The sequence below is a fragment of the Fictibacillus enclensis genome (assembly GCF_030123385.1).
In the GTDB taxonomy this organism is placed as follows: domain Bacteria; phylum Bacillota; class Bacilli; order Bacillales; family Fictibacillaceae; genus Fictibacillus_C; species Fictibacillus_C enclensis.
The window spans coordinates 1491429-1722114 of the sequence record NZ_CP126109.1 but is presented as its reverse complement, the minus strand read 5'-3'; the positions used below and the strand labels follow the sequence as shown (position 1 = coordinate 1722114).

Sequence of the window (230686 nt, the reverse complement as noted above, 5' to 3'; positions counted from 1 at the left end):
TACTTAGGCAAATCTTTATTGATTTCTCTTCGAACATGTCCGATTTCAGGAAGGATGAGTTTCTTCATGGCCAAAGCTACCGCGCCAGATGATCCAGGCATCGCAAAAACAGCGGTGGAATCAATGACGCCTGCAACGGCTCTGCTCATAATTGCCGCAGAACCAATGTCTTCTGTATAACTCAGCATGCGAAACAACTCTCCATATCCCGGTATTTCCTTCGTAAACAGGGGCTCCAGCGTTTCGATGGTTACGTCCCGTTTGGCAATTCCAGTTCCCCCGTTGATCAGAATAACCTCTACGTCTTCTGCCTGGCAGCCTTCAAGAACAGCGGACCGAATTTCATCCACTTCGTCTTTTACAATCGCATACTGCGAAACGCTGTGTCTATTTTGAACGAGTTGATCTTTTATTAAGATGCCGCTTTTATCGGTTTCCTCAGTCCTTGTGTCACTCACTGTAATCACTTTGCAGCTTACTGATGAAGATGATTCTTTTTTATGCTCTTCAACACTCATTTCATATCTCCTTTCCGCCATTCTACTTCTTTTTTCTTTTAATCAGCCATACCGCAATGGCAATGACGATGACGACAATAACGATAAATACCGGGGCAGATGAATTGGTTTTGCTTTCTGCTTTCTCTGCTTTTTGTTCTGATTTTTCCTTTTGTTTGGTTGCTGGCGCTTTTTCAGTGTTTTTTTCTGGTTCTTTTTTCGCTTCTTTCTTTTCTTCTGGTTGATCTACGGTAAAAGTAAATCCCTTTTCAATCACATGTCCATCGGCACCAATGATTTTATAATCCACGTTATATTTTCCGTTTTCAAACGGATCCGGTGAAGTGCCCGTCAAAACCCTGTCGTTTACAGCTGTTTTAATATCTACCGGTTTTCCATCTCTAGTTACTTTCATGGTGCTTAAATTTTCGATTTTAGTTTCAAACGTTAAAGTGATCTTATTGAGATTTTCTTGGACTACAGCGCCCTCTTTCGGATCAGAGGATTCCAGACCGGTGTGTGCAGAGACACTGGAAGCGGTTGAGAAAAAGAAAATTGCTGCCAGCAGCCATATGTATTTTTGCATGTGAACTCTCCTTTTGTGTGCTTGTCATACCTTATATACTGTACAGTAAATCCAAAAAAAAGACCACTCAGATCCAGTAATCTGAGTGGTCTTATCGGACTTATGCCTGATTAGGGCTTAGCAAAACGAGCATGCACAACCTATGATTATTAACAAAATGAACAACACCACAAGAAGAGCGAATCCATTTCCACATCCGTGTCCAAATGACATTTTGTTACCTCCTCTTTCGAGATATTTATTTAATGATCTACATCCATAACATATGAAGCGGCCAGGCTATGTGAAACGGTACAAGAGTCTATTTTTTAAAAACAAATCCATGGAATTCCTGATCTGTTTTTAGCGCCCTTTTTTGATGCTTATCCGCATTTGTCCATACATAAATGACAAGACTCCATATACTGTAAGGGAAATGTTGGAGTTTATAAAAAAAGGAGGTAAATACTATGGGATTCGCTGCAGGTGGCAGTGGTTTCGCCTTGATCGTGGTACTGTTCGTACTTCTTATCATCATTGGCTGTGCATGTGCGTTCTGCTAACAAACGAACAAGGAAAAGATGCATATCTTTTCCTTGTGCATTGATGAACTACGATTAACGCAAATCTTTTTCCAATAACCCAAAACCCATTTTTAAAGCACTGAGCGATTGCCCAGTGCTTCTTTTTGTTGTTAATCGTTATTTTCTTCCGTGTTCTTTGTTTTTTCTTTGAGCTCCCAGTAGGTTTCGAGGGCGCGCTGGCCAATGTGCTTATTGACTGCCTGTGTACCGCTATAGGGAGAGGCGTCAGGAACAATGATTGCATAGGCAATTTCCGGATCATCGAAAGGCGCATAGCCGACGAGCGTCAAATTATCCTTATCAGCGATAAAATTCCCGTTGCTGTCATATTTTTTCACCTGTGCCGTACCTGTTTTACCCGCTGGATTATGGTACTTCGGATTATTACCAAAGTACGTTGTCGCAGTCCCACCGGGCGAATGGTAAACCTCCCAGAATCCTTCCTGCACCCGTTCGATATAGCTTTTATCCATATCCAATTCATTCAGGACGTTCGGTTCAAACCGTTTGACGAGCTTACCTTCCAGATGATTTTCCGTTTGAGGCTCACGAATCTCCTTAACAAGTCTTGGCTGTACGCGGTAGCCGCCATTCGCAATCGTGGACACATATTGCACCATCTGAATGGGGGTATACGTATCAAACTGACCGATTCCCATATCTATCATATTACCGAGCTGGTCGGTGTAGCCGCCGTTATATCCTGTAGATTCGTTTGGAAAGTCAATACCCGTTTTGACTCCCAGACCGAACTGGCTGAAATAATAGCGCATCACGTCAAACCCAAGATAACGGTTGTCTCCATAAAAGCTTTTTGAACTGTAACTGAATTTACCGAGGCGCATGACAATATTGTACATATAGACATTGGATGATCGCTTCAAAGCGGTCAAATCATTGATGCTGCCCATATTCGCATGCGACTTTTTCGTCAATGATCCAAATTTCAAAGGAGCGTCATAGATGTATTCCCCAGGATGAATCACCCCTTTGTGAAGTCCCGTCAACACCGTGGCACCCTTGACAGCTGAACCCATTTCATAGGCATCGAACAAAGCACCATAAGAATCATTCACAAATGATCCATTCTTGTCCATCTTTTTCCCGGCAATCGAATAGATTTCCCCCGTTTTCGGGTTCATCATAACGATGTAGGCAGACCTCATCATTTCATTTCCGCGGTCAGCCCTGCCTTTCCTTATTTCTTCTTCCAGAATTTTTTCCATCTTTTCCTGCAGATCCATATCGATGGTCAGTACCAGATCTTTTCCGCGTTTGCCTGGGATGACTTTGGGTTCACCCAGCGTTTTTCCTGTTTTGGGGTTGGTAAGAAAAATACTTCTTTCTTTCGTTCCCCTCAGGGTCTCCTGATACTGTGCTTCAAGACCGCTGACACCAACCTGGTCTGTCAGGTCATAATTCATGGCACCGAAATATTCCTGCTGCTCTTTGGGCATTTGTTTCACGCGTCCAAAAATCGTTTTCAGCGAATCGCCAAACGGATAGGTCCTGTCAGCATCCGGCATGATATCAATGCCCGGCAGCTGATTCAGATTCTCGGAAATGATAGAAATTTCCCGATCGGTCAGGTTCTTCTTTACCGGAGAAGCAGAATAGGCATACCCGGCGTCCATTTCCCGTTTGATCGCAAGTATTTCCAGATCTTTTTTGGTAAGTGTATGTAAATCCTCCTTGGTGATCCGCTCAACCAGCAGCTTGTACTCTTTTTCATTGTTTAATTTTTTGATTTCAGCCACAGTGAGCCTTTCCTTCAGCAGTTCTGCAACCCCGTTCTTTACGATAAAAAAGTCCTTTTTATCCCGTTCCGGAATTTTTTTGCTGTCGACCTTTATGTGCTGTGAGAGCCATTTCGCTATCCTATAAGTATCCTCGGGCTTCGTGCTGCTCGTTTTGGTATAAGTCAGTGTGAAATAGGGCTTGTTATCCACAACAACACGCTGATACCTGTCCAATATTTTCCCGCGAGGCGCCTCTTTCTTTGCTTCCTCCTTTTTAATGGCTTCGGATTCCTGCCTCTTTTCCTCACCATTAACAATTTGAAGTACGCCGAGACGAAGAATCAAGATTGAAAAAAGTAAAAAAACTGCAATGAATAAGATATTAAGCCGAAAAGGGAGATGATTCTTTTTCTTTTTGGTTTGTGTCTCCATCCATCTGTCCTCCCAGGATATTTTTACAATAATATTACAGAACCTTCCACTCATAGATTACTAAATATTAATAGGAATTCCAAGTTTTTCATAGGAATTTCTTTCTAAAATATTCAGCCTATTGCTTCGATTCATATAATTTGCTATATTAATAATCCTGTTCGCAAAAAACGTGATAAAGGAGGCAGCGGATGGTTTATTGGCATCTTTTTCGCAAAAGTTTTGCCTGCAATATGCAATATCGGCTTTCACACTTGATCAACAATGCTGCATCGGCGATCTTTGGCTTCGTGTATATCGCCATTTGGACCGGTGTCCTGACGGGCAAAGAGCAACAAAGCCCGTACAGCATATTGGACATGACATATTATATGGGTGCCAGTCAATGCATCTTGTGGTGACTGTCTTTCTGACTGCAGGACTGGGAATCCAGCTCGGTGTCCGGAACGGCGCCATATCGATTGAACTTGCACGGCCGGTCAGCTATTATTTTTATATTGTATCCCAGGAGGCTGGAAGAATCGCCTACAATGCCTTATTCAGAAGCCTCCCCATTGGACTGATTTTCTCACTGACAGTTGGTTTTTATGTACCCTCCCACTGGACCACGCTTGGTTACAGCCTGCTTTCCCTTCTTCTCGCCATCGGCATTTCACTGAATATCTTTTATTTGATTGGCATCAGCTCTTGCTGGACCACAGAAATATCATGGGCTCATTTTATTATTCTCACCTTAATGTTCTCTCTTGGAGGACAAATGGTTCCGCTTACGTTTCTGCCTGAATTTCTGTCCCAGCTGGCAAAGTGGCTCCCTTTTGCCGGTGTCGTATATTACCCGGTTCTTATTTTTCTGCAAAAAGCGGATCATTCGGTACTGCTTTTGCAAGCGGGGTGGCTGCTTGTTCTTTTTTTCGCAAATCATTGGATAACCGCTGCCGCACGGCAAAAAGTCGAAATTCAGGGGGGATGAAAATTGAAGCTATACATAAAACTTGTGAGTGCGAGCATCCGCTCCCGCATGCAGTACAAGATGAACTTTGTTTTTTCCATGGTCTCCTACGGAATCGTTATGATGATTGATTTTTTGATGCTCGCTGCTCTATTAAACCGTTTCAATGAAGTCAAGGGCTGGAATCTGTATGAAGTCGGCATTCTTTACGGCATTTCTTCTGTCTCCCTTTCCCTGTACCGAACCGTCGCTCCTGAAATTCATGAGTTTGAAAAGTATATGATTGAAGGGGAATTTGATAGTTTGCTGATCCGGCCGGTATCCCCTCTTGTGCTGTTGCTTTCAAAAAACCTCGACCTTTCAAGAATTGGAGGGGCCCTGCAAGGAATGATCATCATCGCTCTTTCGCTGTACCACGTCAGCCACACACATTCCATCACGCTACTGCTCATTTATCTTCCCGTCATCCTGGTATGCGGTTGGGTGATCTCGTTTTCGCTCGCTTTAGTGACGGCAACCATTGCATTTTGGACCCAGCGGATTAAGGATTTTCAAACGTTCACCTTGTACGCCCCCTTTAATGCCGCTAATTATCCGATGAACATTTATCCCGGTTGGCTGAAATTTATTTTTTTCACTGTCATCCCTGTGGCTTTTATCAATTATGTTCCTATGCTGTTTTTACTGAACAAAAGCGGAAACATCTATTATCTGCTCCTGCCCGTTCTTGTGGCATTATTATTTTTTTATTTGGCATTGGCTTTTTGGAACTTTGGAATCCGTTTTTATCATAGTACCGGAACATAAAAGGAGGAGATCTTAAATGATTGAAGCTAACCAGCTTACAAAAAACTTCAAGATGTACCCGTCAAAACGCGGAATCCTGAACAGTATGCGTTCTTTATTTTCCGCAAAGTATGAGATCAAACATGCGGTGGATGCCATTTCATTTAAAATAAATGAGGGGGAATTTGTAGGCTACATCGGTCCTAACGGTGCAGGCAAATCCACAACGATCAAGATGCTGTCAGGAATTCTTCATCCCAGTTCAGGAACAGCTACTGTTCTAGGCATCAACCCACAAAAGGAACGGAAACAGCTTGCCCGGAACATCGGAATCGTTTTTGGACAGCGAACTCAGCTATGGTGGGATCTCCCCGTTAAAGATTCGTTTGAAATCCTGAAAGCGATGTACAGGATTAGTGAACAAGATTACCGGCGCTTTTTGAAGAAGTATGATGACATCCTTGAAATCGGCAGGTTTCTTGAAACTCCTGTCAGAAAGCTGTCTCTTGGCCAGCGGATGCGCGCTGATCTCGCAGCTGCCATGATTCACAATCCATCCGTTCTCTTTTTGGATGAACCGACCATTGGCCTGGATGTAGTAGCCAAGAAAAACATCCGGGAATTCCTGAAAGAAATGAACAGGTCTCATCAAAAAACCATTATTCTGACCACACATGATATGGATGATATTGAACAGTTATGCAGCCGAGTGATAGTGATTAATCAGGGAAAAACCGTACTGGATGGTTCTTTGGAACAGCTGAAAAACGATATTGGACTGCCAAGCATTCTAAAAGTCCTTTTTGATGAGCGCGTAAACCCGAAGAACATAATCGGAGTTGAAAAAATAGAGCAGATCGGCTCCGAATTAACCATTCTGTATGATCGTTCAAAAATCACATCTCCGGCTCTGTTGCAGGAGATCTCCCAATGGGGTACTCCAAAGGACATTCAGATGAAAGAGCCCGAAATTGAAGAAGTTATACAATACTTTTATTAAAAAAGCACCGCTTGGGCAAGCGGTGCCTTCTTTCTTTTTATGATAATTTAGAGATTGTTTTTTCGGAGAGCCATTCTTCAAGCTGATCGTACATGTTCATGGCATCCTCAACTCCACGCTCATAAAGGGCATTTAATTTTACCGGATTCCGCTCGGCTCTGCCAACCTCCATTTTTTCTTTTGGCCGAATGACAAATACCTCATTTTTCTTCTCAAGATCTTCAATGTATTCCATCGTCTCATTATAATGTTCATAACGTTTCAGCAGTACCTCAGCCATTCCAGGATGCCTGCTGTAGATTCTCTTAGCCAGCCATTCCATCCTGGTTTTACTTTTTCGGTATCCTTCGTTTTGGGTCAACACAATGACATTGCTCAGGTTTCCATCTTTTCTCGCTTTCAGAATGGGAACCGGATCAGCTACACCGCCATCAAACAATTTATTTCCCTGATATTCAATAACAGGAGCCATAAAAGGCAGAGAAGCCGAAGCCCGCAGGACCGTAAGTATTTCCTTTTCATGGTCGGCCTTTTCAAAATATACTGGCTCTCCTGTTTCACTGTCTGTCGTTCCGATCACAAAACGTTCTTTCGCCTCTTTAAATCTTTTAAAATCAAACGGTACATGGATATTCGGAATTTCATCAAAAATGAGATCCATCCCAAAAAGACCTTTGCCCCTGAGCAACCAATTTTTATAGGAAATATATTGCGGATGGCGAACAAAATCAATGTTCACTACCCGGTTTCTTCCCCTTTGCCTGGAGAGATAGGAAGTGGCGTTGCAAGCACCGGCAGAAACACCAATGATATAAGGAAAATAAAGTTCCTTGTCCATAAAAAAATCCAGGACTCCCGCCGTATAAACGCCTCTCATTCCTCCGCCTTCGAGGACAAGACCTGTTCCATTCATCCTAAATCCCTCTTTTCTATATAATAGTACACTATATGTAATAAAAAAGAAAAAAGCCAATGTTATGCTTTGGCCCCCAGTTTATATTTGAAAAGCGGATATACTCAAAAAGCACACCCGCTCCTTACCTTAGATTAAACCAGCATATTTTAAGCCATGCCAGATTCCGTCTTCCCCAACCGGTTTAGTTACATAGTTCGCTGCACGTTTGGCTTCCGATCTTCCGTTGCCCATGGCAATTCCCATTCCAGATGATTGAAGCATTTCGATGTCATTTAACGCATCACCAAAGGAAAAGGTGTTTTCTCTATGAATGGTGGTGCGCTTCAGGAGTTCTTCAATTCCCTTCGCTTTAGATCCTCCATATGGCATTACATCAATTGCATGCTGATGCCAGCGGATAAAATCAAACGTCCCTTTGTATCCGGTGCGATAAGGCTGCTCAAAATCTTCATCACAGAACAACAGCGCCTGATAAACATCATTGCTATGATAGTAGGTTCGATCAAACTGAGGATACTCCGGCAGAAGATGTTTCGTACTTTGATAAACGACTTCTGCATACTCAAGATTCGTTGTCGCACTGGTATGATCGAGGAAAACGAGAGGATGCCCTGCTTCCACAGCAAGCTTCTCAAGCTGCTTCAACCGTTCAACATCCAGGTTGGTTTTATAAATCACTTCACCTTCAAAAACAACATACGAACCATTAAAACTGATAAACGAATCCATTTCCAATTCTTTCAGCAGATGTTCAAACATAAAAGGAGCCCTTCCCGTTGCAATTCCTGTATGAACGCCATTTTGCCTTAATTTATGAAGAGCTTCTTTTGTAGAATCCGGAATCTTTCCGGTAGTTTCGTCAATCAATGTTCCGTCAATATCAAAGAACACCATTTTATCTCTCATCTCTACCACTCCTTATTTCTCTTCCTATATGATGAATTTTTACACGCCGTCTGTCAACTCCTTGAATTCAAAAAGAAAAACCCTCCGATCCTCGAAGGGTTCATACATATTAGGAATTTGGATTCGCTGCAGTCTGCATATTTTTGCGTTTACGGTTCAACACAATGCTCTGGACTGTCATGAAAATGTTACCCACAATCCAGTACAGCGGCAATACAGCAGATAACTTCCATGCCGAGAATACGATGATCATCGGCATAATATAGCCCATCATCTGTATTTGCGGATTGACCTGCTCGAGCTGCCTGTTGATGATTTTGTATTGAATAAAAGTTGTAATGGCTGCAATAATTGGCAGGATGTGTGTGGGATCAGGTGTCCCAAGATTAAACCAAAGGAAATTATGTGCGGCAATCTCTTTTGTACGAATGATCGCATAGTAAAAAGCTAAAAGGATCGGCATCTGGATTAACAGCGGCATACATCCCATTGAAACGGGGTTTACGCCATGCTTTTGATACAATGCCATAACTTCCTGCTGCATTTTCACTTGGGTTTCTTTGTCTTTTCCCTTGTATTTTTCCCGGATGCGCTTCATTTCCGGCTGAAGCTCTTTCATTTTTTGCTGATTTTTTGTCTGCGAAATGGTGAATGGCAATAACAGACAGCGAATGATAATGGTCAAGAAAATGATAGCCAGTCCATAATTCCCGTTAAAAAAAGTAGCTACAAACTGTATCACTTCAGAGAACGGATAGACAAAATAATGGCTCCAAACGCCGTGACTTTGTGAATTAACCGGTGCTCGGCTACAGCCGGCAAGCACCCATATTCCCAAAATAGCAATTAAAAATTTTAATCCGTGTGCGAGTCCTGATCGTTGTTTCTTTTGTTTCATTCCATTTCCTCCTTGTTGTTTGTCCATCTATGAAAAAGAACAAGAAGGAATGGCTGTCATTATCATCCGGTGCTTCTTTTCGGTATTTCCGAAGAGCAATCCGGTTTCTCATGAAACAAAAGTTTTGAACAGTGCTCGGTGTATTTTGAAGTTTGTGCGTGCAGGCTGTATCTGAAATTCTTAACTGGCTGCTTCGCTTTATGGTATCAGGACACTGCATGATCAGGTGCCTGCTGATGCCCAGCAGCGCCAGCGTAAGACCCAATGAAATCAGCATAACATCCATTTCACACAAAAGTTCAAGAATCGGTTCGATTGGACTCACCCCCTTTTGATACAAGTATAACTCCTTAAAGGCTAAAAAGATAGCACCTGGAGCGGGTGTCAAAGAATCGACAGAAATAAAGCGCCGTGTGGGAGGTCATCACGGCGCCTGATAAAGTATAGGGGGATAACATACTATACGAAAACCTTTATAAAATGTGACTGAAAAAATTTTATTATTACCATGCATATTTTCAAAGTAGTAATACAAACTAGTAGTACAAGGAGGTGATACATATGGCACGAAACAACAACTCTAACGAATTATTGGTGAATGGAGCTCAACAAGCTCTTGACCAAATGAAGTATGAAATCGCTTCTGAATTTGGTGTACAACTAGGTGCAGACACTACTTCTCGCGCTAACGGATCTGTTGGTGGTGAGATCACTAAGCGTCTTGTACAAATGGCTGAACAACAACTTGGTGGCGGATTCCGTCGTTAATCTTTACTCTCCTAAGAAAGAGTGGGACAAGCTCCCGCTCTTTTTTGTGCACAAAAATAGCCAGGGTTCTTGTATCCCTGGCTGGAAAAAGGTAATTTCATTATAACACGATGAACTCCAATTAAAAAAGAAAAGACTTCTTCGAAAAAATATTTTTATTGCTCCCATGGTTTTTGAGTGCCAAATTCCTCGGCAAGCCTTTTACTGTTCTCTCTTCTCTTCCTTCGGTTAACAGCTCGTTCGCCGGCTCCCTGGTGAAGCCATTTTTCTTCTGCGGATTCCGGCACAGCCCGTGGAACAGGTGCCGGTTTACCGTCTTCCCCAAGTGCTACAAAGGTTAAAAAAGAAACGGCACACACTTTTCGTTCTCCTGTAAACAGGTTTTCAGAAATAATCTTCACAAATACTTCCATTGAGGTTTTATGTGTCCACGTGACAAAGGATTCCAGACATACGGAATTCCCTACCCTGATGGGATGTAGAAAATCCACAGAATCTGTTGATGCGGTAACCACATTGCATCTGGCATGCCGGATGGCAGATATTGCGGCCACATCGTCAATATAGGCCATTAATTTCCCCCCGAATAATGTGCCGTGATTATTGGTGTCCGGGGGCAGCACCACACTTGATTTGACCGTTCTCGATTCTCTTACAAATTTCTCTGCTATCATGCTTATATATCACACTCCTATATAACATTATATAAAAAAAACCTTTGCAATAAAGCAAAGGTTTTCAATGATTTACTTTTTGACGACAGCATGCCCGCCAAATTCATTACGGAGTGCTGCTACTACTTTCCCATGGAATGTATCGTCCTCAAGTGATCGGAACCTCATAAATTGGGATAATGCAATGACAGGAGCTGTTGCCTGATAATCAAGCGCAGCTTCAATGGTCCATATGCCTTCCCCTGACGAATGCATGACTCCCCGGATATCTTCCAGCTTCGGCTGCTTGGAAAATGCATTCTCCATAAGCTCCATGAGCCAGGAACGAATAACCGAGCCATTATTCCATACTTTCGCAACTGCTTCATAATCATAGTCAAAGTCACTTTTATCCAGGATTTCAAACCCTTCAGCAATCGCCTGCATCATGCCATATTCAATTCCGTTGTGGACCATTTTCAAAAAGTGACCGCTTCCCGCTTTCCCGGTTTTCATAAATCCGTTTTCGATGGAAATTTTTTCATAAAGGGGGGCGATATACTCCACGGCTTCTTCATCTCCACCAACCATAACACAAACTCCGTGACGTGCACCTTCCGTACCGCCGCTCGTTCCGCAATCCACCAGGTGAATTCCTTTTTCCTTCAATTCCTCATACCTTCTCAGTGTATCCTTGTATTTTGAATTACCTGCATCAACAATGATATCTCCTGAATCAAGATAAGGAACAATCTCCCCGAGAACACTGTCTACAACAGGTCCGGCAGGAACAAGCAGAATGATGGCTCTGCGGCCGGTGAAGCTTTTGGTCAAATCTTCAAGAGAATGGGCTCCGGTAGCACCATGAGAAGATATTTTATCAACGGTTTCCTTATTCGTATCAAAAGCGATCACTTTAAAATCGTGATCAAGCATATTTTGGGCAATATTAAAACCCATTTTTCCCAAACCAACTAGACCGATTTCCATTTACATCACTTCCTCTGTATTCTTTGGCTTTCCTACTCCACTAGTTATTCCACAAAAGGATAACCTTTAACCTGAATTTAACGAATGATTCCTTTGTGGTTGGCCACGCTAATAAAGGGAGGTGATCGTATGACAAAGAAAAGCAGCGGAAAAGGGCGGGCAGCAACAGGAGTAACGCCACAAGGAACAAGTGAGGATGCTGAATTCGCTCAAGACCCGAAAACCGAACTTGAAAACCGGGCAAAAAAAAGCAATACGAAACGTTAATTCAAAGGAAAAATTTATGCACGGTGTATCACACGTATACTTCCGTGCTTTTTTTGTACACATTGCTGGAAAATAATATAAAAAGTAATGTAAAACAATCGAAGTCCTGAACGATATAAATACTAGAACAACTACTTTCAGAATAAAGGACGAAGCAATGGCGAAGGCAAAAAGGCTAGAACAGCTATTATTATTTATTAACCAAAAAAAGCAGTTTACATTGAAGGAACTGGCTGATGAATTTAAGGTCTCTGCAAGGACCATCCAACGCGACCTGCTGCATTTAATGGATCGGGGCCTCCCCATCCTATCTGAATACGGTCCGCATGGCGGCTACACGCTGATGCGAGAGAAAATACTTCCTCCAATCGGATTCTCCGAACCGGAAGCCCTGTCTTTTTTATTTGCCCTTCAATGGCTTGGAGAGAGTGATTCTTTCCCTTATGCCAAGGATGCCCATTCCGCTAGAGAAAAGCTGATGAATTATTTGTCAGATGACGGCATAAAACAATTGAGCAACATTGAAAAAAAGTGGCAAGGCAATAGGCCACTTTCTGACCAGGTTCCTGTTCATTTGTCGTTGTTCTTCAAGGCGGCCATGGAACAGCGCATAATCACTGTTGAGTACGAATGGTCAGGAGATCTCAGAATTAGCATCCTTCAACCGATTGGAGTTATTGAGAATGGGTACAACTGGTATTCTCCCTGTTATAACCCTGCTGAAAAAACGGTTCATCTGTTGAATCTAAAAAACATAAAGACTGCAGTAATCGAAAATGAATGTCACCATGTAAACGAATATTCAGCTCTCCCCGTCAGTCAATGGAATGAGCTTGTTTCTCCTCAAAAGAAGCTCAACCTGCATGTGACGCTTAATAGTAACGGAGCAAACAAAGCGTTGAATCACCCTGTTTTATGCAGAAGCACCAAATTATCCTCCAAAAGCTCAGGACAAATTCAAACGATTATTCCACGGGAGGCTCTCCCCGTTTATGCCGAGTGGATATGGGCGTTCGGAGCTGATGCCTATGTGGTCAGCCCTTCTGAATTAGTGGATTATTTACGTGCAAAAACAGACGAAATGGCCCAAATCTATGAAACGATAACAGCAGCTCCGAAAGTTTGAAAGTTATTTTACTCATAAAAGTCGCCAAAAAGGAGTATAATGTAAGTATTACACTTAAGGGGGATACTCATGGCCTTTTTTTCCAAGAACCCGATCGAACCAGTTCCTGATGTAGAAACTAAAGTTTGGGCATGTGAAAATGAAGAGTGCACATGCTGGATGAGAGCTGATTACTCGCTGAAAGAAACACCTGATTGCCCGATTTGCAAGTCAAAAATGACTCAGGAAATCCGCATGCTCCCGGAGCTGAAATAAAGAGATGAGGACCATATGCCCCGCAATAAGCGAGAGGCATATGGTCCTTTTTCTTGTCAGGCTAAAGGTTTATCATTATTTCAGGCAGGGTATAGAAAAACTATGAAAAGGAGGAGTTCGACGATGAACAAAGAATACACAACTACAACTAATAACAGCAAAGAAAAATCCGGATTTACCACAGGTGTTCTTGTTGGGGGCTTGGTCGGAGCCGCAACTGCTCTTTTATTAACACCAAAATCCGGCAAAGAGATGCGAGCCGGCATATCCAGCCAAACTTCGAATCTGAAAGAAAAAACCATGCAAATGAAAGATGAAGCCAAACTTCAAACGCAATTGGGAACAATGGCCGGCAAAGAGAAAGCATCAAATATGATGGACTCAGTAAAGGATAAAGCAAACCAGGTAACATCACAGGCAAAAGAAAAAGTAAGCTCCATGAAAAACAAGAAAAATAATAATACGCCTACTGTTGAATCAGAGCCTGGGCTTCCCCCTTCTCCGGAAGCATCCAAACCCACTCTTGGCGAATAAAAGAAACGAGCCCCTAATAGACTAACCTAAGTAAATGAGACACAATAAAACACCTTCGAAATGTTACACTTAAAACAAGTGAGAATTCGGAGGTGTTTTTGCATGGGCAAAAACGTATATTCAAGTGAAGTGAAGTGGGCTGTGATTAAAGATAAAATGAGCGGCCAATTGACCAACCAGGAGATTATGGAAAAGCACGGGATTAAGAACAAAACGCAAATTAGTACCTGGATGAAATGGTATAAAAATAATGAGATCCATCGGTTTGATCAGCCGATTGGAAAGCAATACACCTATGGGCTTGGTCCAGACATCCTGAGTGAGGAAGAGAAAAAAGAGAAGAAATATGCCCATTTAAAACAGGAGAACGAAATCTTAAAAAAGTACTTGGAGATGGTAAAGGAGTTGAAAGAGAAGTAGTCCTGCAGCTTGTGGAGAAATTGCGGAAAAAGTATACGGTCTCTGCCGTTCTATCCGTATTAAATGTGCCGCGGGCGAATTACTATCGCTGGGTCAAGACGCTTCCGTTGAAATCATTAAGCAGAGAAGAAACGGTCATTAGTTCATTGTGCAAGGAAACAAAATATCGATATGGACACCGCAAAATCAAAGCCTTATTATGGCGTCAGCACCAAGTAAAGCTCAATCGAAATACCGTTCAGCGCATAATGCAGAAACATCATCTTCAATGCAGGGTAAAGCCGAAAAAAAGATGGAAATCCCAAGGAGAAACGATCGTGGTGGCCCCCAACCTATTAGAGCGAAATTTTCGGGCCAGCGCGCCCAATCAGAAATGGGTGACGGATATTACCTATATTCAATATGGATCGTCTACCCTTTATTTATCGACGGTTATAGATTTATATAATAACCAAATTGTAGCCTATAAACTCTATACACATCAGCAAACCCCCTTAGTCATGGATACGCTAAAAGAGGCTTTGGACCATAGAGGGAACCCGAAAGGGGTAATTCTCCATTCCGATCAGGGCAGTGTGTATACTTCCTATGCCTTTCAGAACTTTGTGAAAGAGGAAGAAGTAATCAGCAGCATGTCGCGAAGGGGCAACTGTTGGGATAACGCCGTCATCGAGTCGTTTCATTCCAATTTAAAATCGGAACAATTTCAGTATGTAAAATTCAATTCTTTATCTTTAGATAAGGTACGTGAGCAAATTGACCATTATATAAACTACTACAATGAAGAAAGAATACAAGAAAAATTAGGCTACCATTCACCCATGGAATTTGGTCGAATGGCAGCCTAATAAAGGTGTTTTATTCTTGTCTCATTTCAATATGGCAGTCTACTAAAGGCTCGTTTTTTTTATTTTACACCCACCACATTTCTGCAGGAGTCTCTTCAATCATTACATCATTCAGATTCTTCACGGCACGGGCAAACCCTTCATTGATGCTCATGAGCGGGTCCTCATGCTCAATGCTGACCACATAATCGTAGCCATAGGTTCGTAATGCGCTGATCATGTCGGACCATTCCTGGACGCTATGGCCGCAGCCAACAGAACGGAAGCTCCATGCCCGGGATCTGACTTCCCCATATGGCTGCATATCGGTCAATCCATACATGTTCACGTTATCCTGATCAATATACGTATCCTTGGCATGGAAGTGGTGGATGGCATCCGCTTTGCCAAGAATTTTAATCGCTGCCACAGGATCAATTCCCTGCCACCATAAATGGCTTGGGTCAAGATTGGCACCAATGGCGTCACAGGTTTCTTCACGCAATTTCAATAGGGTATACGGGGTATGTACCAGGAATCCGCCATGCAATTCCAGGCCAATTTTCACGTTCTTGTCTTTCGCATATTGTCCCCATTCCCGCCAATAAGGAATTAATTTTTCTTCCCACTGCCATTTCAGGACATCACCATATTCGTTTGGCCAAGGGGTAACCGGCCAGTTAGGGTACTTAGCTTCTTCATGGTCCCCAGGCACACCAGAAAAGCAGTTGACAACCGGAATTCCGAGCATACTGGCCAAATCTACTGTTTTAACAAAAGTCTCATGAGAAACGCGGGCAAACTCCTGATCTGGAGAAAGAGGATTTCCATGGCAGCTCAATGCGCTGATCATCAAATCCCTTGACTCTACCTGGTGAAGAAAATCTTTTCTTTTTTCCTCACTGTCTAACAGTTCGTCCAAATTGCAGTGAGCGTTTCCCGGGTAATTCCCCGTTCCGATTTCAACCGCTTTTACTCCTTCTTTTTTCACATGATCGAGCATTTGTTCAAGGGACATTTCAGAAAACAATACCGTAAATACACCTAACTTCATCGACTCTCCACTTCCTTTCGCTCATTTAATTTCACACTGCTTCCAATTAAACTACTTTCATAAATGGCTTCAATCAGCATTGACACTCTTCTTGCTTCTTCTGGCTTTACTACCTGCTCTGCCAGCCCGAGGCAGCATTCCACAAAGTTTTCCGCCTGCGGATTTCCAGGATTATCATCTCCCGGGATAAAAGCGGCTTCCGAATTCAGCAATAGCCCATGTTTGGCCTGATTCAAGTGAAAAGGAAAAACATCAAGACCGCCTTTTTCACCGGAAATGCTTACATTCTCCAGGTCCTCTTTGATGTTGGCCGACCAGGAGGTTTCCAATAACAGAGAAGCTCCATTTTCAAACCGGACATAGCCTGTTACATGATCATCCACCTCGAAGGTGCTATGGTCGAAATCTCCCCACAAGTTCACTTGGTCAGGAGTACGGCTCAGCAGATTGTATTGGGATCCCATCACTTCCACCGGCACTGAATCCCCCATCAGCCAGAGTGCCAAATCCAGAAGATGGCACCCATAATCGATTAAGCTGCCGCCGCCCTGCAGTTCTTTGTTGGTAAAAACACCCCAGCCGGGAACTTTTCGACGCCTCAAGCCCTGTGCCCTGATGACGAGCGGCTCGCCAATTTCGCCTTCCAGCATAACTTTCTTCGCTGCCTGGGCATTTTTCATGAAGCGGTAATGATAGCCAATAGACAGCACTTTACCGGACTCCTTGGCAGCTTTTATCATCTCATCACATTCCTTGGTGGAGAGTGCCATCGGCTTTTCACAAAAAACATGCACTCCTGCTTTTAGCGCTGCCACAGAGATTTCTGCGTGAAATTTATTCGGCGTTGAAATAAATACAGCATCCACGTTTTCCAGAAGATCATGATAATTCTCATAAACTCCCGGAATATTATACGTTTCTGCGATCTGTTGGGCACGGTGATGATTAACATCACTTACACCCGTTATGACTGCTTTCTCGGCCAATTTGCGCACAGCTGGGATATGCCTCGATTCTGCAATCCCGCCGACTCCGATAAAACCGATTTTCAGCATATTCATGCAAGTACTCCGTTGGCAAGGCTCACATTCTTTTTCGTTTCGCTAGCTTTTAATGCGGCAATAATTACCGCAAGTGAGCGTTTACCTTCTTCTCCGGAAACAGCTGGCTCCTCATCATTTAAAATACATTCTGCAAATTTAGCGATGACCCTGGAATCATTTTGTCCTCCGGAGTCGTTCGTCTGAATTTGACCAAGTGAGTAATTAACTACAGAACCATCCTTGTACTGTGCAACCAATGAATATTCAGGACTTTCTTCCATGCGGAGAATCCCTTTTTCACCGTAAATGATTGTAGAATTATCTTCTTTGGCAACATAGGACCAGCTTGCGGCAAGTGTGCCAATGATTCCGCTTTCCGTTTTTAAAACACAAACGGCCGTATCATCCACCGTAGCATTTTCTTTTGAAGACGTTTCCACAAAAGCAGCGACTTCCTCGATTTCTTCTCCTAAAAGGAAGCGAAGCAAATCCGTTTTATGAACGCCAAGGTCCCCCATCGCTCCAATAAAGGCTTGTTCTTTTTTAAAGAACCAGCTGTTTGTCCCATCGGCACTCCATGTTTCTGGTCCCGGATGGCCGAATGCTGTTCTGAAACTGTATATCTTACCAAGCTCTCCTTTTTCAAGGATTTCACGCGCCTTTTCATGTGAGCGAACAAAGCGCTGGTTGTGGGCAATCATTAATTTCTTGCCGTTTTTTTCACTGGCCATAATCATCTGTTCTGCTTCTTCAAGAGAGGTGGCCATCGGCTTTTCACATAATACATGCTTGCCGCTGTTCAGGGCAGCAATGGTAATTGGTGCATGCAGGTAATTGGGAGTGCATACGCTGACCGCTTCAATTTCCGGGTCCTTTAAGAGTTCCTCATAGGAATAATAGGCTTTTGCTCCATATTCTTTGGCGATTTGATCGGCGCGGAGCTGATTGATATCGCATACAGCGGCGATTTCTGTCTCTTGGTTTTGCTGGTACTCTGGCAAGTGTCGGTGCTGGGCAATACTGCCACATCCAATAACTCCTACTTTAATCATTTCTTGGTTCACTCCTTGTGTAAATTACTTTGCGCCAATAGCTTCAAGCGGCTTGGCATTTCCGTAGACTGGCTTTTCACTCGCTGCAGGCTTTGCCCACTGAACGGCATTGACAATAACCTGCTGAATTTCTTTATTATGATAGGTCGGATAGGTTTCATGCCCCGGGCGGAAATAAAAGATTTTACCTTGGCCGCGCTTGTATGTGCAGCCGCTGCGGAATACTTCCCCACCTTCAAACCAGCTGACAAATACGAGTTCATCCGGAGTTGGAATGTCAAAATGTTCTCCGTACATCTCTTCTTTTGGCAGTTCGATATATTGTCCGATATTGGCTGCAATCGGATGAGATGGATCAACGACCCAAAGGCGTTCCTTTTCATCTGCTTCGCGCCATTTGAGGTCACATGACGTGCCCATTAATTTTTTGAAAATTTTAGAGAAGTGCCCTGAGTGAAGGACAACCAGTCCCATGCCATTCAGCACCCTTTGCCGGACCCGCTCCACTACTTCATCCGATACTTCATCATGGGCGATATGGCCCCACCAGATAAGAACATCGGTATTGTCCAGCACTTCCTGGCTCAAGCCATGCTCTTCTTCATCCAATGTAGCGGTTCCTGTCTGAATTCCTTCATTTTCTAAAAATTGCTGAATAGCTCCATGAATTCCATCCGGGTACACCTCGCGTACTGCCGGATTCTTTTTTTCATGGCGGTTCTCGTTCCAAATGGTTACCTTCATTGGTTACACTCCTTTGATTTATGTAGAAATCCTGTTCTTTCAAAAGGGTAAACGTTTACGTAATTTCCAAAGAACAACTGATGTAAACGTTTACCTATATTTTAATGGACATTGCGTTTTTGTCAATTACTAAAATAAAAAAGGTTTTAAAAATCACGGAAAGGCTATTACTACAGTACAGACAAAAAAAGGAGAGATTTCATATGGATAATGATAAAAAGCAAGATAAATTACTGGACCGGAATGATAGAAATGAAGCTTTTGAAAAAAGCCAGAAAAAACAGCTGGAACGTGATCAGCTCGTCATGCCAACCGACGATCTCCCTCTTGAAGACATAAAAGATGAAAATATAGAAGAACGGAACAAGGAAGAAACGAAAAGTACCTCTTCTTCCGAAAAGAACCTTAATCCTCCAGAAGGAAAACGATAAACGTGAAGAGCCCGCCTATGGCGCCGGCTCTTCTGGTGTTACCTGGTTTGTTCCATCTCCCATGCCTTGACCGTTTGATCGTTTGGCAAAAGAAAGGTCAATACTCCTGCAAATGGCAAGAAACTCACCAGCAGCATAATAAAACGTACGCTGTACAAATCCGCTAAATTCCCCAAAATCACAGAGCCCAACGCTCCCATCCCAAAAGCCAGCCCAACAATCAGACCAGAGACCATTCCGATACGGCCAGGAAGGAGCTCTTGGGCGTAAACGACGGTCACTGAAAAACTGGACATGATGATAAAACCAAGCAGCAAAAAGATCGGATAAACCCAGAGCAGACTGACATGCGGAAGCAGCATGGCAAGAGGTGCGGAACCGAGCATGGACCAGAAAATCATGTTCCGCTTTCCGAAACGGTCGGCAAGGGGACCTCCAAAAAAAGTACCCGCCACACCTGCAGCCAAAAAGACGAAGATGTAATACTGCGCATGAGAAATGGACAGATGATAGTTTTTAATCAAATAGAACTGGTAAAAATTAGAAATACCCGATACATACCAGGAACGTGCGAAGACAAGAAAAACAAGAAGGCACACAGCAAACGTAATTTGATTCTTTCGTTTGGGGTTCGCCGCCTTCTTTCTGTTTTTGTTGGCAACACGCGGAAAAGCAACCAGCCTTGAACGGTACCAGCCAGACACAAAAATGAGCACTGCGATCGCCAAAGCAGCGACCAGCGTAAACCAGATGGCGCCAAATTGGCCAAACGGTACAAAAACCAGCGCGGTCATAACCGGTGCCAGCGATTGACCGGTATTCCCTCCCACCTGATAAATGGATTGGGCAAGCCCCCTCCGTTTTCCTGCTGCCATATAGGCCACTCGTGACCCCTCCGGGTGAAATACTGCAGAACCAAGTCCGATAAAAACAACGGAGAGCAGTATGTATGAAAAATGGCTGGAAAAAGCAATCCCCACCATCCCAGCCAGACTGCAAGCCATGCCCAGTGGAAGCAAAAAAGGTGATGTTTTTTTATCGGTGTACCACCCGACAACGGGCTGCATAATGGATGAGGTCATATTTAGTGTAAACGCGATCCATCCGAGCTGTGCAAACGACAGATTCATAGACTGTTCCAGTATCGGAAAAATGGCTGGAATCACCGATTGCATCGCATCATTCAGTAAATGGACAAAACTAATCGCAAATAAAACCTTGTAAATCGTTTCCGTTGCGGAAGCTTCTTTTTTAACGGAAGCCATTGCCATTCTTTCTTCCTTCTTTCTGTAAACTATTTGTATTGTAAAAGATTAGCATGGTTCACCCCTTTTTAACAGTAAAAAAAGCATCAGAGGTTACCCCTCTGATACTCTTCCGTTACTCATTGATTCATCCGATTCCTTGACGCGTGCCTGCCCCATAAAAAAGATAAACAGCAGCGCAGCGACAACACAAATCAGCGAATAGCCAAACGTGTCGGCAATAGAGTTTGCCAAAATATCCGTCATCTTGTCCAAAACCTCAGGCGGGATTTGTTTCCGTACTTCCGGCTGCAATAACGCCCTTGAGTTCACTGACTTTTGAAACTGACCAAATTGAGGCAGGGCATCCTTCAGCCGATCACTTAACAGATTGTTTTGAATGGTACCAAAAATCGTGATGCCCAGCGTCATGCCGATGAGGCGGAAAAATGCATTCTGGGAATTGGCGGAGCCTCTCTGTCTGGCGTCCAGCTTATGAACCGAAGCCATGCTGAGCACAGGAAAGGAAAAGCCCACTCCGATTCCGGCAAGCACCATATACAGCGTAACCAGCATTCTTGAAGTGCCCGCATCCATCGTACTGAGCAAATAAACGCCAATCAGAAAAATAACACCCGAGAACATCATGACCTTGCGATAGGAAGAGCGGATCACCGTTCGTCCTCCGGTCTGGCTTCCCACTACCACCCCGATCATCATGGGCATCAATATCAGACCCGCATTCGTCGCTGACCCGCCAAAAACACCCTGAATATAAATGGGAATATACATCGTTGCCAAAATAAACACAGAACCATAGAAGAAAGCGATCGCCTGGCTGGAGAGAAAGAGCCTCTTTTTAAAAAGGGCCAGGGAAACAATTGGATCTGCCGCCCGGCGTTCAGCCAGAATAAACAGAACGAAAAGAACGGCAAACCCCGCCAGCAGGGAAAGAATTAGCGCCGAATCCCAGGCATACTCCTTTCCGCCAAATTCCAAGGCAAACATCAGACTGACAAGCGAAGCAACGAGCAAAACCGCACCAAGATAATCAATTTTCTGTTCACGGTGTTCCAGAGATTCAAAATAGAACTTGAAAATGAAAAAGAGGGATAGAAGTCCAAGCGGTAAATTCACATAGAAAATCCAGCGCCAGTCCAGATAATCTGTCAAATACGCACCAAGAAGCGGACCAAAAACACTGGACATGCCAAAGACCGCTCCAAACAGCCCGGTCATCTTTCCACGCTGTTCAACAGGAAAAATATCAAAAATAATGGTGAAGGCAATCGGCATCAGCGCGCCGCCTCCAACTCCCTGAATCGCCCGGTAAAGACTCAGCTGTGTCATGGTGTCTGCCATCCCGCAAAGAACCGATCCGAGAATAAAAAGAGCCAGTCCGGTAATATAAAACTTTTTCCTGCCATACATATCAGACAGCTTTCCAAAAATCAGCATGCTTGCCACAGAAGCAATCATGTATGCGGAAGTTACCCAGATAAATTTCTCAAAATCCCCTAATTCCGCAACAATCGTTCCAATCGCCGTAGCCACAATGGTATTATCCATGGCTGACATCAAAATACCCAGCAAAAGGCCCGCGACGACAAACTTTTTGCTTCTTTGTTGATTTACCATACATTCTTTCTCCTTGTCATTAATTAATGGACAGCTCTATTCTTTTCTCTTTGGATAGGGCAATACCTGCCAGGGTGAAATAAAAAAAGAAAGAGCTCATAAGCTCTTTCAGGCTGTCGAGAAACTCTCGACAGTCTATTTTTTTATCCATCAACTTTATTTATTCACCGCGTTAATTTGTTATAATATAACTAACAAATAAGGATCGGACGGTGTTTGTATGTATAAGCCTAAAAAGGATACTCAGAATGAAGCAGAGTTTGTTTTTATCGAAGATTTGGTTCCTGAAGACCACCTCTTGAGGAAGATTGATCGCTATATCGATTTTTCTTTTATCGGTGAGAAAGTTCGTCCTTATTATTCAGAATCTACAGGACGTCCTTCGGACCCTATTCTGCTTTTCAAGATGATGTTCATCGGCTATTTCTACGGCATTCGCTCAGAACGACAACTTGAACGAGAAGTCAAAACCAATATCGCTTATCGCTGGTTTCTTGGCTTAAAACTGAATGACCCTGTTCCAGATCATTCCACGATCAGTTGGAACCGGCGGACTCGTTTCAAAGATACCCACGTCTTTCAAGAGATCTTTGATGAGATCGTCCTTCAAGCCATGAATCATAAAATGGTGGGAGGAAGAGTCTTATTTTCCGATTCTACCCACCTTAAAGCGAATGCCAATAAACATAAATTCACAAGAGAAGAAGTGGAAGCAGAAACAAGAGGATACATTGAAGAATTAAATCAGGCGGTCGAGGAGGACAGAGAAAAGCACGGAAAAAAGCCCTTAAAAGAGAAAGAGGAGGTGAAAGAAAAGAAGCAAATTCGCAAAAGTACGACTGATCCCGATTGTGGTTTTATGTCGCGAGACCATAAACAAGAAATGTTCTGTTATTTAGATCATAGAACGACCGATATGAAATTCAATATTATCACCGATGCCTATGTCACCCCTGGGAACGTGCATGATTCTGTGCCTTACCTTTCTCGTTTAGACCGCCAAATCGAACGATTTCAATTAGGGGTAGAAGCTGTGGCTTTAGATTCAGGCTATCTCACCACTCCGATTTGTAAGGGACTTTATGACCGGACGATTTTCGGGGTGATCGCCCACCGCAGATACCACCCAACAAAAGGGCTGATGCCGAAATGGAAATTTACATACGATAAAGAACGGGAAGTATATGTTTGTCCCAATGGCCAGGAACTCGTCTACTGCACAACCACAAGGGAAGGATATCAGGAGTATAAATCGGATCCCAAGCTATGCGCAGAATGCCCACTATTAAATGAGTGCACGCGTTCAAAAAACAAACAAAAAGTCGTAACGCGCCATGTCTGGGAAGAACATAAAGAAAAAGTACGCGACAACAGACTGTCGGCTTCTGGAAAGATGCTTTATAAATTTAGAAAAGAAAAGGTGGAGCGAAGCTTCGCAGATTCGAAAGAGCTGCATGGGCTTCGCTATTGCAGGTTGAGGGGATTACAGAATGCGAGTGAGCAGGTGCTTCTCACAGCAGCCTGTCAGAATATGAAAAAGATCGCCACACACCTAGCCAAGCTTGGCTAGGTGTGTGAGGATCTTTTTCTTCAGAGAAATCACACAACAGGGCAGTAATTCTAAACAAATAAAAAAGCTTGTGGAGAAAAAACAGAGCTTTCTCCACAAGCTGAGAAGCCTTTCGCTTCTGTTTTTTTTGTTTAAAACTTGAAAGGTTTGACAAAAATAAGCCTAACGTAATAAAATAATTTTACGTAATACATTTATTTTAAGTGAGGTGAAGCTGTGAACCAGAAGGCCCGAATAGAAGAAACGTATTTGGTCACATTGCCAGAGCAAGCTGCAGCCCTTTTGCATCCCATTCGTTCGGAGATTGTAGCTGCCTTGAAAGTCCCCGCTTCAGCCACCGAAATTGCCAAAATGCTAAACGAAACACCGCAAAAAATAAATTATCACTTAAAAGCACTTGAAAAAGTAGGGCTGGTGCAAAAGGTGGGCACAAGGAATGTCAGAAATTTGGTAGAAGTACTATATCAGGCAGTGGCAAAAACCCTGATTTTGTCTGAATCACTTGGCTTGTCACCGGAGACTTCACAAAAGTTGCAGGATCAGCAAGCCCTGGCTCATGTATTATCATTGACTGAAGCAATAAAAAAAGATGCCCTGCAGCTCATGGAACAGGCAGAAAAAGCACAAATTCCAAGTGCCGTTCTTCAGGCTTCCGTCAGTTTATGCGGAGAAAAACAGCGGAATGAATTCATGAACGAATATTTCTCACTGCTTCATCAGTTAATTGAAAAATATCAATCAGGAGAAAAGGAAAACGGCGAGGAGTACCAGGTGTCTATTGCTATTTATCCAAAACCTGAAGGAGGAAAACAGGGATGAGCGACGTGAAGAAGCAGACTTCTCTTGTATGGGAAAAGAACCGGAAACAACAACTGCGGGATGAAAAAGTGATCAACCTTCATGAAAGAAAAAATGAGCAAGAAGAGAAGAACAGGGAAGAGCTGCGAACGGAAATCATGATTGAAACAGAGGGAAAAATGCCATCAAAGGTTGTCTACATTACATCCGGATTTGGAAAAATCGCTGCTGGCAGCACGGGATCTTCGCCGTACTGCATGGCAGCGTAAGAAACGTACAGGAGGAAAAAGATCATGAACTTAGTGCCAATGGTTGTTGAAACCACGAACAGAGGCGAACGCTCGTATGATATTTATTCAAGGCTTTTAAAAGACCGAATTGTCATTATTGGCAGCCCAATTGATGACAATGTTGCCAATTCTGTAGTCGCTCAGCTGCTATTTCTGGCAGCAGAAGATCCCGAAAAAGATATTTCCATCTATATTAACTCTCCTGGGGGATCTGTTACTGCTGGTTTGGCGATTTATGACACGATGCAATTTATTAAACCAGACGTGTCAACGATATGTATCGGGATGGCGGCATCCATGGGCGCTATCCTGCTGATCGCCGGAGCAGAAGGAAAACGGTATGCGTTGCCGAATGCAGAAGTCATGATTCACCAGCCGATGGGCGGGACAGAAGGTCAGGCGGCAGACATGATTATCCACGCCAAACGAATTATTCAAACGCGGGAGATCTTAAATAAAATTATCTCCGACCGCTCAGGTCAGCCGATGGAACGGGTGGAAAAGGATACAGACAGAGACTTCTTTATGACAGCGCAGCAAGCACTGGACTACGGCATTATTAACAAAGTGATTGAAAAACTATAGGTGTAACGGAAAGAGCTTATGAGCTCTTTCAGCTTGTGGAGAAAGCTCTGTTTTTTCTCCACAAGCTTTTTTATTTGTTTAGAATTACTGCCCTGTTGTGTGATTTCTCTGAAGAAAAAGATCCTCACACACCTAGCCAAGCTTGGCTAGGTGTGTGGCGATCTTTTTCATATTCTGACAGGCTGCTGTGAGAAGCACCTGCTCACTCGCATTCTGTAATCCCCTCAACCTGCAATAGCGAAGCCCATGCAGCTCTTTCGAATCTGCGAAGCTTCGCTCCACCTTTTCTTTTCTAAATTTATAAAGCATCTTTCCAGAAGCCGACAGTCTGTTGTCGCGTACTTTTTCTTTATGTTCTTCCCAGACATGGCGCGTTACGACTTTTTGTTTGTTTTTTGAACGCGTGCACTCATTTAATAGTGGGCATTCTGCGCATAGCTTGGGATCCGATTTATACTCCTGATATCCTTCCCTTGTGGTTGTGCAGTAGACGAGTTCCTGGCCATTGGGACAAACATATACTTCCCGTTCTTTATCGTATGTAAATTTCCATTTCGGCATCAGCCCTTTTGTTGGGTGGTATCTGCGGTGGGCGATCACCCCGAAAATCGTCCGGTCATAAAGTCCCTTACAAATCGGAGTGGTGAGATAGCCTGAATCTAAAGCCACAGCTTCTACCCCTAATTGAAATCGTTCGATTTGGCGGTCTAAACGAGAAAGGTAAGGCACAGAATCATGCACGTTCCCAGGGGTGACATAGGCATCGGTGATAATATTGAATTTCATATCGGTCGTTCTATGATCTAAATAACAGAACATTTCTTGTTTATGGTCTCGCGACATAAAACCACAATCGGGATCAGTCGTACTTTTGCGAATTTGCTTCTTTTCTTTCACCTCCTCTTTCTCTTTTAAGGGCTTTTTTCCGTGCTTTTCTCTGTCCTCCTCGACCGCCTGATTTAATTCTTCAATGTATCCTCTTGTTTCTGCTTCCACTTCTTCTCTTGTGAATTTATGTTTATTGGCATTCGCTTTAAGGTGGGTAGAATCGGAAAATAAGACTCTTCCTCCCACCATTTTATGATTCATGGCTTGAAGGACGATCTCATCAAAGATCTCTTGAAAGACGTGGGTATCTTTGAAACGAGTCCGCCGGTTCCAACTGATCGTGGAATGATCTGGAACAGGGTCATTCAGTTTTAAGCCAAGAAACCAGCGATAAGCGATATTGGTTTTGACTTCTCGTTCAAGTTGTCGTTCTGAGCGAATGCCGTAGAAATAGCCGATGAACATCATCTTGAAAAGCAGAATAGGGTCCGAAGGACGTCCTGTAGATTCTGAATAATAAGGACGAACTTTCTCACCGATAAAAGAAAAATCGATATAGCGATCAATCTTCCTCAAGAGGTGGTCTTCAGGAACCAAATCTTCGATAAAAACAAACTCTGCTTCATTCTGAGTATCCTTTTTAGGCTTATACATACAAACACCGTCCGATCCTTATTTGTTAGTTATATTATAACAAATTAACGCGGTGAATAAATAAAGTTGATGGATAAAAAAATAGACTGTCGAGAGTTTCTCGACAGCCTGAGAAGCGAAAGGCTTCTGTCAATTGATGAACGGCAGAGCCGCCAGAATAATAAAAACCAGCACCATGCCTGAATTAAAATAGAATTCTATTTTCAGTTTAAAATAATACCGTTCCACTGCCCTGAACAAAAAAACAACAGCGAGGATGGCAAAAAGGACGGAAGGGCTGTTTACATAAATGCCATTCCAGAGTGCACTTAAAAAGCTCAACAGTAAAAGCACCATCTCCGCATATGACCAGGCTTTGCTCCGTTTTTTCATAGAGACACCTCTTTCATGCATCGTCCATTTATTGTACGGAACACGCATGAAAACAGTGCCCTTCCTATTTGATAATTTTGTTTGAAGAGTTATTCTGTTTGGCATTCTCTACCGCTTTTAGAAGTTCCCCAGCAGCTTCCGAAGGTTTTAGATGGTTACTGATGGCCGTTATTACAGCTACCCCATCTGCGCCTGCCTGAACGACTCCTGATGCGTTGTCCTTATTGATACCGCCAATTCCGACGATAGGGGCATCTATTCCGTTGTCCCGCAGCTCACGAATCACCGAATACCCCATCACCGGCCTTGTATCCATTTTTGTTCCTGTCGGATAAACCGGACCGACTCCGAGGTAATCGGCACCAATTTCAAGCGCATGCCGCGCTTCATTCAGACTGTGGACCGAAACACCCAATAGTTTTCCCGGAACGGCTTTACGGATTTCCTCGAGATCTCCGTCTTCCTGTCCGACATGCAGTCCGTCTGCATTCAACTTCTTCATTAAATGAATATCATCGTTAATGATAAATGGAACGTTAAATCGGCCGCATATTTGTTGAAGGGCCATGGCAAGTTCTATCCGGTCGTTTCCTTCCAGACAACCCTCCCCTTTTTCACGGAATTGGAAAATTGTTGCTCCACCAATCAGCGCCTTCTCCAGAACTTCTTCGGCATGTGATGGACAATTGGTGCTTCCCATAATAAAATATACCTTCATTCTTTCTTTCAGCGCGGTCTTGCTCATCGGCTGTTCCCTCCATCCACAGTTTCCCATCTGCCAGTCTCATCAAGCTCTTCATCACGCAGAAGATATAGCTCATCCAAAACAGCCGTTTGAAAACTTCCTGGCCCGCGCGCGCCGGAAACCGCCCGCTCTGCACAAATGCCCAGGTAAGTAAGCGATCCGGCCACCCGGTCGAATGGAGTCAAATCAGCCGTTACGGATTTAGCAAGGAACAACCCGATCAGAGAGGTGGATAAGCAACCCGTCCCTGTCACATAGGAAAGCATTTCATGCCCCCCTCTTATGATCATAGTTTCTGTCCCATCACTCAGGATATCCTCTTTACCCGTAATGGCGACCAAGCAATTCAACCGATTGGCCGCATAGCGGGCCAGTTCCGAATTGTCCTCTCCCAGACCCCCGTCTACCCCTTTTCCGCTCCATTCTTCTCCGCTTAAGAACGCGATTTCAGCCGCATTGCCGCAGATCACATTTGGAGAAACTTCCTCAATAATATCCAAAACAGCCGTTTTTCTTAACGATGATAATCCCGCACCGACCGGATCAAATACAACCGGAATTCCATTGGCTTTGGCTTTTTTTCCGGCGATAATCATTCCTTTCACCAAATCCGGTTCAACCGTTCCGATATTCAATATAAGGGCGTCGGCTGCCATTACTGCTTCTGCTGCTTCTTCATAATGATGGGCCATCATGGGGCTTCCTCCGGCAGCGAGAATTCCATTGGCCAGAAAATTCATCGTTACCTGATTGGTCATATGATGAATCAAAGGTTTTTTCAAGCGAATATCTTTTATAAGATTTGGTAATTTTGTCATTGGTATTTCCTCCTGTATGCCCAGTGGTTGGTCGGTCCATGGCCGCTTCCAAGATGAAGGGGTACGCTGATGGCTTCCTGTATAAAGGCTTTGGCGGTTTCAACGGCTTCAATCGGAGATTTTCCAACAGCAAGTTCGGCTGTTATTGCAGCAGCAAATGTACAGCCTGTTCCATGGGTTTGTGATGTTTCAATGCGTTTCCCTTCAAATTCAATCAATTGTTCCCCATCATAATACAGATCCACTGGTTCATTTTCATGGGGAAGGTGACCGCCCTTGATGACGATTTTCTTTGCTCCCAAACCATGCAGAAACTTGGCTGCGTCTTCTCTGCCCTGTTTGTCCTCAATCTTTCTTCCGGTCAGTTGCTCGGCTTCTGGAATGTTTGGAGTCAGTATTTCTGCGAGGGGAAGAAGGTGTTTCTTTAGAGCTTCTATTGCATCCTTCTTAAGCAGTTCTGACCCTCCCTTCGCGATCATCACCGGATCAACCACCACATTGGTCCATTTATATTCCTGAATAAGTGAGGATACCGCCTCAATAATTTCGGCACTGAAAAGCATGCCTGTCTTCAACGCGTCTGGCCGCAGATCATCTGCAATACTTTTCAGTTGGTCTACCACCATTTCAACCGGTATGGCATGAATATTTTGGACACCTGTAGTATTTTGGGCGGTGACGGCCGTAATGACCGACATGCCATAAGCGCCTAATTCTTGAAAGGTTTTCAGGTCGGCCTGTATGCCGGCACCTCCCCCGGAATCCGATCCTGCTATGGTTAAAGCTTTTGGTGTGTTGGACATTATAGAAAACTCCTTCTTTTTCTTGACTTCATGTAAAAAGCCGCCCTCAAAAAGAAGGCGGCTTAAACATCATCATTTAGCTGGTCGTCCGTTTAAGCCACTTCCCTACGACGGTATGATCCGTATCAGGTTCAAAGGGTCAAAGTTCACTTTTCTCAGCTTTCACAAGCTCCCCTAGTGGTTGTTGCTATAAATATTATTTACACTCTATCGTATCGGACATCAATAAAGGCGTCAAATCGGAAATATGGAATATGTCGAAAAGTTAGTGAACGGCGTTTAAAAAGAGCGCGTTACGGGCATATTTTATACAACACCCGATAGAAACTCTGGAGGGAGAGAAATTATGAATATAAAAGAGAAACTGCAAAATTTAAAAAACAACCCGGAAGATGTATACAGTCATGCTCAGTCAGAAGAAACCTTCTCAAGAAATTACACCAATCCAGTCGAAGTCAAATATATCCCGACAAAAGAAGTTTATGAATTGCGAGTTTTTGACATGGAAGGCGGTGAGCAACTGGAAAGTAAAACTTTCCATTCCGTAGATGAGGTGCTGGCTGATTTAAATCTGGAAAATCAAAAATAACAAATCTAAATTTTCAGAATAAAATTGTTGCTATTATCTCTTGGGATAAGTATACTAGTAAAAACCCACTAAAGCATTAGCTATAATTACACAAGCTTTTGCAAAAATATTCAAGGAGGAATAGAGCATGAAAGATAATACGTCGTATAATAAAGATATGAACGATCTTGTGAAATACAAACTTCAGAAGAAAAATGACCCGTTCGCTTTTAATATGGTTGCTCAGATGATCCTTGATGAGTCCTTGCACGCCTTTCAAATGAAACGTTATAAAGAACAAATAGATGAAGCCCTTGAGAAACGAGACGAAGCCAGGTTTATGGAATTGACCGACGAATACCTTCGCTTCCTGGGGTAAGAAATCAAACCTTTTTGGTTTGATTTCTTTTTTTTTTGCCCTCTCCCAGTTGTGCGGCAGTGCAAAAAGTTGCATTATCATGCGTTTATGCTAGTATTTACAAGGTGATTATTTACAACATGAGCAGTATGTACGGAGGGTAACATGAGTAAAGTAAGACGAAACGATCCTTGTCCTTGCGGAAGCGGGAAAAAATATAAACATTGCTGTCAACGGTCGCTGACAACAACAAAGATGAAACAAATGGTTGAAATCAGCCGTCACCTGGAAGGGCTGGCAAAGTTTGCTTTTGACAACTTTCATGAAGACATGGGAAAAAAAACACGGAATTTTATCCAACAATTTAATGTTGATAATGAGCAGGTGGAAACATACGCAAACTTGATGGTATGCTGGCTCATTTTTCATTCGGCGGCTCAGGACGGTAAAACACCCGTAGAACTGTACCTTATGGAACAAAAAGAAAAAGAAGAGCGTCAGGTCTACGAAGTAGTGAAAGAATGGAAGAACACCACCCCTTCACTGTATACCGTTCAGGAACAGCTAAACCGGAACGTTTATAAGCTGAGAGATTATTTCACTCATCAGGAACATACGGTTGAAATCCATTCAGAATCCCTTCCTGAAGTGGAATTACTTGTTGCAGGTTCGCTGATCGCTACAGGGGAACATCAAGAATTTTACATTGATTATGCAAAAATTCCGGTTTCCGCTTCCGATCTATCAAAGAAACTGCAAACCATTCAGTCTGAACAATTAACAATGAAGGACGATTTTCCAAATGTTCTTCACATTCTTTTGTCCAACAAGTCTGCTGTTCCGGTCAATGATTCGGTTTTAGCTCTACTGAAAAATACAGCTTCTTCCGAAATTTATGAAAAGGCCATTCCCCTTTGGGATCAATGGAACAACAGCCAAAAGCTGACCGTTCGAAAAGAACAGCTTTTCGCTGGAGCACTGCACTATTATGTCAGCAAACACCACCTAGAACAAGGAACATCACAGGCGGAAACAGCTGCTTTATACGATGTTTCAGCGTCCAGTCTTTCTGCCAAATACCGTCAGCTTAAAAGTACCATTCAATAAAAAACCTGCCAATGGCAGGTTTTTTTTAACTTTCTGTTGGTTTGTGTTTCTTTCGGATAATTCCAATTAACATAACGACAATCAGGATAAGATAGAGAGTAAACCACCAAAGCGTCCAGTTTTTGGCCACAAAATCGGTGAACTCCATCGTGTTTGAATGTACATGATTGGCCATCGCCCAGACCCACAATCCTGCAGGCAACAAAAACGTTCTGTAGCGGTGATGTTTGGACATATGCTGCAATCCCATCATGCCTGCATAAAAACATACAACAATTTTTACAAAAATCCCGACAATCCAGACGGCTCCAATCAACACTTCAATTCTCTCGAGCAGCTTAACTATATTAATGGCGCGCATGAGTTCGAACGTAGGAAACGTATTACGGCTCACCAGATAATAACCATCAACACCGATTACGATAATGATCGTTATCAAAAGAATTAAGCCTGAAATCGCGATAGCCATTAAATACGTTCTCATAAGATTTTTCTTTTTTGATACATATGTAAACACGGTCCCCAGCAGGATGACCTCAATAAAAGGAAATCCCGTTGTTGTATAAGCTCCCTGAAGGATACTCCTAGGTGGTTGCTCCAAAAAAGGCTTTAAATTATGCAATTCAAACCGGTTGAGAGTCAGTAAAAGGGACACAAGGAAAAGCACGCCCATGATCGGGTTCAGAAACTCATTAACCCTGGCTATATTATTCAGCCCGTAATAACAGGAATAAAGGGACACGATAATCAGCATCATTTGAAACGTCCATGCATTGGTGTCCGGCAGCACACTTGAGATCATAAAATTGCTGACATTACGAACCACATAGGAACAAAGATGCAGAGCATAAAAGACAACCAAAAGGGAGATCAGTCCGCCTATCCATTTTCCGACGGCTTTTTCAGCAATGACAAAAATGGATTGATACTGATACTTCGACAGCAAATAGATCCAAAGCCAGTTAAGGATAAGCCCCGCAGCCAGAGCAATAATCATGGACAGCCAGGCATCCTGTTTGGAATAAAAGGATGTTAAGTTGGGGGCCAAAAGCAGAGAGCTTCCTACCAAAAAGCTGATGGTCAGCAGTAGCATCTGCCACTGATTCAATTTATGGCTCATCGTTAGCCTCCAAACCACATTTCATAAATCGGTACATAGATTTTACCAACCCACGTCGTAAAATGAGCGAAGTCGTGATCAGTTAAATAGCTGAACGTATATAACAGCGATATCAGCCAAAAAAGGGTAAGTACAATATGATATTTCCGGTTATTTTTTTTGCTGGTTGACTGTTTCAATTCTCGCACCTGTCGTTACCAATGTTATTTTTGCAGAGGTGTGGACCTTTACCTGTGCAAATTCCTGTTTCCATTGATCTTTTTTCTTTTTCCAAATATCGGGATTTTCTTCCTGAAGAAAGCGCCCAAAACCAAATATATCTGCCTTTTTTAATTGTGCTTTCCGGACTGCCTGTGAAAGCTCTTCTTCCACCACTTTTCCGATGAAGCGCTCCATTTTTTTTAACTCCATCGGATCCGCAACATTCATATTGCAGGTGACTTCCTGAAGATACCCCTTCCCTTTAACTTGTATATTAAATGTGACGTGATCACCCTTTAACACAGGTTTCACCTTTGTTTTGATTTCCTTTGCGACAAAGCCCAAGTGGCCCTTTTTCTTTCCGCACGTTTTTGTAATAATTGATAGCTCCTTCGTTTTTCCCGTAATCATCGCCCAGCCCTTCGATTGTTCCTCATTAAGCCAGTCGGTCAATTTATCTTTCTTAAAAATGGCCGTTCCTGTGATGATAAAGGTTTTATTATTTGCCTTAATTTCATCCAAATTTGAAGTTTCAGCGGCCTTTGCGGATTTCTGAAGAACCTTAATTCCCGGAATGGCAGGATCACGGCGTTCACCAAACTCCCATCTGACCACTTCCTTTTCCTGAACACCTTCAGATAAACCTGTTGAAAGCGCAGATAAATCGAGCCGGTTTTTCAGGGATTCTCCCGGATTTTTAAAGATCGGAGTATACAAAGTCAGTATTTCTTTTGCTGTAGAATCTTTGGCAACAAACATCGGCACTGTCTCCCGGAACTCATGGTTTCGCTCCACGAAGTCAAAAATGGGACGGATTCCTTTTTTTCGTGCATATTCCTCACCGATAACGAGACTATTAATGTGTGAAAACATTAAATAACGCGGAACAATCCGGCCAGCATTTTGAATGGCTTCATAAACGGTCGCACCCTTTATGCTGTAGGTGTACACCGCCCCTCCCGATCCCACTGAAGGTGCTTCCCCCTGGTTTCCTGCCATTCCACCAGGATTAGAAACTTGAAGATGAACTTCGGTCTTTCCGTTTTTCGACAAGTCAATCCCGAGTGAAGACACAATCAGGAGTTCATTCAATTCCCTTCTCCCGTTACAGCCGGCTAATACAAGCAAAAATAACATAATAAGCATCAATGGTTTATTTTTTTTCATCGGTCAGCGTTCCATTTTTTATAAAATTTTGTGTTCTTCCACCAAAATGGAAGACGCAGCATCGTATCATCCTGTTCATCGGTGAAAGGAGCCAATGACGTAAAATAAGGCCTGCCCATAGAGGTCAGCGAACACAAATGAATGAACAGAGCAAGCATAAACATAGTGATGCCGTACATCCCAACCGTAGCGGCGAGCACCATAAGCAGAAAGCGTAAAAGTCTCGCTGCACCACTGAAGGCGTAGTAAGGTGAAACAAAGCTCGAAATCGCTGTTAATGACACCACAATAACAATAGCCGGTGACACCAATCCTGCTGCCACGGCAGATTCCCCGATAACAATCGCTCCAACAATGGAAACCGCCGAACCGATAGGACGCGGCATCCGGATTCCTGCTTCTCTCAAAATTTCAAAAATCACTTCCATGATGAGGGCTTCCACAAACGCTGGAAATGGAACACCTTCACGCTGGGCAGCCAGGCTGATCAGGAGGTTTGCCGGGATCAACTCATGATGAAAGCTCGTAACGGCAATAAATATACCGGGAAGTGAAATGGAAGTACCAAACGATAAAAGCCGGATCAATCTCACCAATATGGACAGGTCATAGTGACTGTAGTAATCCTCAGCCGCCTGAAAGAATGAAATAAAAGTAACGGGTGTAATCAGGACAAAGGGTGTCCCTTCCATTAAGATAACAATTTTACCCTCCGCCAACGCTGCTGCTGCAACATCGGGGCGTTCTGTCGATTGAAACGTCGGGAACGGTGTATATCCGTTTTCATCAATCATTTCTTCGATCATGCCACCCTCAAACACTTTATCCATATCCAGATTGTGAAGCCGGTTCATCACTTCGTTTAGCACTTGCTGATCCGCTTTATTCTTCACATAGGCTACCAAAACCGAAGTCTTTGTCACATTTCCCACTTGAAGCGATTTAAAGCGAAGCTGTGGATTGGAAATTCTTCGTCTTAAAAGGGTAGTATTGATTTGTAACGTTTCAATAAACCCTTCACGCGGTCCCCTGACCGTGGTCTGGGATTCAGGTTCGTCAATGCCTCTCGTCGGGAAAAATTCAAGCGGGATTGTATAAGCTTCGTTAATGCCGTCCACGAAGACAGCCGCTTGTCCTTTCAGAATCGGGGTGATGATATGACCGAACAACTGATGTTTGCTGACAACAGATGAAACTTCAATTTGGCCAATCAGTTTCTCGGGAAATACATCCTCTTCACCGTCCTGCCAGTCATGAATGGGCTGGAGAATAGATAAGTCAATCTGCTGCTTGTTTACGAGTCCTTCAATAAAGCAGACAACAAAGGGGATGGGACGATCATCAAAGAACAAAATCTTTACGTCCATACTTTCACCAAGGATATTCTTCAGGTGTTCCAGATTCTCTTTAACAACTTGCGACACTTCAATATTTTCATAAGATTTCGTTTCAGAACCCGCGGTCGGCCGTCTTTTCAATCGCCTTTTCATTTTCATCCATCCACCTCCATTCCGTTTCATCTTACTTACTATTTTCTGTAGAGAGGTTTTATTTTATTCCAATTGAAAACGGGGCTGTCCAGAAAGTCAGTGTAAACTGACTTTCTGGCAGCCTTTTTTTAAAATACTATAAAAAGTACACAAAAAAATCGTCCTCTTTAGTAAAATGAAAGTTACCACACCAACATTTTCACGAAAAGAAAGGACGATTTTTTATGCGCAATCTTACGATTACTACTGAAAATTATACCACGCAAACGAGCCTTCCTCTAGGGGGAATCCAAGAAAGTTCTTCTACTAAACGAAAATTAGCTCCCACCTTCAAACCGTACGATAACCAACAAGTTCAAATGATCTTTGATCTGCAGGAATGGATTCCAGCCCACCATGTGGCACGTGTAATTGATGAGATGGTGGAGGGCATTCCTGATGACCGGCTATTTTCTTATTACTCCGGCGGTGGACGGAGCTCATATCACCCAAAAATGATGGTGAAAGTCCTCCTCTATGGGTATTCACAGAAGGTCTATTCGTGTCGCGGAATTGAAAAGCTGCTTCAGGAAAATCTTCCGGCCATGTGGCTCGCAGCCATGCAGAAGCCCGATTTCCGAACGTTGAACGACTTTCGCGGCCAACGGATGAAAGCCTTGATGGATGAACTGTTTGAAACCATGATCAGGCAACTCATCCAGGACGAGTATATTACGATGGATCACTACTTTTTGGATGGTACAAAGATCGAAGCCGATGCCAATAAGTATTCTTTCGTGTGGAAAAAATCCACCGTGAAACATGAAGCGAAGTTGAAAGAGAAAATTCAAGAAACACTGCACCACATCAACCGCCTCACTGAATTAGAAGCGTTGCCAGAAGGGGATGAAACCAGCGATGAGCTCTCCCTTCCATTAGAAGAAGCCGCAACGATTCTCGATGAAGAAGTCACGTCCCTGACGGATGCGATCGAGAAGGAAACGAATACCGAAAAACGCAAAGAGATGCGTAAGAAGCGCAGTATCTACAAAAAACCCTTGAAGCTTATTCGTCACGATTTCTTGCCTCGTTTAGCCAAATATAAGGAACAGAACGAACGGTTTGGAGACCGGAACAGTTACTCCAAAACCGATACCGACGCCACCTTTATGCGCATGAAAGAAGACCACATGAAGAACGGCCAGTTGAAACCCGGCTACAATGTACAGATGGCGACCGAGAACCAATTTGTTTTGTTTTATTCCCTTCATCAACGCCCGACAGATACGCGGTGTTTCATTCCTCATTTTGAGAAACTGGCCGCGTCTTCTTTACCGATGCCGAAAACCGTGATTGCGGATGCCGGTTATGGCAGCGAAGAGAACTATTTGTTTGCGGTCGGAGAAGAAACAGAACCGCGATTTGATTTTCTGATTCCCTATGGAAGCTATTTGAAGGAACAAACCCGAAGCTATAAAAACGAGATCAAAAACGCAAAGAACTGGGTATATGAGGAACTCGATGATTGGTTTATCTGTCCCAATGGCAGAAGGGTACCGTTTAAGAAATATCTGAAGAAAAAGAACCGATCCGGTCTGGAACAAAGTTTCAAGATTTATGAATGCGAAGATTGTACGGATTGCCCGTTTAAAACCAAGTGCACCAAAGCGAAAGGGAACCGCCAGGTGCATTGGAACACGATCTATGAAGAAATGAAGGCCAAAGCAAAAGCAGCCCTTGAATGTGAGGAAAAAGCCGCGATCTATGCCCGACGTAAAGTCGAAGTGGAAAGCGTCTTTGGCCACATCAAGGGCAATCGGTCGTTCCGCAGGTGGTCGTTGCGGGGACTGGACAAGGTACATGTAGAGTTTGGAATCGTGGCATTGGCCCACAACCTCCTGAAAGTAGCAGGCATTCGCCTGACTACTTTCAGGAAAAAAGAACAACCAAAAAAAGCAGGACGGAAAAACTTATCGTTTTTCCGTCCTGCTTTCATTTTAGGGACTTATTGGACAGCCCCTTTGGATAAGAAATTATTAAGCTCTCTTTTGCAATTGCGATTTGTGTTCTGCCTGGTTTCTTTTGTTAAGATACCAATACAAGGGCAATCCTGCGAGTGTAACAGCAATTGCCGTTAGGCTGTCAGCAGGATTATCAATTATCGTAGCTATTACAATATAACTGGCGCCGATGATGGCAAACCCCGGAACGATTGGAAACAGAGGTACACTGTATGATCTTTTCTTCCCTTCGTTTCGTTTTCTCAAAACAAACAAAGCATAAAACGCAAATATATAAAAAATATAAATGGCAAATATCGCCATGGCGGACAGGTAATCCGGATTCGATACCAGCATGAGGCCAACAGCTAATACCACCTGAAGCCCGGTTGCCGGAATCGGTGTTCCAAATTTTTCAGAAACAGAAGCAAAGAGGCGGGATGCCGGCAGCTGCTTTCGAAGTGCCATTGCGTAGGTTACACGCGGAAACGTTAAGATCTTTCCGTTCAAACAACCGAAAATGGAAACAGCAATACCCACAGCAATCAATTTTCCGCCCATCTCACCGAACAATAGGGAAGCGGCAGTTCCGGCTGAATTCTCTCCCAATTCAACAATACGGCTTGCTGGTAGTACATGAAGCATGGCCACATTTACCAGCAAATAAGCCACTGTTACAAAAAGAATCCCGCCAATGATCGCTTTAGGTAGTATTTTAGCAGGATTTTTCATTTCCCCAGCCACAAACCCGACCATCAGCCAGCCATCATAAGCAAACAATGTTGCCAGAATGGCCGCTCCCATGCTGATTTCTCCTGTAAAGCCGCTTCCTGCATTCAAAACCTGTTCATTTCCCTTCCAGAGACCAAACACAACAATTAATACAATCGGGAGCAACTTTCCCACAGTTGCGATATTTTGAACAATACCCCCATATTTCGTGCCAAAGCTGTTGATCACAGCAAGGAAAACAACCGTAAAAATACCAATCCATGGTCCCGTTTTATCATTCCAGCCAAACAAATGAGCAAGCAATGAACCAAAATAAAGACCGAGGCCTCCAATGATGGCAGGACCGTAGATCACTGTTTGCATCCAGCCGCTCAGATAGCCCCAAACTTTACCGTAAACCTCTTCCAAATAAACATATAGTCCACCAGTTTTCGGAATCTGGGTCGCCACTTCAGCAATGGTCAGTCCTCCTGCCAGAGTGATCAGGCCTCCGAGCAGCCAGGCCAGGAGCGCCATGTTCGATCCACCTGCATATTCAATGACTTTTCCAGGTTTCATGAAAATCCCGGAACCGATTACCGTACCAATAACAATAGACATCGCCACGGATAGGCCGATATCTTTTTTAAGATCTGCTTCTGTATTCACGCTGCTGTCCACTCCCAAACTATTTTTGTCTTCTCTAGAAGGACTTTCTATTTATAAAAACTTTATCACAGCGTGTAAGTCCTGTCACTATAACCAAAAATAGTAATTCTATTCTAAAAAATCTTTTTATTTAAAATCCTTTTTCAGTGTGATCACCAGCAAATAAGCGAGCCCAACCCATCCAAACAACGGATAAAGATAATGAAGAAGTGAAGAATAGCCAAACAAACTGATCAGGTACCCCCCGCTCATTAACAACAGCAAAATGAGATTGGATGAAAGCTTGAATGATTTTTTCAAAGGAGCGACAAGGCCGAACAGGTTTCCAATCAGCGTGGTGAAGATTTCACCATATACGACGAGCAAAAACAACAAATGCACGAAGATTCCGAGCCGGCTTATGATCTCGGCAACAGGGATTTCATAGTGAACCGATTGAGGCACCAGATAAAGGGCAAAATGGCTGTTTAACAAGATGAAGGTCAATCCAAGCCCTCCTAAAAAACCACCCCACCGGATGATTGATTCATCCTCCGCCTCTCTGCTAAGCGGCACGAGAACCGCTTGTGCCAGTGTTAAATTAAACGCAGCATAAGTAAACGGGCTGAACATCCATCTCCAACTCCCGGTAAAATCCTCTGTCCGGATCAGAGGTGCCTCAATCGGAGAAAAAAGCATGGACACCGATATAATAATGGAAAAAAGAATCATAATGGGCACAATGACGGAATTTGTCCATAAAATACCTTCCATCCCTTGTTGCATAACAATAAAACACAATAAAACGGTGAGCAGTATACCGGCATGAAACGGCAAATGAAGCTGTTCAGTGAATAATGCTCCAGTACCAGACAGCATGACAGCTGTTACACCAAACAGCATCACGAACATAAGCAAATTAATACTGGCGGCAAATTTGTCTCCAAAAAGGTACGAGTTTAGCGACTCATACGTTTCCGCTCCGATTTTTCTGGCAAGGAGCATGATTTTTGTACCAAGAAAGATAAATAAAAAACCACTGATCAAAATGCCGGCAAAGCCCGCAGAACCATGTATGGTAAAGAATTCAACGATCTCTCTTCCCGTCGCGAAACCTGCCCCTACGATAGTGCCGATATAGGTAGCACCGATTTGAATAACCTGTTTTTTTCGTTTTTGCATGATCTCCTCCAGCTCCGCTCGTCCTCTTCGTTAATATGTATGGCCGGGACCTGTAATTTAGAAGGACATCATCAAAGCTGTGATTACCAAACCAAACTAAAAGGACACGTGAGTCGTCACCTGGAGAGACGACTCACGTGTCCTTTTCCTATTTTTTCTTTTTGCGTTTGGGCAATTTATCAAGGAGCCAGCCTTTGCCGATTTCGCAAAAGCGTAATGGCATCTCCATCGAGATTAATATCCTGTCTTTTCCCACTATATTTAACATTCCGGTTTCCTCATTGACCTGTCTCACTTCTGCACTTTCCGTACCTGACACCGGAACGACCATTTTTTCATTGTTAAATCCTTTAATTTTAAAAACCTTTCCGTCAAAAGAAACTTTGTGACAATGTGGAGGGAGACCAAGGGTAATTTTGTTCACATTAAAACCTCCTATAAAGATTTTCTCATTTAAAGATTTTCTTCATTGTAACAGAAATGTGCGTGTCTTTTCTTTAATTTTTAAATTTTTTAAATATTATATTTACATTTCAATAAGCTTTACCTTCCCTCTAATTTAGTTAGATAAACGAAAAAAATGGTTGCTATTAGCCACAACCTTTCAGTAAAGGAACCAATTATTACGTTCTATCATATTCTAATAGTCAATACTAGATTTTTATTTTGAAAACTATGAGGTGGATATCTACATGAGTAGAGTTCAAATGCTGTTTAAATCCTGCTCTGCACTGGCAGGCGCCTATGCAGGTTATTTTTTTGGTCCGATGTCACCATTGATCAATGCTCTTGTAATTTTAGCTATACTTGATTATCTGACAGGTATTATTGCTTCTGCCTATGAAGGAAAACTTTCCAGTTCGGTTGGCTTCAAAGGAATTTTAAAGAAAATCGCTATTTTTTGCATTGTAGCTGTTGCCCACTCACTCGATACTCTTTTGGGCGGTCATTACATTCGTGATGCCACCATATTTTTTTATTTATCCAATGAATTGCTGTCCATCATCGAAAATGCGGGCCGGACAAACCTTCCCCTGCCCCCTGTGATCAGAAAAGCGTTCCTGGTTTTAAAACAAAAGGGAGAGGAGAAAGAAAAAAAAACAGACTAGCTCTCTGCCAATCTGTTTTTCGGTATTGATTTGGGTTTATTTCTGATAATAGGAAGCAATCTTGGCTGCAATTTTCTCCGGCTCGATTTGATACTCCCCCGCCTTTATTTTTTGTTTAAGTTCCTCTATCTTTGCCAGCCGTTCACTTGGCATTCCGGCCGTTGTTTGATTTAATAGCAGCCCTTCCCGGGAGATTTCCACGGAATCTTGTAAAGATGGCTTTGAAACTTTTTGAGGTTTCATTACTTCGGTGGTTTTGTACGGCTGTTCCACCCTTTGAATGCCATTGATTTTCATGTTGTTGACCCCTTTATTTTATATGCATACATTTCCGACACATACCCAGTCGTCTTCAATTTCAGATGGTTCCAGATAACGCATATAGAGTTTCTGGCCGCTCTTATCATACTTTATTTCAAACTCTTTTTCATTTTGTCTGGATTCACAAAAAAAATGAATATACTCTTGTGTAAATAAATAAGGAGTAAAATTTTTATAATCCTCAAGATGGTTTTCGACCCATTGTTGAATATCTTCTTGTTTAACCGTTTTCATATTACTCTTCCCTTACCCCACTTTGTGTTAGTGATGAATAAATGTATGAAATACCCCATGAAAAACTGCTGTAAACACGTAAAAAGATATTTTCTCATAGTCTTCGAATCATTCTTATATTATAAGGGGTATCTCACAAAATAAATAGTAAATTTTGTATAAAAAACGTTCATCCCTATTTCGATGAACGTCTAGCGTAATTCATTCAACTTTGGAATAACTCCCATTTCTTCCACTTCTGCCTTCGTCTTTTCCGTACCAAGCATATAGATCTGGCGGTAAATTTCAAACATGAGTTCATTATCTTCTCTTCGGTCGAGATCGCCGTAATATTCATTAAAATGCGTACTCGATGAAAATAGATCTTTGCCTTCCTTCTTGTTGTGTTCATGCAGTTTTTGAAAGAGACCGCGCAGCTGTTCGATTTCCCCTTCATTTGCATGGACCTCAAAAAGATGTATGCTTTCATCGGCAGGAACAGTGTTTATGTCACCTTTCGGGTTAACATAGAATGTTAATTTCCTTTCATCCATCGCAAAGGCTCCCTTCTTGACTTCTTTTTGATGTAATTCCCGTTAGTGACAGCCATTTAAACCTGTATGCTACAATCAATTATTTTAAGCGGCTCACCCTGCTGGGGAGCCGCTTAAATTTGTTTTGGTGGGCTTGAACCAAGAGTCTTACAAGTCAGATTTTATTTTTCTCGATAAAGACAATCACATCTTCCACTTCGTCAAAAACCCTTGATCCCACAATTTCTCTCTCATCATCATAAAAGGTGGCCTGAAAAAAGCCATTGTCTCCCTGTGGGACATACCGGATTCGCACAAGATCGTTTTTTGCTCCAGGCAGGTTGGTTTCCTGTAGAAACTCAAATTCTTTTTCGGGATTTTCCATTAAGCTGCGTATATGTTCATTGATTTCCATGCCTTACCCTCCAACAGTTGTTTAGTTCATATTTTCCCAAATTATGAATTCATAAACTCCACTGCTGCCAGGCTGGGTTTCAAATTAGAGGTTTAAAAAGATAGAAAAAAGATAATGTTTAGGTGTGTAGAACAAAATGGGGCAGTTTGCTGCCACCGAATACAAGGAGTGATGAAGCATGGATCAAGGTTTATATACAGCCAGAGCAACAGCACAGGGCGGACGTGAAGGAAATGTTTCCAGCGAGGACGGCAAACTCGATCTTAAACTCAGCATGCCAAAAGAGCTGCAGGGCTCAGGAGGAGAAGGCACCAATCCAGAACAGCTTTTCGCCTGCGGCTATGCGGCTTGTTACCAAAGTGCACTTCAACTGGTCGCCCAAAAGCAGAAAGTGGATGTTTCCGACAGTAAGGTAACGGCAAATGTAACGATTGGCAAAGACCAGCCGAATGGCGGATTCAAACTGGCGGTTGTTCTAGAGGTAGCCATACCAGGGCAGGAACAGGCCAATGTACAAAAGCTTGCCGATGAAGCCCATCAGGTTTGTCCATATTCCAAGGCAACACGCGGAAATATCGACGTTGAAATAAAGGCAGTTTAATCGCTCAGCACTGGTTCCCGAAAAGGGGACCAGTTTTTTTGTGCTTCTTTCCCCCTTTTTCTTCCTATGTAAAATCCCTTCCAAAAATAATAAGAAGAAAAAAAAGGAATTTTGTAACAGATGGTCGAAATATTTTCAAAAGATTCTTGAAATAAAAACCTTAGAAAAACTTCAGGAATACAACTACCTGAGTTTTAATACATAAAAAGGGGGATTGGATTGATTTCATTTAAGCATGTGAATAAACATTTCGGCGATTTTCAGGTTCTCACTGATATTAACCTGGAGATTAAAGAAGGAGAAGTTGTTGTTGTCGTTGGCCCGTCGGGGTCCGGGAAAAGCACCCTGCTTCGCTGCATCAACCGTCTTGAGACCATTACGGACGGTGAACTCATTGTTAACAAAAAATTGTTAAAAAGCAAAGATACAAACATTAACGACCTTCGTAAAGAAATCGGCATGGTCTTTCAGCATTTTAATTTGTATCCTCATATGACTGTGCTTGAAAACATTACCCTCGCTCCAAGAAAAGCCCTAGGTATTTCCACAGCAGAAGCAAATGAAACTGCAATGTTCTATTTGAATAAAGTGGGAATTCCGGACAAGGCAGATTCCTACCCGTCCCAGCTTTCCGGGGGGCAGCAGCAACGCGTGGCCATTGCCAGAGGTCTTGCCTTAAAACCTCATATCATGCTTTTTGATGAACCAACCTCTGCTCTTGATCCCGAAATGATCGGCGAGGTACTCGATGTGATGAAAACACTTGCGAAAGACGGCATGACGATGGTCGTGGTTACGCATGAGATGGGTTTTGCCCGTGAAGTAGCGAACCGTGTCGTATTTATGGACCATGGACGGATTCTTGAAGACAGCGAGCCTGCTGCCTTCTTTTCCAATCCCAAGGAAGACCGGGCCCGCTTATTTTTAAGCAGAGTATTAAACCATTAAAGGAGCTGAACCATTTGAAAACAAAGAAAAACTGGCTGATTGCACTTATTTTTTTACTGATCATCAGTATGCTTTCCGCATGCGGCAGTTCAGAAAAAACAGGAGGAAAAGAATCCAAGGATACGCTTTCTGCAATAAAGAAACGTGGAAAACTGGTCGTCGGGGTCAAATATGATACCAACCTGTTCGGCTACAAAGATCCGTCTAGCGGCAAAGTGGAAGGTTTTGATATTGATATCGCCAAAGCACTTGCAAAAAAGATCTTTGGAGATGAGAAAAAACTGGAGCTCAAGGAAGTCACCTCAAAAACACGTGTGCAAATGCTTAAAAACGGAGATATCGATGCTATCATTGCTACCATGACCATCACCCCTGAACGTAAAAAAGAAGTGAATTTCTCTGACGTTTATTTTAAAGCCGGCCAGTCCCTTCTGGTGAAAAAAGGAAGTAAGATCAAAGGCATCGACGATATTAAAAAAGGTACAAAAGTCCTTGCAGTAAAAGGCTCCACTTCTGTTCAGAACATTAAAGACAAGGCTCCTGAAGCACAGGTTTTGGAATTTGAAAACTACGCGGAAGCATTCACCGCTCTGAAAGCCGGCAAAGGTGATGCATTGACCACCGACAACTCTATCCTGTACGGCATGGCTGACCAGGATCCCAACTATATACTGGTAGGTGAGCCATTTACCGATGAGCCATATGGAATCGCCCTGAATAAAGGCGATGACAAATTCACTAAATATGTAAATGACTTTATTAAGGAAATTCAGGACAGCGGAGAATATGACAAAATCAAAAGCAAATGGATTAAAGAACAATAAAGTCGGTGAAGATGGATGGACCCCTGTGTCCATCTCTTCTTCTTTCATAAAGGAGGGAAAACATGCTTGATTTTACCATTCTCACAAATAACCTTGATACGTATTTGCAAGGGTTCGGAAATACACTGAAAGCAAGCCTCCTCGCTTTAATTTTCAGTTTTATTCTGGGTGTTATCATTGCGGTAATGCGAATTTCCCCCATGAAGGTGCTCAAGGCGGCCGGAACCGCATTTGTCGAATTTGTCCGTAATATCCCCCTTATTCTTATTCTGTTTATTTTTTACTATGGATTGCCAAGCCTGGGGATGGAACTTTCCGGATTTCAGGCTGGGACCATTGCCCTTTCCATCTATACAGCGGCCTTTATTGCCGAAGCCATTCGCGCTGGCATCCTTTCGGTGGACAAGGGCCAGATGGAAGCCGGCCGGTCGTCGGGCCTCACCTATATTCAGACGATGAGATACATCGTTTTGCCGCAGGCGATTAAGATTGTTATTCCGCCCCTGGGCAATCAGTTTATTAATCTTGTAAAGAATTCATCGATTCTGGGAGTTGTGGCCGGATTGGATCTTATGTATTTTGGCGATTCCATCTCATCAGCCACCTATGTCGTGTTCGACGTGTATATCTTTGTCGCCGTATTCTATCTCATATTAACGATTCCGCTCAGCTTGTTCGTCGGATACCTTGAACGGCGCCTGACTGTAAGCGGATAAGGGGGGAGGAGCTATATGGATTTTATCGGTGCCTATTCCTCAGGGAATCTGCTCTTTTTGTTGAAAGGTCTGGGTACAACGCTGCTCGTAGCTTTTATCGCTATTATTTTCAGCTTTCTCATTGGAAGCATCCTTGGCATCCTGCGTTATGCCAAGATTCCTGTTCTTTCAAGAATTGCTGCGGTCTGCGTGGAAGTGATCAGAAACCTTCCTCTCTTGCTGATCATTTTCTTCACGTTTTTCGCCCTTCCTGAGATCGGAATTAAATTAAGCGTAACAATGGCTGCCATCACAGCTCTTATCATTTTTGAATCCGCCATGCTTTCCGAGATTGTTCGAAGCGGACTGAATTCCATTGAAAAAGGGCAGATTGAAGCCGCACGGTCGTCGGGTCTCACGTATATGCAGACCATGCAGCATATTATTCTCCCACAAGCTCTGCGCCGTATGGTTCCCCCGATTGTCAGCCAGTTTATTTCCTTGTTGAAAGATACATCACTGGCAGTTGTAATCTCCTTGCCAGAGCTGCTTCACAATGCTCAAATTGTAAATGGAAAGAATGTTAATTATGTCATCCCCATTTTTCTTCTGATCGCCGTGATGTATTTTCTTGTTAACTATTCCTTGTCTTTGGTTGCAAGACGCCTTGAAATGAAAGAACGCACCAACCGGAAATCGACGGGGAAAGTATTGCCTGCCAAACAGCAGACCGGAGAAATGATGTAAAGACAAGAGCTCAAATTCACTTGAGCTCTTTTTCTGTGTTAGAATGAGTGAAACATCATTTCAGTTGAATAAAGGAAGTGAAAAAATGGAGGCTTTCACCTATACGAAGCGTGAAGAAATCATCAATGCCATCACCCATGGAATCGGAGCGGTTTTTAGCATCATCGCGCTGATTCTTCTTATTGTATTCGCCAGTGCTCAGGGAACACCGCTTGCTATAACCTGTTTTGCCATTTTCGGGGTAACGATGCTGCTTTTATATACAGCGTCCACCCTTGTCCACAGCTTTCCTGAAGGCAAAGTCAAAGATATTTTTGAGATCATGGACCATTCCGCCATCTATCTGTTTATCGCCGGTTCCTACACCCCTATCCTTCTGCTTGTCGTTAAAGGAGCCTTGGGCTGGTCATTGTTTGGAACGGTATGGGGAATCGCCCTTGCCGGAGTCGCCTTTAAAATCTTTTTTACCAAACGGTTTGTGATTCTTTCCACCATTGGTTACGTACTGATGGGGTGGCTGATTGTATTTGCCTTTAACCGTGTGATCCTCAACCTTTCACAAGAAGCTCTTGCCTGGCTGTTTGCCGGAGGAATTTTGTATACCGTGGGTGCCTTTTTCTACGTTTGGCGCAAGTTTCCCTATAACCATGCAGTTTGGCATCTGTTTGTCCTTGCCGGCAGTGCTTCTCATTTTATACTCATGCTGTATATATTAAAGCTCTCGTAAAAAAGAAGAACAGCAGATATCAGTTCTGCTGTTCTTCTTTTATTTTCTTTTTCATGTATCGTCCAGGATCCACCACTTCAAATCCATATTGGCTGTAGAGTCCATGCGCATCCTCTGTGGCCAGCAGCATCCCTCTGACCTCCTGAAGGTCTTCAAAGGAAATGATTGTTTGAACCAGCCATTTGGAGAGACCTTTTCCCCTGTGCCTTTTATCGATAAACACATCGCATAAATAGGCCGTTGTAACATAGTCGGTTAAAATCCGGGCAAAACCGGCCTGAACAGCCTTCCCATCTTTCATCTCGTACACCCCAAAACAAAGTGTGTTTTTGATGGCCTTCTCTACCCTTTCCTTCGTAATCCCCTTTGCCCAATAAGACTGTTGTGACAAAAACGCATGAATCATAGAAAGATCCAGCATTGTTTTATCTGTAGAAATCACATAACTTCCTTTTTTCCATTCCATTCTCATAACCCCCAAGCGCTTACATCTTATTCCAAGTATAATAAAAGATCAATGGATTTGCCCTTGTTTTTTTTGGTTGAATAGAGAGCTGCACAATTGGAATGATATACAAATAGACATACTTAACAACAAGGGAATGAGTCTTATTATGTTCGGAAAACGCCGCCAAAAAAAACAGGATCGTTCACAAAGCCAGTCTTCCGGGCAAGCTAAAACCCAGCTTACCTTCGAACAGCTGATGGAAAAATGCAAAGCTTCAAAGGATTTTGTTTCATTTACAAAAAGTGATAAGCATCCATTTACGATTTCTTATTATAAAAGTATGGTAAATCCTGACCTGGTTCATAAGGATCTCATCCCTTATTTAACCAGTTGTTCTTCCTTATCGTTGAAAGAGCTCTCTCAGGAAATTCCTGTGGAAAACATTGAACATACAAGCGATGTCCAGACCATAATGGACAGCGTGCTGACTGGCTCAGTCATTGTTCAGTCCCGTCCGGGAAAAAATGATTGCCTGCTAATCCCGGCTGCTACCGCTGAAAAACGGCAGATCTCTGTACCCGAAACAGAATTCAGCGTTGTGGGACCAAAAGAGGCGTTTATCGAAACTCTCGAAGTCAACATCAATATGGTTCGGAAAAGATTGCCGATCCCTGAACTTCACGTAAAGGAAGTAACAGTTGGCAAGCTGTCAAAAACGCGCGTGGTCATTCTTTATATTGACGGCATTGTGAATATGGAAAACGTCAATACACTGAAACAGCGGATTTCAGACATTGAATACGACCATATTCTGGATAGTACTTACATTCTTCAAATGATATCGGACGACCAATACTCCCCGTTTCCACAGCTTATCAATACGGAACGCCCGGACCGGGTAGCTGCCGTTTTGTCAGAAGGGAAAGTAGCCGTCCTCGTCGATGGTTCCCCAAGCGCCCTGACCGGGCCAACAACGCTGGTTGAATTCTTTTCCGCATTTGAAGACTATTTTTTATCCTGGCATATTGCCTCTGTTTTCAGGATGATCCGCCTTTTTGGCGTTCTCTTTTCCGTTCTGTCCACACCACTTTATGTTGCTGTTCTAACCTTTCATTATGAGATGATACCGACCGACCTTTTGGGCACCTTGATCGCCTCACGTTCTGGCATCCCCTTTCCCCCGATCGTGGAAGCCATCATTCTCGAATTGTCGATTGAGCTTTTAAGGGAAGCTGGTGCCCGTCTGCCATCAAAGGTCGGACAAACGATCGGGATTGTTGGAGGTATCGTTATCGGAACAGCCGCCGTACAGGCAGGGTTAACGAGCAATGTCCTGCTGATCATCGTAGCACTCGCTGCTCTGGCATCCTTTACAACACCCGTCTACCAGATGAGTAATACGATCCGTTTGATCCGTTTTCCATTTTTGGTTTTTGCCCAATTTTGGGGACTGCTTGGTGTGGCCATTTGTTCTGCATTTGTTTTAGGACATATGCTTCGGCTCACGTCACTTGGACGTCCGTATCTCGCTCCTCTGTTCCCTTTGCGGATGACGGATTTAAAGGATGCGTTATTCCGGCTTCCGTTTAGCCGTCAAAGCCTTCGTCCCATGCAGATGCGGCCGGCGGACCCGGTCCGTTTCAATAACAAGCGAGGTATACAGAAAAATGATATTGAAGAATAATCCGTTTTTTGACCAAAAAAAGAGGGTGGGGCCATGAATCTGCAGCCAAAAGAAAATAGATTAGTTTCCCCTTTTTTTGCTTTTTACTTGATTCATACGATGCAGGTTGGGGTAGGTGTGCTTGGATTTCAGCGCTATATTGCCAAATCTGCAGGACATGATGCTTGGATGGCTGTAATTACAGGCGGCATACTCATCCATCTTCTTGTGTGGATGAGCTATCAAATGCTGAAAAAAAGTGATGGTGACATTGTGGCTATCCATGAAGACGTAGCGGGAAAATTCATCGGAGGACTATTGAGCACGTTCTTTACGGTGTACGCAGCCTTTTTGGCCCTTACTGTTCTCAGAACCTATATTGAGGTCATTCAGGTCTGGATGTTCCCTCACATTAATACGTGGGGAATCTCCCTAATTTTAGTGGTTGTAATCTATTACTTTGTGAGCGGGGGATTCCGAATTGTTACGGCCCTTGCATTCTTCAGTCTGATCCTTGGAACCCCTCTCATTTTTTTGAAATACTTTGCGGTAAAGGATTCTCACATCTATAACATACTTCCGCTATTCGATCATTCTGTAACCGATTATTTTATCGCCACCAAAACCATGACCTTAAATTACCTTGGCTTTGAAATGCTCTTGCTGTATTACCCGTTTATTAAAGATGCCGCTAAATCACAAAAGTGGTCACAATGGGGGGTATTCTTCAGTATTTTGCTGTATACCATTACGGCGGTAGAATCGTTTGCCTATTACAGCCAGGGCCAATTGAAGCACACCATATGGGCAACGCTGACGCTCTGGAAAATTGTCGAGTTTCCTTTTGTTGAACGGTTCGAATACATCGGGATCTCCATCTGGCTGTTTGTGGTTCTACCCAATGTCTGTATTGCCGTCTGGTGTGTGACACGAGCCCTTAAACGAGTTTACACGGTAAAGCAGAAACACTCGCTCATACCCGTGCTGATCCTCGTTTATGTAGGAACTTTGTTTTTCAAAGACCGCCAGCATATCGATCTCCTAAACAGCATGGTATCAAGAGTCGGATATTACTTTAGTTATTTTTATCTTCCTCTTTTATTTATCATGCATTGGCTGGCCTTGAAAATCAGGAGGAATAAAGATGCCTAAAGAAAAACTGATTGCCACTGCCCTGTTGCTGCTCCTTTCGGGATGCACACCGCAAACACAAGTACTTGAAGACATCCAACTCATCGGGGTAGTAGGCTACGATTATGTCGACGGAAATAAAATACAAGCAACGGTTTCCGTACCTACAACCGAAGGCGGGAGCGATCAGGCGGTCTTATCGAGCACCACTTATTCGGCCCGATCCCATACAAGCAAAAATATCCGGCAGGTCCTGCAGGCGGAATCACCCCGTCCATTTTCATCTGGAAGGGTTTCGGTGATCATCTTTAATGAAAAACTCGCCAGCCGTGGAATTACAAAAATCATCGATTCCCTGCAACGGGATCCTTCGGTCGGCAGAAACATTTATCTGGCTGTAGCAAAAGGTTCGACAAAGGACATGCTTTCAAGAGAGTATCCCGTCGGAGAGATTATTCCGGCCTACTTAAAACGGATGATAGAGCAAAACATGGAGCTTACCTTTCCAAGAGCCAATTTCCATCATTTCAATTACAGCTATTATGGAAAAGGAAGCGATTCATTTATGCCGCTCCTTGATACAAAGCATGGCCATATTCGCATTATCGGTGTAGCCCTCTTTGACCATTCCAAATACGTTGACCATATCAGCTTTGAAGATTCTTTTATTTTTAAACTGATGTACCAAAGCTTCCGGCAGGGATCTCATGAATTCAAGCTCGGAAAAGACAATTACCTGACGCTTGAAAATTTGTCATCACACGTCAATTATGATATTTACAATGCCAATACCAACCCAAAAATCAATATCACCATCCATGTGAGAGGTAAGGTTAATGATGCGGCTGGAACCCCGCTGTATCAAGAGAAAACGATTGAAATGATTGAAAAAACCATCAAAAAACAAACAGAACATAACGCGGAAAAAATGGTGGACCGTTTTCAAAAAAAGGGAATTGATCCCCTTGGCCTGGGCGACAGAGCCAGAAGCAGCGCAAGGCGTTTTAATTTTAAAGAATGGAATCAGAAGTACCCAGACATCCCTGTTCATGTGAAAGCCAATATAGAAGTGACACAGGGCGGTATTGTGGAATAAAGAAAAGCCGGCACATCATTTCACATATGCCGGCTTTTTTAGCTTATTAATGTATAGGGATAGCCCTTTAAGCTTGTTTTCGTCTGGCCCTCTTCCAAAATGATTTCTGCGGGATAAATGTTTGCTGTCTTGCCTGAGCCGAGCCAGTTTCTTTTTTTATCTGAGAGGATCAGCAATCCGTCCGCGTCTCCAAGCGGGGCGAATGATGAACTGTGATTATGGTAAATGTTTAGCTGCAGTTCTTTTCTTAACTGGTCTGCTGCTTGTTTTACATTGTCCACCGGCATGCCAATTTCGCTGATGTTCACAATATCACGGCTTGTAAATGGATGCTCGATTGCATTTTTCAGCGTGTGTCTTGCGATCAGCTCGACAATGTTCCCTGCCGGATCGTAAAAATAGCAGGCATGTGCATCCCAATTCGCAAAATATATTTCATCTTTATTTTCAATCTCATTTAAAGGTACATGGGCACTTGCCCATTTTTTCGCCTGTGAAAATCGGTTATCCGGGACGGTGAACGCAAAATGGTAATACGATTCCTCTTCCCCTTCCAGGAAAGTCAGCACGGAAGCACCTGCACTAATTCTTATGGAACCGGGTAAACTGCTTTTCAACAAAGGAAAACCCAGCACTTCATGATAAAAGTAATGCTGTTCTTCCAAACAATGTGTGCGAAGAATCACTTCTTTTATCTTCACTTCAGATCCCTCCCTTTTCATGAAAGGCTATTTTTGTAACCTTTGTTGCTCCTAGGAGTTTATCTGTTTCTTTAAGACAGTTCTGCTTCACTTACATCCTCGTCGAAATTTTCCCCTACTTTTTTCTGATGGGACTGGCCCCACTTCTCCATTAAGCGCAGTGTATCTTCAAGGTCTTTTCCATAAGGCGTAAGTGAATATACCACTTTGGGAGGCACTTGAGGATATACGGTACGCGTAATTAATCCATCCTCCTCCAGTTCACGCAGCTGCTGCGTCAAAACCTTTGGAGTGACAGAAAAGAGCTGATCCTTCAACTCCCCAAAGCGATAATCCTTTTCTTGCAGTAAACAAAGGATGACTCCCTTCCACTTCCCGCAGACCACATCCAATGTTACTTCTATTGGGTGAAAATACTGCTTTTTTCTTTCCTTCATGAAACCAATCCCCCTGATTATTTAGTGGTCCATGGTATCCAAAAAGTAACTACCTATCAAAAAAGTACATACTATTTAAATTTCCAATGTACCAGTATACTTAGTATAGAACAGATTCCATGAAAGGAAAATGTATGAAGAAAGAAAATTCTCATCTTAAAATATCTCTACTTAATAAAGCAGGAAAAACCTATGTCCACCCCGATGATCTTCCTTCTGTCCTTAATTTGCTGCACTCCGCGTCAGAGGCAGGGTTAGCGGTAAAAATAGAATATTTCGATGATATATTGGCCTACCGTACGGCCACTTCCGTTGTAGGAGAAACCATACTAAGTGTAAATAAATCAACCAATGAAACACTTTTTTTTGGTCCCTATACATTTAAAAATCTCGCACATTCCCTGAACATCCAACTTTCATATCAAAAATAATCTTTGCAGGCTCTAAATCCTGCAAGGATTTTTCATGGCATAAAAGCACTTACTTTTTTACTATCCCCTTCTTCCGATCCATGACTTTCGAACGAAAAATTTCTGATAAAAAGGAAACGGTTCTCCTTTAACGTAATTTTTTAATATCTACAGAAAAAGGAGGCTCAACATGAAGTACATAAAAAAATGGACAGGAACACTTTTTGCAGCAGGATTAATTTTCTCAATGTTTACAGGAACAGCAAAAGGTGCAGATACCCCGCAGACAAAGGACCTATCTCCTACGACGGCTTATGTGGATGTAGCTGCAGCAACGCTTTGGACAAAGCCTGCACAAACCAGGCCACTGGACGCACCTTCCCTGAGCAATCCGGTTGATCTGAGAAAATGGACAACGAGCATGACGTACGAGGATAAACTATGGCTTGTGGGTCCACTGGAAACTCAGGCCTTGTACGGCAACAAAGTTACTATTACCGATCAGCAGGGTGATTGGGTAAAGGTAGCGGTAGACGGGCAGCCAACACCAAGACTAGAAGCCGGCTATCCCGGCTGGATGCCAAAATCCCAGCTTGTGTACAACAAAAAGTTTGCTAAAATGAAGTCCGAAACAATGCCTTTTGCTATCATAAAAAGCCCTACCGCCTGGCTTTATAAGAACGCTACATTAAACACCAAGCAGATGGAAATCAGCTATAATACAAGGCTTCCGATTTCCAAGGTAAAAGGCACGTCCATCGGTGTAATGACACCAGAAGGGAAAATCCGCTATCTTGACCGTAAGGATGTGCGAGTTTACTTGTCGGATGAATCCATTCCAACCCCTACCGGTCAGGACCTGGTGAATGAAGGCAAGAAATTCCTCGGACTGCCGTACCTTTGGGCAGGAACTTCCGGATTCGGTTTTGACTGTTCCGGTTTTACACACACCCTTTATAAAGCCGCCGGCATTACCATTCCAAGGGATTCAGGCCCACAATCCCGTTCAGGAACACCAGTCGCATGGGAAGACCTGCAGCCTGGAGATCTGCTGTTCTTCGCCTATAACAATGGAACGGGCAGTGTCCACCATGTCGGCATGTATGCAGGAAATGGCATGATGATTCATTCACCAAACTCCAGTACCACTGTAAGAATCGATAAAATTGAAGGAATTTATGCTCAAGAATATGCGGGAGCAAGACGCTATCTTCCACAAAATTAAAATGAAGCACACGGCCTAACATGCCGTGTGTTTTTTCTTGTGAAAAAACTCGTGCTTTTTCTTGTGAAAAAACTCGTGCTTTTTCTTTGCGTATATGAATTTGCACATCACTTCTTGGTATAAAGCAAGGATAAAGCCAGTAAAAGAAGGCATTATTGATTGATCATTTAAACGCTACAAATAGACTCCTTCGCTCCGTTTCAGCAGCCGCCGGATACATTTGTTCGATTCATGGAGAACCGTATGTTTATCCATCCTTTTCATCATGCGATTTTCCATCGCGATGTTTCCATCAATAATCACCGTCTCGACATCCGCCCGCGTAGCTGAATAAACGATACGGGAAATGGGGTCCGTTCCATAGGATGGATACATATGAAAATCATTAAGATTCAGAATGGCCATGTCCGCTTTTTTTCCCACTTCAAGACTTCCAATCTCATGTTCCATGCCGACTGCTCTTGCTCCGCCGATGGTGGCCATTTTAAACACGGTTTTTGCATTCATCGAGGTTGGACCGTGAATCGGTTTTTGGATGAGAGCAGCAAGCCTCATTTCATTTAGCATGTCCAGATTGTTGTTACACGGGGCTCCATCTGCACCCAGGCTGATGAAAATATCCTCCCTCAGCATTTGCGGCACCTCTGCAATGCCGGAAGAAAGTTTTAAGTTGGAGCCCGGACAATGGCTTACCTTCACTTTGCGTTTTTTGATGATGCTTTTTTCCTCCTCATTGAGCCACACACAATGAGCGAGAATCAATTTTTCGTTTGCAAGTCCGATATGATCGAGATACACCACATTTCGCATTCCTGTTTCCTGTTCGACAATGGCGATCTCACCCTTGTTTTCTGCCGCATGGGTATGTACAAACACGCCATGCTGCTTTGAAAGATTACGCACTTCGGTGAGCAGCTCCTCACTGCAGGAAACAACAAAACGTGGGCAAAAAGCATATTGAATACGGCCATTTTCCCTTCCATGCCACTTTTCCAGCAGGTCAGCGCTCTGCTGCAGCGACTTTGACGTACTTTCCCTCAAGGGGCTTGGAACATCTGTGCCCTTATCCATCATTACTTTTCCCGACAGGGCCCGTATGCCGCTTTGTGCCATCGCTTGAAATGCAGCGTCTGTATGATTCACGGTTTCCATATCCACGATGGTGGTTGTACCGCTCTGTATCAGTTCACCCGTTCCCAGCAATGCCGAATAATAGATCGATTCTTCATCATGGGAAGCTTCAAGCGGCCATATTTTTTGCCGGAGCCAGTCCATCAATTCGAGATCATCTGCCTGTCCCCTGAATAAGGTCTGGCACAGGTGAATATGCGTTTGGACAAAACCGGGAATAACCGTTTTATGTCTCGCATTAATGATGACATCCGCGTGGCGGTCGAGCCCCGGCCCGATCTCTTTAATTCGGTCGTCCTCAACGTAAAGGTCGCCATGTACGATTTCTTCCTTTTCGTTCATTGTGATGATTTCAGCGTTTTTTATGAGCAATGAAGACATGCTTTTCCTCCTTATCGGGGCAAAAAGAAAAGAATGATTTCATAGCATGGAATATTTAAGGTACTCCAGTAGATACTTTCGATCCGTATTATCGAAACTATATGAAATCGATATGGGTTTACTTCTAAAATCCCTAATGTTAAATACGTGCTTTATTTAAAATCTGAAGTTTTAGTTCCGTTACTTTAAAGCCGTTCACCGGTGCAAGATCCTGGGAACAAGTGGAGCAGGCAACGATGACATCATCCAGTGCTTTTAACCGGACAAAATCTCCTGGCTTGGAAAGCGGTTCACTGATAACGTAATCTCCATTTTCATCAAGAATATTATTCATAAACCAGTTGATCGGATCAGGTACCGGAAGATGACCGAGTGAATAATAGGCTAGCGCTTTGTTTAAATTATCATGGCAGTTCGGATGGTCTTCGAGTCCAAAGTCTACTTTGTACCGGTAATAGTCGCAGGCTGGAAAGAAAAAATCATGCTTGCCCACCGTATCCTGAACCAGCTGCATGAGCGGCCGCCGGCGGTTGCTGTACAGCAGATCGCCTGCCTTCAGTGAAATACTGCCTAAGCTGGCCCTCATATGAACAGGCGACACATATTCATCCGGATCTTGCAGTGAAAAGCAGACAAAGTCCCCAACCTGCTTTCCATCCACATCAATAATGATAAGCTCCTCCCCTGCTTTTATGAGGGCGCTTCTGCCCTCATAAGCCGGAATCAAGATTTCCTCCTTAATTCGGTAGGTATCGTGAATGGACATGGCTACTCCTCCTATTCAATAAAAACAGCTACAGCCCGCACTGGCGACCCCGTTCCATTCCGGATTCTTAGTGGGAGGCCAAAATAGAGGAACCGCATATTCGCGACCTGATCAAGATTACAGAGGTTTTCCGTATTGGTGATGCCGTATTCCTTGCAGATCAGGTGTCCCGAGTAGTCCAAATCCAGTGGATTGTCAATAGCCGGCGCATCAATTCCGATGTTTACCACCCCTTTTTCAGCAAGCCATCGGGCACCTTCATAATCCAGGCCGGAATACCTGTTCAGCCATTCCTCTGTTCCATAGGCACGGTTATAATGCCCTGTATACAGAAGGCATATATCTCCCTTTTGGAGGAGCTGTCCAGAACGGTCCAGAGCATTTTCCAGTTCAACTGGTGTGATATAGTCTTCCGGCTGAATGTGGGAGAGATCAAGACAAACGGCTGGTCCGTAAAAATAGTCAAGCGGCATTTCGTCAATATACTTCCCGCCGGGATCATACTCGTAAGTTGCGTCGCTGTGTGTCGGTCCGTGCTCATTGATGAGAAGGTTGTTTGTGGCAAAGGGGAAACCGATCTTTTTAATGCTTTCCTCATGAGAAAGATTGGGAAAAATCATTGTTTTTTGATGAAGAGGAAAGACGGGCATGCCCTGGTAAATCTCCTGCGACAGGTCAACAAGTTTCACCCCCATCAGCCTTCCTCCTTCAATACAGTAGGAATAACCGTAAAGGAATCCACGTCGATCAATCCCATATCAGTTATTTTCCATTCCGGGCTGGTTACCAGCGACAAGAAAGAGAGATGCATAAAAGGAACATGGATTGCGCACCCTAATTCCTCCTCTGCCAGCCGGTGAAGTTCAGCAATTCGGGTACTGACTTCCTGCCCTGTCATCTCGTCGGTCATCAATCCTCCGATGTTCAGTGGCAAATCGCCGACGACTCGTCCGTCATGAATCAGTGCAATTCCGCCATTCATCGCAATTACCCTGTTCACCGCTGTTACCATATCCTCGTAATTGGTGCCGCAAACGATGATATTGTGCGTGTCATGCGCCACGCTTTCGGCAATCGCGCCTCGTTTCAACTGAAACCCGTGAAGAAAGGTTTTTCCGATACGACCTGATCGGCCATGCCGTTCGAGAACCAATAGGGGCAATACATCCTGCTGGAGGCAAGGCTGGACCTTTCCATCACGAACGGATAACTGGAATTGTGCCGAACCAGTTAGATTTTGATCCGGGATCACCTTAATGGCCCGGACATGTGCCCTGGATCCAGAAGCTTCAATGGCCAAATCATCTATTTTTACCGATTTGCGATTGACAGAGCATTTGACAATTTCAGGGTATTTGTAAGCAGGAAGATCGATGATTAGTTCCTTTTGCTGTGCAGCTTTTTTCCCTTTAAGATAGACTGAATCAATCGTCATGTTCATCAGATCATTGATGACCGCAATATCGGCCTTTTTTCCTGGAGTAAGCACACCACTTTCTTTAAACCCAAAATGGGCAGCGGCATTGATGGTCACCATCTGGATCGCCTCGACCGGATCGATTCCCTGTGCAATGGTTCTTTTGACAATGTCATTCATATGGCCCATCCCCATAAGGTCTTCCGGTACCACATCATCTGAAACGAGGATCGCACGCCGGGAATCCATTCCTTCTTCCGTGATTGCCCGGATGCATTCTGCCATATTCCGCTGGGATGATCCTTCTCTCATGAACACACTGACACCGTTGCGCAGCTTTTCCATCATTTCTTCTTTGGTCGTCGTCTCATGGCAGGAAATGTGGGTTCCTCCGCTAATAATGTGGGCCGCGAGCTCTTTTCCGAACAAAGCTGGTGCATTTCCCTCCACCGTCTTGTTGATGCTTTTTGCGTAGGAAACAGACGCAATAAGATCATCAATGAGTTCAGGAGCGTGCTGGTAGACCGGTCTGACATTGCTGAAACCCTGAATCTCACCAATCCCCTGTACGAGAGGATCATTTAGCAGTTCTGCCATGTCCCCTGATCCAATGTCCCTTCCTGCTGTCTCCAGTCCGGGAGCATCCGGCGTTAAACAGGGAACAGTAAAATAGACCGTGTTGGGCAGTCTCCTTGCCTCTTTAATCATTTCCTGTATGCCATGCACTCCGAGCACATTACCAATTTCATGTGGATCAGCAACAATCGTTGTGGTTCCGGTGGGGATAGACAGCCTGGAAAATTCAGTAACTGTAAGCATTGCGCTTTCAAAATGCATATGAGAATCAATAAAACCAGGGCAGATATACTTACCTTCCACATCTTCCACTTTGGTTGAAGGTCCTTCCAGGTCTGTGCAATCCCCAACCAATAAAATATATTCTCCTTTTATGGCCACATCGGCTGGATAAATTTCACGTGTGATGACATTAATAAACTGGCCGCCCTTTAAAATGGTGTCTGCATACTGGTTGGCATCAAGCAGCACATCAATGAGTTTCCGCCATTGAATGGCTTCTTTAATACCTTTTGTGTCCATATTCCTAACCTCCCTGCCTTTCCCAATCGAGACTGTCAATGATGCCCACAATGGCTGCATCAATGGGTGCATCCTTATTGGCCGCCGCCCGGGACGCCATGCTTCCCGTAACATAAAGAACCTTCTCTCCTACACCCGCACCTACCGTATCTACAGCAATGATCGGCATGCCGCTTTGGGATTCGCCCATGCCGATCGGCTGTGTAATCAGCAGCTTTGTGCCTATCAATTTATCATCCTTTCGTGTAGCTGTTACTCTTCCAATCACCACGCCCATGTACATATTCGTTTCCCCTTACTTTCTGGCAATCGAAATTTTGTGTTGTTTTGCCGCATCCCTTGCCAACGGTGTAATGATTTCATGCTTCTCTGCAGTAATAAATTTCCGGCCCTTTTTTAAAGCCTGCAGCACATCGGCTTCTGTAATCACGGCGTTTTTTTTCTTTTCTTCCAGCCAGGACAGCACGCTGTTATCTGAGCCCTCTACTTTGATGCCCATCCTTTTAAGCTGAGTCATTTGGCTGTAAAGCTTATCGGTTAAGTGATCTGTTCCGAGGTTCAAATTTTTATTGGCAAACACCGGATGAAAAGGATTTGCACCGCACGACAGTGCAACTACTTTTTTACCGTTAAGCAATGCCTGCAAAATAAAGCGTACCAAGGTTCTTTGGTCATTAAACCGCAAAAGGTCGGAAACTAAAGAAAATGATAGAACCGGTATGAGGACATAGTCGGTTCTCCGAAGCACATCCCCTGTTAAAAAGGATTCCGGATACAGGGCGTCGTGACGGCACTCTGCGGCCAGACTGGCAATCGTAATATGCTGCAGCAGCGTTCCTTCTGCAACGATTTCCATCCGGATTCTCTTTTTCCCCGCTTCCCTGAGCAGTGTCCAACCTTGCTCCATCCCTGTGAAATGATAGGTTAAGAGTGAAAGGACACGCGGAACTTCCTTATTCTCCGAAAAAAGCAGTTCAAGCAGGGTATTTTTTACGACCGTACTCTGCCTGGCGCCATACACTCTTATTCTCCTTTAGACAGCAGCGCTCTTTCAATTTCACTGTGCGGGCGTGGAATGACATGTACAGATACCAATTCTCCCACACGGCTCGCAGCACTTGCCCCCGCCTCCGTAGCCGCCTTTACCGCACCAACGTCCCCTCTTACCATGACGGTCACCAGACCGAATCCTACCTTTTCGTACCCGCAGATTTCCACATTGGCAGCTTTCACCATGGCATCTGCCGCTTCAATTGCACCGACCAGGCCTTTTGTTTCAATCAAGCCTAACGCTTCGCCCATTCTATTATTCCTCCTGTTTTCTTGGATTGGCACCGTTGATGCTTTTTGTTCATTACCTTCAGACATTTAACCCCTCTCCGTTTCTTTATCTGCATTCAGCTTAAACCGGGACAGGAGTTTTTCTGCCACATTGCTGTGAGTGCTTGGAATAACGTGGGCTGAGATGACCTTCCCCACCCGTTCGGCCTCCTTTTTCCCTGCATCAACCGCTGAGGCCACGGCGGCTACATCTCCGCTGAGGTGAAGGGTGACACCTAATGCCCCCTGAACGCCAATTACTTTTTCGATCGCGGCAATCTTCACATCAGCGGCTTTTACAGCGGCATCTGCTGCGGATACAGCGGCACAATATCCGACGGTTTCAATCATGCCCAATGCATGCACATTTCTCACTCCTTACTGTTGGATTTCTCCGAAAAAACCGGGCAAATAGCTGGCAAGCTGTTCATGAGCACCATAAAGAACCAGATATTTCTCCTCAATCTTGTATCTGATATTGGTTGATGCGAGCTCTTGCAGCACCGGCAAAAGTAGAGAATAGGATTCATACCGGCCAAGACCTTCCATAATGGCAACAGCCCCTCTTATTCCCGTGAGTTCCAGCTGGTTCAACAGCCATGATCCCGGCTGCTCCAAGTAAAAAAGTTTATTCTTTTTTTTCGTTTGACGGTTTAGAGATTGCCACATGTTTTCTGCGGTAGTTTCAAGTAACCTGCAATCGTTATGAAAGAGTTCCAAAAGAAAGGCTGTCTTCCCGTTTTTGTCCCATTGAATGAAATATTTCACATCCTCCGTACGGCTTAATTCCTCCTGAAGGATGACAAGCTGTCCGGGAGATGATACAGGAGCGGAGAAAACGGCAACTCCCTGGGCGGGAATCGGGCGATGAAACCATTCCATCCTTTCATGCGGAAGATTGGTGTAGAGCCAGGCGGCCAGACCCGATGGGGCTGATCCGATCAGCCGGCCGCACGGTTGTCCGGCGGCGGTGTTTTCGGTCCCATGATTTGCAGGTACAGTTATTCCTCTCTCAGCTCCCTGGGCAAGTGTCAGGATATTCAACCGGGAAACGAGCTCATCATCTGGAGATGTGATTTTCTCATTATTTCCCTTCAACTCGTTCAACCGTTTTTCCCGCATGGCATTCTGATAGTTTGGGCGGTGCAGCTTCTGCTGAACTGCAGGAGGCTCTTTTTCCTTTTTTGGCGGCCGTTCAGCCGGGCGAAGCACTTCTTGAACAATCGCACGCATAAATTCTGACACGAGCTCCCACCTCCCCTACAGAATCTTTGCCAGTTCGGAATGTGGCCGTGGAATTACATTCGATGAGATGAGCTCTCCCCCTGTTTGAATGTGAGCCTGCCTGCCCACTTCAATGGCGGACGAAACGGCAGCCACATCTCCCTCTATAATGACTGTAACCAGTCCTGAACCTACTTTTTTAAATGAGGTCAACTGAACATTTGCCGCTTTAGCCATCGCATCCAACGCTTCAACAGCAGCCGTCAGCCCCCGTGTTTCAATCATGCCGATCGCATTCAATCCTGCGTTCCTCCTTGTTTACAAATAATCTTTTAAATCAATCGGACCAAACGGAACAGAGGTCCGCTTAAACGCCTCTTTTTTGTCCAAAGGAACAGTTGCATCCACACCCATCTTCGCCGTGACCCCTCTAAGGTTGTGAGAGGCTTCAAGAGGCGAGCCCTTTGCACCCGGAACAATGAAAATATCCTGGTCGGCCTGCACCCTTACCGCCAGCGCCCACTCCACATCTTCCGGGTTAAAGATGTCCACATCTTCATCCACTACGATTACATGCTTCAGATCCTTATCACTGGCAAAAGCTGCAAGAGCAGCCTGTTTCCCGTCCCCTTCTGTTACCTTTTCAATTTGAATCACCGCGTGGAACCTGGCGACACCACCCATGGTGATATGAACTTTTTTTACATTGGGCACGGTCTGTCTGACCGTGCTCAACAGCGTGGCTTCACGTACGAGCGCCATGGGCAGCCGTTCTTCATAACTTGATGGGAAAATCGTCTGGCAAATGGCCTGATCACGGTACGTAACCGCAGAAAACTCAATTACAGGCTGCACTGCGCGGGTTCCATAATATCCGGCCAGTTCACCGAACGGCCCTTCCAACTCCCTTGCATGAGGCAGCACCTTTCCTTCCAGCACAATCTCGGCTTCAGCAAGAACTTCCAGATCGACCGTCCGGCACTGAACCACATCCAGCGCCTGGCCGATCAATGCTCCCGCTACATCCAGCTTGTCGGTATGGTACAGATGCGTGCTGATTTGTGAGCTGAGAACCACGGCCGGAACAACACCAAACATAACGGCAACTTCCATCGGTTCATTCCGCTTTTCATAATCATAAAATTGATGAAGCAATTCGGGGGAAGTAATAAGAACACTGGTCTTGTTCCCTCCGAGAAACTGCATCCTTCTGATGGACGTGTAGCGTCTTAGGCCTGAAGGGTCCTTGACCACAAGAATGCCTGAAACATAATAAGAACCTGAATCTTCTTCATGAAACGTTGGGATGGGGAAAAGAGTATCCAAATCGAACGAGCCGAGAATGACATTGTCATGTACTGGTCCGGAGGCCACCAAGTGGGTTGGAATGGGAGATACAATCGACTGGATGATTTTTGGAATAAGCTGGTTGACAGGAATACCGATACTGTCCGCTACAAGCTGGCGGTCTCCTCCGAGGCCTCCGACCATGGGAGAGTGATAGCCTTTTACGTTTTCAAAATAAAACGGCTGCTTTCCCTGTTTTGATTTAAGGACGGCTCCCAGTTCATAAAGCGGATCCACCTCTCTTTTTACACGAAGAAGCTTTTGTTCGGAATCCCACTGGTCCAGCAGTGAACGAAGTGTGGCTGGATTCATTCTTTCTCCCCCCATCGCTCCAGAAGCGCATGGTCAATTCCCAACATGTCCAGAATTCTCCCGGACATAAAGTTCACCAGCTCCCAAATCTCTTTCGGCTTATGATAAAAACCTGGCGAAGCGGGCATAATGCAGGCTCCTGCCTCCGCAAGCCTCGTCATGTTCTGAAGATGGATGAGATGAAAAGGAGCTTCCCTTGGGACAACGATCAGCTGCCGTCTCTCCTTCAGCACGACGCTCGCAGCACGGCTGAGCAATGTGTCACCGACACCATTAGCGAGTGAACCGAGCGTGTTCATCGAGCAAGGGACAACCACCATTCCATCCGTTAAAAAAGATCCGCTGGCAATGGAAGCAAATAAATTTTTATTGCTGTGAATCTCAGCATACGGCTTCAGTGCTTCCATGCTGATCCCGCATTCAAACTGCAGCACCTTTTCTCCCATCTGGGTAACGATCAGGTGCGTTTCGATTCCCAGCTGATGCAGGGCCCGGACGAGCGAGTAGCCATACAGAGCACCGCTCGCTCCTGTTACACCGACAATGATCCGTTTGTTTTGGCCCATGGCAGATTATACGACCTGGTTGTTATTCGAGAACTTTTTTCTTGCCGCTTCCATGTACTCTTTCGTTGTCATAATGTCTCCGAATAAATCAATGTCCCGAAGTCCGGATTCATGCATTGAATCATCCTTGGAGGCTGTGGAATCTGACAGGCAAATCACGTTGTATCCATGATAAAGCGCGTCAGAACCGGTGCTTCTCACGCACACATTGGTCCATACCCCTGTCAGCACGACGGTATCTATTTCCTCTTCCCGGCAGAACAAATCAAAATCGGTATAGCTGAATGCACTGTGTCTTCTTTTTTGAACCACATAATCTCCCTTGCTTTCATCCGGCTGAAGTTCGGGAATGAACTGCGAGCCCCATGTTCCTTTTATCGCATGAACCGGCCGGACCCGGAAATCACGGTCATTTTGCCGGTGCGCTTCCTGGACGAACACAACCTGTATATTCTCTTCATGGCAAAAGTCCACGAGCTCTTTAATGGCTGGAACGATTTTCTCTCCATTTTCACAGCGAAGTGCCGCTTTTTCCCCAATAAAGTCATTCAGCATGTCAATGACCACAACCACATGCTTCTTTCCCCTCAATTCCATAGGCATCTCCTTTCTTATTTGCTTTTTTCCAGCTGCTGCCGTGCGGCTGATGGCTGATTTGCTGTTTCATAGTTTTCATACTTCAGCATTCGCTCAAGGCGCTGGATGCTCTGTCGTTTCACGTATTCTCCGTATCCGGCTGTACCTGTTATTCCGCCTTTTTCATAGTCATAGACAACGGTTCCTCTTAAGATCGTCTGCACCGGGCGCCCTTTGAGCTTTATTCCGTGCAATGGATTGTATTTGGCCATCGACTCTGTCTGCTTTTCATCAATGACCCACTCATGATCAAGATCAATAACCGTAAAATCCGCATCACTGCCGATTTCCATGGCTCCTTTTTTCGGATAGATGCCATAATGAACCGCGGCATTCTTGCTTGTTACTTCAACAAAACGGGATAGCGACAGCCGTCCTTTGTTCAATCCCTCGCTTACCAGGATCGGAACCATGGTCTCTACACCCGGAATGCCAGGGAAGCTGTTCCATATGGAAGAATCGGCTGCGGCCTTTTCAGTTGCGATTTCATATGGCGCATGATCTGTTCCTACAAAGTCAATAGTTCCATCTGCCAATGCCTGCCAGTGAGCCTGGTTATCGTCCTTGCCTCTCAGTGGAGGAGCGATTTTGGCAAAGGTTCCTCTTTCGGTCATGGAGTCCTGTGCATTCAGCATCAAGTAATGAGGACACGTTTCCGATGTCACCTTAACACCGCGTTTTTTCGCTTCACGTACCAGTTTAACGCCTTCTTTGGTGCTCATATGAACGACATGAACACGCGCATCCGTGGCTTCTGCATAGCTGATAATAAGTTCAATGGCTACTTTTTCCGCAAGCGCCATCCGTGCTTCTGCCCAGGCAGGGCCATCTTCCCTTCCTTCATTCTTCAGCTTTTCTGTATAGAAGGTACAAATATCATAGTTCTCCGCATGAACCCCGATTGGCATTCCTGTTTTTGCGACTTTTTGAAAAATCTCCAGCATTTCGCCGTCGGACACTTTCGGAAAGGTTGGCACGGATGGCGTCATGTATACCTTGAACGCTACAACACCTTCATCGATTTGTGGATAGATGTTATCGATCCAGCCATTGCGGGCATCCTCTCCCGTCATGCCGCCCCAGAAGCAATAATCAATATACGCCTGTCCCCGGATTGGAGCGATTTTTTTCTGAAAGCTCTCCCCATCTCGTACAGAAGGCTTGGAACAACATGGCATATCAATAATGGTCGTTAATCCTCCCGCTGCCGCTGACCGTGAACCTGTCGCAAACGTTTCCCGGTGGGTGAACCCTGGATCCATAAAATGAGTATGCGGATCAATACAGCCTGGAACCACCAGTTTGCCCTCCATGTCGAGTACCTTGTCCGCATTTAAGGTTTGAATATCGTTGCAAAAGCCGGTAATCCTGCCCTCATGCACGAGAATGTTGGTGATTACCGTCCGGTCTCCTTGTGGGATCATTGCATTTTTTAAAATCAGATCCATTTCCGACTCTCCTTTAGACTTTTTTAGAACAAAACAGTGATAAGGAACGGTACTGGCAGGGGGCCAGATCGCCGCCCCCGAACCATAAGCTGTTATATTGCGTCCCCATCGGCTTTCAGCTGCTTCATCCTTTCCTGCTCATGTATATTCATAGACTTGAAATTAAATACTAGATTCAGCAAAATCGCCGTTAAACTTCCAATGACGATCCCATTTTCCACAAGGAGCCTTACACCGTCCGGAAGCTCGCTGAACACCATGGGAACGACGGCAGTTCCTAGCCCGATTCCTACCGAACAAGCGACAATCAGAAGATTTTCATTGCTTGAAAAATCGGCATGTGACAGCATTTTCACACCTGAAGCAATGACCATTCCAAACATCGGAACCATCGCCCCGCCAAGGACTGCCGTTGGAATAATGGTGGTGAGAGCCGCAATCTTGGGAAGCAGGCCCAGAAGTATTAAAAAGCCGCCAGCGGCAATGACCACATTTCTTGTTTTTACTTTTGTCAAGGCCACAAGCCCAACGTTCTGTGAGAAGGACGTATAGGGAAAGGAATTAAAAATGCCGCCAATCACAATAGCAAATCCTTCTGCCCTCAAGCCTTTCTTAATGTCCCGGGATTCAAGCTTCCGGTCGCAAATGTCCCCTAACGCGAGAAATACACCGGTAGACTCAATCATGCTCACAATGGCGACAATAGACATGGTGAGTATGGCTGAAACGTGAAATTCAGGCATTCCGAAATAAAACGGCTGTACCATATGAAACCAGGACGCATCTTTAACAGGGGTGACATCCACAAGCCCCATAACGGAAGCAAGAACCGTTCCCGCGATCAGAGATAACAATACAGAGATCGCCCGGACATAGCCTCTGGAAAACCGGTTAATTAAAATGATCAGCAAGAATGTAAAACTGGCGAGTGCCAAATTTTCCAGACTGCCAAATCCTTTCGATCCAAGTCCCCCTGCCGCATTGTTCATGGCAACCGGGATCAGCGACACCCCGATAATGAGTACAACTGAACCTGTTACAACCGGCGGAAAAAATTTAAGGATTTTGCCGACAAACTGTGAAAGCACCATGACGACCAGTCCCGAGGCGATAATCGCGCCATAAATCGCCGTAATTCCTTCAAGTTTTCCAATGGCAATCATGGGCGCCACAGCTGTGAATGTACAGCCGAGAATGACCGGTAACCTGATACCAAAATGCCTACCGCCAATGACCTGCAGCAGGGTGGCAATTCCGCAGGTAAACAGGTCAATAGAGATCAGATAGGCCAGCTGCTGGGCATTCATCCCAATGGCCGGTCCAACGATGAGCGGTACAATGACTGCTCCGGCATACATGGCAAGAACATGCTGCAGACCAAGTACTCCTACTTTCCACGTTTTCAATTGAGCCATTCTGCTTCCCTCCCAGATGTTTGTTATTCTTGTTGAAGTTCTCCACATCACCTCCCTTAAAAGCTATGAAAATAGGAATGTTTTTGAAAAAACCTACTATATTTGTACAAACTTCATTTAGTGCTAGCCCAAAAGAGCATGTTGATTTGTCCTAAAATTATATTGGGAGGTCGGACAATGAAGACCATTGATTTTTTCGTAAATGGAACAGAGATTTCGGTTACATGCAGTCCTTCGAAAACACTTCTGGAGGTTCTCCGGGAAGATGCGGGTTTAACAGGCAGTAAGGAATGCTGCGGCAAGGGAGAATGCGGTTCTTGTACCGTGTCGCTAAACGGCCTGCCAGTTTGTTCCTGCCTCGTGCTCGCCGGACAGGTTCATGGGGAAAACATCATTACAGTGGAAGGCATTGGCACACCGGAAAATATGGATCCCGTCCAGCAAGCGTTTATGGATGAGGGGGCTACCCAATGCGGATACTGTACGCCAGGTCTGATTGTATCTGCAAGATCTTATTTGAACAGCATCGGCCACCTGCCCGGCCTGGACGAAATCAAGCAGGCACTAGGCGGCAACCTTTGCCGTTGTACAGGCTATACAAAAATACTGAAGGCCGTTCAAACAGCAGCTCAAAAACAACTGACGTTCAGGGAACTTTAGAGCATGACCGCTTCCAGCCTATCCTGTATTCTGCTTGCAGCAGGCCGGTCTTCCCGGATGAACCAAACCAAAGCTCTTCTTCGATGGCAGGGGCTATCTCTTATCGCTTATCAGGTTAAAACCATTCAAAACGCAGGGATTAAGGATGTGGTGGCCGTACTTGGCTTTCGAGCGGCTGAATTAAGCAGGGAATTGAATGGCAGCTCTGTGAAAATAGTAAAGAATAACGACTATTCTTCTGGAAAATGCTCATCCATCAGAATCGGATGGCATGGCATGGATAAGAATTCGACCGGTGTCCTTATTGCTGCGGTTGATCAGCCTCTTTTGTCTGAGGTTCTCTGCCAAATGGACAAGCTTCATAAATCCGATCCAGAATCTATTATCATCCCTGTCCATAACGGGAAACGGGGGCATCCGATTCTTCTGCCAAGCCTTCTTTATTCCGAGCTGCTACTGATTACAGAAGAGACGGAAGGATTGCGGAGCATCATTAAAAAGCACCATAAAAGGGTTAAACTGATGAAAACCGTTGACCCTCGCATTCTTTTAAACTTGAACACGCCGGACGATTATGAAGCTGCTTATAGGGAGGATCTGTAATGTATGTTTCAGAGATAGATATGCTTTCACCCCACTCTCTCCTGGAATGCCTTTACCTTCTTGAAAATGAGAAAGCCAGCATTAGGCTGCTGGCCGGGGGAACCGATGCGGTTGTTCGCATGAAGGAAGGAAAATGGCAGCATGATTGCTGGCTGAATTTGAAAAACATCGATGAATTAAAATTTATCGCTATCGAAAAAGATGAAATCCATATCGGGCCGTTGGCCACCCATTCAGAAATCATCTCGTCTCCCCTGTTGCAGGACCATGCCGATGTCCTCGTACAAGCCAGCCGGGAAGTCGGGGCAGCCCAGATGCAAAATATGGGCACAATCGGCGGAAATATTGGAACCGCTTCCCCTGCCGGCGATACAATACCCGCTCTTTTTGCGTTAGGAGCCAGCATTGAGCTCACCTCAATAACCGGAAAACGACAAGTCAGCGCAGAAGATTTTTTTATCGGGCCAGGTAAAACAGTGGCCTTCCCTAATGAAATCATCACGAAAATCTCCTTTAAAATCCGTGGTAAACATGACATCGGTATTTTTCAAAAACTCGGTCCGCGCAAAGCCCAATCCATCTCCATCGTGAATGTGGCGATCAGCCTGTCCATGAAGGAAGGAACAAAGGAGTGTTTAGGCGGCCGAATCGCTTTCGGTTCCGTGGGTCCTACCGTCCTGAGAGCGAAAAAGTGTGAAGCTATGCTCTCTCTCGGAGAACTATCAAATGACATGATATCGAATATAAGCAGCGTCGCGTGGAAGGAAGTCATGCCTATCTCCGATATCCGTGCCTCGGCGTCCTATCGCAGAGATATGGCGAGTGCCCTTTTAGAAAGAGGATTGTACCGTTTAATGAAAAGGTGGGCAGACAATGAAAGAAAACCACTTTAAATATATTGGCAGACGAGTCCCCCGGATGGATGCACCAGAAAAAGTAACAGGCACGCTAAAATATATGACAGATTATCATTTTGAACAGATGGTCTGGGGGAAAGTCCTTCGTTCCAAGTATCCTTATGCAAGAATCGAATCCATCGATACGTCAAAGGCGGAATCATTACCGGGTGTTGTCTGTGTCTTAACCCACAAAGACATTCCGGGCTTTAACGGATTTGGCATTGTTGTGCCGGATCAGCCTGTTCTCGCCCGTGATGTGGTTCGCTGTACGGGAGATGCGGTTGCTTTGGTTGCGGCAGAAACAAAGGAAATCGCCGAACATGCTCTCTCGCTCATTGAAGTGAATTATGAACGGCTTAACCCAGTGACTGATGCGGAATTTGCCATGTCTTCCGATGCTCCCTCCCTGCACGAAAACGGCAATATTCATAGTCATGTCATCATTAAAAACGGCAACACGGACGCGGCCTTTGAAGAAGCGGATGTGATTTTGGAAAACACCTTTTATTCTCCACGCCAGATGCATGCCTTTATTGAAACAGAAGGCGGATGGGGAGTCGTGGAGCCGGACGGAATGCTGACCATTCGCTGCCCAGGGCAGTATGCGTACAGAGATCGCCTGCAAATTGCCCGCGCGCTCGCGATGAATCCCGCGAGAATCCGGGTGATTTCGCATCCGATAGGAGGAGCATTCGGAGGTAAGGATGAAATCACGGTTCAAATCTACCTGGCCCTTCTTGCTCTTCATACCGGCGGCCGACCGGTTAAAATACATTTATCCCGTGAAGAATCCGTGATTGCCGGCATCAAACGGCATCCGTTCAAGGTACAAATGAAAACAGCAGCAAAAAAGGATGGCACCCTGCTTGCCAATCAGGTGCGCGCAGTTGCCGATACGGGAGCCTACGCCTCGCTTGGAGGTGCGGTCATCGCGCTGGCGATCGAACATTGCTGCGGCCCCTACAAGATTCCGAATGTTGACCTGGAAGGATTTTGCGTCTATACCAATAACGGAATCTCCGGAGCATTCAGAGGCTTCGGCGTTAATCAGGTGTGTGCAGCCATTGAAACCCACATGGATATGATCGCCGAAAAACTCGGCATGGACCCCATTGAGCTTCGAAAGAAAAACGCTTATGAAAAAGGAGACCGCTCAAGCATCGGGCACGAATTAAAAACCAGCGTAGGTACATTAAAAACACTGGAGACCGCTGAAAACTGCGAGCTTTGGAAAAATAGGGAAACTCATAAAAAAAACAGCAGCGAACCGTGGAAAAAACGGGGAATCGGAGTAGCCACCTCTTTTCATGCGGTCGGCATGGGAATCGGTCTGCCAGACTATGGAGCAGCCACCATTGAACTGATGCCGGATGGGACGTATAAGATTGGGGTCGGTTGTGAGGATATTGGAGGAGGCAACAGCACAGTCTATGCCCAGGTGGCAGCAGAGCTTTTAAACTGTGATATTGAAAAAATAACAGTCATCCAGGGTGATACAGCAAAAACGCTCGACAGCGGAACTGTTACCGCCTCCCGTTCCACATATACAGGAGGCAAAGCGATCGCAGCTGCTGTTCCCCATATGTTCCGTCTCCTGACTGAAGCAGCTTCTGCCCTGCATAAGGTGGAGCCGGAGAACATACTGATTGGTGAAAATGAATATTACGCAATAACAGAGAATGGGGAACAAGCTTCAACCTATGAAGAACTCTATGCCTACCTACAAGAAAACCGGCTTTCAACAAAGGTAGAGGGCCATTTCATGCTTCCAAAAGAAAAAGAAGAACTTCCCGGATCAGGAGGCGCTCCTCATCATTTATACGGATATTTAACTCATCTTGCTTTAGTTGAAGTCGATACACTTACCGGTGAAACAGAAGTTCTTCGTGTCGTTTCCATACCCGATGCCGGAAAAGTGCTGAATCCTCAGGGTCTTGAGGGGCAGGCGGAAGGCGGTGCTGTCATGGGGATCGGCTACACGCTGTATGAGGATGTATTAATGGAAGGCGGTTATCACCAAACGGCTAATTTTACAAACTACATCATACCCACCATCAGGGAGACTCCCGTTATCGAAACCTTCCCGGTTGAAAGCACGGAAGAGACCGGGCCTTTTGGGGCAAAGGGTATTGGAGAGGTTGTGATGATCCCCATTATCGCTGCCATCATGAATGCGATTTATGACGCAGCAGGAGTACGAATCATGCATCTTCCAGCCACACCCGAACGAATTTATCAGGCGCTGAAATCCCGGGATGTGCGCCAATGAAAAAAGAAGTCCTGTACCATAAACTTTCAGAAGCCATCTTAAACCGGACAACGGTTTCGCTTGTGACATTCACAGAAGCAAGTCCTGAACTGATCGGCAAACGGATCCTTCTTTTATCCGAAACCGCTTATGGAGAAAAAGGGGTGTCCGATGATTTGATACGTGCCACCGCTGCATTTTGCGCCCCTTCTTTTTCACAGCAGAACACGTCTTCCCTTGATTTTCAATGGCAAAATAAACGGTACACCATCTTTCATGAAGCCTTCCCTCCTTCTCCGCATCTTATCATTACAGGAGCGGGCCATGTCGGGGAACCGGTCGCACAAATGGGATACATGCTGGGCTTCTCGGTGACTGTGGTTGATGACCGCCCTTCCTTTGTGAATAAGGAACGCTTTTCTTGTGCAGACGAACTGTGCTGCCAATCTTTTCATTCCTACTTTCAAAATGTTCCCCTGCAAAATTCGACTTATATTCTGCTGTTAACGCGAGGGCATCAGTTCGATGTGCTGATCCTGCAACAGTTATTGTCCAGAAAGGATCGCCCAGCATATATCGGTATGATCGGAAGCAGACGCAGAATTGCAGGTGTGTTTGAACAACTCCGCAATGATTTTCCCGAAGAAACATTTACCCACATCCACACCCCTGTTGGATTGGATATCGGAGCAGAGACACCAGCAGAGATTGCGGTCAGCATTTTCGCTGAAATCCTTGCCGTGAGAAACAAAAAGAACGGAGAGCCGCTCAGTTCCCATATCCGTGAGTTGGCCAAAAAGGGGTTCAGAAAGGGGACAAAACGTTGCGGGAACACGAAATGATCAACGTGATTCACACGTTTTTGCAAATCAAGAAACCGGCCGCGCTCGCCACTATTGTCTCTACCAAAGGATCGACTCCACGTAAAACGGGGTCAAAAATGATCATCACGTCAACAGGAGCCCTCATCGGAACCATTGGTGGAGGCTGCGGTGAAGGTGAGGTCATCAAAAAAGCACTTGAAGTGATTAAAACAGGAAAACCGGTTACACATAACGTCGATCTGACAAGCGGTCTTCTTTATGAAGACGGCGGAATTTGCGGAGGAATCATGAACGTTTTTATTGAACCGCTTCAGTAGAACCTCTACTGCACTTAAAGAACAGGAGAATATTCCTGTTTTTTTTACATAGGATGTACAAATTAACCTGTCTCACCCCCAATGCATTTAAAAGAGCTTTCGTCATCACAGGAATTCCTCCCCTTCAAACCGGTTAATTATTTTAGGGTTAATGGATTCTACTAAAAGAAAAGGGGTGTATTTTTATGTCAGGAGCAGGAAAAGAAAGAGCCGGAAGAGAATTTTCTTTGAACCGCTTTTTTAAGCTGGAAGAACGAAAAACAACCATCAGGACGGAGATTCTTGCAGGCATCACCACCTTCCTCACCATGAGCTACATTATCTTCGTCAATCCTTCCATTCTTGCGGACGCAGGTATCCCGAAGGAAGCTGCTTTGGCAGCAACGATTTATGGCAGTGTGTTCTGTACACTGTTAATGGCACTTTGGGCCAACTTCCCTGTTGCCGTGGCACCTGGTATGGGATTGAACGCCTTTTTTACGTATACAGTGGTCCTTGGCGCCGGTTTAAGCTGGCAAACCGCTCTCGGAGCGGTGTTTATCTCAGGGCTGGTGTTCTTTATTTTGACAATCACCGGTGTCCGCCAACGGATTGTTGACGGTGTTCCTCCGCTCCTGAAATCTTCCATTTCTGTCGGAATCGGCTTATTTATCGCCTTTATTGGTTTAAAAAATGCTGGGATTGTTGTTGCCAACAAAGATACCTTTGTCAGCCTGGGCAAAATAACAGAAGCCGGACCGCTGCTTGCGCTGTTCGGATTGCTTTTTGCCTCGTTTTTACTGTCAAAGAAATGGAAGGGCGCGTTATTGATCAGCATCCTTGTGACTTCCATAGCGGCCATGGTGACGGGCTTTATTGACTACCCGCACAGTGTGAAAGACATTGCTTCCCTGTCCCTCCCAAGCCTCTCAGAAACGTTCCTTGCCATGGACCTGAAAGGCGCTTTTGCATATGGCATCCTGTCAATTCTATTTTCGTTTACGATCGTTGAATTATTTGATAATCTGGCAACCCTCATTGGCCTTTCCAATAAAGCCGGACTTGCTGATGAAAATGGGAAAATTGAAAACCTGGACCGAGCCCTGCAAGCCGACGCAATCGGCACCATGGCAAGCGCAGCCATGGGAGGTACGGTTATGAACGCCTATGTCGAAAATGCGACAGGCATTTCAGAGGGCGGCCGCACGGGACTGACAGCTTTAACAATAGGCATCCTGTTTTTCCTGAGTCTTCTTTTCACTCCCCTTATCGCGTTTGTTCCATCCGTAGCAACTGCACCCGTTTTAATTTTGGTTGGTGCCTTGATGCTCAGCGAAATTAAATCCATTTCTTTTGACGATTTTACGGATGTCATCCCTGCTTTTTTGACCATTATCCTCATGCCGCTGACTTTCAGCATTGCCCAAGGACTTGCTTTCGGATTTATTTCCTATACGGTTTTAAAACTTGCGGTTGGGAAGCATAAAGACGTGCACTGGATGATGTATGTGATCAGTCTCGCATTCATTATCAACTTTATCTGGGGAAGCCATTAATTTCCCATCCTGGACCGGGTGCAAGGCTTGCTGCCCGGTCCAATACCGTTCGGAAGGAGCCAAAACCATGAAAAATAAAAAATACCCTCTTTCACAATTGATTGCTGCCTCTTCTAAAAGGGTTCCTGCCGACCTGGTCATTAAAAATGCCAAAATTATCGATGTATTCAATCTTGAAGTCATTGAGGCGGATGTAGCGGTAACCCAGGGTAAAATTGTCGGAATTGGAACATATGAAGGCAAAACAGAACTAGATGCAGAGGGTGCATATCTTTGTCCAGGCCTGATTGATGGGCATGTTCATATTGAATCAGCCATGGTTCCGCCAGAGGAGTTTTCCGATATCGTTGTCCCGCATGGGGTGACTACCGTTGTGGCAGATCCCCATGAAATTGCAAATGTGAGCGGAAAAGATGGGATCGATTACATGTTAAGAGCATCAGAAAACATAGTTCTTGATGTGTTTATCGGGCTACCTTCCTGTGTACCTGCCACCCCATTTGAACATGCAGGTTCAGAATTAATCGCTTCAGATCTTTATCCCTATTACAAGCATGAGCGTGTCATCGGTCTTGGCGAGGTTATGAACTATCCTGCCGTCTTTTCCGGTGAAAAGGAAATGACGAGGAAAATTGAAGATGCATTGCTACATAATAAACATGTCGATGGCCACGCGTCAGGGATTCCTGCCTATGGAATCAATGTGTACGGAACGGCACGCATTCGTACAGACCATGAATGCGTGACTCCCCAGGAAGTCCGTGACAGACTGTCCCGAGGGCTGTATGTCATGCTGCGTGAAGGATCGGCAGCAAGAGATTTAACAGCATTGCTTGATGCAGTGACAGAAAAAAACGCCCGGCGATGTCTTTTTGTCACTGATGATAAACATCTTGATGATCTGATGGACCATGGCAGTATTGACCATAATGTCAGACTCACGGTTGAAAAAGGATTCAGTCCTTTGCTTGCCATTCAAATGGCTACTCTCAATGCCGCTGAATGTTTTGGATTGAAGGAAAAAGGAGCAATTGCCCCGGGATTTGATGCCGACTTTATTTTGTTGACCGATCTTACCAGTTTTCAGATTAAGGATGTCTATAAGAATGGAGTAAAGGTGGCTTCGGAAGGGAAAATGATTCAGCCTTCTCCAAAGGCCATATCCCCACCCTTAACCATCACCAACAGCGTACAGTTGAAACCGGTTGGCAGCGAGGATTTGGCGATTCCCATCTCTGGTAAGAAGAAAGCGAATATTATTCAAATCATCCCCAACCGTATTGTAACGAAGCATGTGCAGGAACACGTGAGTTCCTCAAACGGCGTATTCATTCCGGATGTGAATAAAGACCAATTAAAGCTTATTGTTGCAGAACGCCATCACGCCACTGGCCGCATAGGCCGTGGAATTGTAAAAGGACTCGGTCTCACTTCAGGAGCGATTGTATCCACCGTTGCTCATGACTCTCACAATATTGTCGCAGCCGGGACAAACGATCAAGACTTGCTTGCAGCGATAAAAGCCGTGGATTCTATGCAAGGCGGGCTGGCAGTGGTCGAGCATGGAGACATTCTTGCGTCCCTGTCACTTCCATTGTCCGGTTTAATGAGTAACCAAAGCCATATCGAAGTTTATAACCAGCTGAAGCAGCTAAATTTGGCATTGCGCCGCATTGGCTTCTCACAGGATTATAATCCATTTCTAACCCTTTCTTTTTTAGCTCTTCCTGTCATCCCTGAACTGAAACTGACCGATGGAGGATTATTCAACGTTCAATCCTTTAATTTTATTTCTGTAACCGAATGAGGCTCCACCATAAAAAGCGGAAGCCAGACCATCGTCTGGCTTCCGCTTTTTATATTTCCAGTTCATCTTCCTGCAGTGATGACTCGAGTGTATTGACTAAATCATAATAATCATCAGGTTTCTCGAACTGATCCGGTGCCCAATTTTGTTTAATCCAGGAGGCGACTTCTGGTGCACTTTGGAAGATCTGGCCTGTTGTATCGCTGTCCCGGACAGTATAAATGTTATTATCCACATCAATCGTTACATCGCAGGGAAAGGCTCCATCTTTCTTATACAAAGAGTACTCCACGGGCAATGACCTCCTCCATTCAAGATAATTAAGTTATACCCCGTATCTTTTTATTTTATGTTAGTTTTGTCCAATACTTTTTCAGCGGAATAGAGACTGATGATACAGAGTACGCTAAATGAAAATAGCTGAAACAGCTGCAGCAAGGAGGCCATTATGAAAAAGAAACCCACCGTTATTGAAAAAATGCTTTCCAATGCTCCCAAAGAAGAAGAAATGACAATTGCTGCTGGAAGATCCGCCGATCATCCACTTGGATCAGAAGATTATACAGCGGGGGATTCGGTTAACGAACATAAAAACCTGGAACGGGTAAACCTTTATCTGGACGAAGGAGAAATCAGCCAGCAAAACAATAATCTGTAGTATCAGCATAATTTTAAACAATACGTCAAAAATAAAGGTGGACAAAGGAGGATTGTCATTATGCAAAGTTTATTGCTGAAGATAATCAGTATTCCGCTGATTCTTCTTCTGTGCACTTTTTGGTTTGAAGGAGTGAGTTTCAACAAGCCGCTTCCCTTTCTGATCATCACAATAATTTTGGCTCCGCTTGCTGTACTTATGGAATATATATTTTTGCCCCGTTTATCCTTTTGGTTAGCGTTTATCGCAGATTTTGTTCTTTCGTATCTGCTGGTTTATGTGATCAGCTCGTTTATGGCTGGTGCTTATGTTTCACTTTGGGGCGCGTTTCTGATTGCTCTTGTGTACTCTCTGGTGGAACTCCTGATCCACAAGCAGATCGTATCCGACCATATGAGACACTCTTACAGCTAAAAGGAACAAACTGCATCTCCGTCATCGGGAGATGTAGTTTTTTTTCGTATTGAATTGCTATATATGTAAGGTTTTGTTACATTAGAAGTTGTATGTCAACTACATCATTGCATGTACGAGAGGAGAAATGACATGGACGTTTTTAATCGGATTTTTGATTTTTCAAACGATTATTTATGGGGTTACGTTCTGATCATCATGCTGGTCGGGATTGGTTTGTATTTTACCATTCGCTCGAGATTTGTTCAGTTTCGAATGATTAAAGAAATGTTCCGTCTGCTTGGCGAGGGTGCCAGAGATTCCGGAGAGAAAAAAGGGGTTTCTTCCTTTCAGGCATTTTGCATTAGTACAGCATCCAGAGTAGGAACAGGAAATCTCGCCGGTGTGGCCATAGCCATAACAACCGGAGGGCCTGGAGCAGTATTTTGGATGTGGCTCATTGCATTGATCGGATCTGCTTCAGCCTTTGTTGAAAGCACACTTGCACAAATCTATAAAGTCCGGGACGAGGCGACCGGGACGTTCCGCGGAGGGCCCGCTTATTATATGGAAAAAGCGCTTAATGCCCGCTGGATGGGAATCATTTTTTCTATTCTTATTTCCATCACATTCGGTCTTGCCTTTAATTCCGTACAGGCGAACACCATTTCCAATGCGTTCCAAAATGCTTTTCATGTGGACAAGATATGGACAGGCCTGATCATTACAGTTGTGACTGCTGTGATCATTTTTGGAGGCATTAAGCGGATTGCCAAAGTAGCCGAATTTTTGGTACCTGTCATGGCCGGACTTTACATCCTTCTTGCCTTGTATGTGATCCTGACTAATTTGACTGAAATTCCTGATGTTCTTGGATTGATCTTTAATGAGGCATTTTCGGGCTTTAAGGAAATCCTCGGCGGAGCTGCTGGAGCTGCCATGATGCAGGGAATTAAACGGGGATTATTTTCCAATGAAGCCGGTATGGGTAGCGCACCGAATGCCGCAGCTACCGCTGATGTAAGCCATCCTGTTAAACAAGGAATTATCCAGTCGCTTGGCGTATTTGTTGATACACTTGTCATATGCAGTTCCACCGCTTTTATTATTTTGCTGTCCGGTATGTTCAAATCCAGTGAAACTGACGGAATTGTTCTGACACAATCTGCGTTAAGCCATGAGATCGGTTCATGGGCCACCATTTTGATTGCGGTTATTGTTTTGCTCTTTGCTTTTAGTTCCATTGTCGGTAATTATTATTACGGCGAATCTAACATCGAATTCATGAACACGAGTCGCACTTGGCTGTTCGTTTACCGATTGGCGGTTGTGGGCATGGTTATTTTCGGTTCACTGTCGGATCTGACCTTCGTTTGGAACCTCGCTGACCTGTTTATGGGTCTGATGGCCATTATCAACTTGATTGCCATTGCCCTTCTCGGCAAATTTGCCTTTGCGGCATTACGCCATTACAAAGAACAAAAGAAGCATGGAAAAGATCCAGTGTTTACCGAAAACAGTATTCCTGGTTTAAAAAACGTGGAATGCTGGGGAGATTCTGACCAGCATAACGCATAATTAGAAAAAAGCCTGCTGTAGCCAACAGCAGGCTTTTGTTCTGCCTAATCGTAATAGTTGCAGTTTTTGGCCAAGCCTGACTACAATGATCTTGATAGTTAATATCCAAGTGAAAAGAGGTTACATAATGCGCAAAATGCCTTTGGAAAAGCGAGGAATTACATCCAGCCGACTGGCACTGGGCTGTATGGGGTTTGGCGGAAGCTGGGACCGAAGCCCCCTTTCGGATGATGAAGTATTAAAAACAGAAAAGGCTGTGGATGCGGCCCTCTCAACCGGTATCACCATGTTTGATCATGCCAATATTTATACGATGGGCAAAGCAGAAGAGGCCTTTGGGCGCGTACTCCAGGGAAATCCGAGTCTGCGTGAACAAATGGTAATCCAGAGTAAATGCGGAATTCGATTTGCGGATGATATTGGCCCAGGGAGGTATGACTTTTCAAGAGGACATATCCTTACTTCTGTGGACGAGATTTTGAAAAGGCTTACTGTCGACTATTTAGATATTCTCCTGCTTCACCGCCCGGATCCGCTAATGGAACCTGAAGAAGTGGCGGAAGCTTTTGAAAAGTTGAAATCCTCAGGTAAAGTGCGCCATTTCGGCGTATCCAATATGAACCAGTCTCAGATTGAACTGTTGGAAGCCTTTATGGATGAAAAGCTGATAGTTAACCAGCTTGAAATGAGTTTAAACAAAGTGGATTTTGCCGATGAAGGGGTTCACGTCAATCAGGAAGCTGGTTTGTCCGTTCATTTCACAAGTGGTCTGATGGAGCATTGCATGAGAAAGGATATTCAAGTTCAAGCATGGTCCCCGCTGGCTAAAGGCATTTTTTCCGGCAACAGTTCCATAGAATTAACAGAAGCAGAAGCAGAAACCAAGGATTTGGTAGCCAAAATGGCAGCTGAAAAAGAAACGACGCTTGAAGCCATCGTTCTTGGCTGGCTAATGCGCCATCCCGCAAAGATTCAGCCCGTTCTCGGTACGACCAATGTTCAGCGAATCAAGGATTCAGCCGATGCCGTCCGTATCTCTGAAATCATGACCCGGGAAGAGTGGTATGAACTCTATGTGTCTTCCAGAGGTGTAAAGCTGCCTTAAACCCATTTTTCCTATAGAGTTAAAGGAATGCTCAAAAATAGCCGGCTCAGAATTAGATCTGAGACCGGCTTCTTTTTGGTTCCTCGGCAGCGCGGTACCTGCGATGAGGTTCATTGATCGTTTCATCCATTGGTTCCTTCTGATTATCATCAACAATGGTCTCCCTTTGCAGGGACTCTTGCTTTTTCAACTGAGATTCAAGCCGCCTTACCCGGTTTCTCAGCTGAACCACTTTCAGAATGCCAAAAAACCCCACAGCCAATCCACCAACAGCTGCTGAACCGAGAATGATGAGAACCAACGGCCATTTGACTGTCCCAAAAATATAATTAAAACTTACATCATTGCCATTAACAACAGCAAAAACCGCAATCAATAAGGCAAACAGCAATCCAAAGATTAAGTATCCTTGTGCCTTCATTCTATCCTCCTCCTTCTTAGCTCTGTTATTCCCTATTTTTAAACTTTTAAATAAAAATATGATTAAAAACTTAACACCCTTGCGTATTCGGTTAAAGAATGTTACAGTAGTAACAGTTATTTTTGTTCGGTACATGACTTCTTCGCAGTGGTTTGCGTCTTGAATGATATTTGAGCAGGAATAGTAATAAATCGTGGGTTTTATCCACACAGGAGGAACATCTATGTTACAAGGTAAAGTTAAATGGTTCAACGCAGAAAAAGGTTTCGGCTTCATCGAAGTTGAAGGCCAAGACGATGTATTCGTACACTTCTCTGCTATTCAAGGCGACGGTTTCAAATCACTTGAAGAAGGTCAAGATGTAACGTTTGAAATCACTGATGGTGCTCGCGGACCTCAAGCTGCAAACGTTCAAAAGTAAGGAATACACAAAAGGCTCCTGAGATTCAGGAGCCTTTTTTTATTTTATTTTTTTCATAAATGCCATAATTTCTTCTATCAGATTATCCGTTGCTTCGTACATTCCCATATGCCCGGCTCCTTGTAATGTAGACTGAATGATGTTCTCCTTGGAAACCGAAAAAGTTTTTTCCGGTGGAACCACTTGATCTCTTTCACCAGCCACCAGAAGAACCGGAATATTTGAGTTCTGGAGGACGTCATTGCGATTGGGCCTGTTTTTCATGGCAACGGACGCAGCAATGGCTCCTTCCGGCGGAGTTTCATATCCGATTCTTTTCGCCTTCTCTATTTTATCAGACAGCGGAGTATCCGGTGCAAACAGGTCGGGTACCAATTGATCAATCACTGATTCGATTCCTTTTTCCTGTATTTGCTCAATGGTGCGGTCTCTCTTCAACCGGCCGGCATCATCGTCTGGAAAGGCAGTGGAATGAATCAGTCCATACCCTTTCAGCCGGTTGCTTTGATGATCAGCAAACGCTAAAGTAATATATCCTCCCAGTGAATGACCCAGCATCGTGACTTTATCCAATCCTAAATGCCCGAGCAAATCCTTGATATCCTCAGAAAAATCCTCCACGGCACATGCAGAATCACTGACCGATGATTTTCCGTGCCCACGCAAATCAGGTGCAATTACACGGTATTCTTTAGCAAGCTTGGGGACGACTTCCTCCCAATATTCATGGCTTCCGCAAAAACCGTGAAGCAACACGATGGCTTCTCCTTTTCCTTCATCAATATAAGCGAGTTTCCTTTTGTCTAGGTTAGCTGTTTTGAGTTTCACATTACTCCACTCCTTTTCCTATAGTTCTCCTTAACCTTTCATACTTTCTTTCAAACGTTCTGGTGTATAAAAAAAGCGTGCGGTTTGGCACCACACGCATTAACATTCTGAATTCTCTATCTCTTCACTTTTCCATCCTCTTTTACTTTTCCCCTTAATTCTTCCAACTCGTCAAGTAATTTGATCATCAATTCATCCGTCCGTTTTAGCTCTTCGTTCAGCATGGTGATGGTTTCTTCTTCCCAGAGGAAAGGATCTGCCTGAGCGGGGGAAATGGTCAAATCTTTATACTCAATCCCCTCTTCCGAATCATCTGGCGATAAATAAATCGCAATTTCACAATTTTCGTGTCCAAGAGCCATTTGTTTCCTGAGTGAAACTTTGCCGTAACCGAAATGTCTTGCAGCAATCCCGCCGAATACGCTGGACGTCATCATGCAAAGGTGGGGCGCATGAGTTACGTCATCTCCAAAGGGACATTGAATGGCCTTCATCACGATTCGGTCACCATCTATGGATAAAATTTCAAACTGACCGCCTATTTTATTTTTTAAATCGATCAGAATATCCACATATTGCTCAATAGTCCACGGGCTGCTGTATTCCTTGTAATAGCCCTCTATCCACTCTCCCGTTCGTATACCAATCTGACGGATATATTCTTCGGCAACAGGACCCGCTGCTTTCCGATGAACTCTTGCATACTGTGTAATCAGTTTGGCCAAAAAGACATGTTTATTCAATTCGGAATCTTTCACAACATCAGCTCCCATGCGGGTATTCATTCAAAAAGTAGTTGCTGCTTAGTCGCCAAAAGATAATAAGTTACTTTTTAGTAAGTATTGTACTATTACCATACTCTATATCACCTCTCATAAAAATGAGAAAATAGATACAAATTTTGTAATATACGCTCAATTTTCGGTCGACTCCTACTGTATACCCTGTTTCTTTCCACGCTATGTCTAGTTCCAAAGAGTTCATCAAAAAAGACGGCGTTTGCCGTCTTTTTGGACTACATTTTTCTCATTTTAACCCCGGATACGGAATGATTTTTTCCTTTTTCCAGAATTAGATGCGCCCGATACTTGGTCGGAAGGATGTTTTCACGCAAATTCAATCCGTTAATGGTATTCCAAATATTAAGTGCAAATTCAATCGCTTCCTCATCATTCAGATCAGCATAACGGTGGAAATAGGATACCGGGCTTTGAAAAGCGGTGTTTCTCAAGATTTTAAATCGATCCACATACCATTGCTTGATTTCCTCTTCGTCCGCGTCCACATAAAGGGAGAAATCAAAGAAATCTGAAACGAAGATTTGTGTATTTTGTTTTTTGCTTCTTTTTTGTTTCGGAACCTGCAGTACATTAATACCTTCTACAATAACAATATCGGGTTCAGTAATGGTTTGTACCTGGTCGTGCAAAATATCATATTCCAAGTGAGAATAGATGGGAGCTTCCACGACCGGCTTTCCTGATTTCAATTGGGACAAAAACTGGATCAGTCCTTTTAAATCGTAGCTTTCTGGAAATCCTTTCTTCCCCATCAGCCCTTTTTGCTCCAAAACAGCATTTGGATAAAGAAAGCCGTCGGTTGTAACAAGTTCCACCTTTGGCGTGTTGGGCCATCTGGACAGAAGCGCCTGAATGATCCGGGACGTTGTGCTTTTGCCTACCGCTACACTTCCGGCAATCCCGATGATGAACGGTGGCTTCTTCATTTGCTTGCGCAAAAATGCATTCGATTGCAGATGAAGCTGCTGTGAAGAGGTGACATATAGGTTAAGCAACCGGCACAATGGCAAATAAATGGACGAGACCTCATTGAGGGATACATTTTCGTTGATTCCCTGAAGTTCCGACACTTCCCATTCTGTTAACGGTTGTATATCGGCCGAATACAAGCCCGCCCATTCTTCCCTGGTAAAAGAAAGGTAGGGAGACAGCGACTCATTCTCTAACATGGTCTGGCTCATTGCTGGCATCTCCTTTTTTGGATCACTATGCTTAATATTCTATATCATCGTTCATAGGATACACTTCAATTTAAGTATCATATCGCTTTACAATGTTAACATAATTTTAAAGATAAGATAACCTGATTGTAAACCCATTTCCCTTCCATAGGAAAGCGTTTTCGCTATCAAGCGAACAAAAAGGGAACTTTATTGAGAAAAGTTCCCTTCCGCAGAATGATTTTCTATTTCCGAAAGAAGCGCTTTTTCCAAAAGATAAAGGCAACCAATCCCGATATGGTAAAAGCAACACACAGACTTACAAAAAACGCATGCGGATATTTCTGAAACGGCAACGGAATGTTCATTCCATAAAAGCTCGCTACCATGGTAGGCAAAGCAAGGATAATCGTAATGGACGTTAAAAAGCGCATTTCTACGTTCAGGTTATTCGATATTACCGAAGAGAAAGCATCCATAAGGCTTTTTAATATATTTCTGTATATAAGGCTCATTTCAATCGCCTGCTTGTTTTCGATAATAACGTCTTCAAGCAGATCCTTGTCTTCTTCATACATTTTCAAGTAGCTGACCTTCAGCAATTTTTCAAGTACAGCATCATTCGATTTAAGGGAAGTGGCAAAATACACGAGAGATTTCTCAAGCCGGAGCAGTTCAAAGAGATCCTCATTTTTCAGTGTCTGCCGTAATTCATATTCGATTTGCTCTGTCTTCCGGTTGATTTGCCGCAGGTAACGCAAATAATAAGTAGCAATCATCTGAAGCAGCTGAAACACAAAACGCGTTTTTTTATACGTGTAAAAGTTTTTTACTTTTCGCTTGGCAAACAGCTCCAGAATCGGGTTTTCTCTCAGGCAAACCGTTATAAAATGAGAATCGGTGGATATCATGGCAAGCGGAAAGGTATCATACTGGACTCCGTTCTCGTCTGAATCCAAAATCGGCAGGTCCACGATAACACTTACGGTATTTCCTTCTTTTTCTACCCTTGAACGTTCTTCTTCATCCAGGGCATCTCTCAGGAAGTCCGGATCGATTCCTATTTTCTCAACCACCCAGTTAATTTCTTCATTGGTCGGTGCAATAAGATTGATCCAGCATCCTTTTTGAATGTCTTCCACTTCTGTTAGTTGGTTTGCGGTGTCAGTGTAATAAACATTTAGCATAAGTTATACCTCTTACATTCAGTCTATTCCTATAATAAAACAGAACCTTATAGAAATGTAAACAAAAGATTTTTCCGGATATCAAAAAGAAGCGGCATCGTCCGCTTCTTTAGCTATCTTTCATTTTATACCGCATCCAGCCGGATTATCACTTTAAATAAATCTCCGTCCACTTCCACGTCCATCTGGCCTTCATGAAGATCGACGATCGATTTGGCAATCGCCAGGCCAAGGCCTGATCCTTCCGTATGGCGTGAGGTGTCCCCTCTTTTGAATCGTTCAAACAGCTCCTCCGTGTTGCCCCCCAATTCATATTTTGTAATGTTTTTAAACGAGATGATCACTTCATCCTGTTTTTGTTCAATTTCGATATATACTCTCGTATGATCTAGGGAATATTTCAACGCATTTCCGATCAGATTATCAAATACACGCCACATTTTTTGTCCATCGACATTTGCATGGATTGGCTGCTCAGAAAATGACAGTCTGAACTGCAAATTGGATTTCTCTATGGCTTCATCATTTTCAGCAAGTGCCTGCTGCAGCATTTGAACGATATCTGCTTTTGTTCGGACAAGTTCAATATTTCCGCTCGCCATTTTTGATGCTTCAAACAAATCATCAATCAAGACTTTGAGCCGTTTTGATTTCCTATCAATAATTTCAACGTACGCCTTTTGGCTGTCCTGATCGAGATTCCGTGTTTTTAACAACTCCGTGTAAGAAATGATCGAGGTGAGCGGTGTTCGTAAATCGTGGCTTACATTGGTGATCAACTCTGTTTTCAGCCGTTCACTTTTTGCTTCGGACTTCTGCAATGCCTTTACACCATGCTTCAGTGTGTTAATGTTCCTTGCCAGCCCGGCGAGCGGAGAATTTCCTTTGGCCTTCAAATCCGGCTCCATCTTCCCGGCAGCCAAATCGGAAGAATAAATAACAATCCGGTTTAAGTAAGAAATCTTCCGAAGCAACAGTAACAATGCCGGTACCGTAACCACCACAAAGAGTATGAGATAGAGTCCGATAAGCTGGTCGTTGTACATAATGAAGCCCACACCAAAGCCGGAGGCAAATACAATACCAAGCAAAACTAGAATTTGAAAAGCAAATCCTAACGAATGAAAAGCCTTCACCACATCCATCCATAACCGGTAAATAAGAGAATGCTTCCAATCTGCTCTAGTCAGGCCGTTTTCTTTTATCTCTTCACGGAGGCAAACCACTTGAATCAAGATTAGCGCTGCAACAATGCTTGTAAATAAAATATCAAAAAGCGTATTTTTGATCATAACTGAATAGTCGCCGTATAAAGTAAAAGTAAAAATGTTACCGACGGATACCATGAGAACAAAAACAAATAAAAGTAAGGATGCTACTTTTAGATCAATCGGCACTTTTCGGTAAACGTTTTTAATTGGCAGTTCACCAATAGCAGCCAGCAAACGGTATTTTCTTGCAAGCCAGATACTTATTGCTAAACCAAACACACCCACAGTACTGTAGAGGTAAAAAAAGAGCTGATTGATCTGGAACATATGATACTGCTCATAGATCATGCTGGTCTTTGGCAAGGATTTCGGCACACCAATTTTTCCGATCAGCACCGGTTTTTCATCTGATAAAACATCAGTAACAGTATTATCATAATTTGGACCCTCTCCAGTATCGTCCGATGGCGGCATGTAATCTGAGATGGACAGATCCCTTGCACTTTTGTATTCCTGAACAAACTGCATGTTGCTATTGTTTAACTTTTGATAGGCATCCTGCTTATTTGAAGAGGAGAGATTGGTAAATACTTCAGCGCTCTCATTATTTTGCAAATAGTAATCAAACGAAGAATCCCATTGCTTCAACTGCCTCTTTACCTCTTCTTTATTTTCAATAAAATGATCGATTTGCTTCTCTTTTTCTTTTTTTACTTTCTCTTTTACATATTTGTCACTGTCAAAATTCTTCTGAATGTCTTCAATCTTTTTGTCTCTTTGCTTTTGATAATAACTTTCAAGTTTTTGATTATGATCCGCTCTCGCCTCATCCAGCTGCGGTCTGTACTGTTCCTGGATGCTATTGATTTGATCAGATAACTCACCGTATCTGAAGCGGTATTCCTCCATTTCTTCATCGGAAACCGTAATTTTTTCTTTCATCTCATCCCCTGTCAAATTGCTGACTTCGGAAATATGGAGATATCCCAGAAACGTATTGTACTCACTTTGGAATTCATCCGTATCAAAGTAACTCTTTCCCAGATAGGCATCCCAGTGAGACAAGAAGGTTAATGTACCGCTCAACCCGATGGTAAACAAGAGCAGCCATGCACCCCAACTCAGCTTACTTTTCCATTTTGTACCCAACACCCCATACCACCTTTAAATATCTTGGATTTTTTGGATCAATCTCTATTTTCTCTCTGATTTTCCGGATATGAACGGCCACTGTATTTTCTGCGTTATAGCAAGGCTCCTGCCATACTCGTTCATAAATGTCATGAATCGAAAATACACGCCCAGGATAGGACATCAAAAGCTCTACAATCCTGTATTCGATTGGAGTCAGCTTAACAGCCTCCCCGTGAATGGCCACTTCTCTCGCATCCTTGTCAAGAGTAAGGCCGCTCAGGTTTATGATCGAATTCTTTCCCTCATATGTGCCCAGCGTCATATACCTTCTCAGCTGGGATTTCACCCGGGCAATCAGTTCAACGGGATTGAAAGGCTTTGTCAAATAATCATCGGCTCCAATTTGAAGTCCAAGGATTTTGTCCGTATCCTCACTTTTTGCACTAAGCATAATGATCGGAATGTTCTTCTGTTCCCTGATCCTAAACGTTGCCGCTATGCCATCAAGGCGCGGCATCATAATATCCAGTATGATTAAATGAACGACTTCTTCATTCAAGAGTTCAATGGCTTCTATGCCGTCTGATGCCTGGAGGACATTCATCTTTTCGTTTTTCAAATAGATTTCAATGGCATCTCTGATTTCTTTTTCATCATCTACAACCAATACTGTAAATTCGCTCATTTTTCTCACGCTCCCTTCAAAATTATACCATGCCCTGTTTTGTGGATTACCTGTATCTTAACCAGTAAATCTTAACAATCAGTCAGCATAATTCTTAAGACTTTCTTAATATAAAAAAGAAGACCCCGATGAGGTCTTCTTTTTTCGTTTGCTATTATCGGTACTTGTAATGAAGCGGTTCGAATACGTCTTCATCGGCACTTCTTACCATGGAAAAATGGTCCACATTGTAATGTCCGTGAAGAATTTCATTATGATGCTGAATAATCTTTTCGGCACGCAAGCTCTTTGAGGATGTGGTGGAATGTCCTTCCTTGATCAAGGTGACATCAAACCCCTGCACAGTTGCCATGCGAACAGCGGTATCAATACAATGCTCGGTTTTGCATCCCGCAATCACCAGATGCTCAATCTCTTGTTTTTGTAAATGCTCCAGCAATCCGGTTCCATAAAAAGCGCTGGTGGCGCTTTTGTCAAAGAAAGGCGTATCTGCCGGCAATTGAATCTCGCTGTGAACAAGAAATCCATCACCACTCCCCCCGGCTACGTCCAGGTCACGCACGGCCAATACAGGTACCTTTAAACGCCCGGCTTTAAGAATGACCTTATTTATAGTGTGAATGACTTCCTTTTTTTGATAGACTTCCTCATTCTCTGTGTTTCCGTCCAATAATTCCTGTTGTGCATCGATAATTAGCAAGGCTTGCTTCAAACCATCATCTCCTGTTTATTTTCTCTCAGTACCCTTCCCATTCCCCATAACCATCTTTTTTTTCATAAAAACCGCCTCCTTTGACATACTCTGCTCTATCTATTCTTTAGAGGATACGCATTTTCCTTCATTCCAAAATATTCTATTATTTTACACCATTCACCTTGTAATATATGGTATTATTTAGAAGATTACGAGATTTGGAGGATTGACTATGAAATCTTTGTTTATAAAAGCCGGTTTGGCAGGCTGCCTGGCTCTCGGACTGCCACTTTTTCAGAATCACGCCCAGGCAGCATCGAGCTCCAATGTTCAGGCGAAATGCAGCTCGTTGGGCACCTTAAAAAAAGGTACCAACCCATCCACACAGCATATGAACTGCCTTCTGACACAGACAGCCAAAGAAGCAGGTATTCCGCCCGAAATTATGAAAGCAGTTGCCACCCAGGAAAACACCTCATGGAAACAATTTGATAAAAAAGGAAAACCGGCCATTTCATCTGACCACGGAATTGGCGTAATGCAAATTACAAACCAAAAGCGGTATGATATCGAAAAACTAAAGTACGATATTCCTTATAATTTGAAAGCAGGTGCGGATTTGTTGAACGATATGTATAACAGGTCCGATCTTCCTTCCATCCTGCCAAAGGATAAAGCCGTGCTTGAAACGTGGTATTTTGCGATCATGGCATACAATGGAACCAAGCCCGTCAACAGCCCGCTCTATCAGAGCAACGGGAAAGTGAACACCAATGCGTACCAGGAAAAAGTCTGGACACACCTGAACAGTGAGAGTTTCCTAGGGGATACAAACATTCGCAAGCCCTCTTTTTCTGTTAAAGATTTTAAATATAACCCTAAAAGCACAGCCAATATTAGTTTTCTGAAGAAAACGTATACACTGTCCAGCCTGCTTCATGAGACAAGATACGGACTCAAAAAGAACGATAAAGTAATTGCCAGCTGGGAGAATTCTTCTCTTACCCAGGTAAGGATCCGCAAAGCACCTTCTACTGATAGTTCATACAAGTGGATAAAAAAAGGAAGCCAGCTCGCAATTGCCGGACCATATACCTTCGACCGTTCTAATGGCAGTTCCAACCCATTTGTCTGGTATCCCGTTTCCGTTCCCGGACAAATGGGCACATGGTACATCTCCTCCCCCTATATCACCAAAATGCTTTCTAAGCCAACGGTTATGCCTGTGAACAGCAAGAGCCGACAGATTTCAGGAAAGGCGATAAAATTGAGCACAATCACCGTTAAAAGAGGAAGTACGAGCCTGGGTGCCGTTAAAGCGAATTCGACCGGATCGTTTACCATGAAGATTCCCCTACAAAAAGCAGGGACCGTATTAAAGGTGACTTATAAAGATTCAAAGCATGCGGTAAGCCCGGCTGCCACAGTTAAAGTAACAGCAAAATAAGACAATAAAGCTGATTCTCTTGTGAGAATCAGCTTTATTTAAAAGTCAGGCTTTTTTTCGTTTCGGTTGTTCCTTCTTGGAAGGAAGTGATGTTTTTCTGTGTCTGCGGTTTCGCTCCTCCACCAGTTTTAGTGTCAGCGTGGCAAAGCCAATCATTAAGGACAGTACATGATAAACCGCCATGATCAACATCCCCTCTTAAAATTGGGAGCCGCTTTACTTTTGAACGGTAGTTGTTTCTTCTGTTTTGTTGCCGGAATCAGTTCTTTCACCCATCTTTAAGTAAAGCAACCCGTTGCCTTCTCCTTTTTTCGTCAGGCCAATCGTTTGGGTGTTCTTACAAAGCTGGGCATAAATTTCGGGATCGGTTAACTCCCGGCCGAATTCAGCTTCCTCTTTCAGGATAAGGACAGCCACGGCACCGGAAACGTGAGGTGTAGCCATAGAAGTACCTGAGAGCTTGGCGTACTTTTCACCCGGATAGGTGGAAAGGATATTGACTCCCGGAGCTACAAGATCGATTTCATCATTCGTATTTGAAAACTCGGCCAAGTGCTTTTGTTCATCTACAGCACCGACCTGGACCACTTCTTTATAATACCCTGGATAGGCTTGCTCATCAGTTCTTTCATTGTCATCGCCTTCGTTGCCTGCTGCGCAGACGACCATAACATTGTTTTGAGTGGCGTTTTTAATGGCTTCATGCATTTCGGGGATATCGTCCGGTCCGCCTAGTGACATGGAAATGACCCGAACTCTTTCGCCATTGTCGCCCCGCCATTCCACGGCATAGTTGATGGCATCAATAATTCCCTGGTAGCTACCGCTTCCGTCCTTTCCAAGGACTCTGAGAATCAAGAGCTTGGCTTCCGGCGCTATGCCTGCAACCCCTAGCTTATTGTTCAGAGTAGCGGCAATCGTACCTGCTACATGTGTTCCATGATAGTGACCATCCAAGTAGTCCTCAGGATCATCACTCGTAAAATTTCTTCCTCCAATAATTCGGTCTTTCAAGTCCGGATGGTTTACATCGCAGCCTGTATCAAGAACCGCGACGACCACATCCTTCCCCTTGTATCCCTGCTCCCATGCAGCAGGAGCATTGATCATTTGAATACCGTACGGAATTTCTTCACCAGCTGTCTGTACAACTTCTTCTAACTTAAAAGGAATTAAATGAACTTCACTCATTCGTCCTTCCTCCTTTAAAAAGATGATGGTAAAACAGGTAAAGATTTTTTTAAACCGCCTTTTTCCCAAATGATAGTTTCAAAGAAAGGGGAATAGGTGTTTGCATTGATTGTAGCACCCTAAGTAGATAAAAACAATAATTTTCAGAAAAATGAGAAATTGGATGCATGCTAAACAATGACAGATAAGGAAATTAGCGCGTACAATTCTGTTCAACTAGGTAATTAGTTACAGTAACATCAAGGATGAACCGGTCTTGTAAATGCAGCCTGTTTTCTTCCCTCTGTTACAGGCAGATGAGGGTAGTGCCTTTCGACAAGTGCATACACTTCCCCAACAACTCCTTCAAGAGTAGAAAAGCTTTCCTCCGGGCTGTCTGTAAGAACCGATGTGAACCTTTCATATAATTGATCGGGCACGATTTTCATTTCATCTGTGCTCTGCTTCAGCCATTTGAATGCAGGATGATGAACATACATGCCATTCAAACCAAACAAAATGCCGAGCATTCGTTTTTGAACCGCTGTCATCAAATCATAATACATGAGCCAATCTTTACGAGCCAGCAGGGCTTTGCGGTTATTCCACCGGCTTCCCAACTCAAGGTTTTCGATGATCATATTTTCAGCCAGTGCCGCCGGGTAAGCCGTCACTTCTTCTTTTAACGCAGACAGCGTTCGTTCTTCCTCAAACAGGATCTTTCCGTCTTTAAGTGAAGCAGCCAGACATTGAAAATCATAGTTTGTATTTGCCTGCTGAACGACCTGTTGAAGAACTTCCTGAATGGTACTTACAAGGAAGCTGCTGATTTCAAATTTTACGCCATCGACAATATAAGTTTCCGCCCACTCTTCTTCTTCGTATGGATGAAAATCAATGATCTCGCCGTTTACCTTTTCAATGGGCTGAAGACGATCTCTGTCTCTGGGCGGTTTCTTCCATAAAATATGGAGCTCAATATCAGAATGGCTGTCATCCCAGCCACGTGAAACCGAGCCGGCAAGTAAAACACCGGCGATGTTTTCATTTTTTTGGTAGATCTCTGCCATTTTATCGGCACGATTTGTTAATGATTGCATGTTCTCTTTCCTTTCAAGCCATAATAGAAGTTGCTCTACTTTGTATTCGGGTATCTTCTGAAAATTCCTTTTTGGGTTGAAAGAAAGGCCCCGTGCCTATACTATTGAATAGGGAAATAGAAAGGAGGCGTTAGTGAAATGAAACTTTTTTCACATAATGACCTGGATGGAAAATCCTGCGGCATCGTGGCAATGCTTGCAATCGGAGAGGAAAATGTAGAGACCTTCTACTGTTCACACGAAAACATCAATCGTCGTGTGGCCGATTATATACAATTGGAACAACACAAGAATACTCCTGTTTACATAACGGATATCGCAGTGAATGACGAGGTGGCCCGCCAGCTGGAAGAGGAATTTGAAGACGGACGGGAAATTCAGCTGATCGACCACCATGTTACTGCCGACCACTTTAACGGCTATGAGTGGGGCTTTGTTGAAGCAAAAAAGGAGGACGGAAAGCTTACCTCTGCCACTTCCCTTCTTTATGAGCATTTTATTGAAAAGGGACTTCTGAAAGACGGAGGGGCGCTAAAGGAATTTGTTGAACTCGTCAGACAGTATGATACCTGGGAATGGTTTGAGAATGAAAATGAGGATGCCAAGCGTCTGAACGACTTGTTTTTCCTTCTTCCTCAAGGACAATTCGAAAAGGATATGATCGAACGTTTGAAAACAGAAGAGCACTTCCGTTTTTCACAAACCGAAGAAACCATTCTTCAGCTTGAGGAGGACAGCAGAAAAGCGTATATCAAGAAAAAGCAGCGGCAAATGGCTGAAACATGGGATTCGGTATACGAAACCGGGAGCGAGCCTTACCGAATCGGCATCGTTCATGCAGAAAGCCATCACTCGGAGCTGGGTAATGAATTGAATCGTGAAAATCCCCATCTGGATCTAATCGTGATCCTGAACATCGGGGGCAAAAGAGCAGGATTCCGTACCATTTATGATCATGTGGATGTATCCAAATATGCAGCGCAATTTGGAGGAGGCGGACATCCAAAAGCTTCAGGGTGCACACTTACAGCTGAAGGGTTTCAAAGGTTTGTTCTCCCTGCTTTTGAAATTCCGCCACGTCGTCCCGATGCACATGACAACGAACAAAATGTTAAAGAAAATGAAAAAGGAACCATTTTCATTAACCATAAAAAAGAGTCAACGATCGTTTTCAGGGACAGCGATCAACAATGGAAACTTATTCATCATCATCAGCCTGCTTCGGAAACTTTTTCTGATTTTCAATCGGCAGAAAACTACGTGAAACGTCAATACAGTTCATGGCTTTTAAATGACGACAAAGCGGTCGAATATTTAAGCAACCGGCTTCATATACCATTTGAAGAGACATCGGCAAACTACAGTGAAATGCTGGATCGTTTCCGATCTCATCTCAACAAAGCATAAATCCAAAAGCGCACCGGCTTCCGGTGCGCTGTTTTATTGCTATGAAAGAAAAGCCAGTATATAAATGTGCCATCCCATCAAAAGCAGATAGACACCGAAAGCAAGATACACAAAGATGCTGTACTTGCCGCGAAGCGGCAGAAACGACAAAAGAATAACGAGGATCGAGAATAGAAGTTTTACTCCCAAAAACGCCAAAGGATGAAAATGATAGAGAAGCCTCATAATCGGGTTTAACTCGCTTCCTCCCCGTTCGAGCAGCCTGAACGTTAAAAACGCATCCGTAACATTAAACACGGCAAGCAAATAGCAGATCCACTTGTACAATTTCATCGGCTGCGCCACTCCTCCCACTGCCCCAAAGCATCTCATCAGCATTTCTTTCATTTTCTCAGATGCTTCTTACTATCACAAATGGTTTATGGGTAACGCATTACTTCCATAGAAACTTAAATGCCTGATATCCAAAATAAATGCCAAAGCCAATTAATGATATACCCGAAAGACGGGAGATCATGCTAAGAAGTGCATCGGCAAGGAACCGGCGAAAACCGCTGGCAACCAGCGCCATCGTAAAGTCCCATAATAAAATGCCGCCAAAAATTGCTGAGCTGTGCAGAATAAGCTGCTCCGTTTGAGAAACGGCAGCGGTTTCCGCAAGGACCGATCCGTATATTCCAAGCCAAAACAAAATGGTAAGCGGATTGGTTAATGACATAAAGAAGCCGGAAAAAAAGCATTTTCTCATTTTTTCCTGTTCTTGTTTTTTGGAAAGTACCATTACTGCCGAACTCCTGAAACTCTCAATCCCGGTATAAATCAGAACAAAACACCCAAACAACCATAGAAAGGCCTTTATCATCGGCGCTTCCAAAAAATGAACCAGCCCCATATAAACCAATGCCATATAAATGGCATCTGCGGTGGTAGCACCCAGTCCTACCATCCAAGCATGCCAAAACCCGCTGCGAATGCCTTTATCCATTTGAGCAGCGTTAATCGGCCCGATTGGTGCAGCCAATGATAGTCCCAAGAGCATATATTTTATCAATATTCCCACTTCAGCCCTCCGCCTGTTTTTTTGAATTAGTACAAGTTTATTCAAGCCAAGAAGGTTGTACGACCTTTTTTGAAAAGGAAATTGGGAAAGAACGAATAACAAATTTCTCCAAAACGCATGTTAATGATAAAGAAGAAAAGGAGCCAAGTGTAAATGGACGATCAACACCTGTACACCCAAGCTTTAGAAAGTGTGGAAAATGCGAGAAAAGCCATCGAAGATGCACAAGGAAGCAACAACCCCTCAGAATTCCAGCAGGCCAAACAACTTCTCGAACAAGCCCATGAAAGGGTACAACAAATGCGCCAAACCGATGGATTATCAGAGACACAGGCCCAAAAGCTGTTTCATGCCCATGAACACCTTCGCCATCTTCAGGAAACAACAAACGCCATTGAAGCAACCCGTTATGAATAATCCCGCCGCGTGGAGGAAGGAAGAAATGACACATGCAGAAAAATAAACCCCCGGTCCTTGCCATCGTCGTTCCATGCTACAACGAAGAAGAAGTGCTTATGATTACCGCACGGGAACTGACAGCCGTCGTTCAGGGGATGATATCAGAATCGCTGGTTTCCATGGAGAGCGCCATTCTTTTCGTGGATGATGGCAGCCAGGATAAAACTTGGGAGCTCATCACCGCCATGCATAAAACCAACCGGCATGTCAGCGGGGTCAAGCTGGCAAAGAATGCAGGCCATCAAAACGCTCTGCTCGCGGGAATGGATCAGGCCAAAAATTTTTCAGACTGCATTATTTCCATTGATGCCGACCTGCAGGATGATGTTAATGTCATCCGCGAATTTATCCTGAAATACCGGGATGGTTATGATGTCGTTTACGGAATCCGGAGTCAGCGCAAAAGTGATACGATGTTCAAACGACAGACAGCACAAGTTTTCTATAAGCTGATGAGTAAATTGGGCGTTGAACTTATCTACAACCATGCGGATTACCGTCTCCTCAGTAAGCGGGCTCTCAAGGAACTTGAACGCTACGATGAAAGGAATTTTTTTATGAGGGGCATTGTTCCTCTTATTGGCTTTCCCTCTGCCCAAGTCTATTACGACCGAAAAGAAAGGGCCGCAGGAGAATCAAAGTACCCCCTTGGTAAAATGCTTGCTTTTGCATTTGATGGAATAACATCTTTCAGCATTAAACCGATCCGCTTTCTTACCGCTTGCGGCTTCTTGTTTTTTTTCATCAGTGCGGCTGCGGGACTCTTCGCCCTTTTTCAAAAAATGAACGGATATACGGTTCCCGGATGGACATCTATTGTCCTCTCCCTCTGGCTGATCGGCGGACTGCAGCTGATGGCGATTGGGCTCATTGGTGAATACGTGGGAAAAGTATTTAAAGAAGTGAAGAAAAGACCACGTTATTGTATTGAAAGCGGCCTCCACCGCACAGCACTTCATCAGAAAAGAACATCAGAAACTCCGCTGCGGACCAGACTGAGATCAAGCAGAAAGCTCTCTTAATCGGTGTAGGCTTTGAAGGTAGAGGGTATTACGAAAAAAAGGAGGTTATTTCATGGGAGATAAAAAAGAAGAAAACATGATAAACCAACCGGAAACAGAAAATCGCAGTGAGGAATCAGGACTTAATGAGGTTCTTGAAATGATCAATGCCAAGGGCAATGCCCGTAAGATAGAAGATGCCGTAAAAGACGAGGAAAATAAAGAATAAAAAAAAGGAAGCTGGCCAATTGTGCCAGCTGCCCTTTTCTTTGATTATGCAGCAACATCTCTTTTTTTGAATACTAACCAGGAAAGCGCTACAAACAGTACAAAATAGACCGCGAGCACTGCCAAGGAAAAATTCAGGGTCATTCCCTTTGTCAGAGGTGTTCCATCAAAATATTGCTTTAAATCCACGTTGGCAAACAGGATATATTTCACCCATTCGTACTTGGACAACAGCTGGACCGCGACGGTGCCTGACATCGATAAAAAGATGGAGAATCCAATGGCCAGCGAGCTATTGCGGAAGATGGTGGACATCATGAAAGCAAAGGTTGCCATCATTAACAACAGAATGCTCGCAAATCCATATTCTTTCCACATGTGCCATATCATGTTTTCCTCAATCACTTTTCCGTCCGCATAGCTTAAATGAGTCCCAGGGCTTAGCTCAAAACCAAAAAGGATACCTCCCCATAGCCAGGAAAACACAAACGTAATCACAATGAGAAGAAGAGCATAAAGCAAGGTTGAAACATATTTGGTTGCAAGGATGGTGGATCTGCTGACCGGCCGGATTAAGAGAAGCTTAATGGTTCCCCATGAAAATTCACTGGCGACCATGCCACCCGCCACAATGATCGTAAAAATCAGGATAAACTGGATGGCATCAGGGCTCTCTCCGATAAACGACCATTGGCTTTTTGTATCCATGGGCTTTATATTATGGGTGACACGATATTCGTTAATTGCGATATTACGCTCATAGTGGCTTTTCATCATCGGCTCTTTTTTAATCTCTTTTTGCATGGAAGCATTCTGTTCTTTCAGCTCCTGTTTCCAATTATCACTCACAGGCTTTGTTTTGTCTGTCTTGGTGAGGATCCCGGTAAGTCCAATGAAACCAATCAGAAGAACGATCATGATGAGATTCCCGATGCGGCTGTATATTTTCATATTTTCATTTCGGATTAAGCCAAAAAAATTAGACAATTTCTTTTCCTCCCGTCACTTCCAGGAATTTATCTTCAAGTGTTCTTGTTTCAGTTGAGATTCCGTACACTTTTACGCCTTCCACAACGAGAGTTGCGGTTACTTCCGGAATCAGCTCCCGTTCCATTTCAGCTTCGATGAACCCATTTCCAAGTGTAATCCGTTCAGATTTGACATGATGACTGACAGCATGGCGGGCGGCCGCTATCTCATCCACGAGAAAACGAACCTTTCTTTCTGTCCCGCTCTCTACAAACTCTTTTGTACTTTGTACACCAATCAGCTTTCCGTTCTGAATAATTGCGATCCGGTCACACATCAGCTCCATTTCAGAGAGCAAATGGCTCGACACGATTACAGCGATACCTTCTTTTTCTGCCAGCTGCCGAAGATAATACCGGATTTCCCGGATACCAGCCGGGTCCAGACCGTTTGTTGGTTCATCCAGAATAAGGACCGAGGGAGAATGCAGCAGAGCCTGGGCAAGCCCGAGTCTCTGCCTCATTCCAAGGGAGTAGGTTTTTACTTTTTCATGAATTCTGTTGGTCAAGCCAACGAGTTCAATCACTTCTGCTATTCTCCCCTTACTCACTCCTTTAACCATGCGGCTGTAGTGAATGAGGTTCTGATAGCCTGTCAAAAATTTGTACATTTCCGGATTTTCAACAATTGCTCCCACTTCTGAAACAGCTTGTTTGTACTGACTTTCAATGTTTTTCCCTTTGATTAGGATCTGTCCGCCGCTTAACGACATTAATCCTACCATCATCCGTATTGTCGTTGTTTTTCCTGCACCGTTTGGCCCCAGGAACCCAAACACTTCTCCGCCATATATATCAAACGTCAGACCATGGATAATGTCTTTTTTGCCGATTCTCTTTTTTACACCCTTAAGCTCTACCAATGGTTTTTTGTTCATTTGTCTATCCCTCCATCCTGATATACCTGCTTCATCCATTCAACGATCGAAACATGTTGTTCGATTCTCAATTCTTCTACATCTTCCATTTTTAATAGAACCCCGTCTTTAATGAGGACAACCGTGTCGAGAATGGGTTCGATTTCTTTGATTTCATGTGTCGTAATGATCAAGGTCTGCTTTTCAAAATCCATAAAGGAAAGCAAGCCTTTTACAATTGAATCCCGTACCATGGGATCCAGTCCGGACAGAGGTTCATCCATTAAAATAACCGGAACCTCGCGTGCCAGCGTCACCGCAATTTTTAAACGGCCACGGTTGCCTTTTGATAAATCTTTCACTTTTTTACTGGGGTCGAGCTTCATGTAGTCAAGAATTTCTCCTGCTTTGCTTTGGTTAAAATCGCTGTAAAGAGACGCATAATAGCTGACGGTTTCCGCAACGGTGTAGAAGGTATAATAGGCATCCAGTTCCGACAGATATGAAACTTTGCTGCTGATCCTCCGCGTTGCCACTTCCCCATCTACCGTTACACTGCCTTTGGTTGGGGAGATCAGCCCGGAAATGAGTTTTAGAGCGGTTGATTTTCCGCTTCCGTTTTCTCCAACAAGGCCAATGATCTTTCCGGCAGGCAGAGAAAGTGAAAAGTCATTCAATGCTGCCTGACTTCTATACTTTTTCGTCACATGGTTAAATTCAATCATTCGTTTCACCCCGCTCTTCATCGGAAATGTACTCCTCCAAACCTGAAATCATCTCATCCGCTGTAAAACCCATCTCCTTCATATCCTCGAAAAATGAAGAGATTTGCTCTTTCTTTAAACGTTGCCGAAGCTGATTAAGCACGGATTGATCTTCTGTCACAAACGTCCCCTGCCCTCTTTTGGATTCCACACTGCCCATCCTTTCCAATTCACTGTACGTCCGCTGGACGGTATTGGGGTTTACACCCGATTGAATCGCCATCTCCCGTACAGAAGGTAGTTTTTGCCCGGTTTCCAGTTCCTTTCTGAGGATCTGCCGGTTGATCCGGTCGGCCAACTGTAAATATATAGGTTTTGACGCATTAAAATCTTCAGCCATTTGCTACACCTCAACTTTACGTTCAATCAACCAGCTCGCTATGAATAGGAGTAAAAGTGCCAGAAGAAAATGATAGAAATAATAACCGATATATACATGCCTGAAGGCTACATAAGCGGCTTCACTGAAATTGAGATCGAGCTTTCCCCAGATGAACAATGCATGAAATAATCCTGTACCCTCCCATTTGGACATCAGCCATGGAAGGAAGAAGAAAAGAACGATACCGATGACATTTCCGCTCACCTTTCCGAGGGATTTGGATACCACAAGGTAGATCGCCCATAGAAACGTTAATCCGATGCCTATATAGAGCGCAATCAGCAAGATGTGAATGTCGATGAAAAGGCCTGTGCTAATGACATCAGGCCAAGTGAGTTCCGGGTTCAGTTCAAATAGGTTAACAACCATGGTTCCTGAAATCAGTGTAATTGCACTTATAATGAAAAGCGAAGAAGCAAGTGCTCCCCATCCGTTTAATAGTTTCGCAAGCAAAAGTTTATATGCCGGCAGCGGAGTCTGCAGCCAAAGATGAAGCGTCCGTTGTTCACGAATTAAACTTACACACATATAACCTGCCATATAAAGGACATGCATCATCAGGGCAAACGCACAAAATGCAAGAAAGGTTTCCGGATTGCCCATTCTCCAGGAAACATACACCCCGATTCCAAGATACAAGAAAAGAGCAATCAGAGCCCCGATGACTCCTCCCCTTCCCAAACGATATTCTTTCGCTAATTGACCCCACCATGGATTCATTCAGCAGACCTCCATTCAAAATTGTTCCAACGAACTAGTGTACTAGTGATATAATACACCGATACAACAAAAGATGTCAAACCCATTCTTGTTTGTTTTTTGCATTTTCAGGGAAAAGCCACTCATGAAACGAAAGAGCGGGAGGGAATGTTGGTGACGGACACATACACGGAAAAAGGCTGGGATAACGAATGGCTGACCGGACAGGTGATGAGCATTCTGAACTTTTATTATCCAAACTGCATGGATCGTCATAACAGAGGATATTTACATACATTTAAAGACGATGGAAGCGTTTTGGAAGAAGATAAGCATCTGGTAGGCACTTCCCGGTTTATTTATCTCTTCAGCGTAGGAGCTTTATAGGGAAGTTATGAACAGAGGATGGGATAGACAGTATGGAGGATTCTTTTATTCTCTCGATCCAAACAAACAGCCAATAGACCATGACAACAATTATTGGGTCGTTGCAGAGGCTTTATCTGCCTCTGCTCTGTTTGCCCGCCGCACTGGACAAGCGGAATTTAAAGAATGGTATGGAAACGTGCTGGCCTATGCCTCCAAGAACTTTATGGATCATCAACATGGCGGCTGGTACAAGCTGCTCAACAGGGAGAACCAGAAATAAAGTGATACGAAATCAACGGCCCCCAAAACAGATTACCCATCCTGCATCCGCCTTTTATGAAATCATTAAAACGCTTTAATAGAAAAAAGCCGGCGATCCAATCGTGAACTGACCTAGCTAATTGGGACAGAAAAAAACACCTAGGCTGCCATGCTCCTGAATTCTACTGGAGTATGGCAGTTTAATTTTGTAAATGGTCGATTGTAATTATAATAATACATGTAATCTTGTACTTTTTCTTGTACAATGGAACTTGTAAGACGCGGTCTTAGCGGGCTGCTGAATTCTTCCGACTTTAGCGAGGAATGGAAGGATTCGATGACGGCATTATCCAAGCAATTGCCTTTCCGGGACATGCTTGTGATGATGCCTTTTTCTTTTGCCTTTTCCTGAAAAGCATAGGAAGTATATTGAGCTCCCTGGTCACTATGCAAGATCACCTCGTAGGTTTCTCGTCCTCTGCAGGCGTCTTCCAGGGTTTGAGTGACGAGCGAGGTATCTTGTTTATCACTGATTCGATAGGCCAGGATTTCGTTGTTGTACAAGTCCATGATGGTCGATAAATATAACATCTTTTCTCCATAAGGCAAATACGTGATATCCGTGACCCATTTCTGATTGGGCTTCTCTGCTGAAAAGTTTCGCTCCAGAAGATTGGCGACGATACATTTGCTTTCTCCTGCCGTATAGGAGGTTCTCTTTGGTTTTACCCGGCATTGAATGTTGTATTTCTGCATGATCTTCTGCACCGTATTTCGATGAGCTTTCATCTGGTGGTCTTTGTAGAGAAGGTCTCGCACCATTCGGTGCCCAATCCGGTATTTAAATGCTTTACACAGGGCCAGAATCTGTTGTTCCAATGGAGTGAGATCCCACGACTTGTTTTTCCACCGATAGTACGTGGACCTTGGAACCTTTAATCCTTCGCAAATCATGGCAATGGTGTACTTCTCTTTAAATAGATCCACTAATTCGACGAATACTTCTGGAACCACTTCCTTTCGATCTCCTGATACTTTCCCACTAATTCTTCTCTCATCTCATAAATGGCTAATTTTCGTTTAAGTTGTTCAAGCTCACTTATCTCTTCCGGTCCTTTCCCAAAGGTATATTGTTTTCCAATCGGTTGGGCTAACCGTTGTTCCTCCCCATCTCGAAACCACTTCATCCACGTTTTAATTTGCGTACGATTCTTAATCCCAAATTGATTCATCAGTTCCTGGTTGGAATACTCTCCTGTTAATTTTAGACGAATCACTTCTCTTTTTAGCTCTTCAGAATAGATCTTCTTTTTTCTCGCCATGAGAAAAACACCTCCACTTTGTCGATATTTGTATATACGACCATGGGGGTGTTTTTTCCTTTGTCTCATTTAATTAGGTCACTCTAATCGAGATCACCGGCTTTTTTGATGTTATGAGGAAACTTCCTCCCTGGCAAACAGGTGTAATGCATTGCTGACTTTTCCGAATTCTGAGGCATGCGGCCTATCCTCTCCATCTCCATACCCGTAATCCACCATCCGGTTCCGGTTCAGGCAGAGTTTTGTGAGTTTGGGCTGATAGAAATCAAACAGTGCAAATCGTTCTTGCAGGTGTGGAAATCTATCCTGATAGGCATAAATTTCTTCAGCAAGAAGCCGCCAGAACGATGTTTCCTTTAGAAGGTCGTTCTTTACAAGCAGATCCGCCAAATAACGAAGATGGCAGATAAACAACCCTGTGAAAATAAATTGAGTCAGCCCTTCCGGCGGCTCGCTGCGCAATACCGCTTTCAGCTCCTGCCCAAGAGACTCCAACTCTGCAAATGGCTGGTCGCTGATGTTCACATCATCGACAAAATCTTTAATCGCAAGACGGTGAGGCTTGTATTTCTTCAGTACAAGGATCGTATTCTGGCCATGCGGAGAAAAAACGGTGCCATACTGATACAAGTAATGAAGCAGCGGCGGCATAACCACATGAAACATTTGCCTGATCCATTCCTCCGGAGATAATCCTGATTTCTCCATCAGGCTTTGCACATATGGCTTGCCTGAAGCATCAGCGTGCGCCAGTGCCGCAAGCGTAATCGGACGCTCACCTTCCTCTGTATACATATGAATGCTTTCCCTCCATATCACACCAAGCATTTCAAGATATTGATAAGGGGCTCCCTTTAACTCTGAAAAATGATATTGATCCACATTGATGCTGGCATTCTCCCCGGGAAGAATTACCCTGCACTCTTCCTTTAAAAATCGGTCTTGATCCGCTATGCCTTTGATAAACTCAGTGATCTTGGGGGCAATCACCGTTCGTTCAGCGGGTAATCCACGATATACGAGCGTGTTCAAAATGCTCATCGGAAGCTTCACATGATGCTTCGTTTTTTGTGACGTGTTAACAAACGTACGGATGGATTGCTGCGGAAGATATTGGTCCGGGCCATCTCCCAAAGGAACGATGATCTTTGCAGCCAGTTCATGTGCAAAATTCTGGATGATCACGTTTTTCCATTGCCATTCATGTACGGGCATATAGAAATATTGACTGTGGTCACAGCCCTCTGCCGCTAGACGCTCATGAAAGGAATGGAGTGTCTCTTGATCAAGTTCAGACTTCAACAGAGAATCATAATCTGCGCCTGCAACCGATTGGTAGGAAGCTTTCTCCTTTTTAACAGCGATCCAGGATAACTGTACCTTCTGCTGGTTTTCCGGCGCATACATCAAATAATCATCATATCCGAAGCCGATTCTACCCTTATTGTAAGTAATCCATGGATGCCCTGTCATTTCCCCTTCAAGCTCTTCATAGCCCAGTTCAGCCAGCTCGTCCGCACTTTTTGTATGATTTACCATAAGATTCACATCAGCAAGCAGTGTCGCGTTCAATTCTTTGATCAAGTGTCCTGCTGTTTCTGCTGACATCCCGATGGATTGCTGAATATCTAGGATAAACTGCACGGCACTGTCTGCCGGCTCCCAGCTGTTATTGCTGTATTTTTCGATAGTTTTGCAGTCTACGGAATAGCTGTTGAACAAACGAGGCTCTGCTTGAAACCGGTATGGAATCCACTCGCCGATCTTTAATAGATAGGTGTTTCCTTCGACCTGTTCAGGATAAATCATATCCTCATACATATATTCGGCGATCATCTTGGCGAGCAGCCTTTGGTTGGCATCAACCCATTTCTCGCGACTCAGATTTTGCTTTAGCTCTTCAAGAAAAAACATGCGTGTGTCCTCCTCTGCTGGTTGGATCTTTTGGTCCGGCTTTTTGCGTCGTTTCACCCATAAACTGTTGAAATATATTTTTCTTTTCAACCGGATACAACGGCTTTTCCGCAATGGCATTCAATATCACTGCATTGCGGTATGCACCAAGTCCGAGATCAGGTGCTCCCACTCCGTGTGTGTGCATTTCTCCGTTTTGAATAAAAATCTCGTTCTTTGTATGCAGGTGGGTTTTCAGACGGTACTCCCGTTCAATCTGGAATCTTCCCTGATCGTCAAATTCAATATAATCTTCCAGTCCACTAAGAAAGGATGGGAATGCCGGTTTATAGCCCGTAGCCATAATGACCACGTCTGATTCCTTTTGGAAGACTTCTTCCGTCATCCATTGCCGGCAGTGAAGCACGTGAGTGGAATCCGATTGATTGATTCCCGTGACCTCCACCATGGGCTGGAGATGGAAAGAGGTTTCTTTACCAGCTGCTGATTTTTCGTAAAGCAGATCATAGATTTCACCAATGGTTTCTGCGCTGATGCCTTTATACAGCAGATCCTGCTGAGCCAGAAGCGCATCCCGTTTCTCCTGAGGAAGAGCATAGAAAAAATCAATGTAGTCCGGTGAAAAATATTCAAGTCCCAGCTTCGAATATTCCATGGGAAAGAATCCTTTTGAACGTGTCAGCCAGTTAAGCTGACACGCCCCATCGTCTATGCTGCGGGCAATATCAAGAAAGATTTCGGCCGCGCTCTGTCCGGATCCCACCACTGTGATGGAACTGGCGCCAAGCATTTCGTCTTTTCTTTTTAAATACTGTGATGAATGGAAGACTGATTTGCCTGAGAACCATTCCGCATGTGGCTGCAGATAAGGCTTCGTCCCGATTCCCATGACCAGGTTGCGTGCGAGTACCGATCTTACTTGATCCGTCTTTTCGTCCCGTACATAGACTTTATAGAGAAAGCCGTCCTCCGATCCAAATGGCAGTACTTCCTCCACCTCCATGCCAAACCGGCAGGACGATAGCTTACGGGCTGCCCACTGGCAGTAATGATTGTACTCATTTCTCGGAATATGAAACTTTTCCAGAAAATAAAAGTGATATAAACGACCCTGCTCGTGGAGATATGAAAGAAAGCTGAATGGATTCGCCGGATCGGCCATACTGACCAGATCTGCCAGAAACGGCACCTGAAGGGTAGTCCCTTCGATCAGCATTCCCTCATGCCAGTTAAATTCACTTTTTTGTTCAAAAAACAGGCAATCAAGCCCGGTTCCTTCAGCCAATGCTGCCATTCCTAAATTAAAAGGGCCGATTCCAATTCCAACCGCATCATAGATGTGCCTTTGCTCTTTCCTTGTCAAGGTAGCTCCACCTCCTGTGAAATTCGTCTTTTGTGCAAAACATTAACAGCGCCGTTTTATCCGGCAGCTCGATCGGTTGGATTGCGCGAAAACCGCATTTTTCAAAAACATGTATCATTTTCTTATTCCGAATATCCGGTTCCGCAATGACTTTTTCTGTGTCCGGCTCCTGAAACTGATGCCTTACCATCGCCTTCAGCAGAGGCAATGAATACCCTTTGCCCAAATCCTCCTTCTCTCCGATCAAAAGATGAATGCCCTGATCAAAAGGAACGGATGGATACGCGTTTTCCACCACATCTCCTTTTACCCAGTACGCTTCCCAGTAGCTCATCGGCTTGTCGTTTATGCATCCGATATACAGAGTTTGGTGCGAATCTGAAAGGGCTTTTTCCAAATGCTTATAGTAGATTTCTCTTGGTCCGTCGAGCTTCCAGAAAGGAATTACGTGCTCTTCGTTCATCCACTTATGAAGAAGCTCGGCGTCTTTTTCAAATTTCACGCGCCGGAAGGAGATCCGGTTTTTGAGCGCATCGTCAAACGTTTCAAATTCATACACCATATGTGACCCCTGCCTTTTGCCCAATTGGATTGATTACATTTACATATACCGATTGCTCCTCCAGTGTTCCGACAAGCTCATCCTTGTCATGAAGTCTTGTCAACAGGTTGGCTTTGCACGGCAGGACCGGTTCATTCAGCAGGCTTTTCACCAGCTGACCCGCTCCGTTTTCTTTGTGGCGAGCGAGAGATTTTCGCAGAATATCAAGTAAGGCTGTTTCATCTGCAAGTCCTGCCGTTCCGAATCCGTTGATCAATCCAAAGAGATGATTAAAAATGAGATAGTATCGAAATCTCTCCTCTGCCGTGGCGTCAGAGCAGATGGTTTCACTTTTGCGGTTTAAATCCGGCAGAAGCTGCTTCAGTTTGTGTGCCTTGGATTCCGCATAATAGTAACCCTGGTTGTCTCTGTAGTAAAACGCAGCTGGATACCCGTTATCCGAAAGCTGGACGATGGAATTTTGCTGATGGGCCTCCAACGCTAACCCGTATTGCTTATACAGCCACAGCATCGGTTCCAGAGAAAGAGCTAAGTAGGATTCAAACCAATCGGTACTGACTTCTTCTGTCGTTCGGTTTTCTTTTTGTGCGATCGATTGAATGATCGAGAACAACCGGTTTTTCCCGCCGTATGGATGATCCTGGCACAACCCCGCGATCAGGCTGGCATTCCGTTCATTTTGATAAAAAGGATTTTCCCGGATGACGACTTCAAACCCTGATTCCTCTTCTCCTGCCCGAACAGAAAGATAGGCTGGGTCTTCAACGATTCGAAAACCGGGATAACGATTTTGAAGCTCAGTCCCCAGTTCCGTATGCAGCAGGCGGGAAATTTCGACGCCCCGTTCAAGCTCTTTCGGTTTATTGGCTCTTAGTGAATTGGTAATCTTGACAGGCACTGAGAACTTAAACATGTACTTGGAATTACTGCGGTACACCGTCCTCAGTGAGGATGTGGGTGTAAACGGACTTCCCGTACAGCCGACATCAACAATCTTGCCTTGCTCAATCAGTTTCCGGACGGCTGGCTGAACAACTAACTCTCTTGCCTGAAGCGGATGGGCCGGCACGAGATGGAAGTCCTCATCCATGCAATGCTCCACTACAAATTCGTGGGGCACGGCAGGATCATCCAGAAGCATGCGCCTTACAAGTTCCACCGCAGAATGGCTCAACGTGGAATCTTGAAGAACGAGAGAACGATGGATCTTAAAGTAATACAGCGGAAATTCTCCCTTAAATTCTGGTGAGTAGATCATTTCCTCCCCGGGAAGCATCCCTTGTTTGCTTTTGGGTGTCGGATGAAGCAGATGGCCCAGAAGAAGGGATTGTTCCGCTTCAATAAACATAAACTCCTCTTCTGTTAACTTCCCAGCATCAGCAAATCTATGTTGAATCGTCTCCTTCATATTCTTGCAGCTCAGTATGACGCGAAGAACAAGCTCGTCTTCCGCATCTTCTCTGCCTTGCCTCAGCAAGAGCTCTTTAGCGAGCAGTGAAACCAGACTGAGGTAATCAGCCGGAACAGGTTTCCCTCCTCCTTTGCTTTGATACATGATGGGAAACGAAAACAGGTGCCTTCCTGTCGGAGACCAATACTTTACTGGAATCAAGACCTCAATGTTTTGGTTCTCCAACGTGCTGATCCAGATCATGCCCGCTTTCTTTTCATTCGAATCTCCCGTCTCACGCAAGTAACAGTTCAGAAAGCTTTGTATGGTCGCCTGCTCTGCAAGCTGCTTGCTGTTCACGATGATTTCCCTTCCCTTCTATGTATGGTTTCGCCCAATTCAGCAATGTCGGCGATCAATTTCTTCATGTCTTCCATGGTTACTCGTGGATTAAGCAATGTAAATTTAAGATACAGCTTTCCTTCATGCATGGTTTTCGCCAACAAGGCTCTTCCGCCGTGAAGAAGCTCGCTATGAATCTGTTTGTTTAATGCATCAAAGTTGTTTTTAAGAAACGAAGGTTCATAGCGAAAAACAACCGCGTTAATTTCCGGTTCGGCATTTATAACCGTAAAGAATCTGCTTTCCTTCATAAGCTGTGCTGTTTTCCTTGCGAGTTCAATGGTATGGTCGATCATCTCTCCAAAACGATCCAATCCCACAGCCCGGAGGGACATAAACAGTTTTAAGGCATCAAATCTTCTGGTCGTCTGGACCGACTTATTGACAAGGTGGAGCAAGCCTTCCTCCTCGTCCTGTTCAGGATTTAAATAATCGGCATGGTAGCTGATATATTTAAAATGCTTCCGTTCCTTTACCAAGAAAGCACCGCAGCTGATCGGCTGAAAAAAGAGTTTATGAAAATCGGCGGTGATCGAATCGGCTTGTTCTATTCCCCGAATCCGGTGATGATCATTATGGCTTAGCATGAGAGCTCCTCCGTAGGCTGCATCCACATGAAACCATAAGCCGTTTTCCTTCGCTGCTTCTGCCAGGTGAAGAAGTGGATCAATACTTCCAAAATCGGTAGTCCCGCACGTCCCGACCAGTGCATAAGGCAGCAGATTTTCAGCTTTCAAGATTCGAAGTTTCTCTTTCAGATCTGTTAGAGACATTCGTTGATGGCGGTCGGTGCTCACCAGTATCACTGCGTCTTCACCAAGGCCCAGCTGTGAAGCGGATTTTCCCACCGTAAAATGAGCGGCTTCCGAGCATAGAATTCGTAACCGGCGAGCTTCAGGGGGCAAGCCCTTCTTCTGTACATTCCAGTTCCATTGCTTTTCGCAAAATGCATCCCTTGCGAGCAGAAGGCCCATATAGTTCGATTGTGTTCCTCCGCTCGTAAACGTTCCATCCGCGTTTTCTCCCAATCCAAGGCGGTTGCAAAGCCAGTCAATCAACTCTTGTTCAAGATAGGTGGCGCTTGAGCTTTGATCCCATGAATCCAGAGATTGGTTGGCCGCACTGATCACCATTTCAGCCGCAAGGGCAGGAACGAGCGGAGGACAGTGAAGATGCCCGATGCATGCTTTATGATTCACCTGGATGCTGTGAAGAAGCAATGTCGCCACATCCTCCAATACCACTTCAAGCGGCTGGCCTTTTTCTGTAGCCAGTTTCATTTCTTTAACCGCACGTTTAATCATCTGTAGCGTTTCTCCGGAAAAGGGCCCTCTCGCTTGAACCGACACATCTGCAACTACCTTCTTTGTCTGATCGATCGCCTGAAGGTAGGCATCCTGGCCGCTCATCCCCTCCTTGATGAACAAGTCATCAAATTTCGTTTTTAGATTAACAACTGTAGTCATTTGTGAATTACTCTCCATTTACAGCTGCCTGTATGGCCTGTTCAAAAATCCAGGCTACATCCAGGACTTGCTCTTCTGTAATAATAAGCGGCGGCAGAAAACGAACCACACTGCCATGGCGTCCGCCGACTTCAAGGATCAGCCCGCGATGAAAGCATTCACGCTGGATCGCACTGGCGAGCGATGGAGCAGCAGGAAGACTTCCGTTTTTCCCTTTCTTGCCTTCCGGGTTGACGATTTCCGCGCCAATCATCAATCCTCTCCCTCTCACATCGCCGATTTGCCGATAAGATAACTGAATTTGCTCAAGCCTTTCACTAAGAAGCTCTCCCATCCTTTTCACATGCCCGGACAAGTTCTGCTTTTTGATGAAGTTAAGGGTGGCTGTGCCTGCTGCCATCGCCATTTGGTTCCCTCTGAACGTCCCAATGTGAGCTCCCGGTGACCATTGGTCGAGTGCCTTATCATAAACCACAACTGATAGTGGCAAACTCCCTCCGATGGCTTTTGACAGAACAAGTACATCCGGTACAATTCCGGCGTGTTCAAAGGCAAAGAATTCCCCTGTTCTTCCGATTCCTGTCTGCACTTCATCAATGATGAGAGGTATGCCCCGTTCTTTGGTGATTCTTCTCATCTCCTGAAGCCATTCAATTGGTGCTGGAATACTGCCGCCCTCCCCCTGAACCACTTCAAGGATCATGGCTGCTGGTGCAAGGATTCCGCTTTCCGGATCATCGAGCAGATTCTCGATGTATTGCGAGCTGATGCGATGTGACTCATCTCCACCAATACCGAACGGATCCCGGTAGGTGTATGGATATGGCAAAAAGTGAACATCCGGCATAAGACCTCTTATTTTCTCCTTTGGCCCAAGGTTGCCACTGAGTGCCATCGTGCCATGAGTGGACCCGTGATACCCGCCCTGGAAGGATAGAATGCTCTGCCGTCCTGTTGCCGTTTTTGATAATTTAATGGCTGCCTCAATGGCATCTCCACCCGTCGGCCCGCAAAATTGGATCTTGGCTATTTGGGCAAATTCCTTCGGAAGGCTGTCAAACAGCTCGGTGACAAACTCTTCCTTGACCGGAGTGGTAAGGTCAAGCGTATGCAGAGGGCGCTTGTCCTTGATCACTTGTTGTATAGCCTCGATTACCACAGGGTGGTTATGTCCGAGCGCCAGAGTTCCCGCGCCGGCCAAACAGTCATAATAGGTTTTTCCGTTCACGTCTTTTACAAAAATGCCCTCTGCTTCTTCGATCGCAATAGGAATTCTGCGCGGATACGACCGGGCATTGGATTCTCTGTCCGCCTGCTGTTTTAGAAGAAACTCATTCTTTGTTAATTGTTGAGTAGCCATCTATATCAAACTCCTTTAATTGATAATGATTTTCATTAACATTTACAGCCTCTACTCTAAATGAAAACCATTCTCATCGTCAATCATACTTGAGAACCATTATCACTTAACTTTCATCTGCCAACAATACGGCTATCTTGTTGCCGAGTATGCCTAAATTCCTTACATGCCATGGATTCAGCCCTTTTTGAGGGCAACCGTTCTGAAAAACTTTTCTTCACTTGTCGAAGGATAAATAATAGTGCTTTTGTACTAATAGCTGTGAATAAAAAAGAGAGACTTCTCATTTGCATGAGAAATTCTCTCTTTTCCATCATTTTTTATTCTCAATTTCTACCTTGAGTTTTTTTAGAAAATCCTCCGGTTTCATAAACACAGATGTCCTTTCGCTGTACCTTCTTACGCTGACTCCTTCGTTTTTGACTTCTTCATCACCGATTACGAGAGTATACGGAGTTTTCAGGATTTGCGCCTCACGGATTTTATACCCCAGTTTCTCCTCTCTGAGATCTGCTTCTGCTCTGATTCCCGCACCTCTTAATTGTTGCAGGAGTTCCTTTGCATTTTCCGAATGCGCATCAAGCGACACCGGGATAATTTTAACCTGCACCGGAGAAAGCCAAACCGGGAAAGCTCCGGCATAATGTTCGATCAGTATGCCCAAAAAGCGGTCAATGGAGCCAAGAACCGCACGGTGAATGACTACCGGACGCCGCTTTTCATTATGCTCATCCACATAATGAAGGTCGAACTTTTCCGGCATTTGAAAATCAAGTTGGACCGTTGCACATTGATGGCTTCTCTTTATGGCATCTCGGATATGAAAATCAATTTTTGGGCCGTAAAATGCGCCGTCTCCTTCATTGATCCGGTAAGAGAAACCTGCCTTTTGCAATACAGTTGCCAGAGCGCTTTCAGCTTGATTCCAGAGCGTTTCATCTCCCATAAAATCCTCCGGCCGTGTGGAAAGCTCGACCTCGAAAGAAAAGCCAAATGTGCTGTAGACCTCATTGACAACTCGTAAAACAGATGTTAGTTCCTCTTCAATTTGCTCAGGTGTTACAAAAATATGGGCGTCATCCTGGCAAAACGTCCTGACTCTCAAGAGCCCATTCAACGCACCGCTGTATTCATGGCGGTGCACCTGTCCAAACTCTGCCAGCCTGAGCGGCAGGTCTCGGTAGGAGCGCCGCTTATTTTTGTAAATGAGCATATGTCCGGGACAATTCATTGGTTTTAATGCAAAACTTGCGTCATCCACATTTGTGAAATACATATTATCCTTGTAATGCCCCCAGTGGCCCGACTTCTCCCACAGCCTCTGATTCATCATCAGCGGAGTCCTGACTTCTTCAAACCCGCCCATATCCTGGAATTTCTGTAAAAATCCTTCGAGTTCCTTTCGAATCACCTGTCCTTTCGGCAAGAAAAACGGCATTCCTGGAGCTTCATCGGAAAACATAAACAACTCCAGTTCTTTACCAAGCTTCCGGTGATTTCGTTTGGCAGATTCCTCCAAGAACTGCAGATGCTCATCCAGCTCCTTTTTAGAAGAAAACGCCACACCATAAATCCGCTGCAGCATCCGATTATTGGAATCTCCCCTCCAGTAGGCACCAGAAACCGAAGTTAATTTGAATGCCTTAATCCGCCCTGTTGAAGGTAGATGAGGCCCCCGGCACAAATCCCGGAATTCGCCTTGTTTATAAAAAGTGATCAGCTCTCCTTCAGGAATATCACGCAGCAATTCAAGCTTGAGCTCATCCTCCTTATCCTGCCAGTAGCGGGCGGCTTCCTCTCTTATTGCCGTTAACCGCTCAATCCGTAAATTTTCGGCAATGATTTTCTTCATTTCGGCTTCTATGGCGGAAAGATCTTCATTGGAGATGGAAACTGGCAGATCAAAATCATAATAAAACCCATTTTCAATGGCAGGGCCGATCCCAAACTTCACCTCTCCATAAATCCGTTGAACCGCCTGTGCAAGAACGTGGGCTGCGCTATGCCTTAAAACCTCTTCGCCTTCAGGGGATTGCAGACTAATAATTTCGATGTTTGCATCTTTTTCAAGAGGTGTGCTGAGATCTGAAAGCCGTCCATTTACCTTGCCGGCAACTGCTTTTTTGCTTAATTCCGGGCTGATGGAAGCCGCAATTTCATGAACAGATACACCTTGCGGATAGCTGTGCCGGGAACCATCGGGGAACTGAAGGCTGATTTCGTTTGCTTTCATTTTTCATCTCTCCATTCTGTTTTTAAATAACAAAAAGCACACCCATCCCTCATCTAGGGACGAGTGTGCTTTTACCCGTGGTTCCACCCTGGTTCCCGCCATTACCGATCAATGGCGGCTCCATTTGCTTTAACGCAGCATCTGCGGAATAAGCTAATCAATCCAGTTCACCCATTCAGCTCCCAGGCGGTAATCCGTGCCCCTTTGTCAGGAAGTTCTCAGCTCTCCTTCCTTCTCTGTATGACCGGTTGGCAATAGATATTGTCCTGTTCAACACTATTTTTAATTTAGGAGATGAGAAAAAGAAAAAACGCACTCATCCCAAACAAAAGGGACGAGTGCGTTTTACCCGTGGTTCCACCCAGATTCCCATCAAACAGCATGGCTATTTGATGGCTCCTTGGCTTTAACGCAGCGTCTGCGGTATGAGCTACTGTGTTCACCCATACAGCTCAAGGATGGTAAGCCGTTCCGCTGCGTTGGGAAGTTCTCAGCACCCTTCCTCTCTGTGCAACCGTACAGAATGGCTCATGTTCCTTTCAATGCTTTTTAACCGATCAGTTTTATTAAAATACAATATACAGCATATTCCAAAGGGATACAAGAAATTTTTTAAGAGTTCCTATTTTTTTCGATAATTTCGGGACCTTCAGCCTCACCGACCACGATGAGATCGGCACCATTCAAAAACAGGCCGTGCTCTACTACACCCGTCAGGCTGTCTAGCCATGTTGCCAGCTGCTCGGGTTCACGAATCTCCTCCAAATGAAGATCAATAATATAATGGCCGCTGTCTGTCACATAAGGAGCATTTTCTTTGTCCCGGATCACTGGCGAAAGACCCTGTTTTTCAAAATATCGAAATAATCGCTGTGCTCCAAACGGAATCACTTCTACAGGAAGAGGAAATTTCCCCAATGTTTGTACTTTCTTGGCGGGGTCCACCACCCAAATCACTTTCGCCGAGGCATTAGCGACCACTTTTTCAAACAAAAGTGCCCCGCCTCCTCCTTTAATGCCATTAAGCTTGGGATCCACTTCATCCGCACCATCAATGGTCAGGTCGATCTTATCCACGTCATCAATGGAAATCAGCGGAATACCAAGAGATTGAGCCAGCTTGGTCGTAGAAGCTGACGTTGATACACCTTTTATCCGAAGACCGTTTTTCACGGCCTCTCCCACCTTTTGTATGGTATAAAACACGGTGGAGCCTGTGCCAAGTCCGACCGTCATCCCGTCTTCGATGTAATCGGCTGCTTTTTCGCCTGCCAGTTGTTTTTGATTCATGGCCCTGTCTCCTTTGGGGTTTGGTTTCGTCTGCCCTTCTGACTCTAGGATACACGCTTCGACTTACATTTTAAACTCAATTTTTCCGGTTTCTTTGTTCAGGGCAAGAGCAGCAGCAAATGGTTTGCCCTGCTTGCTTTTGAACCCCTTGAGCTTAGTCGTTTCACCCTTTTCCAGAAGCCTCTTCACCTGTGCGGGTGACAGCTTCTTTTTGGCAATTCTGCCCGAAATTGTGAATTTACATCCTTCCTTATAGCCGCTGCAGCCGTAAAAGTCATTGCGTTTAATAGCAATATGGATGATATCTTTTCCGCAAAACGGACACGTTCCGAGAGGCTCATTTTCCGCTTTCGCCGTCTTGGATACGGGCAAGGGTTCCACTTTCCAGCTTCCAGACGCTGCAATAGCATCCTGAATCACTTTCTCTGTCATTCTCTTGGTCATATCGATAAACTGCTTTGCGTCCGCTCTGCCTTTACCAATTTCGTGCAGGCGCTGCTCCCAGAGAGCGGTTGTCTCCGCCGAGGTTAAAATGGAATCCTCACCGATCGCCGTGATTAATGCTTTCGCTTTTTCGGTCGCATACACTTGATTTTTCTGAACACGGATATAGTTCAGTTCTTCAATTTTTTTGATGATACTGCTTCTCGTGGCTTCCGTTCCCAGCCCCTGGACCTGATTCAGCACCTTGCTCAGCTCTTCATCTTCAATCGTTTTTCCTGCTGTTTTCATTAATGTGACCAGGCTTCCCAGGGTATACCGTTTCGGGGCCTGCGTCTTTCCTTCCCGAATGCTTACCTGTTCCACTGTACCCGTTTCCCCTGATTGAACATCAGGTAATACAGTGTTTTCTTCATCGTCTTTGTTGTCTGCTTTTTTAGTGTTCTTTTCAAACAGGACCTTGCGCCAGCCCTCCTGTATAATCACTTTTCCCTTGGATACAAATTCATCGTGGTTATTGACTCTCGTTACGATTGTAGTGGTATCCATAACGGCTTTATCATAATGGGCAGCGATTACGCTTCTCACAATAAGGTCATAGATATTCCGCTCATCCCTGCTTAGTTTTTCAGGGCTTGCCACATTTTCCGTGGGAATAATGGCATAGTGGTCAGAAACCTTTGCGGCATTCACAAAACGCGGGTTTCCCATCAGCGAACGTTTGGGGGCGGGCAGCAAATGATTATAGTTTTCTTGTTGGGCAAGCTTTTGTAAAATACCTGGCAGCGTTTTTGCTTCTTCCTCCGTAATATACGGGCTGTCTGACCGCGGATAACTGACTATCTTTTTTAAGTACAGCTCACTTGTAATATTCAGTGTTTTTTCAGGCGAGTATTTGTAGATTTGATTGGCTTTTGCCTGCAGAGCAGAAAGGTTATACAGCATGGGCGGATGATATTCTTTTCGGTCCTTTCTAACATCGGCAACCGCACAGCGCTGATCTTTGGTTCGTTCGGCGATCACCTCCGCCTCCTCTTTTGTCTTGAGACGGCTGTTTTCTTTTTCCTGCCATTTTCCGCTGTACTGATTTCCGTTCACATCAAATTCCCCAATGACTTCAAAGAAAGGCTCAGGTTTAAAGTTTTCAATTTCGGCTTCGCGTTTTACTACCAAAGCAACAGTAGGAGTCATGACTCTTCCGGTTGGAAAGGTTTCCCTTATTCCTTTTTTCTGCATGAGCAGCGTGTAGGCTCTTGTTGTGTTTAATCCCACGAGCCAGTCAGCACATGCCCTGGAATACGCCTCAAAAAAGACAGGCAGCGTTTCCTGCCCGCTTTTCAAATGACGGAATCCCTCGAGGACCGCTTTCTTGGTCAAGGAGGATATCCAAAGACGCATCACAGGCTTTTTGCAATTCATGTTCATCAGAAGCGACTTGTAAATGAGCTCCCCTTCCCGCCCTGCATCCGTCGCTCCAATAATCCCGGTTACTTTTGGATCAAATGCCAGCTTTTTAATGATTTGAAACTGATCCCATTTGGAAGGAGATACTTTGTAGCGGAACCGCTCGGGCATCATCGGCAATGTGTCGAGCTTCCACTTTTCCCACTCAGGTTTATACTCCTTGGGCGGTACCAGTTCCAGAAGATGCCCCACACACCAGGTTAAATAAGCTCCGTCAGGAAAGGGATCCTGAGGAGGAATCTCATAAAAGCCTTTTTGTTTTTTCACTTTAGAAAAAGGCCCTGCAAGTGCTTGGGCCTGTGATGGTTTTTCAGCAATAATTAACTTCATGTTTCACTCCTAGAAACGAGAACTTCGAACGTCTGTACTCCTTTTTATTATAGCACTCTAGCCTAAAGAATAGAAATGTTCAAATGCTTCAATGTTTCGGAGCGAATAATGCCTGTTCTTCATACAAATAAAAAATATAATCGGTTGGAGCCCCTGCCTCACCCATCTGTCTGAGCATGGCCGTCAGATTGCCGCGGTGATAGGTGCCATGATTAACCACATGGCCAATTAGGTCCTGCAGCGGTGCCTTGGCCTCACCAAATTTCGGATGAGCAATAGTAATGGTCTGTTGCGGATCTTCAATTCCGTTCAGAAAGGTTACATATTTTCCGGTAATCTCGTCAAACTGTTTTTCCAGTTCGGTCAAGGACATGCCCTTCAATTTTTCATTGAATTCATTTAACATTCCTATGGTTTCTTCATATTCCTTGCCTGAAATGGTCAATAGCCAGATAAAATCCGTTTTTAGCATATGAACAAGTGTATCCATCAGGCTTGGAAATACACTGGTGATTTTTTGAGTCAGTATGCCTTCAGGAAGCTTTTTTAAGTGTTCAAACCATTTCTGGTTGGCCCAGTGATGATAATCCATGATTTTTAAAGAATAATTTTCCATTCTTCCATCACCCTTTTTCGATTAATAGATACCCATAATGGATTCGATAAGAGTAAAGATCTTCCTGCTCTACTAGGTCATATACTTCAATGAAACAGGAAACCATCTTTCTGTGAAGAACTATTCTATTAAGTAAACCATTTCTTATATTGGAGGACCACCAATCATGGCCATTCAACAAAGAATCCGCTTGCGTGAATTAAGGCAGACAGACTGGAGATCTATCCATTCCTATGCAGGCCTCGACATCTCCTGCCGCTATCAGCCGTGGGGGCCTAATTCAGAAGAAGATACATTAAAGTTTGTAAGCCAGGCGATCAGGGATACCAAACAGAGCCCAAGGTCACGGTTCGCATTCGCGGTCATTGAAGAGGAAAAGGAAAAATTAATCGGTGTAGCAGAGCTGAACATACGAGATTTCGGAAATAAGATCGGGGAAATCGGCTATATTATCCACCCTGATTTCTGGAGCAGCGGGTACGCCACAGAAGCAGGTGCCCTTCTTCTTCATTTAGGATATACCGTTCTTGACCTTCACCGGATCTACGCAACATGCCACCCCGAAAACTCCGGCTCCATCCGCGTTTTGGAAAAGCTCGGAATGACAAAAGAGGGGACGATGCGAGAAGATTTAAAAATGAAGAACGGCTGGCGGGATTCACTTCTTTACAGTATCCTGAAACACGAATGGGCTGGTATGTAGTCAATTTAAAACCAGCACAATTGTGCTGGTTTATTGATTTTGCCCTGTGATTACCTTTGCTTCCAGGCTGACTTCCACGTTACCCTGGATGGCCCTCGTGATCATGCAGGATGTTTCTGCTTTTTCGGCAAGACGTTGGGCCAGCTCCTGGTCCTTTTGTGAGGCATCTTCCTTTAACACAATAAGAGGGCGGTGAATAATTTTTTTATAGGTAATAACTCCTTTGGTCACCTCAACAATTCCTTCTGATTCCATGGTCAAATTCTCTTTTTCAAGCTGGCTGCGCTCCATCATGGCAGCGAGCGTAATAATATAACAGGTTGCCGCAGCTCCAAGGAGCATTTCATCCGGATTGGTTCCTACACCAGGACCCTCCATTTCCGGCGGAATGGATATCTTTGTTTTTAAATTTCCGGCCTCGATCTCGCCTACATCATTGCGGAGACCAGGCCAGTTTGCTTTTAAGTGAAACGAATGCTGTGCCACTATAGTTCCTCCTCCTTACATGAATACCGATAATATCATTTTATCAGGTGATCATCGTTCTCTCATGGTTTTTGCATGCTAAAAGGGTAAATGATACCCTTCTTTCACATTTTTAGTATAATAATAGAATATGACGGGATGTTTATTGCATTTTGTTGAATAGATAAGATTAATTTGAAGGAGAAAACCGTCCATGACCATTCTTATGGTAGATGATAATTCTGTGAATCTATTTGTGATTGATAAAATATTGAAAGGTGCCGGCTATGAAAATACGGTGGCTCTCTCATCAGCCGGCCAGCTGTTTGATTATCTTCAAATCGACAAACCCCAGGCTCCAAAGCCGGACGTTAATTTGATTCTTCTCGATATCATGATGCCGGAAACTGACGGGATCGAGGCTTGCCGACGCATCCAGGAAGCTGAGCGGTTAAAGGATATCCCCATCATCTTTATTACTGCTTTGGAGGACGCCAATAAACTGGCTGAGGCGTTGGATGTTGGGGGTATGGATTACATAACAAAACCGATTAATAAGGTTGAGCTTCTCGCCCGTATTCGTGTCGCCCTCCGCTTAAAGTATGAAAAAGACTGGCACATGGAGCAGGAGAAAAAAATCAGGGATGAACTGGACTTGGCGATGCAAGTGCAGCGGAGCCTCTTGAATCCCCCTCTTCTTCAGGAAAATATTCAAATCAATGTATCCCATCTGCCTTCTTTTAAGCTGGCTGGTGATATGTACTACTGGCACCGTTTCAACGACCACCGATACGGCGTGATTCTGTTGGATATGATGGGCCACGGCTTGTCCTCTTCTCTCGTCTGCATGTACATCTCTTCTGTCATGAGGGATGCGATCAAGATGCTTGAAGATCCTGAACTCGTGATCAAAGAGCTGAACCGGTATATGGCGCTTCTTTATAATCAAAAAAACTTTTACAATTATTATTTTACTTGCATTTATCTTGTGATCGACACAGAAAGCAAGACAGTGGAATATGTCAATGCCGGCCACCCTCCAGGCTATGTGTTAGTCGATGATTCCGAACTTTGCATGCTCGAAAGAGGCAGCTGTGCTGTTGGTTTTTTTGACCAGATGCAGGTGACAAAATCTACCATTCAATTTGAGAACGACATCCAGCTCCTTCTTTTTACAGACGGAGTGGTCGAAGCGAATAAAGATGAAAACCTGCTGCTCGAAAAGCTGCAGTACATCGCTTCACAAAAGTGGAATCAAACGATTACGTCTCCGATCCACATGGTGATCCCGGAAGAAGAACTTGGTAATCAGCAAGACGATATGTGCATTCTGATGATTCAGGCGCAGGCAAGCAAAGTGACTTCCATCTTATAAAAAATAGAAACAGAAAAAGACGGGCCATCGGCCCGTCTTTTATCGTTTTAGATATATTTTTTCTGTGCAGTCGAACTCCATGTAATGTGGCGTCTTTTCTGAAAAACGAAGTGATTCCTTGTCACCCAGACCAAGGAAACCGCCAGGGCATAAGCTTTCATAAAATAAATTTTGAACCTGGTTTTGAAGTTCGCTTGTAAAATAAATCAACACGTTCCGGCAAATGATCACATGAAATTCATTGAATGAGGAGTCCGTTACCAGGTTGTGCTGCGCAAAACTGATGTTCTTCAAAAGAGAAGGACGGAAATAAGCAAAGTGGTCATCCGCTGTGTAGTATTCCGAAAACGCCTCTGTTCCGCCAGCTTGCATGTAATTTTTCGTGTAGGTCTGCATTTTCACCAAAGAAAAGGTTCCTTGTTTTGCTTTTTGCAGTACATTTTCATTCATATCAGTGGCATAAATTGTTGTTTTATCCGCAAGCCCTTCCTCTTCAAGCAGGATCGCCATGGAATAGACTTCCTCACCGGTTGCACATCCTGCATGCCAAATGCGTATGCTCTCCAGCTTCCTCAGCTCAGGAACCACCTTTTGGCGAAATGAACGAAAGAATGTAGGGTCACGAAACATTTCGGTTACATTAATAGAAAAATCATTGAGGATCTTTTCCAAAAATCCTTTTTCATGAATCATTTTTTCCTGAAGGGCCGTGATAGTGCCAATACGTTCCAGTCTCATCCGGTTTTGAATCCGCCGGATGATGGAGGACTTCATGTACATTCTGAAATCAAAACCAGACAGTCGGTAAATCGCTTCAAGCAGCAAATCGACTTCAATGCGTTCCACCAACCCGATGTCCAGATCTTCCTCACTTAACATTACTTGATTGTTCATCCGTGTTCTTCCTTACCTGTTTAATATCCAGACTCTCATGACAGAAAACAGCTGTTCAATTTTCAGCGGTTTGCTGATATAGTCCGAAGCCCCAGCTTCCAAGCATTTTTCCCGGTCACTCTTCATGGCTTTGGCTGTCAGTGCAATGATTGGGACACTAGCCACTCGCTCATTAGCCCGGATTCTTCTCATCGTTTCATACCCATCCATCACCGGCATCATAATGTCCATCAAAATTAAGTCCACATCATTTTCATTTTCTAGCATTTCCAGGCATTGTGTACCATTTTCCGCCGTAATGACGTTCATTTTTTCATTTTCCAGAGCCGTTTTTAACGCAAAAATGTTTCGGTGGTCATCGTCGACAATCAATACCTTTTTCCCTTTAAATGAGCTGTCTTCCTCTTTAACAGGGGGGGTATCTTCTTGTTGATGGCTGGTGTGCTCATCAATTTCCTTCAGTTCTTCAGCGAGTGCTGCATCGTCCGAAATGGCAGCGGCAACCTCTCTTTCTGACTCCTCCATCACAAGCATCGGAGCGTGTTGAGTGAGCCCGTTCGGCAGACTCGGGATGTAAAGCGTAAAGGTGCTTCCTTCTCCCTCTTCACTTTCAAGCTCCAGCTGCCCACCAAGCAGCTTAACAAATTCCAGGCAAATCGAGAGACCCAGACCGGTTCCTCCATATTTTCGAACGGTCGCCCCATCCCCTTGCTGGAAGGCTTCAAAAATAAGATCATGCTTATCCTTCGGAATTCCGATCCCTGTATCTTTCACTGAGACCTTCAGCCAGTGGTCGGCGCCCACCTGCGGATGGAATGCCTTGTCTTTCGCTATATGCAGCGACACACTGCCTTCCTCTGTAAACTTGAACGCATTGGAAAGCAGATTTTTGATTATCTGCTGAAACCTCTTTTCATCGGTATAAAAAATATCCGGAACATCCGCATCTTTTTTCACCTCAAAGGTTAACCCTTTCTTTTCGGCCATATGGCCAAAATTGCGTTCAATCTGTGAAGGAAATTCGCTCATGTTGACTTCGCTGAAATGCATTTCCAGCTTGCCTGCCTCCACCTTGGATAAATCCAGAATATCATTAATCAAGTCCAACAAGTCTTGTCCGGATGAATGAATGACCCGTGCAAACTCCTCATCCTCCGAGGAAAGTCCGTTTGCAGAGTTCTCGGCAAGCATTTCGGACAGAATCAGGATGCTGTTCAGCGGCGTACGCAGCTCATGGGACATGTTGGCCAAAAATTCAGATTTATAACGGGAACTTAATGTAAGCTGTTTCGCCTTTTCTTCGAGTTCAACTTTTGCCTGCTGAAGTTCTGCTGATTTCCCTTCTGCTTCAATGGAGCGCTGTTCGAGTTGCTCATTGATCATGCGCAATTCTTCAGACTGCATTTGCAGCTCTTCGGATTGCGTCTGCATTTCTTCCGATTGAGCCTGGAGCTCTTCGGTCATGGCCTGGGATTCCTTCAACAGGCGCACAACTTCCATTCGGCGAATAACACTGTCAATGGTTAGCCCGAATGTTTTCGTAGTGTTTTCCACAAGATCGATATGTTCTTGTGTAAATGCTTCAAGAGAAGCAAGCTCCAAGACCGCAATGACTTCATTCTCAAACATCACCGGTGCAATCAGCAAACTTCTTGGGCGCACTTCTCCAAGGCCAGTCCCAATCAGCTGATAATCGTCCGGAAGATGATGAATAACCATCAGGCGCTTTTCAGCGGCGCATTGGCCGATAAGCCCCTCTCCAAGTTTAAAGGATTCCCGTCCAGCCGAATTCATCGGCGCAGCGTAGGCGCCTTTCTTGATAAAAGAAGCCTTACCGCCTTCCCCTTCACGAATATAAATGGCTCCCGTGGATGCCTTCGCAAATTGGGCAATTCCTGTAATAAACTTTTCACCAAGTACTTTAATCGTAGACGTTCCCTGATATCGCTCTACTACCTCATTAGTGCTTGACTGAAGCCATTCTCTGCTTTCAACAACGGAAAGCAGGTTGTTTGTCGCTTCGGCTAAATCTCTGATTTCATCCCTGCTTTTCACATGGATCCTCTGGGTGACATCACCGTTCGATGACATGGCGGAGATGGATCGTACAACCGCCTTTACGGTCTTTACAATGGAACCGGAAACAAACACAGCGATTGCTGCAGATATAAGGACAACAAAGAACAACAGTACATATAAGCTTGTCTTCAATACAGCATTTTGGTTATCAAGCTTGTCCGCCCTCTCTTTGGTCAACCCTTTTTCTGTTGTGCGGAACGTATCGAACTGGGTGCGGATGTCTTCTACTCCCTTGCTCCGGGCGGTATCTTTCTTGAAAAGAGAAAGGACATTCCCATCCTGTCCATCTCTCTTCATCTGTATAGATGGCTCGGCCGTATATTGAATCCATTGATTGATATCATCGCGGATATCCTGCAGCCTTTTTTGCTGTGATGGATTATCGGAAATTAAATCATACAATTTGTTGTAATTATCCTTCCAATCACTTGCAGCCAGGCTATAGGGCTCCAGATAGCTTTCATCTCCTGTAATGATGAAACCACGCTGACCGTTTTCCATATCCAAAACTTGCTTTTCAATTTCATTCGTTAGCCCGTGCACTTCAATGTCGTGGTTAATAATATAATTCCGCTCCGTCTGCATGGAGGAAATTTGATTGTTTACTGCGATTATTGAAACGACCAGACACAGAATAATGACGAGATATCCGGTAAATATCTTACCCCGGATACCGAATCTCTTTCTCCCTATCATTCTATCATCCGCCTTTTTAAAGTCATATTCACGTAATCTATTATAAACAAGTATTACCAATAAAGACAGCAAGAACTTATTCATCAAACGAACAAAAAATCCTCCCAAAAATAATAAAAAACAGAATTTTCTGTTTTAATTTCCTTTCTCTTCTGATAACATTATCTTTAAAACTTTAAAGGGAGGACGCGTTAAATGATTGATTACAATAACCGTCAGTTTGTAACTATTCGACAAGCAAAAAAAGGTGAGGTTTCGTCCAAAACTTATTTTTCATATAAACAAGAGGGATCAATCCTTACTGCAACCTACTCTGGCGGTGATATCCTGAAAGGAAATATGGTTGGGATGATCGATGAAAACGGGAGCATTCAAATGACTTACAGCCACATCAACCAGGACCATGAAATCAGAGGAGGGAAATGCACCGCTGTTCCGCACACTCTGCCCGACGGGAGGCTGCAGCTCACCGAAACGTGGACTCCTTCAGGAGAAGAGAGACATCAAGAAGTTTTTTCTGTGGAAGAAGTCTCGGAGATGATTTATACGCCACAAATCATTTTTAACTAACATATATGAAAAGAGCCGGCATCTCCTGTAAAGGATTCCGGCTCCTCTTTTTAATCACAAAAGCTTCATCTTTATTATACATACCCTCTTTCACACGAAAAATCTTTATAACCTATGTAAAAATAGCAAAAACCTGGAGAACTGTATCTCCAGGTTTTTTGCTTCCCATCACTCCAACTCATGAACCGGAGAATGATAAACGGAGGTATCAAGTTCTTTCCGGGCTTTGCTGGTTAATATTCCCGCCGTCATGGCTCCGCTTACGTTTAGTGCGGTCCTGCCCATATCAATCAGCGGTTCAACCGAAATGAGCAGCCCTGCCAAAGCGACCGGAAGATTCATGGAGGAAAGAACGAGAAGTGCAGCAAATGTAGCTCCTCCTCCCACTCCGGCAATACCAAAAGAGCTGATGGCAACAATCACGATCAGACTAAGAATAAAGGATGGGGTCAGCGGATTGACTCCCACAGACGGAGCAATCATCACCGCCAGCATCGCCGGATAAATACCTGCACATCCGTTTTGCCCGATGGTAAGTCCAAAGGAACCCGCAAAGTTGGCGATGCCTTCAGGTACTCCGAGACTTTTTTGGGTACTGATGTTCAGTGGAAGCGCCCCAGCACTCGTTCTAGATGTAAAGGCAAACGAAAGCACCGGTATAGCCTTTCGAATATAGGTGAGCGGGTTCAGCCCGGAAAAAGCAATGAACAGCAAATGAATCACGAACATCAATGCCAGAGCAACGTACGAGGCAACCACAAACTCACCCAGTTTGGCAATCGCGTCCAGATTGCTTAAAGCCACGGTCTTTGTCATCAAAGCAAGCACACCATAGGGCGTCAGCCGGAGAATGAGCGTTACAACTCTCATAACGATGGAGTGAATAGCATCAACAAAGCTTGCAAAAAGAGCCGCATGTTCCTCCTGCTTCCTTTTCACACCTAGATAAGCCACTCCCAGTATGGCTGCGAAAATAACGACTGCTATGGTGGAAGTTGGCCTTGCACCCGTAAAATCAAGAAAAGGATTTGCGGGCAGTAGGTCAAGAACCTGCTGTGGCAAGGTTTTATCCTTCACCGTTTCAAATGTGGTCTGCAGTTCTGCCGCCCGGGCCGCTTCTGCACTCCCGTTTGAAATTTGAACTGCCTCCAAATTGAAGGAAAGAGCTGCCGCAATCCCTATGGCAGCGGCAATAGCAGTGGTTCCGATGAGGATTCCAATCACCGAGCCGCTGATTTTCCCAACATTATTCGTCAGTTTCAGCTTGGTGAATGCTGACAGAATAGACACAAAGACAAGCGGCATCACGGCCATTTGCAGAAATTTAACATAGCCTCCCCCGATAATCGAATACCAGTCGGTTGAATGGGTAAGCACTGAAGAAGAAGGCTCATAAATAAACTGTAGAATAAGTCCCCAAATGATACCGGCGGCCAAGGCTGTAAACACTCTTTTGGAAAAAGAAACCTTTTTTTTCTGCAAGTAATAAAGACTGCCTGCGATCAGCAGCAAAACGGCAATATTAACAACAATTAAGAAAACGGTCATTGTACTTTTCCTCCTTGTTATATGCCAGTATCCTTACCGCAGAACTTTACCCTCCCTCCCCTCTATACAAAAAAAGACCCACTTCATTAAAAAAGCGAGCCTTCAGCATGTCTGATCAGCAAATTCTTGTGCGGTATGGATTTGTTACATCATATGCTAGGATGCTTTCCTCTATGTGCACCGGGTTATAAAAGTTTCTTGTACATCACGATATGCGGACCGATTCCAGGCAGTTCAAAAACTTCTCCGTTCTCCTGCAAACCGATTTTTTTATAATATCCTGCCACCCCTGTTCTGGCATTGCACCACCAGAGGTCACACTTCCTTTGCTTAAGGATTTCTTCGCCCCTAGCGAGCAGACTGCTACCTGCTTTTTCTTTACGGAAGTTTTCCAATGTTGCCATGCCTCGTAAGCGGTAGTGCACAAGACCGTCCAGATCAGGATGTTTTTCTTTATAGAAAGAAGCAATGGAAATCAGTTCTTCTCCGATAAATGCGCCTAAATGAAAGGTGTCCGGTTCATGATCTCCCGGAAAGTGGCAATCCTCAATGGTCTGGTTCGGCCGAAGGATGTTGTGCCTTACCGGATAGGTTTGTTCTGGTGGAATTGTTTTTATGTTCATTGTTATAGCTGCTCCTTTTCACAGGACAAAACACGATTAAGAAAGTGGGAAGTAAAAACATCTTTGTCCACTTGCAGCCCTACCTCAATACCATGTCCTGTAGCTTTTCCAATGCTTTGTCCCAGGGTGTGTTCATCCGTTGAAACATGTACCTGCATGGTTTTTGTTTTAATAAAGGATGGCTCAATGGCCACCGCAACGGCGAGCGGGTCATGCAGTGCACATCCGCCAAGATGCGGATTGTTTTTTTCATAAAAATCCATATAAAAACTGCACATGTTTGCAAAAGCCGTTCCAATCTCAATCCCCCGGCATCTCCAATCTTCAAGAGACTCTCTTTTCAAAAGAGTTTGCATCGTAATGTCGAGTCCCACCAGTGTAATAGGCAGTCCGGAACGCAGAACATAATCAGCAGCTTCCGCATCAGCGTAGAAATTAGCCTCAGCATAAGACGTAACATTTCCCGGGACAGTGACCGCGCCGCCCATGATAATGACCTCTTTCACCATAGTAATGATCGAAGGATCCTTTTCTATCGCCAATGCCATATTCGTTTGAGTCCCGACAGTCACCAGGGTAACTTCATTTGGGTACTTTTTCACCATGGATATGATGTAATCGCTGGCATGGGTATCCGGGACAATTGCCGCGGGATCTGGAAGTCCTATATTTCCGAGTCCGTCCTTTCCATGCACCTCATACGCTCTGTGCCGTGTCGTTTCTCTTCGGAACGGTTGATCCGCACCCTTTATTACCGGGATATCACTTCTGCCCAGAAGCTGAAGAACCTGGAGCGTATTTCTTGTCGCTTCGTCAGCGGAAACATTCCCAAATCCGGTTGTAATGCCAAGGATATTCAACTCAGGGGAATTTACAGCATAGGCAATGGCCAAGGCATCATCAATTCCCGTATCGACATCAAGTATGGTTAATTTCATTTATGCTCTTCCTTTCCTAAAAATTGATCAAAGATTTCCTATGTACAGCCCAAGTCCGATAAGACAGAAAACAATCAACACAACATATATGGCAGTGAGTCGGGTTAAATTGCTTTTTGTGGAAGAACCATACTTTGCGTCCTTTTGCAGACCAATAAATATCGTCAGAGCGGCGATCACCACACCTGCGATGAGAGCTGTTATGATATATCCCATCCTAATCCCCTCTTTTCTTAATTAACTATCCTTATGGTAAATCAGGGAACCCAAAATGCCAATAGTGGAGGAATAATATTCAATAAACTTTCAATATACCGACAGTTTCGGTTCATGAAATTTCACCATGCCGGCTATACTGCTCTTTCCATAAGCGTTTTAAGAATAGAGAGAAACGGGAAGTATGGTGATATTAGGAGGAGGCGCTGCAGATGGGGTTCGATTATGATCTTGATTTTAAACACATTGATTTTCGCAAGCATCCGGAAAAGTACAAAGTTGGCAGAGGAGAGCAAGGAGTCCTGCTCGTTGAACCTTACAAAAGTGAAATTCTCCCTCACTGGCGTTTCAAAACTCCCGAAATTGCAAAAGAGTCCTCCGAGAAAATCTATCAGCTTTTTTTGGAATACAAAGAGGAGAATGATCTTGTTGGAATGGATATGGCGAGAAAATTTTTGCAGATGGGCTATACCCGGGCCAGACGATACACGAATTATAAGGGTGGGAGGAAATACGATAAAGAAGGCAAGGTAAACGAAAGACAAATCGATGAAACCAAAGCAGATTCGGCAGCCATCTTCATGGAAAAATGGAAAATGGCCAGGGAAGACGAAGAATATCTTAAATTTAAAAAAGAACACCAACGCCGCTATGGATAAAGCCCATTCAACGACATACCATTTAAATCAGAGGTGATCAAATGCCAAACTCAAAATATTTTCGAATTGGATACGGTATTATTATTATTCTAATCATTATTTTTCTCTCGACCAAAGTAAGCTTTATCTTCCGGCCGCTTGAAATCATATTCACAACCTTGTTTTTTCCGTTTTTAATTGGCGGAGTTATTTTTTATTTGCTTCGACCCATCGTCTATTACCTTGGAAAACATCGTGTGCCCAAAGCCTTATCCATCCTGTTAATCTATCTTTTATTTATCGGGCTTGGCACTCTTCTAGTATTTCTTTTGGGGCCGCAGCTGCAAAACCAGTTTCAGGGACTTATTAAAAATACGCCGCAGATTGTGGACACACTCAATGATAAAATCAACGGACTGAAGCAGAATGAATGGTTTTCGCGCTTTCAGCAAAACGAGTATCTTACCCTTGACAGCATCACAAAGAAAGCAAGTGATTACGCTAAGGATTTCTCAAGTAACCTCGGTGACAAGATTACCAGTTTAATCGGCATCATTACGAGCATTGCGACAGTGATTGTAACCGTACCATTCATCGTTTTTTATATGCTGAAAGACAGTGAAGGGATCGGAAGCCGAGTGGAAAACGTTCTGCCTTATTTGCAGGCTTCTGAAGCGAAACGAATTTTAAAAGACATGGACGAAGCACTCAGTTCCTATATACAGGGCCAGGCGATTGCTGCTTTTCTTGTTGGAGTGATGATGTATATCGGCTACAGCATCATCGGCCTGGATTATTCACTCATCCTTGCCATTACGGCCATGATTACGAATATTATACCGTTTCTTGGCGCCTTTATCGCTTTCGTTCCAGCCTTCATTATTGGATTGATCATGTCTCCATTCATGGCCTTGAAGGTAGCCATCGTGGTCATTGTGGTACAGCAGATCGATGGAAATGTTACTTCCCCGCTAATTATGGGAAGAAAACTCGATGTCCATCCGCTAACAGTAATCCTTATCCTTCTGGTTGCAGGAAATATGGCAGGATTCCTCGGAATGATTCTCGGCGTTCCGTTCTATGCGCTGTTAAAAGTTGTTGTGAGTCATACGTACCGGCTGTATCAACTAAACAGAGAAAAAGAACACAATGGCATAAAAATTGTAGACTAATAAAACCGAACAGCCCGCCAAATGAACGGCGGGCTTTTTCGTGCGTCAACCATGCAAGCTGTCCAAACCAATTTTCTCTTGCTCACATACCATAGGTCTAGGTTTATTCAATACATGTGAACAAGGAGAATGAATTGAGCCGGACAAGACTAACAGGTAAAATCGTTGTACCAGGAAGTCCCTCCTACCGTAAAGACAGGCAAAACTTGAATCTTAGCATTCAAAAATATCCTTGCATCATAGTTTTTTGCCAAAACCGGTGCGATGTAAAAAACGCTCTAAAGTGGGCACGAGAACAGCGAACCCCTTTCCGCGTCCGAAGCGGGCGGCACAGCTATGAAAATTTTTCTCTAGTAAACCGGGGGCTCATTATTGATGTCAGTGAAATGAAAGGTATTGTGTATCATCCAGAGCAGCAAATGGCTTATATTCAAGCAGGCGCTGAACTGGGAATGGTTTATCAGCAGCTGTGGGACAACCGAGTAACGATCCCTGCAGGCACATCCTATAACGTAGGTCTCAGTGGACTGGCACTCGGCGGGGGAATTGGTATGCTTACCCGCGCCTATGGGTTAACATGTGACAGCATTGAAGAAATAGAGATCGTCGTTCCATGCGAAAAACATGGCGCAAAAATTATTTGTGCCAGTCAAACGAAAAACTGTGATTTATTTTGGGCATGCTGCGGTGGCGGTGGCGGAAACTTCGGCATTGTTACAGCCTTTAAATTCAAAGTATATCCTGTGGCCAACGTATCCATTTTCTCAATCACCTGGAATTGGGAAGACTTCCATGCCTCCTATAACTCCTGGCAAAACTTGGCTCCGTTTACCGACAGCCGTCTGACATCCCAAATCGAACTCTTTGCTTCAGGAACCACTACTGCCTCAGGTGAATTCCTCGGTTCCCCAAAGGAACTGGAAGAGCTGATTAAACCTCTGTTGGAGACCGGTACACCTTTAAATGTGATGATTCAGTCCATCCCTTATATAGAAGCTGTAAGCTTCTTTAATTCCCCGGCTGGAAATCTCCCTGCTCCCTTCAAGCGTTCGGGCTCATTTGTTTATGAGCCACTACCTGATAAAGCCATTGAAACCATGAAACAATTTCTTGAAAATGCACCTAATCGGCAAACGACCATCTGGCAGCAGGCTCTGGGCGGAGCTGTAACAGAATATGCCCCTAAAGAGACCGCTTTTTTTCACCGAAAGGCTATGATTGCCCAAGAGTATAACACTTCCTGGACGTGCAAGGACCAGAAGCACGAAAATATCTGTTGGGTAGAAGGGATAAGGAACGCACTGAAGCCATACACCAAGGGTGACTATGTGAACTGGCCGGACCACGCCATAAAAAATTGGCCGTGCGCCTACTACGGTTCAAACTACAAGATGCTTCGTAAAGTAAAAACCGAATATGATCCGTATAATGTTTTCTGCTTCTCCCAAAGTATTCGCCCTTATCCCCCAAACGGGCATTATTGGCCGTTATAATCACACAGCTCAATGATGGTTCCCTGAGTGTGCACCGGGTTGATATAAATGAGCCTTCTGCCATAAGGATTGATCCGGTACGTTTCTTTTAAAAAGGTGATTCCCTTACTCTCGTAATCTTTGATCGCTTCTTCAAGGTTGTCCACTTGATAGGCAATATGGTGGACACCTTTTCCTTTTTGCCGGATGAAGCGTTCAATGGGAGATGTTTTGCTCGTTGGCTCCAGCAGTTCAATGATTTGATTTTCCATTTCTATGACGGCGATATGAGTCTCCACACCAGGCTTTTCGCTTGTGTACCGGTGAAGCAGTTTTCCTCCAAGCATCACTGTGTAAAACTCGATGGCTTCATCAATACGGCGGACCGCAATGCCTGTATGATCGATTTTCATCGTGTCCCCTCCTTTCTATGCATAGTATACCGTTCCAGCCCAATTCTTTAAAATACCACCTCCTGGCATGACTGTAGTAGAATGAACAATATAGGAGGGATATTTCATGAAAACGTTTGAAGAAAAGCTCGACCAATATGCAGAAATCGTGGTCAAAGTAGGACTTAACCTTCAGGAAGGCCAGCGATTATTGATCAATTCTCCAATTGAAGCGGCACCGTTCACCCGCAAGGTAACCGAGCATGCCTATAAAAATGGCTGCAAGCGTGTTTTTGTGGAGTGGACAGATACAGAAACGAACCGAATCCATTTAAACAACGCTTCAGAAGAAGTATTGAAAGATAACCTTCCACAGTGGCAAATTGACATGCATGAAAGTTTAGTTGAAAACAATGACTGCATGCTCATGGTCACAGGCAGTGATCCGAATGGATTTAAGGGTGTGCCAGCTGAACGTCTAATGTTTGTGCAAAAAAACGCCGGCGAGCGCCTTGAGAAAGTATCCAAAGCAAGGCTGGCAGGAGAAGTTCCCTGGTTGATTGCAGGTGCACCTACAGCAGGCTGGGCCAAAAGTGTCTTTCCGGAAAAAAATGAAACCGATGCCATTGAGGCACTTTGGGAAGCCATCTTTAAAACCGTTCGCGTCGATCAGCCTGATCCTGTATCGGCATGGAAAGAACACGGCCAAACATTGGTGGAAAAAGTAAACTATCTGAACGAACAGAAGTTTAAAACCCTTCATTACAAATCCGAAGGCACTGATTTAAGCATTGACCTTCATCCAGAGCATGTTTGGATTGGCGGAGGCCATCACTCCACCTTTAACACCTTTTACATACCCAATATGCCGACAGAAGAAGTATTTACCGCTCCCCTTAAAGAAGGTGTAAATGGCACCGTAACCAGTAAAAAACCGTTATCCGCCATGGGGAATATCATCGACAACTTCACACTTACCTTTAAAGATGGAAAAGTCGTGGATCTTAAAGCGGAAAAAGGCGAAGATACGCTGAAACAGCTTCTTAACATCGACGAAGGAATGAAATACCTCGGAGAAGTTGCACTTGTTCCGTATGATTCCCCTATTTCGAACGCAGGGATTGTGTTCAACAACACACTGTTTGATGAAAATGCATCCTGTCACCTGGCACTGGGCATGACGATCAGCATGAACATTCCTGGTGCGGACAAGTTAAGCAAGGAAGAACTGGAATCCAAAGGCGTCAACCAAAGCCATGGGCATACCGACTTTATGATTGGCTCTGCCGACCTTGAAATTGAAGCCGAGTATCATGACGGCAAACGAATTCCATTGTTCACCAACGGAAACTGGGCAATATAAAAAGACGAAGGGCTGAAGCCCTTCGTCTTTATTTTGGAAAATTCATGATAAAGGCGGTTCCTTTGCCGCGTTCACTTTCCACTTTTATCTTGCCTTCATGCTTCTCTATAATCCATTTCGCTATGGATAAACCAAGACCAAGTCCTTCCTCATCACTTCTTGACTGGTCACTTTGGTAGAAACGTTCAAAGATCCGTTCTTTTTCATGTTCCGCTATTCCTGGACCGTTATCTTTTACTTTCAGCTCTACAGAGGAACCCACTTCCTTCACCAATAACAGGACTTGATCTCCATCTCCCGTATGCTTCATGGCATTATCCAATAAAATAATCACCAGCTGATGGATTCGCTCCCTGTCTGCGTTTATGGCAATTGGACCGTCTGCTTGAAGGCTGATATTTTTCCCCTGGTAAGAAGCAATTTCTCCGTAATGCTCGACAATCTCCCGAAGCAGCTGATCGAGCTGAAAGGTCTGCTTTATCAATTCCACTTGGTTGGAATCTGACCTTGCCAGCAGCAAAAGCTGGCTGACCAATTTTGTAAGCCGCCGGCTTTCTTTGGAAATCGCGGAAATATCCCTGCTTTTTTCCTCAATGGTTGCCGAGGGTGAACGAAACAATAGATCCGTTTTAGCCTGGATCACTGACAGCGGCGTTCTCAGTTCATGCGAAGCGTCAGACACAAACTTCTGTTGCTTGTCCCATGCTTTTTTGATGGGAACCAGAGCCCGTCCGGCAAGGAAGTACCCTCCTCCTATCGCACATGCAGCAACAAACAAACAGCCGGTGATAATTACGATAAGCAGTCTTTGCAGCAATTCTTCTTCAGTCTTCACATTCCGTATGGCCTGCACCGTTACCGTCCCGACAAGAGGAATGTCTTCCTTTATTGATTTGGAACGGAATGTTGCGTCATCCGTATGAATAAACTCCAGCTTGTTCATCTTTACCTGCTTATACTGATCCACATTGTCCATCACAAAAAAAGGAGGGCGCGGCAGATCCAGAAGATTGTGATTTTCATCCCAGACCAGGATCGTGACCCGTGAGTCTCTTGCCATAAAATCCTTGTCCCGCGCTTTTTCGTGATGATTCCTGTCCTCTCCTGTGCCCGGGAGACGCTCAAGCTCTTCATTGATCGAATGGTCAGCTGCATTATATAAGCTGACCCGGGTATAGGAATAGACAAGTGCACCAAGCAGACTTAATAAAATAATAAACACAATCGAATTCAGGAGCGTCAACCTGCGATGAGTTCGTTGAAACATAAAAATTTCCCCTTATTGCTCCTTAAGCATGTAGCCCACGCCTCGGATCGTCTTGATATCTTTATGATAATGATACGGTTCGAGCTTTTTACGGAGGTGGTGCATGAATACTTCTACAATGGCAATCGTCGTTTCAGAGTCAAAACCCCACACCCGGTCATAAATTTGCTCTTTCGTTAAAATTGTACCACGGTTCTGAATCATATACTCCAGCAGCTCGTACTGCTTGATCGTCAATCTTACCGGTTCACCTTCAACAAAAATATCCTGTTCCGGACCAAACAACTCAATGCCCCGGTATTGCAGGGTCTGCTTGAGGGTAAGACTGCCGCTTCGCCGTAATAGCGCCCGAAGCCTCGCTTTTAATTCAGAAGCTTCAAAAGGCTTGACCAGGTAATCATCTCCCCCGAAGTCGAGCCCTTTGACCCGGTCTTCGAGCGCATCTCTTGCGGTCAAAAACAGAACCGGTGTATTTACATTCTCCATGCGCATTTGCTGAATGATCTCAAAGCCATTCATTCCCGGCAGCATAACGTCAAGGACAATGGCATCATAGATGTTTTGCATCGCTTCATATAAACCATCATCACCGTTTGAAGCCGAATCCACTTTGAATTCATCTGATAAAATTTCAGTAATCGTATCCATTAATGTCAAATTATCTTCTACAACTAAAATACGGAGCAAACCAGCCGACCCCTTTTCCCGAAAATATACTTATAACCAGTGTAATGGATAGAACCATCGTTTTCCAATCTCTTCATCCACTTCTGGTTTTCTTATTTACTATACAGGCAGTTTCTTAACTTTTTCTTAATACGAATCTCTTGTTGCTCTTGAAAGTGGTTGATTTGCGTTTCAGGATGCTTGCTTTCAGCGGGGCGTGCGCTGAGCCCCTTAGGCGCAAGCGCCTATGTATCTCACCTGTCACGCATGTCCCGTCGGAGTCTCACACCTTGCACTCCAATCAACTTGTTAATGAAGTTTCTTCCGCCTAAAGCAATAAGCTTTTAATAAAACTTATAAAAAAGAGTAAACAAAAAAACGCCAGCTAATCCCCTGATGAGATAAGCTGACGTTTTTTGTAGGACTAACGATATCGTTTTGCTCCTTCATAGCGCGGAGACCAATACGAGCTGTCCAGCTCGGATGTGGTGACTCCTTTGGAAGAGGATGCGTGCATGAATTTACCGTCACCGACATATACTCCGGCGTGGGATAGTTCTCCGTTTCCGTTAATATCAAAGAAGACGATGTCTCCAACTTGAGGAGAATCCACAGCCGTTCCTTCTTTATGGATGTCTTTTACGACACGAGGAAGGTCAATGTTCGCTGCCCGGTCAAAAATGTAGTTTAAATAGCCGCTGCAATCGAATCCGTCCGGTGTTTCACCACCCCATTCATAAGGTGTGCCGGTATATTTTTTTGCCTCATCCACAATTGCCTGTTTGCTGAACACACCCAACGCTTTATACACTGAGTTTCCAGCGACGCCATCAACCGCAAGCCCTTTATCTTCCTGAAGTTTTTTTACTGCTGAAGTGGTGTATGAACCATAATAATTTGTGGTTTTATGATATGTAAAATATCCTTTATCTTTCAATAAAGCCTGGAGGTCCTGAACATCTGAATCTGTGGTTTTTGGTTTAAGTGTCTCATCTCCGAGAGCTGCATGGCCTGCTACGGGATTTAGTGCAAGAACGCCAGCCGCGATCATTCCTGAAACTAATTTTTTCAAAATAACATCCTCCTGTATATCTGAATTCCCTGCTCATTCTAACAAGGCAATATGACATGAGGATGTTAAGAACATTACAATGAGATAACAATCTAGGCCAAACTTTAATTTTACCCTTTTTTATTATTTTAAGAACATAACTAAATCAATGGATAGGCACCAGCCGTTCCCCTTTTCATAGCAGGTGTTATACTAACGGAAAGGATATATAGAGAAGAGGTGAAACAAGGTATGCACATTCAGCAAATGGCCATTCCCCTGCTTGTAATGGCGTTTGTCATTTACCGAAGAACCCAGCGTACGATCGGTTTTCAATTTTTCAAACCAAGAAGGCTTATCTTTCGAATGATTCTTTTTACTTTAATTATTATCGGCTTTTTAGCAAATGCAGCACTTCATCCACGTACTCTTTTTTATGCAGTGCCCGGAATTCTGATCGGAGCTGTGCTTGTCCGTTATGCGGCGCTGCACAGTAAATTTCAGTGGAAAAATAACGAACTGTATTATCGAACGCATAAATGGATTGAAGCCACCGTCCTTATCCTCTTTTTGGGACGCTTTTTATACCGATTCCTCATTTTGGCGGGCAGCTCAGATTGGCAATCGATGCAGAACATGCAGTATGGACAGCATTTTACTACCGACCCGTTAACCGCTTTTGTCTTTTTTATTTTAGGAACCTATTACATCGGCTTTAATGCTTATATTCTAAAAAAGGGTAATGGGCTAAAAAAAGAAGAATCTCCCCTGCATCCTGAGGTCCTATAATTAGACACAAGCCCTACCAATCATGAAAAAAAGAGTAAATCAAAAAAATCCACCTTTTAAAAAAGAAGGCGGATTTTTTGCAAGTTGCTCCAGCTTATACTGATTTTTTATAACTCTTCGTTTTCGAATCTTTGTACAAACCATTCCCCAGTGTTCCAAACAGTGTTTCCTTATTCGGATCAATCAGCTCATTTCCTTTAAAATAGACTCTCGGTGTATTCCATAAGGCTTTCATTGCTTTGCTCATTTTCATCTCATGATATCGTTCAGGCCACATTTTTTTAATATGCTGCTTGACCACAGGATAATACTTCGGGCTCATGCTTGGAAACAAATGATGCTCGGTATGATAAGAAAAATTGAAGTGAAGTACATCCACCCATTTGGGAACGGTTACTGTCAGACTGTTAGCCAACGGGTCATTAACCGGTGTCAATGGATTCAGTCTGTGATTGGTTGAAATATAGCTCATGACAATGAAATTAGCGATCAGCAACGGTATGAAAAACGCGAAAAGCCATTTAACCGGTCCGATCCAGAATAACAAACCAATCCAGGTCGCCCATGGAAGAACCGTTTGCAGTAGAACAGCCGGGCGATTTCGTGGATTGAAATCCTTTATATATTCAAAAAACATTTTCAGTCCATGCATGGTAAATTGAATGCTTAGGGATATAAAGCTGAAGAATGCACGTAGCCCAAAAGGCAGTCGGTAAATAACCCGAAGAAACGAATTTTGGACAAGCCGCTCTAGAGCGGGCCAGGCATCCGGATCTTTTTCGTCGTGCTGGGTATGAACGTGATGATTCATGTTATGCCATTTTCTCCATAGTCTCGGGCCAGTACTTAACGGCCAAAAAGCAACAGCACCAAGAAAGTTGCGCAGCCAGGCTGTTTTAACAACTGTTCCATGAAGGATTTCATGCCCTAAAAATCCCATGGCGGCAAAACAAGCGCCCAAAACCCCGGCAATCAATATATTGAACACAATATGAAGATCAAAGAAACCAATCCCTAAAAAGCCGGCAACGATAACGAGAAGATAGGCGAATCCTCCCCACAGCCGGGATGGAACAGGTTTAAACATAGTTTTTGATAGATGCGGTGTAATGCGGGCAGCGTACCACCCAAACGAATGAAGGTCTTTAATAGAAAGGTCCCCTTTCTTTACTGCAAGTTCCTCTAAGCTTATAGGACTATAGAGTGAGTTACAAGTGAAATTTTATGACAGTATTCTGAATTTTCCACAAAAATGGGTATATCTAGAAATCATTTAGCGGGCTTAATATTTTAAGGACGTTTATACTAAGTAAAAACGAATTTCAGGGCACAATTCCTCATTTTTCCACATAAGTCTTTTGTAGCCGTTTTTACATGATATATTTACATTATTCGTCTCATTTCTTATAAATGGGTGATACGAGTGAATGGTTCTGTTTTAAAATTTTAAAGTAAAGGGTGAAAGGACATGCGTACGAAAGCGTACAAAAAGGGCTTAAGCCTGGCAATGGTTCTCCTTTTTATTGTCAGCTTGTTATCCCCTGTCGCTGTAAAGACAGCAACTGCTGCCGATGTTATTTCGGTTAAGGATGCCATCGCCAACAACAGCGGCAGTAATAAGACTGTGGAAGGCTATATTGTAGGAACGGTCAGGGGAGGAAGCGGAACATCAATCTCTTACCAATTCTCCGCACCTTTTTCCGCAAATACCAATCTGGCCATCGCTGATTCGCCAACAGAAACCGAAAAAACCAAAATTTTGCCAGTACAACTTCCAGCAAATGCTGTAAGAGAGGATCTGAATTTAAAAGATCACCCTGAAAACCTTGGCAAAAAAATTCAAATTACGGGTGACTTGGCCGCCTATTTTGCGGTACCAGGACATAAGAATGCCAAAAGCTATACATTTGTGGGTGACCAGGATCCTCAGGCAGAACCTGTTACGGCAACTCCAGATAAAGGGATTGTGACAGGCGGCTCAACGGTTACACTCTCAACAGCCACATCAGATGCAGACATCTATTATACAGTCGATGGAAGCGATCCATCTGCCGAGAGCACAAAGTACAGTGAACCGATCACCATCAATGAAGACACGACCATCAAAGCAATAGCCGTAAAGGACGGCTTAAAAAACAGTGAGACATCCACTTTTACATACACAGTCGCTCTCACCGGATTGCGAATCCATGATATTCAGGGAGCTTCCCAGCAGTCACCATTTGCTAATAAATCCGTAGCAAACGTAGAAGGAATCGTCACACATGTCGTGGACAGCAATAATTTCTACATGCAGGATCTAAAGCCTGACATAAACGAAAAAACATCAGAAGGAATTCTTGTATATAAAAAGGGACATGGATTATCAGCTGGTGATGTGGTCAAAACCACAGGGCAAGTAAAAGAATGGGTACTGGACGGTTATTCTGAAAAGTTGAAAACCGACCTTCCTGTTACAGAAATCAATGCGGATACGGGCGGTTCGGTAACCTTGACAGAAACCGGGCATGCACTTCCTTCTCCTGTTCTCCTTGGTTTCGGCGGAAGACACATCCCGACACTGGTAATTGATAATGATAACTTTGGCAAGTTTGATCCAGAAGAAGACGGAATCGATTTTTACGAAAGCCTTGAAGGTATGAGAATCCAGTTAAAAGACCCACGAGTAATCGCTCCCCAAAGCTATGGTGAATTGTCTGTAGTGGTCAAGAATCAAGGTAACTCTCCGCTCAATTCATCAGGAGCCATAAATATTACAAAAAAGGATTTTAATCCTGAACGTATCTTTGTAGACATCAATGACAATAATTTTGTAGCAAAATCTGGGGATTACTTCAAAGGCAACATTACCGGTGTTGTAAGCTACAGCTTCAGCAACTATAAAGTCCTTGCCAACAAAGATGAACTTCCAGCATTCTTTGAAGGAAAAACAGAACGTGAAGTCACAAAGCTTAAAGGCAAAAAGAAAAAGCTTACCATTGCCAGCTTTAACGTTGAAAACTTCTCAGCTAATAAAGAAGGCGCAGACGGAACAAGTGACGAAAAGGCGGAGCGAATTGCAGATTCCATCGTCCATAACCTAAAGTCTCCTGACATTATTGGACTTACTGAGATTCAGGACAGCAATGGTCCCGTTAATAACGGAGAAACCGATTCAAAGGAAAGTGCCGAGCGCCTTATTAAAGCCATTCAGGCCAATGGCGGTCCAGCATACAAGTTCACTGATATTGCCCCTGTCAACGGAAAAGACGGCGGAATTCCAGGGGGGAACATCCGCGTGGCTTTCATTTATAATCCGGAACGTGTTTCCCTTGTTTCAGGAGAAAAAGGAACAGCTACCCAGTCAGTTGTATATAAAGACGGCAAATTGTCTCTAAACCCAGGACGCATCGATCCGACAAATCCAGCATTTGACAACAGCCGAAAACCTCTTGCGGCACAATTTGAGTTCAACGGAGAAAGGATTGTAGTCATTGCCAACCACTTCAACTCAAAAGGCGGAGATGAGCCATTGTTTGGCAAGAACCAGCCGCCTGTATTAAGCAGTGAAATTCAGCGCCATAAGATTGCAGATATCGTGAACCATTTTGTAAAAAGCATTAAAGCCGACGATCCAAACGCGAATGTCGTTCTGACTGGTGACTTTAATGACTTCGAATTCAGCTCCACTCTTGAAAAGGTAAAAGGAAAAGAATTATCCAACATGATTGAAGAAGTGCCTTCCTTTGAGCGCTATTCCTACTCTTATCAGGGAAATGCTCAAGTACTGGATCACATTCTTGTTTCCAATAACCTTAAGAACAGCACTAAGGTAGATATCGTGCACATTAACTCCCAGTTCATGGAGCAGCACGGACGAGCGAGTGACCATGATCCTGTTGTGGTTCAGGTGAAATTGAAAAAAGCCATATAATAAAAGGGTGCCTTTTGGGCACTCTTTTTTTATGATTCACTGAACCTTTTTGCTGCCTCATACGTCTTAGTTACAAAAAGGAGTTTTTCATATGAGCAGACATATTGAATTCGCAAGCGACCGCTTAATCATAACCTTCACAGGGCTAACAGCGGCTGCGGCACTGAAAAAAGAAATCACCGTTCCCCTCACCGCTATTTCCTCCGTCCGTGTCGGGGACTTTAAAATTAACCCGGTCGCCTTCCGTATTGGTACTTCAGGCATCACGCGTAACATAAAACACGGGCGTTTCCTATATCAAAATGAATGGGTCTTCCTTTCCTTCTCCAATCACAAAAACGTGCTGATTCTCGACCTCGATGATTTTGAATACAAGAAAATCGTTCTGGAGCTTGACTCACCACAAGAGGCCAAAAATAAAATTGAGAACCTGCTGACCCGGGTGTAACGAAAAAAGCAACCCTTAAAACTTGCATCGGGTTGCTTTTTACATCCATCCTTTTTCCTCAGCCAATGTAATGGCTTCAATTCTGCTTTTCACCTGCAGCTTGGCAAGAATTTCAGAAATATAATTTCGCACCGTCCCGGCAGATAAAAATAGCTCATTCGAAATTTCCTTGGCTGTTTTTCCTTCGCCAACTAGTCTTAGTACCTCCCTTTCCCGTTCGGTCAGTGGGTTGCTTTCTCCCCGCACACTTCCGAACACCAGTTCAGAGGCGTATTCCCGTTTGCCTTTCATGATCTTCCTTATGGATGCCGCAAGCTCTTCACTTGATCCATCCTTTAATAAATAGCCATGCACATCGGCCTTCACCGCACGTTCAAAATACCCGGGACGAGCGAATGTCGTGACAATAATAACGCGGCAATCCAGCTTCTTTCTCTTTAGTTCTTCAGCGACTTCCAAACCGCTCATCAAGGGCATCTCAATGTCCAAAAGACAAACATCCGGTTTCAGTGAAGCAATCAGGGACAAGGCTCTCTCCCCATTCTCCGCCTGACCGACAACCTCAATATCTGCTTCAAGATCCAAAAGGGCACCGAGTGCTCCTCGCAGCATGCCCTGGTCCTCGGCAATCATCACTCGTATCATAGCAGTGCAGCCTCGTCTTTCTTTTGTTTTACAACAACCGGGATGGTAATGATGAGTTCCGTTCCTTTGTTGGAATAAGCGTTCAGTTTTCCTTCAATCAATGCCAGCCTCTCAGCCATTCCCTTTAAGCCATTGCCATCCTTTTTTCTTTCGTCCAGCCCTACTCCGTCATCCTTGATCATTAATACCACTTCTCCTGGATCCTGGTTAATGTGAATGGTACAATTTTTCCCTTTCGAATGTTTGACCACATTGGTAACTCCTTCTTTTATACATAAGCTTAAAATGTTCTGGGAGAGATAAGGCACTTCATCAAGCCCGCTGTCTCCATTGAACTGATACTCAATCCCTGCCGCTTCAAGTATGGATTGTACTTTGACAAGTTCTTCGGCCACCGTCACAGCACGCATGTCAGAAACCAGATCACGCACCTGCTTTAAAGCCGTCCTTGAGGTTTTTTCAATTTCCTTTGCTTCCGTTCGAGCCCTGTCCGGCTGTTTGGCCACCAGCTTTTCTACCAGCTGGCTTTTCAGTGTAATTAATGAAAGTGTGTGGCCGAGAGTATCATGGAGGTCTCTGGCAATTCTCATCCGCTCTTCCCTCTTCACCAGGTTCTTGATTTGTTCATTCGCCTGGCTCAGCTGTTTCTCCAGCTCCTGCCGCTTATTCATGGACCGGATTCCAAACGGGGACATCAGCATAATAACGAAGAAAGGAAGAAAGTACACAATATCATTAAAGCCCTGATTCAGGATGCCCAGAACAAGAGGCACCGTCTGCATCACAGCAAAGGCAGCAAGCGCCAGGTAAAACGAACGTTTCTTTTTGTACCAGCCGATAAAGTTTGCCGGGAAAAAGCCCATGAACAGATTATTCGGACTGTAAAACAAACTCATCACTAAGATGATCAGCATTTGTACCACAAGCCAGTACGTGAAAGGCTTCTTCCCTTCCGAGCAATAAAGCTGGCGGTAGGTCAGCAGAAACAGCAGCAAAAGCCCATATCCGATGACAAGTTTCAAACCAGATTCAACCGCTATGGCAAACGCAGGCAGACTGACATATACAAGAAACATATACGGAAAAAAACCGAATCGTTCCGGAAAAATCCTCACCTTTTTTCCCTTCCACTTCATTTCTTATCACACCGCTTCCTGTTTCCTTCGAATAAAGTTGGATACCACCATAAAGATGATTGTATAACCGATTAAAATTAAAATGCTGCTTCCGGCCGGAAGGTGTCCGACCGCGATATCCCAAACACCATTTCCGAAATTATAGGATGGCAGCCATTTAACAATGCGCTGCATCAGATCCGGAAAAACTTCAACCGGCATCCACATACCGCCACATACCGCAAGTACCATGTAGACCACATTGCTGACACCTGAAGCCGTATCCACACGCCTCATCGTGCCCACGAGGGTCCCCAATGCCAAAAACGGGGTGGAGGCCGCCAGTATCCAGAGCACACTCATAACCCAAACGCCAGTGGACAAACTGACTCCATTAATCAGAACTCCAGCGACAAAAATAACAAGAATGGAAAACAGATGAATCAGCGTCTGGCTGGCCATTTTTGCAAAAAAGTAGGCTGTGTGGGAAAGCGGCGTGATTCTCATGTACAGTGTCCACCCTTGCGTCCGCTCCTGCACAAGCCGGATACCGAGCGACATAATGGATGAACCCATGACACTGAACGTGGTCATCGACATCAGGTAATGAGCCTGCCAGGCTTCCTGGTCGGCAGTCCCTGTATTGACCACCCTTGTAAAGATATAGTAGAACAGGATGGGCATGAAGAGGGACCAAAAAACAAAATACTTGTTCCTGAGCATTCGTGTAATTTCTGCTTTGCACTGGGCAATCCACATGTTCATCACACTACCTCCCTTTCGCCGCTTTGTGTCAGATGATCAAACGCTTCTTCGAGCTTCCCTTGCTCCGTCCGGATGTTACGGATGTTCCACTTGTTCTGAAACAGAGCTTTGAGCACTCGATCCGAGTCATCCGAAAGAATGTAAACCCTTTCTCCACGACGGTAAACATCCTGAACGTTTGGCAGCTTCCAAAACTCGTCAAGAGGAATACGGTTCTCAGCAACAAATGATACGGTTTGCCTGGCAAGCTTGCTTTTCAGCGCTTCTGGCTTGCCATCGGCCACGATTCTGCCTTTATGAAACATGATGATCCGTTCAGCTACATCATCTGCTTCTTGAAGATAGTGAGTCGTAAAAATGATGGTTTTCCCCCGCTCCTTCAGCAGTCGGACTGTATCCCAAAACGATTTGCGTGCAGAAATGTCCATTCCCACTGTCGGTTCATCAAAGAACAAAAGATCCGGGTCGCCCGCCAGTGCAAGAGCAAAATTCAATCTTCTTTTCTGTCCGCCTGACAGTTTTTCCGCCCGCTTCTTTAAATCCCTTTCTTCCAGCCCGGTCAGATCGATCAGTTCATCTACCGGAAGCGGGTTTGGATAATACGTACGGACAAGAGTAAGGATTTCCCTGCAGGTCAGACCGTCCATTACACTTACTTCCTGAAGCATAGCCCCGATCTTTTCACGAACCTTTTTGCTTTTCGGATCACTTCCAAACAATGTGGAAAAACCCGTTTCTGGTTCCATGAGACCAAGCATCATTAGGATTGTTGTCGTTTTGCCGGCGCCATTAGGACCAAGAATGGCAACAATCTCACCCGCCTGAATACTGAAGGATACATCATCAACCGCTTTTTCATATTTAAAAGACTTTGAGACATGTTTTAATGAAACGACCTTATTCATCTTCGTCCACCTCCACTTGATAGTTTTATTGTACGAAGAAATAAGGTCGCTGCTCAGTCGTATGTGTCATTAAAATGGTGTGACAAATGTCATGTTATTCCGAAACGGGCTGGAGTAAATCACGGAATGCATCTTCAAGACTTGTATACGAAAATTCAAATCCCTGTTCCACAATCCTTGACGGCACACAATTCCGCCCGGTAAGTGCAAGGCTCGGCTCGGTTCTCAATAGGGTATAAGCACCAAGCCACACAAAAGGAGAAGGAGTGGGTGGCGCCCAGCCTTTGCCCATTACAGCCCTGAGTGTTTTCATAAATTCTTTATTGGTTACCGGCTGGGGACCGGTCGCATTATATATGCCTGAAAAACGCTCAGATTCGATCGCATACAAGAACATTGCGTTCAGATCATCCACATGAAGCCAGCTTATGTATTGTTTACCTGAACCCACCGTTCCGCCCAGATTGAAGGACGCCAGTTTTTGCAGCGGTTCAAACGCACCACCGTTTCTCCCCAGAGCAAAACCGATCCTGAATAACACCTGACGGGTGCCCGGTATCTTTTCTTTAAAGAATTCCTCTTCCCAGCGCTGGCACACCTCCACCGAAAATCCGCTGCCATGCGGAGAATCTTCATCACACAAAAGAGTGGTGTCTCCAAAGATCGCAAGCGAACCAGCTTGAATAAACGCCTGCGGAGGACGGCTGCAACGGTCTATGGCCTCCTTCAGCACATGAACAGAATCAATCCGGGATGATACAATCTCCTCTCTATTTTTTTTCGTATAGATGCAATTGACACTCTTTCCCGTAAAATTTACCACCGCATGGGATCCATCCAGTTCTGATGCCCATGAACTTATGCTGCGCCCATCCCACTGGATATAACGGATCCCCTTTTCAACCTTCTCAGGCTGTCGGGATAAAATGACAATGTCATAATTTCGATGCTGAAGGTAATCAGCAAGGTTTTCTCCCAAAAACCCAGATCCTCCAGCGAGCACGATTTTTTTGGCCATTTTATTCTCCTATCTATTAAATTAGTAGATATTCCCATTCTATCATAGAAATATAGCGTTTTCTCTTGACCGCCGAAAATCCGTAAAGTACCTTTAAAGAGAGAAGTACAATTTTACATCCATAAAATGAATGAGAATTCATTCATTTTAATCACCAAGGGAGGAATAGTTATGCCGGATAAAATGACTGAAGATTTTGTAAACAAATTGAGTTTACCTGTTATCGCTGCACCCATGTTCCTTGTATCAAGTCCTGAGCTTGTCATTGAAGCTTGTAAATCAGGAATTATTGGTTCCTTTCCGCTCCTAAATGCACGTACCAGTGAGATACTCGAGGAATGGATGCTCCGGATCACCGGAGAACTCGAATTGGCGAAGAATGATAACCAACCTGGTAACGTTGCTCCCTGGGCTGTAAACATTATTGTACATAAAAGCAACAAACGCTATAAACAGGACTTGGAGCTGATTGGCAAATATCAGCCTCCCGTTGTTATTACTTCACTGGGCCATCCGGGAGAAGTGGTTGAAACCGTTCACCAATACGGAGGCCTTGTATTTTCTGATGTCATTCATCTTGTTCATGCCAGGAAAGCCGCACAGACAGGGGTGGATGGATTGATTCTGGTCTGCAATGGTGCCGGCGGCCATGCCGGGACCATAAACCCCATCGCCTTCATGGGTGCGGTCAAAGAATTCTGGTATGGAATCACCATTTTGGCAGGCTGCATCAACAATGGACAAGATATTTTGGCTGCTGAAGCATTGGGAGCAGACATGGTTTATATGGGTACCCGTTTTATCGCGTCGGAAGAAAGCTTTGCCAGTACGGATTACAAGACCATGCTCATCGATTCTTCCTTTGAAGACCTGGTTTACACAGATGCTTTTAGCGGAGTGAATGCCAATTACCTTACCCCCAGTATCCGAAATGCCGGTCTTGATCCTGACCACTTGAAACGAAAGGAACAAGTGGACGTTTCGCACCTTGATGCCTCGGAGGCCAAAGCATGGAAAGATATATGGTCTGCCGGACAAGGCGTAAATTCCATCAAACAAGTGGCTCCTGTTAAAGAAATCGTCTCAGAGCTAAAACGAGATTATGACAGAAGCCTAGAACGTCTATTAGAAAAGAATGAAAGAACCAGCACCCTGTAAAGAAGAAGCTTCCTGCAAGCTTCTTTTTTTTGAGGGGCATTTGCGCATTTCTAGCAAAATGTGTGAATGGCTTAGGACAAGGTTTTTGCTAGACACATATACTTTAAGTATAGATGTACCTTAGTGATGCATGCTGCCGCATATAACTTCACTAGTTTTCCCATCTAAGATTGCTTTAAAGGAAGTGAAGTTTTGACTGAAATAATGGTGTCTGTCACTGTTCTTTCCTTTCTCCTAACCTTACTATTTATCTTTTGGCGGCCTTTGGATATGAACGAGGCTGTCCCCGCGACCATAGGGGCTGTCATCGTGTTGGCATGTGGTTCCGTATCCCTTCAGGATCTCGGAAAAATCGCAGAAACGATCAGTGGGGCTGCCATTACCATAATAGCTACCATTGTAATGGCAATCGTACTTGAAAGCTTTGGTTTTTTTACCTGGATGGCACAGCTGCTTGCAGAAAAGTCAAAAGGTTCTGGAATCCGGCTTTTCTGGAATGTCAATCTGCTTTGTTTTTTTATGACCCTTTTCTTTAATAATGATGGAAGTATACTCATTACCACCCCGATCTTAATTCTTCTTCTTAAACATTTCCGCTTAAAAAATCACGAGAAGATCCCTTACCTACTTTCAGGCGCTTTGATTGCCACAGCCTCAAGTGCCCCCATCGGCGTAAGCAATATCGTAAATCTGATTGCGTTAAAGATTGTACACATGGACCTTTATATGCATACGGCAATGATGTTTGTTCCGGCAACTCTCGGATTGGCTTTTTTGGTGCTGCTGTTGTTTCTATACTTCAGAAAAACATTGCCCCGCCGCCTCCCGCAGGTTACGTTCGATCTTTCACAACCGGTCTCACACCCGCTGAAGCCTATCCAGGACGCACCGATAAAAAACAAGAATGCGTTCATGTACAAAATATTACTGTTTGTGCTATGTGTCAGGCTCAGCCTGTTTGCTGCTTCTTATGTCGGCCTTCCGGTTGAAGTCATGGCTGTGCTTGGTTCTCTGGTTCTCCTAGTATGGCGGTGGATCTATTTAAAAATTAATCCGCTGGACATGCTCAAGAAAACCCCCTGGCACATTCTCATCTTTGCCTTTAGCATGTATGTGATCATTTATGGACTCCATAATATCGGGTTAACGGGGGCACTTGTTGGCGTTCTGAAGCCACTTGTTTCCGAACATCACCTGTATGCGAGCCTTTTGATGGGCGGTACCCTGAGTGTTCTATCCAATCTATTCAACAATCACCCCGCCCTGATGGTAGGCACACTAACCCTTACCAACATGAGCCTGGATCCGCTTACCTTGAAAGTTGCATACCTGGCAAACGTGATTGGCAGCGATATCGGCTCCCTGCTCCTTCCAATAGGTACACTTGCCACATTGATGTGGATGCATTTGCTCAAAAAAGGAAACGTGAAGCTAAGCTGGAAGCACTACTTTAAAGTAACGATTGTGGTCATACCGCCAACCCTCGTATTCACCTTGATTTGCCTGTACTACTGGGTTCATTGGTTATTTTAGTTATGGAGGAAAATGAATGAATAATGAATTATCAACTAAATATATGGATCTTTTGAATACCCCTGTTTCAATTGAGGTGTCAGGAGGAAAGGTTCATCTGGGAATTTTAGTGGATATTGGCACGGATATCTATGTACTCTTCAACGGACTGGACTATCTTTATATTCCTTCCATTCACGTGCACAATCTTCGAAAAACAAATGAATTTATACAAGAAGAATATGCTGTGGATATCCAGGCACCCATCGACCACCACACAGACAGAGTGTCCTTCCGGAAAATTCTCATGAATGCAAAAGGGCGCTTTGTCAAAATTTATGTAACGGGAGATAAAACACTTCATGGCTATATTACCAGCCTGATGAATGATTACTTTGTTTTTTACTCGCCTGTTTATAAAACCATGTTTATCACCCTCAGCCATCTGAAATGGCTGATTCCCTACAATAACTCTGTTACCCCTTACACCTTAAGCACCGCAAAACTGCCAGTCAGCCATCACTCCTTACCTTTGTCGCGAAGCTTTGAAGAACAATGCAAAAAACTTGAAGATCAAATGGTCGTTCTTGATTTAGGAGATCATCTGCAAAAAACAGGATTGCTGAAAAAAGTGTTTGAACAGAAAATCGCCCTTGTAAATGCTGAAGGCGACACCGTTTATTGGAACCTTCAGCACATTAAAATCATATATACCTTATGATTTTGTTCATCGATTCCCTAGAATCGGTGTTTTTTTTGGAGACTGATTATTAGCGGTCCATGGACGCTCACGTTAAAATAGGAGCATACAAGGAGGGATTTCATGATTGGATTTATTGGATTAGGTATTATGGGAAGCCGGATGGCAGCCAACCTGCTTTCGGCTGGAAACGAACTGGTCATTTACAACCGTACCAAAGAAAAAGCCCAGGACCTGCTCAACAATGGCGCAGTGTGGGGAGAAAGCCCAGCGGAAACAGCGAGGCAATCCACCGTACTGTTTACCATGCTTACCAATCCGAAAGCGGTAGAAACTGTCGCTTTGGGTGATGAAGGATTTTTACAGCACCTTCCCAAGGATTCCATCTGGGTGGACTGCAGCACGGTTAATCCCGGTTTTTCAAGACAGATGGCCGATGAAGCCCGCCGATTTGATATCCGCTTTTTGGATGCCCCTGTCGCCGGATCGCTAAAGCCTGCAGAAAATGGGGAATTGGTATTCCATGTGGGGGGAGACGCAGGGGTTCTGGAAGAAGTCCGTACGTACCTGAATGTAATGGGCAAAGCCATTCATCACCAGGGAGAGCATGGCAGCGGTACATCGATGAAACTCGTGGTGAATCTGACACTCGCGCAGTCCATGGCCGTTTTTGCCGAAGCTCTCAATTTCGGAGAGTCTCTCGGGCTTGAAAAAGAAACCATCCTTAACACATTGATTGGAGGGCCGACCACCGGGGCCTTTATCGGCGGTAAAAAGAACAAGCTCCTAACCAATCAATATGATACCGAATTTCCACTGGAGCATATTCAAAAAGACTTAAATCTCATTGCAAGCGAAGCCTATCAGAACGGAAGCTCCCTTCCCATTGCAAATGTAACAAAAGAAATGTATAGTTTGGCCAATCAATACGGACTGGGGAAAGAGGATTTCTCCGCCATCTATGAATTTTTGCGTACGCCGCATAAATAAGCGAAAAGCACCGAATCCTTCTTGGATCGGTGCTTTTCTTTACCCTTATTCCGTGTTTTCAATAAACCGCTTAATCCGGTTCATTGCTTCCTCGAGCTTGGCGATGGATGTGGCGTAAGAACATCGGATATGCCCTTCTCCACTTTCACCAAACACACTTCCTGGAACGACAGCGACCTGTTCTTTCAGTAACAGCTGTTCCGCAAATTCTTCTGAGGAGAGCCCTGTACTCTTAATAGAAGGAAATACATAAAAGGCACCGCCCGGTATATGGCATGAGAGCCCCATCTCTTCGAGAGCATGGGTTACGAGGCTTCTTCGCTGGCGGTAGCTTTCCTTCATCCTGATGACATCTTTTTGTCCGTTGACTAATGCTTCCAGTGCAGCATGCTGGGCCATCGTTGGTGCGCACATCATCGTATACTGATGGATTTTGAGCATGGCCTGCAGGATGTCCTTTGGTCCGCAGGCAAAGCCCAACCGCCAGCCGGTCATGGCGAATGCTTTTGAAAATCCGGAGATCAAGATAGTTCTTTCCCGCATGTTTCCTACAGAAGGAAAACTCGTATACGGTTCGTCATATGTCAGCTCCGCATAAATTTCATCAGAAATAACGAGCAGGTCATGCTTTTCCACCACTTCCGCAATCTTTTGCAAATCTGTCTTGGACAGCACGGTACCGGTTGGATTGTTCGGGCTGCATAACAGGATGGCCTTTGTCTTTTCAGTCACAGCCTCCTCGATATGTTCCGGCTGAAGCTTGAAATCGTTTTGGCTGTATGTGTGTACCGGCACAGGCACCCCTCCAGCCAGCGTTACGGTCGGAGCATAGGAAACAAAGCTCGGTTCCACAACAATCACTTCTTCGCCAGGATTGACCACTGCACGCAGTGCAATATCAATCGCCTGTGAAGCCCCTACCGTGACGACCATCTCATTTTCCGCATTGTAAGTCACCCCAAAGCGCCGCCTCATGTACCGGGTGATTTCTTTTCGCAGTTCAAGCAACCCGGCATTGGCTGTATATGCGGTATACCCTTGCTCCAATGAATGGTAACTCGCTTCAATTACGTTCCATGGTGTCACAAAATCCGGTTCACCCACACCAAGTGAAATGACATTTTCCATGGAAGAAGCCAGATCGAAAAAACGGCGGATTCCCGATGGCTGTATGGATTGTACAGAATCAGACAAATACTTAGATCGCTGTTCGGTAATCATGGCGACACCACAATTCGTTTATCTTCTTCATTTTCGCTGAACACAAGACCATCATGCTTGTACTTTTTCAAAATGAAATGAGTTGTTGTCGAAAGAACAGAATCCAGAGTAGACAATTTCTCAGAGACAAACCGTCCAACCTCTGCCATCGTCTTTCCTTCAATGGATACCGACAAATCATAAACGCCGGACATGAGATAGACCGCTTTCACTTCTGGAAAACGATAGATTCTCTCCGCTACTTTATCGAATCCTACTCCCCGCTTTGGCGTTACTTTAACATCGATCATGGCTGTTACCGCACCCTCATCGGTGCCCTTTGTCCAATTGATGATGGCAGAATATCCAAGAATCACTTTTTCTTTCTCAAGCTTTTCTATCATTTGTTTCGTTTCGTCTTCAGAGATCCCCATTAATCTTGCAATGGTTGAATTTTCAAGGCGGCCGTTTTTTTCAATAAGCTGCAGCAATTCCCGTTCCTTCACATCCATTTCTATCACTCGCTTTGCAATATAATATGATGAACATTATAACAAATCCTGAGGTTTGCGCCATTAGTTTTTTTCATCCTTTACCGTATACGTGCGAAAAACAAAACAAGCCGCCTTAATCTTTGGCGGCTTGTTACTGTCAGTTAAATAAACGCATTGAGAATCAGCGCGCCCGCAAAGGCGACAACAGAAAGCAGGGTCTCAAGGACTGTCCACGTTTTGAACGTTTCATTAACGGTCAATCCAAGATACTCCTTAACCATCCAAAAACCGGCATCATTAACGTGGGAGAACATCAAGGAACCTGCTCCGGTTGCAATAACTAGCAGCTCAAGGTTAACCCCGGACATATGCTCGATAATTGGTGATACAATTCCGGCGGCCGTGGTCAGCGCAACGGTCGCTGAACCGGTTGCAATCCGGATAAGACCCGCAATCAAGAAAGCCAAAACAAGCGGGGAAAGTGACAAGTTCTCCGACATTTGGCCGATCGTATCGCCGACACCGCTGTCGATGAGAACCTGTTTAAATCCTCCGCCGGCCCCAATGATCAAAATAATGGAACCTACAGGAAGCAAGCTGTCTTCCGAAAACTTTCTCAGCATATTTTTATCCATTCCCTGACGGATGCCCAGGAAGTAGAATGCCGCAAAAACAGAGATCAAGAGGGCAATTACCGGGCTTCCGATAAAGGCTAAAAATTTCTCAAATCCCTTTGGCATGGACATGTAAGGAGCGACTGCAGCAAGAACCATAAGGATAACGGGCAGCAAAATGATAAAAAACGAAATCCCAGTGCTCGGAAGTTTCTTATAGTTTGTATTGAAACGAATCAATTCCGGCTCCCCTTGAGGAACCACACGTTTGTGCACCCATTTCGCAAAAAGCGGCCCTGCGATAATGGCTGCCGGAATGGCGATAATCAGAGAGTAAATTAAAACATGACCAAGGTTTGCTTTATAAATGCTGATTGCAGTAAGTGCACCCGGATGTGGAGGAACCAATCCGTGAACAATGGACAAACCTGCGATCACAGGAAGCGCAATCAGAAGAATGTTTTGTTTTGTGGTCTTTTGAATCGAAATCACGAGCGGCAATACAATCAAGATCCCTACTTCAAAGAAAACGGGGATTCCGATAACAAATCCGGAGAACAGCATGGCCCAAGGCAATTTTTTCACACCGAATTTACGGACAAAAAAATCGGCGACCTGCATACCGGCGCCTGACTCAGCCATCATCTTCCCAAGAATCGTTCCGAGCGCCAGAATTCCAACAAGGTGTCCAAGGACTCCTCCTACCCCGGTTTCGTACGCGCTTACAATCTTGTCAAGTGACAGACCGGCTGTAAGGGCCAGGAATAAACTGGCGACGGTTAAACTGATAAACGCATGCCACTTAAAAACAGAAACCCCGACAATAACAAGGGCAATGGCTGCTAAAGTAATAATAAGCAAATAAGCGTCCAACTTCTTTCCACCTTTCTTAGAAACCCCTTTCATATGAAAGTTCGGCTTCCCACTACCTCATTCCCATGAAAAAAGTAGCACTTTAAAATTTCACTTTGTTTATCTTAACAAAAAAAGATAACGTTTGCCTACCCGTTTGCTCTATGGATTTTTTTACCTGATCAGGAAAGGCCGGGCTTCGGCCTCTCCTAGGTGTCATTTTTGTAGTAAATAAGGTGATCCGTCCATTTGCCATTATCCAGTGTAAATCCCTTCCTCACACACTCATAATTCATTCCGACAGCTGTTGCCAATTGGATGGAGGGAACATTGTCCGGATGAATATGTGCTTCAATCCGGTGGAATCCGAGCTGCGAGAACGCCAAATTCAGCACACCCTTTACCGCTTCCTGCCCATAACCATTCCCCCAGTATGGATTTAGAATAGTATAACCAATTCTGCCCCACTGAAATCCGTCCCGTAACAATGTGGATATATCCAACACACCAATGTGGCTGCCATCGCTTTTTTTGAATACACCCAAAATATAGGCATTATCATGTTCCATTGCAAGTTGGTGTATTTTCACCATCTGATCGAACCATGAATGAGTAAAATCAGACATATCCATATTACCTTCATCGAATGGGTTGCGGGCTTTACCACAGCTTTCATACGAAGCACACCAATTGGAATAATCATGAACAAAATAGGGCCGGATAAGGAGGCGGTCAGTTGTCTTTTCGAGGATTAAAGGTCGTACCACTAAGAAGTCCCTCCTGCACGTACTAGAATCCTCTCATTTTACACCACCACAGGGTTCCTTGTAAAAAAGACCAGGGTCCTTTCCTTTTTTAATTTTTTCCATTAGGATATATAAGTTAATACCTAAAAGAGAGAAGGAAGAACATGATTCGTTTGTATGGAGCTCTGATCGGTTTAAGCCTGATCTGGGGACTCTCCTTTGTCTTTATGAAATGGCTGCTGGAACCAGCTGGCATATGGGGAGTCGTTTTTATTCGCACCTTGGCTGGTGCCATTATTCTTTTACCCTTAGTATTAAGAAAAACAACCGATTCTACTAAAAAACTTCCGATTAAATGGCTATTGATCACAGGATTTTTCAACTGCGGCCTGGCATGGGGGCTGATCTCCCTGAGTGAGACCGTTATACAGTCCAATACCGCCTCCATCTTAAATGCCACCACTCCCATTTGGACCGGATTGATTGGTTTTTTCCTTTTTTCCTACCGATTGAACAAACAGCAGTGGATGGGTATCCTTATTGGCTTTTTTGGCATATTGGTTCTTATGGATTTTCAAATCGGCCATCTGTTCGGCACCCAATTTGTCGGAATCGGCACCATGGTCCTTGCTGCCATTTGCTACGGTTTATCCGGGCAGCTCACAAAGCGGTATTTGTCTGGTGTAGGCGTGGTCACGATTACATTTTTCACGCTGCTTACAGGAGCGGCTACCGGCCTTGTCGGTGTCTTGCTGACAGAACCGGTTCATATTGGACAACTGCTTGAGCCTAAACCTATACTCGCGGTTCTGGGTCTCGGTTGTCTCGGTTCCGGACTCGGACAGCTCATTTATTTTTATTTGAATAAAAACGGCAGTCCGGAGTTCGCCGCCACGGTGACGTACTTGATTCCGGCAAGTGCCATGATCTGGGGCTATGTTCTCCTCAAGGAGCCTGTCACACCAAACCTGATCGTAGGATTGCTTATCATTTTTGCAGGAGTATACCTGTCTTCGAAAAAAAAGAGAAATAAAGAAACAATCACCACCATACAGAAAAAAGAGGCATCCCGCTAACTCCGGATGCCTCCTTTTCATTTTAGACAAACAATTCCATATGATCTTCATTATAGAAAACGCCATCTACCTGCAAGGCTCTTGTTTCCGTTCCATAAGCAGTAAATCCTAATCGCTCATACAGTTTTTTTGCCTTGTCATTGCTTGATACAACGGTAAGGTTCAGCTTCTCAACGCCTTCCATTTCATTTGCTTTGGAGATCGCAGCATGCATTAAGGCTTTACCAGTCCCCTGCCCCCGGCTGCGCGAAGTCACATACATGGCAAAGATATTCGCTTTGTGGCTCATCTTTTTGTAACTCTCCTGAACCAGTGTAACCATGCCAATCATGACATCATCTGAGAATGCTCCAAAGGTATAACTTCCTTCCGCCTTAAAATTTTCCTTAACCTGCTCAATCGCATTCTTCCTTTTCACAGCATCTTCATAGCTGGAGGCAAAGGCCTCCGGTGAAAACATGAGCGCCTCGAGCCTTAATTTCCAATATTCTTCTGCATCTGACGCAGTAAGTAAGCGGATTTTCATCATTTCTCCTCCTTTTAAAAATTAACATTTACGTATACTGGGTCATTGTCGGAAGCACCATTGTCCAAACAAGATACTCCAGAAAAGAACACTTAAGTTCCTGACTTTCTTCCTATACCTGCTGGTTCTCTCTACCCTGCTATTGATGCCGAAAACAGGGTCAACTTCCATCTGACCCAATTTTTAACATAATCCCTTAATCTAATTCTCCAATATGTGTAACAAACTCCCTCTACAATTAAATGGCAAGCAATTAACCAAGGAGGGATCGTTATGAAACTTAAAGCGTTATTGTTCAGTATTCTTGCCGCATGTGGCATCCTGTCGGGAATTGATCAACTGCCGGTAGAAAAAGAAACACAGTCCGTACACGCAGCTGCCGCTTATGACCAGACCTTATACTTCCCATTATCACGGTATCCGGAAACTGGGGATCACATTCGTGATGCCATTGCTGCGGGCCATCCCGCTGTTTGTACCATTGATCGCGATGGAGCAGACCAGCGAAGAGAAGAATCACTAGCCGGCTATCCAACAAAAACCGGATACGACCGGGATGAATGGCCAATGGCCATGTGTGAAGAAGGCGGATACGGAGCAGACATCCGCTACATCTCTCCTTCTGATAACCGCGGAGCAGGAGCCTGGGTAGGCAATCAAGTGGAAAACTATCCTGACGGCACAAAGGTTTTGTTTATTGTTCAATAAGGTAATAAAACAATAATCCTGGATGACGTTAAGGAGGCACACATGCTAATGGTGAATGAACTAACCGTTTCGTATTCCCAATTAATTGTATACAACAAAGGAACTGAAAAACCTTTCTTAGACTGGACAGATGCCGATATTCAGCACGGCTATATTGAAAAAGATGGCGTGATCTCATTTGAAGCTATCGCGGATTACAAATGTGAAATCAATGTTTTCTCCCCTTCCCGCTATGAAAAACCATCTGGCTCAACGCGCACCTTCTCCCTCCCTTTTTCGGCAGATGAAGAAGGAATCATGGTCTCAAGTGTTGGCGCGAACCCTCTGGAGTTTTCTGTCCCTAAAGGAGCTTATACACTCTACGTGGATGCCACCCCCCTGGAAACTCCAAAAGCGAATGGTTTATTTAAGGTAAAATATGATCTGCAGTTTATACCAACCAAGAGCTAAAAAGAATCCCCCTGTTGGTTTCCGAATAAGATGAGTAGATAAATAATTAAATGTGGAGGAGGAGAAAGTGGATGATTTGGATCATTGTGTTTTCTCCAGTAGCCATTCTCCTATTCTTCACCTTGATCCTGGAGCGGAAAGGAAAAAAGAATATTAATATGAATCATAATCATCAACACATCACTGACGAGGGAAATGCGATTCGGGAAGGGGCGTTGCATCAAGCCAAAAACAACAACAATAACAATTTAGGCATATAAACGGCCCACTACAGTTTAACTAGCGGGCCGTTTATCTTTCTATTTCGTTTTCTCCCAATCCGGTTTCAGCAGGGAATAGACCCGCTGATCACAAAATTGACCATGAAACGATGCATATCCGCGAAGAATACCGTCCTGCCTGAACCCTGCCTTATCAAGGAGATTCATGGATGGCAACGCATCAACATTCGTAAAAGCTTCCAATCGATAAAGATTCATTTTACAGAAGCCGAACTCTATCATTTTATTTATTGTCTCTGTCATATACCCCTGCCGCCAGTACTTCCGGCCAAGATCATAGGCGATCTCTCCCCTTGAACCCCGGACCGTTTCCCAGCCGTTGTAGCCGCATGAACCGATGAGCATATCATCTTCCTTGCGAATGATTCCCCAACGGAAGGCGTTGTTGTTATCAAACAAATCGTTCATGAAGGTAATCATTTCTTCTGCCTCACTCATATTTTTGAGAGGCTCTTCTCCCATATCTTTTACCACCAACGGATCGGAATAAATACTTAGAACTGCTGGCGCATCTTCCACTGTCATCTTTCGCATGTATAGCCGCCTGGTTTCTATTTCGGGAAATTTTTTAAATTTCATTCCTATGTTCCTCTTTAACTAGTTTATGTTCTCTACTTCATTTAATAATTCATCTGGCCACTTCCAGTCACTGATTTTCACTGCATCTGTGACATGGTACAGTTTGCTTGCTCCGACAATGGCGGATGTTACTGCCGGCTGATTCAGCACCCAGGACAGTGCAAATTGAGACAAGCTGACCTCATTCTTTCCCGCCAGTTCACGGTATTTGCTCACAAGCTCGAAATTCCGTTCCGTGAAATAGTTTTGGATGAGCCGTTCTCCCTTGGCTGCACGGCTTTCCAGCGGGGTATCATCTTTGCTTTTGTATTTGCCTGAAAGCATTCCTCTGGCCAAGGGACTGTATACCATGACCCCTACTCCTTCAGACTCGCAAAACGGGAGCATCTCCTGCTCAATTTCCCTTGACAGCAAGTTATACTGCGGCTGCACGGAAACATATTTTTCGAGATTCATTTTTTCACTGATTGCGTGTGCTTTCATGATCTGCCATGCCGCATAGTTGGAGCAGCCGATGTAGCGTACTTTTCCGCTCCGGACAACATCATCAAGCGCTCGCAATGTTTCTTCAAGCGGCGTATTCGGATCGAACAAATGAACCTGATATAAATCGATATAATCAGTCTGCAATCGTTGAAGGGATCTGTCAATTTCCTTCAGGATGTGTGACCTTGAGAGACCTGATTCATTTTTGCCATGACCCATGCGTATGCCAACCTTTGTTGCCAATACGACCTCTTCTCTTTTTCCCTTCAGTGCCCGGCCGATGATTTCTTCTGATTCGCCCGTCCCATAGGGTACTTCCGTGTCCTGCCCCTTGCCGTAATAGTTGGCGGTATCGATAAAATTAATCCCTTCTTCTATCGCCTGATAGAGGATGTTACGAGACGCTTCCTCGTCAATCCAGCGTCCAAAAGCCATAGTACCCAAACAAATGGACGACACATCCAGCCCTGTCTTACCCAGTTTTTTATATTGCATGCTATCACCTCTTACTTCTGTTCTACCATAATTGTTCAGAATGTTTAAATTATTTGTCTGGATAAATGGATTTGGCATCTGAAGGGAGTCTCCGAACGTGCTCTAAATGAGCCGTCACCCTGGCATCCTTTTCCTCGTTATAGGAAAAGCCAAGATCGTCTGCCAACCCGCGGGCAAGCTTCCGGAACAGGCTCCCCATTTCAAAGAGAGCATCCCACATGTGTTCATAGTCCCCATCCGGATAGGTCTTCACAAATTGATTCCATACCTCTTTTTCCAGGTAGTTATTAAAGTACTTGCCTGACTTTCCTGAATCCACAGAGAAATTGTCCTTTTGGCCAATGTGCCAGCGAAGCATAAGAATCAGCATAGCACGTACCGGACCTTCAAACATCGCTTTAGCGTACGGCAGCTCGTTTCGCCACAACCCTTTCGCGATATACGTGCTTACCCACCAGAATTCGTTGCAGCAATCGCTAAATTCCTTTTCCAGTGGAGGAAGGGTAACATAATCTTTATTGCTTGGAGGCGGCAATTCATCAAGCAAACCATCCTTATCGAGCATAACCTTGCTTAAACTTTCATGCTGCATGCTATGTAAGTTGTCCACCGGAAAAAAGGTGATGTCCAGCCGCTCACCATTTTCAAATTGAAGCAGAAACGTGAACTTTCCTGTCTTTTCCTCTGAGCTGCTTATTCCCATATCATCGGGTGTCTGCATGATCATAATTTCGCCAAACTGCTTGATCCATTGCCGGTTTTCGCGATATAAAGCTACGTCCGTCGTTAGACAGACCACGTCATAATCCTGGAAAATATCCGGTTCCACCTTTTCATCCACCCGGGAGCCGTTCAGGATCATTGCCCTGATCTCTTCTTCTTTTTTTGCAAAGGATTGTAGTTTCTCCAGCATTATTCGAGCTCCTTATTTACTTTTCTTTTTTGAATTTCTTTTATATCAATCACTTTAGACCGCTTTTTTTTACGATTTTCTGATTTGGGAAATATCGTGATGCTCACTGCCAGACTGAAAAGGACGAGAACCCCCCATAACCCTTTTTTGATCCAGGGTGTATCGATCCATACTGTAAGCAATCCAATGCCAATAGTAGAAACGAACAACCAAATCCAAACTTTATATAACTGATCGTGCTTCATCGTGCACACCCCTTATCTCACAGTCTGCATTTGTAAAAAACGCCCGGACAAAGATCCAGGCGTTCCATTTTTCTATAGTTCTCCCTTGATATCCTGCTGGATGATGCGTTTTTTCATAATTGGAAGCAAGGTAACCACTCCCACAAACAGAAGAATCGCACCCAGTTGGTAGATCAGGACAATGGACAAATGCGTTTTCATCCAGCCGGCGGCTGACATGGTAATGACCATCGCTCCCATAAACAGCGGGTTCAGTATTCCGTTCACACGCCCGATAAAGGCTTCTTCCGTATTCTGCAGAATCATGGTGTTGATTCCAATGTGGATGCACGGCATGAACAACCCGGAAAAGAACTGGGCGAACAGCGTAAGCCAAAAGAACGTGGACAACCCCATCCCTATAAAACCAATCGCACTTGCAGCCAATCCGATGGCCAGCAATACCTGCGGCAGCATTTTTTTGGAAAGGGCCATGGTGATTCCCCCACCGAGAATCATTCCGATGCCAAAAGCAGCCATCAGCCACTGAAGCTCCTCCTTTGGAAGACCAAGACGTTCAGTGATGATAAAGACACCGAGCGGCTGTGTAAGGCCGATCGCTAAGCCAGCTGCCGCGAAACATCCGCCAAGCAGTGTCAGCGGCCGGCTTTTCAGCACATAACGAAACCCGTCTTTCATCTCTTCCACCAATGTTGTTTTTTCCGTGCTTTCTTTTTCTGTACGGTCGGCGGGAAGCATCAGGAGAATGGCAGCGGATAACAAGAATGCGACGCCCATCACCCCTATGGCTGTCATGATGCCAAAATGCTGGTAGACGAACGTTCCCACGATGGGACCAAGAATCATAAACAACGCAAAAATGGTCTGATACATCGACATACCCATTTGGACCAGCTCAGAAGGCACGTGAATCTTAAACAGCTTCATCCCGGATGGCTGGGAAAACTGCGAAAGGATGGAAGAAACAAGTGTTGCAAAGAAAATGACCTTCCAGCTGCCGAACAGCAGCGTCAATAAAACCATGAAAACAGAGATGGCGCTTAACAGGTCACACCATACCATCGTCCGTTTCGGCTTCCACCGGTCAGCAAATGTTCCTCCGATAAAAGAAAAGAGAAAGATCGGGGCAAACTCGGCCACGGATATTAAAGAAACGGCTACTGGGTTTTCATTGGTCTTTTCAATGACATATAGCAATATGGAATAGTTCCTTACCCAGATTCCAATCTGAAGAAAGAACACCGACAGAAGAATAGTGCGTACAACCCTATTTTGAAACAGGGCACCCATGCCCGCTTTTTCTTGGACTGTATTTGCGTTCATAAAAAAACCTCCTGATCCGTTTTTCTGGACAGGAGGCTCTTATGCCGCAAAAAAGGCAGAGAACACACGGGTTCATCGTATGTTTCCTTTTGGGCAAACCATAAAAGGCCAAACTGAATCCTATCCAGAAAAAAATTAACGTAATGACTGATACGAATTTTTTAAAGAATAAGATTAGTTGTTCATCGCCCTTTATTCACCCTTCCGAATTGAATTACTTACATAGTATCCAATTATAGTCAAAATTTCAATAATCATTCATAAAAACAGGAGAAATTCCCCAAAATAAATATATATACACACTAAAGGAGGTATAATCATGAAATCATTCACACGTTAGTTCCTTTGCTTGCTGCTCTGTTAATCCTCTCACCCATCCAAGCCGAGGCCAAAGCACCTGAACGCATCCAGCAGGAATGTCTTAGTCCGAAACACGTCAAGCTGCAGGGGGATTTGCGGAAGCTATGGATTGACCATACCATCTGGACAAGAAGCTATATCGTCAGTGCCCTTGCCGGACTGAAAGATCAGGACCTGGTGCTGAAACGTCTCCTGCAAAACCAGAAAGATCTTGGAAATGCAATTAAGCCCTATTATGGTGAAAAGGCAGGCAACAAGCTGGCCTCTCTTCTGACGGACCATATCCTCATTGCAGGAAAACTGGTGGATGCCGTCAAAACAGGGAATCAAGCCAACGCAAAAAAGTACAACGCAGAATGGTACAAAAACGCGGATGACATTGCACGCTTCTTAAGTTCAGCCAATCCAAACTGGACAGAAAGCGGGTTGAAGGATCTGTTATACACCCACCTTAAAATTTTAACCGATCAGGTGATCACCAGACAGCAGCAGAACTGGGAGGCCGATATTAAAGCTTACGACTTGGGAGAAGATCATATTATCAAAATGGCCGACACCTTTACCGAAGGAATCGTCAAGCAATTCCCCAATCAATTTTAAATCAGAAAAGGAAGGTACTCCTTGTACCTTCCCAGCTTGTGGAGAAAGCTCTGTTTTTTCTCCACAAGCTTTTTTATTTGTTTAGAATTACTGCCCTGTTGTGTGATTTCTCTGAAGAAAAAGATCCTCACACACCTAGCCAAGCTTGGCTAGGTGTGTGGCGATCTTTTTCATATTCTGACAGGCTGCTGTGAGAAGCACCTGCTCACTCGCATTCTGTAATCCCCTCAACCTGCAATAGCGAAGCCCATGCAGCTCTTTCGAATCTGCGAAGCTTCGCTCCACCTTTTCTTTTCTAAATTTATAAAGCATCTTTCCAGAAGCCGACAGTCTGTTGTCGCGTACTTTTTCTTTATGTTCTTCCCAGACATGGCGCGTTACGACTTTTTGTTTGTTTTTTGAACGCGTGCACTCATTTAATAGTGGGCATTCTGCGCATAGCTTGGGATCCGATTTATACTCCTGATATCCTTCCCTTGTGGTTGTGCAGTAGACGAGTTCCTGGCCATTGGGACAAACATATACTTCCCGTTCTTTATCGTATGTAAATTTCCATTTCGGCATCAGCCCTTTTGTTGGGTGGTATCTGCGGTGGGCGATCACCCCGAAAATCGTCCGGTCATAAAGTCCCTTACAAATCGGAGTGGTGAGATAGCCTGAATCTAAAGCCACAGCTTCTACCCCTAATTGAAATCGTTCGATTTGGCGGTCTAAACGAGAAAGGTAAGGCACAGAATCATGCACGTTCCCAGGGGTGACATAGGCATCGGTGATAATATTGAATTTCATATCGGTCGTTCTATGATCTAAATAACAGAACATTTCTTGTTTATGGTCTCGCGACATAAAACCACAATCGGGATCAGTCGTACTTTTGCGAATTTGCTTCTTTTCTTTCACCTCCTCTTTCTCTTTTAAGGGCTTTTTTCCGTGCTTTTCTCTGTCCTCCTCGACCGCCTGATTTAATTCTTCAATGTATCCTCTTGTTTCTGCTTCCACTTCTTCTCTTGTGAATTTATGTTTATTGGCATTCGCTTTAAGGTGGGTAGAATCGGAAAATAAGACTCTTCCTCCCACCATTTTATGATTCATGGCTTGAAGGACGATCTCATCAAAGATCTCTTGAAAGACGTGGGTATCTTTGAAACGAGTCCGCCGGTTCCAACTGATCGTGGAATGATCTGGAACAGGGTCATTCAGTTTTAAGCCAAGAAACCAGCGATAAGCGATATTGGTTTTGACTTCTCGTTCAAGTTGTCGTTCTGAGCGAATGCCGTAGAAATAGCCGATGAACATCATCTTGAAAAGCAGAATAGGGTCCGAAGGACGTCCTGTAGATTCTGAATAATAAGGACGAACTTTCTCACCGATAAAAGAAAAATCGATATAGCGATCAATCTTCCTCAAGAGGTGGTCTTCAGGAACCAAATCTTCGATAAAAACAAACTCTGCTTCATTCTGAGTATCCTTTTTAGGCTTATACATACAAACACCGTCCGATCCTTATTTGTTAGTTATATTATAACAAATTAACGCGGTGAATAAATAAAGTTGATGGATAAAAAAATAGACTGTCGAGAGTTTCTCGACAGCCTGGGAAGGTACTCCTTGTACCTTCCTTTTCCCATTAAAGCCGGCAGAGGGATTCTCCTTCTGACAATGTGACCCCAACTTTTTTATGTGAAGATGATTCCTTTTTAATCAGTTTGATCAGCTGTTCAGCCCCTGCTGCTCCCCATTCACGTTTGGAATAATCAATTGTGGTAAGGCGCGGATGGGTATACTGCGCAACTTCAATGTTATCAAAGCCCATAATATGAACATGCTCTCCAACGTTGCAGGTGGTGCCGGATAAGGCATTGTACATGCCGATGGCCATCTCGTCATTAAGGCAAAATGCCGCAACTGGTCCGGAATACTCGTCCATAATTTTTCTACCCGCTTGTTCTCCTGAAGCTTTGTTAAAGTCCCCCTGAATCACCGTACACTCCATCCCGTTCTTTTCAGCCGTCAGCAAAGCCTGCTGAAGACGCTGGCTGGAATCAAAGGAACCATTCGGACCTGTCACGATATAAAGCTTCCTATGGCCAAGTTCCGCCGCATGATCAACCGCCAGCTTTGCTCCTGTCTTATTATCCAACAGCACCTGGGTGATATTTTCATGCTGCAGCTCGCGGTCAAGGACAACAAGTTTATGTCCACGGTCTGCGTAACTGAGCAATTCCTTGTTAGAAAAATGGGCATCGAGAATAATAGCCCCGTCGATCATACCTTCAGGGAGAAACCGGTGGGATTCCTTTCCGCTGCAAACAATCAATTCATAGCCATGATGAGCAAGCTGATCTAGCATGCCTTGCTGAAGTTCACCATAAAAAGCACCGCTGTAATTGGTTAAATATACCCCTGCAATCTTGGTTTCCCGTTTCTTCAGTGTCCGTGCCGCTGCATTGGGGATATAATTCAATTCTTTTGCAATGGCTAAAATTTTCGCTGTAGTTTCTTGTGTTACTTTCTGGCTTCCATTTAACGCATACGAAACCGTGGAAATGGAAACGCCAGCTTGTTTCGCAATATCTTTAATACTGACCACCCGGGCACACTCCAATCTGTCGTGAAAACGTTATCTCTATTATACAATGTTCTCACAGCTATGGTCATTTTTGTCATTGAAGGGCACTGATGCCCCTTATTTTCTGATCTCAATAATATTGATTTCTTTGGCTGAATCGCAAGCCGCATTGAATTCGTCAAGACTGATTCTAAAACCACCTGTACGGTAACGGTTGGAAAGGACTTCTGCCCTCGCTTCCTTTCCGTTAATCCTAATACCGCTCTTTTGTCTTCCGCTTAAATCATAACGGAAGGAGACAGGAAGACCATTGACATGATAGTCAAAGACCAAACCATCCAGCTTGTCAGGCAACACCGGATCAATAATAAGCGCGCGATCTTCCAGCCTGATGCCGAGGCAATTGGAAATAAGCTGGTTCATAAAAATTCCCGGGCCGCTTGAATAGATTCTCCATCCGCCTTTGACGGGAACGGAGCCATCTTTCAATTCATTAAACCGTTCCTGAGCCTCATAACGTGTATTAAATTTACCGTCCGAGCTGCTGAAATAGGCATTGCTTTGCCGTCTTTCTGCATTTGGGACGACTTGCTGAATCGTAATCGGGTTGATCGTTGCCAGACCATCCCATGTATGCTCCGATTTGCCAAGCTTCGCCATGGCTTCCACAAAGCGAATGTGGGCATGCACATACTGTAACCCTATTTCTCTGCCGAAGTTCGCGGCCTGCTCGGCCCGTTTAAACCGGGTACTCACACCGCCTGCATAGTGGGCAGGACGATTCATCAGCCTCACTCCATCCGGGCAGAGCATGTTGCCTTCAATCAACTCATAATGATGGGCAGCCTGCTCGGGACTCAGCAATTCGCTGATCATGCTGCGCGTCATTGGTAGAAGACGATATTGAATACCTGTCTTTTCATCCGTCGGATGCAGCATCCATTCCACTTTTCCCGGTTCTTCCATGTACAGGAATCCAGGGATGGTGCCAGCAGAAAGGATATGCGTATTAAAGTCCTGTTTAATTCCTTCAGCCATGCTTTCCAGGAAGGCAGCCTCTTCCTCATTGACAGAACGAAGCTGGGAAGAGAATTGCGAAAGAACCTGGTAGGTAAGAGAAACCGTCCAACTGCTCACCATGTATTGTTTCAACTGTGCATTGGCAGGTTGCAGTGTATCATCCCAGTCGCCATCTCCGTACGAAGACAGGAACGTTCCATGCAGAAAATGATCCTTGATATAGGCCAATTGCTTTTTCACATGATCATAAAGCGGAACCGCCGTCTCTGTAAAATCACCGTTCTCTGTTGTATACGGGACCAAATCTTCAAGCAGTCCAAAATCGTTGGTGGCCTTTAAATAATCACTGAGGGCTTTCAGCGGCCAGACAATAATATCGCCATGGCTTTCGTGTTGCTGAATATGTGAATAGCGGTCGAACATAAACCATTGAGGCCAGTTGCCTGTGCTTTCATACTGATGTGAATAAACCGTTTGAATAATTTCCCGAACCGCTTCATGGTTATGTGTCGCCAGGAAATATTCAGCAGGTCCCTGGCAGACATCCCGAGTTCCCCACGCCGCTCCGCCATACTGTTCCAAACCGTGCGGTACAGAATAATGGACGAGCATATTGTGCGTGTACCACCAGGAGATGGAGTTGACCTTTTGGATCTCTTCGCTGTCATTCCCTGGTAGACTCAAGTGAAAGCCATTGGTAATGGATTTATAAAATTCCCGGAAAGCTTGAATCTCTTCATCTATATCTCGTTTTTCAAACACCGGTTCTCCGCCATGAAGCTGTCCCTGAACAGATAGCTTCCAGTTCGCTGCCTTCTGAAGCTCCAGTACGACCAGGGAACTGCATCCGGGCTCAAACTCATCTCCAAACACCTGTTCATCTCTCACTGAAAAATCAGTCCCCGTGACCTGCAGATCATATCTCAGGCCAGGATAAACGTTTGCGCTGTCAGCTTCGCTTCCCGCCCTAAACGTAAGAACATTCCCGTTTATTTCCATACTGTAATCCACTTCATATTCATTATTGTTCATGGAAATTTGGTTGGTAACAAGATATCGGTAAGCCTCTCCACTCAATGACTGCACTTCCAAGTTGATTTCCGGGGAAGAAACAGTTGTATAGTTCGTAATCTTCAGCGTATCATTGTCTGTTTTGTAATACCAGCGCACATAGTTGAACCCAATTTCGAAAAGGGACGGCATTGTGAGCAGCTGGAATTCTCCATTTCGTTCCACATAAATCCGCTGACCGGATGTTTTCATCACATTCAATGGATTTCTTGTATTTGTCATCATTTTATTGAAAGACGTGTTGCCTTTTACAATATGTGAATTAAATACTCCATAGATATAAGAAGTGGAGGTGATCACTTCTTCTGTAATCCCCACGTTGTTTCCTGAAACAAGAATATGGCCGTGCGGGCGTTCTACCATCATCTCTTTTTCTTTAAGCACGACATGTTCATGCGTTTTCGTAAAGAAAGAAAGCAGCTGGTCCCCCTCGTATTCTTCCATCTGCCGCTCAGGATAGAGTTCGTCTATATCGGCAGCACTCATCGGCAAGGTTTGCAGCGGCAGGCCAAACGCTGTTGACGGTTCAGAAACACCAGCCACATCGAAGCTTGGTAAGGAAAGCGATTGAACATTCCTCCAGGCGTCTTCGATTTCTTCCATGTACTCCAGCTGTGTTACCGCGTTTTCGTGATTCTCTTTAAAAAGCCCGTAAAAAACAAAACGTTCTTTTCCTGAGAGTGGCACTCGTTCCGATTGGAGCGCTGTGTACCCAAATTCATATTGATAGTTTTCATTTGCCAGCCCTTCTCTTTTTAACGCCTCAGGCTCATTGGTCTCCTTATAGGATAGGCCGAAGAATTGAAAGCCGTCTGTGGAATAGCCGGATGTTTTTGTTAATGAACCTTGCTGCACATAAGGAAATCCTGATGAACTGGGCTGGTTTTGCCGGGAGCATACAACAAACCCTTTTTCCTCGTCCTCATATACACTGTGATCCACATATTGAGAAACATACGCTTCGTTTGTCCGGACAGCACCTTTATCGGCAAGACCAATATCCTGTGCATAGATCACGTCAATCTCAGCCGCTTCGCCTTCTGCTTCAACTTCCCAAAACCAAATGCCTTTGTCTGTCAGAGAAAATGTAACGGTGTAGGCTATACCGTCTGCTGTTCCCTCCCAGATCACCTGAGAGTCCGAATGCTTTACCCTGCTCTTTGACAGGCTGCCAAGCAGAGGAAAAGCGCTTATCCCTTCCGTTTTGTGAATCCGTAAATAAAGGTTGTTCAATCCTCCGTCAATGGGGTTTGACTGCCATTGGTTAATCAGAATCCCCTGGTTGGCTGCTTCGAACAAGTCACCGCTGTTTAAAAAGGTAAAAGTAGTGTTTCCTGCCTGGATCTTAAAAGTAGACTTTCTTTTGGTGGTCATGACGACTTCCCCTCAAATCTTCTAAAGTTATTTGACTAGCTTAAAAGGCTGTTCTCTCAGTTCGGCACTGTTCGGGCCGACATAAACGATAAACTCACCGGGATCGCTCGTAAACTGCAAATCAGAATGATGATATCGAAGCTGTTCTTCTTTCAGTGTAAAGGTAACTTCCTTCGTTTCATGGGGTTTAAATGTGAGCTTTGCGAAATCTTTCAGTTCTTTCAGTGGCCGAACCACCTCACCTGAAAGGTCTCTCACGTAAAGCTGCACAGTTTCCTCACCTTCACGCTCACTTGTATTGTGTATCCGCACCGTAACATTGATGGTCTCTCCAACTTTAAACTTAGTGCCCGACAGGACAGGTTCATCATATGTAAAAGAAGAGTAACTGAGCCCGTATCCAAATGGATAGAGCGCTTCATTTGGTATATCGAGGTATTGTGAAACATAGCGTTCCTGGGCATCCGGTGCTCCCTGTGGCCGGCCGGTATTAAAACAGTTGTAATACACTGGCACCTGTCCGACAGAGTGCGGGAATGACATGGTCAGCTTTCCTGACGGGTTTTCAATTCCGTACAACAGATCAGTTATGGCATGGCCGCCCTCCGTTCCAGGGAACCAGGCTTCGAGGATCGCATCGGCTTGCTGAGATACTTCCGTCAAATCCAGCGGACGTCCATTAAACAGGACGGCTACGGTCGGCTTATCTAGTTTGCTGATCGCTGAAAGGAGTTTCCTTTGAATCTCCGGCAGTCTGATATCACTTCTGCTTCCAGCCTCTCCGCTCATCTCGGAACTTTCCCCGAGGGCGAGGATCACAATATCAGCTTCCGCCGCCACCGCAAGAGCTTCCTCCAGTTCTTCTTCAGTACCTGTTGCAACATCACACCCTTTGGCTACAGATAAGGAGCCTGCTCTCTTTACCATTCCTTCATAAAGCTGTACCGCTTTTTCTCTTGATCCTTTCCATGCCCACGGACCAAGAATATCTCCGTGTTTTGCAAACGGACCGATCAAAGCGACTTTTTTGTCCGCATGCAGTGGAAGAATATTGTCGTTCTTTAATAAGACGCACGACTTGGCAGCAAGCCGTCTTGCCGCATCACGGTGTTCCTCACTCATGATTAATTCTTGTTCCCGTTTTTCATCGGCTCCCCGATGCGGATGCTCAAAAAGGCCGAGCTTCTTTTTTAGCGTTAAGATTCGAAGTACAGCTTCATCGATATAATCTTCTGAAACACTTCCGCTTTCCACCAGTTCCTTCAGATGATGTACATAGCACGTTGTCATCATTTCAATGTCGACACCAGCCTTCAATGCTTTCTCTGCAGCTTCCTTCTCACCGGACGCAACACCATGAGGGATCAATTCTTTAACCGCTCCCCAGTCGGAGATGAGAATTCCTTCAAATCCCCATTCATCTCGTAAAATATCCCGCATCAGTTTTTTATTCCCCGATGCCGGAATTCCGTCCACTGTATTAAACGCCGTCATGACCATTTCACAGCCTTCATCCAATGCCGCCTTATAAGCTGGAAAATACGTTTCACGAAGCTGGCGTTCGGACATGTCCACCGTATTATAGTCACGCCCTCCTTCAGCTGCTCCATAAGCGGCGAAATGTTTTACACACGCTGCAACACGGTCAGTGTCTTCCGAGAGATTTCTTCCTTGAAAGCCTCTTACAAAGGCCCTTGCAAATTCACTGTTTAAGAAAGGGTCTTCACCCGTTGATTCCATCACTCTGCCCCATCTTGGGTCGCGGACAAGGTCAACCATCGGTGCAAACGTTACATGGACACCTGAAACTGAGGCCTCTTTTGCGGCGATTTCAGCACTTTTTTCCGCCAGTTCCATGTCCCATGAACAACCGATTCCAAGTGGAACAGGGAAGATCGTCTTAAACCCGTGTACAATGTCTGCCATGATCAGGAGTGGTATTCCGAGACGGTTGTGCTTCAGATAAGCTTCCTGGATGTTCCTGACCTCTTTTGCGCCAGATGCCCCAAGAACTGACCCGCTGTTTCTAACAATTTCTTCTGTAATCCCCATTTCTGCCATAGGGCCTGTAATTTCTCCCTGTTCTTCTGCTCCTTCAAAAAAAGGAGTAGCCAGCTGCATAAGCTGTGCGATCTTTTCCTCTAATGTCATTTGTTCCAGAATTGAATGCAACAAGTGATCTGCCATCCTTGTTCCTCCCTGACCTCTATATATTGAAATTCTATGATAGAAACGTTTCGATACTCATTCCTAGTGGATTATAGCGGTTGTTGAGAATCAGCGTCAATAACCCAATTGAAACGTTTCACCATATGGAATCGCTCAATCCCTTGCCCCATAAGGCATAGCCCAAACTAAATAATTTGAATTTTTATTTTCTTTAAATCGAAAAATAAAATTTGTTGTTGTAAACGATTACATATTGGATTATAATAGCTCTGTCGAAACGTTTCAATAATTTGGCTCAAAAAAGTGAATATATTTTTTTACCATTTATAGAAACGTTTCACTCTTTTGTTAACTTTTTCAAAAAGGTATTTATGAGCTTTATGTAAAAAAACAACCATATAGGGGGAACAAAAATATGAAAAACTGGTTACCGAAACTAAACAAAAAGCTGATTGTTGGTTCATTGACCGGCACCCTGTTACTGACCGGAGCACTTACAGGCTGTTCGTCCGGTTCATCCAGCAGCGGCAAAACCGTCATTAATGTATGGGGAATGGGTGAAGAAGCCAAGTCCTTGCCGAAGATTGCCGAAGCATTTGAAAAGGAAAATCCCAAGATCGATGTAAAGGTTCAGGCGATTCCTTGGGAAACCGCCCATGATAAGCTTTTGACAGCAGTTGCAGCGAAAAAAGGACCGGATGTTGTGCAAATGGGAACCACATGGATTCCAGAGTTTGGTTCAGCCAATGCACTGTTGGACTTAAAACCGTATGTGAAAAAGTATCCTGAGCTTGACCCGGCAAACTTCTATGATGGTTCTGTGGAAACAACAAAATACAAAGATGAAACAGTTGGCGTTCCCTGGTACATAGATACACGTGTTCTATTTTACCGTACTGACCTGTTAAAGAAGGCCGGTTTTAATGAGGCTCCAAAGACGTGGGAAGAACTTAGTGCAGCTGCGAAAAAACTTGCGGAACGTGGAGATAATAAGTATGGCATCAGCCTCGATACGAAGGAACAAAGCTTAGGCTTCATGTTTGCCCGCCAAAACGGAGCTGAATTATTGGACAGTCAGGGTAAGCCGCATTTTAATGATCCGAAATTTGTAGAAGCAGTGGACTATTTAAACAGTTTCTTTAAAAACGGTTCGGCACCAAAAGATTCTGGTCTTGATATCGTGCAAGGCTTCCGGGGCGATGGAATATTGCCAATGTTCATCAGCGGACCGTGGATGGTAAAGCTGATTAATGACCAGGCGCCTGATCTTAAAGGAAAATGGGCCACTGCCGTTCTCCCTAAAAAAGAAAATAACCTGTCATCACTCGGAGGATCCAACCTGTCTGTCTTCAAGTATACGAAGCAAAAGGATGCATCACTGAAATTCCTTTCCTTCATGAGCAAACCAGAAACCCAGCTTAAGTGGATGAAGATGACGAATTCCCTGCCTGCTGCGAAAAAAGCCTGGGAAGACAAGTCATTGATGGAAGATAAATTCTATACCACATTTGGTGAACAGATGAGGGATTCAAAGCCAATGCCTGTTATCAAGCAATGGGAGCCAATCGCTCAGGCTTACTTGAGCTCTTTTGAAAAAATCTATCGAGGCAAAACAACCGCCAAAAAGGAAATGGACGCCTTTAACAAAAAGTCAGAAGAAATACTAAATAAATAAACTCTCAAACAAGATAACTAGCAGAAGCTTCTGCTAGTTATCCCTTTACTATCATAGAAACCTTGTAAAGAAAGGAGCTCATAATGAAAGCTCTGAATACAAAAACACCATATTTTTTCATTGCACCGGCCCTGCTTCTTTTAGGTTTGTTTTCTCTATTCCCCATTGTGGTGGCTCTTGTCATCAGTTTTACCGATATCAGCCTTGAAAGCCTTGGGGACTGGTCAAGCATTCGCTTTGTCGGCCTTGAAAATTACCTCGAGGTTTTTAAAGATCCTATTTTCATGAAATCCCTGTTTAATACCCTGTTTTACGTCATTATTGGCGTCCCTTTGGTCATCATTTGTTCATTGGCTATCGCGCTTTTGATTAATTTCGGTAAGGCGCGGATCTTCAGAGCCTTTCGTGTCATCTTTTATATGCCTTCCATTACAAACGTCGTGGCTGTGGCCGTGGTCTGGAGCTATCTTTACAATCCACAGCTTGGATTGTTTAATTACGTGCTGAATTTTCTTCACCTGCCTTCCGTTCCATGGCTGACCGATCCAACCATGTCCAAGGTTTCATTAATCGCACTCGCCGTTTGGAGAGGCATCGGAGTGAACATGATTATCTTTTTGGCCGCTCTGCAAGGCATCCCGAAAACCTATTATGAAGCCGCACAGCTGGATGGGGCAACCAACTGGAAACAGCTGACGAAAATTACGATTCCGCTCCTGCGCTATGCCATCTTTTTCGTTTCCATCACGACGATGATCGGTTGGCTTCAATTCTTCGAGGAACCCCTTGTTATGACCAAGGGCGGTCCGTTAGACAGCACCACATCCGTCGCTTTATTCATCTATCGAAACGGCTTTCAGCTCAGCAATTTCGGATATGCTGCAGCAGGATCGTTCGTCCTGTTTATCGCCATTATCGTCATAACGTTGCTTCAGTTCCGATTGCAGAAAAAAGAGGTGGACTATTAATATGGAAACCATGAAGCTAAATTCTGTAAAGGCAAGCCCGCAAAGGAAATCATCAGCAAAAGCACGCAGAGCAAATAAGGTACAGCAATGGGTTACCGGAATTATTCTCGCCCTCGGTGGATTTCTTATTTCGATCCCTTTTATCTGGATGATCCTTTCTGCATTTAAACCAGAAATGGAAGTCATGCAGATTCCTCCAACCTTCCTGCCAAAGGAATTTACGCTAGAGAACTTTGTTAACCTGTTCGAAAACATGAATTTTACCATTTACCTGCGCAACACCATTATCGTGGTGCTTTGTTCCTTCGTCGGCTTGTTTTTAAATGCCATGGCCGGTTACGCCTTTGCCAAATATAAATTTAAAGGCAGAGAAAAATTATTTTATCTTGTTTTGGCCACGATGATGATCCCTGGACAGGTGACCATGATTCCTGTTTATTTGATCTTAAACCAGCTTCACCTGACCAACACTATGGCAGGGATTGTACTTCCCGGTTTGGTTGGAGCGTTCAGCATCTTCTTGTTCCGCCAGTTCATGTCGACCATCCCTGATGAGCTTCTCGAAGCAGCGAGGCTTGATGGAGCAAGTGAATTCAGGCTGTTTCTTCAAATCATTCTTCCGATTTCCAAACCGATTTTGGCGGTTCAGGGCATTCTTACCTTCATTGCTGGCTGGAACAGCTTTTTATGGCCATTGATCATTGCCAACGACGAAAACCTGTATACCCTGTCTGTCGGGCTCTCCTTGCTCAAAGGACAGTATGGCGGAAACTTCGCCCTTCAGATGGCAGGTTCAACGTTTATGGTCGTTCCTATCGTTATCATTTTCATGCTGTTCCAAAAGCACATTATCGAGGGCTACACCATCTCGGGAATGAAATAATATTAAAAAAGCGCAAACCTTACGTGGTTTGCGCTTTAATCGTTATTACTTTATGGAAAAGACTTCTCTTTTGAGCAGATCAACTGGTTTCCTGGCGATCGGGTCGCTATGAAAATAATTACGGATCACATCGTGTTTGACATGGTTGGCAATGGAAACCATGATCATCCCCTGATCAAGCGCCAAATACGCTTTAGCGACTTCCCCGCTCTTCACGTTTAATGAATCAAAGAAGCCATGCTTGCCATATGCCCTCATTTTCCGAAGTTCATGTATATTTTTCTCTACTGCATCAGGAGCATAATCCAGTGCTAAAAAGGACGCGTGCGCCGTCACTGTGCCATCATCCTTATATCCTGATGTTCCAAGCGGTGTTGCCGCAAACTCACTATAGCCATCCGGAGTGGCCGATGGCGAAAACCCCCAAACCGGGTATCCTTTTTCTTTGGCAAATGCAAGTTGAAGCTGTACATGCCGTGCATTGTTCAAGCCAAGTGCGTTTTTGCTGTATTTCTTTTCATTTAGTACCAGTCCGGGCATCAGGCCTTCAAACATACTGCCGCCCCAGCTTGGTACATATTTTATTCCCTTGTATTCGTAATGGCCCTCATATACAGGAACCCCATCATATTGGACAGTCGGCCCTTCAGGAATTTGTGATTGCCAGTCCCATTCCTTAGGAAGTGTGCGGTACATTTTCCACCAATGGTCACTCGGCACATCTCCCTTGCCAATAGCGATATAGCTTCCCAGCCGCGGTTCTGTGTAAAACATTCCGTAGTGGTGATCCGTTAACTTTCCGGTCACTACGTCATATCCTCCCCTGAACTGTCCGACCTCAGGATCATAGAGAGTCGAATAATTCATTTTTTTCACAAGCCTGCTTGTTTGAGGATAAAGCTCTTTATAAGCCTGTCCGGTAGTAATAAGCCCGGCGGTCAGCCAACTGTTATCCACTTGTGAAATAAATTGGCCCCAATCGGTTTTCAAGGTTCCATCCGTGTTGTACCAATTATAGAACAGGCCATTCCATTTTTTCAGCCGGTCAAGGGTGTGGAGTGTGGTCTTTAGGCGCAGAACCGCTTCATTCCTTGAAATCATGTGCATTTTTTCTGCCGAAATGGTACTGAGCATGTACATGGAAATATTGGTTGGCGATGTATGCTTTGCTTCTTCCACTTTTCCATCATTTAATCGGACAATGTCGCTCGTCAGTCCCGTTGTAGAATCGGTATACTCTTCAAAGAAGCTGTAGGTATCCTTTGCAACCGCTTTCAATTCTTTCAGAAAAGAAGACTTACTTTGTTCCGAGGCATGAACATCACCAACAGGCAGAGCACAAAACAGAGCAAATATTACGGCAAGAGCAGTGAAGGCAATTTTTTTCATGGGATCTCCTTTGCAAATTTGATTTCATCGAAACGTTTCACCACAATTTTAACAAAAGATACCCTTACCGTACATCCGGCTTCTGTTCCATTTTTCGATCTTAGATTTTTTCCCGATAACAAAAAAGAATCCGGCTCACGCCGGATTCTTCTGATTCGTCATTTATGAAGAAAGTCGATCAACTTTCTGAATAAGCTCCGTCAGTTCTTGATGAAAAGCAAGCATTTTTTTCATTTTCTCTTCCAGCATGGAGGCTTGCTCTGTCAGGCCTGCAGCCATTTCAGCCAGATCCTGTTCTTTATCCTCCTGTTCTGAAGCCTTCTGATAATGAAATTTATGAGAAGTGACCCGCTCCTTTAAGGATAAAAACTGCTGAAGTTCCTGAAGGGAAAAACCGAGGATTTCTTTTGCATCCATCACCCGTTTGATATGTTTCACATCATCTTCGGTATACAGCCGTATTTTCCCATGGCTTCGCTCAGGTGTCCGAAACAGGCCAATCTCTTCATAATAACGGATGGTTCGTTTTGTAAGACCTGTCAACTGAGCCACTTCATCAATTTTCAACCTTCTCATTTGCCTCTCCCCTATCTCTGTCATTATCCTTTAAGATTTGGGTCAGATCCGTACAAATCATGGCTGCCCCTACAATGTTCCCTTTTGAATCAAACAAAGGCTTGCCGAATATATCATACGTATGAAGCCCGTCTGATAACGAATAGGGAATGGTCTTTCTCAAAGGAGCCTTTGTTTGGATCACCTGTCGTTTTAATTCCATAAACTCCATGGAGCCGGGATGGTAACCCAATTCATCGTCACGTTTTCCAATTGCCGAAAATGGCGCAAAATCAGGCGGCGGATTAAAAATCCACGTATACCGTAAATCCAGATCGCACTGAGCCACTGTTACCGGTGAATCTTCCAATGTGATATTAAAGGGCTCACTAAAGTGTTCGGAATAAAAATTTGCAGGATTAAAGCCCAGTACCTTGGAAATTTTAAGCGCAACCTCGGGGCTCGGGTGTCGTTTCATCGTTTCGATCTGAGCATAATACCCTCTGTCAATAAAAGCCGCTGCGGCCACCTGTGCCTGTGTCATGTTCTTTTCTTTCCGCAAATTCACTAACCATTTTCTCATTTGCTCACCATCTAATCTAGTATTAATTCCATCTTACGCAAAACCTCTACACACTTGACGTGGCTTTTAGCCACTATTAGATATTTTTTACTAGAAAATTAGTTAATAATATGTAATATCTAAATCTACCCTTAATAAAGGTTTCATAGTAAAGGTTTCCGCTTATTTTTCTTATCTTTATATTTCTTCAACGTATGTATAAAACCCTTAAAAATTGATGTGGCGTTTAGCCACAGTAGGTATTTTTTCCTTAAACAACGGTTTTACAACAGATTTGTTAAAAATTTTAAAAAAAGAACCTGTAGAGGTTCTTCAAAGGATTATTTCTCTGTATAATACCCGCTCAGTTCTGTTGAAATGGTAGCAGCGCCGATTACACTTCCATCTTCCCCTAGTAATGGCTTACAATAAACATCGTAGGAGATTTGGCCATTTGATAAGGGAAAGGTTATAATCTTTCTGGCTGACCGCTTTGTTGAGATGACCTGTTGCTTTAATTCCATTAAATCTGCCGTTCCCTGGTTGACTGCAAGTTCATCATCACGTTTGCCGATCGCTTCTTCATTGCTGAAATCACTATGTGAGTTAAACAGCCACGTATAGCGTAAATTCAGGTCACATTGAGCCACAATTACAGGAGAATTATCCAATGCACTGTTAAATGGCTCGCTTATACTATCAGAATAAAAAACGGCAGGATGGAATCCAAGCACATTTGAGATTTTCGCCGATACTTCATAACTTGGATCTCGTTTCCCGCTTTCTATTTGGGCATAGTAGCTTCTGTCAATAAACGCCTCCCTCGCTACATATGCCTGTGTGAGTCCTTTATCTTTTCTTAGTTTTCCTAACCAATGCCGCATATATTTCACCGTCTATTTTTTTAGAGTTATATTAATAATAACTGACAACACAACGATTATCTGTGGCTAAATGCCACAACATGGACTTCCTCTGCCAAAAGACCTATTAGAAAATACTATACAAGTATATTTGCTCCCTCTTTTTTGGTCAAGAAAGTACAATAAAGAAGACGTCTACTCACAGAGAAAGGAAAGACTGTAGTATGTACATATCAACTGCACCGATTCAACTGACTTATGCAGATACCGACATGATGGGTGTCATTTACCATGGGAACTATGTTAAATTTTTGGAGCTAGGCCGATCAGCACTCATCACTGATGCCGGCTTTGATTATCTTGAGATGGAGAAACAAGGCTACTATGCTCCGGTATACAACCTTGAAATTACCTATAAAAAACCAATTCGCTTTGGTGATCAGGTGTTTGTGAAAACATGGGTGGAAGAAAACAAACGATCAAAAACGGTCTATGGTTTTGAAATTGTAAAAAGAAACGATGACGGGGAACACCTTTGTGCAACCGGAACAACGACTCATATTGTAGTAAATGGAACAAACTTCCGGCCTGTGCCGTTTAACAAAGCTTTTCCTGAGTGGTTTCAAAAATATGAAGAGATTAAAAAACAATAAAGAAGGAAGACCTGAGATTTGGCCTTCCTTCTTTCAATCATACGATTCATCCCAATTGCCACCAGCGTTTCTTTTGAGATGCTTCAACCAACCGGGAAATCGCTTCTTTTGTTTCAGAAATTTGCTCTTTAATCGCCACCAGCTCTCCCTTTAATTCCGCATTCTGAAGGGTTAAATCATGCAGCTGCCGGGAAAGCCATTCCATTTCGCTGTCTGGCTGATCTTCCCCCAACAATTCGGTTTGTTGAGCAAAACCAAGATTTCCGAGAAGATTCTCATCTTTGAGAAGGTTTGCCGCCATCATCATCATGCCCCCGAGATCCAGCACCTCGTCGTCTTTTTTATTATTCAATACGCTTCCGGCAAGATTCATGATCCCGTTTATGTCGAGCGCTTCATTCCTTTCATCCATTGCCTCATCTTCCTGATGAGTGGGTTGATTCTTTTCCTCTGCCATGCCGATCCGCTCCTTCTGTTCCCCATATGAATTGGGCTATTGCTTTACAGCCTATGCAAAACAGGCGGAGGATGTTACGGCATAATAAAGCAGCATTCCGGAAATGAGAATGCTGCTTTTAAACGTTTTATTCATGGGAGGCCAAGCTGCCCACCCGCTCCAAAAGCGGAGATGGATTTTCTACCAGGCTATTGAGCATAGTAAGAACCTCAGGGACGAAGCGAAGGTCCCCTTCTTCCCATTGTTCATTCCATTTTCTTAAATGCCGATCTGCGTATTGAACCTGCTCCTGCTTCTCCTCTTGCAGCAGTTCAATCACATGCAGCAGGATTTTAATATGATTTACTGAAAGCAAGTCCGTTCTGTATGAATCCTCGTTCGTGTATTCCGCTGCATCTCTAATAATATCTGCAATATCTGTTGCGTCGGGCTTATTGGGCTTGTATGTTACAATGCGTTTCATGCTGATCCCTCCTGCACCAAATTTTTTTAATTGGCAACTACACATGATAGGTTTGACGTTTTGCTCCCTTACTCCTTTAAATTCTTTTCGTATTATTTCGTACGATTCCGATCAAAAACCGCATCAGAATCAGGAGTTATTGGGGAAACAAAACGATAACCATCATTTCGTGTAGAAACCTATTTTATCGTTTTATCCGTTGATTTTCCAATCACAAGCATTAAAGAAATCAAAACAAAAAATCTTCGGAAGAACTAGTCTCCGAAGATTCATATAAGGGGCACAACCATCATTCTATGGTTATATTTAAGCACCAAGAATTGCTGTTAATGCATCCCGGATAATTGCTTGCTGTTCAGGTGTTCCCAAGAGTACAGCCACTAACAACGCAAGCAAAAGGAGTAATGCAAGAACGATGGATACAAGATTAATAGACATTCCCTCACCTCCTCTTACAAGGATAATAAGGGAGGACCCTTATACCACATCTTATGCGAATCTATCAGGATCATCTTGTGCAGCCACCCTTTTTAATAGAAAAGGGCTGTCCATTTTTTTACGCAGGCTCTTGACGATATCCTAAAGGAAGGGCAAGCTATAGGTAGAAAAGAAGGAGGTAGATTCATGAATTCTTCAAACCTGCAAGATATCATGAAGCTTTATCGAACACTGATTATTTCCTGGAACAACCGAGATGCTGTTGGAATGGCCGCACAATTTTTAAAAGACGGGGAAATGATTGGATTTGACGGCAGCCAGATCATTGGCCGGGAAGACATCCGCACTCACTTGTCACCGATATTCAACGATCACCCCACTCCTCCGTTTACCTGCAAGGTAAAGTCGATCAAACTGTTAAGCGAAAACAGCGCCCTTTTACGTGCCATAGCAGGTATGGTACCTCACGGGGAAAAGGCGTTGAATCCTGCGCTCAACGCCCATCAAACCCTTATTGCTGTTAAAAAGGATAACACCTGGAAAATCCAGCTTTTTCAAAATACGCCTGCCCAATTCCATGGCCGTCCAGATCTTGTCGAACAAATGACCGAGGAATTACGTCATTCTCCTTCCATCCTATAATGCTTTTTCTGTTTTTGTATTCACCACTGCAGTGGATTTTGTAACTGCCGATACGACAAACAAGACAATCAAGTTCACGATCATGGCAATGATTCCTACATTAAAGTCCTGAATGGCCTGTGGCAGAAAAGGAAAAATGGAACCCACTGTTTTACCCGTGATAGTGATATAAGTCACTGTTGCCACACCCGTACCAATACCCGCAAAGGCACCGGCTTTGGTCACAAAATTATTTTTCATCAAGCTGAACACAAGGGTTGGGAAAAGCTGAGTAACAAGACTGTATCCCATCAACAGAAGAGCAACAAGCGTGTTGCCACCTTTAAAGGTAAAGAAGACGGCGATAAGGGCAACAACCGGAACAAGATAGCGTGCTGTACGTGTAACTTGCGCATCGGAAAGATCCGGTTTTATCACTTTGTACACATTCTTGGCCAGAATGGTAGAAGCGGCCATTAGGATCATGGACCCAGGAACAAGCGCGGTTAAAATTCCCGCCGCTCCGATCACACCAATTACCCAAGGATCGAACGTTTGAATGGACAGTCTGAGCAGAGCAAGGTCTGCATCCGCCCCTGTCAATCCTTTCACCTGCAATATGGCTGCAAATCCAACAAAGAAGACAAACAGCAGTACAAGTTGGTAAATCGGCATAAAAATCGCGTTTTTTCTGAACACTTTTTCGTTTTGTGCTGAATAAATGGAACCAAAGGTATGCGGCCACATGTAAAATCCGAGCGCGGTCAGAAGGACAGTTGTCACAAACCAGGATGGACTCATACCCCTGTCCGGAAGTGCCAGGAATCCCGGCTTGGCCGCTTCTACCGCCTCAAACATTGGCTGAATGCCGCCATAATAGTGTATTGGCAGATAAATTCCCAAGAATAGCACAACGACCAGAATGAGAATATCCTTGGCAACGGCCGTCCAGGCCGATCCGTGAATTCCTGAAACCATAACATAAATGGTCACTACCGCCAGGCCGATCCAGATCGCGACTGTAGGTGAAATCGTCCCGTAGGAAGATTCTGAAACGATGATGCCAAGCCCTTTCAGTTGAAGAACAAAATAAGGAATCATGGCTACAACGCCAACAAGTGAAACGAGTATACCCAAATAAGGGCTCTTGTACTTGCTCACAAAAAAGTCAGATTGCGATAATAATCGATTCTCTTTGGCGTACTTCCAGATTTTTGGCAGAAGGAAATAGGACATAATATAGGCCAGACACCCGTACCCGATAATATAATAGGTTGGACCGCCTTTTCCATAAGCCCATCCGCTTCCGCCCAAAAACGTGAAGGTCGTATAAATTTCACCTGCCATCAAAAGGAACACAAAGATAGTTCCAAATCCCCTGCCGCCGACAGACCATTGCTCCAGGTCCATATCCTTTCCTTTCTTTGCCCGGATTCCGAGAAAAATCGACATGATCATCACGGCAAAGATTATAATCAATGCTGCATTCATTGTACATCCTCCTCCCTATTCCTTGGATCCAACTTATAGATGATCACCATGATAACGGTTGTAATCACTACCCATATCACGCAATAACCAAGTAAAAAAGGCATTCCAAAAATATACGGTGTAACTTTATTGGCAAAATATGTACCGCCGAGCAACCCGATAAACGGAATGAGCGCCAGCCATTTGATTAAACTCATGACAATCTCTCCTTCTTCTCTTATGAATTCAGCAGCTTAACTGCTGCGTGGGCAAAGATCCGCACCCCTTTTTCCAGTGCATCTTCGTCAATGGAAAATTTCGCATGATGATGAGGATATACCGCTTCTTTTTCCTCATTGCCTGCTCCGATATAAATAAAGGCGCCTGCTGCTTTTTGTTGAAACGCAGAGAAATCCTCTCCGCCCATATTCGGCTTCATACGGTCAACGGCTTCCTCTCCATAAAGCTCTTGTACCGTTTCTTCCATAACAGCTGTCACCTGTTCATCGTTGATGACAGGACGATATCCAAACTCATAACCAAACTCGTATCCTGCTCCGTGAGCTTCTGTTATGCCTTTGATCACCCGTTCCATGGTAGCTGGCACGGATTCCCGAAGTGAGGCATCAAAGCTTCGGACCGTTCCCATGATATCGACGCTGCCCGGGATCACGTTATGGGTTGTACCTCCGATAAATTTTGTGACAGAAAGCACGAGCTGATCAAGCGGATCCGTATTTCTTGAAACAATGTGCTGGAGGTTCGTCACGACTTGAGAAGCAACCGCAATGCTGTCCACGGTCTGATGAGGCAGCGCAGCGTGGCCACCTTTTCCTTTAACCGTAATCGTGAAGGTATCCGGGGCAGCCATCATCGCTCCGTACACAATTCCGATTTTGCCGATTTCCAGCGGTGCCCAAAGATGCGCTCCAATCACGGTATCAACACCATCCATCACTCCCGCTGCTACCATTTCCTCGGCCCCTCCAGGGAATAATTCTTCCCCATGCTGAAAGAGAAAGCGAATCTCTCCTTGAATCTCATTTTTTAATTGAGAAAATACAGAGGCTGCTCCAAGCAGCATGGCTGTGTGTCCATCGTGTCCGCAGGCATGCATCACTCCCGGATTAACGGAAGAAAACTCGGATTCTACTTCTTCGTGAATAGGAAGAGCGTCCATGTCCGCCCGTATGGCCAGCACTTTTCCTGGCCTCGAACCGATAATTCTGCCAACCACGCTCGTTTTTGTCGGACGCGACAGTTCAATAGTGCCAAATGACTTCAGTACATCGTACACAAAATTCGAGGTATTCACTTCTTCAAACGAAAGCTCGGGATGCTCGTGCAAGTGCCTTCTCCAATTCACTACGTTTTCTTTTACTTCATCCACCAAAAGATCCATTGATTTTGTCTGTACTTCCATGCTGATCACTCCATCTTTTCTTGATTTTCTATCTGGATACTAACGATTCAATTGCCTTTTTTAATACATGTACCGCTTGTACACAATCATCCAGTGTGGTCCACTCATCCGGATGGTGACTGATGCCTCCTTGGCTTCTGACAAACAGCATGGCCGCAGGAACATACCTTGCGAGTACCATGGTGTCATGTGCCGCTCCACTGGGGAGAAGCACTGGCGTCAGCTTCATCTCTTCCGCAGCCCGCAGGAGCAAATGCTGCATCTCCGTTTGAATAGGGACCGGAGCCACATCAAGCGTTTCATTGTATTCAACCGCAATGCCATGCAATTGTGCTGCCTCTTGTGCCTTTTGAATAATCTTTTCACTTAAAGTCGCTACCGACTCTTCACTGATATCCCGCATATCGACATATACGGCTGCCTGGCCCGGAATCACATTAATGCCGTTTGGGAAAACTTCCACTTTCCCCGCTGTTGCCACCGCTGTAGGACTTACCTCTTTCGGGATGCCTGAAAGCTCATACACAAACCAGCTGGAAGCGACAAGCGCATCCTTTCTGTCATACATGGGTGTGTTGCCTGCATGGTCTGCCGACCCCTTAAACGAAAACTTGATCCACTTTGGACCAGCGATGCCTGTTACCACACCGACTGGAACATCTTTATTCTCCAGGACCTTCCCTTGCTCAATATGTACCTCTATGAAAGCAGCGATCTCTGTAATATCTCTTTTTGCATCTAAAAAACGGTTAGCCGCCAGTCCGTATTCCCTGACCACCTGTTCAAACGGCTTTCCTTCTCCGTCTCTCAACTTGAGCTGCTGTTCCATTTTCAGCTCACCCGTAAAGGCTTGGCTGCCTGTCAGGCCACCGTTGAACCTTGCTCCCTCTTCATCCGAAAAGATGATCATTTCATAGGATCGATGCGGCTGGTACCCGCTTTCTTTCCAGGCCTCTGCTACCTCCAAGGCACAAAGGACGCCCAGCGGCCCGTCAAAATGTCCGCCGTTTGGAACACTGTCCAGATGGGATCCAGACAGCACCACTGGCTCATTTGGATGGATGCCGGCAAAAACGGCAATGATATTTCCTGCCTCGTCCTCTCTGACCACCAGGCCAGCTTCCTGCATCCAGCTTTTTACGAGCTCCTTCGCCTGTCGTTCTTCTGTTGAAAACCCAATTCTGCAGGATCCGCCGTCCGTGGTGACTCCGATTTCTGATAACAGAGAGAGACGGCTTGCCATCCTTTCCCCTGAAACCCCGGAATGATCCAGCTCATCCGAGTAGTTTTCCAACAGTCGTTCTTTGAGTTTATCTTTTTGTAATACAGCCATATGAAAACTCCTTCGATTTGGTTATTAGAAAGTATAGAATAGTCAGTCAATTATTAATATATAGAAAAAGGACAAAAAGGATTGTCCCTTTTTGTCCAATGTTGACAATTTATGAAGAAGCCAAGTACTCTCTCATATAAATGGCCATCTGCAGTTCAAAAATCCGTTTGCCCTCCATGCTGTCTTTTCCCAACAGTTCCCTGATATTCTGCAGCCTGTATTTGATCGTATTCAGATGAACATACGAAGCTTTCGCGGTTGACGTCATATTCTGATTGCATTCAATATACGTTTTTAAGGTTTTGAACAGCTCGGAGTCATGTTTTTCATCATAAGACAGGAGCGGCCCAATCATATCGTTGACGAATTCCTGCAATTCATCTCTTTCGTGTTTTAAAAAAAGACGGTAGATTCCTAGATCTTTATAGGAAAAAATGATTTCGTCATTATTCGTTGAGCGGATGTACTGGGCACAACGCTTGGCATCGCGGTGAGAGCTTTGAATTTCCGAGATCTGCCCGAAGACCCTTCCAAGCCCCGCATGAAAAACAAACGTCATAAGCCCCTGAATTTTTTCGTTAAAGTTCTTGAAAAATCGTATAAACTCCTCCAGAATTTGACCTTCGTTTCTTGAGTCATTGATGATAACGAGCAAGTCATACTCCATGTTTCGGTCCAATATCAAAACTTTATCGTGTAAATTTTTGACTTCCCGGTATAGCAGCCGATTGAACACCTGCCTTTTCCGGTTAAGTTCATGGAAAGGCAGAAAATCATTGGAAATCAGCAGATTAATGCACAAAAACCGGCTTTTTTCCGAAATGCCCACAAGACTTCGCTGGGGGAGAGAAAACATATCTATTCTTTGATCGAACAGCTGTTCAAGAAGATACCCTTCATAGTTATAGAGATCGGTTCTTATGCGCTCCTGCCCCATCATCTCACGGGCAAATAAACTGCAGCCCAAATCAATCGCAAGCTGATCAAGTGTGTCCAGATCTATGGCAAATACAACGAGAATTCCGATGGTGATGGTATCCGTTTGTATAGGAAACATATAAAAAGCAGTCCCGTCTGCTTCATGCCGGGCGGAGATCCCGTGAAGATTATACATAACATCTTTTAGCTCTTCTCCGTGATGGACTCTGAGTCCATTGCCCCTGTTTTCTGCTTCATCTGAAGAACTTGCCGCGATCTCAAGGTGCTCATTATACACACATGTTTCTTTTTGGACGAGCCGCGAAAGAGTCGTGTTGATTCCCTTCATCCCTGTATGGGACAAGGAGGCTGCAGCCATTTCCGAGTGAATGCGTTCTGATCGCTCCTGATGAGCAAACAGACTGGCATTTTCAATCGCGATGGTCGCCTGCGCCGCGAAGGTTTCCAAAAGCAGAAGATCACGTGAATTGAAATAAACCTCTTCAGAAAAACTGTCGATGGTCAGTACACCAATACAGCCTTCCTTGGACAAAAGCGGTGCACAAATAGTGCTCAACGGATATTGATGGGCACCGACCGCTTTATTGAACAGATTCTGATTCTCGCTTTGGATATTCTCCATCGCCCGCGTTGTATCCCTCATATGCCGGAAGATTTGCCCCTTTTTTGTACTAAAGGTTTTACCCGTCATCCCTTCATGCACATCGAGCGCTATTTTTTGCAGGTACCCCAGGTCAAAGCCGATCCCGCTTTTTACGACGAGCTTATTCCTGTTTTCATCATAAATGAACAGAATGCCGGAATTCGCTCCTTCAATCACCCGTACGACTTCCTGCATGAGTTGATGCAGCACCTTGTCCAGATCCAGCGTGGACGTCAGGACACGGGCCGCATTGATTAAACTCATTAATTGCTTTTCCGATTCCAAAAGCGGGCACCTCCTTCACTCAATAAGTAGCTTGTCACCTATTATAGGCAAACTCGGCCGCTTACGGAACCTTCTTATGCCAAAGACTCTTGTTGCTTTATTTTTTCTATAGAAACGTTCTTAACTAATGAAAAGAGAAGACAGCCCCCGATAACCAGCAAGCTGCCGGCTCCCTGTATCCATGTCAGTTGCTCACCTAACAGGAAATACGCAAGTACAGACGTAAAAACAGGATTGAAATTCAAAAAGATTCCCGATGCACCAGCCCCGAGCTTTTGCACTCCAATATTCCAAAAAAGCATGCATAAAACCGTTGAGACCACACCTGTATAAAGCAGAGATAAAGTAAAGGAAGCATTCCATTCTGTTACCGTAAAGTCCCCCGCATTAAACGGGAGTAAAATGATCAGGCCGAACACACCGGAATACAGCGTACAGATCAGAGGAGAAGCTTTCATCGTAGCCCACTTGCTTAATACCGAATAGATTCCCCAGATACATACGGCTCCCACCATCCATAGATCACCTCTGTTAAATGTCAGGGATAGAAGAGAATGAAGCTCTCCTTTCGTCAAAACGAGAAGAACACCTGAAAGTGATAGAAGCATGGCCAGAAACTGCAGCTTATTCAATCGTTCTTTTAAGAAAACAGAAGAAAATACGGCAATGGAAATCGCATTTAACGTAGAGATTAACCCTGCATTGGTAGCCGTTGTTTCATGAAGTGCCACAAACTGAAACACATTAAAAAGAACAACGCCCGTCATGCCCATCAAGAAAATAGGAATGATCGCTGCTTTTGGAGGCAGCAGTCTCTTCTCTTTCCGCCATACAATCGGAAAAAGACATACGATCGCAATCATCCACCGTAAACTGGTCAATGTCATCGGCGAAGCATGACCGACCAGCGATTTACTGATTACAAAGTTGCCACCCCAGAACAAACTTGTTAACAGAAGTAGCCATACATAGATCATTGGCACAATGAAACACTCCCTGCAATCATTTATTTAAAATGTTAACACGAAATATTAATTTCAATAATAATATTTTCAGAAATATGGTATAATTAAAATAAAGTTCATAATTATATCTAAATTTATAAATTATATTAATTTAAAATGCCAACCTTACCTATTTCTGCTAAATAAAATTAGGAAGTGAAAAAATGGATGAAATCAGAGCGTTGGACAGCGTGGACCTGCAGATTTTAAATATCCTGCAAACAGTGGACGGGATCAGTAATGCCGAGCTTGCAAAGCGGATTAATTTATCCCCTCCGGCTGTCCATATGAGGATTAAACGGCTGACCCAGGAAGGCTATATCGAACGCCAAGTCGCTATTCTCAATCAGGAGAAACTCGGGTTCGACTTGCTCTGCTTTATTTTTATCAGCACCAACCTTCATCAAACCGACAAGCTAGAGGTGCTGGAAACGGCCTTGCATGACATGCCGGAAGTGCTGGAATGCTATTGCCTGACAGGAGAATATGATTACCTTTTAAAAGTTGCCAATAAAGGGCGCAAGGATTTGGAAAGCTTTATAAAAAAATTAAACAAGCTTGGCATTTCCCGAATTCAGACCAGCCTGGCTTTAAAAGAAATCAAGCATTCCACCACGCTTCCTCTTGGAAAAAAAGAGTAAGACTTTCGCAGGTTATTTCATAAACTTTAATGCTATAATAGCTAAATGTTAATTAAGAGCGAAAGAAGTGGATGTTAGTGGAACGTTGGAAAAGAAATATGTGGGTGTTATGGATCGGTGTATTTTTTACCTCGGCCAGTTATTCAATGGTCATTCCGTTTTTGCCTCTCTTTCTTCTGCAGATCGGTGTGCGTGAAAATATCGAAATCTGGTCAGGAGTGTTGTTCAGTGCCGCTTTTTTAGCCGGCGCCATCTCTTCCCCTTATTGGGGTTTGCTTGCGGATCGGTATGGCCGAAAGCCAATGATCATCCGCGCAGGAATTGCACTCTTTGTGATTTATACGCTTACCGCCTTTGTTACCAATGCCTATGAGCTTCTGGCCTTAAGAATTATGCAGGGGCTGTTGACCGGATTTATACCTGGTTCCATTGCATTGATCGGAACCAATACCCCCAAAAAACATGTCGGCTACGCTCTGGCAATGATTTCTACGGCAACGGCTTCGGGCGGTATTGTTGGCCCGTTGCTTGGTGGGGGTATTTCAGCGCTCGTCGGAAACCGGTGGTCCTTTGCGAGCGGTGGCTTCATGGTGCTCATTTCTACCCTGCTCGTCATCTTCTTAGTGACTGAAGACAACTTTACTCCCAGTAAGGTGAAAGGATCGGTCACGAAGGATATTAAAACCGCAGCTTCTAACCGCCCGTTTATGATCGTATTGCTGCTTACGATGGTCACCGTATGTTCTCTTATGACCATAGAGCCTGTCCTTCCGTTGTATATAAAAAAACTGGGAAGCGCTGAGCATAATGTCTCCTTTTTGGCGGGGGTTATCTTTTCGTTGCCCGGGATTGCCAGTGTCTTGTTCGGAGCCTTTTGGGGCAAGCTTGGAGACAGAATCGGATTTCGCACCGTATTGATCATCGGGCTGTTTGGAGGCGGGATTGGTACTCTCGCTCAGCTGCTGTTTCACGACATCTGGGGATTTTCCATCATCCGCTTTGTCTACGGCATTTTCTTCTGTGCGGTATTCCCCGCCATTAATGGCCTTGTCGTAAAAGTAACACCTGATGATTTCAGAGGAAGAGCCTTCGGATTGAACCAGACGGCCAACCAAATCGGAGGAATGATTGGTCCAATGCTCGGCGGATTCATCGGAGGCATTTTTACCGTTCACAGCGTTTTCCTTGTGACCGGAGTATTTCTCTTGATCGCAATGGCTGTGGCATGGCGGTCGGATTGGCAAAATTCGAACCTTCAAAAGCAACAGCACTCAAGCAGTCCCTCTTTTTCGCAAAGCCACACGAAATAGAAACAAGAAACAGCCCCTTGATCGTTTGATTAAGGGGCTTTCGTCTGGAGAAATTTATTTCGGTTCAAACCATAACTTCTGTTTGTCTGTTGGATCGCCATTGTAGTTGACGAGGATTTCCTCTCCGGCTGCAATGTCTTTATAGGCATAAAACCGAATAACCAAGTCCTTCTTTTTTAATTTATACCTGGCATTTGGTTTGTACGAATGGTTAAACAAGGATCCATATCCCAAAGCGATGGCGTATCCGTCATCCCAATTGAATACGTAGTCTGCCAATACCGTTTTCAGCATATATTTGCATTCTTCTTTCGGACTCGCTATGACGGGAGCTTCATGAATCAGCTCTCCTTTTTTTATATCGCGGGTTGCAAATATACCTCTGCCAAACTGTGAACGCCCTACTTTAATCATTAGTTCACAACCCTTCTCTTTTCCCGTGATACCCTATACTATTCCTTAAGCAAAGGTCAGGTACGGAAATAAAAGAAAACGGGCCCTCAATTAAGAAAGCCCATCAGGAAGGTGCATCAAATAGTTTAAAGGGTTCCAATTCCGCGGGAAAAAGCGGGGTGAACTTCGGATCATTTTGCAATAACTCGGATACCGTTACGCATTTAAAGCCCCGTTTCTGCAGTTCGGGCAATACAATCTTCAATGCTTCGATCGTTTGCTGGCGGTTCCCTCCGGAGTCATGCAGCAAAATAATATCCCCATTTTTCACATTGGACAGGATATGGCGGGAAATATAGCCCGCTCCCGGATTTCGCCAGTCCTTTGGATCCTGATGCCAGGACCACAATATGATTTTGTATCCTTTTTTATTTGAGTATTTGATGATTTGTTTATTCAGGTTTCCACCTGGAGGACGAAACAGCTTCACTTCGTTTTTCTGTACTTTTTCAATCAGCTTTTCGGTTTTTGTTACTTCTTTTGCAAACAGCCTTTTGGAAGCATAGGAAAAATTGTGGGGATGTGTGTACGTATGATCCCCCAGCTCATGGCCTTCTCTTATTTCGCGTTTCACGATTTCCGGATTCCGTTTGATGTGCTTGCCAACAACGAAAAAGGTTGCTTTTGCATGATATTTTTTTAGAACATCCAGAATCGCCGGTGTATACAGAGGGTTTGGTCCATCATCAAACGTTATGGCCACTTCCTTTTGTGGAGAGGGGACATCCCAGATTACCTGCCCCTTTTTTTCATAATATTTCCGTTCAATTTTGTAAGCCTGTGCTGTATCCGGAAGCTGAAGCATAAGAATGCTTGCCGAAACAACCAGCATGAACAGGCAGTTTAGTGTCCGTTTTTTCATCGCCGCTTCCTCCATCCTGCTCGCTATTAGTATGAAGCCAAAGCAGCAATATCATTCCAGCGTAAACACAACCAATGAAAGAACACTAAATAAACCCTGGTTGCATCTCAGCTCCCAGGGCATTACGGTTATTTGTTTATGGCAAAATAAAACTGCGGGAATAGGGTGTTTTTTTCTCTTTGATCCGCAATTCCAATACAAAACGATAATGTGTGGCACGATGGATTTTTGTTTCAAGGGCGCTTTTCCCCTGGTTGACTGAAATGAAGGTGTCATTCGAAAAAATGATGTCTGAGGTGTCTGGCGAGGTGGGTTTGACCTGTTTTACATGAGCCTGGGCAATCCAGATGCATGATTCATTATCTGGTGATTCCAGAGGTATGAAGAAAATGCCCAGATGCTCACTGATCACAATCGGTGCCCGTTTCAGGTAACCCATAATGGCAGTAGCCCCATCCTTTCTGCCCCGGTAGCTTGAACCATAATAACGGCAATTATACTGAATGACACCTTTAGGTTTTTCACTTGTTACCAGTGTTTGATGTTTTTCAAGAACCTTCGTAAGTAATTCACCATACTCCTGAAAAATAGGAAGCAATGCCATGGTGTCTCCATGAATTTCGTACTGATTCCCCTGATTTTCTGCCTTTTTGTCCATAAACCCGTTCCCCTCTCACATTTGGAAGTAATCCAGCCCCCGTTGGTTACTCCTCTTGAATCCAGGTTAAGACAATCGCATCCCTCCTTCTCTGCGGATATGTATATCCACTTTCTTTAGTATAACAAAAATTCGGAATATTTCTACATTATTTTACAAATTTCTGTGACAAAAGACATGTTTCTATAGTCCTTCTTTTTATTTTTGCTGAAGTGTATCTGCCTTTTTGATCTGCTCCCATTGAGTCCGGGCATCTTCTTTCAACTTTTGGTTGGTGGTTGTATTCAGATCCTGTACAGTCGCCCGTACAAGGCGCTTCCCCTTAAAATCCATGAATTGGATGATAACATCATTGGTCATTGCCATGCGTTCTTTATACATGAAAAAATACCTTAATTCCTCTTCCATGTGGCTTCCCTCCATCGAAACAAACGTATGTTCTTATTTTATGTTGGCCGGATGAAGATTACAATAAAAAATCATTCATTATGGAATGGTAATGAATGGCAGGATAAAGAACCCCATTGTATATTTTGCATTCGCTTTTTTTGCTGCAGTTTACCATAATCGTGAAATGGCTGGTAAATGTTAGATTACAGCGAGTATTTCCATATTTAAGGCAGGTATCCAGTTGACCCCCGCGGGTATTTTATCCAAACGGTTAGAAACTATGGTAAAACGGGTATTTTTCAGAAAACGACTCATTAAAGGGGGTATCAATTCCATTGAAAAAAGCCATGATCATCGTAAATCCTTCTTCAGGAAAAGAACAAGCCATGGAGCTCCTGCCAGAAGCTGAAAGGGTTCTTCAGACGTTTCATGATGAAGTTCTGGTCTGTGAAACTAAAAAGGAAGGCGACGCTGCTGCATTCGCCAAGAATGCCTGTGAGCAACATTATGATACTGTACTATCAATGGGTGGAGATGGAACGGTAAATGAAGCGGTAAATGGCCTGGCCGAGCAGGAACATCGGCCACATTTTGGCATCATTCCCCTTGGAACGGTCAATGACTTTGCGAGAGCTCTTCAAATTCCGCTTGATGCCGAGGAGGCCATAAGAATTCTTCCTAATAAAAACTTTAGAAAAGCCGACATCGGCAAAATTAACCATCAATACTTTATGAATGTCCTCGCTGTGGGAGCGATTGCTGAAGCCTCGTATAATGTGAGCACTGACCAAAAAACAAAACTTGGTCCGCTTGCTTATTTTGTGGAAGGCATGAAAGCACTGGCCACTAAAACGCCGTTTTCATTAAAGATTTCCCACGAAGAGGGAACTTGGGAAGGAAATGCCTACCTTTTGGTCGCCGCGATGACCAACTCTGTCGGTGGCTTTGAAAAGCTTGCTCCCCAGGCTGAGGTGGATGATGGCAGACTTCACGTATATATCATAAAAAACATTTCACTACCCGGTACCCTGAATCTTTTTCCAAAATTATTTAAAGGGGAACTGCAAGAGCATTCCGATGTGACATACATACAGTCTTCATCCCTTGCTGTATCCTCTTCCGAAACGATGGCTGTCAATATAGACGGAGATGAAGGAGAACCCTTGCCTTTTACCGCCTCTGTCCTCTCCCGCCACATTTCTGTTTTTGTTCCGCCCAACGAAGAAGAAAAGGTTTGAAACACGAACCGCACGGATATTAAGGAAGATAAGGAGGCGTTGAATATGAGTGATCCTATTGCGTTAACCAGCATTACCATCTTTCAGGATGACACAAAAAACAAGGTCCGCAGAGCGTATATCGGAGAATTTCCTGATCCTGTTTTTTATGGCGTACATGGCGGAGTTAAACAATTTTACGGTGTGGAACCTGAGGTGGAATACCCGTCCACCCTCGACCATATTGTTGCCGCTGCCGGTGGCTGACTGACCGGTACATTAGCAGGCGCGCTGGATGCGCGTCACATACCTGCATCACCTGACACATTATCCGCTAACGTCCAAGGCATGATTGAGGCGCCGGAGGGTGTTTTGAAAATCACAAGAATTTCATGCCACTTTAACCTGAAAGTTCCCCAGGGCAAAAAAGAAGCAGCGATTCGGGCTCTCTCCGTTTTTGAACGGAACTGCCCCGTGGCCCAAACCCTTAAGGGAGCTGTAGCCATTGAAAACACCTGGGACGTTGAAGAACTAAGTTAAACAGCCTGTGTTTAAATCAAAAAATGCGGGTAGAGTATAGTACATTGATTAATTCATCTCACGGGAGGGTTTATCATGGCACAAAATAACAATCTTATCTGGAAATGAAGAGCGCGACCAATATTTCGAGGACCGCGCAGGCACAGATAAAGCCCACTTCCATGTGGTTCCTCATGAACAAGAAGGCTGGGCTGTAAAGAAAGAAGGAGAAGACGAGCCAACACACACACCCGTCTCCAAATCCGAAGCGGTAAAAGAAGCCAACCGCATGGCGGAAGAAGCCGGCACCATGGCCATCATCCATAACGAACACGGACGAATCGAAGAACAGCATAACTATGAAAATTAGAAAAAAGCGGTGGATTTTCAGAAATCCACCGCTTTTTTTGATGATTTCTATGAAGAGGATACGGTTTCTTTCTTCCCTGCACGTTCCTCTGCCGCTTTAACAAAATAGGTAAACAATCGGTGCATTTCTTCGCTCACCTCGGTCATATCCTCGGGATGCCACTGAACAGCAAGGACCCAATTTTTATTAAAGTCTTCACTTTCAATCGCTTCAATGATACCATCCGGTGCCTTGGCGGTAACTTTCATGCCAGGTGCCACTTCTTGGACAGCTCCATGATGAAAGCTGTTGACCGAGGTTTCGTTGCTTCCGATAATTTCAGCCAGCAGTGAGCCTTCCTCGATCGAGATGGAGTGGGTCGCAGCGTCCCTTGCACCATCCTGATAATGCTTAATGACCTTTTCCCTTTCGTCATATACATCCTGGTACAGAGTACCGCCAAGCGCACCATTAAGCACCTGGATTCCCCGGCAAATGGCGAAAATCGGAATCTCCTGCTCCTTGGCATACTCAATGAGGTCCATTTCGGTCTGGTCTCTTTCCGGAATGACCTTACCGAGATTTGGATGAGGTTCGGCACCGATTTGCTGGGGATCCATATCCTCACCACCGCTGAGCAGAATACCATCGCACAGAGCTGCCCATTCCCTGGCTATCTCTTTATCTGCCATTGGCAAGATAACAGGCACTCCGCCGGCCATCATTACTGATGTCGTATAACTGTAATGAAGATAGGCCGTTTCAAGACCCCCAATATCCTTCGTGGAACAGGTGATACCAATCACCGGTCTTTTATTTTCCATTCTAGCAACTCCCGTTCTGTATTTGTCATACAGACCTTTACCCTAAATCTCTGCTTTGTGAACACGTAAATTTTATCCATTTAAAAACCCGCTTTCATAGCGGGTTTTCCTTAATACCTTAAATTCAACAGCACATCCCGTACAGCTTTATCTTCCATCACCATATCTTTATATTTTCTCGTAATTTCTGTTAAAGCCACATCATGGTAGAAGAACTCAGTAAAAAACTTTACAAGCGGCTTGGATCGCGTGCGAATCGCCTGCCAAACGGTATCTTCGATGCCCGCAAAGAGCATTTCCTGCTGATCAATAATAAGGATTCGGCTTCGTTCAAGCGTTCCGTGCTGGGTATCAGGTAATAACGTGGAGACGTCGGGAATCACTGTGGAAAGCTCGCCGATTACGTGGATTTTGACATCGATACCATCGTTATATTTTTTCTCCAGCAGCGGTAAATAGGAACTCAGGTCGTCGGACCAGCCGGAAAGAATAACAGACTGTTCAGCGCCATCCAGCATGCCTTTCATCAACGACTGAATCGATTGATTATCCTTCAACGTCCAGACCCTGTCGTCTGTTATGGTTTGTTTGCTTTTGGCCTCTCTCAGCTGCTGCACATTCGCCTCAAAATCTGCTTTAAGTTTTTCAATGGCAGACTCAACCGGCAATGCTGAATAAAGGCGTTTTTTTTCAACAGTTGACTCCAAAATCATTCCCTTTTCGGCCAGACGGTGAAGCACCTCATACACCTTCGCGCGGGGAACACCGGAACCCTTGACAACACCCGTGGCATCAAGGGGTTGGTCAGAGGTGACCAGCGATTGATACACCTGGCTTTCATATTGCGTAAATCCAAATTGCTGCAGCATTTTTCTAACTCCTTGCCTCAATTTCGTAAGCTAATCATACCATAGTGCCTTCCATTTTCTACACATCAGCATTTTTGTCTTGTTTTTCTCATAAATAATGTTACTATTACAGTGGTAACTTTTTAATAAAGGATGAGTACTATGAATAAACGTGTTTACTTATTGACCATTGTTTCCTTTGTTGTAGGGATGGTCGAACTGATCATAGGTGGAATTTTAGACTTGGTCGCAAAGGATTTACAGGTCAGTATCGGGAAAGCAGGCTTTCTGATTACGGTCTTTTCTCTTGTATTTGCAGTCGCTTCACCTGTGTTGTTGATGATGACGTCAAAGATTGAGCGGAAGAAACTGACGCTGATCTCTCTCCTGATCTTTTTTATCGGGAATGCCATTGTGGTGTTCAGCCCGTCCTACAGTATGTTGTTGATCGCTCGTATTGTTTCGGCAGCAAGCGGATCGCTGCTGGTCGTTTTATGTATTACCATCGCCTCATCGATTGTCTCTGAACAATATCGGGCCAGAGCTATCGGGGTGGTATTCATGGGAATCAGCGCTTCCCTTGTGCTCGGTGTTCCGATCGGACTAATGCTTGGGAACGCCTTTGGATGGAGAGCTCCCTTCGTTCTGATTGCAGGATTAACGCTCCTTTCCATGGCTGGTGTTTATTTTTTTATGGATACCATGTTTTCAAAGCCAGCTGTTTCCCTTATGAAACAGCTCAGAACGCTAAAAAACCGCCGGCTGCTGTTCGCCCAATTAACTTCATTTCTCTTTTTGGCCGGACATTTAACGCTGTATGGATATTTAACGCCGTTTTTAAAAACAGCTCTGGGTCTGAACGGAAACTGGGTGAGCATTGTTTATCTCATTTTCGGCTGTGCCGCAGTAGCCGGAGGAGGTGTTGGGGGAACACTGGCTGACCGGATCGGCACACGGAAGTCCATCATTGGTTTTATTGTTATTTTTGGCCTCACCATGTTCGTCATCCCTTATACGACGTTTTCACTGCCCCTCTTTTTAAGCGTTATGGTGATCTGGAGCATGCTGAGCTGGGCAATCACACCCGCCATGCAAAGTTATCTTATTGAATCCTCGACGCCAGAAACATCGGATATCCAGCAAAGTCTGAACAACACCGCCCTGCACTTTGGAATTGCATTTGGATCTGCCATTGGCGGCTTTGTCATCGAACAGTCTTCTGTTGAATCCAATGCGACCGTCGGCGGTTGTTTCATTATTATTGCCCTCGCTGCCGCTCTTATTTCAATGGCGGAACGAAAAAGGCGTTTATCCCCAATTAAACATCATATGTAATGTGAAAGACACTTCGTTAAACGAGGTGTCCTTTTTAGGTATTCTCCCGAAGATTACGACTATATTGGTATAGTGACAAATAAAAGTATTGGGAGGATGCTTTGGATTTATTTAACAAACCAACTGTATCTTTACAGAAAAAAGCAGCTGACATCCGAACGTTGTTTCCTGCCACGTCCTGGATTGTTTTTGTATCCCTGGTTTCTGCCATTACTGCCCTCCTGCAAACCGCAGGAGGAGCCATTCCTGTCGCAGGAATGTTCATCAGCCCTCTTTCCACGCTGCCTATCATTGTAATGACGTTAATATCTCGCATATACGGGCTCTATACTTACACATTAACTATTATTCTTCTCGTATTCATTCAGCCTGCAGAAGTATTAATATTCACGTTTACAACTGGTTTGCTGGGCATTGGCCTGGGCTTGGGGTTTAATAAACTGAAACGGCGCTTTTTCATTGCCCTCTCAGGCTGTATCTTTCTTTTTTCAGGCATGTGTACAATGCTTTACGGATTGTCATTTCCTCTATTCGGCGCTGACTTCCCTTATCCTAAAGACAGTATTCTATTACCTGGCCTCTGTTTGTTTTCTTTGGCTTATAGCTTTGCATGGACTGAGTTAACTTTGCTTATTTTGAAAAAACGATGGAACATTATACTTTAAAAAATTTGCAAATCACTACCCGATGCTTAGGGGTGTTCGGGGCCATGCAGGTCACATATCAAAAAGGAGTTCCGAAAACGGAACTCCTTTTTACTAATCTTTTTACTTATTTCATCGCCTTTTTAATCACTTTGAAAATGTTCGTATTTTCATAAGTTCCTGCCAGCTGATCAGCTCCAGGTCCCATCGCAGTTAAAGGAACACTGACCCCGCCATGGCCTGAAGTTGTCCAATCCAATGTAAACTGATCGTTGGAATGAGCGACTGTAAATGGTCCATCTTCTTTGGAAATACCATCTCCGCTCTCGTCACTGCCGTTAACTTCCTCGATGGACAATCCGCCACACTCATGATCCGCCACTACGAGTACAAGGGTTTCCGGATGTTTTTGCGCAAACTTTTTAGCCACCTCAACCGATTTATCCAGTTGCTGTCCGGCTTTAATCATCAGCTTGCCGTTATTTTCATGAGACATTTCATCGGTGCCTTCTTCTTCAACCATCAGGAAAAACCCGCGTTTGTTTTGAGATAGCGTATCAATCGCTTTTTTTGTCATATCTGGGAGTGATACTACAGGATTGTAAAGGTCTCCTTCACCCTCCGGACGTTGTTCAAACATTTCTTCGTTGGCAAAGAGGCCAAGAATTTTGTCATTCTTTGTTTTCATTAGTCCGTCTTTATCTGTTACATATTTATATCCCATATGCTTTGCTTCCGCCACCAGGTTCCCTTGTGTTCCTTTGCTCTGCTCTTTAACATCCTTGGCAGGGTTATCCTGGAACGTTCCTGGGTTGCCTGCAGGATACCAAAAGTCTTCTCCGCCGCCGAGCAGGACATCCACTCTGCTGTTTTCAAGGTATTGTTTGGCGATATCACTTTGTTTGGAACGATCCTCCACATGAGCACCAAAAGCAGCTGGTGTAGCATCCGTAATTTGGCTGGTGGTCACAAGCCCTGTTGATTTCCCTGCTTTATCCGCCATCTCAAGCACCGTTTTAACCGGTTTCTTATCAGGATTCACCCCTATTGCTCCATTATAAGTTTTTACACCGGAAGCCATTGCGGTAGCTGCAGCGGCTGAATCGGTTACCACTGAAGTCGAACTCGTATGTACATTACCAACGTAAGGCATCTTGTTCATACTGAGGTCGCCGGTCAATCCCTTTGTTGCCAATCGGATCGCTTCCCGATGAGAAGCTCCCATTCCATCTCCTACAAAAACAATGACATTTTTCGCCTTTTTTGGATTGGTATAATGGTTGCTGCTTTTTGCATCAGCTATCTGATTAAAACCAATGGTCCCAATAAGTGCTAAAGATAAAGTGACGCCAGCGAGCATTTTCTTGTTTTTCAATTGGTACACTCCCTCATTCGATTGATATCTACTATATTAGACAATCAATGTGAAGGTAGTATGAATGTAAAATGACCGTTTTGTAAATATTACCATACACTTTGTTAATTATATAGATTATTTATTAATGGACGTCTGAAAGAAATTGTTCGAGCGTACGGACCTTCCCGATTCTTGGAAAGATAAAGGAACATGAGGCGTCATGTGCTTCCTGGCTGAATGTGGTCATGGCATCCGTGACAAAAATCTGGTTATAGCCCAATTGGAAGGCTTCCCTTGCCGTGCTCTCTACGCCGATATTTGTGGCAATACCGCATAATACAATCGTATCAATGCCCCGGCGGCGCAACTGAAGATCAAGATCAGTGCCAAAGAAAGCACCCCACTGCCGTTTGGTAACTGTGTAGTCTTCAGGCTGAACACCAAGTTCAGGAACAAATTCCGCCCAATCTGCCGTCCGTTCACCAGAAGGAGCAGGGGCATCGGTTACAGGCTGCAACGCGTCTTTTCCATCATGAAATGCCACATTGACAAAAGAAATGAATCCGTCATTCTCACGGAACAATTTCACGAGTGGAATCGTTTTTTCAACAACCTCTTTTCCCCCGGGCATCTGCACAATGCCTTTCTGCAAATCAATAATCACTAACGCTGTTTTATTAAAATCAAGTTGTAATGCACTCATCCTATTTCCTCCTTAATGGCTTCTTATTTTACGGATGCATGAAGAAGACTTGCATAATCCCGATCCGGTACCAGCCCTTCCTTTGCCGCACGGGTCAGAAGTGAAACAACCGCTTCGTACCCCGCTTGTCCAAGATCAGCCGTAAATTCATTTACATACAAGTTGATGTGCTGCTGAGCAACATCATGGGAAAGTTCACTTGCATGCTGCATCACGTACCCTCTTGATGACTCCGGGAATTCCCATGCATAGGCAACAGATGAACGAATCCAGCTTGTAATGGATTCAATGTCCATGGATTTCTTGGCGATAATGGCTCCAAGCGGAATCGGCAATCCGGTGTCTTCTTCCCACCAGTTCCCCATATCTGCCAGCAGGTTAAGTCCGTAATTCTGATACGTAAATCGTGCTTCATGGATAACAAGGCCCGCATCGATTTCTCCCGCCTTTACCGCCGGCATGATTTGATCGAACGGCATAATCACGATCTGACCAATGCCGCCAGGTACATTTTGAGCCGCCCATAAACGGAACAGCAAATAGGCAGTTGACCGTTCACTCGGAACAGCTACCTTTTTTCCCGCCAGCATTTCCGGGCTTACCTGTCCCTCTTCCTTTACGAGAACAAGAGGCCCACAGCCGCGTCCCAGCGCTCCGCCACATGGAATCAAATCGTAATGATCCAGTACCCATGGCAGGGCAGCATAAGAGATTTTTAAGATTTCCGGGCCCTCATTGCGAGCGGCCAATCCATTCGTGATGTCAATATCGGCATAGGTAACATCAAACTCGGGAGCTCCCGGCACCAATCCATGCACCAGGGCATGAAAGACAAGCGTATCATTTGGACACGGTGAAAAAGCAATATTCATTTTACTCAATTTAAAGTACCTCCATCATAACTTTACTTGCTGACGTTAATGCCTCGAGGGCTTCTTTCAGTTTCCATGCTCCGCGATCACGGGGACCCACAGCATTGGATATCGCCCGGATTTCCAGTACAGGCAAATTGTATTCTCTGGCAGCAAATGCAACACCGTAGCCTTCCATTGCTTCAGCAGCAGCATGGGGTTCAAGCTCCGCCAGCCGGTCAGCCGTATCTTGCGTGCCGGTTACCGTAGAAATCGTGAGAATTGGAGCAGTATGTACAGGCAAATCCGCATCTGCCATGGCAGAAGACAATGCGAGCACCAGGCTGCTCTCTGCGGGAATCCGTGTGGATGAGCCGAATCCCAGTTCATCTAAACTAAGAAATCCTTCAGGGGATTCGGCACCTAAGTCGGCACAGACAATTTCCTCGGCAATGACAAGGGAACCCACCTCCGCACGATCCGGAAATCCGCCCGCAATACCCGCATTGATTACCAGATCATATGTGTTGGCGTGCAATGCCTTCATGGTATTAATGGCTGCTGCGACCGGACCGACTCCGGCTAAGACCACATCGACCCTGTTGTCCTGACACCCTCGCTCTACGGCTTCTTTTTCCTGTTGTACAGAAGTCATCACAAGAATACGGCCATTTAATTTATTCATGTATTCGCCTCCTGTCTTTAAATGCTTTTCCCGTTGGCTGTTAAGGTAATCTGTTCTTGCAAGTGGTTGACTTTCGTTTCAGGATGCTCGCTTTTACCGGCGTAGACGCCTACTTTCGCAGGGCGGGCGCTGAACCCCTCTGACGCAAGCGCCTGTGTGTCTCACCTGTCCCGCATATCCTGCAGGACAAGGAACACTTCGGCAGCGAGACATCGCACGAAGAAAATGTGAAGTTCATTTTCGAGGAGTCTCGCACCTTTCACTCCAATCAACTTGTCAAAGAAGATTTTAATACAAAAAGATCTCCACAACTACAAGCTTCTAGGAAAAAGTCCTCGTTTAAAAGGTAGCACTTAATCGTGTTTTCTTTCCACTTTGATGCTTTTTTGGACCTTATCCATCTGCATAAATTATACCGTTTGGAAGACGCTAATGTCGTATAGAAAATGATGGATACGGAGGTATTGTCATGGATCATGTGGAAGGAAGCGCTTCTACCAACAAATACATACCTGTAAGCTCGGTCACGTCCGGGGAAGGAAAAGAAGTGGCACCAGGCCTTTACTGCTACACCAATCAAATCGTAAATTTGTGTTTTGTTGAAGATCAGAAAAGTAAAAACAGCTGGGTGCTGGTGGATGCCGGCATGCCGGATAGCACAGAAAAGATCATCGCAGAAGCGGAAGAGCGTTTTGGAAAAGAGACCGTGCCAAAGGCGATCATCCTCACACACGCCCACTTCGACCATATTGGAGGAATCATCGGTTTGTTGAAACGATGGGACGTCCCAGTTTATGCACATTCGCTGGAACTTCCGTACGTGACTGGCAAAAAAGATTATCCCAAACCCGATCCGTCAGTGGAAGGCGGGATGGTAGCAAGAATGTCTTTTTTATTTCCCAATGAAGCGATCAACCTGGATAAACAGGTGCATCCCCTGCCTGAAGATGGCTCAGTTCCCGAACTTCCGGAATGGCGCTGGGTGCACACGCCCGGTCATACGGAGGGCCATATCTCTCTTTTTCGTAAAGCTGACCAGGCATTGATTGCGGGAGATGCTTTTATTACCGTCAAGCAGGAAGATCTATACAGTGTAATCACCCAGCATCTCGAAATCAGCGGGCCACCGCGTTACTTTACTCCCGACTGGACGGAAGCCTGGAAGTCGGTAAAGAAACTGCACTCTCTGAATCCCCATACCGCCGTAACGGGACATGGCCGGCCGGTCTCCCGGGAATGGCTTGACGAAAACCTTACGAAATTGGCCCGGGAGTTTGACCGGATTGCGATCCCCGACTATGGAAAATATGTGGAAGGCAACCAACTCGAGCAATAGAGAGTAAAAGGGGCTGTCCAGAAAGTCAGTGTAAACTGACTTTCTGGCAGCCTTTTTTTAAAATACTATAAAAAGTACACAAAAAAATCGTCCTCTTTAGTAAAATGAAAGTTACCACACCAACATCTTCACGAAAAGAAAGGACGATTTTTTATGCGCAATCTTACGATTACTACTGAAAATTATACCACGCAAACGAGCCTTCCTCTAGGGGGAATCCAAGAAAGTTCTTCTACTAAACGAAAATTAGCTCCCACCTTCAAACCGTACGATAACCAACAAGTTCAAATGATCTTTGATCTGCAGGAATGGATTCCAGCCCACCATGTGGCACGTGTAATTGATGAGATGGTGGAGGGCATTCCTGATGACCGGCTATTTTCTTATTACTCCGGCGGTGGACGGAGCTCATATCACCCAAAAATGATGGTGAAAGTCCTCCTCTATGGGTATTCACAGAAGGTCTATTCGTGTCGCGGAATTGAAAAGCTGCTTCAGGAAAATCTTCCGGCCATGTGGCTCGCAGCCATGCAGAAGCCCGATTTCCGAACGTTGAACGACTTTCGCGGCCAACGGATGAAAGCCTTGATGGATGAACTGTTTGAAACCATGATCAGGCAACTCATCCAGGACGAGTATATTACGATGGATCACTACTTTTTGGATGGTACAAAGATCGAAGCCGATGCCAATAAGTATTCTTTCGTGTGGAAAAAATCCACCGTGAAACATGAAGCGAAGTTGAAAGAGAAAATTCAAGAAACGCTGCACCACATCAACCGCCTCACTGAATTAGAAGCGTTGCCAGAAGGAGATGAAACCAGCGATGAGCTCTCCCTTCCATTAGAAGAAGCCGCAACGATTCTCGATGAAGAAGTCACGTCCCTGACGGATGCGATCGAGAAGGAAACGAATACCGAAAAACGCAAAGAGATGCGTAAGAAGCGCAGTATCTACAAAAAACCCTTGAAGCTTATTCGTCACGATTTCTTGCCTCGTTTAGCCAAATATAAGGAACAGAACGAACGGTTTGGAGACCGGAACAGTTACTCCAAAACCGATACCGACGCCACCTTTATGCGCATGAAAGAAGACCACATGAAGAACGGCCAGTTGAAACCCGGCTACAATGTACAGATGGCGACCGAGAACCAATTTGTTTTGTTTTATTCCCTTCATCAACGCCCGACAGATACGCGGTGTTTCATTCCTCATTTAGAGAAACTGGCCGCGTCTTCTTTACCGATGCCGAAAACCGTGATTGCGGATGCCGGTTATGGCAGCGAAGAGAACTATTTGTTTGCGGTCGGAGAAGAAACAGAACCGCGATTTGATTTTCTGATTCCCTATGGAAGCTATTTGAAGGAACAAACCCGAAGCTATAAAAACGAGATCAAAAACGCAAAGAACTGGGTATATGAGGAACTCGATGATTGGTTTATCTGTCCCAATGGCAGAAGGGTACCGTTTAAGAAATATCTGAAGAAAAAGAACCGATCCGGTCTGGAACAAAGTTTCAAGATTTATGAATGCGAAGATTGTACGGATTGCCCGTTTAAAACCAAGTGCACCAAAGCGAAAGGGAACCGCCAGGTGCATTGGAACACGATCTATGAAGAAATGAAGGCCAAAGCAAAAGCAGCCCTTGAATGTGAGGAAAAAGCCGCGATTTATGCCCGACGTAAAGTCGAAGTGGAAAGCGTCTTTGGCCACATCAAGGGCAATCGGTCGTTCCGCAGGTGGTCGTTGCGGGGACTGGACAAGGTACATGTAGAGTTTGGAATCGTGGCATTGGCCCACAACCTCCTGAAAGTAGCAGGCATTCGCCTGACTACTTTCAGGAAAAAAGAACAACCAAAAAAAGCAGGACGGAAAAACTTATCGTTTTTCCGTCCTGCTTTCATTTTAGGGACTTATTGGACAGCCTCTTTTCTTTTTGCCACCTCTTGTTCTGCTCTTATTGATGTAAAAAGAAAATAGAGGCCCGGAATGAAAATAACAGTACCTGCTACTGCAAAACTCTGGCGTGTGGTAAGGTGCAAATATCCGGTGGAAGCAAATAATATCCCAAGAGGCATTGCTGCACGCATCATCAGCAAGCGTACGGCACTCAGCTGGGCAATTCGGTCACGCTTCGCTTCCTGCTGGAACAGAGCTGAACTTTGGGCATTAAAGAGAGGAAAAACCAAACCGCCGAAAAGTTCGCATCCCCAGGCCAGCCATACGTGATCCACTGGAAACAGCAGTAAAAAAGAGAGTCCTCCTCCTGCCAACCCTGTATACATGACTACCGGATTCTTAGGAAGCCGGGACAGAAGAAGACTTCCAATCGCATAGCCAACGGGGAAAGCACCGGAAAATACGGCATACTCCCATCGTTCTCCTCCCATTTCTCCCCGAATAAAAGGAACGCTGAGCACAAGTGAGGCTCCCACCGCAAACTGCACACTGGATGACAGCAAGGTCAGCTTTAGCAATTGGGGCTGCTGGAAAAACGAATGGTAACCTGCCTTCATTTCAGACCACCAAAACTTCTTCGTCCAGATGGCTGCTTTTGTTATTGATTGTGATTGTATAGCACTCAAAGCGAAAAAGCTGAGGAAAAACAAAGCAGAAGAAAGAGCATAGAGCACGGGCAGCGGAAAGGCGAGCAATAACAATGAGACAGCTCCTGGCGCAAGAAAACTCATGATCCTCATGGTTCCATCAAGCAAACCGTTGGCTTCAGCGAGCTCCCTTTCTTCGCACAGCTCGGGCAAAATGGAAAAAGACAGACTGGCATACACTGGCTGCAGCAAACCTAGGCTGCATTGAAGGATCACCAGTCCGGCAATCATGCTGGTATGTGATTGAAAAAGCCAGCCAGCCAGGGGAAACAGATAGCCTCCCATCCGAACCAGCTGAATAATTTTCAATGCCTTCCCTTTATTAACCTGGTTCAAGTAAGGAGCACTGATCCCCTGCAGCACAAGAGAAGGAATAAAATACACGAGCCACAGTGTTCCCATCCATTCTTTTGACCCTGTTAATTCGAACAGCAGCAGGCCATTAATGATTCCACCTGCTGCCCCTCCAAATTCCGAAATCATCTCCCCTGTCCATAGCGCATAAAAGGAGCGGGAATACCTTCTCATCCCTTCAATCCCAAGTACTCATTCAGTTTACCGGAAAATCGTTGGATGGTATCTGTATTAGCCCGGTAAACCCCTTTTTCAACAGAAACAAATGCTGCCGACTTCAAGATGGAGAGCTGATGATGAAGCGTGGTTTTGGAAATCTGAAACTGACCGCTCAATTCCTGAAGAGATAACTGCCCTTGCACAAGGGTAAGCAATAGCTTTAAACGAAGCTCGTCCCCTAAAGCTTTGTGCCCCCTGATGAGGACCGAAGAAGGCTGGCCGGATTCGGTTAAATATTCTTCGTTCACCGGGTAGAATAAAAGCTTTGTATCCACTGTGCGAAGCGAAAGTACCCATGGGCGGTACGAGACATGAGGCACCAGCTTCACATGCCAGACGGATGGCTCGGGTAGATACTCAGCTCCTCCGGTGACCCGTTGAATTTCATCCACCGGTTGATCCCGGTTCAATCTCTGATTTTCTTTTTCCTCAAACCTAAGGGCCTGCATCCATTTTTCCCATACCGGCTGGGTGCGGATAAAATCATGCCACTCCTTCGTCACTGTCTTCATTAAGGAAAGGATATCTTCAATGGCCCACTCTCCCAGCAGCCTGACATAGCCCTCCAGGTAGTCGTGTCCTTTAAAAAATTCCGCATACCGGGTAAAGCATGCTTTATCCGTATAGTTGAGCACAGTGTCTTTCCGATCGCCCTCTGTTTTTTGATTATGATAAGGAAGCAGGACTTCATATAAAGTTTGGTGTGATTCCTGATCCAATGCATTCAAAAAATCCTGAATAGAAATGGCACTCCAATGATTTTGAAGCAGCAGCATGCCGTACCATAAATTCGTTTCCTGTATTTCTTTTAGTGCCAGAAGAAGCTCCGGACTCATGGTGTTCTTCCATGTTTTCCATTGTTCATCAAGTTCAAAGGTATGTCTGAGTTGCGCGTATGTATAACCTGAGATGCCAAGAAGGACCTCCCAAACCTGTGACGATTCTACCGTTACATTCACGGTCTCTGCCGGCTGGGAAGCTAACAGATAGTTCATGTTCATCACTTCCTCTCGTTGAGTATTATTCTAAATTATACGAATAACTAATTCAATAATTTTCGAATCTAAAATCCAAAAAAGCACAAACACCCGGATGGCGTTTGTGCTCTTCGTGCGTTTATTGCTCTACTTTTTCTCTTTTTTGTTGAATTTGCTTTTTATGCGCATGCGTATGGGCGGTAAAACGGTCTTCCTCGACCTGTTCGGACATTTTCATACCATGGGCGACCATGGCAGAAGCTACTTTTTTTAAGCCCATTTGATCTTTTTGATAAACGAAGGAAGCTCTTGTAGAAACAGAAGCGCCAGGCTCCGTCACATAAGGGACCACACGGTAATCTGCCTGCCATTGTGCAGGAGTTACACGGCAGCGGACATATCCTCTGTAATCGTTGAAGAATTTAATGTGCGGATTTTGTTCCAAAATATGATCGGTATCCTTACGCTTGTCTGCGCCGTTGCCTCCTGAAGTAATTGAGGTCCCCACAAATTCAACACCAAACACCTTTGATTTCGGATCATCAAAATTGATAAGCAGGTTGTTTGCCCAGTTCGCATGAACGTCCCCAGTCAATACGATCAGGTTGTTCAAGTTCTTGGATTTGACGAAATCAAGGACACGCTGGCGCTGCGCTGGGTATCCATCCCAGGAATCCATGCTGTAAACCGGTGCAGCTTTCGTCCCAAAGTTCCACTGCGAAAAGAAGATTTGCTGAGCCATCACATTCCAGTGTGCTTTGGAGGCGCTCAGATTGTTAAAGAGCCATTGCTCCTGTTCTTGCCCCATCAATGTACGGCTTGGATCCAGAGATTCCTCTGAAGGTGGCTTGTTTCCATCTCCATTCGCCTGATCGGATCGGAACTGCCGTGTATCAAGCACATTAAAGGAAGCCAGATCACCATAATCAAAATGGCGGTATAGCTGCATGTCCGGCCCGTTAGGTAAAGAAGACTTGCGAAGAGGCATGTGCTCGTAATAGGCCTGGTAAGCCGCAGCCCGGCGAATGATGAAGGCTTCCGGAGATTGGCCTTTTTCTGGAATATTATTTGCATAGTTGTTTTCTACTTCATGATCATCCCAAGTAACTACCCAAGGGAACGCAGCATGGGCGGCCTTCAGGTTTGCATCTGAACGGTATTGGGCATGACGGTTGCGGTAGTCATTCAATGACATGATTTCAGCACTGCTGTGAGTTCGAACATTTCCTGTCGCTGCTACATATTCATTTGGACCATATTCGTAAATATAGTCCCCAAGGTGGAATACCAGATCAAGATCCTCTTCAGCCATATGTTTATAGGCAGTATAGAAACCATGCTCATATTGCTGGCAGGAAGCGAACGCAAACTTGAGTTCTTTGACAGATGCACCTGGGGCAGGAAGGGTTTTGGTGCGGCCGACAGGACTTAATTCATATCCGCTCTTGAAACGATAGTAATACACATGGTTTGGCTTAAGGCCAGTGACTTCCACATGAACGGAGTGACCAAGGTCCGGTCTGGCGAGTTCAGTTCCTTTCTGGACAATATTTCTGAAACGTTCATCTTTTGCGATCTCCCATCTCACTGGAACCGCCTGGCGTTTCATTCCTCCGCCATTTAAGGGATCGGGCGCAAGGCGTGTCCAGAGCACCACGCCATCGGAAAGCGGGTCACCTGATGCTACACCGAGTGTAAAGGGATAGCTTTCGAACTTTGGAGCGGCGTTTACTTCAAATCCACCGATCGACTGTGCAAGAACTGCCCCGAGTGACAGCCCGGCAATTTTACCGGTTCCTCTAAGAAAGCTGCGGCGGTCGAATTTTTTGTTTTCATGTTCCTCAGTCAATTTCTTGATCAAATCCTCCACGTGCCTTTCGTCTGCCATAACAATTCCCCTCTCTTAATGAAAAAGTAGCGTACGAAAGTCAGTATAAAACGTGAATATGAATCTGCTGTTAAGATGTGTAAACCTGCATGAAACGACAAAAAAACAAAAAAGGACAATAATCGCAGGACTATTTTCCTTCTCAGCAATTTATCCATTCAATTTGGTGGTTTTTATCGAGAAAAGAAAAATTTTCTGCAGTGGTTAACAGGGCTTAAGTCACACGTTTTTTAACATTCGCTTCAAAATAAACTAACATATGGAAACCAAAAAACCACCAGGCAGTGTTGGCCACCTGGTGGTTCTTGACCAAAATCTGTTGTTTATGAAGGTTTTTTTAATTCTATGACGTTGCTTTCCTGCTTCTTCTGTTTCTTCCTGTAAACGATTTTGGAAAGCGTAATGCTGAATTCGTATAGGATCAAAAGCGGGATCGTTACAAGAAAATCAGACATAAAATCAGGTGGTGTGATAAGAACAGCGACCACGACAAGACCAAAGTAAGCAAGTTTCCTTGCCTTGGACAAAAGCTTCGGATTCACCAGTCCAATCGATGTAAGAAACATGACGACCAGCGGGATTTCAAATAAAAAGCCAAACGGCAAGGTAAGATTGATCATGAACTTAAAGTATTTTTCCGATGTAAAAAACGTTTGAAACTCACCGTCTGACAGCTTCATTAAAAAATCAAGCACCATCGGATAAACCACAAAATACCCGAAGGAGAGCCCGGCAATAAATAAAAGGAAAAGAGCAGGGATATATGAGAGTGCAGTTTTGGATTCATTTTTGGATAACGCCGGGCTGACGAAAAGCCACGTTTGATAGGCGGCCACCGGAATCGTCAATGCAATGGAAATGACCCCCGATATCATAAAATAGACCCAAAGAATATCACTTGGTCCCAAAACTGCCAGTTTGGCATCGAGATCACGAATCAGCCAATGGTAGATATCCTGAACGTAGATAAACGAAACAATGAAAAATACCGCGAACGTAAGCAGTGTGATAATAATCCGCTTTCGTAATTCTCCCAGATGATCAATAAGAAGCATTTCTGCATCTTTCATAATTTCACCTCATCATATAAGAGAAAGGAGATGACTGCTTTCCGCCATCCCCCGCTCTATTATTTTTGCTCTGCTTTTTCTTCCTTTTCATCAGTGTTCATTAAGTCCTTGGCAGAATTTTTAAACTCTCGCAGCGTACTTCCGAATGCCCGTCCAATTTCAGGCAGTTTAGCAGGTCCAAAAATGATTAACGCAATAACAAGTAGAATAATTAATCCGGGAATACCAATATTTTGGAACATAGAAAGCCCTCCTTAGAATGTAAATCCTGTAATTCCCTCCACAGAAGCCGCGGTTCGTCACGTTGATTCTCTATTTAACCCCTCCCGCTTATGTATCCTTCTCCTCCACCTTAAACAAAGATTATTGAGGCAATATAAAGAAAAATTTAACAAATTATAAAAACTGGAAGGAAGAGGATTTACATAACAAAAAAACCGCTGATTAAACAGCGGTTACTCAAAAAGCGGAACAGCCAGATCTTTTCCGTTCATGCTTAAAGCCGTGTGAAGCTGGCCTCTGTGATGATATATATGTGCCAGAATTTCTAACATCCATTCATAACGGGAATAAGAAACACCCCACCAGGAGGTTGTCACTACTAACCAGTCTTCCTCCCGGTAGTGGCGAATGCTGTCCTTCAAATATTCAAAATGTGAAATGAGCAGTTCCTTGATCTCTCTTGGCGTTTTGGGATTATGCTTCGAATAAAACTTCTCCATCTCCTTCTGTCCCGCCTCATTCATGATAAAAACGTCTGCTTTATAAATCATGCTTATGTGAGTCAACAAATCTTTTACATTTCGTTTATTTTCTCCTAAAGAGATATCCAAATCACTCGCTTCCATCGAGTCTATAAGATTTAGAATGGAACGATTGGCAATCTCCAGTTGGTGGAGAATCGGTTTTATCCTATTCATATATATGATATCCTCTCTTTTTACTTTCGTGACACATTCGGCTGAGGATCTGCTTCCATCAAAAAATCTACCAGATGAACTGCCCGTACCTCTTTATCCAGACCAGCCCGTTGAATGCCAAGTTTCATTTGCAAAAGACATCCGGGATTTGTCGTCACAATCGTGTCTGCTTTTGTTCTTTTGGTCTTCTCCATCTTTACATCAAGAATCTGCATGGAATCCTCATAGTTCACAATGTTATAGATACCCGCAGAGCCGCAGCAGCGGTCATAACCGGCCATTTCCCTGTAGGTAATACCCGGTATTGCCTCCAGCAAAGCCAAAGGTTCGGATGTTACGTTCTGAACGTGTGTCATATGACAGGAGGATTGGTAGGTCACCGTCTCATTCACTGGGTGACGAAATTCCAGACCATCAAGCTCAGCCAAAACGACAGTCACATCCCGCGATTTTTTAGAAAATTTTTCAGCCCGCCTATTCCAGTCCGGGTCATCTTTTAGTAAATGGTCATATTCAAAAAGCATAGCTCCACAGCCGCCCGCATTATTTACGATATAATCGACATTTTCTTTCTCAAACACCTCAATGTTTTGTTTGGCCAGTTGGCGTGCCTCTTCAAGCTTGCCCGTATGTGCGTGAAGTGCACCGCAGCATGTCTGGGCTTTTGGAATGACCACTTCTGCTCCGGCTCTTGAAAGCAATTCAATTGTGTTTTTATTGGTCTGATGAAACATACTGTCCATGACACAACCGCTGACGAAGCCTACTCTCATTTTGGGATTACGTTTCGCCTTTACATGGCGAGGCGAGTTTCTTCTTTCAAATGGCGAGGCAACTTTAGGCAATACCGCTTCGAACTTGTCGAGATGAAGCGGTGCCATAGCGGTCATTCCCGTTTTGCGAGCAATCGCCTGCAAACCTGTCTTTTGATAGAACCAGGTCGCATTTCCTATCGCATTCATCCATTTTCTTGAGGTGAAGAGGCCGTTAAATATTACGTCTTCTGTTACCTGCTGTTTTTTTGTTTTCTTTTCGTGATCCTCCAGCACGGATTTGGCTCCTTCAAGAATTTCGCCATACTGGACATTTGTCGGGCAAACGGTCTGGCATGCCCGGCATCCAAGGCACTTTTCAATCGGTTCCCGCATGGTCTCCACATCGCTTTTTCCTTCAGCCACCATTTTCACCAAATTGATTCTGCCCCTTGGCGAGTGGGTTTCTTTACCCATCGTCTCATAGGTTGGACAAGCGGGAAGACAATAGCCGCACTGAACACAATCGAAGGTCTTTTCATAATGCAGTTGTGTTTTTAACGTATCCATAGATTTACTCATCTCGCAACACCAGCTTTTTACCCGGTTCAGGAAAAATCTTGCCCGGGTTCATGATCTGATTGGGATCCCATGCATCCTTCATACGCTTCATCATATCAAGACCAATGGAACCAACCTCCATTTCCATGAATGGAGCTTTCATTGTTCCAATCCCATGCTCGCCTGAAAGCGTTCCCCCCAATTCAATCGCTGCTTTAAAAATTTCCTCCACGGCCTGCTCCACGCGTTCCATTTCTTCCAAATCTCTTTTATCACAGATGATGTTGGGATGAAGGTTCCCGTCTCCTGCATGCCCAAATACGACAAGATCAACGTAAAACCGGTCCCTGATTTCTTTAAGCCGCTGAAACATCGCGGGAATTTTACTTCTTGGCACCGTCGCATCCTCCGAAACTTTCGTCGGTTTCTTTCTCACTATTGCCGGCGAGACAAGCTTTCTCGCCTGCCACAGCTTTGCGGCCTCCTCACCGCTGCCCGCAACATTGACAGAGTGTGCCCCCGCCCCTTTGCATATGGAAGCCACCTTTTCGATTTCTTCTTCAATTGCCTTTGGATGCCCGTCCAGCTCAATGAGCACGATTGCTTCCGCCGTTACGGGAAGCCCTAAAGGCTTATAGTCTTCCACCGCCATGATGCATGCCTGATCCATCAGTTCCAATTTGGAGGGCAGAATTCCGGACGTGAGCACCTTTGTGATGGCCTGTCCCGACGTTACCAAATCATCGAAAATGATCATGGCCGTCCTGGTGGCCTGAGGTCTTGGAACAAGTTTCAGCGTAGCCTCCGTTATCACACAAAGGGTTCCCTCGGAGCCAATAATGAGTTTCGTAAGGTCATAGCCGGTCACATTCTTGATGGTTCGTCCTCCCGTCCTCATCACGTGGCCTTCAGGCGTCACAATTTCCAAGCCAATGCAATAATCCTTCGTTACTCCATATTTCAATCCTCTCGGGCCACCTGAGTTTTCCGCCAGGTTACCGCCAATAGTGGAGACATGTGAACTGCTTGGATCAGGTGGGTACATCAGCCCCAACTTTGCAGCAGCTTCGTCAATCTTTGACGTTAATACACCCGGAGACACCACCGCAACCATATCTTCAGGATAGATTTCGAGCGTGTCGTTCCATTGGGAGCAATCCAGCACAATCCCGCCGTTTACAGGCAGCGGACCGCCGCTTAACGAGGTCGATTGCCCACGTGGATAAACGGGAATGCCCTCACGATTGGCAAGTTTCATTACTTTAGCCACTTCCTCCGTTGAACGAGGCTGCACGACGGCATCCGGCATATACGTGCCAAAGGATGCATCAAACGAATAACTGAGCCGGTCACTTTCTTCGAGCAGAACTCTACTTTCGCCCAAAATGGCCTGAAGCTCTTTTTCATGAACTGAAGTCATTGTTTTCATGGTATCTTTCACCTTTTCTGCCATTAAGCTTATACTTGGTCTTGTTTATACATCTTCACGATTCTATTAAAATAACCTTCTCGTTACTGTCTTTTTTATTTTTCCCGTGTGGCCGTACTTCTCAATGGGAATAACCATACTAGATCCCTAAATTGGAGGCTTGAGGCATGGACTTCAAACACATATTAAATCAAACCGATCACCGGCCATTCCCACTTCCCCGAGGACCATGGATCGCAACCCAGAGATGGAATCATCTTCTATACGCTCATTGGCCCGTCCCTGTTTCCGTCCTTCGTGAAAAAATACCCTCCTGCCTGGAGATTGATACATATGACAACCAAGCATGGATTGGCGTAATCCCTTTTTACATTAATGAATTCCGTCCAAGATACCTGCCCCCTTTTCCCTTTGCACATGCGTTTCCCGAGCTGAATGTGCGAACATATGTGAAATACAAAGGAATACCAGGCATCTTCTTTTTTAGTTTGGATGCCGGCAGCCACCTGGCTGTAAAAGGTGCCCGTTCCTTTTTTTATTTGCCGTACCGCTATGCCAAAATGAACATTGAGGTCACTGATGAACATGTTCATTACTTGAGCAGACGGCAAGAAGTTGAAGGTACAAAAGCAGATTTCCTTGCCCACTACAAGCCAGTATCAGCCCCTTTTTACAGCAATAAGGAGTCTCTGGACTATTGGCTGGCTGAGAGATATCGCTTTTATAACGAGCACACCAATAAACTGTATTATCTAGATATCCATCATCAGCCATGGACTCTTCAACAGACAGAGGCTGAAATTCAGATTAACTCGGTAGTCACCGCAAGCTCCGGCATTGAGCTGCCAGCTACTCAACCTGTGCTCCATTATTCCAAAACCCAAAAGGTTCTATTTTGGCCCTTGCGCCAGATGGAACTTTAAAAAAGGACTATCCGGGAAATCACGTGCACAACGGATTTTCCGACAGTCCTTTTTACTATTTAGTGCACCAGCTTCTCCGGCGGAAGATAGGTAACTGTTGTGTTTTTCTTTATACGATCTTTCACACCCAAGGGTACTGGTATAAATGTTTCAGCCATCTCTACCGGCATCCATAATACTTCCTCAATCTCGTCAGGAAACTGAATTTCGATTTTACCCCCTGTTATTTTCCCGGTAAACACAAAGAAAACCACATGATGTCCTCTTGCTTCAAAGAACTGCTCACTAATCCCAAAAACATTTCGCACGTCGATTTCCAATCCTGTTTCTTCTTTCATCTCACGAATCGCTGCTTCCTCCAGCGTTTCCCCTTCCTCTACTGCTCCTCCCGGAAGCGTATAATAAGAGGATTCATCGCCAAAGTTTTTAACCATCAATATCTTTTCGCTCGTTTCATCAAACAGCAAAACATACACTACATCAACTCGTTTCATGGGTAGGCTCCTTCTCAAATGTTGGTCCATTTTACTATTCTTCAAATGGAAAGGAAGCCCTTCTTTCCACTAAAAAACCCACTCCAGTGAAGTGGGTTTTTTAAATTTTATTTTTTATTCACGAAGTCACGATCCAGGTCATGGTGAACCTGTGTCGCAGGTACTTCTGGTCTTGGAATATTGCCAAGAGGTTCAGGGTTCTCTAAATATTTGAAATCGCCTGTGCCATCCGGTGCACTGCCCGTTGCCCAAAGGCCTTCAGATGATTCTTGTCCATCAGACAGATTCCAGAATTCCAGGCCATGCTCCTGAGCTTCCATCTCCGCTTCCGGAGGGAATGAAGCCGGAACAACAACACCGTTCTTTTCTTCTAGTTCAGCTACTGCGGCCATCCACTGATACTGGTGGTAACGGTCACGTGCCAGCATTTTACGGAACGTGGCCCTTACGCCTTCATCCGTTGTCATATGATAGAGTCGAGCGACCTGCAACCGGCCCTGTGTTTCCGCATGCAGGTTGGATCGCATGTCCGCCAGTAAATTTCCGCTCGATACAATATATGCCCCACTCCAAGGAACACCATTTGAATTAATCGGCATTCCGCCAAGACCGCTGACGATCAGATGCTGCGGATCGACGCCACCCATAATGGCTGCCAGTTGCGGATCCTTTGCGGCTTCTGACTGATCCTCTGGTGTAGCACCATCCATCAATTGGCTGATGAGCGCACAGAGCATTTCAACATGTCCGATTTCCTCTGTACCAATATCCATCAGCATGTCTTTGTATTTCTCTTCGCCTCTGCAGTTAAAGCCTTGAAAGAGGTATTGCATCATGACGGTCATTTCTCCAAATTGGCCGCCGAGCACCTCCTGAACCCTTTTCGCCAGCATTGGATCTGGACGTTCAACCTTTACTTCAAATTGCAGTTCTTTTTGATGTCTAAACACTGTTCGTCCTCCTTTAAAATGGGTTTATTTGGTTCCATGGTCAAATTACCCCAATCCCCCGAAGACAAAACTAAGGATTCACCTGTTTTTAGTCAGATTTTTGAATAATCCCCATAGTTCCAATAAACACTAACGATAGCTTACAAGGAAAGATGCAGGGACATGGAACAAAAAAAGAACTCAAAGAGCAAGAGCGAAGAAGTTGCGAAAAAAACTATGAACCCTCTGATTACAGCAGCCAGTCGGAAACTGATCAAGGCCTTGCCATTACCCATGAGCAAGTTAGTGATGATTATATGGAAGGTACATTGATGGTGTAATGGAAAACGTCGAGGGGAAAGATATCCCGCTCCAACGCAAAGGCCATGACATTTATAAAAAGAAATAAGAAACGACAAAAGCCTGCAAACATCAACAATCGATGCCTGCAGGCTTTTCACTTTAATTCCCCAAACTCTTGATGTCCTGGTAGATCTGATTAATGTCGCTCACCTGTTTCTTGAGGGGATGGTCCTCGATAAAGGAAGTATCCAGCTTTCCTTCCCTGATGTTTTTCAGGTACAGATCAATTCCATCTTCAAGCGACTGGGCTTTAGACTCCATCTGTCCATGCAGCTCCTGCAGGTTATCCGGAGGTGTCAAACCGCTAAATTCCTGAACGTCTGATTTCATCTGTTTCAACTGGCTTTCCAATTCTTTTCGTTTACTTTCATCATTCACTGCCTGCTTGACAAGGTCTGTCGTCTCACTGCTGAAAGTGGAGACTTCCCCTGCAAACTCTTTGGCCTCTTTTACATAATTGACTGTGTTGGCTGTATCTGTAACGGCTGAACACCCAGTAAGGGCAAGTAGTCCTGCAATCAGACTGATCTTTTTTAAAAGCATACTTTTCCTCCTTGGCTGGTTTCATCCTCATAGTATCCTTACGTAACAGCTTTAGGTTAAGTTTCATTTATAGAAATTTGACACAAAAAAAGAAACTTCGTTTAAAGTTTCTTTTCCGCTTTCCTATTCAGGATGGAATACAGCTCATCCAATTTACAAATTTCATACGTGGGCACAATTCCCGAATCGTTTGGTTTCTCTTCAGGATTAAACCAGCATGTATCCAAACCTGCCAGCTCGCCGCCTTTAATATCGGAATGCAAGGAATCCCCAATGATCAGAGTTTCTTCCGGTGTAAATCCCGGAACCCGTTTAAACACATAATCAAAGTACTCTTTCATCGGCTTTTGATACCCGGTGTCTTCTGAAACAAAAACCCCTTTGAACAATCCGTGCAAACCTGATCCTCGCAGACGTTTATCCTGCGTTTTCGAAACACCGTTCGTTACGATGTAAACATGATAATGGTCCTTCAGCTCCGTGATCAATTCAATCGCCCCGTCTACAAGATGAAATCCCTCATCCAGAAAAGCACGGTAGCTTTTTTCCATGGAAACACCGTCGGCTTCATGACCATACTCTTTCATAAAAAGGGCAAAGCGCGTGTTCAGCAGTTCAGTCCGTTCGATTTCTCCCTCTTCAAACGCCTTCCATAAGCTTCTGTTCAGCTCTCTGTAATGCGTTTCCATTTCATCTGAAAATGGAAGCTTTTCTTGTTCAAACAGCATGCGCAATGCCGCTTTTTCCGTTGCTTTAAAATCCAAAAGGGTATCATCTGCATCAAATAACAGTGTTTTGTAGGTTCTCATGAGGCCATCTCCTTTTGCTGGTTTTCTTCTCTGCTGTTGGATTTAAATAAAACGATTCCTGCAATAATGATCAGCACACCAATCAGCTGTTTAATTGTGAACGGGACAGGTTTCAAACCTAAAAAACCGTACGTATCCATCAGCAGAGCAAATCCAAGCTGAGAAGCCATGACAATTGAAATGGCAACAGTTGGCCGTAGCCTTTTCATGCTCTGAACGACACACGTAACCACTCCAACACCGATTAGCCCGCTGAACCAATACCACGTTTGCATCGGATGAAAAGCAAGGATTCTGCTGCCCTCAAAGACAAATCCGAGCGTCAGGGATGCAAGAAAGCCAAGGCACAACACCAATGTTGTTGTCGCCCAGGAATTTGCATGCTCATTTACTTTGCTGTTAAATATATTCTGCATCCCGACAAGCGAACCCGCAATCAATGCCAAAAGAATTCCCAAAAGCATAAAGCACCTACTCCTTTTCTTTACTCGTAAATATTATCATTCGCCAGTTTCTTCAGCCCTTCATGATCTTTCACAAGTATTCCTCCGCTGTACCGCTCGACAAGACCTTCTGCACACAGCTGCTGGATCACCCGGTTCAGATGGCGATAGCTTGTTCCAATCAGATTGGCGGCATCCTTCAGACTCGCAGTACTGTGCTTTCCGTTTAACAATCCATCCGACGCATCAAACGAAACAGACAGCAGATAGCTTGCCAGCCGGACTTCCACCGGGTACAGCAGGTTAAAACGCAATGTATTAGATTTAATATAGAATTTATTGGTGATAATTTTCAGTAAAAAATTTAAAAATGCGGGGTCGCCGCTTCCGTATTTTTTCAACCAGCGGTGATGAACACCAATCATGGTGACCTGTGATACAGCCTCTACCGTATTGACCGTCTCTGTTCCTCGTACATATTCAATATCACCGATCAGTTCCAGCGGGTTTTTGAACGAAAGGATTAACGTCTTCCCTTCCGGCGAAGTGGTATACACTTTCACTTTTCCCTCAACCAGAACATACAGGTAGGCTGCGGGTTCGCCCTGGGAACATATCTTTTCGCCCTGTTCAAACGTACAGAGCGTTAAATGCGGCTGCAGGCTGGTATTGAATAGCGATTCGATTCCGTTTGAGCACAAATAGGCTGTTATCCTGTCTGTGTCCTTCAACTCCTCCATTCTATCACCTTCCCTTCGCCATTTCCCCTAAAAACTCAGTATCAGTACCCCGGCAATCATCATGCCGATGCCGATAAACTGAGGCAGCTTCATCCGCTGTTTGGTTACACCGAACCAACCGAAGCTGTCCGTCAAAAAAGCAATGCTCAACTGTGCAATGAGGAGCGCAGAAATCGATACGGTCACGCCAATCAAATGGATCGCCGTCACATTACTGAAAATGACGATCGCTGCGAACGATCCTCCAGCCAGGTAAAGGGGTTTTACCCGGCGAAACTGTTTCCATGTATGATCCCGGAACACCAGCATCAAGAGCAAAGCCGCCACAAAACCTGTACCCTGCGTCAGGGTCGTGGCCTGCCAGGTGCCAATATCCTCGCTGATCCTGGAATTCGCCACCCCCTGCAGGGTGATAAAAAATCCGCCCAAGAGTGCAAATAAAATCCCTTTCATCCTATCTCTCCCTTTTTTCATTTCCATTACTCATTATCAGGGAAAGACATAAGCAAAGGAAAGGACATATGTCCTCATTATAGTAAATTAAGAAAAAATAAAAAAGCTGGTTTCCCAGCTTTTTCATTAACCAACTATGACTCCCAGCCCCCGGCGAATAAGATTGGCTGTGACCGGTTCTCTTCCCATTTCCCTCGCCCAAACAGAGAGTTGACCGATATGATGGATTTCATGGGCAATCATATGCCTCATAATTTCACCATGGGTAAAACGGACGTTTCCGGGTTCCTTCATGAGTTGATGTTCCATGCTGTCGTTCCAGGCGTTCACAAAGTTCTGAACTTCCGGTTTAAACTCGGTGTCGAGCCTCCTGACCTTTTCCAGGGATCGATACCCATCAAAACTTTCCTGAAAGTCAGGTTCCCCCTTCATGCCCCGTATCCAGCTCCATTCCACATCCGCGATATGGAACAGGGTATGAAGAATCCCGCCTACTCCTCCCGTCCGTTCCCTCAGAAGCTCTTTAAGCGGTACGTCTTCACACCACTTATACCAGTCTTCCCTGACTTGCCAGTTATAATGAAACAAGGTTTTCATATGTTCCCCCTCACGTTTAGTCACCCTCAAAACATCTTTCTACAGCGCAACGTAATATCCTCTGCAAAAGCCATAAAAAACAGGGAAAACAGCAGGCTGCTCTCCCTGTGAAACATTTCTATTCTTGATAGTTAAACAGCACTTCCCACGTTTCCCGGCCAACTATGCCATCAACCTGAAGGTGCATTTTCTTTTGAAATTCTTTGACTTTGGCTTCCGTTTTGGTACCGAAATCTCCATCCACTGTAATATTGCCTACCACAACTTTTAACCGTTTTTGAATGTTGACCACATTCTCGCCTTTGTCACCTTTTTTGGTGACATGGCCAGGATATGGCAAACTGGTTTGATATAAGGTATTCCATGTAGTTGGCCCCACGATCCCGTCTTCCGTCAAAAAACGGTAGTGCTGAAACAGCTTGACGTTTTCGAGCGTTTTTTTTCCAAAGATTCCATCCGCTGTGGTCGGAATCAAATTTCGTGTTAACTGTTGTTGGACCTTCTTCACATCCGAACCCCGATCCCCATATTTAATGACATGTCCGGGATACGGTTCAGGTGTGCTCAATTGTTGTGACTTTACTTGTGATTCAGCATGCGATTGAGTTGGAAACAAAGGTGTAACGGCCAGAAACCCTGCAGCGGTCAAGCAGATAACAAACTTCTTCAAACTCATATAACGATGGCCCCCTTACAAGTTTTTGGAAAAACACACAACATTAATCTATACCCTGCCGTTCGTCCCTTACAACCTCACATTACCTAAACAGGTAAAATTACCCATATTTATATAATGCTACGGACGACCACTCGACCTTCTTTTCCGTTTTTTTGTGTGAATTTGCCGAAAAATCGGCACACCCTGAAGGCCATTGTGATTTTTGTAAGCGGTTTTACGATAAATAGAGTTGGCACAAATCTTGCACTAGTAAGAGATGAAGTCTATTCATAAAAGGAGGAACTCGTGTGAAAGCAGCTGTTGTTAATGAATTTAAAAACAAGTTGGAAATTAAGGATGTTCCAAAACCGAAGTTGGAATTTGGGGAAGTGCTTGTCAGAATTGAAGCTTGCGGCGTCTGCCATACCGATCTCCATGCCGCCCATGGCGATTGGCCAATCAAGCCAAAGCTCCCCCTCATTCCCGGACACGAAGGAGTCGGGATTGTAGAAGAAATTGCAGAAGGAGTTACTTCTGTAAAAGTTGGTGACCGTGTAGGGATTCCATGGTTGTATTCTGCTTGCGGAGAGTGTGAATATTGCTTAACCGGCAGGGAGACACTCTGTCCCGACCAACTGAACGGCGGATATTCGGTGGATGGCGGATATGCCGAGTACTGCAAAGCACCTGCCAGCTATGTCGCAAAAATCCCTCCAAATGTTGACCCTGTGCAAATCGCCCCGATTCTTTGTGCAGGTGTGACTACGTACAAAGCATTAAAAGTTTCCGAAGCAAGACCTGGTGACTGGGTAGCCATTTATGGAATCGGAGGACTCGGCCATGTTGCTTTGCAATATGCAAAGGCAATGGGATTCAATGTGATAGCAGTCGATATCCAGGACGAAAAGCTGGAACTTGCAAAAAGACTAGGCGCTGATCTAACGGTTAACGGAAGAAATAACGACCCTGTCCAAGTCATTAAAGAGAAAACCGGCGGCGTTCAATCTGCCATCAGTGTGGCTGTTTCAAGAATTGCTTTCGAACAAGCCTATCATTCTGTAAAACGCGGCGGCACGGTGGTTGTGGTTGGACTACCTGCCGATGAACTGCCCATCCCGATTTTTGATACCGTTTTAAACGGAGTCTCAGTCAAAGGCTCCATAGTTGGAACGAGAAAAGACATGCAGGAAGCTCTTGCATTTGCTGCCCAAGGAAAAGTAAAAACGAATATTGAAACAGCACCGATCAACCAGATTAATGAAATTTTTGACAAGATGGAAAAAGGAGAAATCAACGGACGATATGTACTAACCATGTAGAACGGCAGAAAAGCAAAAAGGAGGCTGAGCTCAAAGAGAACGAGCTAGCCTCCCTTTTTTTCGTTTAAAAAATAACGCAGCTGACGAGTCGTGATTTCTAACCGTTCCGCCGCTTCCTTTCGATTTCCCATCGTTTCTTTCAGCATCTTTGTAACAAATGCCCTGCCGATACGAACTTCCAACTCTTTCACTTGTTGAATAATTTCATCAAGCCCTACGTCCTGTTCATCTGCCCATAATTGATGTATATGTTTGACCCAGTCCTCGAGGTAAAATTGCAGATCCTTTTCTGATTTCCTTAAGGCAGGAATAATGGAGGCGCGAGAACTAGTCCTATCATAGGTGGCAGCTCTTAGTTTATCCGGTAGATATTCGGATGTAATCATCCGGGTTTCTCCTTCAGCCAAAGCGGTTGCACGTTTTACAACGTTCACAAGTTCTCGTATATTTCCAGGCCATTGATAGTGCTGTAATAGATTTACCGCCTCTTCTGAAAAAGAGAGCTGGGATTGCTGTTTTTCAAGAAAATAGGTTAATAGTTCCGGAATGTCTTGTTTACGGTCACGAAGAGGAGGAATAGTCAGTTTTACAACCTCCAGTCGATAGAGCAGGTCTTCTCTGAACATTTTTTGTTCCACGGCACCAGCAAGATCCACGTGAGATGCAGCCACTATTCGTGTGTTCGTTCTCCTGACAGCTTCATCACCAACTCTCATATACTCTCCTGATTCAAGCACTCGCAGCAGCTTTACTTGGGTAGATAAAGAGGCTTCTGCAATCTCATCTAAAAATATTGTTCCTTTATTGGCAATTTCAAATATTCCCTTTCGTTCTTTTATGGCTCCGGTAAATGCCCCTTTCTCATGGCCAAAAAGCTCACTCTCCAAAAGAGATTCTGAAAGCGAACCGCAATTCACTGCAAGAAAGGGATTGTCGGATCTTAAACTGGCTTGATGAACAAAATGAGCAAGCACCTCTTTACCTGTTCCTGTCTCTCCCTCAATCAGCACATTGATATTTTTCTTTGCAATTTTATAAGCAAGCATAATCAAATGCCGCATTTCCTTGCCGGAGCCAATAACCAACCCTGTTTGTTTTGCAATTCTATGTATTTCACTGTCATTGACCGTCTGGTTATGATGAAGCAGGCGATCAATTAAAGACTCCAATTCATCAATATCTTCAAACGGCTTTTCAATGTAATCATTTGCCCCTAATTTAATAGCATCCACTGCTGTTTTGATCGTACTATAACCAGTCATTACAATGGACTTGCACCCGGGAGATGTTTTCTTGAGCTGTTTAAGAATATCGAGACCATTGGCATCAGGCAGTCGAATATCCAGCAGAGCCAAATCATAGACCCGCTCCCTGATTAAATGGTAAAAATCTTTACCGCTCCCTCCAAGGGAAACGGTGTAACCTTTACTGGATAACAAATACGATAAAAAATGCCCTACTTCCGGTTCATCATCAATGATTAAAATATTAATCATGCTATCCCCGCCTTAGCTCTCAATTCAAATCTATTCATCCATTATTGCAGGCAAGAAAAGAGTAAATGTACTCCCCAGCCCCATTTCGCTTTTGACCTCAATCGTTCCACCATGAGCCTGGGCAATTCCCAGGCTCACAGATAAACCAAGGCCTGTGCCTTTCCCTTCCTTTTTTGTGGTAATAAAGGGATGGAAAATCTCCTGGATCTGTTTATCACTGATTCCTATCCCGTTGTCAGTAACGGACAGGCAAATCCACTCTTTTCCCTTTACCAGACAGGAGGCTGTAGATATGGTAACCTTTTTATTTTTTTCGCTTCTGTTCTCAAGCGCATCCTTTGCATTTAGTAATAAATTGATCATTATCTGGCCGATTTGCTTCTGATTTCCGTTGATTTTGGGAAGCGGTGATTGTTTTACTACCTCCACTCTTACATTTTGCTTCTCAATCTGGTACACAATTAAGCTTAAATATTGATCAATCACCTCGTTAAGGGAACATTCCTCAAAAAAATATTCATCCTGTCTCGAGAATGTTAACAAATTTTGAATAATACTCTTGCTCCTTTTTCCACAGTTCACGATGTCGGTTAACAGCCGGTATGAAGGTTCATCTTTATTCGCTGTTCTTAACAACAATTGTGAATTCCCCAGGATAGCGGTTAACGGATTGTTCAGTTCGTGGGCCACACCTGCCGCTAACTCCCCGATTGCTGCAAGCTTGCCGGATTGTACAAGCTGGGCTTCCATTTTCCGTTTTGCAGAAACATTTCGTAAATATAAAATCAACCCATACATTTGTTTTTTTTCATTTAGCACCGGAGAAATAGTGGTTTCAAATATTTGTCCGTCTGCTCTTCGAATTTCTTGCAGTGCAGCCTTTTTCTTTTGAAGACAATCCTCCATCAGGACTTCTATTTCATTATGATTGAGAAAAAGTCGAATGTTTCTCCCCGTTTCCTCTGCATCTTTTAATTGTAAATAGTCTTTGGCAGATGCATTGACCTTTAAAATTTCACCCTTTAAGTTGAGCACGAAAATCAAATCAGTCACTGCTGAAAACGTATCTTCCCATTCTTTTTTGGCGTTTAAAACCTCGTTGTAAAGTCTGGCATTTTCCAGACAGACCGAAAAATGATCGGAAAGCTGCTGAAGAAAAGAACCATCTGACTTATCATATTCGATGATCCCCTTGCTTCCTATGCCAAGGACTCCAATCACCGTCCCTTTGCTGTACAGAGGGAAAACCAACATACTTTTTAATGACTGATCCGAAGCTGAAACGGTTTCAGTCTCTTCCTCAAAGGTATGGTACAGCATTTTACCGCTATCCAATGCTCTTCCATAAATCGATCGATCATGAAGCTGATGATTCATTGCGTCATGTTCGTTTGGATAAAAATTTGTTAATACGAGTGTTTCACCCTGACAAATGGACAAGCTGATCGAATCAAATTCATACATGGTTTTCAATTTATCCAGTATGTTTTTTAACATCTCATCCATCGGCATTTCCACATTCAAGCTTTTCATCATATCATTAATAATTTCTAGCTGAAGATTTTTCTTCTGCATCTTCATGACTGTTTTTTTCAATTCGGTGTAGTAATTACGCTTTGAGGATTGAACACCCGTAAGCTGTTCAATTAATTGGTGCCGCATGGACAATTTTTCCACCCCCCTTACAAGGCTTGTCGATAAAGCTGAATGACATCTTCTATTTTAATATCACGAGGATTGGTTATCATGCATGCATCTTCCAATGCGACCTGGCTCATTTCAGAAATCCCCTCATCCGTAAGTCCCATTTCCGATAGCCGCTGTGGTGCTCCGATATCCAGGGATAATTGTTTAATATAATCAATAGCTTTTTTTCCTGCCTCTATATTTGACAGGTTCTGAACGCTTTCTCCGCATAATTCAGCAATCGTGCTGAATTTTTTCGGTACTGCAAGAAAGTTGAACTCCATGACATGCGGCAGCAATACGGCATTTACCTCACCATGAAGCAATGGAAACCGGCCTCCAATGGCATGTGACATGGCATGCACGGCTCCCAATATGGCGTTCGAAAAAGCCAATCCTGCCTGTAAGGAAGCCATCGCCATATGATACTTGGATTCCATATTAATTTTCGAAGCAACGGATGGACGGAGATGGTCTGCCACAAGCTGAATCGCATTTTTGGCCTGTACATCTGTCAAAGGTGTGGCTGCTATACTTACATAGGCTTCTATCGCATGGGTTAATACATCCAATCCGGTTGAAGCGGTCAATTGAGGACTTTTGGTCGTCAGTGTTTGAGGATCAACAATCGCAATATCGGGAACTAATGATTTCGATACAATGGTCATTTTCTTTTTATTTTTTGAGTCAACGATAACAGAGAACTGGGAGACTTCAGAGCCCGAACCAGCGGTGGTGGCGATCATAACCATTGGCGGCAATGGTTCATTGATTTTATCCACACCTTCATAATCATGAATACTTCCGCCATTTGTCACCAGGATGGCGATTGCTTTTGCTGTATCAATCGCGCTCCCTCCTCCTACGCCAATGACAGCATCACACTCATGAGCAATATACTGTTCTTTCCCCTTTTCAACCTCAAAGTCTTTTGGATTGGTCGTAATATCATAAAACGTAGCAAAGAGCAGCCCTGCCTTTTTGCAGTTTTCAATCACATTCTCGAGCCACCCCTCATTCATGACACCCCGATCGCTTACGATCAGCACTTTTTTAGCTCCCAGGCGAAGACAGCTTTCTCCAACCTGATCCCTTGAACCATGACCAAAAATAACTTCCGGCATAACAAATTTATTGATGTTCATTCGGCGCTCCTTTTCCATGGCTGTAGTTGTGCTGATAATGGATATTTCAATGAATAACAGAATTATCTTTTAATTAGACATACCATAGAAAATCGGCTTCCTCAACACCTTTCTCCGAAAAACATGTATTACGTCTCATGGTATTGAGAATAAAGAGGGCTAGTTAAAGGAAATTCGATGGTTTGATCAGCGTTTTGAGGTGTTATGGTCTCTTGGCTTGGACATTACTTGCGGTTCGACACGATTTAGTTGCGGTTGACAGGAATAGTTGCATATCAAGTCATTTTCATTTTCCGAAAAACAAAAAAGCACTGCTCGACCTGCCAGCAGTACTTTTTTCCGGTAACCGGCTTATTGTTCATAGCGAGCTCGCCATTCAGGCCTTGAGCGGCCAAACGAATGGCTTCTCTGAGGGAAGCCCCCATACCGTCACCAACAAACATGATGACATTCTTTGCTTTATTAAGATGGGCAGACAGCTCTTCTTTTGCATTGCCATTTGCTTTACGCCAAATGATGTGATAAGTGCCAATGAAAGTGTTGCTGCAGCTATGGCTTTCTTCTTCAATACTTCCACTACCTTTTTCTCTGATGTGCCCTCATTTTAGGGAATTGTAAAGAAGAAGGTGTATCCGGTCATCATCCTATTCGGAAAAGTTGAGCCCCTGTTTTTCGAGTGCTTCTTTTAACTGGTTCATTGCTTTTGGACCCATCCCATGAAGCTTGGATACTTTTTCTTCGCTATGCTTCGAAAGTTCTTGATAACTGGTAATGCCGGCACCGGCTAAAGCGCGCTGTGCCGGTTTGGCCATTTTCGGCGGAAATTGCTCCTCGATTGTCTGCGCCAACTTCCTCACCCCCTCTCGAATGTATACTTTCGTTCACTTTTCGCTAATTCTTCTTCCATTCCTGCAGTATCTCCAAACACACAAAAAAAGAAAGGGAGCCCCTTTCTTCCATGCTTTATTATTTACCGGTGAAAAATGTCCACCGCTTTTTCCGAAGTTCATTTAAAAACGTTACGATGGAATGATTCTCTTCCTTTAACGCTTTTTCAAAATGGGACAAGGTCGGTTTGGGACCTTGAATCCGGGACACAAACCGTTTGCTTTTCACAAACTTCCCTCCAGCTTCATGGATGTTTGCTTTAGTATATGCAATCCAATTGGAAATTCATACAAAAAAGCAGCGGAAATGTCCGCTGCCCCTGCCTATCTATGCTTAAATGTACCGCGCCGCTGCCCTTTTTGTATAATCCGTTCGTTCTCCTCCATCACCTGCAAGGTGTGATGGCTGATTCCTACTTTCGGGAACTCAATTCTCGGTTTCAGTGTGACTCCTTTACGATCGCTTTTCAGCGAAACCGGCTGGCTTCCCAGAACATCTAATCCTCTTGCCATGCCTCCTCACTCCTTTCCAATGCCTGTACTAAAATATCATACGTGGCGAGCAGGATGCCCATCAGGGAACAATCCACATCGCTGACTTTTGCTGTTGAAGAAATACGAATCACATAGGTTTCATCTTCAATATTAAATGGATAAAACGCAAAGTTATCTTCTTTATTGTAGTAGGCTTCCGCCCGTGATAATGTCGATTGAATCAAGCTGGCGTTCGAATACATCGCCAAAGCTTCGTTTTTTTCCTGAGGTGTTGTAAACGGCAGGATCGTAAAACTATGCCCTTCTTTTTCAACATACGCCTCAAGAACGAGTTTGAGTCCGTATAAATAATTTTCCTTACTTCCATAATACGCCGTGATTCCTTCCGTTTTCAAGATATACAGCGCATTATTTACTTTGGCCCGCAAATCATCGAGCAGCATCTGGTTGTTTTCCACGGATTTTGTAATTCTTGCTAGTTCATTATTCCCGATTTTCTTTAAGTACAAACTCAGGAAAATGAAGGCATCAATCAGCACAAACACCATCAGTACCACCAGATAGTGATCCCAATTGGTAAAGATGCTGTGCGGATTCCCCGTCCAGTAGATCAGGGCGCCAAATATGTACAGCACATACCATAATTTCCGGATTGCATCCAACTTCTGCTCGGCCCGTTCCTCATCCCGCCAATAAAAGATAAGATAAGCCCCAATTCCTACAAATACAACCCAAACGACCACCCGAAAAAACCAGATCAACGCGTCTCCCTCCTGTCCCCTGCTGTCTACCACCTAAATTCCATTACAAAAGGGAAGAATCCTGCTAAAAAAGCATTCTTGTGACGAATTCCTCATATAAAATATATTAGTAATAGAATTTGACTCTCGTGAAAAAACAAGAACGAGGAGGACTCCTATGCCTTCAAGCCGATTGCTCCAATTGCCTACGGAGCAAATGCTTTCCATTATACGGAATGGCCTTGGTTTATCACAGGTTCAAAAGAAAATAATTATCGTAGGAGCCGGCATGTCCGGTCTTGTCTCAGCCTCGTTATTAAAGCAGGCGGGACATGATGTAACGGTACTGGAAGCGACAGAAAGAGTAGGCGGCCGTGTCTATACCATGAGAAGCCCTTTTATGGACGATTTGTATTTGGATGTTGGGGCTATGCGTATCCCGCAAAACCACTACTTAGTACTGGAGTATTTAAAGAAGTTCAATTTAAAAGCAAACAAATTTCTGAATGCTACTTCAAATGACCTCATTTACGCTAATGGAATAAAAACCAATCAAAAAGAGTATCAGCGGAATCCCGATATTCTCCATTACCCTGTAGAACCCCATGAACGAGGAAAATCCGCTGAACAGCTATTAATGATGGCTATCAAACCAGTCGCCGATTTCATTAGGAAAAATCCCCTTGAGAATTGGAACAAAGTCGTAAGAGACTTTGATAAATACCCAATGTCTTTTTTCCTCCGCTATAACCCTGTTGGTCCAAGTCTTTCCCCCGGTGCGATTGAAAGTATTAAAGTCTTGGTTGGACTGGAGGGCTTTCCCGAGTTATCGTTCCCAGCAATTTTAAGAGAGCTTCTCCCCCTATTTAGCCCGGATATCCAGTTTTATGAAGTTGAAGGAGGAAATGACCGTCTTCCCAAATCATTTTTGCCCTTCTTAAAAGAGAACCTGCACTTTGGATACCAAATGACAAAAATTGTTCAGCACAACCGGCAGGTAACCATTCACTCCAGACACACAAAAAGTCAGCGGCCACTCACCGTCACAGGCGATCTTGCCATTATTACAATCCCCTTCTCGCTGCTTTCTTTTGTGGAAATCGAACCGAGAAATTCAATTTCCCATAACAAGTGGAAGGCCATAAGGGAACTGCACTATGTGGCTTCCACAAAGATTGGTCTCCAATTTAAAAGGCGTTTTTGGGAAAAGGAAGGAATTGCGGGAGGAAAATTGATGACAGACCTTCCCATTCGATTTGCATACTATCCAAGTCATCTTATTGGAACTTCCGGATCTGGAATTATACTGGCCAGCTACACATGGGAGGATGATACTCTATCCTGGGATAACCTTCCTGAAGGTGATCGGATAAGAAATGCTCTGGATAATCTGGCCACAGTACATGGAAAATACATTTATGATGATTTTTTAACCGGGGCTTCGCACAGTTGGTCCCAATATCAGTTTTCAGGAGGAGCCTTTTCAATGTTCAAGCCTTCACAGGAGACCGAATTATTCCCCTTCATTCCTACACCGGAAGGAAGAGTGCATTTCGCTGGTGAGCATACTTCAACGGCACCTGCATGGATTGAAGGAGCGATTCAATCAGGGATACGCGTTGCATACGAGGTAACTAATCTTCCAAGGTCTTACTAATTTATGTTCCATTCCAACCCTTCCAGGAACTGCAGTACCTCCTTATGAAGCTTTCCTCTGTCAGGGCCCCTTGTTACAAGGTGTGGAGAATTTTCATACCAAACAAGGGATTTATTTTGAGTAGAAACTTCATCATAAATAATCTGAGCACTCTCTTGGTTGGTGGGATGGTCTTTCCCAGATTGCACCACCAGCACCGGACAGTAAATCCGGCCAAGGCGCGGGCCGACCTCTTCAATCACGGCTTGCAATGACTTGACCGCCTCATCCGACTGCGGCTTTAGCTCTTCCCATTCCGCTTCAATTTGCTCAGCTGGTTTTCGTAAAATCTTTTTATAGCGTTTGGTAAAAGAACTGACATGCAGGCCAAGATCCTCCGTACTCTTGGGTTTGACAGGAGCACACATGGATACTAATCCTTTTACTGGATAAGTATAGGCTGTCTTTATGGCGAACACACCGCCGAGAGAAAGTCCGATCACGGCGATTTCTTCATATCCCTTTTCTTTTAACGATTGATAACCTTCTTCTACGCTTTTCCACCATTGTCCAGCCGTTGTGGTGACCAGTCGTTCAGGCGTATCGCCATGCCCTTCATACAACGGTCCAAGACATGTATAACCCTTATCATTCAGATAGCGTCCCAGCTCCCGTACATCCACCGTATTCCCGGTAAATCCGTGCAGAAGCAGGACTGCCCGTTTCCCTCCTTCAAAGAAAAAAGGCTTTGCTGGTACCATTTTCATCCTGATGCCTCCGATCCTTTTTACTCTAATTACAATATCACAAGACCATAAATCGAAAAAGAAACGGCCCACAAACCTTCCGCAAATGTATTTTATTAGAAAATTCACACAAAATTTAGAACTATTTTCAGAATTGTCATTGACATTCGCTATAGAAGGAGTAAAATGTTCATTAAAACTTTAACCGAGGTGTCCGTTTTGAAGTACGCATTTGCCCATCGAATTTATTCATTACAATCTTCTGCTGTCAGAGATATTTTAAAAGTTGTCAATCAGGAAGGTGTCATTTCGTTCGCAGGCGGTTTGCCTGATGATCAGTTGTTTCCTGCAGAAGCCATCGAAGAAGCATTTTCCAAAGTATTCGCTTCCGGAAAACATGCTTTACAATATAGTGAAACTGAAGGATATTTGCCCCTTCGTGAAGTGATTCTTGAACGTATGTCGCGAAAAGGCATTACAAATTACACAACCAAAGACATTATGCTGACAACTGGCTCTCAGCAGGTTATCGATCTTTTTTCCCGCGTGATGTTGAATCCGGGGGATGTCATTTTAACAGAAGATCCCACCTACCTTGCTGCCCTTCAGGTGTTCAAATCTTATGAAGCACGAGTAATTGGTGTTGCCTCTGATGAAGATGGCATGATTCCGGATGACCTGCAAGCCAAAATTAAAGAATACAAACCAAAATGTATTTACGTGGTTCCGACCTTCTCCAATCCGGCCGGAAAGGTTTGGTCACTGGAACGCCGAAAAATGCTGCTTCAGGAAGCGCACCGACATAACATTGTTGTTCTTGAAGATGATCCGTATGGCGATCTTCAATTTAATCGTGAGGAAACATACACTCCTCTCGCAGCACTTGATGACGGAAGCTGTGTTCTGTATACAAGCACGTTTTCCAAGACGGCTGTTCCAGCCCTCCGCACCGGGTGGGTTGCAGGTCCGTTCCAGATTGTCCGCATGATGTCTCAAGCCAAACAGGCAAATGACCTTCATTCCAATTCATTGTCTCAGCAGGCCCTGTACCATTTCTGCACAGGCTTTGATATGGATGGGCACATCAATCGGCTGATCGCAGAATACGAAAAACGGATGAATGCCATGTACAACTGTTTGAAGAATGCCAATCTTCCTGGTTTAAAACTAAACAAACCAAAAGGCGGCATGTTCTTTTGGCTGGAGCTAGATGAGCATATTAACACGACTGAACTGTTGTCAGAAGCGGTTTCCCGTGGTGTCGCTTACGTACCGGGTGAACCATTCTTCGCCTCCTTGCCAAAAACCAACGCGATGCGCTTGAATTTTAGCCATCCAACCATTGAACAAATCGAGAGCGGCATCACTATCATGACCGATTTGTTTAAGGAATCACTAGAGAAAAACGCGGTATTATCATAAAACACAAAGAAGGAACCTCTCTTTTTAAAAGGAGGTTCCTTTTCTATTTATTTCACCCGCAGGCCTTGTCCAACATAAATCGTATACTTCTTGTCCAGATTGTTCCACTTCTTAATTTGATTTATCGTCGATTTGAATGTTTTTCCAAGAGAATATACCGTATCCCCGGGAGCAACGGTATGATAAACGGCTGTGGGCTTCCTTTTCAGGTTAAAATTTTTTACCAGCCCATCTACATGTCCGCGCGCAATGCTGGTAAGAAATGAAGCAGATTTTAACTGGTCCGCATCTGCAGCAGTATCAATAAAACCGTTTTCCGTTAAAACCGCCGGCATGTATGATTCTCTCAACATATGAAAGTCAGCCGTTTTTT

General features: G+C 44.4%; 250 protein-coding genes, 2 riboswitches and 1 other annotated feature (2 of these 253 only partly in view). Of the genes, 91 read left to right on the top strand and 159 right to left on the bottom strand.

Going from position 1 to position 230686, the window contains the following annotated elements:
• The 3 genes from QNH15_RS09245 to QNH15_RS09235 form a co-directional block, all read right to left on the bottom strand.
• Nucleotides 1-518: the 5' portion of a MogA/MoaB family molybdenum cofactor biosynthesis protein gene (locus tag QNH15_RS09245; protein WP_283894241.1), read on the bottom strand. It extends 1 nt beyond the left edge of the window; 518 of the gene's 519 nt are visible here — the first part of the coding sequence; the start codon lies at nt 516-518; the stop codon is cut by the window's left edge — 2 of its three bases fall inside, at nt 1-2.
• Nucleotides 519-540: 22 nt separating this feature from the next.
• Nucleotides 541-1083 carry a copper resistance CopC family protein gene (locus tag QNH15_RS09240; protein WP_283894240.1) on the bottom strand — a complete coding sequence of 181 codons (543 nt, stop codon included), beginning with the start codon at nt 1081-1083 and terminating at the stop codon, nt 541-543.
• 117 nt (nt 1084-1200) lie between these two features.
• Nucleotides 1201-1296 carry a YjcZ family sporulation protein gene (locus QNH15_RS09235; RefSeq protein WP_074440457.1) on the bottom strand — a complete coding sequence of 32 codons (96 nt, stop codon included), beginning with the start codon at nt 1294-1296 and terminating at the stop codon, nt 1201-1203.
• A gap of 236 nt (nt 1297-1532) precedes the next feature.
• On the opposite strand from QNH15_RS09235, the gene QNH15_RS09230 reads away from it, so the two are divergent.
• Nucleotides 1533-1625, top strand: coding sequence for a YjcZ family sporulation protein (locus QNH15_RS09230; RefSeq protein WP_156418805.1), 93 nt, complete (start codon nt 1533-1535; stop codon nt 1623-1625).
• 131 nt (nt 1626-1756) lie between these two features.
• Here QNH15_RS09230 and QNH15_RS09225 read toward each other — a convergent pair whose 3' ends face one another.
• Complete coding sequence (locus QNH15_RS09225) at nt 1757-3817, bottom strand: peptidoglycan D,D-transpeptidase FtsI family protein (protein ID WP_283894237.1); 2061 nt, start codon at nt 3815-3817, stop codon at nt 1757-1759.
• A gap of 199 nt (nt 3818-4016) precedes the next feature.
• Here QNH15_RS09225 and QNH15_RS09220 point away from each other — a divergent pair, with 199 nt between their 5' ends.
• The 3 genes from QNH15_RS09220 to QNH15_RS09210 are packed head-to-tail and all read left to right on the top strand — an operon-like array spanning nt 4017 to nt 6552.
• A complete protein-coding gene (locus QNH15_RS09220; RefSeq protein WP_283894235.1) occupies nt 4017-4787 on the top strand; it encodes an ABC transporter permease in 771 nt (256 codons plus the stop codon).
• 3 nt (nt 4788-4790) lie between these two features.
• Nucleotides 4791-5573: an ABC transporter permease gene (locus tag QNH15_RS09215; RefSeq protein ID WP_283894234.1), complete on the top strand. Its 783-nt coding sequence runs from the start codon at nt 4791-4793 to the stop codon at nt 5571-5573.
• Between the two features lie 16 nt (nt 5574-5589).
• Nucleotides 5590-6552 carry an ABC transporter ATP-binding protein gene (locus tag QNH15_RS09210; RefSeq protein WP_283894233.1) on the top strand — a complete coding sequence of 321 codons (963 nt, stop codon included), beginning with the start codon at nt 5590-5592 and terminating at the stop codon, nt 6550-6552.
• A 37-nt stretch (nt 6553-6589) separates the two neighbouring features.
• Here QNH15_RS09210 and QNH15_RS09205 read toward each other — a convergent pair whose 3' ends face one another.
• From QNH15_RS09205 to QNH15_RS09190, 4 genes are all read right to left on the bottom strand, one after another.
• On the bottom strand, nt 6590-7465 hold the full coding sequence (locus QNH15_RS09205; RefSeq protein WP_129476513.1) for a patatin-like phospholipase family protein: 876 nt from the start codon (nt 7463-7465) through the stop codon (nt 6590-6592).
• A 129-nt stretch (nt 7466-7594) separates the two neighbouring features.
• Nucleotides 7595-8374 (bottom strand): Cof-type HAD-IIB family hydrolase, encoded by a 780-nt coding sequence (locus QNH15_RS09200; protein WP_283894230.1) that lies wholly within the window; start codon nt 8372-8374, stop codon nt 7595-7597.
• 109 nt (nt 8375-8483) lie between these two features.
• Nucleotides 8484-9272, bottom strand: a complete 789-nt coding sequence (gene yidC, locus QNH15_RS09195) for a membrane protein insertase YidC (protein ID WP_283894229.1) — start codon at nt 9270-9272, stop codon at nt 8484-8486.
• Nucleotides 9184-9612 (bottom strand): hypothetical protein, encoded by a 429-nt coding sequence (locus QNH15_RS09190; protein ID WP_283894227.1) that lies wholly within the window; start codon nt 9610-9612, stop codon nt 9184-9186. The genes yidC and QNH15_RS09190 overlap by 89 nt, the downstream gene beginning before the upstream one ends.
• Before the next feature lie 221 nt (nt 9613-9833).
• Here QNH15_RS09190 and QNH15_RS09185 point away from each other — a divergent pair, with 221 nt between their 5' ends.
• Nucleotides 9834-10040: an alpha/beta-type small acid-soluble spore protein gene (locus tag QNH15_RS09185; RefSeq protein WP_061968741.1), complete on the top strand. Its 207-nt coding sequence runs from the start codon at nt 9834-9836 to the stop codon at nt 10038-10040.
• 155 nt (nt 10041-10195) lie between these two features.
• On the opposite strand, the gene QNH15_RS09180 is transcribed toward QNH15_RS09185, so the two are convergent.
• The gene (locus QNH15_RS09180) at nt 10196-10714 is read right to left on the bottom strand and encodes an acyl-CoA thioesterase (protein ID WP_283894225.1); all 519 of its coding nucleotides are present in this window, start codon (nt 10712-10714) and stop codon (nt 10196-10198) included.
• A 72-nt stretch (nt 10715-10786) separates the two neighbouring features.
• Complete coding sequence (gnd, locus tag QNH15_RS09175) at nt 10787-11683, bottom strand: phosphogluconate dehydrogenase (NAD(+)-dependent, decarboxylating) (protein ID WP_283894223.1); 897 nt, start codon at nt 11681-11683, stop codon at nt 10787-10789.
• Nucleotides 11684-11812: 129 nt separating this feature from the next.
• Between gnd and sspL the strand changes: the two genes are divergently transcribed.
• The 5 genes from sspL (at nt 11813) to QNH15_RS09150 (ending at nt 15133) form a co-directional block, all read left to right on the top strand.
• Complete coding sequence (sspL, locus tag QNH15_RS09170; protein WP_061968733.1) at nt 11813-11950, top strand: small, acid-soluble spore protein L; 138 nt, start codon at nt 11813-11815, stop codon at nt 11948-11950.
• Between the two features lie 157 nt (nt 11951-12107).
• Nucleotides 12108-13076, top strand: coding sequence for a helix-turn-helix transcriptional regulator (locus tag QNH15_RS09165; protein ID WP_283894222.1), 969 nt, complete (start codon nt 12108-12110; stop codon nt 13074-13076).
• Between the two features lie 69 nt (nt 13077-13145).
• Nucleotides 13146-13331 (top strand): cold-shock protein, encoded by a 186-nt coding sequence (locus QNH15_RS09160; RefSeq protein ID WP_283894220.1) that lies wholly within the window; start codon nt 13146-13148, stop codon nt 13329-13331.
• A 123-nt stretch (nt 13332-13454) separates the two neighbouring features.
• Nucleotides 13455-13865: a YtxH domain-containing protein gene (locus QNH15_RS09155; protein WP_283894219.1), complete on the top strand. Its 411-nt coding sequence runs from the start codon at nt 13455-13457 to the stop codon at nt 13863-13865.
• 102 nt (nt 13866-13967) lie between these two features.
• Nucleotides 13968-15133, top strand: a protein-coding gene (locus tag QNH15_RS09150) for an IS3 family transposase (RefSeq protein WP_283891546.1) whose coding sequence is annotated in 2 segments (ribosomal slippage) — nt 13968-14244 and nt 14244-15133 — 1167 coding nt in all. Because the reading frame shifts where the segments join, the coding sequence is not laid out codon by codon here.
• A gap of 64 nt (nt 15134-15197) precedes the next feature.
• Here QNH15_RS09150 and QNH15_RS09145 read toward each other — a convergent pair.
• The 4 genes from QNH15_RS09145 to QNH15_RS09130 are packed head-to-tail and all read right to left on the bottom strand — an operon-like array spanning nt 15198 to nt 19005.
• Complete coding sequence (locus tag QNH15_RS09145) at nt 15198-16166, bottom strand: sugar phosphate isomerase/epimerase family protein (RefSeq protein ID WP_283894217.1); 969 nt, start codon at nt 16164-16166, stop codon at nt 15198-15200.
• Nucleotides 16163-17227, bottom strand: coding sequence for a Gfo/Idh/MocA family protein (locus QNH15_RS09140; protein ID WP_061968722.1), 1065 nt, complete (start codon nt 17225-17227; stop codon nt 16163-16165). Before QNH15_RS09140 ends, QNH15_RS09145 begins: the two co-directional genes overlap by 4 nt.
• Complete coding sequence (locus QNH15_RS09135) at nt 17224-18261, bottom strand: Gfo/Idh/MocA family protein (protein ID WP_283894216.1); 1038 nt, start codon at nt 18259-18261, stop codon at nt 17224-17226. The genes QNH15_RS09140 and QNH15_RS09135 overlap by 4 nt, the downstream gene beginning before the upstream one ends.
• A gap of 24 nt (nt 18262-18285) precedes the next feature.
• Nucleotides 18286-19005 carry a ThuA domain-containing protein gene (locus QNH15_RS09130; RefSeq protein WP_283894214.1) on the bottom strand — a complete coding sequence of 240 codons (720 nt, stop codon included), beginning with the start codon at nt 19003-19005 and terminating at the stop codon, nt 18286-18288.
• A 203-nt stretch (nt 19006-19208) separates the two neighbouring features.
• Between QNH15_RS09130 and QNH15_RS09125 the strand changes: the two genes are divergently transcribed.
• Complete coding sequence (locus tag QNH15_RS09125; protein ID WP_283894212.1) at nt 19209-19436, top strand: hypothetical protein; 228 nt, start codon at nt 19209-19211, stop codon at nt 19434-19436.
• Between the two features lie 38 nt (nt 19437-19474).
• On the opposite strand, the gene QNH15_RS09120 is transcribed toward QNH15_RS09125, so the two are convergent.
• Together QNH15_RS09120 and QNH15_RS09115 are read right to left on the bottom strand one after the other, a co-directional pair.
• A complete protein-coding gene (locus tag QNH15_RS09120) occupies nt 19475-20701 on the bottom strand; it encodes an MFS transporter (protein WP_283895512.1) in 1227 nt (408 codons plus the stop codon).
• 93 nt (nt 20702-20794) lie between these two features.
• Nucleotides 20795-22318: an MDR family MFS transporter gene (locus QNH15_RS09115; RefSeq protein WP_283894210.1), complete on the bottom strand. Its 1524-nt coding sequence runs from the start codon at nt 22316-22318 to the stop codon at nt 20795-20797.
• Nucleotides 22319-22538: 220 nt separating this feature from the next.
• Between QNH15_RS09115 and QNH15_RS09110 the strand changes: the two genes are divergently transcribed.
• The 4 genes from QNH15_RS09110 to clpP all read left to right on the top strand — a co-directional run bounded on the left by QNH15_RS09110 (nt 22539) and on the right by clpP (nt 25561).
• Nucleotides 22539-23888: an IS1182 family transposase gene (locus QNH15_RS09110; protein WP_283889030.1), complete on the top strand. Its 1350-nt coding sequence runs from the start codon at nt 22539-22541 to the stop codon at nt 23886-23888.
• Between the two features lie 216 nt (nt 23889-24104).
• The gene (locus tag QNH15_RS09105; protein WP_283894209.1) at nt 24105-24707 is read left to right on the top strand and encodes an ArsR/SmtB family transcription factor; all 603 of its coding nucleotides are present in this window, start codon (nt 24105-24107) and stop codon (nt 24705-24707) included.
• A complete protein-coding gene (locus tag QNH15_RS09100; protein ID WP_283894208.1) occupies nt 24704-24955 on the top strand; it encodes a hypothetical protein in 252 nt (83 codons plus the stop codon). Before QNH15_RS09105 ends, QNH15_RS09100 begins: the two co-directional genes overlap by 4 nt.
• Before the next feature lie 24 nt (nt 24956-24979).
• On the top strand, nt 24980-25561 hold the full coding sequence (gene clpP, locus QNH15_RS09095; protein WP_061968710.1) for an ATP-dependent Clp endopeptidase proteolytic subunit ClpP: 582 nt from the start codon (nt 24980-24982) through the stop codon (nt 25559-25561).
• Nucleotides 25562-25693: 132 nt separating this feature from the next.
• Here clpP and QNH15_RS09090 read toward each other — a convergent pair whose 3' ends face one another.
• The 5 genes from QNH15_RS09090 to thiD form a co-directional block, all read right to left on the bottom strand.
• A complete protein-coding gene (locus QNH15_RS09090) occupies nt 25694-27043 on the bottom strand; it encodes an IS1182 family transposase (RefSeq protein ID WP_283889030.1) in 1350 nt (449 codons plus the stop codon).
• A gap of 129 nt (nt 27044-27172) precedes the next feature.
• A complete protein-coding gene (locus QNH15_RS09085) occupies nt 27173-27415 on the bottom strand; it encodes a hypothetical protein (RefSeq protein ID WP_061968706.1) in 243 nt (80 codons plus the stop codon).
• Nucleotides 27416-27479: 64 nt separating this feature from the next.
• A complete protein-coding gene (gene thiE, locus QNH15_RS09080; protein ID WP_283894207.1) occupies nt 27480-28160 on the bottom strand; it encodes a thiamine phosphate synthase in 681 nt (226 codons plus the stop codon).
• Nucleotides 28157-28978 (bottom strand): hydroxyethylthiazole kinase, encoded by an 822-nt coding sequence (gene thiM / locus QNH15_RS09075; RefSeq protein ID WP_283894206.1) that lies wholly within the window; start codon nt 28976-28978, stop codon nt 28157-28159. Before thiM ends, thiE begins: the two co-directional genes overlap by 4 nt.
• Nucleotides 28975-29781 carry a bifunctional hydroxymethylpyrimidine kinase/phosphomethylpyrimidine kinase gene (thiD, locus tag QNH15_RS09070; RefSeq protein WP_283894204.1) on the bottom strand — a complete coding sequence of 269 codons (807 nt, stop codon included), beginning with the start codon at nt 29779-29781 and terminating at the stop codon, nt 28975-28977. Before thiD ends, thiM begins: the two co-directional genes overlap by 4 nt.
• Nucleotides 29782-29866: 85 nt before the next feature.
• Nucleotides 29867-29967, bottom strand: a riboswitch (TPP riboswitch).
• A gap of 160 nt (nt 29968-30127) precedes the next feature.
• Between thiD and QNH15_RS09065 the strand changes: the two genes are divergently transcribed.
• The 3 genes from QNH15_RS09065 to QNH15_RS09055 all read left to right on the top strand — a co-directional run bounded on the left by QNH15_RS09065 (nt 30128) and on the right by QNH15_RS09055 (nt 31814).
• Nucleotides 30128-30370: a hypothetical protein gene (locus tag QNH15_RS09065; protein ID WP_283894202.1), complete on the top strand. Its 243-nt coding sequence runs from the start codon at nt 30128-30130 to the stop codon at nt 30368-30370.
• A gap of 127 nt (nt 30371-30497) precedes the next feature.
• Nucleotides 30498-30728 carry an IDEAL domain-containing protein gene (locus tag QNH15_RS09060; RefSeq protein WP_283894200.1) on the top strand — a complete coding sequence of 77 codons (231 nt, stop codon included), beginning with the start codon at nt 30498-30500 and terminating at the stop codon, nt 30726-30728.
• Between the two features lie 144 nt (nt 30729-30872).
• Nucleotides 30873-31814, top strand: a complete 942-nt coding sequence (locus tag QNH15_RS09055; RefSeq protein ID WP_283894198.1) for a YecA family protein — start codon at nt 30873-30875, stop codon at nt 31812-31814.
• Between the two features lie 25 nt (nt 31815-31839).
• On the opposite strand, the gene QNH15_RS09050 is transcribed toward QNH15_RS09055, so the two are convergent.
• From QNH15_RS09050 to QNH15_RS09040, 3 genes are all read right to left on the bottom strand, one after another.
• Nucleotides 31840-32934, bottom strand: a complete 1095-nt coding sequence (locus QNH15_RS09050) for a GerAB/ArcD/ProY family transporter (protein ID WP_283894196.1) — start codon at nt 32932-32934, stop codon at nt 31840-31842.
• A 150-nt stretch (nt 32935-33084) separates the two neighbouring features.
• Nucleotides 33085-34302 (bottom strand): Ger(x)C family spore germination protein, encoded by a 1218-nt coding sequence (locus tag QNH15_RS09045; RefSeq protein ID WP_283894194.1) that lies wholly within the window; start codon nt 34300-34302, stop codon nt 33085-33087.
• The gene (locus QNH15_RS09040) at nt 34299-35798 is read right to left on the bottom strand and encodes a spore germination protein (RefSeq protein WP_283894193.1); all 1500 of its coding nucleotides are present in this window, start codon (nt 35796-35798) and stop codon (nt 34299-34301) included. Before QNH15_RS09040 ends, QNH15_RS09045 begins: the two co-directional genes overlap by 4 nt.
• A gap of 218 nt (nt 35799-36016) precedes the next feature.
• On the opposite strand from QNH15_RS09040, the gene QNH15_RS09035 reads away from it, so the two are divergent.
• Nucleotides 36017-37909: an IS1182 family transposase gene (locus QNH15_RS09035; RefSeq protein ID WP_283894192.1), complete on the top strand. Its 1893-nt coding sequence runs from the start codon at nt 36017-36019 to the stop codon at nt 37907-37909.
• On the opposite strand, the gene QNH15_RS09030 is transcribed toward QNH15_RS09035, so the two are convergent.
• From QNH15_RS09030 to QNH15_RS09020, 3 genes are all read right to left on the bottom strand, one after another.
• Complete coding sequence (locus QNH15_RS09030; protein WP_283894190.1) at nt 37808-39151, bottom strand: APC family permease; 1344 nt, start codon at nt 39149-39151, stop codon at nt 37808-37810. The two genes, QNH15_RS09035 and QNH15_RS09030, sit on opposite strands and share 102 nt — an antisense overlap.
• Before the next feature lie 126 nt (nt 39152-39277).
• The gene (locus tag QNH15_RS09025; protein ID WP_283894188.1) at nt 39278-40312 is read right to left on the bottom strand and encodes a YkvI family membrane protein; all 1035 of its coding nucleotides are present in this window, start codon (nt 40310-40312) and stop codon (nt 39278-39280) included.
• 148 nt (nt 40313-40460) lie between these two features.
• Complete coding sequence (locus QNH15_RS09020) at nt 40461-40736, bottom strand: hypothetical protein (RefSeq protein WP_061968683.1); 276 nt, start codon at nt 40734-40736, stop codon at nt 40461-40463.
• Nucleotides 40737-41004: 268 nt separating this feature from the next.
• On the opposite strand from QNH15_RS09020, the gene QNH15_RS09015 reads away from it, so the two are divergent.
• Entirely contained in the window at nt 41005-41421 is a 417-nt protein-coding gene (locus QNH15_RS09015; RefSeq protein WP_283894186.1) for a phage holin family protein, read from the top strand.
• A 36-nt stretch (nt 41422-41457) separates the two neighbouring features.
• Here QNH15_RS09015 and flgM read toward each other — a convergent pair whose 3' ends face one another.
• The 4 genes from flgM to QNH15_RS08995 all read right to left on the bottom strand — a co-directional run bounded on the left by flgM (nt 41458) and on the right by QNH15_RS08995 (nt 42903).
• Nucleotides 41458-41718: a flagellar biosynthesis anti-sigma factor FlgM gene (gene flgM / locus QNH15_RS09010; protein ID WP_283894184.1), complete on the bottom strand. Its 261-nt coding sequence runs from the start codon at nt 41716-41718 to the stop codon at nt 41458-41460.
• Nucleotides 41719-41736: 18 nt separating this feature from the next.
• Nucleotides 41737-41976, bottom strand: coding sequence for a hypothetical protein (locus QNH15_RS09005; RefSeq protein WP_061968674.1), 240 nt, complete (start codon nt 41974-41976; stop codon nt 41737-41739).
• Nucleotides 41977-42167: 191 nt separating this feature from the next.
• A complete protein-coding gene (locus QNH15_RS09000; RefSeq protein ID WP_283894180.1) occupies nt 42168-42509 on the bottom strand; it encodes a hypothetical protein in 342 nt (113 codons plus the stop codon).
• A 154-nt stretch (nt 42510-42663) separates the two neighbouring features.
• Nucleotides 42664-42903, bottom strand: a complete 240-nt coding sequence (locus QNH15_RS08995) for a hypothetical protein (protein WP_283894178.1) — start codon at nt 42901-42903, stop codon at nt 42664-42666.
• Between the two features lie 178 nt (nt 42904-43081).
• Here QNH15_RS08995 and QNH15_RS08990 point away from each other — a divergent pair, with 178 nt between their 5' ends.
• From QNH15_RS08990 to trhA, 6 genes are all read left to right on the top strand, one after another.
• Entirely contained in the window at nt 43082-43504 is a 423-nt protein-coding gene (locus QNH15_RS08990; protein ID WP_283894177.1) for an organic hydroperoxide resistance protein, read from the top strand.
• Nucleotides 43505-43723: 219 nt separating this feature from the next.
• Nucleotides 43724-44452 carry an amino acid ABC transporter ATP-binding protein gene (locus QNH15_RS08985; protein ID WP_283894175.1) on the top strand — a complete coding sequence of 243 codons (729 nt, stop codon included), beginning with the start codon at nt 43724-43726 and terminating at the stop codon, nt 44450-44452.
• A gap of 68 nt (nt 44453-44520) precedes the next feature.
• On the top strand, nt 44521-45276 hold the full coding sequence (locus QNH15_RS08980; protein WP_283895511.1) for a glutamate ABC transporter substrate-binding protein: 756 nt from the start codon (nt 44521-44523) through the stop codon (nt 45274-45276).
• Nucleotides 45277-45338: 62 nt separating this feature from the next.
• Nucleotides 45339-45992 carry an amino acid ABC transporter permease gene (locus tag QNH15_RS08975; protein ID WP_283894173.1) on the top strand — a complete coding sequence of 218 codons (654 nt, stop codon included), beginning with the start codon at nt 45339-45341 and terminating at the stop codon, nt 45990-45992.
• 15 nt (nt 45993-46007) lie between these two features.
• Nucleotides 46008-46718, top strand: coding sequence for an amino acid ABC transporter permease (locus QNH15_RS08970; RefSeq protein ID WP_283894172.1), 711 nt, complete (start codon nt 46008-46010; stop codon nt 46716-46718).
• Nucleotides 46719-46803: 85 nt separating this feature from the next.
• A complete protein-coding gene (trhA, locus tag QNH15_RS08965; protein WP_061968656.1) occupies nt 46804-47445 on the top strand; it encodes a PAQR family membrane homeostasis protein TrhA in 642 nt (213 codons plus the stop codon).
• A gap of 19 nt (nt 47446-47464) precedes the next feature.
• Here the strand turns inward: trhA and QNH15_RS08960 are convergent, their stop codons facing one another.
• On the bottom strand, nt 47465-47911 hold the full coding sequence (locus QNH15_RS08960) for a GNAT family N-acetyltransferase (RefSeq protein ID WP_283894170.1): 447 nt from the start codon (nt 47909-47911) through the stop codon (nt 47465-47467).
• A 148-nt stretch (nt 47912-48059) separates the two neighbouring features.
• Between QNH15_RS08960 and QNH15_RS08955 the strand changes: the two genes are divergently transcribed.
• The 3 genes from QNH15_RS08955 to QNH15_RS08945 are packed head-to-tail and all read left to right on the top strand — an operon-like array spanning nt 48060 to nt 51783.
• Entirely contained in the window at nt 48060-49577 is a 1518-nt protein-coding gene (locus QNH15_RS08955; RefSeq protein ID WP_283894169.1) for a spore germination protein, read from the top strand.
• A gap of 33 nt (nt 49578-49610) precedes the next feature.
• Entirely contained in the window at nt 49611-50708 is a 1098-nt protein-coding gene (locus QNH15_RS08950; RefSeq protein ID WP_283894168.1) for a GerAB/ArcD/ProY family transporter, read from the top strand.
• Complete coding sequence (locus QNH15_RS08945) at nt 50701-51783, top strand: Ger(x)C family spore germination protein (RefSeq protein WP_283894167.1); 1083 nt, start codon at nt 50701-50703, stop codon at nt 51781-51783. The genes QNH15_RS08950 and QNH15_RS08945 overlap by 8 nt, the downstream gene beginning before the upstream one ends.
• Before the next feature lie 38 nt (nt 51784-51821).
• Here QNH15_RS08945 and QNH15_RS08940 read toward each other — a convergent pair whose 3' ends face one another.
• Both QNH15_RS08940 and QNH15_RS08935 read right to left on the bottom strand, forming a co-directional pair.
• Nucleotides 51822-52484, bottom strand: coding sequence for a VOC family protein (locus tag QNH15_RS08940; RefSeq protein WP_283894166.1), 663 nt, complete (start codon nt 52482-52484; stop codon nt 51822-51824).
• 71 nt (nt 52485-52555) lie between these two features.
• Nucleotides 52556-52921 (bottom strand): winged helix-turn-helix transcriptional regulator, encoded by a 366-nt coding sequence (locus QNH15_RS08935; RefSeq protein WP_283894165.1) that lies wholly within the window; start codon nt 52919-52921, stop codon nt 52556-52558.
• Between the two features lie 134 nt (nt 52922-53055).
• On the opposite strand from QNH15_RS08935, the gene QNH15_RS08930 reads away from it, so the two are divergent.
• Both QNH15_RS08930 and QNH15_RS08925 read left to right on the top strand, forming a co-directional pair.
• Nucleotides 53056-53352, top strand: coding sequence for a hypothetical protein (locus QNH15_RS08930; protein ID WP_283894163.1), 297 nt, complete (start codon nt 53056-53058; stop codon nt 53350-53352).
• A gap of 178 nt (nt 53353-53530) precedes the next feature.
• The gene (locus QNH15_RS08925) at nt 53531-54556 is read left to right on the top strand and encodes a C40 family peptidase (RefSeq protein WP_430667159.1); all 1026 of its coding nucleotides are present in this window, start codon (nt 53531-53533) and stop codon (nt 54554-54556) included.
• A gap of 174 nt (nt 54557-54730) precedes the next feature.
• On the opposite strand, the gene QNH15_RS08920 is transcribed toward QNH15_RS08925, so the two are convergent.
• The 15 genes from QNH15_RS08920 to QNH15_RS08850 form a co-directional block, all read right to left on the bottom strand.
• Nucleotides 54731-56068 (bottom strand): 5'-deoxyadenosine deaminase, encoded by a 1338-nt coding sequence (locus QNH15_RS08920; RefSeq protein WP_283894159.1) that lies wholly within the window; start codon nt 56066-56068, stop codon nt 54731-54733.
• A 22-nt stretch (nt 56069-56090) separates the two neighbouring features.
• Nucleotides 56091-56193, bottom strand: a riboswitch (purine riboswitch).
• A gap of 14 nt (nt 56194-56207) precedes the next feature.
• The gene (locus QNH15_RS08915) at nt 56208-56834 is read right to left on the bottom strand and encodes a DUF1989 domain-containing protein (RefSeq protein ID WP_129476571.1); all 627 of its coding nucleotides are present in this window, start codon (nt 56832-56834) and stop codon (nt 56208-56210) included.
• Nucleotides 56835-56845: 11 nt separating this feature from the next.
• Complete coding sequence (locus QNH15_RS08910) at nt 56846-57529, bottom strand: cyclase family protein (RefSeq protein WP_061968624.1); 684 nt, start codon at nt 57527-57529, stop codon at nt 56846-56848.
• Nucleotides 57529-59349, bottom strand: coding sequence for an adenine deaminase (gene ade / locus QNH15_RS08905; protein WP_283894158.1), 1821 nt, complete (start codon nt 59347-59349; stop codon nt 57529-57531). The genes QNH15_RS08910 and ade (QNH15_RS08905) overlap by 1 nt, the downstream gene beginning before the upstream one ends.
• 4 nt (nt 59350-59353) lie before the next feature.
• Nucleotides 59354-59632, bottom strand: coding sequence for a EutN/CcmL family microcompartment protein (locus tag QNH15_RS08900; RefSeq protein ID WP_061968619.1), 279 nt, complete (start codon nt 59630-59632; stop codon nt 59354-59356).
• 12 nt (nt 59633-59644) lie between these two features.
• Entirely contained in the window at nt 59645-60370 is a 726-nt protein-coding gene (locus QNH15_RS08895) for a hypothetical protein (protein ID WP_283894157.1), read from the bottom strand.
• Between the two features lie 2 nt (nt 60371-60372).
• Nucleotides 60373-60651 carry a BMC domain-containing protein gene (locus QNH15_RS08890; protein ID WP_061968615.1) on the bottom strand — a complete coding sequence of 93 codons (279 nt, stop codon included), beginning with the start codon at nt 60649-60651 and terminating at the stop codon, nt 60373-60375.
• Nucleotides 60652-60717: 66 nt separating this feature from the next.
• Entirely contained in the window at nt 60718-61035 is a 318-nt protein-coding gene (locus QNH15_RS08885; protein WP_129476577.1) for a BMC domain-containing protein, read from the bottom strand.
• Between the two features lie 12 nt (nt 61036-61047).
• Nucleotides 61048-61914, bottom strand: coding sequence for a hypothetical protein (locus QNH15_RS08880; protein ID WP_283894153.1), 867 nt, complete (start codon nt 61912-61914; stop codon nt 61048-61050).
• Nucleotides 61915-61929: 15 nt separating this feature from the next.
• Nucleotides 61930-62193 (bottom strand): BMC domain-containing protein, encoded by a 264-nt coding sequence (locus tag QNH15_RS08875; protein ID WP_276203838.1) that lies wholly within the window; start codon nt 62191-62193, stop codon nt 61930-61932.
• Between the two features lie 18 nt (nt 62194-62211).
• Nucleotides 62212-63552, bottom strand: coding sequence for a UbiD family decarboxylase (locus QNH15_RS08870; RefSeq protein WP_283894151.1), 1341 nt, complete (start codon nt 63550-63552; stop codon nt 62212-62214).
• A complete protein-coding gene (locus tag QNH15_RS08865) occupies nt 63549-64118 on the bottom strand; it encodes a UbiX family flavin prenyltransferase (RefSeq protein ID WP_129476585.1) in 570 nt (189 codons plus the stop codon). The genes QNH15_RS08870 and QNH15_RS08865 overlap by 4 nt, the downstream gene beginning before the upstream one ends.
• Before the next feature lie 6 nt (nt 64119-64124).
• Nucleotides 64125-64715, bottom strand: a complete 591-nt coding sequence (locus QNH15_RS08860) for a cysteine hydrolase family protein (protein ID WP_061968606.1) — start codon at nt 64713-64715, stop codon at nt 64125-64127.
• 14 nt (nt 64716-64729) lie between these two features.
• Nucleotides 64730-66202, bottom strand: coding sequence for an allantoinase AllB (gene allB / locus QNH15_RS08855; protein WP_283894146.1), 1473 nt, complete (start codon nt 66200-66202; stop codon nt 64730-64732).
• Between the two features lie 92 nt (nt 66203-66294).
• Nucleotides 66295-67617: a nucleobase:cation symporter-2 family protein gene (locus QNH15_RS08850; RefSeq protein WP_283894144.1), complete on the bottom strand. Its 1323-nt coding sequence runs from the start codon at nt 67615-67617 to the stop codon at nt 66295-66297.
• 177 nt (nt 67618-67794) lie between these two features.
• Between QNH15_RS08850 and QNH15_RS08845 the strand changes: the two genes are divergently transcribed.
• The 8 genes from QNH15_RS08845 to ade (QNH15_RS08810) all read left to right on the top strand — a co-directional run bounded on the left by QNH15_RS08845 (nt 67795) and on the right by ade (QNH15_RS08810) (nt 76510).
• On the top strand, nt 67795-68277 hold the full coding sequence (locus QNH15_RS08845) for a (2Fe-2S)-binding protein (RefSeq protein ID WP_283894142.1): 483 nt from the start codon (nt 67795-67797) through the stop codon (nt 68275-68277).
• A gap of 3 nt (nt 68278-68280) precedes the next feature.
• A complete protein-coding gene (locus QNH15_RS08840) occupies nt 68281-68880 on the top strand; it encodes a nucleotidyltransferase family protein (RefSeq protein WP_283894140.1) in 600 nt (199 codons plus the stop codon).
• Entirely contained in the window at nt 68880-69773 is an 894-nt protein-coding gene (locus QNH15_RS08835) for an FAD binding domain-containing protein (protein ID WP_283894138.1), read from the top strand. The genes QNH15_RS08840 and QNH15_RS08835 overlap by 1 nt, the downstream gene beginning before the upstream one ends.
• Nucleotides 69754-72048 carry a xanthine dehydrogenase family protein molybdopterin-binding subunit gene (locus tag QNH15_RS08830; RefSeq protein ID WP_283894136.1) on the top strand — a complete coding sequence of 765 codons (2295 nt, stop codon included), beginning with the start codon at nt 69754-69756 and terminating at the stop codon, nt 72046-72048. The genes QNH15_RS08835 and QNH15_RS08830 overlap by 20 nt, the downstream gene beginning before the upstream one ends.
• Nucleotides 72045-72869, top strand: coding sequence for an XdhC family protein (locus tag QNH15_RS08825; RefSeq protein ID WP_283894134.1), 825 nt, complete (start codon nt 72045-72047; stop codon nt 72867-72869). Before QNH15_RS08830 ends, QNH15_RS08825 begins: the two co-directional genes overlap by 4 nt.
• The gene (locus tag QNH15_RS08820; protein ID WP_283894132.1) at nt 72851-73168 is read left to right on the top strand and encodes an XdhC family protein; all 318 of its coding nucleotides are present in this window, start codon (nt 72851-72853) and stop codon (nt 73166-73168) included. Before QNH15_RS08825 ends, QNH15_RS08820 begins: the two co-directional genes overlap by 19 nt.
• Nucleotides 73169-73353: 185 nt before the next feature.
• Entirely contained in the window at nt 73354-74703 is a 1350-nt protein-coding gene (locus tag QNH15_RS08815; protein WP_283894130.1) for an NCS2 family permease, read from the top strand.
• Between the two features lie 67 nt (nt 74704-74770).
• Nucleotides 74771-76510, top strand: coding sequence for an adenine deaminase (ade, locus tag QNH15_RS08810; RefSeq protein ID WP_283894128.1), 1740 nt, complete (start codon nt 74771-74773; stop codon nt 76508-76510).
• 49 nt (nt 76511-76559) lie between these two features.
• Here ade (QNH15_RS08810) and QNH15_RS08805 read toward each other — a convergent pair whose 3' ends face one another.
• The gene (locus QNH15_RS08805) at nt 76560-76802 is read right to left on the bottom strand and encodes a hypothetical protein (RefSeq protein ID WP_283894126.1); all 243 of its coding nucleotides are present in this window, start codon (nt 76800-76802) and stop codon (nt 76560-76562) included.
• A 156-nt stretch (nt 76803-76958) separates the two neighbouring features.
• On the opposite strand from QNH15_RS08805, the gene QNH15_RS08800 reads away from it, so the two are divergent.
• The 4 genes from QNH15_RS08800 (at nt 76959) to QNH15_RS08785 (ending at nt 80244) form a co-directional block, all read left to right on the top strand.
• Entirely contained in the window at nt 76959-77168 is a 210-nt protein-coding gene (locus QNH15_RS08800; RefSeq protein ID WP_283894124.1) for a hypothetical protein, read from the top strand.
• Between the two features lie 60 nt (nt 77169-77228).
• Nucleotides 77229-77582, top strand: coding sequence for a DUF2512 family protein (locus QNH15_RS08795; protein WP_283894123.1), 354 nt, complete (start codon nt 77229-77231; stop codon nt 77580-77582).
• Between the two features lie 132 nt (nt 77583-77714).
• Nucleotides 77715-79139, top strand: coding sequence for an alanine/glycine:cation symporter family protein (locus QNH15_RS08790; protein ID WP_283894122.1), 1425 nt, complete (start codon nt 77715-77717; stop codon nt 79137-79139).
• A 127-nt stretch (nt 79140-79266) separates the two neighbouring features.
• Nucleotides 79267-80244 (top strand): aldo/keto reductase, encoded by a 978-nt coding sequence (locus QNH15_RS08785; protein ID WP_283894121.1) that lies wholly within the window; start codon nt 79267-79269, stop codon nt 80242-80244.
• A 52-nt stretch (nt 80245-80296) separates the two neighbouring features.
• Here the strand turns inward: QNH15_RS08785 and QNH15_RS08780 are convergent, their stop codons facing one another.
• On the bottom strand, nt 80297-80665 hold the full coding sequence (locus tag QNH15_RS08780) for a LapA family protein (RefSeq protein WP_283894119.1): 369 nt from the start codon (nt 80663-80665) through the stop codon (nt 80297-80299).
• 223 nt (nt 80666-80888) lie between these two features.
• Between QNH15_RS08780 and QNH15_RS08775 the strand changes: the two genes are divergently transcribed.
• Nucleotides 80889-81086, top strand: a complete 198-nt coding sequence (locus tag QNH15_RS08775) for a cold-shock protein (RefSeq protein WP_283894117.1) — start codon at nt 80889-80891, stop codon at nt 81084-81086.
• A 39-nt stretch (nt 81087-81125) separates the two neighbouring features.
• Here the strand turns inward: QNH15_RS08775 and QNH15_RS08770 are convergent, their stop codons facing one another.
• From QNH15_RS08770 to QNH15_RS08740, 7 genes are all read right to left on the bottom strand, one after another.
• On the bottom strand, nt 81126-81914 hold the full coding sequence (locus QNH15_RS08770; RefSeq protein WP_283894115.1) for an alpha/beta fold hydrolase: 789 nt from the start codon (nt 81912-81914) through the stop codon (nt 81126-81128).
• Between the two features lie 116 nt (nt 81915-82030).
• Nucleotides 82031-82672, bottom strand: a complete 642-nt coding sequence (locus QNH15_RS08765; RefSeq protein ID WP_283894113.1) for a methanogen output domain 1-containing protein — start codon at nt 82670-82672, stop codon at nt 82031-82033.
• Nucleotides 82673-82929: 257 nt separating this feature from the next.
• Nucleotides 82930-83895, bottom strand: a complete 966-nt coding sequence (coaA, locus tag QNH15_RS08760; RefSeq protein ID WP_283894111.1) for a type I pantothenate kinase — start codon at nt 83893-83895, stop codon at nt 82930-82932.
• Between the two features lie 224 nt (nt 83896-84119).
• Nucleotides 84120-85061, bottom strand: a complete 942-nt coding sequence (locus tag QNH15_RS08755; protein WP_283894109.1) for a magnesium transporter CorA family protein — start codon at nt 85059-85061, stop codon at nt 84120-84122.
• Between the two features lie 125 nt (nt 85062-85186).
• The gene (locus QNH15_RS08750; RefSeq protein ID WP_283894107.1) at nt 85187-87421 is read right to left on the bottom strand and encodes a sensor histidine kinase; all 2235 of its coding nucleotides are present in this window, start codon (nt 87419-87421) and stop codon (nt 85187-85189) included.
• Nucleotides 87399-88091: a response regulator transcription factor gene (locus tag QNH15_RS08745; RefSeq protein ID WP_061968555.1), complete on the bottom strand. Its 693-nt coding sequence runs from the start codon at nt 88089-88091 to the stop codon at nt 87399-87401. The genes QNH15_RS08750 and QNH15_RS08745 overlap by 23 nt, the downstream gene beginning before the upstream one ends.
• Before the next feature lie 154 nt (nt 88092-88245).
• Complete coding sequence (locus QNH15_RS08740) at nt 88246-88803, bottom strand: isochorismatase family protein (RefSeq protein ID WP_283894105.1); 558 nt, start codon at nt 88801-88803, stop codon at nt 88246-88248.
• A gap of 214 nt (nt 88804-89017) precedes the next feature.
• On the opposite strand from QNH15_RS08740, the gene QNH15_RS08735 reads away from it, so the two are divergent.
• Nucleotides 89018-90232 carry an Ig-like domain-containing protein gene (locus tag QNH15_RS08735; protein WP_283894103.1) on the top strand — a complete coding sequence of 405 codons (1215 nt, stop codon included), beginning with the start codon at nt 89018-89020 and terminating at the stop codon, nt 90230-90232.
• 45 nt (nt 90233-90277) lie between these two features.
• On the opposite strand, the gene QNH15_RS08730 is transcribed toward QNH15_RS08735, so the two are convergent.
• The 3 genes from QNH15_RS08730 to QNH15_RS08720 form a co-directional block, all read right to left on the bottom strand.
• Nucleotides 90278-90415, bottom strand: coding sequence for a hypothetical protein (locus QNH15_RS08730; RefSeq protein ID WP_156412553.1), 138 nt, complete (start codon nt 90413-90415; stop codon nt 90278-90280).
• Nucleotides 90416-90448: 33 nt separating this feature from the next.
• On the bottom strand, nt 90449-91423 hold the full coding sequence (locus QNH15_RS08725) for a S8 family peptidase (RefSeq protein ID WP_061968548.1): 975 nt from the start codon (nt 91421-91423) through the stop codon (nt 90449-90451).
• 239 nt (nt 91424-91662) lie between these two features.
• Nucleotides 91663-92502 carry a DUF4037 domain-containing protein gene (locus QNH15_RS08720; RefSeq protein ID WP_283894100.1) on the bottom strand — a complete coding sequence of 280 codons (840 nt, stop codon included), beginning with the start codon at nt 92500-92502 and terminating at the stop codon, nt 91663-91665.
• A 138-nt stretch (nt 92503-92640) separates the two neighbouring features.
• On the opposite strand from QNH15_RS08720, the gene QNH15_RS08715 reads away from it, so the two are divergent.
• The gene (locus QNH15_RS08715; RefSeq protein ID WP_283894098.1) at nt 92641-93909 is read left to right on the top strand and encodes a DHH family phosphoesterase; all 1269 of its coding nucleotides are present in this window, start codon (nt 92641-92643) and stop codon (nt 93907-93909) included.
• 39 nt (nt 93910-93948) lie between these two features.
• Here the strand turns inward: QNH15_RS08715 and QNH15_RS08710 are convergent, their stop codons facing one another.
• Nucleotides 93949-94242, bottom strand: coding sequence for a DUF5658 family protein (locus QNH15_RS08710; RefSeq protein ID WP_283894096.1), 294 nt, complete (start codon nt 94240-94242; stop codon nt 93949-93951).
• Between the two features lie 100 nt (nt 94243-94342).
• The gene (locus QNH15_RS08705; RefSeq protein WP_283894094.1) at nt 94343-94969 is read right to left on the bottom strand and encodes a LysE family transporter; all 627 of its coding nucleotides are present in this window, start codon (nt 94967-94969) and stop codon (nt 94343-94345) included.
• Between the two features lie 153 nt (nt 94970-95122).
• On the opposite strand from QNH15_RS08705, the gene QNH15_RS08700 reads away from it, so the two are divergent.
• From QNH15_RS08700 to QNH15_RS08690, 3 genes are read left to right on the top strand one after another with little or no spacing between them, the layout of a single operon-like run.
• Nucleotides 95123-95386 carry a hypothetical protein gene (locus tag QNH15_RS08700; protein ID WP_061968537.1) on the top strand — a complete coding sequence of 88 codons (264 nt, stop codon included), beginning with the start codon at nt 95123-95125 and terminating at the stop codon, nt 95384-95386.
• A 32-nt stretch (nt 95387-95418) separates the two neighbouring features.
• Nucleotides 95419-96450: a glycosyltransferase family 2 protein gene (locus tag QNH15_RS08695; protein ID WP_061968535.1), complete on the top strand. Its 1032-nt coding sequence runs from the start codon at nt 95419-95421 to the stop codon at nt 96448-96450.
• Nucleotides 96451-96502: 52 nt separating this feature from the next.
• The gene (locus tag QNH15_RS08690) at nt 96503-96658 is read left to right on the top strand and encodes a hypothetical protein (protein WP_156412552.1); all 156 of its coding nucleotides are present in this window, start codon (nt 96503-96505) and stop codon (nt 96656-96658) included.
• Nucleotides 96659-96702: 44 nt separating this feature from the next.
• Here QNH15_RS08690 and QNH15_RS08685 read toward each other — a convergent pair whose 3' ends face one another.
• The 5 genes from QNH15_RS08685 to QNH15_RS08665 are packed head-to-tail and all read right to left on the bottom strand — an operon-like array spanning nt 96703 to nt 100408.
• Nucleotides 96703-97608 carry an ABC transporter permease gene (locus QNH15_RS08685; protein ID WP_347343381.1) on the bottom strand — a complete coding sequence of 302 codons (906 nt, stop codon included), beginning with the start codon at nt 97606-97608 and terminating at the stop codon, nt 96703-96705.
• A gap of 28 nt (nt 97609-97636) precedes the next feature.
• Nucleotides 97637-98563 carry an ABC transporter ATP-binding protein gene (locus tag QNH15_RS08680; RefSeq protein ID WP_061968533.1) on the bottom strand — a complete coding sequence of 309 codons (927 nt, stop codon included), beginning with the start codon at nt 98561-98563 and terminating at the stop codon, nt 97637-97639.
• Nucleotides 98560-99267: an ABC transporter ATP-binding protein gene (locus QNH15_RS08675; RefSeq protein ID WP_283895510.1), complete on the bottom strand. Its 708-nt coding sequence runs from the start codon at nt 99265-99267 to the stop codon at nt 98560-98562. Before QNH15_RS08675 ends, QNH15_RS08680 begins: the two co-directional genes overlap by 4 nt.
• Nucleotides 99260-99646 (bottom strand): GntR family transcriptional regulator, encoded by a 387-nt coding sequence (locus QNH15_RS08670; protein ID WP_061968530.1) that lies wholly within the window; start codon nt 99644-99646, stop codon nt 99260-99262. The genes QNH15_RS08675 and QNH15_RS08670 overlap by 8 nt, the downstream gene beginning before the upstream one ends.
• A gap of 3 nt (nt 99647-99649) precedes the next feature.
• A complete protein-coding gene (locus QNH15_RS08665) occupies nt 99650-100408 on the bottom strand; it encodes a hypothetical protein (RefSeq protein ID WP_061968528.1) in 759 nt (252 codons plus the stop codon).
• 153 nt (nt 100409-100561) lie between these two features.
• Here QNH15_RS08665 and QNH15_RS08660 point away from each other — a divergent pair, with 153 nt between their 5' ends.
• Together QNH15_RS08660 and QNH15_RS08655 are read left to right on the top strand one after the other, a co-directional pair.
• Entirely contained in the window at nt 100562-100774 is a 213-nt protein-coding gene (locus QNH15_RS08660; RefSeq protein ID WP_283894086.1) for a hypothetical protein, read from the top strand.
• A 7-nt stretch (nt 100775-100781) separates the two neighbouring features.
• Entirely contained in the window at nt 100782-101036 is a 255-nt protein-coding gene (locus tag QNH15_RS08655; protein ID WP_283894085.1) for an AGE family epimerase/isomerase, read from the top strand.
• A 140-nt stretch (nt 101037-101176) separates the two neighbouring features.
• Here QNH15_RS08655 and QNH15_RS08650 read toward each other — a convergent pair.
• The 11 genes from QNH15_RS08650 to QNH15_RS08600 form a co-directional block, all read right to left on the bottom strand.
• Nucleotides 101177-102339 (bottom strand): IS3 family transposase gene (locus QNH15_RS08650; protein ID WP_283890954.1). Its coding sequence is split into 2 segments (ribosomal slippage): nt 101177-102057 and nt 102057-102339, totalling 1164 coding nucleotides; the frame shifts between segments, so codons are not numbered across the junction.
• Nucleotides 102340-102450: 111 nt separating this feature from the next.
• Nucleotides 102451-104253 (bottom strand): IucA/IucC family protein, encoded by a 1803-nt coding sequence (locus QNH15_RS08645; protein WP_283894084.1) that lies wholly within the window; start codon nt 104251-104253, stop codon nt 102451-102453.
• Nucleotides 104240-105616, bottom strand: a complete 1377-nt coding sequence (locus QNH15_RS08640) for a lysine N(6)-hydroxylase/L-ornithine N(5)-oxygenase family protein (RefSeq protein WP_283894083.1) — start codon at nt 105614-105616, stop codon at nt 104240-104242. The genes QNH15_RS08645 and QNH15_RS08640 overlap by 14 nt, the downstream gene beginning before the upstream one ends.
• A complete protein-coding gene (locus QNH15_RS08635; protein WP_283894082.1) occupies nt 105585-106178 on the bottom strand; it encodes a GNAT family N-acetyltransferase in 594 nt (197 codons plus the stop codon). The genes QNH15_RS08640 and QNH15_RS08635 overlap by 32 nt, the downstream gene beginning before the upstream one ends.
• Nucleotides 106168-107931 (bottom strand): IucA/IucC family protein, encoded by a 1764-nt coding sequence (locus tag QNH15_RS08630; RefSeq protein WP_283895508.1) that lies wholly within the window; start codon nt 107929-107931, stop codon nt 106168-106170. Before QNH15_RS08630 ends, QNH15_RS08635 begins: the two co-directional genes overlap by 11 nt.
• Nucleotides 107925-109436: a pyridoxal phosphate-dependent decarboxylase family protein gene (locus QNH15_RS08625; RefSeq protein WP_283894081.1), complete on the bottom strand. Its 1512-nt coding sequence runs from the start codon at nt 109434-109436 to the stop codon at nt 107925-107927. Before QNH15_RS08625 ends, QNH15_RS08630 begins: the two co-directional genes overlap by 7 nt.
• Before the next feature lie 7 nt (nt 109437-109443).
• Nucleotides 109444-110796 (bottom strand): aspartate aminotransferase family protein, encoded by a 1353-nt coding sequence (locus QNH15_RS08620; RefSeq protein ID WP_283894080.1) that lies wholly within the window; start codon nt 110794-110796, stop codon nt 109444-109446.
• Between the two features lie 313 nt (nt 110797-111109).
• Nucleotides 111110-113029 (bottom strand): threonine--tRNA ligase, encoded by a 1920-nt coding sequence (gene thrS / locus QNH15_RS08615; protein ID WP_283894079.1) that lies wholly within the window; start codon nt 113027-113029, stop codon nt 111110-111112.
• A 327-nt stretch (nt 113030-113356) separates the two neighbouring features.
• Nucleotides 113357-113581: a binding site (T-box leader), on the bottom strand.
• 60 nt (nt 113582-113641) lie between these two features.
• Complete coding sequence (rpiA, locus tag QNH15_RS08610) at nt 113642-114319, bottom strand: ribose-5-phosphate isomerase RpiA (protein WP_283894078.1); 678 nt, start codon at nt 114317-114319, stop codon at nt 113642-113644.
• A 63-nt stretch (nt 114320-114382) separates the two neighbouring features.
• Nucleotides 114383-116554 carry a type IA DNA topoisomerase gene (locus QNH15_RS08605; RefSeq protein WP_283894077.1) on the bottom strand — a complete coding sequence of 724 codons (2172 nt, stop codon included), beginning with the start codon at nt 116552-116554 and terminating at the stop codon, nt 114383-114385.
• Between the two features lie 88 nt (nt 116555-116642).
• Nucleotides 116643-117170, bottom strand: a complete 528-nt coding sequence (locus tag QNH15_RS08600) for a DinB family protein (protein WP_283894075.1) — start codon at nt 117168-117170, stop codon at nt 116643-116645.
• Nucleotides 117171-117336: 166 nt separating this feature from the next.
• Between QNH15_RS08600 and QNH15_RS08595 the strand changes: the two genes are divergently transcribed.
• Nucleotides 117337-117873 carry a GNAT family N-acetyltransferase gene (locus tag QNH15_RS08595; RefSeq protein ID WP_283894073.1) on the top strand — a complete coding sequence of 179 codons (537 nt, stop codon included), beginning with the start codon at nt 117337-117339 and terminating at the stop codon, nt 117871-117873.
• Between the two features lie 30 nt (nt 117874-117903).
• Here QNH15_RS08595 and QNH15_RS08590 read toward each other — a convergent pair whose 3' ends face one another.
• Complete coding sequence (locus tag QNH15_RS08590) at nt 117904-118359, bottom strand: OsmC family protein (RefSeq protein ID WP_283894071.1); 456 nt, start codon at nt 118357-118359, stop codon at nt 117904-117906.
• Between the two features lie 193 nt (nt 118360-118552).
• Here QNH15_RS08590 and QNH15_RS08585 point away from each other — a divergent pair, with 193 nt between their 5' ends.
• Nucleotides 118553-119713 (top strand): PP2C family protein-serine/threonine phosphatase, encoded by a 1161-nt coding sequence (locus tag QNH15_RS08585; RefSeq protein ID WP_283894069.1) that lies wholly within the window; start codon nt 118553-118555, stop codon nt 119711-119713.
• A 39-nt stretch (nt 119714-119752) separates the two neighbouring features.
• Here the strand turns inward: QNH15_RS08585 and QNH15_RS08580 are convergent, their stop codons facing one another.
• Nucleotides 119753-120607 carry a CheR family methyltransferase gene (locus QNH15_RS08580; RefSeq protein ID WP_283894067.1) on the bottom strand — a complete coding sequence of 285 codons (855 nt, stop codon included), beginning with the start codon at nt 120605-120607 and terminating at the stop codon, nt 119753-119755.
• Between the two features lie 12 nt (nt 120608-120619).
• Nucleotides 120620-123382, bottom strand: a complete 2763-nt coding sequence (locus QNH15_RS08575) for a response regulator (protein WP_283894065.1) — start codon at nt 123380-123382, stop codon at nt 120620-120622.
• Between the two features lie 195 nt (nt 123383-123577).
• Between QNH15_RS08575 and QNH15_RS08570 the strand changes: the two genes are divergently transcribed.
• Entirely contained in the window at nt 123578-123952 is a 375-nt protein-coding gene (locus QNH15_RS08570) for an avidin-fold protein (RefSeq protein ID WP_283894064.1), read from the top strand.
• A 168-nt stretch (nt 123953-124120) separates the two neighbouring features.
• Here QNH15_RS08570 and QNH15_RS08565 read toward each other — a convergent pair whose 3' ends face one another.
• The 4 genes from QNH15_RS08565 to QNH15_RS08550 form a co-directional block, all read right to left on the bottom strand.
• Nucleotides 124121-125500 (bottom strand): L-cystine transporter, encoded by a 1380-nt coding sequence (locus tag QNH15_RS08565; RefSeq protein ID WP_283894062.1) that lies wholly within the window; start codon nt 125498-125500, stop codon nt 124121-124123.
• A 185-nt stretch (nt 125501-125685) separates the two neighbouring features.
• Entirely contained in the window at nt 125686-126123 is a 438-nt protein-coding gene (locus QNH15_RS08560) for a GNAT family N-acetyltransferase (RefSeq protein ID WP_129476694.1), read from the bottom strand.
• A gap of 2 nt (nt 126124-126125) precedes the next feature.
• Nucleotides 126126-127061, bottom strand: a complete 936-nt coding sequence (locus QNH15_RS08555) for a nucleoside hydrolase (RefSeq protein ID WP_283894059.1) — start codon at nt 127059-127061, stop codon at nt 126126-126128.
• 27 nt (nt 127062-127088) lie between these two features.
• Nucleotides 127089-127277, bottom strand: coding sequence for a hypothetical protein (locus QNH15_RS08550; RefSeq protein WP_283894057.1), 189 nt, complete (start codon nt 127275-127277; stop codon nt 127089-127091).
• 212 nt (nt 127278-127489) lie between these two features.
• On the opposite strand from QNH15_RS08550, the gene QNH15_RS08545 reads away from it, so the two are divergent.
• The 3 genes from QNH15_RS08545 (at nt 127490) to QNH15_RS08535 (ending at nt 130580) form a co-directional block, all read left to right on the top strand.
• Nucleotides 127490-127936, top strand: a complete 447-nt coding sequence (locus QNH15_RS08545; protein WP_283894055.1) for a DUF4385 domain-containing protein — start codon at nt 127490-127492, stop codon at nt 127934-127936.
• Nucleotides 127937-127977: 41 nt separating this feature from the next.
• The gene (locus tag QNH15_RS08540) at nt 127978-129087 is read left to right on the top strand and encodes an AI-2E family transporter (RefSeq protein WP_283894053.1); all 1110 of its coding nucleotides are present in this window, start codon (nt 127978-127980) and stop codon (nt 129085-129087) included.
• 134 nt (nt 129088-129221) lie between these two features.
• Nucleotides 129222-130580 (top strand): FAD-binding oxidoreductase, encoded by a 1359-nt coding sequence (locus tag QNH15_RS08535; RefSeq protein ID WP_283894051.1) that lies wholly within the window; start codon nt 129222-129224, stop codon nt 130578-130580.
• Here QNH15_RS08535 and QNH15_RS08530 read toward each other — a convergent pair.
• Entirely contained in the window at nt 130565-130972 is a 408-nt protein-coding gene (locus QNH15_RS08530; protein ID WP_061968464.1) for a VOC family protein, read from the bottom strand. The genes QNH15_RS08535 and QNH15_RS08530 overlap by 16 nt on opposite strands.
• 106 nt (nt 130973-131078) lie before the next feature.
• Here QNH15_RS08530 and QNH15_RS08525 point away from each other — a divergent pair, with 106 nt between their 5' ends.
• The gene (locus QNH15_RS08525) at nt 131079-132314 is read left to right on the top strand and encodes an aminopeptidase (RefSeq protein WP_283894049.1); all 1236 of its coding nucleotides are present in this window, start codon (nt 131079-131081) and stop codon (nt 132312-132314) included.
• Between the two features lie 28 nt (nt 132315-132342).
• Here QNH15_RS08525 and QNH15_RS08520 read toward each other — a convergent pair whose 3' ends face one another.
• The 3 genes from QNH15_RS08520 to QNH15_RS08510 all read right to left on the bottom strand — a co-directional run bounded on the left by QNH15_RS08520 (nt 132343) and on the right by QNH15_RS08510 (nt 135319).
• On the bottom strand, nt 132343-133581 hold the full coding sequence (locus QNH15_RS08520; protein ID WP_283894047.1) for a sensor histidine kinase: 1239 nt from the start codon (nt 133579-133581) through the stop codon (nt 132343-132345).
• 12 nt (nt 133582-133593) lie between these two features.
• On the bottom strand, nt 133594-134268 hold the full coding sequence (locus QNH15_RS08515) for a response regulator transcription factor (protein WP_283894045.1): 675 nt from the start codon (nt 134266-134268) through the stop codon (nt 133594-133596).
• Between the two features lie 403 nt (nt 134269-134671).
• Nucleotides 134672-135319 (bottom strand): C40 family peptidase, encoded by a 648-nt coding sequence (locus QNH15_RS08510; protein ID WP_283894043.1) that lies wholly within the window; start codon nt 135317-135319, stop codon nt 134672-134674.
• Nucleotides 135320-135550: 231 nt separating this feature from the next.
• Between QNH15_RS08510 and QNH15_RS08505 the strand changes: the two genes are divergently transcribed.
• Nucleotides 135551-136087 carry a CcdC protein domain-containing protein gene (locus tag QNH15_RS08505; RefSeq protein WP_283894041.1) on the top strand — a complete coding sequence of 179 codons (537 nt, stop codon included), beginning with the start codon at nt 135551-135553 and terminating at the stop codon, nt 136085-136087.
• 94 nt (nt 136088-136181) lie between these two features.
• Here QNH15_RS08505 and desB read toward each other — a convergent pair whose 3' ends face one another.
• Entirely contained in the window at nt 136182-137237 is a 1056-nt protein-coding gene (desB, locus tag QNH15_RS08500; protein ID WP_283895506.1) for a Delta(10) desaturase DesB, read from the bottom strand.
• Between the two features lie 318 nt (nt 137238-137555).
• On the opposite strand from desB, the gene QNH15_RS08495 reads away from it, so the two are divergent.
• Both QNH15_RS08495 and QNH15_RS08490 read left to right on the top strand, forming a co-directional pair.
• The gene (locus QNH15_RS08495) at nt 137556-140000 is read left to right on the top strand and encodes a DUF6359 domain-containing protein (protein ID WP_283894040.1); all 2445 of its coding nucleotides are present in this window, start codon (nt 137556-137558) and stop codon (nt 139998-140000) included.
• Between the two features lie 91 nt (nt 140001-140091).
• Nucleotides 140092-140448, top strand: a complete 357-nt coding sequence (locus QNH15_RS08490; protein ID WP_283894038.1) for a hypothetical protein — start codon at nt 140092-140094, stop codon at nt 140446-140448.
• A 39-nt stretch (nt 140449-140487) separates the two neighbouring features.
• Here the strand turns inward: QNH15_RS08490 and QNH15_RS08485 are convergent, their stop codons facing one another.
• The 5 genes from QNH15_RS08485 to QNH15_RS08465 form a co-directional block, all read right to left on the bottom strand.
• Nucleotides 140488-141093 carry a response regulator transcription factor gene (locus QNH15_RS08485; RefSeq protein ID WP_283894036.1) on the bottom strand — a complete coding sequence of 202 codons (606 nt, stop codon included), beginning with the start codon at nt 141091-141093 and terminating at the stop codon, nt 140488-140490.
• The gene (locus tag QNH15_RS08480; protein ID WP_283894034.1) at nt 141090-142229 is read right to left on the bottom strand and encodes a sensor histidine kinase; all 1140 of its coding nucleotides are present in this window, start codon (nt 142227-142229) and stop codon (nt 141090-141092) included. Before QNH15_RS08480 ends, QNH15_RS08485 begins: the two co-directional genes overlap by 4 nt.
• Before the next feature lie 6 nt (nt 142230-142235).
• The gene (locus QNH15_RS08475) at nt 142236-142973 is read right to left on the bottom strand and encodes an ABC transporter permease (protein ID WP_283894032.1); all 738 of its coding nucleotides are present in this window, start codon (nt 142971-142973) and stop codon (nt 142236-142238) included.
• Nucleotides 142973-143878, bottom strand: a complete 906-nt coding sequence (locus QNH15_RS08470; RefSeq protein ID WP_283894031.1) for an ABC transporter ATP-binding protein — start codon at nt 143876-143878, stop codon at nt 142973-142975. The genes QNH15_RS08475 and QNH15_RS08470 overlap by 1 nt, the downstream gene beginning before the upstream one ends.
• 94 nt (nt 143879-143972) lie before the next feature.
• Nucleotides 143973-144896 carry a TIGR01777 family oxidoreductase gene (locus tag QNH15_RS08465; RefSeq protein WP_283894030.1) on the bottom strand — a complete coding sequence of 308 codons (924 nt, stop codon included), beginning with the start codon at nt 144894-144896 and terminating at the stop codon, nt 143973-143975.
• A gap of 171 nt (nt 144897-145067) precedes the next feature.
• On the opposite strand from QNH15_RS08465, the gene QNH15_RS08460 reads away from it, so the two are divergent.
• From QNH15_RS08460 to QNH15_RS08445, 4 genes are all read left to right on the top strand, one after another.
• Nucleotides 145068-146054 carry an NAD(P)H-dependent flavin oxidoreductase gene (locus QNH15_RS08460; protein WP_283894028.1) on the top strand — a complete coding sequence of 329 codons (987 nt, stop codon included), beginning with the start codon at nt 145068-145070 and terminating at the stop codon, nt 146052-146054.
• A gap of 204 nt (nt 146055-146258) precedes the next feature.
• Nucleotides 146259-147587 (top strand): arsenic transporter, encoded by a 1329-nt coding sequence (locus QNH15_RS08455; protein ID WP_283895504.1) that lies wholly within the window; start codon nt 146259-146261, stop codon nt 147585-147587.
• 16 nt (nt 147588-147603) lie between these two features.
• Nucleotides 147604-148287, top strand: coding sequence for a DUF2642 domain-containing protein (locus QNH15_RS08450; protein ID WP_283894027.1), 684 nt, complete (start codon nt 147604-147606; stop codon nt 148285-148287).
• A 102-nt stretch (nt 148288-148389) separates the two neighbouring features.
• A complete protein-coding gene (locus tag QNH15_RS08445; protein ID WP_283894026.1) occupies nt 148390-149256 on the top strand; it encodes an NAD(P)-dependent oxidoreductase in 867 nt (288 codons plus the stop codon).
• Nucleotides 149257-149301: 45 nt separating this feature from the next.
• On the opposite strand, the gene QNH15_RS08440 is transcribed toward QNH15_RS08445, so the two are convergent.
• From QNH15_RS08440 to QNH15_RS08425, 4 genes are all read right to left on the bottom strand, one after another.
• Complete coding sequence (locus QNH15_RS08440; protein ID WP_283894025.1) at nt 149302-150477, bottom strand: aminotransferase; 1176 nt, start codon at nt 150475-150477, stop codon at nt 149302-149304.
• A complete protein-coding gene (locus QNH15_RS08435; RefSeq protein ID WP_283894024.1) occupies nt 150474-150968 on the bottom strand; it encodes an Lrp/AsnC family transcriptional regulator in 495 nt (164 codons plus the stop codon). The genes QNH15_RS08440 and QNH15_RS08435 overlap by 4 nt, the downstream gene beginning before the upstream one ends.
• A gap of 143 nt (nt 150969-151111) precedes the next feature.
• Nucleotides 151112-152437: a GntP family permease gene (locus QNH15_RS08430; RefSeq protein WP_283894023.1), complete on the bottom strand. Its 1326-nt coding sequence runs from the start codon at nt 152435-152437 to the stop codon at nt 151112-151114.
• Between the two features lie 188 nt (nt 152438-152625).
• Nucleotides 152626-153183, bottom strand: coding sequence for a GNAT family N-acetyltransferase (locus QNH15_RS08425; RefSeq protein ID WP_283894021.1), 558 nt, complete (start codon nt 153181-153183; stop codon nt 152626-152628).
• 143 nt (nt 153184-153326) lie between these two features.
• Between QNH15_RS08425 and QNH15_RS08420 the strand changes: the two genes are divergently transcribed.
• Nucleotides 153327-154238, top strand: coding sequence for a DMT family transporter (locus QNH15_RS08420; RefSeq protein ID WP_283894019.1), 912 nt, complete (start codon nt 153327-153329; stop codon nt 154236-154238).
• Between the two features lie 22 nt (nt 154239-154260).
• Here the strand turns inward: QNH15_RS08420 and QNH15_RS08415 are convergent, their stop codons facing one another.
• Complete coding sequence (locus tag QNH15_RS08415; RefSeq protein ID WP_347343375.1) at nt 154261-154767, bottom strand: GNAT family N-acetyltransferase; 507 nt, start codon at nt 154765-154767, stop codon at nt 154261-154263.
• A gap of 270 nt (nt 154768-155037) precedes the next feature.
• On the opposite strand from QNH15_RS08415, the gene QNH15_RS08410 reads away from it, so the two are divergent.
• From QNH15_RS08410 to QNH15_RS08400, 3 genes are all read left to right on the top strand, one after another.
• A complete protein-coding gene (locus QNH15_RS08410; protein WP_283894017.1) occupies nt 155038-155472 on the top strand; it encodes a NucA/NucB deoxyribonuclease domain-containing protein in 435 nt (144 codons plus the stop codon).
• A 42-nt stretch (nt 155473-155514) separates the two neighbouring features.
• The gene (gene comJ, locus QNH15_RS08405; RefSeq protein ID WP_283894016.1) at nt 155515-155922 is read left to right on the top strand and encodes a competence protein ComJ; all 408 of its coding nucleotides are present in this window, start codon (nt 155515-155517) and stop codon (nt 155920-155922) included.
• Nucleotides 155923-155993: 71 nt separating this feature from the next.
• Nucleotides 155994-156182, top strand: coding sequence for a hypothetical protein (locus QNH15_RS08400; RefSeq protein WP_283894015.1), 189 nt, complete (start codon nt 155994-155996; stop codon nt 156180-156182).
• 39 nt (nt 156183-156221) lie between these two features.
• On the opposite strand, the gene QNH15_RS08395 is transcribed toward QNH15_RS08400, so the two are convergent.
• The 5 genes from QNH15_RS08395 to QNH15_RS08375 form a co-directional block, all read right to left on the bottom strand.
• The gene (locus tag QNH15_RS08395) at nt 156222-156737 is read right to left on the bottom strand and encodes a GNAT family N-acetyltransferase (RefSeq protein ID WP_283894014.1); all 516 of its coding nucleotides are present in this window, start codon (nt 156735-156737) and stop codon (nt 156222-156224) included.
• Between the two features lie 63 nt (nt 156738-156800).
• Entirely contained in the window at nt 156801-157763 is a 963-nt protein-coding gene (locus QNH15_RS08390) for an aldo/keto reductase (RefSeq protein ID WP_283894013.1), read from the bottom strand.
• A 49-nt stretch (nt 157764-157812) separates the two neighbouring features.
• A complete protein-coding gene (locus QNH15_RS08385) occupies nt 157813-158676 on the bottom strand; it encodes an aminoglycoside 6-adenylyltransferase (RefSeq protein ID WP_283894011.1) in 864 nt (287 codons plus the stop codon).
• Complete coding sequence (locus QNH15_RS08380) at nt 158676-158921, bottom strand: hypothetical protein (protein ID WP_283894009.1); 246 nt, start codon at nt 158919-158921, stop codon at nt 158676-158678. Before QNH15_RS08380 ends, QNH15_RS08385 begins: the two co-directional genes overlap by 1 nt.
• Before the next feature lie 72 nt (nt 158922-158993).
• Nucleotides 158994-160244 carry an MFS transporter gene (locus tag QNH15_RS08375; RefSeq protein ID WP_283894007.1) on the bottom strand — a complete coding sequence of 417 codons (1251 nt, stop codon included), beginning with the start codon at nt 160242-160244 and terminating at the stop codon, nt 158994-158996.
• Nucleotides 160245-160697: 453 nt separating this feature from the next.
• Here QNH15_RS08375 and QNH15_RS08370 point away from each other — a divergent pair, with 453 nt between their 5' ends.
• Nucleotides 160698-161204, top strand: a complete 507-nt coding sequence (locus tag QNH15_RS08370) for a glycosyltransferase (RefSeq protein ID WP_430667134.1) — start codon at nt 160698-160700, stop codon at nt 161202-161204.
• 135 nt (nt 161205-161339) lie between these two features.
• Here the strand turns inward: QNH15_RS08370 and QNH15_RS08365 are convergent, their stop codons facing one another.
• The 4 genes from QNH15_RS08365 to QNH15_RS08350 all read right to left on the bottom strand — a co-directional run bounded on the left by QNH15_RS08365 (nt 161340) and on the right by QNH15_RS08350 (nt 169425).
• Nucleotides 161340-162689 (bottom strand): IS1182 family transposase, encoded by a 1350-nt coding sequence (locus QNH15_RS08365; RefSeq protein WP_283889030.1) that lies wholly within the window; start codon nt 162687-162689, stop codon nt 161340-161342.
• A gap of 142 nt (nt 162690-162831) precedes the next feature.
• On the bottom strand, nt 162832-163794 hold the full coding sequence (locus QNH15_RS08360) for a LacI family DNA-binding transcriptional regulator (protein WP_283894005.1): 963 nt from the start codon (nt 163792-163794) through the stop codon (nt 162832-162834).
• A 96-nt stretch (nt 163795-163890) separates the two neighbouring features.
• Complete coding sequence (locus QNH15_RS08355) at nt 163891-167238, bottom strand: GH36-type glycosyl hydrolase domain-containing protein (RefSeq protein WP_283894004.1); 3348 nt, start codon at nt 167236-167238, stop codon at nt 163891-163893.
• Nucleotides 167239-167265: 27 nt separating this feature from the next.
• Nucleotides 167266-169425 (bottom strand): glycoside hydrolase family 3 N-terminal domain-containing protein, encoded by a 2160-nt coding sequence (locus QNH15_RS08350; RefSeq protein WP_283894002.1) that lies wholly within the window; start codon nt 169423-169425, stop codon nt 167266-167268.
• Between the two features lie 397 nt (nt 169426-169822).
• Here QNH15_RS08350 and QNH15_RS08345 point away from each other — a divergent pair, with 397 nt between their 5' ends.
• From QNH15_RS08345 to QNH15_RS08335, 3 genes are all read left to right on the top strand, one after another.
• Nucleotides 169823-171082 carry a sugar ABC transporter substrate-binding protein gene (locus tag QNH15_RS08345; RefSeq protein WP_283894000.1) on the top strand — a complete coding sequence of 420 codons (1260 nt, stop codon included), beginning with the start codon at nt 169823-169825 and terminating at the stop codon, nt 171080-171082.
• A gap of 83 nt (nt 171083-171165) precedes the next feature.
• On the top strand, nt 171166-172050 hold the full coding sequence (locus tag QNH15_RS08340) for a carbohydrate ABC transporter permease (RefSeq protein ID WP_425590340.1): 885 nt from the start codon (nt 171166-171168) through the stop codon (nt 172048-172050).
• Between the two features lie 10 nt (nt 172051-172060).
• Entirely contained in the window at nt 172061-172933 is an 873-nt protein-coding gene (locus tag QNH15_RS08335; RefSeq protein WP_425590024.1) for a carbohydrate ABC transporter permease, read from the top strand.
• 45 nt (nt 172934-172978) lie between these two features.
• On the opposite strand, the gene QNH15_RS08330 is transcribed toward QNH15_RS08335, so the two are convergent.
• From QNH15_RS08330 to QNH15_RS08315, 4 genes are all read right to left on the bottom strand, one after another.
• Entirely contained in the window at nt 172979-174322 is a 1344-nt protein-coding gene (locus QNH15_RS08330) for a glucoamylase family protein (RefSeq protein WP_283893998.1), read from the bottom strand.
• Between the two features lie 162 nt (nt 174323-174484).
• A complete protein-coding gene (locus QNH15_RS08325; protein ID WP_283893997.1) occupies nt 174485-174898 on the bottom strand; it encodes a MerR family transcriptional regulator in 414 nt (137 codons plus the stop codon).
• Entirely contained in the window at nt 174879-175460 is a 582-nt protein-coding gene (locus tag QNH15_RS08320; RefSeq protein WP_061968417.1) for a helix-turn-helix domain-containing protein, read from the bottom strand. Before QNH15_RS08320 ends, QNH15_RS08325 begins: the two co-directional genes overlap by 20 nt.
• Nucleotides 175461-175780: 320 nt before the next feature.
• Complete coding sequence (locus tag QNH15_RS08315; RefSeq protein ID WP_283893995.1) at nt 175781-176323, bottom strand: helix-turn-helix domain-containing protein; 543 nt, start codon at nt 176321-176323, stop codon at nt 175781-175783.
• 203 nt (nt 176324-176526) lie between these two features.
• On the opposite strand from QNH15_RS08315, the gene QNH15_RS08310 reads away from it, so the two are divergent.
• The gene (locus QNH15_RS08310; protein WP_283893993.1) at nt 176527-176955 is read left to right on the top strand and encodes an acyl-CoA thioesterase; all 429 of its coding nucleotides are present in this window, start codon (nt 176527-176529) and stop codon (nt 176953-176955) included.
• A gap of 46 nt (nt 176956-177001) precedes the next feature.
• Here QNH15_RS08310 and QNH15_RS08305 read toward each other — a convergent pair whose 3' ends face one another.
• From QNH15_RS08305 to QNH15_RS08295, 3 genes are all read right to left on the bottom strand, one after another.
• The gene (locus QNH15_RS08305; RefSeq protein ID WP_283893992.1) at nt 177002-177412 is read right to left on the bottom strand and encodes a hypothetical protein; all 411 of its coding nucleotides are present in this window, start codon (nt 177410-177412) and stop codon (nt 177002-177004) included.
• Between the two features lie 127 nt (nt 177413-177539).
• Nucleotides 177540-177875, bottom strand: a complete 336-nt coding sequence (locus QNH15_RS08300; protein WP_283893990.1) for a hypothetical protein — start codon at nt 177873-177875, stop codon at nt 177540-177542.
• Between the two features lie 306 nt (nt 177876-178181).
• Nucleotides 178182-178313, bottom strand: coding sequence for a hypothetical protein (locus tag QNH15_RS08295; protein ID WP_276203837.1), 132 nt, complete (start codon nt 178311-178313; stop codon nt 178182-178184).
• Between the two features lie 186 nt (nt 178314-178499).
• Between QNH15_RS08295 and QNH15_RS08290 the strand changes: the two genes are divergently transcribed.
• Nucleotides 178500-178955 (top strand): SgcJ/EcaC family oxidoreductase, encoded by a 456-nt coding sequence (locus QNH15_RS08290; RefSeq protein ID WP_283893989.1) that lies wholly within the window; start codon nt 178500-178502, stop codon nt 178953-178955.
• On the opposite strand, the gene QNH15_RS08285 is transcribed toward QNH15_RS08290, so the two are convergent.
• The 6 genes from QNH15_RS08285 to QNH15_RS08260 all read right to left on the bottom strand — a co-directional run bounded on the left by QNH15_RS08285 (nt 178950) and on the right by QNH15_RS08260 (nt 186010).
• Entirely contained in the window at nt 178950-180425 is a 1476-nt protein-coding gene (locus tag QNH15_RS08285) for a sodium:solute symporter family protein (protein WP_283893988.1), read from the bottom strand. The two genes, QNH15_RS08290 and QNH15_RS08285, sit on opposite strands and share 6 nt — an antisense overlap.
• Nucleotides 180422-180622 carry a DUF3311 domain-containing protein gene (locus QNH15_RS08280; protein ID WP_283893987.1) on the bottom strand — a complete coding sequence of 67 codons (201 nt, stop codon included), beginning with the start codon at nt 180620-180622 and terminating at the stop codon, nt 180422-180424. The genes QNH15_RS08285 and QNH15_RS08280 overlap by 4 nt, the downstream gene beginning before the upstream one ends.
• Nucleotides 180623-180642: 20 nt before the next feature.
• Nucleotides 180643-181827, bottom strand: a complete 1185-nt coding sequence (locus QNH15_RS08275; RefSeq protein WP_283893985.1) for an amidohydrolase — start codon at nt 181825-181827, stop codon at nt 180643-180645.
• A 28-nt stretch (nt 181828-181855) separates the two neighbouring features.
• Nucleotides 181856-183160, bottom strand: coding sequence for a Zn-dependent hydrolase (locus QNH15_RS08270; protein WP_283893983.1), 1305 nt, complete (start codon nt 183158-183160; stop codon nt 181856-181858).
• 109 nt (nt 183161-183269) lie between these two features.
• Nucleotides 183270-185027: a helix-turn-helix domain-containing protein gene (locus tag QNH15_RS08265; RefSeq protein ID WP_283893981.1), complete on the bottom strand. Its 1758-nt coding sequence runs from the start codon at nt 185025-185027 to the stop codon at nt 183270-183272.
• Between the two features lie 74 nt (nt 185028-185101).
• Nucleotides 185102-186010 carry a DMT family transporter gene (locus tag QNH15_RS08260; RefSeq protein WP_283893979.1) on the bottom strand — a complete coding sequence of 303 codons (909 nt, stop codon included), beginning with the start codon at nt 186008-186010 and terminating at the stop codon, nt 185102-185104.
• A gap of 185 nt (nt 186011-186195) precedes the next feature.
• Here QNH15_RS08260 and QNH15_RS08255 point away from each other — a divergent pair, with 185 nt between their 5' ends.
• Together QNH15_RS08255 and QNH15_RS08250 are read left to right on the top strand one after the other, a co-directional pair.
• Nucleotides 186196-186672 carry an Lrp/AsnC family transcriptional regulator gene (locus tag QNH15_RS08255; protein WP_283893977.1) on the top strand — a complete coding sequence of 159 codons (477 nt, stop codon included), beginning with the start codon at nt 186196-186198 and terminating at the stop codon, nt 186670-186672.
• A gap of 77 nt (nt 186673-186749) precedes the next feature.
• Nucleotides 186750-187982 carry an MFS transporter gene (locus QNH15_RS08250; protein WP_283893975.1) on the top strand — a complete coding sequence of 411 codons (1233 nt, stop codon included), beginning with the start codon at nt 186750-186752 and terminating at the stop codon, nt 187980-187982.
• A gap of 54 nt (nt 187983-188036) precedes the next feature.
• Here the strand turns inward: QNH15_RS08250 and QNH15_RS08245 are convergent, their stop codons facing one another.
• The 4 genes from QNH15_RS08245 to QNH15_RS08230 form a co-directional block, all read right to left on the bottom strand.
• Nucleotides 188037-188396, bottom strand: coding sequence for an SET domain-containing protein (locus QNH15_RS08245; RefSeq protein ID WP_283893973.1), 360 nt, complete (start codon nt 188394-188396; stop codon nt 188037-188039).
• 103 nt (nt 188397-188499) lie between these two features.
• Nucleotides 188500-189297, bottom strand: a complete 798-nt coding sequence (locus tag QNH15_RS08240) for a polysaccharide deacetylase family protein (RefSeq protein WP_283893971.1) — start codon at nt 189295-189297, stop codon at nt 188500-188502.
• Between the two features lie 136 nt (nt 189298-189433).
• Nucleotides 189434-189955 (bottom strand): competence protein ComK, encoded by a 522-nt coding sequence (locus tag QNH15_RS08235; RefSeq protein WP_283893970.1) that lies wholly within the window; start codon nt 189953-189955, stop codon nt 189434-189436.
• Between the two features lie 198 nt (nt 189956-190153).
• Nucleotides 190154-190363: a hypothetical protein gene (locus QNH15_RS08230; RefSeq protein ID WP_283893968.1), complete on the bottom strand. Its 210-nt coding sequence runs from the start codon at nt 190361-190363 to the stop codon at nt 190154-190156.
• 317 nt (nt 190364-190680) lie between these two features.
• Here QNH15_RS08230 and QNH15_RS08225 point away from each other — a divergent pair, with 317 nt between their 5' ends.
• The 4 genes from QNH15_RS08225 to QNH15_RS08210 all read left to right on the top strand — a co-directional run bounded on the left by QNH15_RS08225 (nt 190681) and on the right by QNH15_RS08210 (nt 192451).
• A complete protein-coding gene (locus QNH15_RS08225; protein ID WP_283893966.1) occupies nt 190681-191583 on the top strand; it encodes a diacylglycerol/lipid kinase family protein in 903 nt (300 codons plus the stop codon).
• A gap of 45 nt (nt 191584-191628) precedes the next feature.
• Nucleotides 191629-191829: a hypothetical protein gene (locus QNH15_RS08220; RefSeq protein ID WP_283893964.1), complete on the top strand. Its 201-nt coding sequence runs from the start codon at nt 191629-191631 to the stop codon at nt 191827-191829.
• Entirely contained in the window at nt 191830-192102 is a 273-nt protein-coding gene (locus tag QNH15_RS08215; protein ID WP_082635686.1) for an OsmC family protein, read from the top strand.
• Between the two features lie 163 nt (nt 192103-192265).
• Nucleotides 192266-192451, top strand: a complete 186-nt coding sequence (locus QNH15_RS08210) for a DUF2188 domain-containing protein (RefSeq protein WP_347343374.1) — start codon at nt 192266-192268, stop codon at nt 192449-192451.
• A gap of 47 nt (nt 192452-192498) precedes the next feature.
• On the opposite strand, the gene QNH15_RS08205 is transcribed toward QNH15_RS08210, so the two are convergent.
• The gene (locus QNH15_RS08205) at nt 192499-193254 is read right to left on the bottom strand and encodes a gamma-glutamyl-gamma-aminobutyrate hydrolase family protein (protein WP_283893962.1); all 756 of its coding nucleotides are present in this window, start codon (nt 193252-193254) and stop codon (nt 192499-192501) included.
• A 110-nt stretch (nt 193255-193364) separates the two neighbouring features.
• Nucleotides 193365-194123 (bottom strand): TrmB family transcriptional regulator, encoded by a 759-nt coding sequence (locus QNH15_RS08200; protein WP_283893960.1) that lies wholly within the window; start codon nt 194121-194123, stop codon nt 193365-193367.
• A 141-nt stretch (nt 194124-194264) separates the two neighbouring features.
• On the opposite strand from QNH15_RS08200, the gene QNH15_RS08195 reads away from it, so the two are divergent.
• The gene (locus QNH15_RS08195; protein ID WP_283893958.1) at nt 194265-195437 is read left to right on the top strand and encodes an MFS transporter; all 1173 of its coding nucleotides are present in this window, start codon (nt 194265-194267) and stop codon (nt 195435-195437) included.
• 101 nt (nt 195438-195538) lie between these two features.
• A complete protein-coding gene (locus tag QNH15_RS08190) occupies nt 195539-196102 on the top strand; it encodes a hypothetical protein (protein WP_283893956.1) in 564 nt (187 codons plus the stop codon).
• A gap of 106 nt (nt 196103-196208) precedes the next feature.
• Here the strand turns inward: QNH15_RS08190 and QNH15_RS08185 are convergent, their stop codons facing one another.
• The 4 genes from QNH15_RS08185 to QNH15_RS08170 all read right to left on the bottom strand — a co-directional run bounded on the left by QNH15_RS08185 (nt 196209) and on the right by QNH15_RS08170 (nt 199677).
• Nucleotides 196209-197441, bottom strand: a complete 1233-nt coding sequence (locus tag QNH15_RS08185; protein ID WP_283895495.1) for an alkaline phosphatase — start codon at nt 197439-197441, stop codon at nt 196209-196211.
• Between the two features lie 139 nt (nt 197442-197580).
• Entirely contained in the window at nt 197581-198141 is a 561-nt protein-coding gene (locus tag QNH15_RS08180; protein ID WP_283893955.1) for an isochorismatase family protein, read from the bottom strand.
• Nucleotides 198142-198164: 23 nt separating this feature from the next.
• Nucleotides 198165-199013 (bottom strand): 1,4-dihydroxy-6-naphtoate synthase, encoded by an 849-nt coding sequence (locus tag QNH15_RS08175; protein ID WP_283895494.1) that lies wholly within the window; start codon nt 199011-199013, stop codon nt 198165-198167.
• A gap of 10 nt (nt 199014-199023) precedes the next feature.
• Entirely contained in the window at nt 199024-199677 is a 654-nt protein-coding gene (locus QNH15_RS08170; RefSeq protein ID WP_061968363.1) for a futalosine hydrolase, read from the bottom strand.
• A 469-nt stretch (nt 199678-200146) separates the two neighbouring features.
• Here QNH15_RS08170 and QNH15_RS08165 point away from each other — a divergent pair, with 469 nt between their 5' ends.
• Together QNH15_RS08165 and QNH15_RS08160 are read left to right on the top strand one after the other, a co-directional pair.
• Nucleotides 200147-201013: an MBL fold metallo-hydrolase gene (locus tag QNH15_RS08165; protein ID WP_283893954.1), complete on the top strand. Its 867-nt coding sequence runs from the start codon at nt 200147-200149 to the stop codon at nt 201011-201013.
• Between the two features lie 153 nt (nt 201014-201166).
• On the top strand, nt 201167-202993 hold the full coding sequence (locus QNH15_RS08160; RefSeq protein WP_283893953.1) for an IS1182 family transposase: 1827 nt from the start codon (nt 201167-201169) through the stop codon (nt 202991-202993).
• Here the strand turns inward: QNH15_RS08160 and QNH15_RS08155 are convergent.
• From QNH15_RS08155 to QNH15_RS08120, 8 genes are all read right to left on the bottom strand, one after another.
• On the bottom strand, nt 202927-204147 hold the full coding sequence (locus QNH15_RS08155; protein ID WP_283893952.1) for an MFS transporter: 1221 nt from the start codon (nt 204145-204147) through the stop codon (nt 202927-202929). The two genes, QNH15_RS08160 and QNH15_RS08155, sit on opposite strands and share 67 nt — an antisense overlap.
• Nucleotides 204144-205187 carry an ArsR family transcriptional regulator gene (locus tag QNH15_RS08150; protein ID WP_283893950.1) on the bottom strand — a complete coding sequence of 348 codons (1044 nt, stop codon included), beginning with the start codon at nt 205185-205187 and terminating at the stop codon, nt 204144-204146. The genes QNH15_RS08155 and QNH15_RS08150 overlap by 4 nt, the downstream gene beginning before the upstream one ends.
• Before the next feature lie 121 nt (nt 205188-205308).
• Nucleotides 205309-207057, bottom strand: a complete 1749-nt coding sequence (locus tag QNH15_RS08145; protein ID WP_283893948.1) for an alkaline phosphatase D family protein — start codon at nt 207055-207057, stop codon at nt 205309-205311.
• Nucleotides 207058-207380: 323 nt separating this feature from the next.
• Entirely contained in the window at nt 207381-208127 is a 747-nt protein-coding gene (tatC, locus tag QNH15_RS08140; protein WP_283893947.1) for a twin-arginine translocase subunit TatC, read from the bottom strand.
• Nucleotides 208128-208186: 59 nt separating this feature from the next.
• The gene (gene tatA, locus QNH15_RS08135) at nt 208187-208369 is read right to left on the bottom strand and encodes a twin-arginine translocase TatA/TatE family subunit (RefSeq protein WP_061968348.1); all 183 of its coding nucleotides are present in this window, start codon (nt 208367-208369) and stop codon (nt 208187-208189) included.
• Nucleotides 208370-208582: 213 nt separating this feature from the next.
• Nucleotides 208583-209047 carry a DinB family protein gene (locus tag QNH15_RS08130; protein WP_283893944.1) on the bottom strand — a complete coding sequence of 155 codons (465 nt, stop codon included), beginning with the start codon at nt 209045-209047 and terminating at the stop codon, nt 208583-208585.
• A gap of 20 nt (nt 209048-209067) precedes the next feature.
• Nucleotides 209068-210381 carry a (Fe-S)-binding protein gene (locus tag QNH15_RS08125; RefSeq protein ID WP_283893942.1) on the bottom strand — a complete coding sequence of 438 codons (1314 nt, stop codon included), beginning with the start codon at nt 210379-210381 and terminating at the stop codon, nt 209068-209070.
• Entirely contained in the window at nt 210374-211780 is a 1407-nt protein-coding gene (locus QNH15_RS08120) for an FAD-binding oxidoreductase (protein ID WP_283895492.1), read from the bottom strand. Before QNH15_RS08120 ends, QNH15_RS08125 begins: the two co-directional genes overlap by 8 nt.
• Nucleotides 211781-211956: 176 nt before the next feature.
• Between QNH15_RS08120 and QNH15_RS08115 the strand changes: the two genes are divergently transcribed.
• Nucleotides 211957-212712 carry a YqjF family protein gene (locus QNH15_RS08115; protein WP_283893940.1) on the top strand — a complete coding sequence of 252 codons (756 nt, stop codon included), beginning with the start codon at nt 211957-211959 and terminating at the stop codon, nt 212710-212712.
• A gap of 59 nt (nt 212713-212771) precedes the next feature.
• Here QNH15_RS08115 and QNH15_RS08110 read toward each other — a convergent pair whose 3' ends face one another.
• Both QNH15_RS08110 and QNH15_RS08105 read right to left on the bottom strand, forming a co-directional pair.
• Nucleotides 212772-213206, bottom strand: a complete 435-nt coding sequence (locus tag QNH15_RS08110; RefSeq protein ID WP_283893938.1) for an NUDIX hydrolase — start codon at nt 213204-213206, stop codon at nt 212772-212774.
• A 107-nt stretch (nt 213207-213313) separates the two neighbouring features.
• Nucleotides 213314-214156, bottom strand: coding sequence for a manganese catalase (locus tag QNH15_RS08105; RefSeq protein ID WP_283893936.1), 843 nt, complete (start codon nt 214154-214156; stop codon nt 213314-213316).
• A 152-nt stretch (nt 214157-214308) separates the two neighbouring features.
• On the opposite strand from QNH15_RS08105, the gene QNH15_RS08100 reads away from it, so the two are divergent.
• Complete coding sequence (locus tag QNH15_RS08100; protein ID WP_283893934.1) at nt 214309-214476, top strand: YozQ family protein; 168 nt, start codon at nt 214309-214311, stop codon at nt 214474-214476.
• 121 nt (nt 214477-214597) lie between these two features.
• On the opposite strand, the gene QNH15_RS08095 is transcribed toward QNH15_RS08100, so the two are convergent.
• From QNH15_RS08095 to QNH15_RS08065, 7 genes are all read right to left on the bottom strand, one after another.
• Entirely contained in the window at nt 214598-215041 is a 444-nt protein-coding gene (locus tag QNH15_RS08095) for a DUF6376 family protein (RefSeq protein ID WP_283893932.1), read from the bottom strand.
• A gap of 101 nt (nt 215042-215142) precedes the next feature.
• Nucleotides 215143-215850 carry a YjjG family noncanonical pyrimidine nucleotidase gene (locus QNH15_RS08090; protein ID WP_283893930.1) on the bottom strand — a complete coding sequence of 236 codons (708 nt, stop codon included), beginning with the start codon at nt 215848-215850 and terminating at the stop codon, nt 215143-215145.
• Nucleotides 215847-216314 carry a DMT family transporter gene (locus tag QNH15_RS08085; RefSeq protein ID WP_061968319.1) on the bottom strand — a complete coding sequence of 156 codons (468 nt, stop codon included), beginning with the start codon at nt 216312-216314 and terminating at the stop codon, nt 215847-215849. The genes QNH15_RS08090 and QNH15_RS08085 overlap by 4 nt, the downstream gene beginning before the upstream one ends.
• A 20-nt stretch (nt 216315-216334) precedes the next feature.
• On the bottom strand, nt 216335-217033 hold the full coding sequence (locus QNH15_RS08080; RefSeq protein ID WP_283893928.1) for a Crp/Fnr family transcriptional regulator: 699 nt from the start codon (nt 217031-217033) through the stop codon (nt 216335-216337).
• A 27-nt stretch (nt 217034-217060) separates the two neighbouring features.
• Nucleotides 217061-217486, bottom strand: coding sequence for a DMT family transporter (locus QNH15_RS08075; protein WP_061968314.1), 426 nt, complete (start codon nt 217484-217486; stop codon nt 217061-217063).
• Nucleotides 217487-217612: 126 nt separating this feature from the next.
• Nucleotides 217613-218083 carry a DinB family protein gene (locus QNH15_RS08070; protein ID WP_283893926.1) on the bottom strand — a complete coding sequence of 157 codons (471 nt, stop codon included), beginning with the start codon at nt 218081-218083 and terminating at the stop codon, nt 217613-217615.
• 118 nt (nt 218084-218201) lie between these two features.
• Entirely contained in the window at nt 218202-218759 is a 558-nt protein-coding gene (locus QNH15_RS08065) for a peptidoglycan-binding domain-containing protein (RefSeq protein ID WP_283893925.1), read from the bottom strand.
• A gap of 290 nt (nt 218760-219049) precedes the next feature.
• Between QNH15_RS08065 and adhP the strand changes: the two genes are divergently transcribed.
• A complete protein-coding gene (gene adhP / locus QNH15_RS08060; RefSeq protein WP_283893923.1) occupies nt 219050-220060 on the top strand; it encodes an alcohol dehydrogenase AdhP in 1011 nt (336 codons plus the stop codon).
• 44 nt (nt 220061-220104) lie between these two features.
• On the opposite strand, the gene QNH15_RS08055 is transcribed toward adhP, so the two are convergent.
• From QNH15_RS08055 to QNH15_RS08045, 3 genes are read right to left on the bottom strand one after another with little or no spacing between them, the layout of a single operon-like run.
• Nucleotides 220105-221556 carry a sigma-54-dependent transcriptional regulator gene (locus QNH15_RS08055; RefSeq protein WP_283893921.1) on the bottom strand — a complete coding sequence of 484 codons (1452 nt, stop codon included), beginning with the start codon at nt 221554-221556 and terminating at the stop codon, nt 220105-220107.
• Between the two features lie 30 nt (nt 221557-221586).
• Nucleotides 221587-223218: an ATP-binding protein gene (locus tag QNH15_RS08050; RefSeq protein WP_283895489.1), complete on the bottom strand. Its 1632-nt coding sequence runs from the start codon at nt 223216-223218 to the stop codon at nt 221587-221589.
• Between the two features lie 20 nt (nt 223219-223238).
• Complete coding sequence (locus QNH15_RS08045) at nt 223239-224387, bottom strand: iron-containing alcohol dehydrogenase (RefSeq protein WP_090232410.1); 1149 nt, start codon at nt 224385-224387, stop codon at nt 223239-223241.
• A gap of 212 nt (nt 224388-224599) precedes the next feature.
• On the opposite strand from QNH15_RS08045, the gene QNH15_RS08040 reads away from it, so the two are divergent.
• Nucleotides 224600-224995, top strand: coding sequence for a hypothetical protein (locus QNH15_RS08040; protein ID WP_283893918.1), 396 nt, complete (start codon nt 224600-224602; stop codon nt 224993-224995).
• Nucleotides 224996-225031: 36 nt separating this feature from the next.
• On the opposite strand, the gene QNH15_RS08035 is transcribed toward QNH15_RS08040, so the two are convergent.
• The 4 genes from QNH15_RS08035 to QNH15_RS08020 form a co-directional block, all read right to left on the bottom strand.
• On the bottom strand, nt 225032-225244 hold the full coding sequence (locus tag QNH15_RS08035) for a DNA-directed RNA polymerase subunit alpha C-terminal domain-containing protein (protein WP_420889632.1): 213 nt from the start codon (nt 225242-225244) through the stop codon (nt 225032-225034).
• A gap of 109 nt (nt 225245-225353) precedes the next feature.
• Nucleotides 225354-225503, bottom strand: a complete 150-nt coding sequence (locus QNH15_RS08030; protein WP_156412551.1) for a hypothetical protein — start codon at nt 225501-225503, stop codon at nt 225354-225356.
• Between the two features lie 95 nt (nt 225504-225598).
• On the bottom strand, nt 225599-225787 hold the full coding sequence (locus QNH15_RS08025; RefSeq protein WP_061968297.1) for a hypothetical protein: 189 nt from the start codon (nt 225785-225787) through the stop codon (nt 225599-225601).
• Nucleotides 225772-226530 (bottom strand): type II toxin-antitoxin system SpoIISA family toxin, encoded by a 759-nt coding sequence (locus QNH15_RS08020; RefSeq protein WP_061968295.1) that lies wholly within the window; start codon nt 226528-226530, stop codon nt 225772-225774. The genes QNH15_RS08025 and QNH15_RS08020 overlap by 16 nt, the downstream gene beginning before the upstream one ends.
• 157 nt (nt 226531-226687) lie before the next feature.
• On the opposite strand from QNH15_RS08020, the gene QNH15_RS08015 reads away from it, so the two are divergent.
• On the top strand, nt 226688-228166 hold the full coding sequence (locus QNH15_RS08015) for a flavin monoamine oxidase family protein (protein ID WP_283893912.1): 1479 nt from the start codon (nt 226688-226690) through the stop codon (nt 228164-228166).
• On the opposite strand, the gene QNH15_RS08010 is transcribed toward QNH15_RS08015, so the two are convergent.
• The gene (locus QNH15_RS08010) at nt 228163-228912 is read right to left on the bottom strand and encodes an alpha/beta hydrolase (protein ID WP_283893910.1); all 750 of its coding nucleotides are present in this window, start codon (nt 228910-228912) and stop codon (nt 228163-228165) included. The genes QNH15_RS08015 and QNH15_RS08010 overlap by 4 nt on opposite strands.
• 198 nt (nt 228913-229110) lie before the next feature.
• On the opposite strand from QNH15_RS08010, the gene QNH15_RS08005 reads away from it, so the two are divergent.
• On the top strand, nt 229111-230313 hold the full coding sequence (locus QNH15_RS08005; RefSeq protein ID WP_283895487.1) for an aminotransferase-like domain-containing protein: 1203 nt from the start codon (nt 229111-229113) through the stop codon (nt 230311-230313).
• 47 nt (nt 230314-230360) lie between these two features.
• Here QNH15_RS08005 and QNH15_RS08000 read toward each other — a convergent pair whose 3' ends face one another.
• Nucleotides 230361-230686 carry the 3' portion of an N-acetylmuramoyl-L-alanine amidase gene (locus QNH15_RS08000; RefSeq protein WP_283893908.1) on the bottom strand. It continues 364 nt past the right edge of the window, so the window shows 326 of its 690 coding nt (coding positions 365-690); the start codon falls outside the window, past its right edge — the gene reads right to left on this strand; the stop codon is at nt 230361-230363.

Coding starts and splice junctions, on each gene's coding strand:
- QNH15_RS09240 (WP_283894240.1), bottom strand. CDS start 1,083: ATGCAAAAATACATATGGCTGCTGGCAGCAATTTTCTTTTTCTCAACC.
- QNH15_RS09235 (WP_074440457.1), bottom strand. CDS start 1,296: ATGTCATTTGGACACGGATGTGGAAATGGATTCGCTCTTCTTGTGGTG.
- QNH15_RS09230 (WP_156418805.1), top strand. CDS start 1,533: ATGGGATTCGCTGCAGGTGGCAGTGGTTTCGCCTTGATCGTGGTACTG.
- QNH15_RS09225 (WP_283894237.1), bottom strand. CDS start 3,817: ATGGAGACACAAACCAAAAAGAAAAAGAATCATCTCCCTTTTCGGCTT.
- QNH15_RS09210 (WP_283894233.1), top strand. CDS start 5,590: ATGATTGAAGCTAACCAGCTTACAAAAAACTTCAAGATGTACCCGTCA.
- QNH15_RS09205 (WP_129476513.1), bottom strand. CDS start 7,465: ATGAATGGAACAGGTCTTGTCCTCGAAGGCGGAGGAATGAGAGGCGTT.
- QNH15_RS09200 (WP_283894230.1), bottom strand. CDS start 8,374: ATGAGAGATAAAATGGTGTTCTTTGATATTGACGGAACATTGATTGAC.
- yidC (WP_283894229.1), bottom strand. CDS start 9,272: ATGAAACAAAAGAAACAACGATCAGGACTCGCACACGGATTAAAATTT.
- QNH15_RS09185 (WP_061968741.1), top strand. CDS start 9,834: ATGGCACGAAACAACAACTCTAACGAATTATTGGTGAATGGAGCTCAA.
- QNH15_RS09180 (WP_283894225.1), bottom strand. CDS start 10,714: ATGATAGCAGAGAAATTTGTAAGAGAATCGAGAACGGTCAAATCAAGT.
- gnd (WP_283894223.1), bottom strand. CDS start 11,683: ATGGAAATCGGTCTAGTTGGTTTGGGAAAAATGGGTTTTAATATTGCC.
- sspL (WP_061968733.1), top strand. CDS start 11,813: ATGACAAAGAAAAGCAGCGGAAAAGGGCGGGCAGCAACAGGAGTAACG.
- QNH15_RS09165 (WP_283894222.1), top strand. CDS start 12,108: ATGGCGAAGGCAAAAAGGCTAGAACAGCTATTATTATTTATTAACCAA.
- QNH15_RS09160 (WP_283894220.1), top strand. CDS start 13,146: ATGGCCTTTTTTTCCAAGAACCCGATCGAACCAGTTCCTGATGTAGAA.
- QNH15_RS09155 (WP_283894219.1), top strand. CDS start 13,455: ATGAACAAAGAATACACAACTACAACTAATAACAGCAAAGAAAAATCC.
- QNH15_RS09145 (WP_283894217.1), bottom strand. CDS start 16,166: ATGAAGTTAGGTGTATTTACGGTATTGTTTTCTGAAATGTCCCTTGAA.
- QNH15_RS09140 (WP_061968722.1), bottom strand. CDS start 17,227: ATGAATATGCTGAAAATCGGTTTTATCGGAGTCGGCGGGATTGCAGAA.
- QNH15_RS09135 (WP_283894216.1), bottom strand. CDS start 18,261: ATGATTAAAGTAGGAGTTATTGGATGTGGCAGTATTGCCCAGCACCGA.
- QNH15_RS09130 (WP_283894214.1), bottom strand. CDS start 19,005: ATGAAGGTAACCATTTGGAACGAGAACCGCCATGAAAAAAAGAATCCG.
- QNH15_RS09125 (WP_283894212.1), top strand. CDS start 19,209: ATGGATAATGATAAAAAGCAAGATAAATTACTGGACCGGAATGATAGA.
- QNH15_RS09120 (WP_283895512.1), bottom strand. CDS start 20,701: ATGGCTTCCGTTAAAAAAGAAGCTTCCGCAACGGAAACGATTTACAAG.
- QNH15_RS09115 (WP_283894210.1), bottom strand. CDS start 22,318: ATGGTAAATCAACAAAGAAGCAAAAAGTTTGTCGTCGCGGGCCTTTTG.
- QNH15_RS09110 (WP_283889030.1), top strand. CDS start 22,539: ATGTATAAGCCTAAAAAGGATACTCAGAATGAAGCAGAGTTTGTTTTT.
- QNH15_RS09100 (WP_283894208.1), top strand. CDS start 24,704: ATGAGCGACGTGAAGAAGCAGACTTCTCTTGTATGGGAAAAGAACCGG.
- clpP (WP_061968710.1), top strand. CDS start 24,980: ATGAACTTAGTGCCAATGGTTGTTGAAACCACGAACAGAGGCGAACGC.
- QNH15_RS09090 (WP_283889030.1), bottom strand. CDS start 27,043: ATGTATAAGCCTAAAAAGGATACTCAGAATGAAGCAGAGTTTGTTTTT.
- QNH15_RS09085 (WP_061968706.1), bottom strand. CDS start 27,415: ATGAAAAAACGGAGCAAAGCCTGGTCATATGCGGAGATGGTGCTTTTA.
- thiE (WP_283894207.1), bottom strand. CDS start 28,160: ATGAGCAAGACCGCGCTGAAAGAAAGAATGAAGGTATATTTTATTATG.
- thiM (WP_283894206.1), bottom strand. CDS start 28,978: ATGACAAAATTACCAAATCTTATAAAAGATATTCGCTTGAAAAAACCT.
- thiD (WP_283894204.1), bottom strand. CDS start 29,781: ATGTCCAACACACCAAAAGCTTTAACCATAGCAGGATCGGATTCCGGG.
- QNH15_RS09065 (WP_283894202.1), top strand. CDS start 30,128: ATGAATATAAAAGAGAAACTGCAAAATTTAAAAAACAACCCGGAAGAT.
- QNH15_RS09060 (WP_283894200.1), top strand. CDS start 30,498: ATGAAAGATAATACGTCGTATAATAAAGATATGAACGATCTTGTGAAA.
- QNH15_RS09055 (WP_283894198.1), top strand. CDS start 30,873: ATGAGTAAAGTAAGACGAAACGATCCTTGTCCTTGCGGAAGCGGGAAA.
- QNH15_RS09050 (WP_283894196.1), bottom strand. CDS start 32,934: ATGAGCCATAAATTGAATCAGTGGCAGATGCTACTGCTGACCATCAGC.
- QNH15_RS09045 (WP_283894194.1), bottom strand. CDS start 34,302: ATGAAAAAAAATAAACCATTGATGCTTATTATGTTATTTTTGCTTGTA.
- QNH15_RS09040 (WP_283894193.1), bottom strand. CDS start 35,798: ATGAAAATGAAAAGGCGATTGAAAAGACGGCCGACCGCGGGTTCTGAA.
- QNH15_RS09035 (WP_283894192.1), top strand. CDS start 36,017: ATGCGCAATCTTACGATTACTACTGAAAATTATACCACGCAAACGAGC.
- QNH15_RS09025 (WP_283894188.1), bottom strand. CDS start 40,312: ATGCAAAAACGAAAAAAACAGGTTATTCAAATCGGTGCTACCTATATC.
- QNH15_RS09015 (WP_283894186.1), top strand. CDS start 41,005: ATGAGTAGAGTTCAAATGCTGTTTAAATCCTGCTCTGCACTGGCAGGC.
- flgM (WP_283894184.1), bottom strand. CDS start 41,718: ATGAAAATCAATGGCATTCAAAGGGTGGAACAGCCGTACAAAACCACC.
- QNH15_RS09005 (WP_061968674.1), bottom strand. CDS start 41,976: ATGAAAACGGTTAAACAAGAAGATATTCAACAATGGGTCGAAAACCAT.
- QNH15_RS09000 (WP_283894180.1), bottom strand. CDS start 42,509: ATGGATGAAAGGAAATTAACATTCTATGTTAACCCGAAAGGTGACATA.
- QNH15_RS08995 (WP_283894178.1), bottom strand. CDS start 42,903: ATGGAAATCAATGAACATATACGCAGCTTAATGGAAAATCCCGAAAAA.
- QNH15_RS08990 (WP_283894177.1), top strand. CDS start 43,082: ATGGATCAAGGTTTATATACAGCCAGAGCAACAGCACAGGGCGGACGT.
- QNH15_RS08980 (WP_283895511.1), top strand. CDS start 44,521: ATGCTTTCCGCATGCGGCAGTTCAGAAAAAACAGGAGGAAAAGAATCC.
- QNH15_RS08975 (WP_283894173.1), top strand. CDS start 45,339: ATGCTTGATTTTACCATTCTCACAAATAACCTTGATACGTATTTGCAA.
- QNH15_RS08970 (WP_283894172.1), top strand. CDS start 46,008: ATGGATTTTATCGGTGCCTATTCCTCAGGGAATCTGCTCTTTTTGTTG.
- trhA (WP_061968656.1), top strand. CDS start 46,804: ATGGAGGCTTTCACCTATACGAAGCGTGAAGAAATCATCAATGCCATC.
- QNH15_RS08960 (WP_283894170.1), bottom strand. CDS start 47,911: ATGGAATGGAAAAAAGGAAGTTATGTGATTTCTACAGATAAAACAATG.
- QNH15_RS08955 (WP_283894169.1), top strand. CDS start 48,060: ATGTTCGGAAAACGCCGCCAAAAAAAACAGGATCGTTCACAAAGCCAG.
- QNH15_RS08950 (WP_283894168.1), top strand. CDS start 49,611: ATGAATCTGCAGCCAAAAGAAAATAGATTAGTTTCCCCTTTTTTTGCT.
- QNH15_RS08945 (WP_283894167.1), top strand. CDS start 50,701: ATGCCTAAAGAAAAACTGATTGCCACTGCCCTGTTGCTGCTCCTTTCG.
- QNH15_RS08935 (WP_283894165.1), bottom strand. CDS start 52,921: ATGAAGGAAAGAAAAAAGCAGTATTTTCACCCAATAGAAGTAACATTG.
- QNH15_RS08930 (WP_283894163.1), top strand. CDS start 53,056: ATGAAGAAAGAAAATTCTCATCTTAAAATATCTCTACTTAATAAAGCA.
- QNH15_RS08920 (WP_283894159.1), bottom strand. CDS start 56,068: ATGTCTTCATTGCTCATAAAAAACGCTGAAATCATCACAATGAACGAA.
- QNH15_RS08915 (WP_129476571.1), bottom strand. CDS start 56,834: ATGTCCATTCACGATACCTACCGAATTAAGGAGGAAATCTTGATTCCG.
- QNH15_RS08910 (WP_061968624.1), bottom strand. CDS start 57,529: ATGGGGGTGAAACTTGTTGACCTGTCGCAGGAGATTTACCAGGGCATG.
- ade (WP_283894158.1), bottom strand. CDS start 59,349: ATGGACACAAAAGGTATTAAAGAAGCCATTCAATGGCGGAAACTCATT.
- QNH15_RS08900 (WP_061968619.1), bottom strand. CDS start 59,632: ATGTACATGGGCGTGGTGATTGGAAGAGTAACAGCTACACGAAAGGAT.
- QNH15_RS08890 (WP_061968615.1), bottom strand. CDS start 60,651: ATGGGCGAAGCGTTAGGCTTGATTGAAACAAAAGGCCTGGTCGGTGCA.
- QNH15_RS08870 (WP_283894151.1), bottom strand. CDS start 63,552: ATGAATCCAGCCACACTTCGTTCACTGCTGGACCAGTGGGATTCCGAA.
- QNH15_RS08865 (WP_129476585.1), bottom strand. CDS start 64,118: ATGGGCCAAAACAAACGGATCATTGTCGGTGTAACAGGAGCGAGCGGT.
- QNH15_RS08860 (WP_061968606.1), bottom strand. CDS start 64,715: ATGGAATTGAGGGGAAAGAAGCATGTGGTTGTGGTCATTGACATGCTG.
- allB (WP_283894146.1), bottom strand. CDS start 66,202: ATGGATCTGATTTTAAAAAATGCAATGATCCCACAAGGAGACCGGACG.
- QNH15_RS08850 (WP_283894144.1), bottom strand. CDS start 67,617: ATGGCTCAATTGAAAACGTGGAAAGTAGGAGTACTTGGTCTGCAGCAT.
- QNH15_RS08845 (WP_283894142.1), top strand. CDS start 67,795: ATGAAGACCATTGATTTTTTCGTAAATGGAACAGAGATTTCGGTTACA.
- QNH15_RS08840 (WP_283894140.1), top strand. CDS start 68,281: ATGACCGCTTCCAGCCTATCCTGTATTCTGCTTGCAGCAGGCCGGTCT.
- QNH15_RS08835 (WP_283894138.1), top strand. CDS start 68,880: ATGTATGTTTCAGAGATAGATATGCTTTCACCCCACTCTCTCCTGGAA.
- QNH15_RS08830 (WP_283894136.1), top strand. CDS start 69,754: ATGAAAGAAAACCACTTTAAATATATTGGCAGACGAGTCCCCCGGATG.
- QNH15_RS08825 (WP_283894134.1), top strand. CDS start 72,045: ATGAAAAAAGAAGTCCTGTACCATAAACTTTCAGAAGCCATCTTAAAC.
- QNH15_RS08815 (WP_283894130.1), top strand. CDS start 73,354: ATGTCAGGAGCAGGAAAAGAAAGAGCCGGAAGAGAATTTTCTTTGAAC.
- ade (WP_283894128.1), top strand. CDS start 74,771: ATGAAAAATAAAAAATACCCTCTTTCACAATTGATTGCTGCCTCTTCT.
- QNH15_RS08800 (WP_283894124.1), top strand. CDS start 76,959: ATGAAAAAGAAACCCACCGTTATTGAAAAAATGCTTTCCAATGCTCCC.
- QNH15_RS08795 (WP_283894123.1), top strand. CDS start 77,229: ATGCAAAGTTTATTGCTGAAGATAATCAGTATTCCGCTGATTCTTCTT.
- QNH15_RS08790 (WP_283894122.1), top strand. CDS start 77,715: ATGGACGTTTTTAATCGGATTTTTGATTTTTCAAACGATTATTTATGG.
- QNH15_RS08785 (WP_283894121.1), top strand. CDS start 79,267: ATGCGCAAAATGCCTTTGGAAAAGCGAGGAATTACATCCAGCCGACTG.
- QNH15_RS08780 (WP_283894119.1), bottom strand. CDS start 80,665: ATGAAGGCACAAGGATACTTAATCTTTGGATTGCTGTTTGCCTTATTG.
- QNH15_RS08775 (WP_283894117.1), top strand. CDS start 80,889: ATGTTACAAGGTAAAGTTAAATGGTTCAACGCAGAAAAAGGTTTCGGC.
- coaA (WP_283894111.1), bottom strand. CDS start 83,895: ATGAGCCAGACCATGTTAGAGAATGAGTCGCTGTCTCCCTACCTTTCT.
- QNH15_RS08755 (WP_283894109.1), bottom strand. CDS start 85,061: ATGCTAAATGTTTATTACACTGACACCGCAAACCAACTAACAGAAGTG.
- QNH15_RS08745 (WP_061968555.1), bottom strand. CDS start 88,091: ATGAGCGAATTTACAGTATTGGTTGTAGATGATGAAAAAGAAATCAGA.
- QNH15_RS08735 (WP_283894103.1), top strand. CDS start 89,018: ATGAAATCTTTGTTTATAAAAGCCGGTTTGGCAGGCTGCCTGGCTCTC.
- QNH15_RS08730 (WP_156412553.1), bottom strand. CDS start 90,415: ATGGCGGTTTATCATGTACTGTCCTTAATGATTGGCTTTGCCACGCTG.
- QNH15_RS08725 (WP_061968548.1), bottom strand. CDS start 91,423: ATGAGTGAAGTTCATTTAATTCCTTTTAAGTTAGAAGAAGTTGTACAG.
- QNH15_RS08720 (WP_283894100.1), bottom strand. CDS start 92,502: ATGCAATCATTAACAAATCGTGCCGATAAAATGGCAGAGATCTACCAA.
- QNH15_RS08715 (WP_283894098.1), top strand. CDS start 92,641: ATGAAACTTTTTTCACATAATGACCTGGATGGAAAATCCTGCGGCATC.
- QNH15_RS08710 (WP_283894096.1), bottom strand. CDS start 94,242: ATGAAATTGTACAAGTGGATCTGCTATTTGCTTGCCGTGTTTAATGTT.
- QNH15_RS08700 (WP_061968537.1), top strand. CDS start 95,123: ATGGACGATCAACACCTGTACACCCAAGCTTTAGAAAGTGTGGAAAAT.
- QNH15_RS08695 (WP_061968535.1), top strand. CDS start 95,419: ATGCAGAAAAATAAACCCCCGGTCCTTGCCATCGTCGTTCCATGCTAC.
- QNH15_RS08690 (WP_156412552.1), top strand. CDS start 96,503: ATGGGAGATAAAAAAGAAGAAAACATGATAAACCAACCGGAAACAGAA.
- QNH15_RS08685 (WP_347343381.1), bottom strand. CDS start 97,608: ATGAAAATATACAGCCGCATCGGGAATCTCATCATGATCGTTCTTCTG.
- QNH15_RS08680 (WP_061968533.1), bottom strand. CDS start 98,563: ATGAACAAAAAACCATTGGTAGAGCTTAAGGGTGTAAAAAAGAGAATC.
- QNH15_RS08675 (WP_283895510.1), bottom strand. CDS start 99,267: ATGATTGAATTTAACCATGTGACGAAAAAGTATAGAAGTCAGGCAGCA.
- QNH15_RS08670 (WP_061968530.1), bottom strand. CDS start 99,646: ATGGCTGAAGATTTTAATGCGTCAAAACCTATATATTTACAGTTGGCC.
- QNH15_RS08665 (WP_061968528.1), bottom strand. CDS start 100,408: ATGAATCCATGGTGGGGTCAATTAGCGAAAGAATATCGTTTGGGAAGG.
- QNH15_RS08655 (WP_283894085.1), top strand. CDS start 100,782: ATGAACAGAGGATGGGATAGACAGTATGGAGGATTCTTTTATTCTCTC.
- QNH15_RS08645 (WP_283894084.1), bottom strand. CDS start 104,253: ATGTTTTTTCTTGAAGAGCTAAAGCAAAATCTGAGTCGCGAGAAATGG.
- QNH15_RS08635 (WP_283894082.1), bottom strand. CDS start 106,178: ATGGTGTATGAATTTGAAACGTTTGACGATGCGCTCAAAAACCGGATC.
- QNH15_RS08625 (WP_283894081.1), bottom strand. CDS start 109,436: ATGACTACAGTTGTTAATCTAAAAACGAAATTTGATGACTTGTTCATC.
- QNH15_RS08620 (WP_283894080.1), bottom strand. CDS start 110,796: ATGGCTACTCAACAATTAACAAAGAATGAGTTTCTTCTAAAACAGCAG.
- thrS (WP_283894079.1), bottom strand. CDS start 113,029: ATGAAAGCAAACGAAATCAGCCTTCAGTTCCCCGATGGTTCCCGGCAC.
- rpiA (WP_283894078.1), bottom strand. CDS start 114,319: ATGAATCAAAAACAACTGGCAGGCGAAAAAGCAGCCGATTACATCGAA.
- QNH15_RS08605 (WP_283894077.1), bottom strand. CDS start 116,554: ATGAAGTTAATTATTGCTGAAAAACCATCACAGGCCCAAGCACTTGCA.
- QNH15_RS08600 (WP_283894075.1), bottom strand. CDS start 117,170: ATGGAAAATTATTCTTTAAAAATCATGGATTATCATCACTGGGCCAAC.
- QNH15_RS08595 (WP_283894073.1), top strand. CDS start 117,337: ATGGCCATTCAACAAAGAATCCGCTTGCGTGAATTAAGGCAGACAGAC.
- QNH15_RS08585 (WP_283894069.1), top strand. CDS start 118,553: ATGACCATTCTTATGGTAGATGATAATTCTGTGAATCTATTTGTGATT.
- QNH15_RS08580 (WP_283894067.1), bottom strand. CDS start 120,607: ATGAACAATCAAGTAATGTTAAGTGAGGAAGATCTGGACATCGGGTTG.
- QNH15_RS08575 (WP_283894065.1), bottom strand. CDS start 123,382: ATGATAGGGAGAAAGAGATTCGGTATCCGGGGTAAGATATTTACCGGA.
- QNH15_RS08570 (WP_283894064.1), top strand. CDS start 123,578: ATGATTGATTACAATAACCGTCAGTTTGTAACTATTCGACAAGCAAAA.
- QNH15_RS08565 (WP_283894062.1), bottom strand. CDS start 125,500: ATGACCGTTTTCTTAATTGTTGTTAATATTGCCGTTTTGCTGCTGATC.
- QNH15_RS08560 (WP_129476694.1), bottom strand. CDS start 126,123: ATGAACATAAAAACAATTCCACCAGAACAAACCTATCCGGTAAGGCAC.
- QNH15_RS08555 (WP_283894059.1), bottom strand. CDS start 127,061: ATGAAATTAACCATACTTGATGTCGATACGGGAATTGATGATGCCTTG.
- QNH15_RS08550 (WP_283894057.1), bottom strand. CDS start 127,277: ATGGGATATATCATAACAGCTCTCATCGCAGGTGTGGTGATCGCCGCT.
- QNH15_RS08545 (WP_283894055.1), top strand. CDS start 127,490: ATGGGGTTCGATTATGATCTTGATTTTAAACACATTGATTTTCGCAAG.
- QNH15_RS08540 (WP_283894053.1), top strand. CDS start 127,978: ATGCCAAACTCAAAATATTTTCGAATTGGATACGGTATTATTATTATT.
- QNH15_RS08530 (WP_061968464.1), bottom strand. CDS start 130,972: ATGAAAATCGATCATACAGGCATTGCGGTCCGCCGTATTGATGAAGCC.
- QNH15_RS08525 (WP_283894049.1), top strand. CDS start 131,079: ATGAAAACGTTTGAAGAAAAGCTCGACCAATATGCAGAAATCGTGGTC.
- QNH15_RS08520 (WP_283894047.1), bottom strand. CDS start 133,581: ATGTTTCAACGAACTCATCGCAGGTTGACGCTCCTGAATTCGATTGTG.
- QNH15_RS08505 (WP_283894041.1), top strand. CDS start 135,551: ATGCACATTCAGCAAATGGCCATTCCCCTGCTTGTAATGGCGTTTGTC.
- QNH15_RS08495 (WP_283894040.1), top strand. CDS start 137,556: ATGCGTACGAAAGCGTACAAAAAGGGCTTAAGCCTGGCAATGGTTCTC.
- QNH15_RS08490 (WP_283894038.1), top strand. CDS start 140,092: ATGAGCAGACATATTGAATTCGCAAGCGACCGCTTAATCATAACCTTC.
- QNH15_RS08485 (WP_283894036.1), bottom strand. CDS start 141,093: ATGATACGAGTGATGATTGCCGAGGACCAGGGCATGCTGCGAGGAGCA.
- QNH15_RS08480 (WP_283894034.1), bottom strand. CDS start 142,229: ATGAAGTGGAAGGGAAAAAAGGTGAGGATTTTTCCGGAACGATTCGGT.
- QNH15_RS08475 (WP_283894032.1), bottom strand. CDS start 142,973: ATGAACATGTGGATTGCCCAGTGCAAAGCAGAAATTACACGAATGCTC.
- QNH15_RS08470 (WP_283894031.1), bottom strand. CDS start 143,878: ATGAATAAGGTCGTTTCATTAAAACATGTCTCAAAGTCTTTTAAATAT.
- QNH15_RS08465 (WP_283894030.1), bottom strand. CDS start 144,896: ATGGCCAAAAAAATCGTGCTCGCTGGAGGATCTGGGTTTTTGGGAGAA.
- QNH15_RS08460 (WP_283894028.1), top strand. CDS start 145,068: ATGCCGGATAAAATGACTGAAGATTTTGTAAACAAATTGAGTTTACCT.
- QNH15_RS08455 (WP_283895504.1), top strand. CDS start 146,259: ATGGTGTCTGTCACTGTTCTTTCCTTTCTCCTAACCTTACTATTTATC.
- QNH15_RS08450 (WP_283894027.1), top strand. CDS start 147,604: ATGAATAATGAATTATCAACTAAATATATGGATCTTTTGAATACCCCT.
- QNH15_RS08445 (WP_283894026.1), top strand. CDS start 148,390: ATGATTGGATTTATTGGATTAGGTATTATGGGAAGCCGGATGGCAGCC.
- QNH15_RS08440 (WP_283894025.1), bottom strand. CDS start 150,477: ATGATTACCGAACAGCGATCTAAGTATTTGTCTGATTCTGTACAATCC.
- QNH15_RS08435 (WP_283894024.1), bottom strand. CDS start 150,968: ATGGATGTGAAGGAACGGGAATTGCTGCAGCTTATTGAAAAAAACGGC.
- QNH15_RS08420 (WP_283894019.1), top strand. CDS start 153,327: ATGATTCGTTTGTATGGAGCTCTGATCGGTTTAAGCCTGATCTGGGGA.
- QNH15_RS08415 (WP_347343375.1), bottom strand. CDS start 154,767: ATGATGAAAATCCGCTTACTTACTGCGTCAGATGCAGAAGAATATTGG.
- QNH15_RS08410 (WP_283894017.1), top strand. CDS start 155,038: ATGAAACTTAAAGCGTTATTGTTCAGTATTCTTGCCGCATGTGGCATC.
- comJ (WP_283894016.1), top strand. CDS start 155,515: ATGCTAATGGTGAATGAACTAACCGTTTCGTATTCCCAATTAATTGTA.
- QNH15_RS08400 (WP_283894015.1), top strand. CDS start 155,994: ATGATTTGGATCATTGTGTTTTCTCCAGTAGCCATTCTCCTATTCTTC.
- QNH15_RS08395 (WP_283894014.1), bottom strand. CDS start 156,737: ATGCGAAAGATGACAGTGGAAGATGCGCCAGCAGTTCTAAGTATTTAT.
- QNH15_RS08390 (WP_283894013.1), bottom strand. CDS start 157,763: ATGCAATATAAAAAACTGGGTAAGACAGGGCTGGATGTGTCGTCCATT.
- QNH15_RS08385 (WP_283894011.1), bottom strand. CDS start 158,676: ATGCTGGAGAAACTACAATCCTTTGCAAAAAAAGAAGAAGAGATCAGG.
- QNH15_RS08380 (WP_283894009.1), bottom strand. CDS start 158,921: ATGAAGCACGATCAGTTATATAAAGTTTGGATTTGGTTGTTCGTTTCT.
- QNH15_RS08375 (WP_283894007.1), bottom strand. CDS start 160,244: ATGAACGCAAATACAGTCCAAGAAAAAGCGGGCATGGGTGCCCTGTTT.
- QNH15_RS08365 (WP_283889030.1), bottom strand. CDS start 162,689: ATGTATAAGCCTAAAAAGGATACTCAGAATGAAGCAGAGTTTGTTTTT.
- QNH15_RS08355 (WP_283894004.1), bottom strand. CDS start 167,238: ATGACCACCAAAAGAAAGTCTACTTTTAAGATCCAGGCAGGAAACACT.
- QNH15_RS08350 (WP_283894002.1), bottom strand. CDS start 169,425: ATGGCAGATCACTTGTTGCATTCAATTCTGGAACAAATGACATTAGAG.
- QNH15_RS08345 (WP_283894000.1), top strand. CDS start 169,823: ATGAAAAACTGGTTACCGAAACTAAACAAAAAGCTGATTGTTGGTTCA.
- QNH15_RS08340 (WP_425590340.1), top strand. CDS start 171,166: ATGAAAGCTCTGAATACAAAAACACCATATTTTTTCATTGCACCGGCC.
- QNH15_RS08335 (WP_425590024.1), top strand. CDS start 172,061: ATGAAGCTAAATTCTGTAAAGGCAAGCCCGCAAAGGAAATCATCAGCA.
- QNH15_RS08330 (WP_283893998.1), bottom strand. CDS start 174,322: ATGAAAAAAATTGCCTTCACTGCTCTTGCCGTAATATTTGCTCTGTTT.
- QNH15_RS08325 (WP_283893997.1), bottom strand. CDS start 174,898: ATGAGAAGGTTGAAAATTGATGAAGTGGCTCAGTTGACAGGTCTTACA.
- QNH15_RS08320 (WP_061968417.1), bottom strand. CDS start 175,460: ATGAGAAAATGGTTAGTGAATTTGCGGAAAGAAAAGAACATGACACAG.
- QNH15_RS08315 (WP_283893995.1), bottom strand. CDS start 176,323: ATGCGGCATTGGTTAGGAAAACTAAGAAAAGATAAAGGACTCACACAG.
- QNH15_RS08310 (WP_283893993.1), top strand. CDS start 176,527: ATGTACATATCAACTGCACCGATTCAACTGACTTATGCAGATACCGAC.
- QNH15_RS08305 (WP_283893992.1), bottom strand. CDS start 177,412: ATGGCAGAGGAAAAGAATCAACCCACTCATCAGGAAGATGAGGCAATG.
- QNH15_RS08300 (WP_283893990.1), bottom strand. CDS start 177,875: ATGAAACGCATTGTAACATACAAGCCCAATAAGCCCGACGCAACAGAT.
- QNH15_RS08295 (WP_276203837.1), bottom strand. CDS start 178,313: ATGTCTATTAATCTTGTATCCATCGTTCTTGCATTACTCCTTTTGCTT.
- QNH15_RS08290 (WP_283893989.1), top strand. CDS start 178,500: ATGAATTCTTCAAACCTGCAAGATATCATGAAGCTTTATCGAACACTG.
- QNH15_RS08285 (WP_283893988.1), bottom strand. CDS start 180,425: ATGAATGCAGCATTGATTATAATCTTTGCCGTGATGATCATGTCGATT.
- QNH15_RS08280 (WP_283893987.1), bottom strand. CDS start 180,622: ATGAGTTTAATCAAATGGCTGGCGCTCATTCCGTTTATCGGGTTGCTC.
- QNH15_RS08275 (WP_283893985.1), bottom strand. CDS start 181,827: ATGGAAGTACAGACAAAATCAATGGATCTTTTGGTGGATGAAGTAAAA.
- QNH15_RS08270 (WP_283893983.1), bottom strand. CDS start 183,160: ATGGCTGTATTACAAAAAGATAAACTCAAAGAACGACTGTTGGAAAAC.
- QNH15_RS08255 (WP_283893977.1), top strand. CDS start 186,196: ATGGATGAAATCAGAGCGTTGGACAGCGTGGACCTGCAGATTTTAAAT.
- QNH15_RS08245 (WP_283893973.1), bottom strand. CDS start 188,396: ATGATTAAAGTAGGGCGTTCACAGTTTGGCAGAGGTATATTTGCAACC.
- QNH15_RS08240 (WP_283893971.1), bottom strand. CDS start 189,297: ATGAAAAAACGGACACTAAACTGCCTGTTCATGCTGGTTGTTTCGGCA.
- QNH15_RS08235 (WP_283893970.1), bottom strand. CDS start 189,955: ATGGACAAAAAGGCAGAAAATCAGGGGAATCAGTACGAAATTCATGGA.
- QNH15_RS08230 (WP_283893968.1), bottom strand. CDS start 190,363: ATGGAAGAGGAATTAAGGTATTTTTTCATGTATAAAGAACGCATGGCA.
- QNH15_RS08220 (WP_283893964.1), top strand. CDS start 191,629: ATGAGTGATCCTATTGCGTTAACCAGCATTACCATCTTTCAGGATGAC.
- QNH15_RS08205 (WP_283893962.1), bottom strand. CDS start 193,254: ATGGAAAATAAAAGACCGGTGATTGGTATCACCTGTTCCACGAAGGAT.
- QNH15_RS08200 (WP_283893960.1), bottom strand. CDS start 194,123: ATGCTGCAGCAATTTGGATTTACGCAATATGAAAGCCAGGTGTATCAA.
- QNH15_RS08195 (WP_283893958.1), top strand. CDS start 194,265: ATGAATAAACGTGTTTACTTATTGACCATTGTTTCCTTTGTTGTAGGG.
- QNH15_RS08185 (WP_283895495.1), bottom strand. CDS start 197,441: ATGCTCGCTGGCGTCACTTTATCTTTAGCACTTATTGGGACCATTGGT.
- QNH15_RS08180 (WP_283893955.1), bottom strand. CDS start 198,141: ATGAGTGCATTACAACTTGATTTTAATAAAACAGCGTTAGTGATTATT.
- QNH15_RS08175 (WP_283895494.1), bottom strand. CDS start 199,013: ATGAATATTGCTTTTTCACCGTGTCCAAATGATACGCTTGTCTTTCAT.
- QNH15_RS08170 (WP_061968363.1), bottom strand. CDS start 199,677: ATGAATAAATTAAATGGCCGTATTCTTGTGATGACTTCTGTACAACAG.
- QNH15_RS08165 (WP_283893954.1), top strand. CDS start 200,147: ATGGATCATGTGGAAGGAAGCGCTTCTACCAACAAATACATACCTGTA.
- QNH15_RS08160 (WP_283893953.1), top strand. CDS start 201,167: ATGCGCAATCTTACGATTACTACTGAAAATTATACCACGCAAACGAGC.
- QNH15_RS08155 (WP_283893952.1), bottom strand. CDS start 204,147: ATGAGAAGGTATTCCCGCTCCTTTTATGCGCTATGGACAGGGGAGATG.
- QNH15_RS08150 (WP_283893950.1), bottom strand. CDS start 205,187: ATGAACTATCTGTTAGCTTCCCAGCCGGCAGAGACCGTGAATGTAACG.
- QNH15_RS08145 (WP_283893948.1), bottom strand. CDS start 207,057: ATGGCAGACGAAAGGCACGTGGAGGATTTGATCAAGAAATTGACTGAG.
- tatC (WP_283893947.1), bottom strand. CDS start 208,127: ATGAAAGATGCAGAAATGCTTCTTATTGATCATCTGGGAGAATTACGA.
- tatA (WP_061968348.1), bottom strand. CDS start 208,369: ATGTTCCAAAATATTGGTATTCCCGGATTAATTATTCTACTTGTTATT.
- QNH15_RS08130 (WP_283893944.1), bottom strand. CDS start 209,047: ATGAATAGGATAAAACCGATTCTCCACCAACTGGAGATTGCCAATCGT.
- QNH15_RS08125 (WP_283893942.1), bottom strand. CDS start 210,381: ATGAGTAAATCTATGGATACGTTAAAAACACAACTGCATTATGAAAAG.
- QNH15_RS08120 (WP_283895492.1), bottom strand. CDS start 211,780: ATGACTTCAGTTCATGAAAAAGAGCTTCAGGCCATTTTGGGCGAAAGT.
- QNH15_RS08115 (WP_283893940.1), top strand. CDS start 211,957: ATGGACTTCAAACACATATTAAATCAAACCGATCACCGGCCATTCCCA.
- QNH15_RS08110 (WP_283893938.1), bottom strand. CDS start 213,206: ATGAAACGAGTTGATGTAGTGTATGTTTTGCTGTTTGATGAAACGAGC.
- QNH15_RS08100 (WP_283893934.1), top strand. CDS start 214,309: ATGCAGGGACATGGAACAAAAAAAGAACTCAAAGAGCAAGAGCGAAGA.
- QNH15_RS08095 (WP_283893932.1), bottom strand. CDS start 215,041: ATGCTTTTAAAAAAGATCAGTCTGATTGCAGGACTACTTGCCCTTACT.
- QNH15_RS08090 (WP_283893930.1), bottom strand. CDS start 215,850: ATGAGAACCTACAAAACACTGTTATTTGATGCAGATGATACCCTTTTG.
- QNH15_RS08085 (WP_061968319.1), bottom strand. CDS start 216,314: ATGCTTTTGGGAATTCTTTTGGCATTGATTGCGGGTTCGCTTGTCGGG.
- QNH15_RS08080 (WP_283893928.1), bottom strand. CDS start 217,033: ATGGAGGAGTTGAAGGACACAGACAGGATAACAGCCTATTTGTGCTCA.
- QNH15_RS08075 (WP_061968314.1), bottom strand. CDS start 217,486: ATGAAAGGGATTTTATTTGCACTCTTGGGCGGATTTTTTATCACCCTG.
- QNH15_RS08070 (WP_283893926.1), bottom strand. CDS start 218,083: ATGAAAACCTTGTTTCATTATAACTGGCAAGTCAGGGAAGACTGGTAT.
- QNH15_RS08065 (WP_283893925.1), bottom strand. CDS start 218,759: ATGAGTTTGAAGAAGTTTGTTATCTGCTTGACCGCTGCAGGGTTTCTG.
- QNH15_RS08055 (WP_283893921.1), bottom strand. CDS start 221,556: ATGATTAATATTTTAATCATTGATGATGAACCGGAAGTAGGGCATTTT.
- QNH15_RS08050 (WP_283895489.1), bottom strand. CDS start 223,218: ATGCGGCACCAATTAATTGAACAGCTTACGGGTGTTCAATCCTCAAAG.
- QNH15_RS08045 (WP_090232410.1), bottom strand. CDS start 224,387: ATGAACATCAATAAATTTGTTATGCCGGAAGTTATTTTTGGTCATGGT.
- QNH15_RS08025 (WP_061968297.1), bottom strand. CDS start 225,787: ATGGCAAGAGGATTAGATGTTCTGGGAAGCCAGCCGGTTTCGCTGAAA.
- QNH15_RS08015 (WP_283893912.1), top strand. CDS start 226,688: ATGCCTTCAAGCCGATTGCTCCAATTGCCTACGGAGCAAATGCTTTCC.
- QNH15_RS08010 (WP_283893910.1), bottom strand. CDS start 228,912: ATGAAAATGGTACCAGCAAAGCCTTTTTTCTTTGAAGGAGGGAAACGG.